Here is a 230,686-nt window from a genome sequence, read left to right as displayed (position 1 = left end):
TGAACTTATAAAACATGGGTATGTTGAAAGACCCGTTATGGGTGTAAGTGTGCAGGAAGTTACATCTCAAGATGCAGCACAGTACAATATACCTGTAGGGTTATATATAGCTCAAGTACAACAGGGCAGTGGTGCTGATGCGGCCGGACTACAAGCAGGCGATGTAATAACAGCAGTTGACGGTACAAAAGTTGATACGTTTGATTCACTGCAAAGCATAATAACTAAGCATAAAATCGGTGATACAATCACTGTTACGTTCTGGAGAAATGGCAGGACGTTAACTGCAAAAGTTAAGCTAATGAGCAGTTCAAATGCACAATAATTATATAAATAACGCTAAAATGGTTCTTTACCAGTCTCCTCCCGCTGGTAAGGAACTTTTTTTGTATAAATCTGCAACTTTTTTTTAAAATGTTTTATGATATAATAAAAAATAGTATGGACTGGAGGTTTTTTGTATGTACATTATTGTAGGACTTGGAAACCCGGGAAGAGAGTATGAAGGGACTAGACATAACATGGGTTTTGATGTAATAGATGATCTATCTGAAAAATTGAATATCGCCGTTAAAAAACTAAGATTCAAGTCATTGATAGGTGAAGGTATTTATAAAGAGGAAAAGGTGATATTGCAGAAGCCTCAGACGTATATGAACTCAAGCGGTGAGGCTGTTTATGATATAGTAAATTTTTACAAGTTGCCTCTTTCTAATCTGATTGTCGTCTATGATGATAAAGATTTGGATGTGGGTAAAATAAGGATAAGGAAAAAGGGCAGCTCAGGTGGACATAATGGCATGAAATCGATTATATACTTATTAAATAGTGAGGACTTTCCGAGAGTCCGAGTAGGAATAGGGAAACCAAAAGGTGACATGATAGAGCATGTTCTAGGCAGATTCAATGAAAGCGATAAAACAATTGTGGATAATTCTATCGATAGAGCGGCAGATGCCATCATTGATATTATAGAGAATGGAGTTGAGCATGCCATGAACTTGTTCAATGGCGGCAGCGAATGTTTATTATAGGCGGATTGATAAGCGTTTTTTTATCATATTTTCTAAATAAATTTGTCGTAGATTTATATGGAGATAAAGCAGTTGTATACGGCGTGCCAATTATTGAAGAATCGTCAAAAACTATCATGGGGTACATTTTTGGCAGCATAATTGGTGCCCATTTCATATTTGGCGTTGTGGAGTCATTGAACGATTTTATTGTATCACCTAAAGAAGTAAATTTTAGGGCATCAGTTTTAAGCATTATTACTCATCTTATATTTGGAGCTATTGCATATTATATATTGATATATGTAAACATATATACATCAATTATTATTACATCTATCATTCATGGGTACTGGAATAGGTTTATGTTGAGGTGATTGTATTGTTTATAAAGCCCATAGAAAATTTAAAAGAGATTGCGGAAATTGATGAGGCTATTGAGAAAGAGAGGATGCCCTTATTAATATATGGACTAACAGATTCTCAAAAAGCTCATATTGCCCATTATATCATAAAGAAGCTGAATAAGAAGGTGCTGTTTATAACGTACGATGATGTAGAAGCAAGGGCTATCTATGAAGACTTAATTTCTTTTTTAAATGGTGATGCTTACCTGATACCATCCAGAGATGCCCTTTTCTATAAAGTTGATGCGTCAAGCCTTGACCTTATCGGGAAAAGGCTTATTGCTGTGAAAAAAATTATTGACGATAAACCATCTGCGTTTGTCGCTTCAATAGACGGAGTATTGAATAAAGTTGCCTCTAAGGATATTTTTTTGAGATATAGACGCAAATATAAAGTTGGGGATATTATTGATTTAGAGGAATTATCTTCATCTTTAGTAACGATGGGTTACGAAAGAGTACCTATGGTGGAAGGGAAAGGACAGTTCAGCATACGAGGTGGCATAATAGATTTTTTTTCACCGATGGAAGATGAAGGTTTTAGGATAGAGCTTTTTGATGATGTAATTGACTCTATTAGGAGTTTTGATGTTTTTACTCAGAGATCTTTAAATAATCTAAGTGAGGTAGAGCTATTTCCTGCCAGAGAGTTTATACTGGAAGACGAAAACATCAAAAAGGGCATGGAAAATCTCAGCAGCAATGTGAATTCGTATGTTTCAAAGATAAAAGAAACTCACAGTGGAAGAGCGGAAAAGATTAAGAAGAAATTTGATGAAATCATGGAAAATATCAGCGAGACCAAAAGTGTGCCAAATATAGGAGAATTAATAAGCTTTTTCTATGATAGACTTTATTCCATTGTGGATTATTTTGACGATGCATTTATTATATTAGATGAAAATATAAGAGTGAAAGAGAGAGCATCAAATATTTTGACTGAGTTTAACGAGAATTTCAAATCGTTGCTTTTATCTGGTGAGGTTTTGCCGGAGCAGTCGAATCTTTTATTTAGTTATGATGATATATTAAAGAAGCTTTCAGGCAAATCGCTGATTTTGATGAATACTATAGTAAAATCTGATGCGAATATTGAAGTTAGAAGTATTGTTAATTTTGTATCAAGATCGATGCATCCTTTTCATGGTAAGCTTGAACTGCTGGTAGACGATATAAAATTCTACAGAAAGTCCGGGTATAAAGTTGTAATGCTTTCAAGCAATTTAGAAAGAGGAAGGATATTAAGAGATTCCCTGATAAGTTATGGATTAGATGTCCCTATAGTTGATGATGAGGAATACAATATTCCCGATGGAGGCATTTTGATATACCCAGGGACTATCAGCAAGGGATTTGAATACGTAGATGCAAAATTTGCATTAATAAGCGACGTTGAGATTTTCGGACAGTCTAGAAAACCAAGAAAATCGTTTAAAGTGAAAAATGGGAACCGCATAAAGAATTTTACAGAACTTACAGTTGGATCATACGTAGTACATGTCAATTACGGTATAGGAAAGTATGAAGGAATAGAAAAAATAACTTTTGATGGTGTTACGAAGGATTATCTTAAGATAAAATATGCGGGAGATGACAAGCTATTTATACCAGTCGATCAACTGGATTTGATACAAAAGTATATAGGTCCTGAGGATAAACCGCCAAAGCTTAATAAGCTGGGTGGAAATGAATGGTCCAAGCTTAAGAAAAAGGCCAAAAAAGCCGTGGAAGATCTGGCAAAGGATCTGATTAAGCTTTACGCCAAAAGGCAGACGATGAAGGGATATGCTTTTTCAAAGGATACACCATGGCAAAAGGATTTTGAAGAGAGGTTTCCATACGAAGAGACGGAAGACCAACTAAGGTGTATAGAAGAAATAAAAAAAGACATGGAAAGCGACAAGCCAATGGACAGATTGCTTTGTGGTGATGTGGGATATGGAAAGACAGAAGTTGCATTAAGGGCTGCTTTTAAAGCTGTAGCTGATGGAAAGCAGGTGGCTTTTTTATGCCCGACAACTATATTGGCTGAACAGCACTATAATAATTTTGTACAAAGATTTAAGGATTTTCCAGTGAAGATAGAAATGTTGTCACGGTTTAGAAGCTATAAGGAACAATCACAGATTATAAAGTCACTGGCAGAGGGAACTATTGACATACTTGTTGGGACTCATAAGATTTTGCAAAATGATGTAAAGTTTAAAGACTTAGGTCTTTTAATTATCGATGAAGAACAGAGATTTGGTGTCAAACATAAGGAGAAAATTAAAAAGTTAAAGGAGAATATTGATGTGTTGTCTCTGTCAGCAACACCAATTCCCAGGACGTTGCATATGTCCCTAATCGGTATAAGAGATATGAGCGTAATAGAAAATCCTCCAGAAGACAGGTACCCTGTCCAAACGTACGTTGTTGAATTTAATGAAGATCTCATAAGAGATGCCATTTTGAGAGAACTAGGACGAGGAGGACAAGTTTATTTCGTCTATAACAGGATAGAAGGTATTGAAAGAATGGCTTCTATCATAAAAGAACTGGTTCCTAACGCACGGGTAGCTGTAGCACATGGTCAGATGGAGGAAGGCAAGCTGGAGAATATAATGATTGGATTTTTAAATGGTGATTACGACATATTGGTATGTACAACAATAATTGAAACAGGCCTTGATATACCAAATGTTAATACAATTATAGTCTACGATTCCGACAGGATGGGCCTATCGCAACTGTATCAGTTAAGAGGCAGAGTAGGCAGATCCAATAGATTGGCGTATGCTTATTTTACTTATAGAAAAGATAAAGTTATTACTGAAGTTGCAGAAAAAAGATTGGAAGCTATAAAAGAGTTTACGGAGTTTGGCTCGGGATTTAAAATTGCCATGAGGGATCTTGAAATAAGAGGTGCAGGAAATCTTTTGGGGGCTGAACAACATGGACATATAGATGCAATAGGATATGACATGTATCTAAGGCTTTTGGATGAAGCCATAAAAGGTTTAAAAGGCGAAGTTGAAGATGAGAAGCCAAATACTACCATTGACATTAAAGTAAGTGCGTATATAGATAAAGAATACATTGAAGATGAAAATCAGAGGCTTGAAATGTACAAAAAGATTTCTTCAATCGAAAATGAAAAGGACGTAGAAGATATAAAAGACGAACTTATAGACAGATTTAAAGAGTATCCAAAAGCCGTAGAAGCTCTTATCGATGTGGCTTATTTGAAAGCACTAGCAAGGGATGCAAACATATTAGAGATTTCAGAAAGGGGTACATCAATAATATTGAAGTTTAAAGATTCTAAATCTATAAATTCTGGAATTGTAGATACGTTAGTGAATGAGTTCAGAGGAAGGATTATGTTTTCAGGGCAGGCTCCACCATATATAACCTACAAGTACAATAAAAAGGAAAACGTGTTGAAAGAATTGATTAATCTTGTTAACAAAATTAAATGTTTGCAGATTAACTAAAACTGATATATAATGAGTATATAAATTTGTTAAGATGAAAGGATGAATACTTTGAAGTTTAAGAGATTAGGCGCTGTTTTGGCGTTAACATTGGCACTTACTACTTTGACATCCTGTGGTGTAAATAAAAACATTGTCGCAAAAGTTGATGATCAAGTTATAACATTAAAAGAATATCAGGATTCGTTTAACCAGGTAAAGACACAGATAGAAAGCGATCCACAGTATACAAAGGATATCTGGAATCAAAACTATAATGAGCAGAAGTTTATTGATGTTGTAAAAAATTCTGTTTTAGATAATCTTATCTTGGAGAAACTTTTGATAAAAGAAGCTGAGAAAGAAAAGATTACTGCAACAGACAAAGAAATAACTGATGAATACAATTCAGAAAAGGCCACAAATAGCAATGTGACGAAAGAGACAGCCAAAGATAATGTTCTTGTAAATAAACTGATTGATAGCTGGACGAAAGGTGTAAAAGTCACTGATAGTGAAGCAGAAAAATATTACAACGATAATAAAAGCCAGTTTGAAGTTGTGAAAGCCAGCCATATATTGGTTTCTGATGAGAAAACTGCCAATGAGATATATGACAAGCTTAAAAATGGTGCCAATTTTGCAGAACTTGCAAAGCAGTATTCAATAGACACATCTACAAAAGATAATGGTGGTGAATTAGGGGAGTTTCCTAGAGGCACTATGGTGCAGGAATTTGAAGATGCAGCATTTGCCTTAAATTCCGGAGAAATATCGAAGCCTGTAAAGACACAGTACGGATATCATATAATAAAGTCAGAGGGTAAATCTATAAAATCTTTTAACGATGTAAAAAGTAGTATAATAACATATTTAGAAAACAATAAAAAGCAGGATATATTTAATCAAAAATCAGAAGCTCTAAAAAAGGCAGCAAAGATTGAGAAGTTTCCGCAAAACATAAAAGTTACTGTTTAACATTCCCCTTTGGTGCATGCCAGAGATAAGCGTAGAAAGGTTTTGGCAGGATTATAAATTTCTTGCTATCAAGATTTGAAATGGGAAAATCATAACTACAGTATAAAACTACTTTCTTCGCAACTTTTTGGACGCAAAAACCTGGGCAAAATTTGCCCAGGTTTTCAACTATATATTTTCCAGTTCTATAAAGTTCTTTCTTAAAGATATTGCTAAATTCAGTTGAAGATAAGCCGTATTTTTTCTCCGTAAACGAACAAGAAAATTTTAATGTATTTAATCCTTTTTAGAAAAATATAAGAAAATTTTATATAATAGATAGATAATAAAAATTAAACTTATGACATTTATTATTTGAATAATAATAGAAAAAAGTTTAAATATCATTTTTAACCCCTTCTTTACCTTTAGTACCCCTCCGCCATTTTTTGTTGATTATACATTATCTACTATATTTTGTCAACATTTTCTAATAAAAATTCTGCATAAAAAAAGGAATATAGTTTTGACACTGTATTCCTTTTTGTGTCTTAATATCTCATAAAACAAATAAGAAACAACAGAAACACGGAGGAAGTGCTTGAAATGGATATTGAAATGAAATCTTAAAGTACGCTATCGAATGGTTCCCAGATATTTTTATAAATTTTTTTTTAATTCTTGTTCACTAAAAAAGACACTTCTAAGTGTCTTTTTTATGTATAAAATTATGGTAATACATAAATACTAATCTTGAACTTAAAATTTCAGGAAATGGAGGTACATAATTTGAAAGCGACTGGAATTGTTAGAAGAATAGACGACCTTGGAAGAGTTGTCATTCCAAAGGAAATAAGAAGAACATTGAGGATTAGAGAAGGTGATCCGTTAGAGATTTTCACTGACAGAGAAGGTGAAATAATATTAAAGAAGTATTCTCCTATAAGTGAACTTGGAGATTTTGCACAAGAATATGCAGACAGCATATATCAATCAACAAAACAGCCTGTATGCATAACAGATGGTGACAATGTTATAGCTGTTGCAGGAATGCCTAAAAAAGAATTGATAGATAAACCTATAAGTTCGGAGCTAGAAAAATATATGGAAGAAAAGAGAACAGTTATTCTCGGTGAAGGCAAAGATAAAGGCTCTATTGCTATCGCCGAAGGACAAGAATTTATGCCAGTATCACAGGTTATTGTACCTATTATTTCACGGGGAGATACGATTGGTACTGTCATAATCTTCACAAGAGAAAGTGGTGTTGTATTAACTGAAGTTGAAGCTAAAATTGCAGAAACGGCAGCAACTTTTTTAGGAAAACAAATGGAAGAATAGTATATAACAAGTATATAGAACCCTGCATATTATAGTATATGAAGTATGACTATAATGTTGTGGGGGGATCTTTATGTCTTTTAAGGTTAATGACATAGTAGTAAGGAAATCACACGGTTTTGATTTGCTGTTTAAAGTTATAGATGTCATAGAAAATAGAGGCACAAAGCATTATCTACTACATGGACTTAATATGCGGATAGTTGCTGATGCGCCCGAAGATGATCTTATGCCGGCTTCCTTAACGAGAATAAACGAATACGACGAGCCGTATCAGAGGAAAGCAAATTATCTTATAAAAAAAATCGCTCAATCAAAAGATTTAAAAAGGCCTAAAATGATGCGGTCAAACCGAAATGAGCCTTATGGCAAACCAGGTACCGTTCTTCATATTGATAGTGATGAAGGATATTTAAATATATGTTTAGATGCTTACAAAAGGGCAAGTATAGAAGCACATGGAGAAATTGTAGATGAAAAAGAACAACCGGACAAAGTAGTAAGTCTTTTAAGTAAATACAGACCAGATATATTGGTGTTAACAGGACATGATGGCGTAAAAAACAGCAGAAATTATTCTGATATAAACAATTATAGAAATTCAAAATACTTTGTAGAGGCTGTCAAAAATGCTAGAAATTATGAACCATCATTAGATGATTTGGTCATTTTTGCAGGTGCCTGCCAGTCAAATTATGAAGCATTAATATCATCTGGAGCCAACTATGCAAGCTCACCAGAGAGAGTATTGATACATTGCCTCGATCCTGTTTTGGTTTGTGAGAAAGTGGCTTATTCTCATATAAATGAAATAGTGAAAATTGAGGATCTAATTGAAAATACGATAACAGGTGCACCAGGCATCGGTGGGCTGCAGACAATGGGGAAATTCAGGTATGGAGTCCCAAAGGCTAAATTTTAGCGAGTCAACTGACTCGCTATTAATTTTTTTCAATATATACCGCTTATTTCTCTATTTTGCGCATTTATTTGCAATTTTAAACATGAATCACTTTGTTGACAAACTACTTTTTCGCTGGTATAATAATATATTTTATTTGACATTAAATGAAAAATGTGTTATAATATTTTCAGAATTGTGTAAGGAGTGATAAAATTGGCCGATAGATTAGCCCTACATGAGATAAAAAAGAAGCTGGATGACCATGTTGGCGCAAGAGTCCGGCTAAAAACCAATGGTGGAAGAAAGAAGACAATAATCCGGGAAGGATTTTTAGAAAAGACATATCCAAGCATTTTTATTATTGTGATAGATGGACAGGGAGCAACCCGCAGGGTCTCATATAGTTATTCTGACATTTTAACGGATACAGTTGAGCTTACATTGATGAAAGGTGAAAAAGAAATACGTTGCATGTAACAAAGACCGATTTTTATCGGTTTTTGTTTTTTTGGCATATTTTAAGACCTCCTTTTATATTATTATATTAGATATCTATAAAAATTACTCTAAGGGATTAAGCAATAAAGTACCGTAAATTTAATATTGAGGAGGTAAAAGTATGTTGCAGGGGGCAGTGACAAACTCCATAAGTTATGACAGATTTGTAGGTGGCGAGGATAGTCAGGCACTTATAGAAAGTGACGTAATAGTACCAGAAGATATGCCTGATGCCATAAATGTAGTTGCAGTTGTAGGTGATGCTGTAATAAACGAAGTTATAGAAAGCGATGAAAAGATTCAAGTTGACGGTGAACTGAGGCTTAACATCATTTATGCAGCAGATAAAGATAAGAAACTAATGAGGATTAATAAGTCTATTGATTTTACACATTTTCTTGAAATTAACGGTTCAAAATCCAAATGCATATCACTTGTCAACGCTAGAGTGGAACACGTTGATTATTCTCTGATTAACAGTCGAAAAATGAATGTAAAGGTAATAGTGAACATATCTGGAAGAGCATTTGATAAGGAAAAGAAGGAAGCGATAGTTGGGATTCAAGGTGAAGAGGATATAGAATATCTTAAAAAAACTATTAAGCTATCAAATATTGTTGGTCAAAACAGCGCAGAGACTTTTCTGAAAGAACAGGTAAAGATTTCCGATGGTGAACCTAATATATCGAGGATTTTAAAAACTGATGTGGTTATAAAGCCTGAAGAGCCTAAAATAACAGATAATCGTGTAGTTATACAAGGGAGTGTTCATGTATACGTAGTATATGAAGGCGATTCAAAAGACGAGTATGGATATGAAGAATGTGACCTCAACTATGCTAATTTTATAGAAGTGCCTGGGGCATTAAGTTACATGAGTGCCAATACTTATGAAAGAATAATAGAAAAAAATATAGAAATATCGTCTGATGAGAACGGTGATAACAGAATCATCGATATAGAATTAGTTTTAAAGACAGAAGCGCTGGTAGTAGAGAAGGATGAGACTGAAATTCCTGTCGATATTTATGGGATAACGAGAAATGTTGAGCCTGTAATTGAATCGATTGAGGCAATTAGCCAACAGGAACGTTTTAAATCACAAGCTATATTCAAAGAAAATGTCGAATTTAAAAATAATGTAAGAAAAATCATTGATGTTGTGGCATATCCTGTGCTTTCTGACTATATTTTGAAAGATGGGAAAGTGCTTTTGGAAGGTATAATAGATTATAACATAATGTATATAGGTGATAACGGCAATCCGATGTCATTTAAAGGTGAGGCACAGTTTAAGACGTTTTTAGATGCGCCTATCGATGATGGTGAGCTTTTTATTGATTTAAAGATAACTCACATATCGTATGACATAATGGCTATGAAAGAAGCAGAGCTGAAATTTGTCGTCGATGCTACTGTGGATGCATTTAAAATAAGCAGATATGATATTTTAGCAGACGTAAAGGAGATTGATGAAGCTAGAAGCGAGGAAAACAGGCACAGCATTACCATATACATGGTTCAAAAAGATGATGAGCTTTGGGATATAGCAAAACGGTATAGGACTGCTAAGGAAGATATTATTAAGGTAAATGATCTGAAAGAAGAAAAAGTTTTGGCAGGTTCAAAGCTTATAATACCAAATAAAATATAAAAATTCAGGTAAAGTTGGAATTTAATATTTATTCCAACTTTTATTTTATTTTTAAAACTAAACATATATAGAAGGATTTTCGTGTATAATGTATAATATATATTATAGTGTGAATTTTTTTTGGAAGTGAATATATTATGGACAAACTAATGGCAAAATCTTATGCTAAGATAAACTTGTCGCTTGACGTCAAAGGTAAAAGAGATGATGGATACCATATTGTAAACATGGTTTTGCAATCAATAGATTTATATGATAAATTAGAGTTTGAAATAAACGATGATATAGTTTTTGAATGCGATAATAAGTATATACCATCAGATGGAAGCAATCTTGTAGTAAAGGCGGCAAATCTATTGAAAAAAGAATTTGGTGGATATGGTGCATTGATACGGCTCAATAAAAATATACCTGTTGCTGCAGGGCTTGCAGGTGGAAGCTCTAATGCAGCAGCGACATTAGTAGCATTGAACAAGCTTTGGAATCTTAATATAGATTTGTCTATGCTGAAACAATTAGCTACGTCATTAGGAGCTGATGTTCCCTTTTGTATTGATGGTGGAACTAAGGTGGCAAGCGGCATCGGAGATGTATTATTAGACATAAAGACACCGCAGCTAAAGTTGCTTATTGTGAAACCTCCGTTGTTTGTATCAACAAAAGACGTATATACTGAATATGACAAACTTGATTTTGTAGAAAATAATTATACAATAAAGATGATCGATGCTATAAATTCAAACAGTATAGCTTGTATCTGCAGAAGTTTAGGAAATGATTTAGAGCGGGTTACTATCAAGAATTATCCAATTATCGGTGAAATCAAAAAAAAGATGATGGAAAGAGGAGCTTCAGGCACACTGATGAGTGGCAGCGGTCCGACGGTATTTGGAATCTTTGATAATTTGGATTTTTTAAATATGGCGTACAACGCATTTTTGAATGAGGGCTTCTTTGTATATATTGCTAATACTATTGATAAGGGGATTGAACTGTATGAATAATTATCTACCATTGGAAAATTATAAACCACTGAGGGATATTGTTTTTGACTATATGAAGAATGCTATTATAACAGGTGAGTTTAAACCCGGTGAAAGGCTTATGGAAGTACAGCTAGCAGAAAAGCTTGGTGTTAGCAGGACACCTGTTAGAGAAGCCATAAGAAAACTTGAACTGGATGGCCTTGTTGTAATGGTTCCGAGAAAAGGTGCCTATGTGTCGGATTTAAGCACAAAGGATCTTCTCAATGCTTTTGAGGTTAGACAGTCTTTAGAAGGACTGGCAGCATCATTAGCTGCTGAGAGGATTACAGATGATGAGCTTAATAAGCTAAAGGAAATACTTGATAAATTCTATGAAGGAATTGCGGAAAACAACACAGAGAAATTGATTAAATACGATCAAGAATTTCATGATTGCATTTTTAATGCATCAAGAAATGAAAAATTGGTGCAGATAATGAATAATCTACAGGAGCATGTTCACAGATTTAGGGTAAAATATATCAACGATTATAGGAAATCTAAAAAATTGTATCAGGAACACAAGAAAATACTTGAATCATTAGAAATGCGAAATGCTGAAAATGCTCAAAAGTGGGCGGAAAAGCACATTCAGAATTTCCAAAATGATTTGGTAAAAGATATGAAGCATTTTAGCAATGGAGAGTGAAATAGATTATGAATGCTTTAATACTTGCAGGCAGTACTGGTGATGAAAAGCTTCCTGAAAAAGCACTTATTAAAATAAAAGGTAGATACATGATATCATACGTTATTGATGCACTGAGGGGTTCAGGCAAGGTAGAAAAAATTGCAGTAATAGGCGATAAAGAAAAATTAAAATGCATAGATGGGATTGATATATTAATAGAACAAGGCAGCTCCATTATAGAAAATGTTGTTAAAGGAATTGAGCCTTTTAAAAATGACAGGCGTGTTTTGATACTGACATGTGATATTCCTATGCTGACGAAAGAGGCGGTAATTGATTTTATTGAACAATCGGAATCATATAATGCAGACTTATGCTATCCAATTGTGAAAAGAGAGGATAATGAGAGGAAGTTTCCGGATGCTAAAAGGACATACGCTAAAATAAAAGAAGGTACTTTCACAGGTGGAAATATATTTTACTTAAATCCTAAGATAATCGATGCATGTATTGAAGCAGCAAAACAGTTTATAGCGTTTAGGAAAAAACCATGGAAACTGGGTCAGCTTTTGGGATTCAAGATTTTAATCTTGTTTGCTTTTGGACGGGTTACAATAAGTCAGTTGGAAAGAAAAGTTTCGGAGCTTTTTAATATTAATGCAAAAGCTGTAATATCAAAATACCCTGAAATAGGGAACGACGTAGATAAGGATGAGGACGTGGAAATGGCGAATAAATATATAGCGTAAAAATAGGCAGAGGCCTATTTTTTTTTGCATATAATTTTTTTATTGTGAAATAATTAAAAAAGGTGATATTGAAATGGTGAATTTAGTTCATTTTATAAAACAGGTCTTTAATGGATATTTATTTGCGACGCTTTTCATCGCGGGATTTTATGAGTCGGTATTTGAGCCTAAAGACTTAAGAAAGAAAGGCCTTGAAGAGGATTCAAAGATATGCAGAAACATAGGTATAGCTTATCTTTTGGTAGATGTAATAATGTATATAATCATGAAACTATTACCGATTTGATGAAAAGAGGTGCTTTTGTTGGGACTTTTTAATAAGCTATTTAAAAATAATAAAAGCAATAAAAATGGTAACGATGAAGACAAAGATGTAGTAAGCCCGAAAGTCAAGGAGAATATTGAAGAAAACATAAAATACATAAAAGATATGTTAAAAGATTCTGATGATATAATTTACAGGGAAATCTGGGTTGGAGAAGAGTTTCAACATAAATTGGAACTTGTTTTTGTAGATGGACTCGTAGATAAAAGCATCATAAATGAACACGTAATGCATTCACTCATGCTTGATTCCAGGCAGGCAAAACCATCTATAGAGGAAATTAAAAAGAACATATATGAAGTGATAAAAAAAGCCGCCATAACTGGTGGTGATATAAAAGAGATAGATGATCTTGACAAGTGCATAACATCTATATTATCAGGTGATACAGCTCTTTTTTTAGATGGACACCCTAAAGTTGTGATTATATCCAGCAGAGGATGGCAGATGAGATCTGTAGCACCACCAGAGACAGAAATGGTAGTGAGGGGTGCAAGAGAAGGTTTTACTGAAACTTTAAGAGTTAATACAGCCCTTGTTAGAAGGTGGATAAGAGATCCTGAGCTTAAAATAAAGCAGATGCAAATAGGCAAGCGTTCAAAGACAGATGTTGCTTTATTGTACATAGATGACATTGTCAATAAAGATTTATTGTCGGAGATTAAAGAGAGACTAGAACAGATAGACATTGACGGTGTATTAGAGAGTGGTTATATTGAGCAACTTATAGAAGAAGATTGGCATTCGCCATTTCCCCAGATGTTAAATACAGAAAGGCCAGATAAAGTTGCAGCATCTGTATTAGAAGGCAGAATAGCTATACTTATAGATAATTCTCCATTTGCCCTTATCATACCGACTACTCTGGCGACGCTTTTTCAGTCGCCTGAAGATTATTTTGAAAGATGGATGATTTCATCACTTTTGAGGATACTGAGGTTTACAGCGGCTGTCATTGCTCTTGTTGGACCATCTATATACATTGCGTTTACATCATATCATCCTGGTATGATACCAACAAAATTAGCCCTTTATATAGCTTCAACAAGGCAAGGTGTTCCGTTTCCTGCCTTTATGGAAGCGTTGATAATGGAGGCAACTTTTGAACTTTTAAGAGAAGCTGGCATAAGGCTTCCTGTTCCAATAGGTCAGACGATAGGTATTGTAGGTGGTTTGATCATTGGTCAAGCTGCTGTAATGGCGGGAATCGTAAGTCCACTGATGGTTATAGTAGTTGCAGTCACGGCAGTATCATCATTCTCGATACCAAGTTACAGTGCTGCTATTGCTTTTAGGCTTTTAAGGTTTGCCTTTATGCTTTTTGCTGCCGTATTAGGACTGTACGGTATAATGCTTTGTTTAATACTAATGCTTACACACTTGGTAGTTCTAAAAAGTTTTGGTCTTCCGTATTTATCACCGTTTGTTGAAGTAAATTTAAGTGATTTAGCAGATACCTTGATCAGAGCGCCACTTATGATGTTTAAGAAAAGACCAGCAATTTTGGATACACAAGACAAGAAACGCATGAAAGATTTAAGACCTGAGGAGATCGAAAGCATGGAGATAGACCGGAGGAATGGTAATGATAAAAAATAATGACAAGATATCAGAAAATCAAACTACAATACTGCTTTTTACAACTATGCTGGGGGCAGGTATATTAAGTTTATCTGCTGATGTTGCAAAAGCGGCTGGTCCAAATGCGCTTATAGTGATACTGTTGGGAGGAATCCTAGCGTTAATATTAGCAAGATTTATTGGTTATATAGCATCTAAATTTCCAACGGAAACTTTTGTAGAGTACTCTGCAAAACTTATGACAAAGCCTGTATCTGTTATATTAAGTATCTTTCTTGTTGCATATTTTTTAATTTTTTGCAGTTTGAATCTAAGAATTTTTGCAGAGGTTACAAAATCATATCTTTTAAATAGTACGCCAGTTGAAGTGATAATGATAACAATGCTTTTCACCTCTGGTTACATCGTACGTTATGGCATAGAACCTATTGCTAGGTTATCAGAGATTCTTTTTCCTATAATGGTCATACCTATGATGATTATTTTTCTTCCAACTATTACTGATTTAGATTTAAGCAATTTTTTGCCAATTTTGAGGATTTCTTTTTTAAATTTATTGAAAGGAATATTGTCAACAACTTATAGTTTTATCGGGTTTGAAATACTATATGTTATATTTCCATATATTCAAATGGGAACTAAATTTAAAAAAAGTATAAACATTTCCTTTTTCTCTATTATATTTTTTTATATATACGTTACATTTTATACAATAGGTATATTTGGATACAAAGAGACAAGTGTGCAGCTTTGGCCTTTGCTTACAGTTATAAAATCTATAAATTTCCCAGGCTTTTTTATTGAGAATCTTGAAAGCTTGATAATGGGTATTTGGACATTTGCAGTATTTACATCAATATCAGCTTTTCATTATGCTGCCACATTGACTCTTTCTAAACTTATTAAGGCTAGGGAACATACATATTTAGTTATACCCCTTATACCTATTATCTACTTTATGGCGCTTATCCCAGACTCCATAGTTGAAGTATACAAATATGCTTCATATGCATCGATTTTAACATTGTTTTTTGTTGTTATTCTTCCGATTTTAATGTTTTTAGCTATGAAATTGAGAGATAAGGGGATGAAAAACAGTGAAAAAAATTAAGGTTTATGTGCTGCTTTTGTTGATATTATCACTTTTGACGGGGTGCTGGGATAAGGTAGAGATAGAAGATAGAGCATTTGTAATGGCGATAGGGATTGATACATCTAATCAAGCTAAGAATTACATTGTAACTTTTCAATTTCCTAATGTAAAGCAGGTAACCAGCGCTGCCGGTGGTGGAGGTGGTGGCGGTGGGCAACCTAATTTCTCCATATCAGAGGTTGGCGATACGGTTTTTTCTGCATCTCGCCATATAAGCACGAGACTTGATAAGAGGCTTTTTCTCGGACATACGAAAGCAGTTATACTTGGCAAGGATGTGGTAAGCGATAGGAATAAATTTCTTGAAGTATTAGACACTCTTGATAGAAGCTATGAATTAAGCAGGAAATTGAGGCTTTTAGTCGCAGATGGTAAGGCACAAGATATACTGCTTAAAAATTATAAATTTGATCCAGATATCGGTGTGTATATAGATGATATATTTAAGCAGTATAATAGAACGTCAATATTCCCTAATTTAGATTACAATAAGATAACTAAATCCCTTCATGACACAAATGGAAATGCTATTATTCCTGTTATTTCGTCAGGAAAAGATGAACTAAAAATTGCTGGTTCTGCCATTATAAAAAATTACAAACTGGCAGGATGGCTTTCAGATGGGGAAAACATGGGGTACATGTGGCTAATGGGGTTTGTAAAAGGTGGTGACATTACGTTTAACATGCCTACTACTGACGGAAAAGAAGTAAAAGTTCCTTTTAATATTACAAATACGGTCATGAAAAGACAGGTTATTGAACAAAATGGGAAGATAATTTACAAGATAAAGTATGATGTAGAAGGAGAAGTGACAGAATACAGCTTTCAAAAGCACGGAGAGATGTTTGAAACAAATGTATTAGGCACAATGGAGAAAAAAGCCGACAAAGTGATAGAGAAAATGATTAATGATTCATTGAAGAAATTTCAGAAAGATTTAAAAGTTGATATGATAGGTATCGGTGACTATATACAAAAGTACAAACCAGCATTGTGGAGTAAAGTAGGGCCTGAATGGGAGAAAAAATTTCCAGATGTAGTTGTAGAGCCTGTTGTATCCACCCATATAAGGAGGATTGGTTTATTTAAATAAACTTTGTATATTTTATCCTCCACCTGTCAATAATTGAGATTGAAGGCATGCCGTTTATCTGGTATGTCAAATTAAAAAAATGGGGGATATACAATAATGAAGCGATTTATAGCAATTATTTTGGCACTTTTTATAGTATTTCTTTTTGCAATTAGCAGAAACGATAATACATACGCCATGAAGGAAGACATATCAAATAAGCTTATTAGGTTTCACGTTATAGCAAATAGCGATTCAGTAGATGACCAAAATTTAAAACTTAAAGTAAGAGATGCAGTAATCAAAAGTATGAACGACAAATTCATTGGAGTGACAAACTTAAAAGAGTCAGAAGACATAATCAAGAAGAACATACCATATATACAGAAGATAGCGCAAGATACTGTTTACGCCAACGGCAAAGATTATGGTGTGAAGGTGATGTACGGGCGTTTTGATTTTCCGACAAAGTATTATGACACAATAATGCTTCCGGCAGGAAATTACAATGCACTAAGAATAGTAATAGGAAAAGGTGAAGGGAAAAACTGGTGGTGTGTGATGTTTCCGCCTTTGTGTTTTGTAGATATTACACATGGCCTTTCAAGTGATGAAACGAAGAGAGAGCTAAGTAAGTATTTGTCAGAAGACGAGCTTTCCATGATAGAGACAAATAAACCACAGGTGAAATTTAAAATTGTAGAAGTGCTTGAGAAGTATTTTGATGATATTCGTATGGCATTAAAATAATTAGGAGGAAATTTGTAAATGTCTAAATACAGTCAGAATGATGCGCCTTTATTTGAGGCGCTTAAAAAATATGTGGATGAAAATGTGTATGCTTTTCATGTGCCAGGGCACAAGCATGGGAAAGGTATTAAAGAATTTACAGAATATGTAGGAAATGCTGTAATGAGCATTGATGTTAACAGCATGGAGGATTTGGATAATCTTGCAAATCCTATTGGAGTCATAAAAGATGCTCACCAACTTGCGGCACAAGCATTTGGAGCAGATAACGCTTATTTTCTAGTGAATGGCACAACGTCAGGAATACAGGCTATGATTATGGCGGCGACTGAGCCAGGTGATAAAATAATAATGCCGAGAAATTCTCATAAATCGGCGTTTTCCGCATTAATATTAGCAGGTGTGATTCCAGTTTATCTTTATCCGGAAATAGATGAGAATTTGGATATTGCTTTAGGAATAAGCGCAGAACAAGTAAAAGAAGCGATTTTAGCAAATCCGGATTCCAAAGCTGTTCTTGTATTGAACCCAACATATTATGGCATTACTTCAGAACTAGAAGAGATAATTAAAATTGCCCACCAACATAATATGGCTGTCCTGTGTGATGAAGCCCATGGAAGCCATTTTTATTTTCATCCTGATATGCCTCCTGGTGGAATCACCCTTGGAGCTGACATCTCTGCACTGAGCATGCACAAGACAGGTGGTTCTATGACACAAAGTTCTCTTCTGCTGTCTAAAGGAAATAGAGTTGAACCATCTTCAATAAAGTCAATTTTAAATCTGATACAGTCTACATCTGCTTCATACGTTTTAATGGCATCTATTGATGTGGCAAGAAAGCAATTGGTAACACAAGGCAAAGATATGTTAAACTGCGTCATAAGCCTTTCACAATACGCAAGAGAAGAAATCAACAAGATAGGAGGCATAAAAGCTCTGACTCAAAGTGATATAAAAGGTCCATATCTTTTAGATCCCATAAAGCTTGTCATCAATGTGTCGAAGACCGGCATGACTGGATATGAAATCATGAGGGAATTAAGGCTTAAATATCACATTCAGTTAGAAATGGCAGACCTAAGCAACATAATGGCGATAATAAGCCTTGGAGATGATATAAATATGGTTGAACATCTGATACGTAGCTTGAAAGAACTTGTCAGGATAAAAAACCATGATGAAATAACGACAGGAAACCTCATAAGACCTGAAGTGATTGTTGCTCCAAGGGATGCGTATTATGGTAAAAATAGATCTGTTTTATTAGATGATGCAGAAGGCGAGATATGTGCAGAGATGATTATGGTATATCCACCAGGGATACCAATGATATGTCCTGGCGAGAGGATTACGAAAGACATCATTGATAGAGTCAAATTATTAAAAGAACAGCATTGTCAACTTCAGGGTACGGAAGATCCAAACATAGATTACATAAAAGTTTTGGGACACGTGTATAAAGTTTGATTCTCTACAAAAAATATCTACAAATACTAAATTGTAGAGGAGGCAAAAGATGAAAAATTATTCCATATCCAGGATAAAGGTGATACTGCTGATACTAATACTGTTTACTACTTTTTGCGTTGAGTTAAGTACGTTAAACATGTCTATCAAAACAATGTCAAATTTATATTGGGGTAATTCTGGATCTGATGTGTCAAGGGTTCAGTCAAGGCTTAAAGATTGGGGATATTATGATGGACCTGTAGATGGTTTTTTTGGCGTCAGAACATGGCTGGCTGTAAGGAAATTTCAGGCTAATAATGGGCTCAATGTGACTGGAATTGTTGACGATCAAACGAAGGTAGCTTTGGGATTTAATATTAGCAAATACACTTCGATATCAAGTACATACACTCCGACAACATCTACGACTACAAATGACGATGTATATCTTTTGGCAATGCTTATAAATGGAGAAGCGAGAGGTGAGCCATTTGTTGGGAAAGTAGCTGTAGGGGCAGTTGTTATGAACAGGGTAAGATCTCCCATATTCCCGCACACAATAGCGGGTGTGATTTTTCAACCTGGTGCGTTTTCTGCGGTTGATGATGGACAAATGTGGCTTCCTCCATCTCAGGACAGCATCAGAGCCGCTCAAGATGCAATTGCAGGATGGGATCCTTCAGGTGGAGCACTTTACTACTACAATGCATCAAAAGTTCAGAATTACTGGATATTTAATAGGCCGGTCATAACACAGATTGGCAGTCATATATTTGCAAGGTAGGTGATGAAAATGAAAAGGATATCGACAGTTGTGATGCTTCTTTTGCTTTTGGTTGTAGGAGCATGGGGATATAACCAGTACATGCAGAAAGTAACATATCATAGGTATTTGCAGGCTCAATATGATAGGTCATTTTATCAGCTTGTAAACAGCATAGAAAATATTGAAACATCAACAGGGAAGTTGATGGTATCATCGCAGGAAAATACGATAATTCCGATTTTAAGCGATGTATGGAGGCAGGCTTTTGAGGCACAAGAAAACTTAAACCAGCTTCCAATAGGACAGCCAGAATTGGACAATACATCGAAGTTTTTATCCCAAATAGGAGACTATTCTTACAGCCTTTCAAAGAATGTGGCTGACGGAGGGAAATTGTCTGATAAAGATTTAAAGACAATGTCAGAACTGCACAACTATGCAGTATACCTTGGCAAAAGCTTGCAGGACTTAAGAAGTAAAATACAAGGTGGGTATGATTTAGACAACTTAAATAAAAAAGGAACTCAAAAGATGAGCCAGATAGACAACAAAATATTAAATGTAAATATGAATACTGTAAATCAGCAAATGTCTAACTATCCAACTCTCATATACGATGGTCCTTTCTCTGAAAGCCAGGCAAAACTGACGCCAAAAGGACTGACAGGCAGCAATGTGTCATACAACAACGCTGTGTCAATAGCCAAAAGGTTTTTAGGAAGACCTGTATCATCTGCAGTTAAATACAGTCCTAACAATGGAAAGATAGATGCTTATGGAGTAGAATTAAGGCCGACTCAAAACGCTCCTTCGATTTACGTTAATGTAAGTAAGAAGGGTGGTCATGTAATTTGGTTTATGGATCAAAGGGCGGTTACTAAAGTAAACATATCGGAAACACAGGCTTTAAATTATGCAACTAAGTTCTTATCAGCCCATGGCTTTAGCAATATGGAAAACACTTACTCCATAAAAGCCAACGGAACTGTTCAATTTAATTTTACTCCTGTACAGAATAACGTAAGAATCTATCCTGACATTGTCAAAGTAAAAGTAGCTTTAGATAATGGAGACATAGTAGGTTTTGATGCGACATCATACTATATGTCGCATGTAAACAGGAGAATAGGAAAACCAAAACTTACTGAAGTTGAAGCACAAAGAAAAGTCAGCAAAAATTTAAAAGTTGATAGCAGCAGATTGTGCATAATGCCGCTTGATGGTGGAAAAGAAGTTTTAGCTTATGAGTTTAAAGGGACGTACAGCGGCGACACATTTTACGTATACATAAATGCTGAAAATGGTATAGAAGAAAAAATCTTAAAAGTCATAAAGACTAGCCAAGGCAATTTGACAATGTAAAATGTATGTATTTACGACTGTTAGAATAAAAAAGTGTTTAATAGGGAAAATATAAATGGGCCCAAAAGGAGGAATTGAAATTGAGTAGACGTCGTAATAGCCTCATGTCTGATAACCTGAAAGAGGAATTGGCAAAAGAGCTAGGCGTTTACGATATAGTAAAGACTGAAGGTTGGGGAAGTGTATCATCTCGTGATTGCGGCAATCTTGTAAAACTTGCTATCAAGAAAGCCGAGGAGAGCATGGTACAGAACAATAACTTCTAAGTCTCCTCATTTAAAGCCCAGAAAGGCCGGGGAAGATAACTATCTTCTCTGGCCTTTTAATTTAAAATAAGCTTGAATACGACCTTTTAAAAGGTTAGAATATAATTAATGCATATTACATAATTATATGTATACCATTTGAAAGGAATGAATTCTTTTATGGAGAAGCTAAAAGTAGCTGTTTTATTTGGGGGCCAATCAGGAGAGCATGAAGTGTCAAGGGTTTCAGCCACTTCTATAATAAATAACATTGATAGAGATAAATACGATGTATATATGGTAGGCATAACTAAAAAAGGTGAATGGTATTTGTACAACGGAGATATTGAGAAAATAGCCACAGGCGAGTGGGAAAAAGATACTGTACCTGCTTTGATAGGACCTTCTACTAAATACAAAGGCATAGTTGTATTTAAAGAAAATGGATACGAATTTTACCCAATTGATGTTGTTTTTCCTGTACTTCACGGTCCTAATGGAGAAGATGGAACAGTTCAGGGTCTTTTAGAGCTTTTAGAGATGCCGTACGTGGGTCCAAATGTACTGTCATCATCCTTATGCATGGACAAAGTTTTTTCAAAGAGGATTTTTTTAGAGGCCGGAATACCTACGCCAAAATTTACAGTTGTGTATAGAAAAGAGATAAATAATGTAGATAATTACGAAGAAATACGAAGAAGAGTATCAGAGATTGGATATCCGTGCTTTGTAAAACCTGCTAATATGGGTTCAAGTGTAGGTATAACAAAGGTTCACAATGAAGGCGAGTTATTTGATGCCTTGAAATTTGCTGCAAAGTATGATAGAAAGATTATTGTAGAAGAAGGTATTGATGCAAGAGAAATTGAGTGTTCAGTTTTAGGTAATGACAATCCTGAGGCATCTGTTGCTGGTGAGATTGTTCCTGCTCATGAATTTTACGATTACGATGCGAAATATTTCGATGAAGCATCAAAACTTTTCATTCCAGCACCTATACCGGATGTTAAGATGGAAGAGATAAGGGAATTAGCCATAAAAGCATATATTGCGTTGGACGCAAGAGGTATGGCTAGAGTTGACTTTTTGATGGACAAAAATACAGGCAAAGTTTACTTGAATGAGTTAAATACGATTCCAGGATTCACGCAAATAAGCATGTATCCTAAGCTTTGGGAGGCATCGGGGAAACCATATAGCAAATTGATTGATGAACTGATACAATTGGCTTTATCTGCGCATAAAGAGAAATGTACAAACTGGTAAAGGGGAGTTTAGCTTGAAAAAAGCTTTAATTACAGTCAAAGGAACTCAAAGGAATGTACAAAATGAGACTGATACGATAGAGCTTATAACAGAAGGAGAATTTTTAAAAAAAGGAGAATACTACTATATAAAGTATGAGGAGTCTGAGCTTTCTGGCTTAGACAGAACGACGACTACATTGAAAGTAGGGGAAGATTCAGTTGTCTTGATGAGGTTTGGAGAGAACCAATCAAAGATGATATTTGAGAAGGATATAAGGCATGAGTCCAGCTACATGACTCCATATGGAAATATAATGCTGGGAGTTAAGTCTGACGAAATAGATGTATGCTTTACAGAAAATGGTGGAGAACTAAAGCTTAAATATGCAGTTGATTTAGATGAAAAGGTAGTAAGCGATAATGAATTACATTTAACAGTGCGGGAGGTTAATTAATTGGATAATATTGTACAAAAGGTAAAAACTGAAATAACTAAAATGGTAATAAACTCTATAGAGGAAGCAAAAAAAAACGGTCTTTTAAATATAGAAGATATACCTTCTATAGAGATAGAAGAACCTAAAGAAAAACAATTCGGTGATTTGTCTATAAATACAGCTATGGTAATGGCGAAATCGGCAAAGATGCCACCTAGAAAGATTGCTGAAATAATAAAAGATGGGCTTAAGCTTGAAGGGACTATGATTGAAAAAGTAGAAATAGCTGGTCCTGGATTTATGAACTTCTACCTAAATGATGACTATAATGTTGAAGCATTGATGCTTATAAAGCAAAAATGTAGCGATTATGGCAGAGTTAACATAGGAAACGGTAAAAAAGTACAAGTGGAATTTGTCTCTGCAAATCCGACAGGACCTATGCATATGGGAAATGCAAGAGGCGGTGCATTAGGGGATGCACTATCATCAATACTTGACTATGCAGGATACGATGTGACGAGAGAGTTTTATATAAATGATGCAGGGAATCAGATAGAGAAATTTGGATTGTCATTAGAAGCTAGGTATTTACAATTGTTAGGTCAAGATGTAGAAGTGCCTGAAGGAGGTTACCACGGAGACGACATAATTGAAAGAGCCAAAGAGTTTTTGGAATTATATGGCGATAAGTACAAAGATGCAGACCCAGAAGATAGGAGAAAAGCACTGGTTCAATATGGCCTTAAAAAGAACATAGAAAAGTTAAAAGATGACTTAGAGGCTTATGGTATAGAATATGACGTGTGGTTCTCTGAGAATACACTTCATGAAAGCGGCGAAGTGGAATCAGTAATAAATGAACTAAAAGAAAAAGGCTATACGTATGAAAAGGACGGAGCCCTTTGGTTTAAAGAGACGCTTTTTGGAGCTGAAAAAGACGATGTGCTAGTAAGGGCTAATGGTTTTCCCACATATTTGGCATCAGATATAGCGTACCACAAGAATAAATTTGTAAAGCGGGGCTTTGATTGGGTCATAGATATATGGGGTGCTGACCATCATGGACATGTAGCGCCGATGAAAGGTGCAATGAAGGCTTTAGGCATAGATCCGGACAAGCTTGATGTACTTTTGATGCAGCTTGTAAGACTTATGAAAGGTAAAGAAGTAGTAAAGATGTCCAAAAGGACAGGGAAAATGGTGACACTGAGAGATTTGATAGATGAGGTTGGCAAAGATGCCGCAAGATTTTTCTTTAATATGCGTTCAGCCGATAGTGCTGTGGACTTTGACATGGACTTGGCAGTAGAGCAATCAAATGAAAATCCAGTTTTTTACGTTCAATATGCTCATGCTAGAATATGTTCCATATTAAGGCAGTTAAAAGATGATGGAATAAACACAGAAGATTTAAAAGATGTTGACTTAAGATTGCTAAATGAAGAAGCAGAGATTGATTTAATTAAAAAGTTGGCATACTTGCCTGAGGAAGTTACTATAGCAGCAAAGACAATGGCGCCACACAGAATTACTAGGTATATATTAGACGTTGCATCTTTATTCCACACATTTTACAATAGCTGTAGAGTAAGAGGCGTTGATGAAGAATTGATGAAAGCTAGAATCGTCTTAATAGATGCAACAAGAATTGTAATAAAGAATGTACTGGATATGTTAAAAATAACAGCACCAGAGAAAATGTAGAGGCGGAGTGTCCGCCTAAAATTTTTATGGAGGTTATTTTATATGAGAAGTGTAGAATTTATTTTAGAGCTTTTGTACGTTGTCCTTATTGGCGGTGGATTATTGTTAGGTTTTCAAGTGAACCATCTGTTTTTTATAATGCCTTTTGCAGGTATTGCCCTTATGATAATTGTAAATAGGATCCAGCAAAAGAAAAGCAGAGAAGAAATAAAAAAGGAAATCGAGAGGAACTGGGGCAAAGACCGTGAAGAGAAGAGAAATTTTGAGTTTATACGAAGGCTTTACGATGAGAAAGCTAAGAAAGAGACATTTAGAATGAACATAGACGATACGACTTGGTGCGACCTTGATATGGATTTTGTCTTTGGAAAACTTGACCATACCATGTCAATTGCTGGTCAACAATGTTTATATTCGCTTTTGAGACGTCCTTTGTTTGATGAGGGAGAATTAAAAAAGCGCGATACTGTGATTGAAGGATTTTTGAAAAATAAAGATTATGCAATGTTTATACAGGGATATTTATATAAGATTGGTAAAAGATATAATGTCGATGTAGTAAGTTATTTGATGGAAGGCATAAAGATAAGGCAGAATCCAGTGATTTTATATAGTGTATATCAGGTCTTATCTATATTGATTATTTTATCTCCAATCATTATTGCCTTTACACACGCATTTGGCATACTTTTGCTTGTTGCGCTGATTTTGATCAACGGGACGATTTATACAAATACCAAAAATAAGATATTAGAAGATATAATGGTTTTTGAAGATATGTCAAAAATATTAAGATGCGCAAATGAAATTATAAAGGTGGGAGATAAAGAACAGATTTATGACTTATCAATATTAAAATCTGCTTTTATTAAGGTAAAGAAGATCTATAATAATATAAGGTGGATAGAAAATTTTGAAAGAGCTTCAGCAGGTGGAGATCCAACGGGGATTTTAACTTTTATTAACATGCTATTTCTAGCTGAAGTAAAAAGTTTTTATAAGTCAATTAATTTGATCAACAAGTGTAGAGTAGAATTGCTTACTGTATATATTGAACTTGGAAACTTGGATTCATATATTGCGTTAGCATCGTATAAAAGCAGTTTAAAGTATTATACAAAACCTTTATTAGACAAAGATATGCCATACCATTTTGAAGCTATTGAGATATACCATCCATTATTAAAAGATCCCGTATCAAATTCGTTGGATGTATCGGGTAGAGGCGTATTGCTGACAGGGTCAAATGCATCAGGTAAATCGACATTCTTAAAGACGATAGGTATCAATGCCATATTTGCTCAGACTTTTTATACTGTCCTTTCAAAAGAATACTCATCAAGCTTTTTTAATGTGATGACATCTATCGGCACTTTGGACAATATAATAGGCGGTGATAGCTATTTTATGGTAGAAGCAAAATCTTTGAAAAGAATTATAGATGAGACGGGCAGTGATGTAACTGTATTGTGTATTCTGGATGAAATTTTCAGGGGTACAAATACTGTGGAGAGAATAAGTGCAGCCTGTGAAGTTCTCAGCTATTTGGCAAAGAAGAATTGCTTTGTGGTTGCTGCAACACACGATATGGAGCTTACGAATCTGGTAAAAGATTTGTACGACAATTACCATTTTGAAGAAGAAGTTGATGACAATGATGTGAGATTTAATTATCTTTTGCTGAAAGGGCCTTCAAGAAGCAGAAATGCAATAAAGATTTTAAAACTGTTAGGCTATCCTGAGGAAATTTATGCGAATGCTATGGAAAGAGCCAATGATTTTAATACAAAATAGATTAATGTGTTATAATATGGAATAGGAGGTGTTAATATGAAAATAAGATATTTTGGACATTCGTGTTTTAAAATAACGTTAGATAGCGGTATAAGGATAGTCACAGATCCATTTGACCAAACTGTAGGATATCCGCTGCCTGAAACAGATGCAGACATTGTCACATCATCGCATTCGCACTTTGACCACAATTATTTTAAGGCTATAAAGGGAAATTTTAAAATTGTAAATACACCAGGGGAACATGACGTAAATGGTGTCCACATAAAAGGTATTAGTACATTTCATGATGATGAGCATGGCGCTAAAAGAGGCAAGAACATCGTATTCGTGATAAATGCTGATAACATCAGAGTATGCCATGCAGGCGATCTTGGACATATACTGACGGATGATATGCTAAAAGAGATAGGTGATATTGATGTATTGATGATACCGGTTGGCGGGTACTACACAATTGATGATAGACAGGCGGTTAAAGTAATAGAACAGCTTAAGCCAAAATTGACTATTGCAATGCACTATAGGACCAGCAATGTTAATTTACCTATTGAAACTGTTGATAACTTTTTAAAGATGACAGGTGGACAAAAGATTCAATTAAATGAGATTGAAATCAAAAAAGACGAGTTGGAAGTCAAATCAGAGGTTATTACATTAAATTATAAATAAAATCAAATTCAAGGTTTCCTGAAATTTCCTAATATTTTAAAAGTATAATAAAGCAAAATCGGGATAACATAATAACGTAAGGTTCGTAATGGTTGAGCCAAGATCATTTAAGGACGAAAGTTCTTAAATGGTCGGCCAAAGACTGATATTGGATCTAGTGGTCCAATATCAGTCGGCGGGCAGATTATAATATGTCTTGTAAGGCTTTATATTAGTCGCATGGATTAATATAAGGTTAAAAGAGATGTATTATAGTCGAGCTAAGACTATTATAAATTCCGCAGGTCAAATGTATAGCTTAATGTTGTACTTAGACTGGAGGTCTAATATAGTCGAGAGATTATATTAGGTTTCTAAGGTATTTATAATAGTCGAGCACAGGTCTATATAGGTTTTGAGATGCTTGTATTAAGTCATAAGTATTGATTTAATACAGGTGTGCAAAGATTTATATAGGCTAAAGCGAAGATCATTACGGGCCTTTTGAAATATAATTATTATAGAGACGGTTCTTATTGAGCCGTCTCTTGTTTTTTAACGAAATTATGACTAAAGTCATGCAAAATGATGACTTTATGTACTCATAAATATAACAATATTTACAAAAAGAATTCTCTATACACTACAAAAAATTCCAAATATAGTGATATAATTATAAATAACTTATTAAAAAAATTAGTTTAATTAGCTTTAATGTTGTGGTATACTACATAATGCATTTAAAAAGCTAATTTATATTTGGAGGGTGATATATTGGATAATTTATCAATACCTGAAATTGTATCTCCATTAAGGCAGAAAATGATCAGAGTTCCGGAGATTATACAAAATGTTTCAGGCATAAAGATTCATGGTAAAGTGATAAAATCACTGCTATTTACTACTGATATTGCTATAATAAGAAATACTAATGCAAATGCTATATTGGCTGTTTATCCTTTTACACCGCAGCCTGTGATTACGCATGCCATAATAATGGCATCGGATATTCCCGTCTTTAGTGGTGTCGGTGGAGGACTAACACAAGGCAAAAGAGTTGTGAATTTGGCACTCGATGCAGAATTTCAAGGTGCTATGGGAGTCGTAGTTAATGCACCTACTGCAAATGATATAATAAAAAGAATAAGAGCTACGATCGATATACCCATCGTTGTGACGATTGTATCAGAAACTGAAGATATAAAAGGACGCGTAGATGCTGGTGCAACGATATTAAATATTTCAGGTGCGAAGAAGACACCTCTAATTGTGAAAAAAGTTAGGGATATATGTCCTAATATTCCTATAATTGCAACTGGAGGACCGACAGATGATACTATTATGGAGACTATAGAGGCTGGTGCAAATGCCATATCATATACTCCTCCGACAAATGCGGAGATATTTTCTCAAGTTATGGATAAATATAGAGAAGAAAGACAATAGAAACCAGGAAAATATATAGATTATTTGATATTGATAAATAATAGATAATGATATATAATCTAATATTATTATTAATAAGCGGAGGCGTTACAATGTTTAATAGGCTAAAGAGGGCTTTAATAGGTAGACCACTGACAAATAAGGCTATTAAAAGTGAAAAATACGATGTAATATGGGGACTTCCTATACTGTCCAGCGATGCAATTTCATCCGTAGCCTATGCGGGTGAAGAAATATTATTAGTTTTATTACCAGCTATAGGTATACTGGCATACAAAAATTTATTGTATATTTCAGCTGCTATTATCAGTTTACTACTTATACTGGTATTCTCTTATTTACAGACTATTGAGAATTATCCAAATGGTGGCGGTGCTTATGTTGTTGCATCTGATAATTTAGGCAAGATTGCTGGGGTGGTGGCTGGTGCTGCACTTTCTGTTGATTATATTTTGACAGTAGCAGTCAGTGTATCATCAGGTGTTGATCAAATAACATCTGCATTTTTATTTTTAAAACCTTATTCAATACTTATTTGTATTTTAATCATATTAATATTAATGATAGGAAATTTGAGAGGTATACGTGAATCATCCAGAATTTTTGGTATTCCATCGTATGCTTTTGTTTTTGGAATAATTGCAATGCTAATAGGGGGTATTGTAAAGATAAAAGGAGGGTATGTGCCTCCTACAACACCTTTAAAAACTGTTGAGCCAGTAACACTATTCTTGCTTTTAAGGGCTTTTTCAAATGGATGTGCAGCAGTAACAGGTATAGAAGCTGTAAGCAATGCCGTTCCGAATTTTAAAGACCCGTTTGTAAAAAAGGCAAAAACTGTTCTTATTTTGTTAGCTTCGATAGTTTTGATTTCATTTGGTGGTATATCAGTTCTCATAAGCATGTATCACATTGTACCAGGTGATAGGGCTGTTATCATCCAATTGGCCGATTATATATTTGGTAGAGGTTTTATGTTTTATTATATTACTGCTACAACCTTTATTATATTGGTAATGGCATCGAATACTGCTTATTCAGGATTTCCTCTTTTGCTTGCAATAATGGCAAAAGAAGGACACATGCCGAGGCAGCTTAATAAAAGAGGTGATAGGCTTAGCTACTCAAATGGTATAATATTGCTTTCAGTTTTAGCAACGGTATTAATTGTGACTTTTAAAGCTAATGTAACATCTTTAATAGGTTTGTACGCCATTGGTGTTTTTATATCTTTTACCCTTTCACAAACTGGAATGGCGAAAAAGTGGATAACAACCAGAGGCAAAAACTGGCTTATAAAGGCTTTTATAAATGGTACAGGTGCTATTGTGACTGCTATAGTTGTTATAATAATAGGCATATCAAAGTTTAGAGAAGGTGCTTGGATCGTAATTGTAGTCATACCTGTTCTTGTATTTATGATGTTAAAGATAAATAAACATTATAGGGCAATTGCAAAACAGCTTCGAGTTAGTCCGGAAGATTTGCAAAGTATAAAAATATCTGAGAATCATTACCGCAATAGAGTAATTGTGCCTATTGAAAGTATAAATAAAGCTAGTATACGAGCACTCAGATATGCTAGGACGATTTCAGATTATGTAATAGCGTTTAATGTTTCAATTGATGAAGAAAGCGGCGAGAAAATTAAAAAAAGGTATGCACTATTAAATACTGATATACCGTTGATTGTTAAATATTCACCATTTAGAAGGATCGTAGAACCACTTCTTAAATTTATAGAATCAGAAGAGTACAACTACAAGAAAGGTGACATGATTACGGTAATTTTACCACAATTTATTGTTAGGAAAAGGTGGCACAATATACTTCATAATAAAACGAGAGTATATATAGAAAAAGAACTGCTAAAGCATAAGCATATAGTGGTAGCTACTATGCCATTACAACTTCACGATGACGATGATATTGAGGATAAATAGCAAGTAAAAAGAGCAATAGTTTTATTGCTCTTTTACTATTGTATCAATCATATGAAGGAACTTATTTATATCGTCTTTTTTGATGTAACAATGCATTAGCTTTGTATATTGAATATGTATTGAGGCTTAAATTTTGTTATTTAATCTATTGATGCTATAATCAAATAAGAAATTTAAATTTTTGTGATACGGAGGGGTTGTATGCAATACAGGGTTTTTGGTAAGACTGGAGTAGAAGTATCAGCACTTGGCTTTGGAGCTATGAGGCTTCCTATCGTAGGTGGCGACTATAGCAAAATAGATGAAGCTGAAGCGATAAAAATGATAAGATATGCCATTGATAACGGTGTGAATTACGTTGATACTGCATATCCATATCATGAAGGGCAAAGTGAAATTGTGGTAGGTAAGGCTCTAAAGGATGGTTACAGAGAAAAGACGTATTTGGCAACAAAACTTCCGTCATGGTTGATTAATGAGAAAGAGGATATGGACAAATATCTAAATGAGCAGTTAAAAAAGCTTGACGTTGATCATATTGACTTTTATCTTTTACATGCACTTGACAAAGAAAGATGGGATAAGTACAAAAGGCTTGATGTGTTTAGCTGGATGGAAAAAGTCAAAAAAGAAGGCAAAGTCAAATTCATAGGTTTTTCATTCCATGATGAATACAACGTTTTTAAAGGCATAATCGATGATTATGATAAATGGGATTTTTGCCAGATACAGTATAATTACATGGATGTAAACAACCAAGCAGGTACAAAAGGGCTTAAGTATGCTGCGTCGAAAGGGTTAGCCGTAATTGTAATGGAACCTATAAGAGGAGGTAAGCTTGCAGGAGATCCGCCAGAGGCTATCAAAGAACTGTGGAATAGTGCAAGCGTCAAAAGGACACCTGCAGAATGGGCTTTGCAGTGGGTATGGAATCATCCAGAAGTTTCTCTTGTTTTAAGCGGAATGAGTACGATGGAGCAAGTGAAACAAAATATAGAGAGTGCCTCAAGGTCAAAAGCCAATGGCTTAACTGAAGATGAGGTAAAACTCGTAGATAAAGTCAGAGAAACTTATAAGAAGCTTTCACCTGTTGGTTGCACTGCTTGTAACTACTGTATGCCATGTCCAAATGGTGTGAATATACCAAAGAATTTTGCAATTTACAATGAATCACACATGTACAACAACTACAATGAATCACTTAGAAATTATAATAATTTAAATGAGGGGAAAGCCAGTTCCTGTGTGGAGTGCGGAGAGTGCGAGACAAAATGTCCTCAGCATTTGACGATAATTGATTATTTGAAAGATGTTAGAAAATATTTTAAAGATGCGGTTTAAAAAAGAGGAAGATGAAATCTTCTTCTTTTTTTAAAATAAAAATATTTTTTAAAGCGCTTGTTTTGTGGTTTCACTTATGAAATAATTAGAAGTGAATATATATCATAGAAGGGAGTGTCAAGGATGGTTCAAAGCGGATTTATGCTATTTCTTCAGTATTTTGTGGCTTTGGCTACACCGGTTGTTTCAGTCGTTTTCTTAGTGTTTTACATAGTTTATACATTGAAAAAAATGAAAAAGATTGATTCAATAGAAAAAAGTCTTGCAAAAATAGCATCTTTGAGTGAATCAGAATCTGAATTAGTTGATGACTTTGATGATGAATTTGCTGATGACGATGTCGATGATGACGCTGATGCAGAAATAAAGATTAAATAACACATTATTTAAAAGCCCAGGATGTGATAAAGTGTTGTATGATTATCTAGATACACCCATTGGAAGGCTGACGATATATTCAAGTGAAAATGGCATAATGAGGATAGATTTTCCAAATGATAAGCATATGAAATGTGATAGAGGAACGAATGAGTTTATAGATAGCTGTAAGAAGCAGCTTAAATTGTATTTTGACGGACGATTGAGGGAATTCAAAATAAAGCTGGATATAAGAGGGACTGATTTTCAAAAATTAGTCTGGAAAGAACTTATGAAGATTCCGTACGGTTTTTATGCTACATACGGCGAAATTGCAAAAAGAATAGGTAAGCCAAATGCATCAAGGGCTGTAGGAAATGCTCTCAACAAGAATCCAATACCTATCGTTATACCTTGTCATAGGGTCATTGGCTCTGATATGACATTGAAGGGTTTTGGCGGTGGACTTAATATAAAAGCATTTTTGCTTAAGCACGAAGGTATTGTATTTAAAAAATAATTTTATTATAATATAATATAAATTAATAAACAGACTATGTCCGCTGGGGGTGCTTTTAGCTGAGATGGCAGATGCCAAACCCCTAGAACCTGATTAGGTTAATGCCTACGAAGGGAATGCGGCAAAAGACCGCATTTGCAGTGCGGTTTTTTTGTTTTAAGCGGCACATAGCCTCAAAAAAAGGAGGTTATTTTTATGTCCTATATCATCAGCGTTTTCTCTGATTTTTCCAAAATAAAACCTGCTACATTATCAATTATAATAGCAATTTTGTTTGCTGCATTTTTGTTTTACATCTTAAGAAATAGTGTCAAGTTTAATGTCAAAATGCTGGTATATGGTGGTTTAGCAATAGCAATATCGTTTGTTTTGTCGTATATAAGGTTTTACCACTGGCCACAAGGTGGCTCTATAACACCTGCTAGTATGCTTCCTTTGTTTGTCTTTGCATACTATTATGGAGCAGGGCCTGGTATTTTAGTAGGAATGGCTTATGGAATGCTTCAGCTTATACAAGATCCTTATGTGGTACACTGGATACAGCTTCTTTTAGATTATCCATTGGCATTTGGTGCCTTAGGACTTGCAGGGTTTTTCAAGAAAAACTTAAGTCTTGGGGTTTTAGTTGGTGGTTTTGGCAGGTTTTTTTCACATTTTCTATCAGGTGTCTTTTTCTTCGCTAGCTATGCACCAAAAGGCATGAATCCCGTAGTATATTCGCTTCTTGTAAATGGGATATTAGTAGGTGTGGAAGTCTTAATATGCTTTGTGGTATCTATTATTCCACAAGTGAGAAACGCAATTGATATTGTGAAAAAGAGAGCTTTAGCGTAGAAAATATGTATTTAAGACCCTCTTCTTGGCGGAAGAGGGTTTAATAATTTTTGTACAACAAATCAATTTTGATGGTATAATATTAGATAGCAAATGAAAATAAACTATATTGATAGAGTATTTTAACGTATTTTTAATCAAACTTTAATCCAAATTTAATATTTTGATGAGATAATCAATATAGTTGATTGCGAGGGTCTTTAAAATGGATAAAATGAAGATTTTAATACTTTATGAAGATATAGGTACTGGACATAAAAGAACTGCAATAGCATTAAAAAAATCATTTGAAAAAAGAAGTAATGTTGAGGTGTTTGTGGAAAATCCACTTGGAGAGAAGTTCCCAAGCCTTTCGTATTTGACGACTCGAATTTACCTAAAAACATTAAAATTAACACCTGAATTATGGGGATATCTTTACGAAATGGAAAGGGATAAAATAGAGAGACGTATAAATAAACTGGTAGGCATATCGGTTTATACTTTTATCAAAGATTATGTATTAAATTTAAAACCTGATGCAGTAATATGCACGCATCCATTTTCTTGTTCTATTTTATCTCATGTAAAAAGGGATCTTAATATACCTATATATGCCATACTGACTGATTATGATGTCCATGCATATTGGATACATCATCAGATAGACGGTTATTTTGTGGGTTCAAGTGAAATGAAGACTCAGATGAAAAGTATGGGTATATCTGACGATAAAATTTATGTTACAGGAATACCTATCGATGAGGAGTTTTACGTCAAGAAAGATAAATTTGATATGAGGCAAAAATTAGGGTTTTCTTTAGATAAACCGCTTGTGCTGATTATGGGTGGTGGGCTTGGACTTGGAAATATTAAAAAAGCTGTTAATGTCATACAAAACCATAAAGATCTACAGATTGCTGTAATATGTGGATTAAATAAAAACTTAAAAGCTAAAATTGAAGAAATTGCTGATGATAATGTCTTTATATATGGACATGTGGATAATGTACATGAATTTATGGAGGCGGCAGATGTACTCGTAACAAAAAGTGGTGGTTTAACTGTCACAGAAGCGATAACTAAAAAGTTGCCTATGATTATTTTTGACCCTATTCCAGGGCAAGAAGAGCGCAACCTTGAATATTTGCTTAAAAAGAGGATTGCCTTAAGAATCAAGGATATAGAAAAACTGGATAAAAAAGTAATAGACTTATTAGGAGATAGTAAAAAAATAAATGAAATGAAAGATCGAATGGGCGAGATTGGTATATATCATTCTGCAGATAAAGTATGTAACATTGTTATAAACAATATAAAAAAGGATGCTATAAGGGTGTAAGGAGGTTTCATTCAGTGTTGGGAGTTAAGAAATTGATTATTGCGGAAGATAGGAATGTATTTTATATTCTAAATGAAAGAATAAAATGCAAGACACTTGATAGAATAATGCCTAAAATAACGCATATTGGAGGGCCGTATTTTACGGTACTATCATGCCTTTTGCTTATTTTGTTTGGGAAAAATAGTGTGAAGATTTCTGCGCTTCAAGCATTGACGACATTGACAGGAAGCCATATGTTTGTCCAGATTTTAAAAAGGTTGTGCACAAGGCCTAGACCGTACATGGTTTTGCCAGAAGCAAATACATTTAAATGTTTACTTAGAGATTATTCTTTTCCATCTGGTCATGCAACAGCTATTTTTTCTTTAGCAGTTTCATTCTCATTTTCCTTTCCTGGATTAACCATTGTTTTTATAAGTTTAGCTATTATGGTAAGTATATCCAGGATATACATGGGCTTACACTATCCTTCAGATGTCATAATAGGTTCTACAATGGGTGTATTTTTTTCATATATTACCCATATATATGGATTAATGTTGCCGATTCTTTAGGACAAATATTTATTCTGCACAGTTAAAGCCGTCAATGTAAAAACGTATGTGATAATCGAAAAAAAATAATTCCATCTATTGTAGACCAAAAGCCCTTTTATATGGAATATTGCTTCAATAGCGGTTAGCAATAAAATCCAAACGATCAGATATAAAATATAACTTTTTTTATTCTTTGGAAGATATTGTATAAAGATCATTCCGAAAGGCGGACCTATTAGTGTTTCCATTAGAAATGACAAAACTCCATTTGGAATAGGTGCATCAATGTAATAATAGTATTTCAAAGTAAAGTCAAATATCACATCCAAAGAGAAGCCTATCGCAGATGAAAGCAGATATGCAGGTATTAGCATTTTTAATTTTTTTCTGTCTATTAAAAAAAGAGCAATAATCACTGTAAAAATTGAAAAAACAATATACCACATAACATCACCTTAATTTGTTTTGCCTTTAATCAGAAATTTTATTCATCTATATATAAATTTGATTGACTAGAAAATTTTGTAATGATAAAATTATTTGTAGGAAATAATAATTTTCCAAGAGGTGTTGTTATGGTAAATGATATAGAGAAGAAATACTTAAATGATCTTGAAGTTGTACAGCTTGCCATTGATATCGAAGATAGAGGCCATGAATTTTACACTTTGGCTTCAGAAAAGTTTTCTAATAATAAAGAAATAAAGGAATTTTTCATAGAGATGGAAAAAGAAGAGCTGGTGCATAAAACGCGTTTTGAAGAATTGTATAGAAAACTTTTGTATGAGAAGAAAGGAGACGACAGTTCATACTTCGATATAGAAGCATCTATATATTTGACGCTGCTTTACAATACATCTGTATTTCCATCAAAAGATTCAGTAAATGAAGTGCTGAAAAAAATAAACGCGTATGAAGATGCCATTGAATTAGCAATAAGGGCAGAGAAAGATTCCATAATATTTTACGATGAGATAGTGAAGGAAGCTAAGTTTGACTCTACTAAAAAAGTTGCAATAACATTATTGAATGAGGAGATAAAGCACTTCATAGATTTAAGCAATACTTCATAGATTTAAGCAATATGATAAAAGCGATATAGTATTAAGAAAATTAATCTAAAGTTTTACAGAGTCAAGATTGAAATTTTAAGATCACTCAGCGCATTTTATAAAAAATTTAGATTTATTATGGGATTTATTAGCATACAGTTGAAAAGTTTTATTGAGAAATATATAATTGATGTAAATAAAAGTATATGAGGTGTTGTTATGCTAACTGTTATTGTAGGATGTATTTTGATTTTAAGTTTTATAATAATCTTTGTAAAATTGACACATGTTGTGGGTTCGGGGATATTTAACTATATACGCAAAATACTCAGATGATATTTCTTATTCAATTCTATCAATAAAAATGCACCCTTGAATATTAGACCTTTTGTCTAAATCTTGGGTGCATTTCATTTTTGTTTTTCAAAGTTTTATAAAATTTTAAAATTAAAAGGAATTTTTATATGTTTGTAGAAAATATATTAAGAAATGTTATTAGATAAATAATAAAATTTTAATGAAGGTGTTGGTATTTATGAGTAATATATTGACCATTAAAAAAGAAATTGCTGAATCACATGGGGAATCATTACTTATAAATGTTAATCCAAATAAGAAAATTTTTAATAAAGTAATTAGTACTGAAAAGCTAATAAATATGAAAAAAGAAAACAGTTTTTTATTGTCATTGCTTAATAGTCTTATAGATAAAAGTCTAAGGTATAAATGTCTTCTCTTGGAAGGATACTTTTTTATTCTGTGTGATAAAAATGGCTATATAATCAAACTTATCTGCGATGATAAACTTAATAATTATTTCAACACATTGCATTTTGCAGAAGGTAGTAGCTTAAAGCTTGAGGATTGTGGCACAAATGCAATTAGTATGGCTATGAAATATAAAAATCAGATTGAATTATGCGGTAAAGATCATTATTGTAAATTATTCAAAGATTGGTATTGTACTGCTATACCAATAATTGATTATTATTGTGGAGAAGTAGTCGCATATCTTGATGTATCGCGGATTAATGTTCCAAGTATTAAAGATCAAAGTGCTATTCTTAAAAATATAGCTATCTATATTGAAGAATATTTAGCATATAAAAGCAAAAATCTATCAATAATAAGTTCTAAACTTGATGATATGGACAAGTCAATTTTATCATCTTTAGTACGTAATGGGGTAAGAAAATTAGTAACATCAGAAATAGGCATATCAGATCGAACGTTGAGAAAACATTTAAATAAACTTAGCAATTTATTTAACGTAGATAATGATTTAGAAATAGTTAGAGCTGCTATAAAAATCGGAATTATAGATATTGATGGAAATATATTGTAAAATTTTTCTAGATATTAAAATATTGATATGCCGAAAACCGGAACCATTTTAACAAAATTTAACAAAAAATATTCCGAATTTAGAAACTTCACAAATCTTAGATTAAGACCTATAGTAATGTCAAATAAATCAATTTGCTATAACATTTATCATGGTATATTTTAAAATTGACAAAAAACGGCCGTTTGGAGTCAGCAAAGGAGGATATTAATATGTTTAAAAAAGTATTATCGTCGGTTGTAGTGTGTCTCTTTGTAATACTTTTGACATCTCAAGCTTTTGCTTCTCAAATAACTTTCGAACAAATACCAGCCCTAAAAATGCTTAATTCTAAAACTGTTTTTACTACAAGCGGTACTTTTGAAGCAAGTTATATTGCTCCATATACAATAATTTCTACACCATTAGGTTATGCAGAATTTCTTGAAGAAGGTTGTACTGACAGTGCTGATCCAAATGGTCCTGGCGCAGTTTCGGCATTACAAAGCGACTTAAACGCAATTAGAGGAGCAAATATTAGCATATCTGTAGATGGAATATATGGTCCAGAAACTGTACAAGCTGTTAAGACATTTCAACAATATGTTAAAAATAAATATGGTTGTTCTACAATGTCTATAGATGGTATCGCTGGTACTCAAACATGGACAGCTATATATGCTATTCAAGATGGAATTAATCCCCATACCTATATTCCATAGTGATTAATCTTAAATCTGTTAGAATCATGACCATCTGTTTTACGGATGGTCATGATTTACTCTTTTCCAATTACATAATTCTCTAAAAGTCGCTTTTGTTTCCAATCATTTACTCTGTAGAACTTTTTTCTATCTTTTGGAGCAAATATTATATAATATTTATAATTCTATTTATTATGTGATAAACCAATAAATATCATTATTCACGCTAATAACCATTAGTAATTTTTAATTTGTTATTAACAGATCATAAGTTTATTTTATCACTAAAGGTTATTTTTGTGGAGCGCATTGCTAAAGTTTTGTTGAATCCATGGTTTGATCAGAGTTTTTTATACACAAAAAATGTTTAAACTATTTAATTGCCACTTGTTTAGCTAAGTAATAGTTAAGTTTAGCAATGCGTAAATCATCTCTTTTACATATTGTATTAGATGTTTATAACTTCTGTTTTTCGTAAAATTATTTTAACCATAATAATTACTTACTTGGCATAAAAAATTGTTGGGACCATTCTTTCACCAAGTGGATTTATTGGATTATTTATTACTTTTCCTTTGTAATAGAGTGTTGTTGAAGAACCACCATCAAGATTTGCGGCATTAACCGCCCCATAATCTAGCATTATATTCTGAACATCTTTTAAAGTTGCACCAGTTAAACCTCTAATAAACGTTCCATCAATTACTAAGAATATTACTGTACCATCTTTTTTTTGTCCTATAGCTGTTCTTGATGTTGAACCCCATCCACCATCGCCTTTTTTAATCATAGGTTCTCCATTAATAATAAGTGCAGGTCTAAAACTAACTCCTTCTTTTATTCCAGCATTTTTTATTTCATCTAAGGTGTATTTACCAACAAGTAATTTACCATCATCGGTAAATCCTATAAGATCTATTTTACCATCTGTACTATATGCATTATCATATAAAATTTTCCCATTATGAATAATAATGCCGCCTGGTATTCCACCACTGCCTGTCCATGCTCCATTTACATATCCGATAAAACCGCCTGCATTAATTGCAACTACAGCATTATTTTCTTTAGCAATCGTACTTACTGTTTCACCTTCTTTAGGCAATTTGCTTGATATACCAACTTGTATTCTTGTTGGATCATGTATTAATATTACTTTGCCTTTAAATCTATTGCTTGATATGTCGTATACTTCAATTGTGTTATCATGAGAATTTGCAAAATTTAATATATTTTTATTGCTACTTCCTGTAGCGATATTATTAGAATTTTTCATGATTTCATCTATTTTACTCTGAGGCAAGAATAATGTAACTATATATTTATGACTAAAAGTTGTCATTGCAGATGTAACTAAAGTATTTCTTATATTTGCGAATGGTCCATAAAATATCAATACAGGAATAACAATAATTGATAATATGAATTCAAAAACCAAATATACAATAATTCTTTTCGTCAAAATCATATTTCTCATAAATAACTCTCATTCCTTTCATTTATAAACGGCATTTATTTTTGCTTTAAGTTTTTCGGGTGTCTCATGTCCTACATGGTAGTTATCCATAGTATCCTCTGTAATATATTAGCATAAATAATATTCAGGTATCAACAGGAATTTAAAAAATTTTCAAAAAATATGTTGACTTTATAGGTAAACCTCATTATATTAAATAACATAGTATTGCATATTATTTGATAAAAGCATTGTCATGTATTGTAAAAAATCTTATTTTAGCTTAATATATATTTGTAATTATATAGTGTCGCTTTAAACATTTGTTTGATACAATTATTAATAACAAAAGTTATATTGATTGGGATGGTAGTTATGATTCAGTTAACTGATGCGGAAATTAAAAACAGGTGTGAAAATGATAGCGTCTATAGAAAAGGTCTTGAGTATTACTTGTCAGGTAGGATACACAATTTTACGTATAATAAAGCTGGTACTGTATTTCAAGCTTTTGTGATGGGTACATCTTTGTACAGAGTGATGATACAAAAGTATCATGGTGAACTGTACACAAGCTGTACATGCCCTGCAAAGGCAAGGTTTGATGGCGATTGCAAACATATTGCGGCAGTTTTAATGTATATAAAGAATAATCAAGCTGAGATAGAGGATAGTCTAAAAAATAAGGTTGCTTATGATTTATTCGAAGAATTTGAAAAAAGAGAATACATACCTGATGAATTAAAGCAGCCTGTCAACATAGAGGTTACATTAGAATCTTATCAAATGAATACATCTTTAAGCCTTAGAATGGGCATTGACAAATTGTACGTAGTTAAAAGCATAAAGAAGTTTTTTGACGATATTGATGAAGGAATGGTCGTTGAATTTGGCAAAGGATTTTCATTTGATCCAAGCGTAAATACTTTTAAAGAAGAAGATATGAAGCTTATAAGGTTTTTGAGGGAGATATACGAGATTGACAAAATCAATACTGAAAATTCTTATTACAGAGTTGATTCAGTTATTTCCGGAAAGTGTGTAAGGCTTACGCCATCGAATTTGGAAAAATTTATTGAAGTGATGAGAGGAAGTCGCTTTAATTTAGTTTTGGATGGTAAAACCTATTACGATGTAGATGTAGTTTTTGATGATCTTCCTATCAGCTTTAAACTTGAGAAAGGAAATAACGACAAAAACATTAGACTTACCGTTGAGGGAATTGAAAAAGTAAAGGCGTTAGACAGCAGAGGTAATTTTTTTGTGTATGATGGGAAAATATACAAGATCTCTGACAAGCAGCGTTTTGCTTTAGCGCCATTTTATAATGTGTATATCACTAACAATACAAATAGCGTTGTATTTACTGAGAAGGATAAGCAGAAGTTTGCAGAAGTAATACTTCCGAATATGGATAAAGCAGGGAACGTCGTGATCGACGACGACGTGAAATCGGAATTTTACAGTGAACCACTTGTTACGAAGATTTACCTTGATAAAGAAGGAGAAAGAATAACTGCTGATATAAATTTTACTTATGGCGAGTATAACATAAATCTATATGATGATACAAAGACGAAGATAAATCATGACTGCATTTTAGTTAGGGACGAAGCTGCAGAAAAACGCATATTGGATATCTTTGAAAAGTGTGAATTTAAGGTAAAAGATAAATCGGTTTACTTAGACGATGAAGACTCCATATTTAACTTTGTATCAAATTATTTGCCAGTGCTTCAAAAATACGCTGATGTGTACTATTCTGAATCATTTAAAAGGATGAAATTCTACAAAAGATCGTATAGCAGCAGCATTAGGATTCAAGACGATGATTTATTGGGATTTAGCTTTTCTATTGATGATATAGATAGAGATCTCATTCCAAAGATATTTGATTCGATAAAAATGAAGAAGAAATTTTTCAAGCTGCCTGATGGTTCTTTTCTGCCTATTGATGATGAATTGGTGAAAATAGCAAATTTCATCGATTCATTGGACTTAAGTAGCAAAGATTTAAAGAAAGAAATTGTAAAGATTCCAAAATACAAAGCCCTTTATATTGATGAAAAACTTGAAAGTGATCGATTAAAGATTGATAAGGATGAAAAATTAGATAGTTTAGTCAAAGCCATAAAAAATCCAATGGATACTGAATTTGAAGTGCCTAAGAAGTTAAATGGTGTCCTGAGAAAATATCAGGAAGTCGGGTTTAAATGGCTTAAAACATTGTCATCGTATGGTTTTGGTGGAATACTGGCAGATGACATGGGATTAGGAAAGACGATACAGACTATAGCATTTTTGCTGGATGAAAAAGAAAAGCATAAAGAACCTGCAATAGTCATTTGTCCGACAACTCTTATCTACAATTGGGAAAGTGAAATACAAAAGTTTGCGCCATCTCTAAAGACTTTAGTGGTATCTGGCAGCAAAAGTGAAAGAGGAAGTCTTATTAAAAGTGTAGAGGAATCTGACGTCGTCATAACTTCATATCCGTTGATTAGAAGGGATATAGAAAGCTATGAAAATATTGAATTTAGCTATTGCATTTTGGATGAAGCGCAGCATATAAAAAATCCAAAGTCCCAAAATGCAGAATCTGTCAAAAGGATAAAAGCTAAAGGATATTTTGCGCTGACTGGTACACCTATAGAAAATTCTTTGACGGAATTGTGGTCTATATTTGACTTCTTAATGCCCGGATACCTTTTGTCCCACAGAAAATTTGTGGAGAAGTATGAGAAGCCAATCGTGAGATATAAAAATGAGGAGGCGCTTAACGACTTAAGCAAGCATATAAGACCATTTATATTGAGAAGGTTAAAAAAGGATGTTTTAAAAGAACTGCCACAAAAGATAGAGACGACGTCATTTGCTGAGCTTACAAAGGAGCAAAAGGAGCTTTACATGGCGTATCTGGAGAATGCAAAGACTGAAATAGCAGAGGAGATACGAAGTAAAGGCTTTGAAAGGAGCCAGATAAAGATAATAACTGCTTTAACGAGGTTAAGGCAGATATGCTGCCATCCATCAATGTTTGTAGAAAATTACAAAGGCACCAGCGGCAAGATGGAGCTTTTGATGGAACTGATTCAAGAATTGAAAGAAAGCGGACACAGGGCTCTGATTTTTTCTCAATTTACGACAGCACTTAAGCTTATAGAAGATAATTTAAAAAGAGAAAAAATTTCATACTTGTATTTGGACGGACAGACTAAGACAGAAGATAGAGGAAAATTAGTCAAAGCCTTCAACAAAGGTGACTCGGATGTCTTTTTGATTTCATTAAAGGCTGGTGGAACAGGACTAAATTTGGTAGGCGCAGACACTGTCATACACTTTGATCCGTGGTGGAATCCAGCGATAGAGGATCAAGCAACAGACAGAGCTCACAGGATTGGACAGGTTAATACAGTACAAGTCATAAAGTTAATAACGCAGGGGACAATTGAAGAAAAAATAGTAAAGCTGCAAGAGAAGAAAAAAGAGATCATAAATTCTGTCATAAACCCAGGTGAGACCTTTATAACTAAGTTGAGTGAAGAAGAAGTAAAAGAGCTTTTTGCAATGTGAGTGAAATGATTTGCAATTGCCGATTAAGGCAGTTGCTTTTTTTATGTTACAAGATTGTAATAGAAAATTAAGGAATAATTAATAAAATTTATAATTTTTAATTTTATAATAAAGATGAGACATGGGAAGTTAAGAGCATAATATGCAAAAATAACAAAATTAATTTTATGATGTGGAATATTTTTAGAAAAATTTAGCTTTTATATAAGTAGAAGGGGAAATACGGAAAATGGGAGGTAGATAATGTGATTAAATCGTTTAAAGCTTCATTAGCTGTTGTATTTTTATTACTTATGTCTGTTGTATTCTCTGGCTGTTCTGACACAGTGAAAAATAATGCTGAAGTGCCATTTGTTATTTTAAATAATGATGATGGAAGCTTTAAGGCGGATATATATTACTGGAATTTAAAAACTAATAAAATAAAAGAAACGAATGAAAACTTATATAAAATTCCACAAAATATAATAACAAATAAAGAATTATATACGATATTCCCTATAGCTTGGGATGGACAGAATCATGCAGTTTTGCCTTCTTATTTAGAAGTATCAGATAAATTCAAAAACTTTGTTAAAAAAGCGGATTTTTATTTTCAACCAAAGACGATATGGGGACAAGACGTAAAGTTGGTAAAAAGCGATGAAGAGAATAAATATAAGTTAACATTGATATATGACGGTAAGACTGACGAGAAAGAAATAACAATTCCTCTTCATACTTTTAAAGGAGAGGATGGCAAAGATTATGAAGCAACAAAATGCGGAACAGTAACGTCGGTAGTTAAGACAAGGTATGGTGCAGCAATGCTCTATCCTTGTTTCACATTAGGTGGTGGAAAATTATTTATTTTAAAATATGACAACACATCAGAAAACATCAAATGGCAAGAAGTTGGGCCTATTAAAGGAAACGAGCTATCACCTAGTTTTCCGCCATTGGCTAATCACACAGCTACTATCGGAGATAATTTTATCATAAGAACTCAGACTAATCCTATAGAAGTGTATACCGAAAAAGTAGGGTATAAGATTATAAATAACATATCTGATCTTCGGAAGAAATACGCAACTGAAACATTAAATAGTGAATTTCCTGAATATATAGATATTTTAGGAAGCTATAATGATATTTTGCTTATAGGTATACCATTGCATAAAAATGAAGGGACAGAATTGTATATATTTGCTGTGAAGGATGATAAACTTATAGGGATTATGCACAGAACGATAAATGATATTGAAATGATTGATACGGCAGGAAATGTTGTATCAAAATATAATGTACCAAAAGCAAAAGCTTTGATCGGTGAAAATGATGTCTATTTTCCAAATGTGAATGGTATGGATTGATTGCCTTATCTAGGAGGCTAATATGAATAAAGTAAAAATATGTTTATTAATCATCATAATCTTAATAATTGGTGGCTGTAGTATTAAAAGTACAAAGACAGACTCAGATGATAAAAATGCAGTTATTGCTAAAACAAATGCTAATATACTTGATGAGCTAGAGGCTAAAAAAACCTCATCAATCGAAAATGCACATCCAATAGCTGTGCTTGATGATGGCAGAAAAGTGTTTTTGCAGGTCAATCCTGAAGTAGACAACAGCATTTTTGTCACTTCAATCGATGGCTCAATAGTGCTTAAAATTAATGCTGAAATTTCTAAAAATATTTATGATGCAAAAGTCATGGGAAATTGGATCGTGTATGTTGAATCCAGCAACGATATGACAAAAAGCGATTGGGCTTTGTATGCCAAGAATATAGATGACAATCGTCGCATAGAAATTGATAAGGGAAAAGTTGTAAATGCAAAAGTAAAAACGCCTACTTTGCTAGGAGCGCTGATATCTGCATCAAACGGCAAAATTGTCTGGACAGCTTTTGAAAAAGATGAGGAATCTGTTAATGCAATTGTCAAATTATACGATATTGAAAACAATACTTATAAAATCATTGATAGATTAAATGTTGAAGATGGAGAATTTGGACAGCCAGGGTTGGATGGGGATTGGATTGTATATGATATTGGAAAAATCGATATGAAAGCACTGGCGAGAAATGGGAAATTGGTCCTTGTAAATCTTAAGAATAACGAGAAAAGAATATTAGATGAAGGATTAAGAGTTAGCGGTGCATCAATTAAATATCCATATGTAGTATGGAATTCAGGCGATTCTATTCTAAAATTATACAATATAAAGACAAAAGAAGAAAAAACTATTGTAAATTGGGGTATGACAGGCGTTTGGAATAGCTCACTTAATGATAAGTTTATTTCATGGAATACAAACGGTGATGGTTTATACATTTACTCTATAAAAAAAGGAGAGACATTGAAGTTAAAAGATTCAGGTATTACAAGCGGTGGTAATATTTCAGGCAATATACTGTGGTGGTACGTCAAAGGAGAAAAGTGCAAATCAGAGTGGATTACTTTAGATTGAATGAAATTACTAAATGCTTTTTAAGCATATTGGAGTGAGATTTATGATAAAAATTACTAGTACATGTAAATATATACCTTATAAAATTATGTTTGCGCTTTTTATAATTGTAATGCTATTGTCACAGCTATCAAATATGGCATCAGCAAGTGAAAGTTTTGTTACTTTAGACATCAGCAAAGGAAGCATTGTTATAACTTCTACAGGTTATTCACAAAATAGCAGCAAAGAAATTCCATATACCGGGAAATACATTTTGACAGGATCTATAACAAAAAATCAGTTGATTTAAGTGAATTTGCAGATGCAAATATAATTTCCGACTGGGCTAAACCATCTCTACAGTGGGCCGTGTCTATTGGCATTATTAAAGGCAATAGATCAGGTAAATTAAATCCACTTGATTATATTACCAGAGCTGAAGTAGCAGCGATTTTAATGCGCTTTACCGAAAATTACATTTAGCATATACACACATATACGAGAATACAATGGACTACCGAAGGAGGACACGCTATGGTTATTAAAGGTTATGATACCAGCACAAACTATGTTATTTATAACGATCCTTGGGATGGATACGGACACGGCGCAACTTACTCATATGATGTAAGTAACAGTAGCTGGTATTGGACAGATTCTTTGTTTTGGGAATAATATGAATAGGAGGAGGTGAATTATTTTGAAAAAGGTTCTTATTTTTGTTGTGATTGTTATGTTGATATTAATATCAACTTTTCCAGCTTTTGCAGCTACTCCAATAAATACTCTGGTTCAACAACAATTAGATCTAGCTAAAGAAAAAGATCAGGTAGAGGGTGCAATTAGCGATAGCCAGTCAAATCCTAAAAAATTTTTAGTCGATAACAAACATGAGCTGGGACGCAAAGAGTTGATGGATGTAAGTAATCCTGACGATTTAATATACGGTAAAGCATATAAAGTGTATATTGCTAATAAAGAAGTTGTTCAAGATCTAATAGAAGGGAAAAATATTTCTAATGCTCTGTTAAATGCACCTTATGAGTGGGAAGTGCCTGTAAAATTTAATAATAAAAGTGTAGCGTCAATTACCGTATCTTTTTTGGACAATAGATGGAATGTTGGTGAAATTGGCGGCTATCTTTCGCCTGATTCCATTGATTTTGTAAGTAACCCTGATGGTATAACTTCATATCTTGATAACAATAATTTAAAAGAGGCAAAAACATTTATCCATTTCAGAGTACCTTCGTTGCATTCCGATTTTCTTTATATTGAAGCAAATAGTGGAGAATATTTTATCCCTATTATTCACGGCGAAGGTAAAAGTGAGCTTTATGGTCTTAAAGACAAAAAAATATATACAAAAGATGAGATAATTTCCGCTATTGGTCCTACTCTTAAAGCTGGTTTGAAAGATACGGGAATGACAACAGGCCGCCCGTCGGTTAATGGGAAATATTTTGGCAATCAAGTATACTATTTAATTGCGTTGATAATTTTTATTGCCTTTATAACAATTTTTTACTTTGTTAAATCAAAACGAAAATACAGTTATAAGTAAATAAGCGAATCTAAGGTGAAATATTAAATTCTATGTTAGACACCAATCAAAAATAGTTGGTGTCTTTTATTTTTTATTTTGCATATGCAATCAGGATGTAGGTGTTTATCTGGCAAGTTTGGGGAATTAGTAAAATTTTTATGCTAATTATGTTACAAGATTGTAATAGGAAATTAAGGAATAATTAATAAAATTTATAATTTTTAATTTTATAATAGAGGTGAGACATGGGAGGTTAAGAGTATGGGAGAGAGCGATGTAGAATTTGCATTCATTAAGTTTATTGAAAAGTCTATTAATTATGAAACAGTAAAAGCAATAAAAAAATACAATAGCATTAAAAAGAAAGAGCTCTTAACATTAGATTTAGCAGATTACAATGGCAATATTGAAAATGATGGGAAAATTATTGACAGTACGATATGCGATAATGTGTTAATTGAAGATGAAATAATAGATAGATTAATGATTTCAAAATGTAAGGAACTACTGGAAGTAGAAGAATTTAATGTTGTAACGCTAAATATAATACAGGATATACCACAAAAAGAGGTAGCTAAAATGTTAAATAAATCACAATCATCTATAAGCAAGATTAAGAAAAAAGCCCTTAAGAAAATAAAAAAGTTTCTGGAGGATTCTTGAAAGTATGTGTAAAGATAAAAGCCTTTTTGAAATTATTCTAAAGGCTAAAGAAGGGGATAAAGATGCTATGCAAGAGATAATATTGCGATTTCAGCCTCTTATAAAGAAAAACATGAGAAATATTGATATGGACATAAAAGATGATATAAGTCAGGATATTGTTGAGGTAATAATAAAAGCGATCAAGAAATTTGATATAAAATGAAGCATAATATGCAAAATGATAAGAATTATTTTTATGATGTGGAATATTTTTAGAAAAATTTAGCTTTTATATAAGTAGAAGGGGATACAGAAGATGGAGGTGAGGAAAGAGATTATGAAATATTCCCCTAAAATGTGAGGGAGGATTGGATTTAAATGAAAAGGTTAGTATCGCTCATTTTATGCTTATCTTTAGCTTTATCTGTGACAATCGCTTATGCAGATCTTTCTACTAATGAGCAATCAATAGGTGAAGTAACAGCTGAATCAAAAAAACTCTCTGATCAAAAAATAGCTGAAATGGCAAAGCGATTAGAAGTGTTAAACAAAAAAGTTTCGAATGGACAAGTAAATCCTATGAGTGATCCACAAATACCACCAAGCAAAATATTAAGTACTTCTGGATATATTGCACAGCCTGATAATAGTACATGTGGACCTACTTCTGCTCATAATCTGCTCTTAAGCTGGGGTAAAAATATATCTATAGATACATTAAAGAAAGATTTGGGATATAATGGTCAAACTCCTTTTGGAGATGCATGGAAAACGACGCTTAATAATTATACAAATTCAACTTATTATGTAGTTACTTGGAGCCCTAGTCAGACAACAATTTGGAATGCTTTCGTTGGGGACACAATTGATGGACACCCATTTATATTAGATACACATATGTCATCTGAAAATGGTTATCTTGAAGGTTATTCTGGATCAACATGGTGGCATTATGTAACAGGAATTGGATATAGTGGCTATAATTTAAATTCAGACAATAGTAAATATGGAGTATACTTTGATCCGTATGATGGACGTGTGGGTACTTTTGGCCAGCATTCTTTGGAACTGCCCAAATGGGTAAAATTAGTATCAGAAAGAGGAATAGTTTGGTGATTTCATGGTATTCCTTAAGTGTTTACTTAAGGAATACCATAATCTATATAGATAAAAGTTACTTTGTCTAGGAGGCTATTATGAATAAAGTGAAACTATGTTTATTAATTATCGTAATCTTAATAATTGGTGGCTGTAGTATTAATAGTACAAGTACAGACTTAAGCAATGAGAATATAATTATTGATAAAACAAATGGTAATATACTTGATGAGTTAGAAGCTAAAAAAACCTCATCGATTGAAAATGCACATCCAATAGCTGTGCTTGATGATGGCAGAAAAGTGTTTTTGCAGGTTAATCCTGAAGTAGACAACAGTATTTTTGTCACTTCAATCGATGGCTCAATAGTGCTTAAAATTAATGCTGAAATTTCTAAAAATATTTATGATGCAAAAGTCATGGGAAATTGGATCGTGTATGTTGAATCCAGCAACGATATGACAAAAAGCGATTGGGCTTTGTATGCCAAGAATATAGATGACAATCGTCGCATAGAAATTGATAAGGGAAAAGTTGTAAATGCAAAAGTAAAAACGCCTACTTTGCTAGGAGCGCTGATATCTGCATCAAACGGCAAAATTGTCTGGACAGCTTTTGAAAAAGATGAGGAATCTGTTAATGCAATTGTCAAATTATACGATATTGAAAACAATACTTATAAAATCATTGATAGATTAAATGTTGAAGATGGAGAATTTGGACAGCCAGGGTTGGATGGGGATTGGATTGTATATGATATTGGAAAAATCGATATGAAAGCACTGGCGAGAAATGGGAAATTGGTCCTTGTAAATCTTAAGAATAACGAGAAAAGAATATTAGATGAAGGATTAAGAGTTAGCGGTGCATCAATTAAATATCCATATGTAGTATGGAATTCAGGCGATTCTATTCTAAAATTATACAATATAAAGACAAAAGAAGAAAAAACTATTGTAAATTGGGGTATGACAGGCGTTTGGAATAGCTCACTTAATGATAAGTTTATTTCATGGAATACAAACGGTGATGGTTTATACATTTACTCTATAAAAAAAGGAGAGACATTGAAGTTAAAAGATTCAGGTATTACAAGCGGTGGTAATATTTCAGGCAATATACTGTGGTGGTACGTCAAAGGAGAAAAGTGCAAATCAGAGTGGATTACTTTAGATTGAATGAAATTACTGAATGCTTTTTAATCATATTGGAGGTGAGGTATGGGAGGTTAAGAGCATAATATGCAAAGATGATAAAAATAATTTTTATGATGTGGAATATTTTTAGAAAAATTTAGCTTTTATATAAGTAGAAGGGGAAATACAGAAGATGGAGGTGAAAAAAGATTATGAAATATTCCCCAAAAATATTAAGGAGGGAGATCTTTTATGAAACATCTAATAAGATTAACAGCAGTACTGCTTATAACAACATTTTTAATAGGTATAGTGATTACAGGGTTTACTTCAATACCGAAAGCAAGCGCAAAAGAATCGGTTAGTTTGAGCAATACAACAAATTTTGATGACCCTATTGCAGTAATTAAAGGGATGATTCAAGCAATTAACGATCAAGATCCTTATGAGTATATGAACTATTTTACCAATTCTAATCGCACAGTCATGACACAATTTCTTTCAAGTAATAAATCAGAATCATTCTTTAAAGAGAAAGAGGCTAAGTTGATTCAAATTAAAGAGCTTCCAAAGGAAGTAGGTGTAGTAGCTGCAGGTATTTCATCTGGAGAAAACTTAAATTTGGATGATACACGTGTTTTTTATGCCGAAATTAACTTTAAAGTGGATAAAGAAGATAAATGGCTATATAATGGTACAAACCATCGTGTTATTGTCGTTACAAAAGAAGATGGAAGCTGGAAAATAGTAAGGCTATCAGTCCCATCTATAGAATACTTAAAAGATACCGGCAATGGATTTAATTCAGATGACGAAAATATTGCTGCTAAAATCGAAAGTGCTCTTGATAAAAAAGGACAAATAATGAATATGAAAGGTGCGGTTATTGATAATATTGCTGCAAGTGAAAAACAGCTAAAAAATGAAAAATAGTTTTAATAAAAACAGCAGTTCAAGCTTAAGCTACAGCTGTAAAAATGTATGGCTGGTACCATGTGAATCATCCAAAATGGAACTTTCGTATAATTAGGGGATTATTTGAATGGTATCTGTTGTAAAAATATCAGAAGTAATAGTCGCTTACAGTTAACATTCCTAAATTATTATGACATTTCTAAAATAAATTACATGATATTTTATTTAAATTGGAGGAAAAGGAAAATAATTAATTCAAATAAGGAGAGATCTGAATGAAAAGAATTTTAGTTACTATTATAATGTGCACTATTTTGGTTTTTTCATCAACTATTGGCTTTGCAAATGTTGGTGATAATAAACTGAATAGTGTTTCTGCAATTGTGAATAAAAATGATGCGAAAAAGATTGCAGCAAATCATGTTATTAGAGAAAAGCATAATGCTGAATTTAAAGACTGGATTAATGGTGAAGTAGACGATGGAACAGAATTAGTCGATTTTAATAATAATGTTATTGCTTATCTTTTTAATGTATATGACAAGACTGCATTATTAGGCTATATTATAGTAAGCGCTAATAAAAATATGCCGCCTATTTTAGAATATTCCCGAGCTAGTTCACCATATAGTATTGGCTTATCCAAGATAAAACAAAATCTTCAAAGAAATGAAACACTCAAAAAAACGACTTATGTATATTTTTTCCCTAATACATATATGATAAAATTTATTATAAATAGAAACAATTATGATCAAGAGGAAGAATTATTTGATATTAGAAATTATAAAAAAATTATTTATAAAGACATAAATCAAAGTACAATAAACTCCTCAGATATTAACTTAGATGTTAATAATGTGAAAACATGGAACAAATTATTTGATTTTAATCCAATGAATAGTGGAACAATAACTACGAAGAAAATAAGTGGTGTTCCAGATTTGACTTGGTATAAAGGCTGTGCTCCTACATCAGCAGCTAACTTGATTTATTATTGGGATGCTCATGGATATCCTAACCTTGTTATTAATGAAACTACTAATCAAGTAATAGAAAAATTGGCAATGAATATGGGAACAGATAGTAATGGTTCTACTAATGTTTTATTTATTATGTCTGGTACTATTCAATATATAAAATCAAAAGGATATACAAATTTTGATGGTTATGATTTAAATCCTCCTAGCTATTATGATGTAAGGAATGAAATAAATAATTCAAGACCCCTATTATTATCGGTAATAGGACATCCAACTTATGAAAATCATACAATGGCATGTGTTGGATATGAATACGTAACAGAACTTGGAGAAATAACAGAAGAATATGTAATAGTACATGATACATGGAGTGAAACTCCTACAGATGTGTATATTGCATTTGATGGGACTTTCAAATATGCACATATATTTATTCCATAAAAAGGTGATATTTATGATATCAAAAAAATGGATAATAACCATGTTACTTATATTGGCTCTCACAGGATGTTCAAATCTAGAAAAACAAGGAGATGTGGTAGGTGGAATATCAGATAAAGAGGCTTTGAAAGTAGCTAAAGAAAAAGCGGAAATTACTAAAGTAAAATCAGAAGAGCTTAAAAATTTAGAAGTTGATCTGGACAAATTTTTCGATGATCCAAAACTTATGGAAAAATCTCCTTGCCCCGTTTACTGGATAATAAAAGGTGTTGATAAAAAAGGGAAATCCTTAACTGTATATGTAAATTATAAAAAACCCGACATTTATTATATTAAAAATAAAAAATAGACTAGATAGACAAGGGATGGAGCGGAACTCTGTCTAGTTGATGTATTTGTCATGGCGTTTACCATGACTTTTTATTTCATAACTTTCGTTTCATAATCCTTGAAATTCATTTCATTTTGTTTATAAGATATGCTATTTCTCTGTTTCTTTATGTTATATCTCGAAATGTTATTGTTACTATCTTTTGACAATCTTTTTGAATTATCACTTAATATTTCTTTTGATATTTGTCTTCATATATGCTTCGATCAAGTTTATGAAGTACTTCTGTGCAGATTTCTCTCCCAAAAGAATTAAAAAGTTTTTTAGTTCCGATTCTTCAAATTCTGGATTGGTAAATTTACCATTCAATAATTCGATTATTTTTTCTACGACAAGCAGTAATTCTTGCATTATATGTTGAATTATTTTCATATAACCTTAATTGATTTTTGATGCTACAAACTCGAACGTTATATATTTTTACAGCTATAAAAATATATACAAAGTTGTCTTATCTTGATCCGGATTAAGAAGGTTGAATTTATTTCAGTCTTTTTTACTACTACTTTCTCCGGCTCCTTATGACTAAAGCAAGTCCCAATAAGATTATCATGATTGAGATTATCAAGTTTGGATTTAGCCAAACGATGGAAAATTGGTTGTACAAAATGGACACATAACTTAATATTACAGCGGCAGTTATGACCATGACTAAGCCCATTAGCACAAAATCTCTGTTTACAATGTAAAGCTGAAGAAGACCTATTGCAACAGATAGAATGTATAGAGGCCATGTGTATTCAGAGTAAATCCAGTTTGTAAAGATGTCAAAGTAAAAAATGATGCCCATTGATGTAAGTATTCCGCCTGGAACTAAGATTTCAGGATTTTTTCTTTGCTTTAAGTAGCTTACTTCCATCATTATTCCTGGTATCAATATAAAAAGAGGCCATAGAGTAGACATATCTAATGTTATTCCGTATCTTGATAAAAAGCCAAGGTTGTCGTTAAGGTATATAAGTCCAAGCAATATAAGTACGATTCCGATTATTTTCTTTCCCATGATTAAACCTCCTAAAAAGTTTTAGCCTTTATATTTATATTTTACTATAAATGGATGAAAATTTAACTATTTTTTTTGCGAAAAATACTTGAAAAAATTTCAGAAGGTGATATAATAATAAAAACGACGAATAAATATAAAAATCAAATACTATTTATACATAATTTCACATTATTTTTTTAATGTTTAATGCATAAATATAAATCAAAATTAATATATATAAATGTTAGAGGTGGAACTCAATGGTGAGGGTTGGCATATTAGGAGCTACAGGCTATACAGGTGTAGAACTCATTCGAATCTTATCAAATCACGAAGATGTCCAGATAAAGTACTTATCATCTCAAAACTTCAATGGCAAAAAAATTGAAGATGTGTATCCTTCTTTAAAAGGATTTTGTAAAGTAGAGCTTCAGGAACTTAATATTGATGACATTGTTGAAAATTGCGATGTGGTATTTACAGCACTTCCATCTGGATATGCAATGAATATAGCTGAAAAATTATGCAAAAGTGGAGTGAAACTTATTGACCTTGGTGCGGATTTTAGATTTGATGATTTTAAGATTTACAAAAAGTGGTATGGGGCAGATAGCGATGATTACGACAGTGTAAGTAGAGTTTATGGGCTTCCAGAGATTCACAGACATGAGATTAAAAATGCGATGGTTGTGGGAAATCCGGGATGTTATCCTACATCTGTCATTCTGGGATTGGCACCTGCTTTAAAAGGCGGAATAATAGAAAGTCATATAATAATTGATTCTAAATCTGGCGTATCTGGTGCAGGTCATAGTCCAAAGCAAGGCAATATGTACGCAGAGTGTAATGAAAGCATAAAACCTTACAATGTAGCAAAACACAGGCACATACCTGAAATAGAGCAAGAGCTTTCAAATTTGAATTGCCAAGATACAAATGTCGTTTTTACACCACATTTGACGCCAATGACAAGAGGAATTTTAAGTACCATGTACTGTAAATTGAAAAAAGATATTTCAATAGAAAGTATTCACGAAATATACAGTGAGTTTTATAAAGATGAATACTTTGTGAAAATATTGGATATTGGTGAATACCCATCTACAAAAAGCGTATATGGATCAAACTTTTGTCACATAGGACTTGAGTGTGATAAACATTCTAATACATTGATAATAATGTCTGTCATTGATAATTTGGTAAAAGGTGCATCTGGGCAGGCTGTTCAAAACATGAATATAATGTTTGGCATCGATGAGAATAAAGGGTTAAAAATGGTGCCAGTTTTCCCATAAAGATAAGCTGAGGAGGATTTGATAATGGAGGATTTTGAGGTAATTGAAGGAAATGTCACATCTCCTAAAGGCTTTTTAGCATCAGGTGTATTTGCAGGCATAAAAAAAGCGAAAAAAGATTTTGCCATAATATACTCTGAGAAAAAGGCGAATGCTGCAGCAGCATTTACAACTAATAAGGTGAAAGCGGCGCCAGTAATTTTAGACATGGAGAAAATAAAAAATGGTGAAGCGCAAGCAATAGTCGCAAATAGTGGCAATGCTAATGCCTGTACGGGGAAAAAAGGATATGAAGATGCCTCATCTATGGCTTTTATGGCAGCAGAGAAGCTTAACATAGATAAAGACGATGTGCTTGTCTGCTCAACAGGTGTTATTGGTGTGACGCTTCCTATGGATAAAATTGTTAAAGGAATAGAGTTGGCTGTTCAAAGTCTATCAAGAGATGGTGGAAAAGAAGCTGCAGAAGCGATTCTTACCACAGATACGTTTGCCAAAGAAGTGGCTGTAAAGTTCAATATAAAAGGTGTTGAAGTTAAGATAGGTGGAATTGCTAAAGGTTCTGGCATGATTTCTCCCAATATGGCTACTATGCTGTCTTTTATCACTACGGATGCTGATGTATCGAAAAGTGCTTTAAATAAAGCATTGAAAGACACTGTAAAGAGATCTTACAACATGATATCTGTCGATGGAGATATGAGCACAAATGATACTGTCATAATAATGGCGAATGGTATGGCAGGCAATCCTACAATAGAGGAAAATACACATGAGTACGAGGTTTTTTACAACGCGCTTTTATATGTAAACAAGTATTTGGCAAAGCAAATAGCCAAAGATGGCGAAGGTGCTACTAAGTTCATGGAAGTAAGTGTAGTCAATGCCCCTACGGAAGATGATGCAATTCTAGCTGCCAAGTCTGTTGTCAACTCAAATTTGGTTAAGACAGCTATATTTGGTGAAGATGCCAACTGGGGAAGGATCATTGCGGCTGTAGGATACTCAGGAGCCGATTTTTCGCCAGCTACCGTTGATATATATTTGAAAAGCAATAAAGGACACATAAAAGTTTGTGAATATGGAGGTTATGTTCCATTTAGTGAAGACAAAGCGAAAGAGATTTTAAGCGAAAAAGAAATTTCGATTATTATAGATCTAAATGCCGGAAAATATGATGCTTTAGCGTGGGGCTGCGATTTAAGCTACGATTATGTGAAGATAAACGGGAGCTACAGGACATGATAAAGAGGCAAAAATACGGCGATGAAATCGCTAAAGCTGAAATATTGATAGAAGCCCTACCCTATATTAAAAAGTTTTCCGGTGCTACTGTCGTGATAAAGTATGGCGGCAATGCCATGATAGATTGTAATATAAAGAAAATGGTCATGCAAGATATAGTTTTGTTAAAGTACGTGGGATTAAATCCAGTTATCGTACATGGCGGTGGTCCTGACATAAACAAAATGCTTGAAAGCCTAAATATAGAATCTAAATTTGTAAATGGTCTACGCGTTACGGATGAGAAGACGATGGAAGTAGTTGAGATGGTCCTTACAGGCAAGATAAATAAAGAGATAGTTTCCATGTTAAACGAAATAGGTGGTAAAGCGATAGGAATAAGTGGAAAGGATGGCAAACTTCTTGTGGCTGAAAAAGATACAACAAATGGAGATATAGGCTATGTGGGAAAGATTGAAGAAGTCAATATTGATGTAATAAAGATGATGCTTGATAAAGGATATATACCTGTTATTGCTCCATGTGCTGTAGGGAAAGATGGAAAGACTTACAATGTAAATGCTGATACAGCAGCAGGAAAAATAGCAGAAGCTTTGAAAGCAGAAAAATTTATATTGCTGACAGATGTGGAAGGTATATTGTCAGATGTAAATGATAAAAACAGCGTGATTTCAAGAATTGATGTGAATGCGGCATCAGAACTTATGACGACGGGAAAGATTACGGGTGGCATGATACCTAAACTGAAGTGCTGTATACAAGCAATAGAAAATGGAGTTAAGAGAGCGCACATAATCGATGGAAGATTGACGCATTCGCTTCTCTTAGAGATATTTACTGACGAAGGGATTGGCACCATGATTGGAAAGGAGTGTTTTGACGATGACAATCTCTGATGATAAAAAATATGTGATGAATACTTATGGACGTTATCCTATTACATTATCAAAAGGCAATGGAACAAAAGTTTGGGACACAGATGGAAATATGTACCTTGATTTTGTAGCAGGCATTGCTGTAAACGCATTTGGGCACTGTTATCCACCAATAGTAGATGCCATCAAAAGTCAAGCGGAGACTTTGATACACTGTTCAAATCTTTACTGGAATGAAAATCAGATTGAACTGGCCAAAATCATTGCGGAAAACTCGTTTGGCGATAAGGTGTTTTTCGCCAACAGCGGTGCAGAAGCTAATGAAGGTGCCATAAAGCTTGCAAGAAAATACGCATCGATTAAATACGGTGATAAAAGGTATAAGATTATCAGCGCAAAAAATTCATTTCACGGAAGGACATTTGGTGCTCTTACAGCAACAGGACAGGTGAAATATCACAAAGGCTTTGGACCATTGCTGGAAGGATTTAAGTACGTAAACTACAACGACATTGACGATATTTACAACGCTTTAGATGATGATGTATGCGCAATCATGATAGAGATTATACAAGGGGAAGGCGGCATACATGAGGGAAGTCTTGAGTATTTAAAAAAGGTTAGGGAAATATGTGATGAAAATGACATTCTCTTGATTGTAGATGAAGTACAGACAGGCATTGGACGTACTGGAAAACTCTTTGCATATCAGCACATTGGCATAGAACCGGATATTATGACGTTGGCAAAGGCATTAGGTGGTGGCGTGCCAATAGGTGCAATTGTGGCAAAGGAAAATGTGGCAGTATTTAAACCAGGTGATCATGCATCAACATTTGGAGGTAACCCGCTTGCATGTGCTGCCGGAATTGCAGTCATGAAAGAGGTTATAAAAGAAGGATTTCTTGATGATGTAGTAAAAAAAGGAGAATATTTTAAAGAAAAGCTTAATGCATTAAAAGATAGATACAAAGTCATAAAAGATGTAAGAGGAAAAGGCTTGATGATTGGATGTGAAGTGGATTTGGATGATGCAGGCGAGATAGTGTTAAATGCATTGAAGAAGGGACTTCTTATAAATTGTGTAAACCACAATGTTTTAAGGTTTGTACCTCCACTTATCGTTACTAAAGACGAACTTGATACTGCTATGATAATTCTTGATGATGTATTACATGAAATGGGGTTTTAAGATGAAAGGGTACTTGAAGCTGGAAGATGGTAGCGTTTTTGAAGGCAATATTATAAGCAAGAATTTTCAAGGCTTTGGTGAAGTTGTTTTTAATACGGGAATGACTGGATATCAGGAAATCATCACAGATCCATCTTATGCGGGGCAGATTGTCGTCATGACATATCCGCTTATTGGAAATTACGGAATCAACAAGTACGATTTTCAATCAGAAAAACCGCATATTAGAGGATATATCGTAAGGGAGTACTGCGATAGTCCCAGCAATTTCCTTTCAGACACTTCATTGCTTGATTACCTTGATAAAAATGGGATACCGGTTTTGACTGGTGTTGATACGAGAGAATTGACTAAAAAATTGAGATCAAATGGTACCATGAGAGGCATCATAACTGATGATGCCAATGCAACAGTGCCTGATATCAAAGTAGATTTACTTAAAGAAGTGTCGACTAAAAAGACGTATCACATACAAGGGGAAGGGCCAAAATTGGCATTTATAGATCTTGGCACCAAAAAGAATATCTTAAACATGTTAAAAAATGTAGGATTTGATATATACGTATTTCCTTACGATGTTTGCGTAGAAGATGTAATGGCGGTTGAACCTGAAGCTATATTCTTTTCAAATGGCCCAGGGGATCCGAAAGATGCAACTAACGCCATAAAGCTTGCGAAGTTTTTCATAGGCAAGATACCAGTTTTAGGCATCTGCTTAGGGCATCAGATTATTGCACTTGCTATGGGGTGCAACACGATAAAGATGAAATTTGGCCACAGAGGTTCAAACCAGCCTGTGAAAGACTTGATGATAGGGAAGTCATTTGTAACATCGCAAAACCACGGATATGCAGTAGAAGAAAGCTCCGTAAACAGAAACGAAATAATAGTCACACATATAAATTTAAATGACAATACAATTGAAGGAATAAGGCATAAATATTTGCCAGTATTTTCTGTTCAATATCATCCGGAGGCGTGTCCTGGTCCACATGATTCAATGTACATTTTTGATAAGTTCATGGATATAACTTGTGTTTATAGAAGGAGGTCTTATCTTGCCGAAATATGAAGGAGTGAATAAAGTGCTTGTTATAGGCTCAGGGCCTATCGTAATAGGTCAAGCTGCAGAGTTTGACTATTCCGGAACACAAGCATGTAAATCACTAAAAGAAGAAGGATTAAAAGTTATCTTGGTGAATAACAATCCTGCTACGATAATGACAGATACAGAAATCGCCGATGTGGTGTATATAGAAAATCCAGAAGTTGACGTATTGGAGGCTATCATAGAGAAAGAAAGGCCAGACGGGATTTTAGGGACAATCGGCGGTCAGACAGGGCTTAATGTAGTTGTAAAACTTAAAGAAAGTGGAATAATCGATAAGTACAATTTAAAAGTTTTAGGAACTTCCATCGAATCAATAAAAACTGCAGAAGACAGGGAATTGTTTAAGAAGAAGATGGAAGAGATAGGAGAACCTATAGCAGAAAGCACGACGGTTAATAACGTCGATGATGCGGTTAAATTTGCTGAAAAATGCGGATATCCACTGATAGTCAGACCTGCCTTTACATTAGGTGGAACTGGTGGTGGCATAGCAAACAATGTAGATGAACTGAAAGTTATAGTTGATTTAGGTTTAAAGAAAAGTATGGCACATGAAGTATTGATAGAAAAATCCCTCTACGGTTATAAAGAAATAGAATACGAGGTGATGAGGGACAGCAACGACAACTGCATAACCATATGCAATATGGAAAACTTTGATCCTGTTGGTGTCCACACAGGTGACAGTATCGTCGTGGCACCGTCACAGACATTGACAGATTACGAGTACCAGATGCTGAGGACTGCCAGTTTGAAAATCATAAAGGCATTGAAAATTGAAGGTGGCTGTAATGTTCAGTTTGCACTGGACCCTAATAGCCATCAGTACTACGTGATAGAAGTGAATCCAAGGGTTAGCCGTTCAAGTGCACTGGCGTCAAAAGCTACAGGTTATCCTATAGCGAAGATAGCTGCTAAAATAGCTGTTGGATTTACACTTGATGAGATTAAAAATCCTGTTACAGGAAAGACTACAGCTTTGTTTGAGCCGTCACTTGACTACGTTGTTACAAAGATTCCAAGATGGCCTTTTGATAAATTTTATGAGACAGACAGGAAAATTGGCACTCAGATGAAGGCCACAGGCGAGACGATGTCTATAGACAGATGCTTTGAGGCATCATTGTTAAAAGCCGTAAGGTCTTTGGAGATAAAAGCTTATGGTCTTACAAATGAAAGCATAAAAAAATTAAGCGATGAAGAAATTATAGATAACATTAAAAAGCCAAATGACATGAGGCTATTTTATATAGCTGAAGCGCTGCGACGCGGTGTCACTGTAAATTATATAAATGAAATATCAAAGATAGATAAGTGGTTTATAAATAAGCTCTTGAACTTAGTAAAGATGGAAAAAGAGATATTTATAAACGACTTGACCCACGATCTATTGAAAAGAGCAAAGCGAATGGGCTTTTCAGATAAGGAAATTGCCAGTATCAAAGGGATAGATGAGGAAGATGTTAGGGAATTAAGGAAAAACTACGGAATAGTGCCAGCATATAAGATGGTGGACACATGTGCAGCAGAATTTGAATCAGTTACACAGTATATTTATTCAACTTATGGCGAATATGATGAAGTTCCAATACACCATGATATAAAGAAAGTCATAGTTTTAGGCTCAGGTCCTATAAGAATCGGACAGGGTGTTGAATTTGATTACTGCTCTGTTAAAGCTCTCTGGGCACTAAGAAGTAAAGGAGTCAAATCAATTATAATAAATAATAATCCCGAAACAGTCAGCACGGATTTTGATACTGGCGACAGATTGTACTTTGAACCACTGACACTGGAGGATGTATTAAACATTGTTGAAAAAGAGAAGCCTCTTGGCGTCATGGTGATGTTTGGAGGGCAAACAGCTATAAATCTTGCGCAGGGATTATCTGATAACGGCGTGAATATATTAGGTACATCTTTTGAAAACATCGATGATAGTGAAGACAGAGAAAAGTTTTCTAAGCTCCTTGAAAGATTAAATATAAATCAGCCAAAAGGCGGCTATGCACTATCAGTTGGTGATGCAAAAGATGTGGCATTGACACTGGGATTTCCACTTCTTGTAAGGCCATCATACGTTATTGGCGGTCAGTCGATGGAAAAAGTAAATACCCTTCAGGAAATAATAGATTATGTTTCAAATGCCATGAAAGTATCTCCAGGAAAGCCTGTCTTAATTGACAAATACATTGAGGGAAGGGAAGTAGAGGTTGACGCGATTTCCGATGGTACTGATATATTGATTCCAGGAATAATGGAGCATATAGAAAGAGCGGGAGTTCATTCAGGTGATAGTTTCTCAATGTATCCTGCGAGAAACTTATCTGATCATGAAATATCTACAATTGTAGAATACACCAAGAAAATATCATGCGCTCTAAATGTAAAAGGGCTTATCAATATCCAATTTGTTGTTAAAGATGGTGTTGTCTACGTTCTAGAAGTAAATCCGAGGGCCTCCAGGACTGTTCCTGTTATAAGCAAGGCTACAGGAGTTCCTATGATAGATATAGCCGTAAAAATTGCTTTAGGAGATACATTGAAAAGCTTAGGCTACGAAGATGTTTTATGGCCTAAGACGACACACACAATCGTAAAAGCACCTGTATTTTCTACAGAAAAACTTACTAATGTTGAAGTTATGCTGGGACCAGAGATGAAGTCGACAGGGGAAATAATGGGCATAGACTTAAGCTATGAAGGTGCTCTTTACAAGGCGATGGCAGGAGCGAATTTAAATATACCGGCCAATGGTCGAATACTAATATCTATATCGCACAAAAATGTGGCCGAATCAATGACTATGGTAAAGAAGTATTACGATGCCGGCTATGAGATATTTGGCACATCAGGTACTGCAAGGCATTTCAATTCTATGGGCATTAATGTGAAACATGTCAATATAAAGGATGCTATAAGACTATTAAAAGAAGGATATTTTTCACTTGTAATTAATATACCGACTCATGGCAAAAAGGTAGACAACGATGGATTCATCTTAAGGCGCACAGCCTGCGAATACAGGGTTCCACTGTTTACATCACTTGATACGGCAAAGGCAGCACTTCAAGCGGTACAGAAAGTGAAGCTAAACGGTCTTAATTATCTTTCGCTTAATGAATATCACGAGTTACAGTCTAAAAATTTAAAAAAATCAGTCTTATAAAATACTAATTATTTATGAAGGGGAGATTATATTATGTTAAAAGGAGAAAAAGTAGTACTGGCGTATTCAGGCGGTCTTGATACGTCTGTCATTATACCATGGCTTAAAGAAAACTACGAATGTGAGATAATAGCGGCTTGCATAGATGTTGGTCAGGGAAATGAACTTAATAGCATAAAAGAGAAAGCACTATTAAGCGGTGCCAGCAAGATATATGTCGAAGATGTAAAAGATGAATTTGTCAAAGATTACATTTTTCCAACACTAAAGGCTGGTGCTGTATATGAAGGCAAATACCTTTTAGGCACATCATTTGCAAGGCCTCTTATTGCCAAAAAACTTGTAGAGATAGCACATAAGGAAGGTGCAAAGGCTATCGCACACGGTGCTACAGGAAAAGGCAACGATCAAGTGAGATTTGAAGTGTCCATACGAGCGCTGGACCCATCAATAGAGATAATAGCTCCGTGGAGAATATGGGACTTTAAATCCAGGGAGCAAGAAATAGACTATGCGAAAAAGAAAGGTATTCCTGTGCCTGTTACAAAAGAAAAGATATACAGCGTTGACAACAATTTATGGCACATAAGCCACGAAGGCGGAGATTTGGAGGATCCGTGGAATGAACCTAAAGGCAGCCTATATGACATTATAGTACCACCAGAAAAAGCACCAGATGAGCCGGAGTACGTTGTCTTAGAGTTTGAGAAGGGCCTACCTGTAAAAGTAAATGGAAAATCTTACAGCAGTCCAGCAAAGATGATAGAAGAGCTTAATTTGATTGCCGGAAGAAATGGAATAGGGATAGCTGATATTGTAGAAAATAGACTTGTAGGTATGAAATCCCGTGGTGTTTACGAAACACCTGCAGGAACAGTTCTTTACGCAGCCCACAAAGAATTGGAGTATCTTGTGCTGGATAAGGAAACTATGAGGTTTAAAGATATAGTAGCTCAGAAATATGCTGATCTTGTTTACAATGGATTGTGGTTTTCGACGCTTAGAGAGTCCTTAGATGCGTTTGTAGATGCGACACAGCAAAATGTTACTGGAACTGTTAGATTGAAACTTTATAAAGGCAGTATAATAAATGCGGGTTCAAAGTCACCTTATTCACTGTACAACGAGGAATTTGTAACATTTGGTGAAGATGAAGTATACAATCAGAAAGATGCAGAAGGATTTATAAACTTGTTTGGTTTGCCGCTTAAGATAAAAGCGCTTATGGAGATGAATAGAAAGGAAGGTTTCAATGAAGCTGTGGGGAGGTAGGTTTAAAGGTAGCGTTGACAAACTTATGGAGGAGTTTAATTCCTCCATTTCTTTTGATATAAGGCTTTTTAGATACGATGTTGAAGGATCAATCGCACATGCTAAGGGTTTAAACAAAGCCGGTGTCTTAAGCGATGATGAAACAAATCTCATTGTAGACGGCTTAAATGAAATACTAAAAGAAACTGATACAAATCATATACCAGATGATGAGGATGTACACACATACGTTGAAAGGCTTTTGACGGAGAAAATTGGAGATGCCGGGCGGAAGCTTCATACAGGGAGAAGCCGCAATGATCAAGTTGCAACGGATGTGAGGCTTTATTTAAGAGATGCTATTAAAGAGATAGAAAGTGATATAAGGCTTCTAATTAATACGCTTCAAAGTATAGCAGATGAATACAAAAATACAATTATGCCTGGATATACCCATTTACAAAGGGCTCAGCCTGTTACTTTCGGACATCACATGATGGCATATGTGGAGATGTTTAAAAGGGATTTATCAAGGCTTAATGATATGGTAAAAAGGGTAAATATAATGCCATTAGGTTCAGGTGCATTAGCGGGCACATCATACAATATAGACAGAAGGTACGTAGCAAAACTTCTTGGCTTTGATGACATAACACAAAACAGCCTCGACGCAGTTAGCGATAGGGATTTTGTGATAGAATTTTTAAGCTTCTCTTCAATCGTAATGATGCACCTAAGCCGCTTCTGTGAGGAAATCATACTGTGGTCCAGCAAAGAATTTGATTTTATAGAGCTTGATGATAGGTACTCAACGGGAAGCAGCATGATGCCGCAAAAGAAAAACCCTGATGCTGCAGAACTGATTCGAGGAAAGACGGGAAGGGTGTATGGAAATTTAATGACTTTGCTTACAGTTATGAAAGGACTTCCTCTTGCTTATAACAAAGATATGCAGGAAGATAAGGAAGCACTTTTTGACACTGTAGATACGTTAAAGATATGTATAGAAGTATTTACAGGCATGATTAAGACAATGCACGTAAAAAAAAGCAACATGGAAACAGCGGCTAAATACGGCTATATGAATGCTACAGATTTTGCTGACTATCTCGTATCAAAGGGGATTCCATTTAGAAAAGCACATGAGATAACAGGGAAAGTCGTATTGTACGCCATAGATAAAAATTGCGCAATTGAAGACTTATCAATTAAAGATTTAAAGTCGTTTTGCGATTCTATAGATGTAGATGTCTATAAAGCAATTGATTTGAAAAACAGTATAAAAAATAAAAAAACTATAGGCTCTCCAACTCTGGATGAAAAAGAATCTAGATAAAAAAGACGTATAGCAAAAGAGATAGGAAATATCCTATCTCTTTTACTAATCATTCAATAAAAGCTTGACTACATCGATAATGTTATTGTCTACAACTCGATAGCAGATTTCTAGTCCGCTTCGCCTGCCTTCTATTATACCGGCAGATTTCAATTTTGAAATGTGTTGTGATACTGTTGACTGAGGTAGATTTAAACATTCCTGTATCGTTGTAACATTGCACTCTCCATCTATAAGGCCTTTTACAATGCACAGTCTGTAAGGATGTGCGATTGCTTTTAATTTGTCTGCTATTTTTTCGTATTTCTTAAAATTTTTTTCAACATCTATCTTATGGTTTTCCAGTGAAGATCCCTCCATCATTGATTAGATGAAAAGCGTCGTGTCTGACTGCTCTGCTGCGCCTATAAATGATGCCACACCGCCTAACTCAACACCATCTATAAGTTCTTCTTTAGTTATACCCATTATATCAGATGACATGTTGCATGCAACAATCCTTACACCATTTTTAAGTGCCTGTTGTATTAAATCTTCCAGTGAAGATACGTTTTTCTTGTTCATAATATATCTTATCATTTTAGGTCCTATGCCGAACATGTTCATCTTTGAAAGTTTTAGCTTTTTAGAACCTCTTGGCATCATCATGCCAAACATTTTGCTAAAGAAGTCCTTTTTAATTGATACTTTTTCTGGCTTTCTCAGTATATTTAATCCCCAGAAGGTGAAAAACAGTGTAACTTTTCTACCCATAGCGGCAGCACCATTTGCTATTATAAATGCAGCGATGGCTTTATCAAGATCTCCGCTGAATACGATGATTGCTTTGTCGTTTTTTCCCGAATTCTGACTTACCTCAACCTTCTTATCATTGGTATCCTTTCTTATCTTAGCAACAATTGTCCTTCCCTCATGATATAAGTTCAGAAGCGTATTTCCTGTTCTCTGACACCAAGTTTTTATGTCATTTTCAAAACCCGGGTCTGAAGCTTTGATTTTTAATATATCTCCGTCTTTTAGATTTTTTATTGCGTTAAATGTCTGCATTATGGGACCTGGACATTGAAGACCACATGCGTCAATTTCTAATGTAGCATTGCTGTCATCTAGTTTTTTTTTATCAGATGATATGCACATACCGCACTCTGTTTGTTCATCATCGTATCTTATGGTAATATCACTGGAATCTGACGTTGCAGTTTCATATATCTTGTACCCGCCGCTTAAGTTTTTAACAGATTTAAAACCATTTTGCATAAGTATTCTGCATGCTATATATCCTCTTAAACCTACCTGACAATAAACATATATATTTTTATCTTTAGGTATTTTATCGAGGTTTTCTCTAAGCTCATCAACGGGTATATTTATAGAACCTTTGATGTTTCCAAGCTGGTACTCCATATCTGTCCTTACGTCAAGTATAATGGATTTTGACACATCTATGTTTTCAATTTCGTCCCAGTGGAATACGCTTATATCACCTCTTAATATATTGGAAGCTGCGAAACCTGCCATATTTACAGGGTCTTTTGCCGATGAATACGGAGGTGCGTAGGATAATTCAAGCTCTTCCAGATCATATACCGTCATATTTGCCCGAATTGCTGTAGCTATTACGTCAATTCTCTTATCAACACCGTCAAATCCAACTATTTGAGCGCCTAAGATTTTTCCATCATCTTTTTTAAATATTAGCTTTATAGTCATTGGCAGTGCATCAGGGTAGTAGCTGGCGTGTGAATTTGGGTGTATTATGACTTTTTCGTAATCTATCCCAGCTCTTTTTAAGATTGTTTCATTGTTTCCAGTTGTTGCGACAGTCAAGTCGAAAATTTTTGCGACAGAAGTACCTTGTGTGCCATCATATTTGCTTTTTCTTCCACAAATATTGTCTGCTGCTATACGGCCTTGTTTGTTTGCAGGTCCGGCTAATGGTATCAAAGTATTGCTTCCGTTTATATAGTCTTTTACCTCTATAGCATCACCTACGGCGTATATATCAGGATTCGATGTCTGCATGTATTCATTGACTTTTATACCGCCTCTTTCGCCTATTTCAAGGCCTGCATCTTTTGCAAGCCTGATATCCGGTCTTACACCGATGCCTAAGACAACCATATCAGTATCTATTGTTTTTCCACTGTTTAATACTACAGTTGTTGAATTGTCTTTGTGCTGAAATTCTTTGACACCGTCTTTCAATATTAGGTTTATGCCTTTGTCCCTCAGGTGCTGGTGGACAATAGAAGCCATTTCATAATCAAGAGGTGCCATAACGTGGTCAGCAAGTTCGACGACCGTTACATCAAGACCTACCTCTTTAAGATTTTCTGCAACTTCTAGCCCAATAAAACCGCCGCCAACTACGACAGCCTTTTTAGGATTGTTGTAATCAACGTAGTCTTTTATTCTAAAGGTGTCTGGAATATTTCTCAGTGTAAAGATGTTTTTGCTATCTATACCAGGCATTGGAGGTTTTATTGGTTCTGCACCTGGTGATAAAATCAACTTATCATAGCTTTCTGTGTAAGTTCTGTCATTTTTTATATCATGAACGACTACAATTTTTTCATCAGGATTTATCTTTGTGACTTCTGATGATGTCCTTATATCGATGTTGAATCGCTTTGACATACCTTCAGGTGTTTGAACGACTAATTTTTCACGTTCTTTTATGACTTCACCTATATAATACGGCAAACCGCAGTTAGCATAAGATATATATTCTCCCTTTTCAAAGAGTATAATTTCAGCGTCTTCATTAAGTCTTCTCAACCTTGCTGCAGCAGAAGCGCCGCCAGCAACGCCTCCAACAATTACAACTTTCATAAATCTTCCTCCTATTAACATATTATTATATCTTAATATTACAATATACCAATTTAATTGTCAATAATTTAACCAAAAATATTTTTTAAATAAAGAATTGTGATAAAGGTTTGTCAATTAAATGCATAAAAAAGCGAGATAGACTTGCGCAATCTCGCTTTTACTTTCTTCTTAAGAAAGTTATAACAGCAGGTATTAAAGATATTACAATTATAGCAATTGTTACAAAACCAAAATGAGTTTTTACAACCTCAAGATTTCCAAAGTAGTATCCGCCAAATGAGAACAATGCGGCCCAAATTATGCCGCCTAATGCATTGTACGTCAAGAAGTGAAGGTAGTTCATTTCACCTATACCTGCAACGAATGGCACAAATGTCCTTATTATCGGTATGAATCTACCAAGAACTATTGTCATGTTGCCGTACTTCTCGTAAAAGTTTCTAGCTTCCAAAAGATGCTCTTTTTTTATTAGTTTTAAGTTTTCTGCCTCATATATCTTTTCTCCGATAAATTTTCCGATATGATAATTTACAGTGTCACCTAAAATTGCAGCCGCTGACACAATTATAAACAATGTAAATACATTTAAAGAGCCTATTGCTGCAAATGCACCTGCAGCAAATATAAGAGAATCACCAGGCAAAAATGGCGTTACAACAAGCCCTGTTTCAAAGAAAATTATTAAAAATATAATCAAATATGTTGCCGTGCCATACATCTGTATGATGGTACCTAAATATTTGTCAAGATGAAGTACAATATCGATTCCGACTTTTATTAACGACATCAAAATCCCCATTCCTTTTTGCTAATTTTGTGTACTTTATAATTATAGCATATTAATAGTTTTAAATATTACAAAATTGTAAAATCTAATCTATTTTTAATCTATTTCTTTGAACTTATGTATTCGGTCAGTCTTTCTTTTACATCTTTATTTGCTTTTAAAAATTCGATAAAATTTGTGAAACATTGAAGCGTGTTTTCATTTATCGTATGCTCTATTTTTTCCGTCTCTTCTAAAAGATGATTTTCTCCTATTCCTAATGTCTTTAGAAATTCTAATATGGTATTGTGCCTTTTTATAAGATTTTTTCCTATTGCTTTACCTGCGTTACTTAAAGTTATGACTCCATACTTTTCATAGTTTATGAGATTTAGTTCAGCCAATTTTTGGACCATTTTTGTAGCTGAAGGAGGCTGCACGTTTAATGCATCTGCTAATTCATGCAGCCTTACAAATCCTGTTTTTATAGATAACCTATATATCATTTCAAGATAATCTTCCATTGATGCTGTTAAAGAATTGTTTTCTTTTTTCATGTATTCGCTGAATGTATAGAAATCTTCGCTCAAAATTTCCACCTTCTTTTTTTGAGATTGTAACAAAATAATTCTTGTTTACATATTCTATGTTAGAAATTTCAATTTTAGGATTGGCTAATATTTTTTTACTTGTGAAAGATTAGAAAGGATGTGGTTTAATGAAGGGTGCAGATAGCGTGAGTTTAACAGATTTTATTGCAAGCAATAAAAAAGCAAGTAATTATTTAATTATAAAAAGAATAAAAGATATTATAAGGTATTTGGGGCCTGCATTTATTGTAAGCGTTGCTTATATAGATCCCGGAAATTTTGCAACGAATATAACTGGTGGTGCTGCATTCAATTACAGCCTTATATGGGTTATATTGTGGAGCAATATAATGGCGATTTTCTTGCAATATTTATCTGCAAAGCTAGGAATTGCAACAGGAAAAAATTTATCAGAGATGTGTGGATTGGTGTTTTCTAAAAAAATAAATATCCTATTATGGATTATTTCAGAGCTTGCTGCCATTGCTACTACAATGGCAGAGTTTTTGGGAGGTGCCATTGGAATATATCTTCTTTTTAAGATACCTTTAACTATCGCAGGGATTATTACAGGTACTGTGACATTTTGCATAACATATTTGCAGAAATTCGGACAGAGAATTATTGAGGTTATCATTGAAGTATTAATAGGTGTAATATGTGTAGCATACGCATTTGAAATATTTTTGGCAAAACCGGACTGGTTGGAGGTGGGGCTCCATACACTTGTTCCATCAATTGCAAATGGTAATGCACTGTTTATTGCTGTAGGAATGCTTGGGGCCACTGTAATGCCTCACGTAATATTTCTCCACTCTCAATTAGTGCAAAAGAGAAATTACAAACTGAATTTAAATCAAAAAAGACATCACCTTCGTATGGAAAAAATAGATATAGTAATTGCTATGAACATTGCTTTTATAGTCAATGCAGCAATGGTGATAGTTTCTGCCGCTGTGTTTTTTAAAGAAGGTGTTATCGTAAATTCTATTGAGGATGCTCATAGATCATTAGAGCCTCTTTTAGGTTCACTGTCCAGTGTGGCTTTTGCTGTGGCTCTCTTAGCATCGGGATTTTCATCATCTGCAGTTGGTACTATGGCAGGGGAGACAGTCATGGATGGTTTTATTAATATAAGGTTTCCAACTTACTTAAAAAGACTTGCTACTATAATACCTTCAATCGCTGTAATTTTTATGGGGGTAAATCCTATGAAGGCTTTGATCATGAGTCAAGTCGCATTAAGCTTCGCACTTCCTTTTGCTATTATACCGATGCTTGTAATAACATCTAAGAAAGAGTATATGGTGGACTTTGCAAACAAATTGGCAACTAATATTGCTGGCTGGGGAATATCACTGCTTATTATCGCATTAAATGCGGTTCTTTTGTATACTACATTAAAAAATATAATGTGAATGAAGAAGAAAAATTAAAAAGATGTCCTAAATTTAATCTGGGACATCTTTTTAATCAGTTATCATAAAAAGAGGAGGGGCTTAATAACTTCTAAATTTCTGAAGTCCACAAACCGTGCAGGTTGCAGAATGCCCATGCTTGAATTTTTGAAGCATCTGTCTTAAATGTAGCTTCTGGCTTATCGCCTGGTTTTAACATCTTTCTCATGTATATTCCATCAGCTAAGATTGAAATCCATTCTATGTAGTGTTTTTCTTCCATTGGATGTTCTACACTGCCGACTTTTACTGTAACTGTGTCTCCATTTCTCAAAATTACAGGTACGTGTTTTTCATTGCTAGCATCTACTGTATTTACTATCTGCTCTTCCATTGGTTTTTCACAGCATGTTAATGTCCCATCTCCAGCGTTCAGCACTTCCACTGTGTTTCCACATTCTTTGCATTTATAAACACCAAACAAGTTTGTCATAAAAATGACCTCCTTCGATTAATTATAAAGATAATATATTTCCGTTGATAAATATTATCTTTATGTAAATATTATATACCTGTTACAAATGAAAATCAAGTGGTATTATAATAATATAATTTTATATGTGAAGTATGCTAATATATTTATATGATGGACTGTAGTGTTATCTTTTATACATAAATTTATGAGAAGGTGAAAAAATGGGTTACAGGATAGAACACGATATTTTAGGATATATGGAAGTGCCAGATGACGCATATTATGGAATTCACAGTTTGAGAGCTCGCGAAAATTTTAATATATCTGGCAAATCTATTCACCAAGAGCTTATTATTTCGCTGGCTGAAGTAAAAAAAGCTGCAGCTATAGCCAATAGGAATATAAAGCTGCTTGATAAAAAGATTGCCGATGCTATAATTATTGCATGTGATGAGATAATCGAAGGTAAACTTCACGACCAAATCATTATTGATGCGCTTCAAGGCGGTGCTGGTACATCGGCCAATATGAATATAAATGAAGTCATCGCAAATAGGGCAATAGAAATACTTGGAGGCAAAAAGGGAGATTACGATTTAGTCAGTCCTGTTGACCATGTAAATTTAAGCCAGTCTACAAATGATGTCTTTCCTACAGCCGTTAGAATAGCAGCCATAAGACTTTTAAAGCCTTTAAGTGAAAGTTTTGCGAAACTTCAAGAAGCGCTGCAAGAAAAAGAAGATGAGTTTAAAGATGTGATTAAAATGGGCAGGACTGAGCTTCAAGACGCAGTACCTGTGATGCTGGGGCAGGAATTTGGTGCATATGCTCAGGCAATATCTAGAGATAGATGGAGGATATACAAAGTAGAAGAAAGGTTAAGGCAGGTAAATATAGGAGGAACTGCTGTAGGAACGGGCTTAAACGCTGATTTAAGGTATATTTACAGTGTGATAGAGATTTTGAGAGATATAACAGGTATTGGCCTTGCTAGAGCCGAGTACATGATGGATCCGACGCAGAACAATGATGTCTTTGTAGAAGTATCGGGTCTACTAAAAGCTGCAGCTACTAACCTCATCAAGATATCAAATGATATAAGGCTTATGTCATCAGGTCCCAAATGTGGACTTATGGAGATAACAATTCCGGAAGTTCAAGCAGGTTCATCTATAATGCCGGGAAAGATAAATCCTGTGATACCGGAGGCAGTAAAGCAGGCAGCGTATCAAGCGCTATCGTGTGACTATGCAATAACGCTTGGGGCACAGGCTGGCGAGTTTGAGCTTAATTTTACATTGCCTCTTATTGCGTACAACTTATTTAATGAAATTGACCTTCTTAAAAATGCGATAGATGTATTTATAAATAAATGCATAAAAGGAATAAAGGCAAACCGTGACTATCTTAAAGAGATGGTTGAGAACAGTCTCTCTTATGCAATAGCATTAAGCCCATATATAGGCTATGAAAAAGCATCTTTAATAGCAAAGGAAGCAAAAAATAGCGGCAAGACAATTAGGGAGGTTGCAAAAAAATATCTTTCAGAAGACCAGCTTGATGTAATATTTAATGAGTACGAAATGACAAAACCGGGTATACCGGGTTTAAAAAGATTGAGAGGAGAAGATAGATGAATACAACGCCAAATGCATCGAGGCTTCACATAGCCATATTTGGAAGAAGGAATGCTGGAAAATCAAGCATTATAAATGCACTTACGAATCAAAATATAGCCATTGTGTCCGATGTTGCAGGGACTACAACAGATCCTGTTCAAAAAGCGATGGAAATACTTCCTATAGGTCCTGTGGTAATTATAGATACTGCAGGACTTGATGATACTGGAGAGCTTGGAGAGCTTAGAGTTAAAAAGACGTATGAGGTATTGAATAGAACAGATCTAGCATTATTGATTATAGACGGCTTGATGGGACCATCTGAATTTGAGGAGGAGATTTTAGAGAAAATTAGAGAAAAAAATATTCCTGTCGTAGGGGTTGTAAACAAGGTAGATTTAGTTGACTTTCATTTTAGTGAAAAAACTGAATGGGAAAAAAGACTTAAATTAGAGCTTGTAGAGACATCTGCAAATAGCGGTTACGGCATAGAAGAGCTTAAAAGGCAGATAATAAAAAAGGCGCCGTACGATGACAGAGAGTTGTCTTTAGTATCGGATTTAATAAATCCTGGTGATTTTGTCGTGCTTGTGGTACCAATAGACAAAGCAGCGCCTAAGGGAAGGCTTATATTGCCGCAGCAGCAAGTCATAAGAGACGTGATTGAAAATGATGCAATTGCGGTTGTAACTAAAGAGTACGAGTTAAAGGAAACTCTTGAAAACTTAGGCAAGAAACCGTCATTAGTTATAACAGATTCTCAAGCTTTTTTAAAAGTAAGTGCTGATACACCAAAGGATATACCTTTAACATCGTTTTCGATCCTTTTTGCAAGATATAAAGGTGATCTTAATGAACTGACAAGAGGGCTTAAGGCATTAGAAAAGCTTAAGCCTGGCGACAAAGTTTTGATTGCTGAAGGATGTACACACCACAGACAGTCAGACGACATAGGGAAAGTAAAAATACCCAGGTGGATAAGGCAAATCGTCGGAGGAGATATTCAATTTGACTTTTCAAGCGGTATGACATTTCCTGATAATCTTGATGAGTACAAACTTATAGTCCACTGTGGTGGTTGTATGCTTAATAGAAGAGAAATGATGTACAGGATATCATATGCCAAGAATAAAGATATCCCAATCGTCAATTATGGGCTTTTGATTGCGTATGTACAAGGTATTCTGCCAAGGGCTATAGAGATGTTTCCCTCTGCTAAGGTTATATATAATGAAGAGGACCAGCTCTACTAAAAGTTGGTCCTTGTTTTATTCATCCTGCTCGATTATCCTACATGAAAAAGTGTGTTTGTACTGAAATAATATAACATACAATATATATATGATACCTATTACACCGCTTATTATAAATGTTATATGTGCTCCAAATTTTTCTGCAAGGCTGCCTGCGTAAAGTGCACCAATAGGTGTTACACCGCCGAATACTAAAGAGTATACGCTCATGACTCTTCCTCTAAATTTATTGTTAGAGTTAAGTTGTACTGTAGTATTTGCAGATGCTGAAAAAGTGATCATAGAAAATCCTGATAAAGCTAGAAGTACTGTTGTAAGCCAATAATAGCTTTGAAAACCAATTAAGATTTGAAATAAGCACAAACCAAATCCTCCCATGATGAGATAAAAGGGTTTTGCACCTTTTTTGCTTAAAGTTGCAAGTGTAAGTGCACCTATTAATGCGCCAACTCCCATCGATGACATAAGGAAGCCATATCCTGTCGAATTTTGATTAAGAGTATTCTTAGCAAAGACAGGCACCAATACATTAAAATTTATTGCAAATGTGCTTAAAACTGCCATCATAAGTATTGTAGCCAATATTACTGGTGTATTTTTAATGTATAAAAGGCCTTCTTTTATGTCAGATATAATCTCTTTTTTCTGGAGAATAGTCCTTCCTTTGCTGATTTTTACGTCAATTAAAACTAGTCCTGTTATAACAGCGATGAAGCTTAATGCGTTTAAATAAAAGCACAAGGCATAACCAAGAAGGCCAATTAGCACACCTGCAATTCCAGGACCTATAATCCTGGCTGCATTAAATATAGAAGAATTAAGTGATATTGCATTCATCAAGTCTTCTTTTCCTACCAAATCGATGATAAATGATTGCCTTGTAGGATTGTCTACTGTGTTTACAAAACCCATAATAGTTGCTAAAATGAGTATTTCCCAATAATTAATAAGGTTAAATGCAGTAAGTGTTGCTAGCGCTAATGCTGTTGCCATCAAACAAGACTGCGTAAATATAAGTATTTTTCTTTTTGGAAATCTGTCTATTATAACACCTGCAAAAAGAGATAAAAAAAGCACAGGCAAAAATTGAAGGGCGCTGACTACACCCAACAAGAATGCAGAATTGGTCAATTTAAGGACTAACCAATCTTGACCGATATTCTGCATCCATGTGCCTATGAGGGATATCATTTGTCCAAACCAGAATAATCTAAAATTTCTGTGCCTTAATGCGGGGAAAGTAGTATCAACAAGCTTGTCAAAAAATATTAATAATGATTTCAATTAAAATGCCTCCTATTTGTAATAGTCACACAGAAGTTCAATAGACTTATTAAAATTTTCACTGGCCAAATCAGGCTTTCCAATATTTATATATAAATTACCTAAAGCTTTGTAAGCATCTGACAGATCTCTTTTAAGCCCTAACTTTTTAAGAATTTCTACAGATTTAGTAAGTTCTGACATAGATGAATCAAAATCCTTAAGTTTTAGATGGATGCAACCAAGCAAAGTATACAATCTTCCCATCTCTTCTTCTTCGTTTAATTCTTTAACCATGTTTATTGATGTATTTATGTATTCTAGCGCTTTATCATAGTTTTCAGTATAAAACTCGATTCTTCCTAATTCTGTAAGGTTGTATGCCATGCCTAGTTTATCTGATAAATCTTTATATATAGCATAGCTGTAGAAAAAATATTTTTTTGCTATGTCGTATTTTTTCAGGTCAGTGTAGACAAATCCTAAGTAGTTATATTCATTAGCAATGTCGCTTTTTATATTTAATGCTTTGCTTATTACCAGCGATTTTCTAATGTACTTAAGAGCATCCTTGTATTCTTTTAGTTTATAACTTACGAGGCCAAGGCCGTTATTGCATTTAGCAATATAATTGACTGTATTTGTTTTGGTTGCGTAATTTAAACAGTTTAAATAATAATCTCTTGATTTAATTAGTTCTCCCATTTTGTTGTAAAGAGTCCCGATGCTATACAATATCCTGCATTTAAGCTCATAATTTATTATACCGCTTTTGTCAAATTCGTCGATAGCCTTTAAATAATATGTAAGTGATGTATTGAAATCCTGAAGATTTCCATAACATAAGCCTAAGTTATAGTATATTTCTACTAATATTTCATAAGAGGAGCTTTCAGTGAAATAAGATAAACACTTTTTAAATAAATCCAACGCAGATTTGTAATTTTCGATTTTAACGTATGTCCTGCCCAGATAAAAACTGATTATGTTTAAAGTAAAATCATCAACTTTACACTCTAAAGCTTTTTCATAAAGCATTATTGCATCATTATAATTTCCGCTGTCAAGTGCTTTTCTGCTTTCTATGATGAGCTTAAGCACCTTTTTGTACATATTGATTTCTTCCATAAGTTCTGATTTATCTTTGTAGTCGTCATCAAGAAAGTATACCAATGGTTTGTTTAATTTATTTGCGATGAAATCTAAAGCTTTTAAAGAAGGATTTATTTTTCCCTTTTCAATCAAACTAATGTAGCCTTTTGAAAATTCATCACCAGATATATCACCCTGTTTTAAAAAAAGTTTTTTTCTTTCTTCTCTTATTTTTTTTCCTAATTTAACCACATCCATCAGAAATTGGCCTCCCCCTTTTATTATAAAATATATTATAATTTAACTAGTTGAAATTTTCAATCATATTTATTTAGACTATTAATAAATTTTAAGTTAAGTAAATTTTTTTAACATTGGCTATGGCGTGTAGAATTTTGTTTTTTTATATCAATTCAATGGTATAATATAAATTAAAATAATCGGAGGTGAAATGATGGGTAATTTAGCAATAGTAGGACTTGGACCTGGTGCATTTGATCAAATGACGATTGGAACGATTGAGAAGATGAAAAATGCTGATAAATTGTATTTAAGGACAGAGAAACATCCAGTTGTAAAATATTTAAAAGAAATGGGCCTAAAATTCGAGACTTTTGACAAAATATATGAAAAGGGCTCGACATTTGAGGAAGTTTATGATAATATTACTCGGGAAATAATAGAAATTGCCGAAAAATATGATAATGTAGTTTATGCTGTCCCTGGTAATCCGTTTGTTGCAGAAAAGACTGTAGAGTATTTATTAAAGTTTTTAGATGGCCGTGACGATATAAAAGTAGAAGTTGTTCCAGCAATGAGCTTTGTTGATGTTGTTATCAACCAGTTAAAAGTAGATCCTATATATGGATTTAAAATTATCGATGGGCTATCATTAGATAGTATAAAACCTGATAAAAGGTGTAATAATTTAGTAACACAGGTATACAACAGAAGGGTAGCTTCAGATGTAAAGCTTAAGCTGATGGATATTTACGGCGATGATTTTTTAGTTACAGTTATAAAAAGAGCTGGTATAAAAGGCGAAGAGAGAATTGAGACGATGCCGCTTTATTCTATTGACAGAATTGACTGGATTGATTACCTTACATCTGTATTTTTACCGCCTGTAAAAAATACTTTTCAGGAAAGATATGATATATATGATTTGCTGGACATAATGGCAAGGCTCAGAAGCGAGAATGGCTGCCCTTGGGATAGAGAGCAGGATCATGATACATTAAAAAGGTATTTAATTGAGGAAAGCTATGAAGCAATTGATGCAATAGAAAATAATTCAGATGAAAATTTGCTTGAGGAACTTGGGGATGTCCTCTTACAGGTGGTTTTTCATTCTCAGATTGCAAATGAAAGGAAAGCATTTAATTTCCACGATGTATGCGATGCAGAGTGTAAAAAGATGGTGTATAGGCATCCTCATGTTTTTGGAAGTGAAGAAATAGCTAGTTCAGATGATGTCTTAAAAAGGTGGGATGAAATAAAAAAAGATGAAAAAGGCTTAAAGTCCCACACAAGTGAATTAAAAAGTGTTCCAAGGTCTATGCCAGCATTGATAAGGGGTTATAAAGTTCAAGAAAAAGCAGCGAAAGTGGGATTTGACTGGGACAATGTAGACGATGCTATGGCAAAAGTCTATGAAGAATTAAATGAATTTAAGGAGGTGTATAAAGGGGAAGACGAAAATGATAAAATTGAAGAATTAGGCGACTTGATTTTTGCTATCGTAAATGTTGCAAGGTTTTTAAAAATTGACCCCGAAGTTGCTGTCCATAAGACCATTGAAAAATTCATTGACAGATTTAACTACATAGAAGATTCAGCAGAAAAGTTAGGTCAAAAAATGGAAGACATGACATTATCTGAGATGGATTTTCTATGGAATGAGGCTAAGATGTATAATTTTAATAAAAAAGTAAAAAAATAAGCTTAAATTAGCAGGATTTTTGAGTTTTGTGAAGAATAAATAAGAGTAGTATATATTACTAAGGAGGTATTATAGTGAATAAGGCGGATCTTGTTACAAAGATTGCAGAAAAAAGTGAATTAACAAAAAAAGATGCAGAGAAAGCATTAAATGCTTTTGTGGATGCAGTGCAGGAAGCACTAAAGCAAGGTGACAAAGTACAGCTAGTAGGTTTTGGAACATTTGAAGTAAGGGAAAGAGCAGAAAGAAAGGGTAGAAATCCTCAGACAAAAGAAGAAATTACGATTCCTGCTTCAAAAGCACCAGTATTTAAGGCAGGCAAAGCTTTAAAAGATTTAGTAAATGCATAAAAATCAGGTCATATGACCTGATTATCTTTTTTGGGGGACGATAAAATGAGGCTTGATAAGTTTTTGAAATTGTCAAGGATTATAAAAAGAAGGACAGTGGCAAAAGAAGCCTGTGACAAAGGAATGGTATCGGTAAATGGCAAGGTGGCAAAAGCAGGTGATATTTTAAAAGTTGGCGATATCATAGAGATAAATTTTGGGACCAGAGTGATAAAGGCAGAAGTTTTAGATTTAAAAGAGCATGCGTTAAAAGAAGATGCTGAGAAAATGTATAGGCTCATATAGTCTTTCATGATTTATATAGAATTAAAATGTATAATCCTTCACATACTAAGATAGGAACGGATATTGTATGGGAGGGATTTTTTTGAAGGCTAAAATAAAAGTATTTTTGTTATTTTTGGCTTTTATGATTATTGCGACATCGTGTGCTGCTCCGTCAAAGAGGCCGTCGCCAAATACAAAACAACAAGTATCTCTGCCTAAGATACCGGCTAAAATCAGCCGTGGTATAAAAAAAGAACCGATTTTAAAAGTTTATATAGCAAAAACAGGAAAGATTGAGACAATGCCTTTAGAGCAATATGTTATGGGTACAGTGGCAGGTGAAATCAAAAACGATTGGCCTATAGAGGCTTTAAAAGCGCAGGCTATTTTAGCAAGAAGTTATGTGTTGAATTTTGTTGATACTAGAAAGTCTAAATACGATGATGCTGATATATCGACTGATTTTGAAGAAGCACAGGCATGGAATCCGGCCAATATCAATTCAAATATAAAAAAAGCTGTAAATGAGACAAGAGGATTGGTGGCAGTATACGATGGAAAATATATAGATGCGTGGTTTCACTCATATGCGGCAGGAAGGACTGCATTAGCGAAAGAAGGATTAAACTACAAAAAACCAGAGCCTCCATATATTGAAAGTGTTAAGTCTAACGATAGCAAAGATGCGCCGGCAAATATCAAGCATTGGACTTACACATTTACAAAGCAGGAAGTTTTGAATGCGTTGAATAAAATGGGCGTAAACATTAATGATTTTAGCACAGTAAAAATAGGGACAAAAGGCATATCTGGAAGAACTATTAATCTTAATTTCGATAAAATACCTGTAAATGCGCCGGATTTTAGAATTGCCATTGGAAGCGAGAAGATGAAGTCTACAATGCTTGATAGTGTCAGATTTGATGGCAATAATTTAACGATAAAAGGAAGAGGCTTTGGACATGGTGTTGGCATGTCCCAATGGGGAGCATATCAGATGGCAAAAGACGGTGTAAAGGCAAACGACATTATCATGCATTACTTTAAAAATTTAAATATTGTGAAGCTTTGGAAATGAAGAGAGCCTAAAAAGCTCTCTTTTAAGTTCTAAAAATCACATAATGGACATAAAATTATTCTAAAAGAGGAGGTGTTATGATGGATGATAGAAGAGGGACAAACACCAATAAGGCACAAAATATTTCTGTGCAAAACAGAGAAAAGATGCAGATAACAGGAGTAGACAATGTTGTAAGCTTTGACGATGAGACTGTTGTGCTTGAGACGTCAATGGGCCTTTTGACAATTAAAGGACAAGAACTTCACATAAATAAGCTGAATTTAGATGACGGCAATGTATCGATAGATGGCGAACTCATAAGTATTACATACAGTGATAGGAGTGGAATAATTGGGAAATCTGGCGGATTTTTAAGCAGAATGTTTAGGTGAGATAATAATTGAACAGACGCCCTAAATCATGTATTATTATAATAATATATGATTTAAAGGGGATATGCTTTATGGATACTTATGTACTTGTAGATTTTGATGGTACGATAACAAAGGAAGACACGTGCTATGCAATGGTAAAAGTCTTTGCAAAGGATGGATGGCAGGATATAGAAAAAGACTGGGAAGAAGGCAAAATAACCACAGAAGAATGTGCATTAGAGACATTTAAGCTTATGGACATGGATGAAAAAAAGTTAAAAACATTGCTTGACAATATAGAAATTGACAGTTATTTTAAAGATTTTATTGATTTTTGCAATGACCGTGGTTATAAAATTGTTATAGTAAGTGATGGGTATGATTTTAATATAAAGACTATTTTAAAAAAATACAATATAAACATTGATTATTACAGCAATAAGCTGGATTTTTGCGATGGCAAGATTGTTGCATCATTTAATACGTCTCCTGATTGTGACAAATGTGGATCTTGCAAGCTGGAAGTTTTAAAAAAGTACAAAAGGGAAAGTTCAGAAATTATTTTTATTGGTGATGGTTACTCAGATATTTGCGTATCACAATATGCTGATAAGTTGTTTGCCAAAGACGTACTTAAAAAATATTGTGAAGAAAATAATATTTCATACATACCTTTTGAAAATTTTGAAGATATCATAGATTATCTAAAACAAAAGCGATAAACTAATTTGAGTTTATCGCTTTTGCTATTGGTGGTACAACTTGCTTTTTTCTCGATATAACATACGGCAGGTAAAAATTGTTGTCGTCTATACTTATATTGAATGCTCTTTCCAATAGATCTTTGTGATTGCCTGCAAATAAAAACAAAGATCCTTCATTTATAATATCTGTAAGCATAAGCAATAACATATCAAAGTTTTTGTTTTTCCTTTCTTCTTCCATAAATTTAAGAAGATCATTTTTAAGGTTTCCAATGCTTGACAGGGTGTTTACCTGTCCTATACCAATTTTAAAGTCTCCGATTAAAAATTCTTTAAAATCCATATAGAATATTTCATCTACAGTTTTGCCTTTTAGCGATGTTCCAGCTTCAAACATTTTTTTGCCGAAAGATTCTATATCAATTCCTGCTATTTCAGATAATTTTTTTGCGGCCCTTATATCCTCAGGGGTACATGTTGGTGATTTAAATACAAGTGTGTCTGATAGAATTGCAGCACACATAAGCCCTGCTATATGTTTATCAGGTGTTATTCCTCTTTCTTCATATATCTTGTTAATGATTGTAGAAGAACAGCCTACAGGCTGGTTTCTAAACAGTATTGGTTGATTTGTTTCAATGCCACCTACTCTGTGATGGTCAATAATTTCGAGAATTATTGCATCTTCTATTCCATCTACGGCTTGTGATAATTCGTTGTGATCAACAAGTATTATTTTTTTTCTATCGTAGTCTAATATGTGCCGTCTTGCTAAAAGTCCCAATATTTTTCCGTTATCATCTACAATAGGGAAATTTCTGTACCTGTATTTTAACATAGTTTGTCTGATATCGTCTATGTAATCACTGTCTTTAAAAGTGACAATATCGTCTTTAATCATTATAAGGGACACAGGGAGGCACTGGTTTATTAGCTTTATAGTGTCAAATGTATCGCAAGGTACGACTATTAATGTTGAACTAAATTTTTCAGCTTCGTTTATTACTGCCTTTGACGGTTCTTCACCTCCAGTGATTATGATGGTTTTGGCACCTTTTCTTATGGACTCCAATTGAATATTTTCCCTGTTTCCTACAATCAGCGTCATACCTGACTTTATTCTGCTTACGACGCTCTCTGTCTGCATGGCAGCTACAATTATATCGCCTCTTATGAATTCCTCATTTCTTACAATTATTTTTCCATTTAGCGTCTTTATAATATTCTCAACAGGAATATTGTAATTTGATAATTCATGAGACGATGTTAAGTATGCTTTTGCAAGATCCCCCATTGTAGCGATGCCTTTTAGTTTATTTTCATCATCTACTACTATTATAGTTTTAGAGTTATTGTTTAATAGTACATTCCATGCCTCATACATAGGTGCTTTTTCACTTATAGTAAGAGGTTTATCATAAGCAATGTCGCCAACCTGTGTAAATACATTGTCTATCAATAGTGGTTCTTTTACATTAAAATAGTTTAATACAAATTCTGTTTCCCTGTTAATAGGGCCTAGCCTTACAGGAATAGCATCTATTTTATCGGCTTTCCTTTTTAAATCAGCATATGCTATTGCTGAACAAATTGAATCAGTATCTGGATTTTTATGTCCTGAAACAAATACAACACTCATATTTAATTTCTCCTTTGTTTAGATTTTATTATGATTTTTAATAAATAGTAGAATCACTGAGATTTAGGGAAATTTAACATAAATATTGGTTGGCGTATTAAAGAATCATATCAAAATCTCATATAAATATAATATAATATGAGGAGGTATAATGTAAATGGTAATGAATGTACAAAGCCAGCTTTATTCATTTCTTGTCATGTTATATGGTGGCATGATAATTGCTATTTTATACGATGTATATAAGGTCATAAGGATTATATTAAAACCTAATAGACTTGCGACAGATATAGGAGACATTATTTTTTGGATATTAGGAACAATTGTCTTTATATTTTTTTTATACATAAGCAACTATGCTGAAATGAGATTTTATTCATTTCTTGGATTCATAATTGGTATACTTTTATACAATATACTGTTAAGCCCTTTTGTTATAAGGCTATTGCTGCTTGTTTATAGAATTGCAAAAAATATATTTATAAAGATATATAGAATTGTAACATATCCGCTTGTAGCTACATATAATATGCTGATTATGCCAATCAGATATTTCTCAAAAATGCTCGGCATACCTGCCAAACTAGTTTACAACATAATATCACATTTTAATATTTTTAAGAAAAAAAAATAAAGGATTTTTAGTTGCGATGTCGAATATATTTTTAAAACAATAAAAAACAAAAATACTTTGAAAGGTTTGTTGAAGTCATGAAGGGAAGAAATAAAATTAAATTTAAAACAATATTGTTACTTCTTTTTGTCGTATATGTCGCATTTACGTTCGTAAAACAACAAATCACTTTGAATATTTTAGACAATAGGTTAAATGCGGTTACTTCTAAAGTGAATGCTGCTGAAGAGGAGAATAAAAGATTAAATAATCAGATAAAATATATTAAGACAAACGAATTTATAGAGAATGAGGCAAGACAAAAATTAGGGCTTGTAAAAAAAGGAGAGATTATGTTTGTAGATACGGCTAAAGATAGCAAAGATTCGTCAAATTAGAATAAGAATTTTTTAAGATGCTTGATAGAATGAACTTTTTAATATATAATAAACATATTAGTAATCAAATAAATCAAAGGGAGGATAAACATTTATATGCCATTTCAGGTAGGAGAGGTAGTTGAAGGAACTGTTCTAAATATCACAGATTTTGGAGCGTTTGTTCAATTACCAGAAGGCAAGACAGGTTTAGTTCATATATCAGAGGTTGCTAACACCTATGTTAAAGATATCAACGAGTTTTTAAAGGAGAATGATAAAGTAAAAGTAAAAATTCTTTCTATGGATAAGGGCGGGAGAATAAGCTTGTCAATAAAAAAGGCTTTGCCAAAGCCAAAACCAATAAAAAGCAATAAGGGCTATGAGAACGAAAGCTATAGCAATCGGAATAATAATATATCTTTTGAAGAGAGAATATCGAAATTTCTAAAAGACTCGGATGAAAGACAGCAGCAGCTTAAGAAGAATTTTGATTCAAAGCGAAGAGGCGGCGGCTATAAGAGGAACGCTAATTATTAATAACTTCGGGTATAGCCCGAAGGTTTTTATTTGGGAGGACTATTATGAGGTGCTCTGTTATCGATATAGGAACGAATTCAATACGTCATCTTATATGTGATGTGGAAAATGGTGAAATAAGGCAAATAAAGAAGGATGTAAAAATAACAAGGCTTGGTGAATCTGTCTCTAAAAGCGGCAAATTAAATAATGATGCAATTGCAAGAAGTGTAAACACGATAAAAGAATATTTGGATGATGCGAAAAATTACAAATCGCAGAGCATATATGCTTTTGCCACATCAGCCGTAAGGGATGCTAAGAATTCCAGTTATTTTATTGATGAACTATTAAATATTGGTTTGGATGTGGATATAATCGATGGTGAGACAGAAAGCCTTTATGGACATCTAGGGGCGTCGTATGGAATAAAAAAGAATGATGTGCTGGTAATGGATGTGGGTGGTGGCAGTACTGAATTTTCTTATTTCAAAGATGATCTTATAAAAAGAAGTTTTGACATCGGTGCAGTCAGACTTACGGAAAAATTTATAAAAAGCGATCCTATTTCGGTTGACGAGTACAATAACATAAGGCTTTATATAACTGATATGCTTACACCATTTATCAGCGATAATCAAGATATGCCTAAAGAGATAGTCGGGATAGGTGGTACGATAACGACGCTTGCAGCTATGTCACAGGATTTAAGGATATATTCGAGAGAATTGATTCATGGATATGTGCTTAAAAAGGGCGAGATAAAAAGGCTGCTTGACTTAATGATGTCTTTAAGCTTTAATGAAAGAAAGCTGTTAAATGGCTTGCAACCAGAAAGAGCAGATATTATAGTTGCAGGTACAATAATAGTTTATACGGTATTAGAGCTTTTGAATTGCACTTCCATTACTGTAAGTGAGTGGGATAATTTAGAAGGTGCTGTAGTAGAAAAATTTATAAGAGGTAATGATGGTAAAGATAAATAATTAATAGCGTTGTGTGTAAATAATATATCCATAAGGGTATTGACTAATACTGTTTTATGTAATATAATTAATGATGTCGCTGATAAATGTGATTGCCGGAGTGGCGGAACTGGCAGACGCACAGGACTTAAAATCCTGCGGGCCTTTAAAGCTCGTACCGGTTCGATTCCGGTCTCCGGCACCAATTGAATAATACATCGCGGGGTGGAGCAGTTGGCAGCTCGTCGGGCTCATAACCCGGAGGTCGCAGGTTCAAGTCCTGCCCCCGCAACCAAACATGGCGGCGTAGCTCAGTTGGCTAGAGCATGCGGTTCATACCCGCAGTGTCGGTGGTTCGACTCCACTCGCCGCTACCAAATTAGTAAATTGAAGGGTTTAAAGGTTAAAAAAACATATAGTCAAAATGAATGAGTATAATCACTCACCTAAAAATGTGAGTGGTTTTTTGTTAGTAAAATTTGCCATTCAGGATTTTATCATGACTTTTGCAGTAAAGAAGGATAAGAATAAGTTTTTAGCCTATCTATGTGGAATTAAAAGATTTGGGCATAAATTTTGCTCTACAATCTTTTATGTATGTTGAATTTGGAAATGGTTTTTTTGACAAAAGTCGTTAATTTTATATAATTTATTATAGAGTCTATTTATAAGTTAAAAAATTAACGTATTAAGGAGGACTAAAATTGATAACTATATCTAAAGATGAAATGCTTGACTTTTTTCATAAATTAACAGCTTTTTTACCTATGCTTTTTGAGGATAGCGTATCTTTTGCCATTGTAGATAATGAAAAGTATTTAGAAATACAAAATTGTGATGAGCTTCCTATTAATGCAGAAGTAGGTGATGCAATTCCAGAAGGTGGTGCAGCCTTTGAAGCCCTTAGAACTGGAAACTACATCATAAAAGATGTACCTAAAGAAGTATATGGAGTACCATTTAAATCATATGCCATCCCTATAAAAGATTATGATAATGCTGTAATTGGAGTTTTTCTTATGGGAAAAAGTTTAGAAAAAAGACATAAAGTATTGTCACTATCAGAAAATCTGGCAGCATCACTTGAACAAATATCTTCAGCTATTCAAGAGGTTTCCTCTGGAGTTGAAATTGTAGTTAATTCCAATACTAAGATATTAGAAGAAGTAGATAAAGCTATTGAAAATACAAAAGGTACTGATGATATTTTAAATTTTGTTCAAAACATTTCTAAACAAACTAATTTATTGGGACTAAATGCAGCCATTGAAGCCGCTAGAGCTGGTGAAATGGGGAAAGGCTTTAGTGTAGTTGCTGAGGAAATACGAAAGCTATCTAGTACCAGTAGTGAATCTATAAGTAAAATAGACTCAGTATTAGAGAAAATACAGGAATCTATAAAAAGTATTTCTAACAAAATAAATGAATCAAGTTCATTTTTTGAGACCCAAGCTGCCGCCTTTGAAGAAATTACTTCTTCCATAGAGGAATTAAGTGTTACTTCTAGGCTCTTAGAAGATCTATCAAGGAATCTATAGGATAGTGAAGAAAATAAAATATGATTATGTTATAAAAGCAGTTACGAATTTTTCACTTTCGCTTTGCTTAAATCAAAAATCACGATTTTATAATATTTAGAAAGAATAACATTTAAATGGACCTTTATGATATAATATAAGTAGTATAATATTTCAAGAAAATTCGGATATATTACTACCACATTTTTATACTATATATGGTGAATATGTAGGTATGTTTTAAGTGAATGCGAATTTTGTATTAACGGAAAGAGCATAAGTTTAACTTAATTATAAATGCCAGATAAAAGTTTTATACAAGGAGGGGCATATATGCCACTACCAAAAGAAAATAAGAAATATACTTATGCTGATTATTTGACGTGGCCAGAAGGAGAAAGGTATGAGATAATTGATGGTGTTCCATATATGCAGGCAGCACCAACATGGCAGCATCAAGCGATATTAATGGAGCTATCAAGACAGTTTGCAAATTATTTGCGAAATAAGACTTGCATGGTATTCACTTCACCTTTTGATTTACGTCTGCCGGAGGATAATAAGCAAAACGATGATGATGTGACTAATGTCCTACAGCCTGATATAGTTATTGTGTGCGATAGATCTGGATTGCGAAAGACTGGATATTATGGTACGCCTGAATTGATTGTAGAGATTGTATCGTCATCAAGTATGAGGCGTGATAGATTAGAAAAATTTAATATATATGAAAAAGCCGGTGTTAAAGAATATTGGATAGTGGAGCCGGAAGGGAAAATTGTAAGTGTGTTTGCTTTACAAGATAGTAAAAGATACGGAAGACCTGAAATATATGCTGACGAAGATAAAGTTAAGGTAACTATTTTTGATGATCTTATAATTGATTTAAAACCGGTATTTGACTATTAGAAAAGAGAAAAGGGATTGTTTTATATGACAGACAATAATTATTATCAAGATTTGTTTAACGAAGGCTTGAAAGAAGTCTCCCATCCTCTATAGGTGGGAGATGAATTTCTATTGTCTGCCATAGAATAATATGTCATAATAGATGCAGAAAATTTTATCGTAGAAAGCCAAGGTGAGAAAAAATGATGATATGTCAGCATTTTCTCATAGAACCAACAAAAGAGCAAGAAGAAAAACTCTTTTATACATTGTATCTTTGCCGCAAATTATATAATTACTCACTAGACCAAAGAATAAAACATTATAAAGAATATGGCAAAGGACTTACATACGAAGAACAGCAAAATATGCTTCCAAAATACAAAAAGAACATCCAGAATACAAATTAGTACAATCGCAGATATTACAGGATGTGTTGAGAAGATTAGATAGAGCATATAAAAACTTCTTTGACAAAAGAGCAAAATATCCTAAATTCAAAGACAAATACCACTACACATCTATAACACTTCCACAATGCGAATCAAAAAGAAACTTTGGGAAAGAAGGATATGTATATATAAAAAATATAGGGCATATAAAAATCAAAGCACACAGAAATTTTGATTCAACAAAAGTCAAAACAATAAACATAAAATACCATGCTGGAAAGTGGTATATCAACCTGTCAATTGAAGTAGAAGAAGAAAAAGAAAAACCAGTTATAAGAGAAAAAGCAATAGGAATAGACAAAGGAATAAACTCAATAGCTGCAACATCAGACGGAGAATTATACTCAAATCCTAGATGGCTACAAAAATCAGAGAAGAAACTAAAAAAAGCACAAAGGCAATTATCAAGAAAAAAGAAAGGAAGCAAAAACAGAGAAAAGCAAAAGAAAAGATTAGCGAAACTTCATGAAAAAGTAGCAAATCAGAGAAGAGACTATCTCCACAAGATAAGCTATAACATAGTAAAACATAATGACATTATATGTGTTGAAGATTTGCAAGTAAAAAATATGATGAAAAATCATAAACTTGCAAAATCAATAGCAAATGCAGGATGGGGAATGTTAGATGCATTTTTAGAATATAAAGCGGAAAAAGAAGGAAAAATATTCATAAAAGTAAATCCAGCATATACATCTCAAAGATGCTCAGGATGTGGAAGAATAGTAGAAAAAGACTTATCAGTAAGAGTACACAAATGTGAGTGCGGATTAGAGATAGATAGAGATGTAAATGCAGCGATAAATGTGTTGTATGAAGGATTAAGACAATTAGGCATAACAGCCTAAGAGTAATATTTTTGTAGGGAAGGTTCCTCCCGAAATTACGCCTATGGAGATTGTGTAAGACCTGATACGAATAACAGCAGGCAATGGTCTATGAAGTAGGAAGTTCCATCCTCTATAGGATGGAGTAGGTTCACAAAGCCGTATACGGTGTAATGAAATAGGATAGAACTGTCATAGGAAGGTTATTTGTAAATCAGCATATAGAAAAAGACTGTCTTTATCATGAAATCAACAAATATAGAAAAAGCACAAAAATATAAGACATAAGCAGAAAACCTAACATTGTCGAAAAAATACACGAAAAAGTATTTGAAATAGCACACAGCTTGTGTTGATGATGTGTTGTCAGATGTACTACTTATTGTATCATAAATTGTAAACAAGCTGTGAATAATTTATAACCAATTCGTGAACGAAAATAAAAAACAACTAATAAAAGTGAAATAGTATAAAGAGGAATTTGAAGAATTATGTAGAATATATTTATATAAAGTTGTTGCATTAAGTAATAATTTGTCGTCTACCTTAGATAATGCAGAAAGTGCTGAGCACCGACGACATTTTAGGTATTTATCTTTTAAGCTTTTATCAAAAGAGATGGGCATTTGCGGTATTATCAAGTGTGATAGTTTGACATGATCTTTGTTCTTTGCATAAAGAGAATGGCTTTGTAGAAGGATGTGAACGAGTTTTTAGCCTACCTATGAGGAATTGAAACTTTGCTTCTGTATATCCTTCAATATCTTCTATCTTTGTTTTTAGCCTACCTATGAGGAATTGAAACAATCAATGAAACCTGCTTCATAACTACATTTCAAGTCGTTTTTAGCCTACCTATGAGGAATTGAAACATGCGTCTATCTCGTTAAATGCTGCTGTTAGTTGCCCGTTTTTAGCCTACCTATGAGGAATTGAAACTTCGTCAATTCTGGCAATGCCGTTAAATCTATATTAAGTTTTTAGCCTACCTATGAGGAATTGAAACCTGGAAGGAAGGTGGAATAATGGCGTATGTGACACGTTTTTAGCCTACCTATGAGGAATTGAAACTGGCTTATCTCGCATTGGGCGATTACATACAGAACGTTTTTAGCCTACCTATGAGGAATTGAAACTACAATGAAAAAATTAAAGAAGGTAAGTCTCCACAAGTTTTTAGCCTACCTATGAGGAATTGAAACTGGCCGATATTGAAAGGGGGGACGACTTGTGTATCTAGTTTTTAGCCTACCTATGAGGAATTGAAACAATTCTTTGCCACATTGAGGACATTTAACATTATTTGTTTTTAGCCTACCTATGAGGAATTGAAACTTTCCCCTTTCTTTTAATTTTATTTCCTGCTTTTGCAGGGTTTTTAGCCTACCTATGAGGAATTGAAACTACAGTGCATAGAGTTATATATTTTGTGTCAACAGTGTGTTTTTAGCCTACCTATGAGGAATTGAAACCAGTGCCTGCAAATGGCTCTACGACTATAACGGCCTGTTTTTAGCCTACCTATGAGGAATTGAAACGAAGCTAATTTGACAGGAAGGAAGGTGGAATAAATGGGTTTTTAGCCTACCTATGAGGAATTGAAACATTAACACTTCCTTGAGCGGGCAGATCGCCTACATAGTTTTTAGCCTACCTATGAGGAATTGAAACTTTTGATTATTTGTAGTGTTTTGATTTTTTGCAATATCGTTTTTAGCCTACCTATGAGGAATTGAAACATAGATGATGCTCTTAGGCTCGGGTTTAAGAGTATCATGTTTTTAGCCTACCTATGAGGAATTGAAACTTTTTTAATAACCCCTTTCAAATTATTTTTTGTATACTAGGTTTTTAGCCTACCTATGAGGAATTGAAACCATACATAAGCACTTTTTTTGATATTCCTTTTATCCAGTTTTTAGCCTACCTATGAGGAATTGAAACTCAACAAGTAGAAAATGTCGTCAGTGCTGGAACAAGTTTTTAGCCTACCTATGAGGAATTGAAACATTTTCAAAGATGGACGGATCAACAGATTTTATATCCAGTTTTTAGCCTACCTATGAGGAATTGAAACAGTCGTTGCAAACTCCCATTTTGTTTTGCCTGCCACGTTTTTAGCCTACCTATGAGGAATTGAAACTAAGAAGTTGGATCTACGTCCTACTACATGGGAAAGGTTTTTAGCCTACCTATGAGGAATTGAAACAACAAATTTTTGAAAGAATTGATGATATAAAGTTGGTTTTTAGCCTACCTATGAGGAATTGAAACCAACTTGATCGAGCTTAAGAATGCAGTTGCAAACTTAGTTTTTAGCCTACCTATGAGGAATTGAAACTTTTTATGTTGGCTATATTGAATTTATGTGATATATCGTTTTTAGCCTACCTATGAGGAATTGAAACACACCTTAAAAGTGTCGTGCATCTTCGCCCATTTGAAAGTTTTTAGCCTACCTATGAGGAATTGAAACCGCCGCCAAAAATGGTTTTGACTGCATCTTTTATTGAGTTTTTAGCCTACCTATGAGGAATTGAAACTAGCATATCGTTTTTAAATTGCAATAGGTTATTATGTTTTTAGCCTACCTATGAGGAATTGAAACTTTTACTAAATCGAGCAATAGTATCTTCTGCATTTATGTTTTTAGCCTACCTATGAGGAATTGAAACAGTCTTTATAATATTGTGCTTTGTCAAGTTTTTTCATGTTTTTAGCCTACCTATGAGGAATTGAAACTCTTATAATTATTCACTAAATAATGTAACCCCATCGGCGTTTTTAGCCTACCTATGAGGAATTGAAACCTATTCAATGAATACAATTAAAATAAAACACATTAATAGTTTTTAGCCTACCTATGAGGAATTGAAACTGATAGGAGTTGATGCAAGCAAAGAAGCAAATAGTGAGTTTTTAGCCTACCTATGAGGAATTGAAACTCAGCGAGTGCTGAATTTTGTGAAACAACGGATTGAGAAGTTTTTAGCCTACCTATGAGGAATTGAAACGATTACCCAAATGATGGAGTATCAGGAAAATATACTATGTTTTTAGCCTACCTATGAGGAATTGAAACTCGAAAAATGTAAAATACTGCAAAACGGAGATGGCTCGTTTTTAGCCTACCTATGAGGAATTGAAACACGTCTGAAACTCAATTATTAGATCAAAATGCCAAAAGTTTTTAGCCTACCTATGAGGAATTGAAACAGTCTTTATAATATTGTGCTTTGTCAAGTTTTTTCATGTTTTTAGCCTACCTATGAGGAATTGAAACAATTTTCTTCAAATTCTTCTGTAACATTCTCATGTTTGTTTTTAGCCTACCTATGAGGAATTGAAACATTTCTTCTTCTTGCTTCTCAAGTTTTTTAGTGCCACGTTTTTAGCCTACCTATGAGGAATTGAAACGCCGAACTTTGCAGTCAGTACATCGGTAAGGGCAGCGTTTTTAGCCTACCTATGAGGAATTGAAACCTCGTTTGCAAGTAGAAACCAAGCCCTACACCACCTGTTTTTAGCCTACCTATGAGGAATTGAAACCCGTCCGTACCGACGTAAACGGCAAGGTTCTGGTTGGGTTTTTAGCCTACCTATGAGGAATTGAAACGCAGTCTTTGAAGTGTCTGTATTAATAGCATCCATAAGTTTTTAGCCTACCTATGAGGAATTGAAACCAGGTAATTCAGAAACTCTTAGGTCACTCTAAAATAGTTTTTAGCCTACCTATGAGGAATTGAAACGAAGAACGTGGAGAAAACTTTGCCACATTGGCAGATGGTTTTTAGCCTACCTATGAGGAATTGAAACTTTAAAAAAGATAGGGCACTCGGTGCCATTTTGGGTTTTTAGCCTACCTATGAGGAATTGAAACATAATTTCACTGGAGAAATAATTAAACCTGCTTGTGGGTTTTTAGCCTACCTATGAGGAATTGAAACGCACCAACACAAGACCAACTCTCACAATACCAATTCGGTTTTTAGCCTACCTATGAGGAATTGAAACTTGCCTTCCTGAGACATTCCTTGTAGCTTTCTCCACGTTTTTAGCCTACCTATGAGGAATTGAAACGGACATACAAGAGTTCCTTTAATTCTACTGTAGTTAAGTTTTTAGCCTACCTATGAGGAATTGAAACTGGCGCAGGATACAAAACTGCACTGCAAAACACAAGAGTTTTTAGCCTACCTATGAGGAATTGAAACTTCAAGGTGTCGAAGATGTATTTTCATCAGAGCGATGTTTTTAGCCTACCTATGAGGAATTGAAACTATTTTTTGTTAAATTTATTGGAGTTTTAGGAATTAGTTTTTAGCCTACCTATGAGGAATTGAAACTTTATGGTATCACTCCTAGTGATCTTAATTGCTGTGTGTTTTTAGCCTACCTATGAGGAATTGAAACTAAATAGAAATGTGCCTGAAAAACATATTGCCAAAAGTTTTTAGCCTACCTATGAGGAATTGAAACATCTGCCGGTAATAACTGCTGCTGTAATAACTGCCTGGTTTTTAGCCTACCTATGAGGAATTGAAACCTTCTATTGCAAACAGTATATGGAGTGGCATATCTAATGTTTTTAGCCTACCTATGAGGAATTGAAACCTTTGAGTTTGTAATAAAGATCTTGTGCTGTAAGATGTTTTTAGCCTACCTATGAGGAATTGAAACATAATTACACGAGGTGCTGGAAGTGCTATTGAAATTCGTTTTTAGCCTACCTATGAGGAATTGAAACAGATGTATACAGTTTATGTAAATGAAATTGAAGATGAAGTTTTTAGCCTACCTATGAGGAATTGAAACTCTCAAAGTATTATCAGATGATTATGCAAAGAAGGTGGGTTTTTAGCCTACCTATGAGGAATTGAAACATCATTTCAGCTAAGTCGGATTGCTTTAAATTATACTCGTTTTTAGCCTACCTATGAGGAATTGAAACCTGCACCTTATGATGGTTCTGATGGTCAAAAAGCTCAGTTTTTAGCCTACCTATGAGGAATTGAAACAGCAGAATGACACACTGCCACCACTCAAATTAAAACTCGTTTTTAGCCTACCTATGAGGAATTGAAACCCAGGCTATGATTTAGAAGGCGGTGGTGAAATGCCAGGTTTTTAGCCTACCTATGAGGAATTGAAACTTTCATACCGACCCCTTCCTCAATTTGATAAAAAGCGTTTTTAGCCTACCTATGAGGAATTGAAACCCTTTTATAGTTGCACCTTGTAAACTACTAACTATTAGTTTTTAGCCTACCTATGAGGAATTGAAACAGAGAATGTAAAGAGGCTGCAATGGAGATAGAGTTATCTGTTTTTAGCCTACCTATGAGGAATTGAAACAAGGCAATGCTATTGCTAATACTGGTGGGAAAAAGGTTTTTAGCCTACCTATGAGGAATTGAAACCACATTGCAAAAGACAGCATTTGCTAAATACTACAGCGTTTTTAGCCTACCTATGAGGAATTGAAACATTTTTATAACCGCATATTTCATTTGAATCTCTCCTGTTTTTAGCCTACCTATGAGGAATTGAAACAGAGAATGTAAAGAGGCTGCAATGGAGATAGAGTTATCTGTTTTTAGCCTACCTATGAGGAATTGAAACAAGGCAATGCTATTGCTAATACTGGTGGGAAAAAGGTTTTTAGCCTACCTATGAGGAATTGAAACCACATTGCAAAAGACAGCATTTGCTAAATACTACAGCGTTTTTAGCCTACCTATGAGGAATTGAAACATTTTTATAACCGCATATTTCATTTGAATCTCTCCTGTTTTTAGCCTACCTATGAGGAATTGAAACCTCTCTAAAAGTCTACGGATTTCTAATTTCCTATCCGTTTTTAGCCTACCTATGAGGAATTGAAACCCTAAAACACAAGTACAAGCTACTCCACAAGTACAAGTTTTTAGCCTACCTATGAGGAATTGAAACTTGGATCTAAAGAAATAGTAAATGTAATTCCAAAAAGTTTTTAGCCTACCTATGAGGAATTGAAACTTCAAAACGGGAACAGGCTAAAAGAGATAAAAATGAAGGTTTTTAGCCTACCTATGAGGAATTGAAACCACAGCTCGCTGATATAGGTATTACCGTTACGTCAGAGTTTTTAGCCTACCTATGAGGAATTGAAACTTTGACGACCTCCGCATTTCCAGCCGTGCCAGGACGGTTTTTAGCCTACCTATGAGGAATTGAAACAAAGGAATTGAAAGTGTTATCAATGCACCTGCGCCAAGTTTTTAGCCTACCTATGAGGAATTGAAACGCGCAAAGCATCTTTGATTTTGATAACCGCGTATTTCAGTTTTTAGCCTACCTATGAGGAATTGAAACCCCAAGCCCAATACTGCACTTTTAATTACGTTAAAGTTTTTAGCCTACCTATGAGGAATTGAAACGGCAATAGTGAAGTATGTATATACGGTGATGGAAGTGTTTTTAGCCTACCTATGAGGAATTGAAACACAAGTCTAAATTTCCAAAGATCTACGTCAAATACCTTGTTTTTAGCCTACCTATGAGGAATTGAAACTTTTCCCTGTTCTTTTAGCATCCCATAAATGAATTTAGTTTTTAGCCTACCTATGAGGAATTGAAACAGAGCAATGCAAGCCTTACTTGGCTGGATACCGGGTGTTTTTAGCCTACCTATGAGGAATTGAAACTAATCAACATCATCAGTTACATTTTTTCTAATTTCTTCGTTTTTAGCCTACCTATGAGGAATTGAAACTCCAGCCTTCCAATCAATTTCACCTCACTTTGAGGCGTTTTTAGCCTACCTATGAGGAATTGAAACAGTTCAAGCCAGAGGAAATACTTCATCTAAAAACATTGTTTTTAGCCTACCTATGAGGAATTGAAACTTGTTCATGTATGCATCCTCCAACGCTTGGTATCCTGGTTTTTAGCCTACCTATGAGGAATTGAAACCCTCTTTTCTGTTTACTTCCGGGCATAAAAATACCTCCGTTTTTAGCCTACCTATGAGGAATTGAAACATATAAGCGTACCCATCCTCCCCGATGAGCAATTCTGTTTTTAGCCTACCTATGAGGAATTGAAACTGTATGGGAATGCTGAACTTTGAATTTCAATAGCACTTGTTTTTAGCCTACCTATGAGAAATTGAAACATTAACATCAAAACAAGGACTCACACAGCAACAATTGTTTTTAGCCTACCTATGAGGAATTGAAACGGCTTTTCATCAAGCACCTTAAAGCTCACATAATTGCGTTTTTAGCAACTTATGAGGAATTGAAACTTTACGGCAGAGGGATATGATGCCGTTCAAGTGTGCGTTCTTAGCCTACATGATAAAAGTCAATGAAAATATGTTTTGAAAAGAAGGAAATTGGAATAATATGTCGAATTACTTATCAAAATGTAAATTGATTAAATTGATAAATAATGGAGGTAGTTCTAGATGAATGTCTTTATAGCGTTGGTAGGTTCGAATCCTTTGCCGATTTATGCAGTGCTAAATTACTTATTAAATGATAGCAGGGAAGATAAAAAAGAATTGCCATGTCCGGATGTAGCATTATGTGTTCATTCTAAAGATACATATAAATATTTTGAAAATATTAAAAAATTAATTGGCAATAAATTAAAATTTGAACAAGTTGATTTGGGGTTGTATGAACGTGATCCAAAAACAATAAAGGAAATGATAAACAAAAAATTGTCTTCATTAAACGAAGAAAATTCTAAAGAAGATTCTATTGAATCTATTCACCTGAATTATACAGGTGGTACTAAGGTTATGTCTGTAATTAGTTATAATGAGGTAAAAAATTATTGTGAAAATAATGACATCAAATGCATCTTTTCTGACTTAGATCCAAAAACAAATAAAATCAATGTTATAGTAAATGATGATACAGAGGTAAAAAAATATCCATTTGATGGGGACTTAAGAGATTATATTAAGGTTAAGGCTTCCACTCTTTTTAAGCTACATAATATGGAAGCAAATGAACGTGAATTAGGCGATGAGTTATACTTTTCAAAAATAAATATAGATAAATTCTCGAAAATAGCTTTAAATTTATTAAATGAAAATAATCAAGATTTTAAAGATGCTTATAATCAACTAAGTGAAGAAACCAATGAAATTAATAAATATAGATCGGATTATAATACAAATAAAATAAAAAATAGCAATAAATGTAAGGAGTCTTTTGATAAATTAAAAGAAATATTCGGAGATATTATTCCATATAAAGATCTTAAAAGCGTTGACAATACTCAACTAATATTGTTATGTGAATTTTTAACTGGAAAATGGCTTGAGGACTATATTTTATATCATCTAAAAAATATCAAAGACGATGTAAAGATAGATAATTTATATAAATCAGTTAAGGTTAAATATAATAATAGAGAATGTGAAATAGATGTTATAGTCATAAAAGGATATTGTACATACTTATTTTCGTGTACAATATCACAGGGAATAAAAGCAGTTAAACAAAAAGCATTTGAGGCAATTTACAGGGCAAATCAATTAGCAGGTGAACATGCAAAAGTAATTGTAGTAAGTCCAATATACAATAAAATAATATCCAGTATTAAATTTACCAAAAACAACAATTTAGAAGAACTTAAAAAAGACCTTTCGTCATTTGACGCTATAAATAATAAAAATATAAATTTATTTTCTATAGACGATTTAATCGATATCCAAAAGCTTGAGAACAAATTAAAAAGTGTTTTTCAAGATGAGGTGATAGAATGATATTTTCTTTGTATGATTCGACTGGAATACAAAACTATATATTTAGCTCAAACAAATTAAAAGAAATTGTTGGTGGTTCTGAATTAGTAAGAAAAATGTTTAAGGAATTTTTGATTGGTGCGATAAAAAATTGTAATTTCAAATATTCAGACGACGATAAGGATAATATGATGGATGTTGATGTCAGGATTGTTTATATAGGTGGTGGAAATGCTGCTTTACTATATAAAGATAAAAATATAATGAAAAAGGTTAATGAGGAATTTTCAACTATTTTATTAAAAAATGCTACTTCAATTGGATATGTTACGGCTTATTGTGAAGTTGATATAGACAAGGATGACTTTAAAGAAAAAAGGAATGAATTGTTAAATAAATTAGAACAAAAGAAAAATATGAATTTCAGAGGGACAAGGCTTCTTGGATTACCAATAACAAAACCTTCTGCAAATAATGAGTATCCAGCTATAGATTCATTTACAGAAGACAATAGAGAGATATACATATCAACTGAAACTAAATGTAAGAGAGATATATTAATAGATAATGATCAATTTAATGATTTTAATTATAATGGCGAGAAATATGAATTTCCAATGGAATTAGATGAGCTTGGACAATCAGAAGGTGAAAATTACATAGGAGTTGTACATATTGATGGAAATAATATGGGACATGAAATAGATAAATTTTTATCAGAATTTGATGATTTTACTGAAGGCATGAAAGCCATGAGAGAATTATCAAGTGAAATTGACAGAGTATATAAATTGTTTTTTGAAGATATGGTAAAAAATTTAATAATCAATATTAAAACTGAAAAACTAAAATTTTTAGAGTTGAAAAATAACACATTACCCATTAGGCCAGTAATTATGGAAGGCGATGATATTACTTTTATATGTAATGGTAAATTAGCTTTAGGCTTAGCAGTTGATATATTAAAATCTATTAATAAAAAAAATAGTGTAAAAATAAGAAATTATGAAATTCCTATTTCTGCTTGTGCAGGTGTAGCTATAGTAAAAAGTCACTTTCCAATTGATAGGGCATACAAAATAGCAGAGGATTGCTGTGGTGCAGCTAAAAGAAAAGGAAAGTTTCTTAAAGCAGAAAGTGAAACAGTTGGTAATTGGCTTGACTTTCATATAGTAAATAGTGGAATGACCGATGAATTAGATGAGATGAGGGCAAAAAATTATAATTTGGGCAGTTTAAAGGATCCATCATTGCCACCATTGAGCGGAGATAATAATAAATTGCCTCAATATAATTTACTTTATAGGCCGTGGTGCATTATGGATGAAGGAAAATATTCGTGGGGAAATTTTGAAAAAATATTTGAAAGTTTTAAAAACTGGCCAAGATCAAAATTAATGAATCTAAGAGATGCTTTTTTAGAAGGTCGCGAAGAGGTAGTTGATTTTATGATTGAAGTGAGAAGTAAAAAACTTGATGTGTGTAAAATTGATGATGTGAGTTATGAGAGTTTATTTGATGTATATGATATGACACCATATTATGATGTGATTGAAGCATTTGATTATTACATTGAAATTTGAGAAGGAAGGGTTAAAATGCATATAAAAGTTGAATTAAAGTCGGATTTGTGTATTTCTTCTGGCGAGGGGCTATCAGGGATAATAGATGTCGACGTAATTTATGATGACAATGGCATACCCTATTTGCCTGCTAAAAGATTTAAAGGTATTTTAAGGGAGGCCGCTGAAGATATTTCAGATATTTATCCTGAGAAATATTCGCAGAAAATTATTAATGACTTATTTGGCGATCCCGAAACAAATTCTATTGGTGAGCTGTATATTGATAATGGTTATATAGAAAATTATCATACTATTGCTAATTTTATAAAAATATGTAATACTAACAAAAAATACAAAAATTTATTCCCCAAACAATATGTAAAGTCATATTTTACAAATATTCGCCAACAAACGGCTATAGACAGAAAGAACGGAATTTCAAAAGATAAATCCTTAAGAGCTATACGGACGATTAAAAAGGGAAATTTATTTTATTTAAATATAAATATCAATAGCATGATAGATTATGATAAAAAAGTTGAATTACTTAGAAATGCATGCAAAATTATCCGACATATTGGACTATCAAGGACGAGAGGCTTAGGTGAGGTAAGGTGTGAATTATTAGAGAACAATATTAATGAGATTAATAAGAGTATGAATATTAATTCTGATATATGCGATAATAATAATAAATATAGATTAACATACATAATAGAATTGTTATCTGACACAATTGTTTCCAATATTGGTGGTAATAGCAATGTGACCAATAGTTATATACCTGGGAGTAACATTCTTGGGTATTTTGCGACACAGTATATTAAAAATTTTAAGATTAATGATGCAGAAAATGATCCTATTTTTAAAAGGATATTTTTATCAAAGGATGTAAGCTTTTTAAATGCATATCCAACAGATAAAGAAAACAATGACTATATACCTGTACCAGTAAGTATTGTCAAACAAAAAGACAAAGAAAACTATTTTGATTTAGCTTATGATGAGGACTATCAGTATATTAAAGAAGAAAGAGTTCAAACAAATTCATTGTCGGATAATTATATAAATATTCAAGGTGAGTATATTAATATTATAAATCCAAAATATGTACTGCACTATCATCATAAAAGACCTGAAGATAAATCTTTTGGACATGCTACTAAAAAATCTGGTGAATTTTACAGTTATCTATCTTTATGTGCTGGAGAAAAATTTAAGGGTTGCATAATTGGCAGCAAATCAGATCTTGGATTAATAAAAGAACTTATACCAGAGAATTCAATAATTTTTATAGGAAAATCTAAAAATGCGGAATATTCAAGAGCTAAAATATTTTTTGAAGAAATAGAACCGCTTGATAGTGAAATTAATATAGATGATGAAGAAAAATTGATTATAACACTTACTTCACCAATGATACTGTGTAATGAATATGGCAATATTGATTCAGATCCAAGGAATTTTATAAAAATAATACAAGAAGAATATCCTTCTCTTGTGTGTAATGATAAATATTTTATAAGGCACGTTACAGTATATGGCTTTAATTCGAAATGGGGATTGCCAAGGCAACAAGTTCAAGCATTAGCTTCTGGAAGTGTTTTTGTCTTTGAGATAAAAGATAAGAGTAATGATTTTTCAGGACTTTTAACAAAAGCATATGGCTTGAGGACAAACGAAGGATTTGGAAGAATTGCCGTAAATATTCATGGATTTAAACCGCTAGAAAAAAAGGATAATGAAAATGATGAGTTTATCGATATGAATTTAACATCACAATATGTGAAACCGTTAATAATTTATATAGAAAAAGAAAAATTTAAAAAAGAATTAATCAAAAAAGCTATAAATGATGCAAAAAAGCAAAAGTATGGACTGGAAAATATGACGAATTCAACTATTGGTAGGCTAAAAACTTTATTAAAAAAATCTAATAGTGAAGAACATTTTAAAAAATTATTATCGGAAGAATTTAAAAAAGCAAGAAAAATAAACGGCATAATAAAATATTTAGAGAATAATACCTTTATCAATATTTTGCGAAGCTTAGAAACATATCAAACTTTTAAAAGTTTAAATATCAATTATATAGAAGATACAAACATAGTAAATGAATTGTTTGCTCTTTATTATACAAAATTATTTAATGTCTTAAGACATTTAAAAAGAGAAAAAGAAGGTGCAAGGAATGTATGATAATAAAATAGAAAGGGTAATATTTGTTTCAGGAATTTTAAAGTTAGAAACACCTTGTATGATAGGTTCTGGCAATGATACTAATACAGATATAGATGTAGTAAAAGATAAAAACGATATACCGTATATACCAGGGAGTTCTATAGCAGGTGTATTGCGTACTTTTCTATCAGATGGATCTAAAGAAGATGATGAACCTGAATATGTTAAATGTTTATTTGGAAAAAGGAAGAAAGACAATGATGAATCAACAATTAGTCCAATATATTTTTATGATATGAACATGATAAACTATAGTAATGAAAGAATTAGTATCCGTGATGGTGTAAAACTTGATTATAAAACAAAGACATCAATGGAAAATAATAAATACGATTATGAGGTTATTGAAAGTGGAAGTTGTTTCCTGTTTAGAATAGAAATACAACTTAGACGAAAATTATCGTATTTAAATGATAAAGTCGAAAATATTTTATACAAAATTTTATATTCTATGATTGATGGAGAAATAAGATTAGGCGGAAAGACTAATAGAGGTTTAGGAAAATGTACAATTGATAAAAATAGTATAAAAATTCTAGATCTCAATTTTAATGATAAAGAGCATTTAGAAGAAAACTTAATTAGATGGTTTAATTTTGACTGGGATTGTTTTGTTGGCAATAAAAATTTGGATGAATTTAAACATGAAACACATATAAATAATATAAAAACAATAAAAGTTCCGCTAAATATCGATACATCGATAATTATAAGAAGTTATAATAACCTTGAAAATTCTGATCAAAAGCATATAACAAGCAATGGTATACCGGTTATTCCTGGTACAAGCTGGGGTGGTGCTATAAGAAGTGGATGTTATAAGATACTTAAATTGTTTTATGATAAATTGTTAAAGCTGGATGATTATAAAATTAATAATAAAGTTAATTCAAATATAAATTGTATTTTTGGATATGTAGACAATGAAAGTAAAAAAGCAGAAACGTCAAAGATATTAATCGAAGAAGCGAAAATTAATAATGGTAAGACATTATATCAAACGAGAGTAAAAATAGACAGATTTACTGGTGGTGCGGCGGAATCTGCACTTTTTGATGAAGAGCCTATTTATGGTGGAGAAACATATCTGACTATAAAAGTTAAATCAGAAGAAGATTGGATAATAGGGTTATTAATATTGGTGATAAAGGATATACAAAATGGTTTTATCCCAATAGGTGGTGAAGCTTCTGCTGGTAGAGGCATTATGAATGGAGATAAAATATACATTGATAATGAAGTTGTCGATTCAAATTCTGAAAGAAAATATCTAAAGAGTTTATATGACTTCATAGTAGGAGGTGTATCAAAGTGAATTCCATTGATATTAATAAAATAAAATCATTAATTTATAGATTTTGTGAAAGTAGATGCTGCAATATTTTATTACAAAAAGATTATGAGGTTCTTTTAGGTATTGCTACAAAAGATACAATTCGATTTTATGGTGATAATAAATTTGATGAAGAACATATAATTGACATTCGTGTTTTTGATAAAAATGGTGAACTCCATATATGGAAAATAAATGATGATTTTTATTATAGATTTAAAGACGATGAATTTAAAATTGATAAAAATAGAGATTATAATGAAAGAGTTTTAAAAGATAAAAAAATATTTGTGGAATATCCGATTGTTTTTGGTTCTACGCTTGAAAAAGCTGATGAAAAATGGACAATTCTTAAAGAGATGGAAAGAGGAATAAAAATATATTTCCCATATGATATATCCCAGGAACAATTACCAATTAGATATAAGGTTTATAACTATTATGATTTTGATGAGGATGGGATCCTAAGATTTTATGATGCAAGGTTATGTGGATTTTTTGATAAAGATTTTAAAGAGTTGGAGAGTGAGATAATATGACTTGGAAGGAAGATATGAATATAAAATTTGTGAACCCGTATAATTTTATATCATTAGGGAATGAATGTAAGAGGAAAAGTTTTGATAATTATATAAATAATAAAGAATTGTTAACGGGCTATATTGAATGTGAATTGGAAAATTTAACGCCAATTTTTATACCTAATACAACAAATGAAAATGCATTTACAGATAATGAAAAATATAAATCTTATGATTTTTTTTCATATGATGATATACGTGAGCAAAAACGTACATCTGAATATTCAGAACCTGTTATACCGGCAAGTGAAATAAGGGGTGTTATTCGTTCTGCATATGAAGCTTTGACAGATTCATGTATGTCAACAATAGACGATAGTAATATATTAAGTAAAAGAACAACAATACCGGCAAAACCAGGCTTATTAAAAAAAGAAAATGGGGAGTGGAAACTATATGAAGCGGAAAGATTAATGATAAAAGTCAAAGACTGTTTAACTGATACTGCACAAAATTTTAGAAATATTCTATCAAAGTATAATGAAGGGGATAAGATTTATTTTAAAAGAGGAATAGAATATAAAAATTATAGGATATATACAATATCAGAGATATCTGATATTAATGTTGATGGCTATGAAGAAGGTTATATTCACTTTGGAGAGGATTTTATAAAAAAGCATCATGAGTCTATATTTAAATTAGGTGAAATGATACACGACATAGAAATAACATATGATGATATTAAAAAAATAGATGAATTGATAACTATATATAATGAATTAAATAAAGATAATAATGATATAAAATATAAAAAATTTAATGAGTTGTTAACGTCAAAAGATTTTAAAAGTGGTAGGAGAGTACTGCCAGTATATTATTCTATTTATAAAAAGGATGATAAGAGTTACGTATATCTTTCGCCTGCATGTATAGGAAGAGAAGTTTTTACAAATAAATTAAGTGACATTTTAAAGGTTCAAGGGGGTTATCAACCTTGTAGTAGTATAGAAAATTTATGTGAAGCTTGTGCTCTTTTTGGTTTTACAGGTAATGGCAGCGGAAATAATGCATTAGCATCGCGTTTAAGATTTACAGATGCAAAAATAAAAAACAAAAAAATTAGCAACGAAGATTACTATGATAAAATTTGTATTTTGCCTGAATTAGCATCTCCAAAAATTTCGGCAACAGAATTTTACCTTGAGCGACCATATGATGATAAAGGAAAGACATATGACATGTGGAATTATGATTATGCATTTAACTGGGATCATCAAAATAAAATTGAGCAATTTGATAAATATGTTCCTAAAATTAGAGGACGAAAATTTTACTGGCATTCTAAGAAGGTTAAATCTGCTTATGAACAAAATAAAAGGAATTGTAAAGTAAGGCCATTAAAGAAGAACAATATATTCAGTTTTAGAGTATATTTTGATGCTATAACGGAAGATGAACTAAATAAACTTGTATGGATACTAAATATTGGTGATAACAATAATATGAATTGTCATAAGATTGGTAGAGGGAAGCCAATTGGTTTTGGTACAATAAAAATTAGAATAAATAAAATCATAAAAAGAGATATATCAATTGATGGTGATACAATATCATATGAATTAAATGAATATAAAATAGATTTAAAAAAAAATAGACCGTTTGATTATAATAGGAAAAATGTACAAGAATTTTTAAAAATTACTGATTTCGAAAAGGCTCCACGAAACATAAATTATCCAATAGGTGAAGATAAAACAAAACCTGATAGACAAAATAGTAAAGCCTCGCATCAATGGTTTATAGGAAATAAACAGATTGGTTATGGTCATAAAGATGTTAAGATTAAAGCAAGTGGTACAAAACCTATCATATACAAAACTTTACCCTATATATTAGATAAGGATATTACTTTGAATAAACTATATAAGGAGAGGAATTAAAAATGTATTTATGTTTTACATTGATTTTTAAAAGAAATGACGGATATCAGGAGCCTTTTCAATTAATTTATGAGCCTTGTCCGTGCTGGAAAAAAGGTGATAAACGTATAATCAATTTTAACAAAAGTCCTCATTATCAGAAGGGTTCTTTTAAAGAGTTTATTAAACATATTAAAAGTATTGATTTTGACGAGCAATGTGTTTTAATTGCAGATAAGAACTGGAATAATAATTCTGGGTATGATGATAATAATGCTTTAAATAGAATAATTGAGGATATAGAAACAGAGGGATTTAAAGTGGTAGTTGTTCAATTTTAAAAGAAAGCTTGCATAATTTCTTCTGTTTTTTATCTTTATATATTGTTTGCTGTATAAGTTTAGGAATACGGTAATAATTATCGTATATGATTGATGCTGGACAAATTACCTAACTAGGGGCATCAAACCGTGAGCGAAATAATATAACGTTATTATAAGAAAATTTCCATAAAGACAGAAAAAGATTCTTGATGCAGATATGAGTAGAGTATGTTCATAATTATGAATGATACGCCTCTACTACCATAAATATGTACAAATTTTTTGTGTTCAGCTATATTGCGATAAATTGATTAAGTAGTTTTAGCGAATTATAACGAAATAATTATTAATTGGAATAAAAACACATTGCATAGTTTGCCGATGTGTTTTTATATTTATGCTTTCATTTGTGCATTTAATGAATACAATGCTAAAATTTTATATCTATGTTGGCCAGAATATTACTGCTTATTTTACTCATTGTATTTTTTAAATCACCATAAATTTTTTCAAATATCTCCACTATTTGTTCTAAACCATTTTTCTTTAAGTAAACTATGTATTCATCTAAGATTTCATCCGAAGTTAAGTCTTGTAATTTTACTTCTTTGTCTATGCCCTCCACTTTTGCAGGTAAATTATTCAAAGTTCTTAAAATATTCACTTTTATTATTTGTTCAAATATTTTCATATTCCAATGATTAGTAGGCATACCTAAAAGTGTTAAAACATTCTCAAAAGATATTTTTACTTTTTCGTCATTTGCACTTTCAAATTTTGATTCTAAACTTATGAGGATAGTCTTTAAAGCTTTTTCAAAAATGATTAGCTCATTATAAAGCAAATCTTGTAATACATCGTCAAATAATAAATCAGAGAATTCATTAAGTGCCTTAAAGTCAAATAAAAATGACGATAAAATTCTATGATATAATTTAAGCAAAAACAGATATACTATATAAAAGGGAATATCTATATGCTCATTTAAAACATAATCTAAATCACCTGTAATAGCATCAAACATTTTACTGCTTAGATATTCATTAAATGATGGATATTTCGAAGCTATATCAAAGATTTTATCCATAGTCTTATTACTATTTATAGCGTGTATTTCTTCCAAGGCTTTGGCTATTTCAATCATGGTGGCTCCTGTTACCATTTTTACTAATGTGTTATATTCGTCTAATATAGATACCCTTATTAAAAGAAAAAGATCCTTTATTTATTTTTCTAAAAAATCAAAATTTTGCAACTCAAAAGCAATATTCAAAAAAATATCTTCTACTAAATTTTCTTCTACAATCTGTTTTAAAAGATTATCTACGTCATAGTATACTTACGATTTTAATAAACTCAACATCATCCGAAAAAAGATTAACTTCATTAGACAAGGAATTTGTCAATTTTTTTTTTATTTCTTCTATATTATTCATACAACACTTTTTATATTTTTTCCCGCTCCCACAGATGCAATAATCATTTCTGCTAATGTCAAATATTTTCATGCTTTAATATCCTCCCATTTTTTAGACTAGTTTAATTTTAAACAAATAACTTATAAATTTCAATTCCTCTTTTTAAAAAGTTGCATATTTATAGACACAGTTTGGTTACAAAATTTACATCTTTTTAATATATTTGCAAATATGATTTTAATATGGTATAATTTAATTAATTTAATAATATGCTATAACGCTGAATTCGTATGAAGCGGGGAAACCAATTTTGGGGTGAATCCATTTTATATGGAAGGGTTATCTTTCGACCCTAACCCGTCAGCTAACCTCGTAAGCGTTGAAAGAGGAGGAAATAGCATGGATAGATTCGGTTTTACTGCCTTCTATTAGTAAACCGGGTTTCAGCTGTAGATTTTCTCTATGGCTTTTTTAATACCCAAAAATAGAAGGAGGTTTTTAAATGAGATTACCTATATTTTCTGTCATTGGAGCCGGCAACAGCGGTCAGGCGATGGCAGCACACCTTTCGCTAATGGGGTTTACAGTTAATCTCTACAATAGAACTCGTGAGAAATTGATTCATATCTTGAATAATGGTGGTATATATCTTGAAGGAGCTGTTAGAGGGTTTGCTAGACTCAATATGATTACTGATAATATGGAAGATGCAATAAAAGATGCAGATATAATTATGGTAACTATTCCAGCATCGGGACACAGCGATATAGCTTATGAAATGCTTCCACATTTAAAAAATGGGCAAATAATAGTTTTAAATCCTGGAAGGACCTTTGGGGCAATTGAGTTTTACAATATCGTCAAAACAAGAAGAGATTTAGATGTGGTAATATCTGAGACAGATACATTTATATATGCCTGTAGATCGAATGATGGCATAGCGAAAATTTTTAGAATAAAACATGTCGTATCATTAGCATCTATACCATCGTGGAAGACAAATTATGTAGTTGATTTGCTGAAATTGGCTTATTCACAGGTGGTTCCAGCCGAAAATGTTTTAGAGACAAGTTTAAATAATATAGGTTCTATTTTTCATCCGGCACCTACCCTTTTAAATTCTGCACGAATAGAGACTACAGAGGGAAGTTTTCAATATTATTTAGAAGGAATATCTCCATCAGTCGCAAAGATATTGGAAAGAATGGATAGAGAAAGAGTTGCAGTCGCACATGCATTAGGTGTAAATGCTGTTACAGCATTAGATTGGCTAAAAGATACGTATGGTGTTACTTCAGATAATTTATATGATGCAATTCAAAATACAGATGCATATAAAGGATTACTAGCACCAAAGACACTAGACTGCAGATATATTTTTGAAGATGTTCCTATGAGCTTAGTCCCAATTTCTTCAATTGGAAAGCAGTTGGGGATTTCGACACATACTATCGACTCTATAATTCATTTGGCATCATGTATGCATGAAAAAAATTACTGGAAGATGGGACGGACGGCTGTAAAGCTAGGATTGGATGGCAAAAGTGCAGCAGAAATAAAAGAAATAGTAGAAGGCGTAAAGGAGGAGAGTACTGTCGCATGAAAAGATTAATTATAGCTGCTTCAATTGAGAATGATGTTCATGTTGCTGGTGTCTATAAGTTTTTAAAGATTGCAGAGAGTGAAGGATTTGATATTCAGTTTTTAGGTCCTGCAACACCAATTGATAAACTTATAGAAAGCATACGGGTGAGAAAACCTGACATAGTTGGAATAAGCTATAGACTGACTCCTGATTCACTTAAATCCATTTTAGATGTTCTTAAAAATAGGATAAAAGAATACAATCTTAATGGCATTAGATGGATATTTGGTGGCACGGAACCAAATTGCATAGTTGCCAAAGAATCGGGCATTTTTGAGGAAGTCTTTGATGGCACTTCAGGTGATGAATTTACAATTTCGTATTTGAGAGGACAAAAAGTTGCATCAAATAAAATTGAGTATGAGCAGGATATACTTGAGAGGATAGAAAGAAACTATCCTTATCCTGTAATAAGACATCACTTTGGATTGCCTTCGTATACGGACACACTTGAAGGGATAAAAAGGATTGCGGAAGAAAAAGTTCTCGATGTAATATCGATAGCGCCTGATCAAAATACACAAGAACATTTTTTCGATAAAAAGTACAATAAAGCACTTGATGGTGCAGGTGGAGTACCTATAAGGACTGAAGAAGAATTTAAAAAACTTTATGATGAGTCAAGGCGTGGAAATTATCCGCTGCTTAGATGTTACAGTGGAACGAATGATGTTTTTAAAATGGCAAAAATGTTAAAAGACACGATAAATAATGCATGGGCAGCTATACCACTTTGCTGGTACAATGTATTAGATGGCAGAGGGCCTAGACAGGTGGAAGAATCTATAAGAGAGAACCAAAAGCTGATGAAGTGGCATGCTGATAGAAATATACCTGTGGAAGTCAATGAGGCACATCACTGGGGGCTTAGAGATGCACATGATGCTATATATGTTGCGGCAAGCTATCTTGCAGCGTACAATGCTAAGAAAATGGGTGTAAAGACGTATATAGCGCAGTTTATGTTTAATGTGCCGCCAGCTACATCCCCAAAAATGGATCTTGCAAAGATGTTGGCATCTATAGAGCTTGTTGAAAGCCTTCAGGATGATAACTTTAGAGTGCTGAGACAGGCGAGGGCGGGGCTTGCAAGCATGCCGCATGATCTTTTTGAGGCGAAAGGGCAGCTTGCTTCAAGCGCATATCTTTCAATGGCTATAAAACCTCATATATATCATGTTGTAGGTTTTTGTGAAGCACATCATGCTGCAACGCCAGACGATATAATAGAAAGTGTGAAGATTGTAAAAGCAGTGATAAACAATACTTTGTATGGCATGGTGGATTTTACTAAAGATTTAGATGTTTTAAAGAGGAAAGAGGAACTTGTAAATGATGCGATGGTAATAATCAATGCTATAAAGGAACTTAATACATTGTGCAGCGATCCGCTGTCAGATCCACATACATTATCATTAGCGATAAAATTAGGCATATTGGATGCTCCGCATCTTAAAGGAAATAAAAGTGCAAGTGGCATGCTTACCACAAAGGTTATAAATGGTGCATGTTATGCCTATGACTATGAAAACAACAAGATTATTAAAGAAGAAGAAAGGATATATAATATAATTCAAAACTACCAAAAACTCATAATCGTGGCGTAAAAACTAGTTATTATCGGATGTATATGCAAAGTATATATCCGATTTTTTTATGCCCATATATATAAATTTTTTTGCTAAAAAACATATTATATGAGAGGTGAATATTAAGAAAGGAGGGGATTTAATTGATGATTGTTGTAGATCCCGGACATGGTGGATCTGATAGCGGCGCTGTAGGATATGGTTATTTTGAAAAAGATATCAACTTAAGTGTATCTCTTAAATTGAGAGATGTTTTTAAGGCAAACAATGTAGATATAATTTTGACAAGAGATAAAGATGTGACATTGGGACTTAGCGAAAGGTGTGACATTGCAAATAAAAACAAGGCGGATTATTTTATTTCAATTCACTGTAACAGTTTTAAAGATTCTTCTGCAAAAGGGACAGAAACTTATTCATATCCTAGAAGTATTTCTGGAGCAAAATTAGCAAAAGGTGTGCAACAAACTATTGTGGCAAATCTAAAAACAATAGACAGAGGTATAAAAACAGCCAACTTCTATGTGTTGCATCATACAAACATGCCAGCAATATTGGTTGAATTAGGATTTATAACCAACAAGGAAGATTTAGACCTGATTTTAAACAAACAAAATCTATTTGCGATATCAATATCAAATGGTATATTAAATAACATAGGACTTAAGCAAATAAACAAATCGGATTCAATTGAAAAATTACACCAGATGGGCTTTATTTCTGACTATTACGATCCTGAAAGTTATGTAAAATGGAAAGATATTGCAGATGCATTATTAAAGATTATAGGAGGTTGAGAAAATGAGGGATCTTATTATGACAATATTGACTGCAGGGCTGCAGCTTGTGATACTTGTGACATTGGGCTATGTCATAAATTTCTTGTATTCAAAGATAGGCACTGAAAAGACAAAAAGGTATTTTGAAATTGCAAAGATGATTGTAAGGGGAGTAGAGCAGGAATTTGGTGCAGGAAATGGCGCAGATAAAAAGGCAGAAGCGGTAAACCTAATAAAGAAAATAATAGGAAACAAGCTGACGGATGAAGAAATAGACAAATTGATAGAAGCGGCTGTATTTGAGATGAACTACGTATTAAATATAAAAGGACTTAATAGCATGAGTAAAAAGCTATAAATTTAATGAATTTAGATAAAAAAGAAGTGCGATAGATTGCCTAATCACACTTCTCTTTTTTTTTATACTTCAGTTATAACGCTGTCATTATTTGTTTTCGACTTTTCTTCTTTAGGCTTTGCTATTTTAACTTTAGGAAGCACCAAATTTAGGATTATGCCTGCTAGTGTTGCAGGACCAACACCTTCAAACACGAAATTACCTGTTCCTATTTTGATACCGCCAACACCAAGAGTCAAGATTACTGATGTTATAATCAAATTTCTGCTGTCAGAAAAATCAACCTTATTTTCTACTAATGTCCTGATACCTGCGGCTGCTATCATTCCAAATAGGATTATTGTGACACCACCCATTACTGCTTGTGGTATAACCTGTATAAGTGCTCCTATCTTTTGGATAAAGCTTAAAAGTATTGCTATGACAGCGGCACCTTCTATGACTCTTGAGCTATATACTTTTGTCATAGCTAAGACACCAATATTTTCACCATACGTCGTGCTTGGTGGACCGCCAAACAGTGCGGCTATCGATGTTGCTAAGCCATTTCCCAGCATTACTCTATGAAAACCTGGATCTTTTATCAAGTCTTTATTAACTATATTTCCTATTACAAGGACGTGACCTAGATCTTCGATTATTGCCACTAATGCTAAAGGTGCAATTAATGTTACAGCACCCCATGCAAGCACAGGTGAATGACCAATAAGGAATGAGAATTTTGGTACAGCAATCCACGATGCCTTTAAGACGGGAGAAAAATCTACAAGACCTCTGAATATGGCAAAGATATAACCACCGATGGTTCCTAATAAAATTGGTATAACTTTCATGAATCCTTTTCCAAACATGCTGAAGATTATTACAAGTGCGGCTGTAACTAAAGCTGTAGGCAAATCTTTTTGTGCTTCTTGTATTGCAGTCGGTGCTAAACTCAAGCCTATGATCATTACAACAGGACCTACTACTACAGATGGAAGAATCCTTTCAATCCAATCAATACCGGTTATACTTATTATTATGAAAACTGCCACGTACACAAGCCCTGCAGCTATCATGCCGGTGAAAGCTCCTCTTACGCCAAAAGCTTTTGTTGCCGCTATTATAGGAGCGATAAATGCAAATGATGAACCTAAGTATGCAGGAACTTTTCCTTTTGTCATTAAGTGAAATATTAATGTGCCAAGACCTGATGTAAATAATGTTACGGCAGGGTCTAATCCTGTCAAAAGCGGTACCAGTATTGTTGCGCCAAACATTGCAAAAACATGCTGAAATGACAGCGGGACAGCTTCATTGATAGGCGGTACATCTTGTATACCGTAAAATTTGTTCTTCATGACGATTCCTCCTTTAATTTTTGGCATAAAAAAACCCTCTCAAGGAGGACAAACATATAGATATGCAGAAATATCGTTCCTCCTTTTTAGCCTCACTGGACTAATTTTAAAGGGTCTTATTAAACTACAAAAATTATAACATACGAAAGCAAGAATGTCTATATCTAAATTTTAAAATGCAATTGGCTTAGTCAAGCCTCTTTCTGAATCTTAATACGGCGATTAAGAACAATGCAAATTCCATGACGCATCATATTAGATAAATCGTATGCTGCTGGAGCTTGTTCTACCTTCAGATTTGCAATATCCATATGTTCCTTTGGCGTGTTTTTGTTTTATCCACAATTTTATTTTGCTATATCGAGACTGTTTTTGTCACTAATGTGTATGATAATCATTTTTTATGAAATACTAATTTTAGCAAAATTCAATATTGTTTTATTTGAAAGAGGAGGGTTAAGTTTATGACTGTGGAAATGAAATCTATGGATGGAAATACTGCCGCAGCGTATGCATCGTACGCTTTTACAGAGGTCGCCGCCATATACCCGATTACTCCGTCATCTCCCATGGCAGAAAGTGTTGACGAATGGGCTGCACATGGCAAAAAAAATATCTTTGGCGATACTGTCAAAGTGGTAGAGATGCAATCAGAAGCGGGTGCTGCAGGCGCAGTACATGGATCACTTCAAGGAGGTGCTTTGACGACTACATATACGGCATCACAGGGCCTTCTCCTTATGATACCTAACATGTACAAAATTGCGGGTGAACTTCTTCCTGGTGTTTTTCACGTAAGTGCCCGTGCGGTTGCTGCACATGCACTATCCATATTCGGAGACCATCAGGATGTGATGGCCTGCAGGCAAACCGGTTTTGCTCTTCTTGCATCAAATAGTGTTCAAGAAGTCATGGACTTAGGCTGCATTGCACATCTTAGCGCAATAAAGTCAAGAGTACCATTTTTGCACTTCTTTGACGGTTTTAGGACGTCACATGAGATAAAAAAGATTGAAGTAATAGATTATGAGGATTTAAAGAAAATTGTAGATTACAATGCAATAAATGAATTCAGAAATAGGGCACTAAATTCAGAACATCCAGTAGTCAGAGGGACTGCCCAGAATCCTGATATATACTTTCAAGGAAGGGAAGCATCAAATAAGTTTTATGAAAAGGTACCAGATGTGGTTGCTTTATATATGGAGAAAATAAAGGAGCTGACAGGTAGAGAGTATCATTTGTTTGATTACTATGGTGCAAAAGATGCTGAATATGTGATAGTTGCAATGGGTTCCGTGTGTGAGACAATCGAAGAGACGATAGATTATCTTTTGGGATTAGGTGAAAAAGTTGGACTAATTAAAGTACGCCTATATAGGCCTTTTTCAGAGAAATATTTCATGAAAGTTATTCCACATACAGTGAAAAGAATTGCAGTATTGGACAGGACGAAAGAGCCTGGTTCTATCGGTGAGCCTTTATATCTTGATGTAGTAAAAGCATTTTTTGATAAACAAGATAAGCCTTTGATTGTAGGTGGCAGGTATGGTTTGGGTTCAAAAGATACGACGCCATCACAAATTGTAGCAGTATATGATAATCTCAAAAAATACAATCCAATTAATAGATTTACAATAGGTATAAAAGATGATGTGACTATGACATCATTAGAAACTGGCAAATCAATTGAAACAGTACCACAGGGTACTATAAGTTGCAAATTTTTTGGCTTAGGATCTGATGGAACTGTGGGTGCAAATAAGTCTGCCATAAAGATAATCGGTGATAATACAAATCTTTATGTACAAGGATATTTTCAGTATGACAGCAAAAAATCTGGAGGAACTACCATATCCCATTTGAGATTTGGCCAAAAACCTATAAAATCCAGCTATCTTGTGTATCATGCCGATTATATAGCATGCCATAACAAGTCTTTTATTTACAATTATGATCTGCTAAAAGGATTAAAGAATGGTGGGACTTTTGTCTTAAACTGCCCGTGGAGTGAAGTAGAACTTGACGAAAAACTTCCTGCATCTATGAAAAGGTACATTGCAAGAAATAAGATAAATTTCTATACAATTGACGCAATATCTATTGCTAGAGAAGTAGGCCTTGGTGGCAGGATAAACATGATAATGCAGACAGCATTTTTCAGGCTTATTAATATAATTCCATTTGAAAATGCCATAAAATACTTGAAAGAATCTATACAAAAGACATACGGCAAAAAGGGGCAAAACATAGTCGACATGAATATTAAGGCAGTTGACAGAAGCTTAGAATCATTGAAAAAAGTAAATGTTTCTGCTTCATGGGTAAATGCCGTAGAAGATGAGGATTTTGCCAAAGATGAACCTGAATTTTTGACAAAGATACAAAGACCTATGGCTAAAAATGAAGGTGATGATCTGCCTGTAAGTGTTTTTTCCGGCATGGAAGATGGAACATTCCCATTAGGCACTACTGCGTATGAGAAGCGTGGCATAGCTGTAATGATTCCTCAATGGCAAATAGAAAAATGCATACAGTGTAACCAATGTTCATTTGTATGTCCACACGCTGTAATAAGGCCATTTTTGTTAAATGATGAAGAAGTTAAAAATGCACCAATGACATTTGAAACAAAAAAAGCGGTAGGCAGAGGTCTTGAGGCATTTCAATACCGCATACAGGTAAGCCCACTAGACTGTACAGGTTGTGGCAACTGTGCAGATGTATGTCCGGCACCGGGAAAAGCTCTTGTAATGATGCCTGCGGAAGGAGAAATAGAGAGTCAGGCTGATAATTGGGAGTATGCTGTTAAAATCAAGCCAAAAGACAACATTATGGAAAAGACGACTTTGAAAGGAAGCCAGTTTTCTAAGCCTCTCTTTGAATTTAACGGAGCATGCCCAGGATGCGGCGAGACGCCGTACATTAAGCTACTGACACAATTATTTGGAGATAGAATGATAATTGCCAATGCCACAGGTTGTTCTTCCATATATGGTGCCAGTGCACCATCGGTGCCGTACACTACCAATAATTCAGGTAAAGGCCCTGCATGGGCAAACTCATTGTTTGAAGATAATGCAGAATATGGATATGGAATATATCTTGCAAATAAAAAGATAAGGCAAAGGCTTGAAGATTTAATCGGCCAAGCGTTAAATACTCAGATTCCTGACGAATTAAAGAATGCATTTGTAGAATGGCTAAATAACAAAGAAGATGGAGAAGCATCGCAAATTGCATCAAGCAAAATCATAAATATAATTAGCAGCGAAAATTTAAAGGCGAATAAAATAGTACAGGAAATCTACAGATTAAAAGATTATCTTGTCAAGAAATCACATTGGATAATAGGTGGTGATGGATGGGCGTATGATATAGGATTTGGAGGATTAGACCATGTTTTGGCATCAGGGGAAGATGTAAATGTGCTTGTGCTAGATACCGAAGTTTACTCCAACACCGGCGGTCAGTCGTCAAAATCAACGCCAACGGCAGCTATAGCCAAATTTGCAGCATCTGGTAAAGAGACAAGGAAAAAAGACTTAGGCCTTATGGCAATGAGTTATGGATATGTTTATGTAGCACAAATAGCATTAGGTGCTAACATGAACCACACAGTAAGGGCGATTGCAGAAGCTGAGAAATACAAAGGACCTTCTCTTATAATCGCCTACTCTCCGTGCATAAATCACGGAATAAAGTCAGGGATGGGTACAAGTATCGCAGAGGAGAAGAAAGCTGTTGAAGCAGGGTACTGGCATCTTTATAGGTACAATCCAGAGCTTAAAGCTGAAGGCAAAAATCCATTCATATTAGATTCTAAAGAACCGACAGCGTCTTACATAGACTTCTTAAAAGGAGAAATAAGGTATTCATCATTGGAGACGCTTTTCCCGGATAAAGCACAAAAGCTGTTTGATGAGTCTTCAAAAAACGCGAAAGAACGTTATGAAATGTACAAAGCACTTTCAGAACTTTAAAAAGTATGGCCTCGAATCAACGAGGCCATACTTTTACTTTTCGTTTTCGTCAACCCATTCTTTAGCATTTATGACTTCTATTTCATTTGGAATTGGGACTTTTGCCTTACTTGCTTTTTCTTTAATATTCGCCCATGCAGCAGTTTCATGCTTTTCAATAGGTTCTTTATAGTATTTCTTGCTTTTCCTTATCATAACATCACTCCTTAATATGTAGTATAATCATTGTGTATTATTTTATTATGCAAATTTAAGGGGGTTTTTACATGATTATAAGAGGACATCACCTTTTGTGCATGTTAGGTTTTAAAGGCTTAGGATATAATGAGGAATTTATCAAAAACATGGATAAAATCGTGAAAAAGCTTAAAAACGATGATGATGTGTTGATAAAGCTTGTGGATAGTGTGGATAACATCTGCGAAAAATGTCCTCATAATTTTTTTGGTGTGTGCAAAAATGAGCATCATAAAGATAGCATTAGGGAGATGGATAATGCTGTACTTAATATACTCAACATAAAATCTGGCACATCGATGAAATATCACGACATTAAAGCTAGGATAAAATTATTGATGACAGAAGAGGCTATGGATGATATATGCTGTAATTGCACTTGGAGAGAATATGGTTATTGCATAGATGGGTTAAAAAAATTAAATAAATCATCTATGTTTTACTAATTTCAATTTGATGTTAAAATAAAATCATAAGAAAAAGGAGGAATACGGAAATCTATGACTGTAAAAAGCTTTTTAAAATTGGTGGAGATACAGACGAAAGCTGCCAGTGTAACACCGTTTATGCTTGGAACTGTGTATGCATTATACGCTTTTCACGAATTCAAAGCTGTTAATTTTTTATTTATGTTTATATCGCTGCTATCATTTGATATGGTTACTACCGCAATTAATAATTATATGGATTATAAAAAAGCAAATAGGACGCATGGGTATAATTATGAAAAACACAATGCAATTGTAAGGTATAATTTATCTGAGTCAACTGTTTTAATTACTATAATAATACTTCTTTTTATAGCATCTGCTTCAGAATTTATACTGTATTTGCGTACAAATTTAGTAGTACTTCTAATCGGAATGATGTCATTTGCAGTTGGGATTTTGTATTCATTTGGACCTATACCTATATCCAGGATGCCACTGGGAGAGATCTTTTCGGGTTTTTTTATGGGCTTTGTAATTGTATTTTTATCTGTTTTCATCCACGTTTACGACAAGAATATAGCATATATTACATATAGCGATGGCATTTTCAATGCATGGTTTGATGTATTTGTTGTACTAAAAATTTTCTTCATATCGTTACCGGCGATAATGGGGATTGCCAGTATCATGCTGGCAAACAATATATGCGACATAGAAGATGATTTAGAAAACAGGCGTTACACACTGCCTATTTACATAGGAAAAGAAAAAGCCCTAAAATTGTTTAAGGCACTATACTATATTTCATACATTGACATTGTGGTTCTTGTGATTTTGAAGGTACTGCCTTTATTGGCGCTTATTGTATTGTTGACATTTGTGCCTGTAAATAAAAACATAAGAAAATTTTACAAAGTCCAGACAAAGAAAGATACATTTCCACTGTCTGTCAAAAACTTTTTGATTATGAATGTTGCAGAGATAATTACAATAGGGCTGGGATTACTTCATTGATTCTGCTATTTTTAATAATTGCTCTTCTGAAATACCTGCTGCTTCCATTTGGTATATAATATCATCTTCTATCCAGACTATTTGGAGATATTTCACGCTTTTTTCTTTGTCTTTATTTAAAGCATTTGCATCTTTTAAATAGTACGACACTATAATACCTTTATTTTTATTAATTGTGGTGTAATCCAGTTTTTCTCTTTTTGCTGATTCTGGTATGTCTAATAAATTTTTTAGATCTATTGTACCTGCGATTTGGCTTTTTAAATAATACGGTAAAAAAGGCAAACTTGATACAGCGCATTTAACTTTGATTTTATCAATTCCATCTGGAATGTCTATTTTTGGAATTTTTCTAATTTCAAGGCTAAAAGTTATTGAACCCGGAAAACTATATTCATTACTATTATCCATGTGAATATATACTATTTTATAGAAATCTATTCTGAAGTTTTTACCTTTTAAGTTTTCTGGGAATACATTATTGCTTTTATATGATTTTATAAGTTTATTAATAGCATCTATATTTAAATTAAATTCGATCATTTGATTTCCATAAATGCTACTTTCTGCCTTATTAAGATCGCTCAGAATGTTATTTCCCTGTGGTAGTTTGAAATTATAATTTACGTCAGATTTGAGCTTGTATAAATCGTTTAGCTTATACTCATATTTTTCTTCTTTATCATTTCTATTTATCTTTAAATGCCCTAATTGTTTGAGATCAATATATTTATTTCCAACTTCAGATAATTGCAACATTATTTTATCAAAATAGTCAGGTGATATGTAATCAGTCCGGTGATCATATGTCCTTAAATTGTTTAAAAAATTACCCGTATTTGGCAATATGGCCAACAATGCTATAACAACAGCAAATCCTATACCTATTAATACAGTTGTATGTTTTTTAATCATAACTTAATTTCCTTTCTATTTATCGATGATACTGGCAGATAAGAAATATCTTATTATTTTTTATCTGCCAGCACTATTAAAAAACTTCATAAATGATGTAATCAGGTGACTATCACAAATCTCTTTTTTCAAATTTCTTTGTTCCGTAATACAACAAGAAGCAAATGTAAAAGGCGATGTACACAAACATAATAGGACTTGGCTGTGAAGTACCGCCAAAGGGTCCTTGTGCAAGAAAGCTTAAGCCTGTATTTTGCGTGAGAAGCTCTGCATTCATCTTTCTAAATATCACATCTGTAGGTAAAATTAAGCTTGTGATAATACCAACATTTGAAAGACCTTGACTTGTTGCATCTGTGAAAAATGATCCCATTTGTTCGAGAATGCCACCTATCATTGCGATGCCGTATGTCATGACAGCTAAAACACCTGTATTTACAGTTGACATTATTGAACTTGAGGCGACTACTAATGATAAAAGGACTACTGGACCAAGGTCAAAAAAGAATAATGCACGGAAGACGTTTCCTAATCCTAAGTATACTTTCGTGCCAAAAGCGATATTAAGTCCTATTACTGAAAGAAACAACAATGTGCTATATACAGTGATAATTATGCTAAGCCCTATAAATTTGCCAAGCACGTATTCATGCCTCTTTAGAGGTTTATACAGTAAGGCATATATAGCACCACTTTCCAAATCGCCTGACACAGCACCTACAGATGTAAGTACTATCAAAAATGCGATTATAAAATTTGAAAAGTAAAGCCCTGCTGAGAGAAGCTGTGATTCAAGTAATATCTTAGCTATGTTTGGCGTATTGTTTATAACTTGATTGTTGCTATGAAAAGCTAAACTTAATCCATAGCCATAAATAAAAAGATATCCTACTGTAAGTATTGCAATTAGGAGGAATGCACGCTTTTTAATCATCTCTTTGATGGTGTATTTCGTTATTGTCAGCATACATCCTCATCCTTTCCAACTATATTTATAAATAGATCCTCCAATGAACTCGTTTTTGAATCCAATTGATACAGTTTTGCGCCGGAATCTACGACAGTTTTTGCGATATTAGGAATACTGTCTTTATCTTTTACTTTAAATGTAAGTTTGCCATCTTTAAATACAATGTCATATGCTAACTTAGAAATCTTTTCGATTAATTCGCTATTATAATCTGATATAACCATCTCTACATAGGTGTTTTTACTTAATAGGTTTTTAAGCTTTCCCTCTGCTATTACATGCCCGTGGTTTATAATTGAGACTTCATCGCAGATCATTTCGACTTCACTTAATAAGTGGCTGTTTAAAAACACTGTCTTGCCATCGTCTTTTAGTCTTTTTATTATCTCTCTAACATCTATTCTGCCAACAGGATCAAGGGCTGATGTGGGTTCATCTAAAAAGATTACTTCCGGATCATTTAAAAGTGCTATTGCAAGTCCTATCCTCTGCTGCATTCCTTTGCTGTAATTTTTTACCTTCTTGTTTTCATGTCCTTTAAGTTTAACTAAATCAAGAAGCTCTTCAATTTTTTTATCTGGGTTTTTCATCTTGTATAATTCTGCATGAAATTTCATCAATTCTTTTCCTGTCATCCAATCATGATACTTAAAGTTTTCAGGAAGAAATCCGATTTGCCTTTTTGATTCTATAGTGCCGATGGAAAAGCCATTAATCCAAGCAAAACCAGAGGTGGGGTATAAAAGCCCCACCATAGTTTTTACGAATGTACTTTTTCCAGCACCGTTTGGACCGAGGAATCCAAAAACCATGCCACTATCGATAGAAATATTTACATCTTTAAATCCGCCTTTACCATTAAACTGTTTTGTAAGGTTTTGAGTCTCTAGTATCATTTCATCACCTCATTGATTCTGCTATTTTTATAAGCTCGTCTGGTGAAATATTGTTTCCACTGAACAAATATATTACACCATGATCATTTAATGCAAGATTTGAATATACCTCTAAAATATCGGAACCTTGGAATTTTTTTGATATTACAATTCCTTTACTGCCGTTTATAGTAACGTCTTTTATATCATCTGTATCTGACACAGGAAATGGTATTGTAGTTTTCCAGTCTTTTATGCTGGCTATTTGATTTCGAATGTCGTCTGGAATGAATGGCATATTTATGACGGCATCCCTTACTTTTTCAATATCGACGCCATCTGGCACGATTATCTCAGGTGTTTTCATTATATCAAGTCCGTAGCTTATATTTTTTTGAGAATCTGATTCATTTTTATCTGTAGAAGATATATGCACGCTATTGCCTAAAATTATTTTAAATGTCTTTTCATTTAAGTTTTCTGGCAGCAGCTTATTTCCTCCAAATGTCTTTATGAGGTTGTTTATCTTATCTACATTTAATTTAAATTCAACAGTTTGACCTTTTTCTACATAAATGTTGTCTCTTAATTTGAAGTTGTCCACATCTTGAGGAATTTTAAAATTGTAGCCAACATATGACTTTATTTTATCTAAGTTGTTTTTACTAATTTCTTTGGATGAACCATAGTCACCAATTACTTTAATATCGCCGTACTGCTTTAGGTCGATTTCTTTATTTCCTGCTTGATAAAATTTATTTTTTATATCTTGTAAATCATCAGGTGTTATTGTTACAGCTTTAAAGTTATTAAGTCTAAACAAGCTTAAAATCTCGGCTTCTGCTTTTTGTACGGGAGGCAATGCTATTGACGCTGTAATTACTGCTGCCGCAGCGGCTGCTGCTATATATTTTTTGTATTTTCTAAACATATTAAATACACCTCTTTCTTCTTTATTGATCTTTTTACTTAGATTTTGCCACGCTTCATTGAGATCGATGGAACTCGTCTTTAAGGCTTTATCTAAAAAGCTATTTAAATTCTTAAGTTCATTAAGCTTGACTGAACACTTTTCGCATGTATCAAGATGCTTTTTTATCTGTTCTTTTAGTGATTCATCTATTTCGCCGTCTAAGTATGACTGCAGTGTCCCTTCATCGAAGCACATGTGCTACACCTCCTTTTCATAAAGCTCTTTAAATTTTTTGTGTGCTCTTACTATTGTTGTTCCAACAGATGATTTTTTTATTCCAAGTGATATAGAAATTTCTTCATAATTGTAGCCTGAGTGTTTCAGCACGAGACAAAGCATGTCGCGTCTATCCATTTTAGACAAAACTTTTCTAACTTTGTCTACTTCTATTTTTTCAATTGCTATGTCCTCAGGGGATACAAAATCGCCATTAAACTGAGATACTTTTAATTCCCTTGATTTAAGGTTCTTTTCTGAGCGGATGAAATTTAGTGCGCGATTAATAGCCACTTTTGACAACCAGCCTCCTATATTTTCATCATTGTGGGGAGGGTTTTTAATTAACTTGATAAAGACTTCCTGTGCAATGTCTTGTGCTTTATCTTCATCATTTATGATAAGAGCTATTTGGTGGTAGATCTTACCGTAATATTTTTCAAAGATATCTTTGAATGAATCTGGTATTTTGAACACCTCCCACATGAGACTTACACTATATAAACACATCAGAATTGGATTTTGTGACATAAAAAAAGCATGAAAATTTATTTCATGCTCAGAATTAGTTGTTTAAGCTGTGGAGTGGTGCAGGGATTCTGCCGCCTCTATTTATAAAATCTTTCGGTGAAAAACTGTTTACTTTCATAACAGGTGCATGCCCTAAAAGTCCGCCGAATTCTACATGGTCCCCTTCTTTTTTGCCGGGAGCTGGGATAATCCTTACAGCGGTTGTCTTTTTGTTTATCATGCCTATTGCCATTTCGTCGGCTATTATGGCTGATATAGTCTCGTAAGGTGTGTCTCCCGGAATTGCGATCATGTCAAGGCCTACAGAGCATACACACGTCATAGCTTCAAGTTTTTCTAGTGATAAGGCACCCGCTTCAACAGCTTCTATCATTCCAGCGTCTTCACTTACAGGTATGAATGCACCACTTAGACCTCCAACGTATGATGATGCCATCACACCGCCTTTTTTTACGGCGTCGTTTAAAAGAGCCAGTGCAGCCGTTGTACCATGAGAACCGCATTTTGAAAGTCCCATCGATTCAAGTATGTTTGCTATGCTATCACCTATTTCTGGCGTTGGAGCTAAAGATAAATCGAGTATCCCAAACGATGTACCTAATCTTTGTGCTGCTAAACGCCCTATGAGTTCACCGGCTCGAGTAATCTTAAATGACGTCTTTTTTATAGTCTCAGATATTTGGCCGAAATCAGCTTCTTTTGGAAGCTTTGAAAGTGCTGCTAATACCACACCTGGTCCGCTTACACCTACGTTTATGACGCATTCACCTTCACCGACACCGTGAAAAGCGCCTGCCATGAATGGATTATCTTCTGGTGCATTGCAAAACACTACAAGCTTTGCAGCACCTATACCGTCATTTTCTTTTGTTCGATATGCTGTATCCTTTATTATTTTTCCCATCAAAGCTACTGCATCCATGTTTATGCCTGCTTTAGTCGTTGCTACATTCACAGATGAACAAACCCTTTCTGTCTCGCTAAGAACCTGCGGAATTGAGTTTATAAGGTTTAGATCGCCATCTGTAAATCCTTTATGTACCAAAGCAGAATATCCGCCTATAAAGTTTACCCCAACATTTTTTGCGGCTTTATCAAGTGACGATGCTATTTTAATAAAATCATCTTTTCCAACGTTGTCTGCCACGATGGCGATAGGCGTTACAGATATGCGCTTATTGACAATGGGAATGCCGAATTCGGATTCTAATTCTTCGGCTACTTTTACAAGATTTTCAGCTCTTTTTGTGATTTTATCGTAGATCTTTTCAGCGATTTTGTTTGCATTGTCTCCTGAACAGTCTCTTAAACTTATGCCCATAGTTATTGTCCTTATATCAAGCTTTTCCGATTGAACCATCCTTATAGTTTCTTCTATTTCTTCAAAAGCAAAGCCCATTTCAATCATTCCTTTCAGCTAAAACAATTAAGTTTATAATCTGTGCATAGCTCTAAATATATCTTCTTTTTGAATATCGATTTTTACTCCAAGAGCTTCACCTAAACTTTTAAGATTTTCTTTTAAATTTGTAAAGTCATTTTTGGAATTTTTAATATCTACTATCATGATCATTGTAAAAATATCTTTTAAAATAGTCTGGCTGATGTCTAATATATTGATGTTGCTTTCTGCTAATAATTTGGATACATTATAAATTATTCCTACTCTGTCAACTCCAATTACGGATATTATGGCTTTTTGTTCACTCATAATAAACACTCCTTCCATGTTTGTACATAGTATACTATATGATGAATTTGCGTGCAATACATATATGATAATAAAATCTCAAAGAAATGAGGTGGGGAAGGAAGAATATCCCCACCTTAGATCACTTTTGAATTATGTTTGTCGCACCGCATTGTTCCATCGTCTCTCTTATTTTAGACAGTTCTTTCTTAGGTGCTTCTACAGTAACGAGTATTCCGGAATCAGCATCATCTGTGTAAAAGTCCGTGTAGGGTCTTTTTTCACCTAAACCTTCTCTCTCAGACTTTATATCTATAGTGTTGTCAACCATAAAGTCCATATCTTGTACAGATTTTTTCATATCTGTTATGATCATGTCTTTTCTATCAAAGCCCATTTTTTTTAAACTATCAACTAATGTGCTTGCTGTATCTTGAGTAGGCAAAACAGCGGTTATCTTCATAAAAACACCTCCACATTCTAATATTCCACATAGTAGATTTAATTATAAAACACGTTTTCTTTCTTTTGTTTTATATTTACTTTGTTAAAATATTGTGGTATACTATCATTTAGTACCACCCCCTATATGGGGGATATGCAAAGCTGTTTATAAAGGACGGTGAAATAGTGGACGCAAAGGAAAATATCATAAATAGATATGAAAAATTAGCCGAAGAAGATGACAATTTAAGCTGTGGTGGCAAAAATATCGTGCTGGCTGAATTAAAAGAAGGTGAAAATGTCCTTGATCTAGGGTGCGGAAGAGGCAATGATATTCTCAATGCTGCAAAGACTATAGGCGAAAAAGGCATTGCCGTAGGATTGGATCTTACTAAGAGAATGATTGAAGAAGCGGAAAAAAACAGAGAAAAGCTGAACATAAAAAATGCTGAATTTGTTATAGGGGATGTAGAAAACATACCACTTCAAAGTGAAAAATTTGACGTTGTCATAAGCGATTGTGTGATAAATCACGCAAAAGACAAAGAGAAAGTCTATAAAGAGATTTACAGGGTTCTTAAGACTGGTGGGAGATTTATCGTTTCAGACGTGGTGTCAAAAGACAGACTTCCGGATGAGATTGTAAACGACCCTGAAGCTTGGGCCGATTGCTTCGGCGGAGCTATTCCGGAGGAAGAATATATTAAAGCCATAAACAATGCAGGTTTTAAAGATATAGAATATCTAAAAAAGCGTGAGTACATGAAAAACGGATATCCTGTTGTAAGTATAACAATCAAAGGCATTAAAAGGAGGTGATTTAGGTGAAAGCTGTAACAAATAAGAATTCAAATTGCTGCACAACACAAAACAGCAGTGTTGCACAATGCTGCTCAAAGTCATCAAAGCTTGTTGTAGGCTGCCATGACTAAAAAAATGCGGTAGAATTTCTACCGCATAAATTAAGGAGTGATTTTATTGTACTTTAGTAAGTATAACATGATTCTACCTTTTAGTGAAGAGAAAAATGACTTTATTATTTTAAATTTGCTATCAGGTAGTTCAGATATTGCTTCAAAAGATGAGGTAGATAAGCTTTATGACATAAAATCAGGTAAGGATGTTTACGACATCGATTTTCTCGATTATGTCATTGATAGAGGTTATGTATATGAGGAAAAAGAACATGAGGATCTAAGAGTAAGTGAAGCGTATGAAGAGTTTAAGGAGATAATGGATGAATCACCTACTCAGATATTGCTTGTACCTACGTACGGATGTAATTTTTCTTGCATCTATTGTTATGAAAGAGGCATACCAACAAAGAAAGATTTAATAACGAAAGAGGCCGTTGATGCCTTTTTTGATGATATAAATGAGAGGTTTAAATTGGAGAAGGTAAAGCCGTACATTACGCTATTTGGAGGAGAGCCTTTTATAGATACAGATGTTCAAAAAGACATAATTAATTACATCGTAGAAAAGAGCAAGCTGTACGGTTATGAGATAGCTGCGGTTACTAATGGTTACAATGTATTAGAGTATATAGATATTCTCAAAAAGGGAAATGTGAAAGAAATACAGGTAACATTGGATGGACCAAAAGAAATTCACAACAGACGAAGAAAGCTATTAGGCGGTGGAGATAGTTTTGAAAAGATTCTATTGGGAATTGACAGCCTAATCGAGAATGATATGCCTGTGAATTTAAGGGTTGTGGTTGATAAAGACAATTATTCTTATCTGCCGGAATTGGCCGAAATTCTTGATGCAAAAGGGTACCTTGATCTAGATGGTACCAAATTTAAAACACAAATTGGCAGAAATTATGAGCTTTTTGAATGTTCTCTAAATCATCAAAGCCTTATGTCACAAGTAGAACAATGGGCTACATTTGTAGAGTTGTCTAAAAAGTATCCTATACTAAGGAAGTTTCACAAGCCGGATTTTAAAGGCATGAGAAATGTGCTTGTCTCAGGGACTATGTATTCTCCTACATTTGATACATGCCCAGCAGGTAAAAAAGAGTGGCTTTACGATTTATACGGCGATATATATGGGTGTACTGCAAGCTGCGGAAGAAAAGATTATCGCTTAGGTACTTTTTATCCTGAAAGAAGGATTTTTGATGATAAAGTTTTGCCGTGGAAAGAGAGAAATGTCTTAAATATACCACAGTGTAAAGAGTGCCCAGTAAGTTTGGTTTGCGGCGGTGGCTGTGGTGTCGTTGCAAATGAAAGGAATGGCAGTGTTCTTTCACCTGATTGCAGGGACATTACAAAACTGTACCAATTAGGCATCGAGTATTACAAAGATGATGCTTTAGTTCAAGAATAAAAAATTATGAGGAGGATGTATTTATGGTAAGAGAGATTAATGCTAATGAATTTGAAGAGGTTGTTTTAAATTCTAAAAAGCCAGTTGTAGTAGATTTTTATTCCACTGATTGCCCACCGTGTGCACAACTAAAACCAATATTTCATAGATTAGCTGAGGTATATAAAGATCACATGGAATTTGTAGAGATATACAGGCAAGGAAATAAAGACTTTGCTTTAAGCCTTGGTGTAAAAGGAAGCCCTACTCTCTTGTTTTTCAAGGATGGGAAAGAGACTGGTGACAGGTTAAACGGATATATTTCAAAACCAGATCTTCGTAAGGCAGTAGAAAAGGTGATAGGTTTTTCACTTTTGGACAAAGAGCCTGAGAAGGTTGAGTGCGATGTTCTCATAATGGGTGGAGGGCCTGCAGGTCTTACGGCTGCTTTGTATTCAGCAAGAGCAAACTTAAAGACAGTTGTCATAGATGAAGCAACTACAGGCGGTCAAGCAGCAAACACATATTATATTGAAAATTATCCAGGAACAGAAGGACAGATTGAAGGAAAGAAATTAACGGAAAACATGAGAAAACAAGCAGAAAGCTTTGGCGCAATTATTGATGATTTAAAAGAGGTATTTGAGATAAAGCTTACTGATGACGAGAAATTTGTAAAGACGGAAGATAAGATATATTATCCAAAGGCTGTTATAATAGCGATGGGAGCACAGCCGAGAAAACTTCCTGCCGAGGGTGAAGCTGAATTCAGAGGAAAAGGCATTCACTATTGTGCAATATGTGATGGCGCAATGTATGAAGGAAAACATGTAGCTGTAATAGGTGGAGGCAATTCTGCTATTCAGGAAGCATTGTACTTGGCAAACATCGCTGATAAGGTTACGGTTATACACGAATTTGATAATTTACAGGCTTCAAACGTATTACAGGAAAAAGCCTTCTCTAATCCAAAGATAAACTTCATTTGGGAGTCTCATGTTGTAAAAGCAAATGGGGATGGGATGCTTAAGTCACTTACGTACAAGAATCTAAAAACAGGTGAGCTTAAAGATATAGAAGTTGATGGCGTATTTGTCTACATCGGTCTTACACCAAAGACAGACTTATTCAAAGAAATGCTTGACTTAAATCAATATGGTTATATCAAAGCAGATGAAGATCTAATGACTAATGTGAAAGGTGTCTTCGTTGCCGGTGATATAAGAGACAAGAAGATAAGGCAAGTTGTCACTGCGGCAGGTGATGGTGCAGTTGCTGCTGTAAGCGCAGAAAGGTATATACAGGAGCTGTGATATTTTGCATACTTTTAAAAAGTATGAAAGGAGATAATGATGGAGTGCTGCGAGACAAAGTATATGGAAAATTGCATGATATGCGGGAAGCCGCTCATGTATTTAGAAAAGCCGGTCTTGAAAAAATGCGAATATTGTGGTACAGAAGAATTAACTCTTGCCCACTGTACGGATGGGCACTACGTTTGCGACAAATGTCACGCAAAGGACGGAATTGAAGTTATAAAAGATTATTGTTTATCAACAGACTCTAAAGACCCTATGGAGATAGTAGAAAATATAATGAGTGATGCAAGGATACCAATGCATGGGCCAGAACATCATGCATTGGTTCCTGCGGCAGTAGTTACAGCTTACAAAAATTTGACAGGAAAAGCTTCTGACGACGACGTTTTAGAGGCCATAAACCGGGGAAAAGAGATTCCCGGTGGAGCGTGTGGTTATTACGGTGCCTGTGGTGCAGGTATAGGAATTGGTGTTGCCATTTCAGTCATTTACAAAGCAACACCTCTTACACCTCTTAAAAGAACTAAGGCTCATTTAGCTGTTGCAAATGCGCTTAAAAGCATCGGTGAAGCTGGTGGTGCAAGATGTTGTAAAAAATGCACAAGGATATCTATAGAAGAAGCGGTAGACTTTTTTGATAAAGAACTAAACGTTAAATTTTCTACAAATTTTGAAAGGACAGATAGCTGTAATTACTCAAAGAGAAACAGGGAATGCTATTATATGTGCAAGTATAGAGATGTGAAAAAGTCAGAAAGGGGTGTAAAATATGGATCTTGATATTACTAAAGAAGTGCCTTATTCATTTGCAGAAGCATTAGAAAAAGTGAAAGAAGTTTTGAAAGAAGTAGGCTTTGGTATATTGGTTGAAATAGATATGAAAGATACGATAAAGAAGAAAACAGGAAAGGACATGATGAACTACGTCATACTTGGCGCCTGCAATCCTACGTATGCTTATGAAGTATTAAACATTGATCCTTCAGTAGGACTTTTGTTGCCATGCAATGTGATTGTATACGAAAAGAGTGATGGCAGTGTGGTTGTATCGGCAATTGATCCTTTAAAAGCAATAGTTTCTAATGATGAAAAATTATCTAAAATAGCAGCCGAAGTTTCTGATAAGTTGAAAAAAGCCATAGATATGCTTTAAAATAGTATTAGAGGTGATATACTTGGCAATGGATATTGAATCAGATTTGAAACGGGCTTTAGATCTATTAGGCGAAGGGTATGATTTTGCACTGGACGTAGGCACTGGCAGAGCTCGTATGGCTTACGCATTGGCCAGATATGGTTATAATGTGGTGTCGTTAGAGTACAATATTGATACGCTGAAAAAAGCTAAAGAGATGATCAGCAATGAAGATGTGGGAGACAAAATCTTGTTTGTACATGGTGATGCACATGAAATGCCGTTTATTGACGAATCTTTTGAGGTTGTCACATCTTACAATGCCATGCACCACATGGATGACTATAAAGCTGCAATCGACGAGATGATGAGAGTATTAAAAAGAGACGGCAAAATATTAATAACAGAGCTTAATGATTTAGGCAAGGAAAAAGTTGCTGAATCCCACAGGCAAAGAGGAAGTCATCATGAAGCGAAAATAGATATTTATGATGTTGTAAATTACATTAAAGATAAGTATAATATTAATGGTGAGATTTCTAAAGGCGAATTTATCGACATATTTTACGGAAAAAACTGGATAAATTTTGATTATTGACAAATCTACAAAATATGATAAAATATGATTTGTCTTAGGCCCCGTGGTCAAGTGGTTAAGACATCGCCCTTTCACGGCGGTAACATGGGTTCGAATCCCGTCGGGGTCACCAAATTTGAATATTATAAATTTTAAAAGCTACAATGTTTGTAGCTTTTTTTATTTTATTTATATAAAATGTCGTTAAAAAAATTTAAGTTACCACCATATATTTACAAATTTTACCTTATATTGGATGATATAATCATAACAAAAAAATGGTGGTGGTAAATATGCAAAGTACTGATATTTTTCCCTACTCAAGGATAGGAAGAAAAGAAAGCAATGAGAAATTGCAAAAAGACAATGTAAAATTTATAGTAAATTCTTTGATTTTTGCACTAATAGGCTTTGTCATTGGTCGTGCTCAGATAATGGACAGCCTTCTCCCGTTTGGTGCAGCGTATTTTGCATCTCTTATAATGCAGAAAAGGAAATACTTTTTGTCGGGCATTGGTGTCTACATTGGAGTTTTGTCTTTACATGGTGTCAACAGTACCAAATATTTAATAGTGTTGGCTTCAATATTGCTATTTGAATACCTATTAAAGGTTAAAAGCAAGAACATTTTTAAAGTGGCATTGATAACATTCTTATCTTTGTTAGCAGTAGACATTATTTACAGTAAAGCATATGGATTTTTGCTATTTGATGTAATGACGTCTATTTACGAATCTGTAATAGCTATGTTGATGGTATTTATATTTAATCAGGCAATTTCACTATTAGGTAGCTTAAACAGAAAAGTCATATCAAACGAAGAAATTATATCATTGTGCATACTGCTTAGCATTTTTATTTTAGGGCTTAACAACATAAAAGTATGGAGATTTAACTTAAATAGTTCATTCGGGATACTTACTATACTGATAGGTTCATACATAGGTGGTGTTGGGACAGGTGCCAGCGTAGGTACTACCATTGGACTTATAGGAAGTCTTTCTCTTACAAATACTCCTATATCAGTAGGGTTATACGGATTTACAGGGCTTTTGTCAGGAAGCATGAAAAAACTTGGTAGGTTAGGAATCGCCATTGGATTTTTTACTGCTGCTGCTATTATGACATTTTATGTTAATGCGTATTCAAATATGCTAATAAATCCTTATGATTTAGCACTGTCATCTGCGCTATTTCTAGCTGTACCTAAAAAACATTTGGACAAACTTTTACTTATTGTAAAAGGCAATAAAGATTTAAGCCAGCGCAACTACAGCGTAAAGCTGAAAGAAGTTGTGACTGACAAATTAAAAGAGTATGCCGAAGTTTTTGATGAGCTGGGAAAAAGCTTTAAGAAGGCAAATGAGAAGATCTTAGATCACAAAGACATATCATATCTTTTTGAAGAAATAGCTAATAAGACATGTACTGATTGTGCCATGTATAAGACGTGCTGGGATAAAGATTTTTATTTTACGTATAAAAGTATGTTTGATTTGGTAGAGAGTTTGGAGGGTACAGGAAATGTAGAAAACAATAAGCTTTACAAAAAATGCATAAGGTTCCCTGAGCTTCTTAATTGCACAAAGCAAAATCTTATGCTTTATAAGATAAACATGCAGTGGAGAGAAAGGCTTAAAGATGCCAAGAATATCGTTTCAAATCAGTTGAAAGGAATCTCATCAGTTATATCAAATATGGCTGACGATATAAGTATGGACATTACTTTTAAAGACGATCTTGAACAGTATTTACTTGTAGAGTTAGATAAGAGAGGCATACCTGTGGACGATGCAATAGTTTACGATGCAGGAGAAGGAAATGTTGTTATAAAGATATATAAGAAAGCCTGTTATGCAGCTAAAGAATGTGAGAAAAAAGTCATACCTGCTGTCTCTGAAATCATGGGAGAGAAGTACGAAAGGAAAAATACTTTGTGCTCTATAAATAATAAGGGGCGGTGTAGTCTTACTCTTACCAGAGCTGAAAGCTATCAAGTATCGACAGGCATTAGCAAGATCAGTAAAAGCACGAATAAAATATCTGGTGACACGTATTCCTTCATGGAATTAGAAGGCGGAAAATACATGGCTGCTTTAAGCGATGGTATGGGCTTTGGCTACAGAGCCGCTTCTGAAAGCAGTACGACAATATCTCTGCTGGAAAGATTTATTGAGGCAGGATTTGATAAAGGGCTTGTGGTGCAAACTATAAATTCTATTCTCGCTTTAAGGTCAGCAGAAGAGATGTTTTCAACAGTTGACATATCATTTATAGATTTATTTACGGGGGATGTAGAGTTTATAAAGATCGGTGCATCAGCCACATTTATAAAGAGTGGAAAAGATATAGACGTGATTGAGTCCAGCTCCCTACCCATCGGTATTTTGGAAGATGTTGATGCAGATATACATGACAGAAAATTGAAAGATGGTGATTTTGTAATTTTGACGACAGATGGAGTATTGGACTGCTTTGACGGCAATAAAGAAGAAAGCATGTCGAGATTTTTAAGAAACCTTGATATCAAAGATCCTCAGGAAATGGCAGAAGCTATAATGAAGAAGTGCCTTGAGCTTTGCGAAAACACTCCTAAAGACGATATGACAGTGCTTGTCGTAAAAGTTTGGAAGAAGCGTTTATGAGTTGAATAATCCTTCCATAAGATGGTAAAAATAATAAAAAATCTTATGGAGGGATTTGATTTTGGAGATTTTGATAAAACAGATAATCGTGGTTACAGATGGCAAATCAAACATTGGTGGAAACCCTGCAGATGCAGCTTTTTTAGCATTTAGAAAGGGAATTCGCGTAAGTTCTATAGGCATTGTTGATGACGGAAATCTGTCTATAAAAGAGATAAAAGATATTGCAAGTTATGGTGGTGGTGTGTACGACATAATTTACTCTGACGATTTTATAAGGTCCTTATCAGCAGTGACACAAAAATCAGCCGAAAAAACTTTGTACGATACGTTAGATAGCGAATTGATGAAACTTATAGGGAAAAGCATAGAAGGACTTCATCCTGTATTGAGATCTCAAATCGTAGACTACATTGATAAACTTCTCGATGTCTCAGATATCAAATGTGCTATTTTGTTGGATTTAAGTGGAAGTATGGCAAGAAAATTAAAAAAAGCGGTGAATGGAATCAACGATCTTTTAAACACGATGAAAGCGAGGAAAGGTAAAAGCGAATTTTGCTTAATAGGATTTCCAGGCGGAGATAATGCTTTTGCAAAGGTTATATGCCCTTTTACGTCTAGGATAAATGATATAGAAGTTTATCTAAAAAGTTTAAAGGTAGGCGGAAATACTCCCACTTATTATGCGATAAAGATGGCTACATCGCTTTTTGAGACTGAAGTCGAATCTATCAGGGGAATTGGGTAATGCTTAAGAAAGGCTATGTTTTGACAGGCATATACAATGGCCGTAAATACATAATTGACGAGAAAATCGGTCATGGCGGTGTAGCTGACGTATACCTTGTACATGATGAAAATAATTTAAAGTATGCGCTTAAAATAAGCGATGACTTAATAAGTATTACAAGAGAGTACAAAGTGCTGACATTGTTGAAAAGTTGCGATTTTGCTCCTTGTATATTTGATTTAGATGATGCATTATTGTATAATAAAATGTATCATTATATCGTTTTGGAGTACATAGATGGATATAGTCTTGATGAATTAATCAAGACAGGTATCGACTTGGATCGTGCTTTATACATATTTACTGAGATTTTAGATATTCTTCTCAGATTGAAGCGATTAGGCATTTTTTACACAGATTTAAAGCCGTCTAACGTCATGATAGATGAAAGAAAAAAGCGTATAGTGCTTATTGACTACGGTTCAACATCTGCTGCAGGTGAGATTGTAAAAGAATTTACGCCTGAGTTTGACAGAGCCAGTTGGAAAGTCGTTTTAAGAAAAGCGGATTCGGGGTATCTGTCATTTGAAGCCGGTATGCTTTTTGTCTACCTTGTGGGGGGTAAGACATTAAGCCACGATTCCCATACGATAGGCGAAGTGCTAAAACATTCAAAAGGCAGGCTTGGTAAATTTTATATCGCAATAATGAAAGCGCTTAATGGCACATACGACATAAATAAACTGTATATTAATTTTAAAAACGGCTGCTTTAGCGAGAAAGCATCAATGTATTTAAATTACATGCTTTTCACAATTGGCATAATATTTGTTGTGCTTATGATTCTGGCGGTGTAGGGGATATGTATGATAGATAGTTTTGAAAAGACGATAAAAGAATACAAAATGATCGAAAAAGGTGACAAAATTGTAATAGGTTTATCTGGTGGGCCTGATTCTGTTTGCCTCCTGAATTTGCTTTTAGAGTTGAAAGGAAAGCATGAGCTTAAGCTTTACGCAGTTCATGTCAATCACATGCTAAGGGGAGCTGATGCAGATAGTGATGCGCTGTTTGTGGAGAAAGTCTGCAAAGGGATTGATGTCCCATTTTTTTTATTTAAAAAAGATGTTAGAAAATACGCTAAAGAAAAGGGATTGTCAGAGGAGGCTGCTGGAAGAGAGATAAGATACAATGCTTTCAACGAAGTGCTTAAAAAAGTTGGTGGAAACAAGATCGCCATTGCACACAATAAAAATGATGTAGCAGAAACAATTCTTTTAAACATCTTAAGAGGTGCTGGTACAGCAGGACTTGTAGGCATAAAGCCAGTGAATGGCTGCATCATAAGGCCGCTTATAAGGACAACAAGAGATGAAATACTTGACTACTTGACATCTAAAGATCTTGAATATGTAATAGATGCTACAAATAAAGAAGATGTGTATAGAAGAAACCGAATAAGGCTAAAATTGATACCATTTATTGAAGAAAACTTTGACATAGACATAGTTGAAAATTTATATAGAACATCACAGATAGTTTTAGATGATGAAGATTACTTGAATGAAGAATGTGAAAAAATATTTAAAAAAATTTCGATCTTTAATAAGGAAAGTGTGATGTTAGACATCTGTGAAATAAAAAAGTTACATGATTCTCTGAAAAAAAGACTTATTAGGATGGCTTATAAGGTCATAAGAGGCGATACAAATGAGCTTACATTTAAGCATGTGGAAGATGTGCTAAACCTTATGGATAAGCAGACATCGTCAAAAATTGATTTACCCTTTGAAATTGAAGTTATAAAAAGTTATAATAATCTTATATTCAGAAAAAAAACATTTAATGAAAAAAATAGTCCGATAGAAGTACAGCTCAATATTCCCGGTATAACGGATGGGGGATGTTTAGGTACATATAAGGCGGAGATAATAGATAGAGAATCGGTAGAAAAACTTAATTTAGGCAAATACCACAAATTATTTGATATGGATTTGCTTGATGGGGATATAACAGTAAGGTATAGGAGAATTGGAGATTACATCTCACCCTTAAACATGAAGGGCACAAAGACGCTTAAGGAGTATTTTATCGATGAAAAAATACCAAGGGAGATGCGGGATAAGATACCATTGTTAACTATTGGTAGCAGCGTTTTGTGGATCGTAGGATACAGAATGTCCGACAAATACAAAGTTAATGAAGGTACGAAAAAGATATTATCTATACAATATATTAAACGAAATAAGGAGGAAATTTAATGGAAAATCTAGCAAAAGATATTGATGAGATTTTAATCACAGAAGAGGAGCTTAAGGAAAAGATAAAAGAGCTGGGTAGGCAGATTACAAAGGACTACGAAGGGAAAAATTTAATGCTTGTAGGAGTTTTAAAGGGTGCTATAATGTTTATGGCTGATTTATCAAGGTGTATTGACTTGCCTTTATCACTTGACTTTATGGCTGTTTCAAGCTATGGAAGCTCAACTCATTCATCAGGAATAGTAAAGATAATTAAAGACCTTGATATAAGCATAGAAGGCAAAGACGTACTAATTGTGGAAGACATAATTGATAGTGGATTGACTCTATCTTACTTGAGAGAAACTTTGCTTGGAAGAAAGCCAAAAAGCTTAAAAATATGCACAATACTAGACAAACCAGAAAGAAGAGAAGCATCAGTAAAAGTTGACTATGTGGGATTTAAGATACCTGATAAGTTTGTTGTAGGTTACGGGTTGGACTTTGATGAAAAGTACAGAAACCTTCCTTTTATAGGCGTTTTAAAACCTGAAATGTACAGCTAAAATTTGTTTTTTTATATGGTATATGATATTATAAATTAAGTGATACGGCTTTGAAGGGAGGGCCATATTTGAATAAAACGATCAGAGGTATCGTTATATGGATACTGATAATTATCGCATTATATGCAATGGTACAATTGTATACTGATAATATAAAACAACCTACGGCGATTAATGTTACAGATCTTTACAGCCAGATTATTAAAAATAATGTTTCTGAGATGACAATATCAGGGACAACCGTGACAGGTACTTTAAAAGATGGTACTGAGTTTAGCAGCAATGTACCAGATATTACATCTTTTATGAATTTTTTGACACCGTATATAGAAGAGAAAAAGATTCCTGTAAAAAGTGAGCCTCCTCAGGGTGCCCCATGGTGGTATTCACTTTTGCCAACGTTATTTATGGTGGCTGTGCTGGTAGTGCTGTGGTATGTATTCATGCAGCAAGCACAGGGCGGTGGCGGTAACAGAGTCATGTCTTTTGGCAAAAGCCGTGCTAAGATGATAACAGATGACAAAAAGAGAGTTACGTTTAATGACGTAGCAGGTGCAGATGAAGAGAAGGAAGAGCTACAGGAGATAGTGGAATTTTTAAAGTTTCCAAAGAAATTTTTAGATTTGGGAGCTCGTATACCTAAAGGCGTCCTCTTAGTAGGACCTCCTGGAACTGGTAAGACTTTGCTTGCTAAGGCTGTTGCAGGCGAAGCAGGAGTGCCGTTTTTTAGCATAAGTGGTTCTGATTTTGTAGAGATGTTTGTAGGTGTTGGTGCATCAAGAGTAAGGGATCTTTTTGACCAGGCTAAGAAAAATTCTCCTTGTATAATTTTTATAGATGAAATTGATGCTGTTGGTCGGCATAGAGGCGCAGGATTAGGCGGTGGACATGATGAAAGAGAACAGACTTTAAACCAATTACTGGTTGAGATGGATGGTTTTAGTGTAAATGAAGGCATCATTGTGATAGCTGCTACAAATAGGCCAGATATCCTTGATCCTGCTCTTTTAAGGCCTGGCAGATTTGACAGGCATGTGACGGTAGGCGTTCCAGACATTAAGGGAAGAGAGGAGATCCTAAAAGTACATTCTAGAAATAAGCCTCTTGCGCCTGATGTTTCGCTGAAAGTTTTGGCTAGAAGGACGCCTGGATTTACAGGTGCTGACATAGAAAATCTTTTAAATGAGGCTGCGCTTCTGACTGCCAGAAAAGGTATGAAGCAGATTACCATGGTAGAGCTGGAAGAGGCTATTACGAGAGTTATAGCAGGTCCTGAAAAGAGAAGCAGGGTAATATCAGAAAGAGACAAAAAGCTTGTATCGTATCATGAAGCAGGTCATGCAGTAGTAGCAAAACTTCTTCCAAATACACCTCCTGTCCACGAAGTGACAATCATTCCAAGAGGAAGGGCAGGCGGCTACACGATGCTGCTGCCTGAGGAAGACAAGTACTATATGTCAAAATCTGAGATGATGGATGAGATTGTTCATCTGTTGGGAGGACGTGTAGCAGAAAGCTTAGTGCTGAATGACATATCTACAGGTGCTCAGAATGACATAGAAAGAGCTACAAATATAGCGAGAAAGATGGTTACAGAGTACGGTATGAGCGAAAAGTTGGGACCTATGACTTTTGGCACTGACAATGATGAAATATTTATTGGTAGAGATTTAGGTAGGACGAGGAATTACAGTGAAGAAGTTCAGTATGATATTGACAAAGAGATGAAGAGAATCATCGATGAATGCTACAACAAGGCTGAGACACTGTTGAAAGAAAATATAGATAAGCTTCATAGAATTGCACAGGCTTTGATGACTAAAGAAAAGTTAAATGCAGAAGAATTTGAAAAGTATTTTAATGGTGAAAATGTAGATAAAACGAATCAAAGCGATGAAGCGTGACTTATAAGACATACAATTTACTTTGTATGTCTTTTTTAGTACATAAAATAGTTTTAAAACTTTTTATGACGTTTAAGATTTGCTACTGATGGTATATATTAAGCAGTCAGTCTAGTTCTTGATATTCTTTTGGAGACATATTTGTCATCTTCCTGAAATTTCTGTGGAATGTCCGCAAATTGTTATATCCACAATTAAATGCGATTTCGCTGATAGAAAGATTGCTGTTTCTTAGCATATAACATGCCTGTGAGATTCGGTAGCTATTTAGATATTCTGTAAAAGTCATATCCATTTGCTGAACAAATAGTTTTGATAAATATGGATAATCGTAATTTAGCTGTTCTGCAACGCTCTTTAATGTACAGTCATTTGAATAATTCTGCTCAATAAAAAGCAGTATCTTGTAGAGTACTTTTGTCTGTGTTGATTGTTTAACGGGAATGAATGATTTTTGATTTACTAATTTGTCGCACAGCGAATATAGAAAGCTTTTTTTGCCGTAAATGGAATTAAACTGGCTAAAATCTATAAGATCATCTAAATGCAATATGTTGTCGTCGGGAATCATGCCTTTATAATTCATATAAAAATCCCCGATAAGTTCGGGAGAAAATAGAATGATTGTGATATCAGAGTGTTCAATCGTCTTAAATTCATGCATCTGATTTGAAAAGATAAAAGCCAAATCATTTTTTTTCAATACGTATTCTTTTTTGCCTATTGACACAGATAAATGCCCATCATTTAAGTATATCAGTTCGTATGCTCTGTGAAAATGATATGGAAATTGATAATTTTTCAGTGAAAAAAATCGGAAAAGATTCTTTTCATTTACGCCATGTTTTTGAAAAAAGACCATAAGCTTTCCTCCAAAAAAAAAACACTAATATTGTCTTAAAGTATACTACTTTTTGCATAGAAATTACAATACGTATTTTTTAAAATAAGATTAATCATTTACAGAGGAGGTTTAAAAGTGGAATATCATGTAGCGAAAACTGGCTCAGATGAAGGGAAGGGAACAATTAAAGATCCGTTTCTGACTATAAATAAGGCTGCATCTGTTGCTATGGCAGGAGACACAATTATAGTCCATGAAGGAGTGTACCGGGAATGGGTAAAACCAAAATATAAAGGGCTAAGCGACAAAAGAAGGATTACATACAAGGCGGCAGAAGGTGAAAAAGTAGTAATAAAAGGCTCTGAGCGGATTCAAAGCTGGCAGCGTGTTGAAGGAAACGTGTGGAAATGCCAGTTGCCAAATTCATTTTTTGGGGAGTTTAACCCGTATAAAGAAGAAATTTTTGGAGACTGGCTGCTTACAGTTGATGAGAAAAAGCACCTTGGGGATGTGTACTTAAACGGCATGTCTTTTTATGAAGTTACAAGCTATGAAGCTCTTTTTAATCCACAAGTTAGGGCAGAAGTCCTTGATCACTGGACGCAGAAGATTGTACCTGTTCACAATGTAGAACAGACGAAGTACGTTTGGTATGCTGAAGTAGACCCGGAAAAGACTACGATTTATGCCAATTTTCAAGGTGCCGATCCAAATGAAGAATTTGTGGAGATAAATGTCAGGAGGTCGTGTTTCTATCCTGTCGAAACAGGCATAGACTATATTACAGTCAAGGGCTTCGAGATGGCACATGCGGCAACACCATGGGCACCTCCAACAGCCGACCAGCCGGGGCTTATAGGTCCAAATTGGAGCAAAGGGTGGATAATCGAGGACAATATCATACACGACGCAAAGTGCAGTGCAATAAGTATCGGGAAAGAAGTCACAACAGGCAACAATTATCGTTCTATACGCAAGGATAAGCCTGGATATCAGTATCAATTAGAAGCTGTCTTTAATGCAGAGCGGAATGGTTGGTCTAAAGAAAAGATAGGCTCACATATCATAAGGAACAATACAATCTACGATTGCGGGCAAAATGCGATTGTTGGGCATTTAGGATGTGTCTTTAGTGAAATCTATAATAATCATATTTACAACATCGCATTGAAGCGAGAATTCTACGGGCATGAAATAGCGGGAATTAAGCTACATGCGGCTATAGATGTTCAGATTCACCATAACCGCATTCACGATTGTTCATTAGGATTATGGCTAGATTGGGAAGCACAGGGGACAAGGGTAAGTAAAAACCTGTTTTACAATAATAACAGGGATATATTTGTTGAAGTAAGTCATGGCCCGTACGTTGTTGACCACAATATATTGGCTTCCGAATACGCTATCGATAATATGTCTCAAGGTGGAGCGTATATAAACAATTTAATTGTAGGCAAGATGAATCAGAAAAAAGTGTTAAACCGTTCAACTCAATATCACCTTCCACATAGCACTAAAGTTGCAGGATTTGCATTTGTATATGGAGGAGATGATCGGTTCTACAACAACATTTTCATCGGAAAAGACGGAGTAGAAAATGTTGGCACTTCCCATTATAAAAACTATACTACGTCTTTGGAAGAGTATATTGAAAAAGTTAATGCAGTACCTGGAGACTTAGGAGAATTTGAGCGGGTGGAGCAACCTGTATACATCAATAAAAATGCATACTTCAATGGGGCAGAACCATTTGAAAGAGAGAAGGACAAGCTGGTTGACAAGGAATTTGATCCAAAGCTTACCATTATTGATAAAGGGGATGAGGTTTATCTTTCGTGTCAATTGCCAGATGAATTTGGAGAAATTGTAGGTGATATACATTCAACAAAGACATTGGAAAGAGTGCGTATTGTTGACGCTGAGTTTGAGAGCCCTGACGGCAAAGAATTGGTATTAGATACTGACTATTTAGACACAAAAAAATCGGGGAATAGCCCGATAGGTCCGATTACGCTTTTGAAAAAAGGAGATAATTATATTAAAGTCTGGTAATATTAAGTAAAGTCTTATGTCCTTCGATAAAGGCATAAGGCTTTATTATTTTACGCACTATTTTAAAGAGAAAGACATTAACTTTTATTAATTCGTAAATGGGAAAATATTCTTGCCGAATATATAAGTATATCCACATTTTTTCTTACAATATTCAACATCAGAGGTGGATCATTTTGTCTTGACAAGTTGATTTTTAAGATATATCGCACTTCCCAAATTTATAAATTTTTAATAGATGATGAGAAAGTTTGCCAAAATTAAGAAGGATTTTTATCGTATGTGTCAAAATATATAATTGGTAAATGTTACATCAGTAGATAATTAAATTTTTACCAAAGAAAAGAGGAATTATCATGGATGATGTGGTAAGGCTATCGGAAAGCTTAAAATATAAATGGATTTTTGACTTGGTTGACGTATCACATAAATTTATTATGCTTAAAAATTTTGAAGGGGAAATAATTTATATTAACAACGTTCTTTTAAGACTGTTAGGATTTAATCATGATGATATAGGTGAAAATTATGATTTCTTTTTTAAAAATTTCTTTCTTAATGATGCTAAAAAAGTTGAAGAAAATATTTATGATATTACTCTAAATTCCAGGTATGGATTTACATTGAGATTTAAAATGGTGGATAATTTTTTAGATTCGGATGATGGCTGTAGGATTTGCATAATTTCAACACTTAATTTTGTAAGAAGTGAGTTTAATTCTGTGGGCGATATAAATGCTTATTTGGATTTGCTGTACAACAGATTTAGGATTATTGACATGGTTGACACAGGAATTATCTTAATTGATAAGAGAAAGCATATAGAGTACGTAAATAAAGCTGCCTGTAATCTTATGAATGTAGACTATAAAAAAATTTTTCACAAGGACATAGTGAAATTATTAAAGTCATTAGATGAAAGCATAGAATTTGATGAAATAATGAGTAAAAAAATTGTGGTGTACAATATAAAGAGCAGTGGCCGATTTTTGTCGATAGAGGTGGCTGACACGTACGATGACAAGTTTTTTTGCTTGGTTATAAAAGATGTGACAGAGAAACTGAGATTTGGAGAGATTATAGAAAAAAGCGAAAAATTCAATTTGATGGGAGCACTTGCAGTATCTCTTATTCACGAAATAAAAAATTCTATTACGTCTATAAAAGGTTTTTTACAGCTTATGCAACTAAAAGATAAAAGTGATCCTGCGTATTTTGATACGATAATCAGCGAGTCGGATAGGATAATAGATTTGGTTATGAGCTATTTAGGCGTTATGAGAAACAGCTCAGATGAAGATGAAACTGATTTGAATGATTTAATAGAGAAATACATGGTGTTAATAGAAGCGGAGGCTAGACAGAGACAAATAGAAATAATAAAAAAACTAAATGAAGTACCTGTGGTAAAAATAGACAACAATCAATTAAAGCAAATTCTTTTGAACGTTTTTCAAAATTCGTTTCAAGCCATAGGAATTGGCGGCAAAATATGTTTGACAACGAGATTTAATTCTTATAAAAATAAGGTTATAATAAAGATAGCAGATAACGGCTGTGGAATAGATAGAGAAAATTTGAAAAAAGTCGCGATGCCACTTTTTACAACGAAAAAGGACGGTACAGGATTGGGGTTGTCTATTTGCAAAAATATTTTAAGTAAATACGGTGGTGATTTAAAGATTTTGAGCAAAAAAGGCGTTGGAACGATTGTGAATATTTACTTAGAGCTTAAAAAATAGTGACTGGGGGTATTCGTTTGAAAACAGACATTGAAATCGCACAAGAAGCTAAAATGATGCATATAGCTGACATAGGTGAGAAGATAGGGATAGAAAAAGATTATCTGGAATTTTATGGAAATTACAAGGCAAAAATATCACATAAATTATGGGACAAAGTGAGGGACAAAAAAGATGGAAAACTAATTTTGGTTACTTCAATTAATCCTACACCAGCAGGTGAGGGCAAATCCACTGTTACTGTAGGGCTAGGACAAGCTTTAAACCACCTTAAAAAGAAAGTTGCTATAGCCTTGAGGGAACCGTCCTTAGGTCCATGTATGGGAATAAAAGGCGGTGCTGCTGGTGGCGGGTATTCGCAAGTTGTTCCGATGGAAGATATAAATCTCCATTTTACAGGCGACATGCATGCTATAGGATCAGCGCATAATCTGTTATCTGCTATGATTGACAATCATATACATCAAGGCAATGAGCTTAACATTGATGTAAGGCGCATAACATGGAAAAGAGCTATTGACATGAACGATAGAGCACTGCGGGAGATCGTGGTAGGGCTTGGAGGTAAGACAAATGGTTTCCCAAGACAGGATGGCTTTATAATAACTGTTGCATCTGAAATTATGGCTATTTTGTGTCTCGCTACAGATTTCAAGGATTTAAAAGAAAGATTAGGCAAGATAATAATTGGGTACGACAAAGACGGAAATCCTGTTACAGCAAAGGATTTGAAAGCTGATGGTGCTATGGCGCTTTTGTTAAAAGATGCTATAAAGCCAAATTTGGTACAGACACTAGAAAATGTGCCTGCATTTATACATGGAGGTCCGTTTGCTAACATTGCCCACGGATGCAATAGCATAATAGCAACAAGATATGGTTTAAAACTTGCAGATTATCTTGTGACGGAAGCTGGATTTGGTGCAGACTTAGGAGCAGAAAAGTTTTTTGATATTAAATGCAGATATGGAAGATTAAAACCCAGTGCTGCTGTCGTCGTGGCAACTATAAGGGCTCTTAAGATGCACGGTGGTCTTAAAAAGGAAGAGCTTGCAACCGAAAACATGGATGCACTAGAAAAAGGCATAGAGAACCTTGCAAAACAGATAGAAAATGTGCAGAAATATGGAATACCAGTAGTTGTTGCTATTAACAAGTTTATGCATGATACAGACAGGGAAATCCAGTTTGTAAAAAGATATTGTGGCGATTTAGGCGTAGATGTGGCATTAGCAGATGTATGGGGAAAAGGCGGCGAAGGTGGTATTGAGCTTGCAGAAAAGGTAATTGACGCCTGTGAAAGAGAGTCCGATTTTAAGCCTCTCTATGAACTTGACATGCCTATAAAAGATAAGATAAAGACAATCGCAAAAGAAATATACGGTGCAGATGATGTGGAATTCACAAAAGAAGCTGTTAAAGACCTCAAAAATATAGAAAAATTGGGACTTAGCCATCTTCCTGTGTGCATAGCCAAGACTCAATATTCCTTGTCTGACGATCCAAAGCTTTTAGGTAGGCCTAAGGGATTTAACATTACTGTAAAAAGATTAAACATTTCTGCTGGAGCTGGATTTATCGTAGTCATGACTGGTGATATTTTGACAATGCCTGGACTTCCAAAATCACCTGCAGCAGAGAAGATGGATATCGATGAGGAGGGTAAAATAACCGGTTTATTTTAATATGAAAAGCGAAATCCTGAAAATTGATAATCTAAGCGAAGCTAAAAATGAGCTGAAGAAGCTGAATATTGAAGATGTATCTGTAGCAATAATGGCTTCAAAGGCGGTATTTTGCGTCATAAAGCTAAAAGATGTTCATCCGGCAGCAGCAAACATTATAAAACAGGAGATGCTTGCATTAGGCGGTGAAGCGGCTGTAGAGAGAGGCTGTATAAATATGAGCATTGAAAAGTCTCAGGTAGTAATAATGGGGACTTTAAAACAATATTTAAAGCTTTTGTCAAAATTAAAGATGCAAAAGGGATATTTTGAACTGGATATAGTTATAAAAGAGATATCTGAGAAGATTGAACCTTTGCTAAATTAATATATATATAAATCTATAGGCTTTTAAGATTTAATTGACAAGCAAAAATTAAGCGGATTTAAAAGAAAATTTCTTTTATCCGCTTTTAAATATTTTTTCATACTTTTTATCTAAATTTACAAAATGGATATTTATTATTAGGTCATAATATGATATATTAGAAGTTAGTAATATACAAAGGAGGTAAATAGATGTCGATGGATGACAGAGTTGAAGACCTTCTTAGAAGAAGAGAGATGATTGTAGAAGGCGGTGGTGCAGAAAAAATAGAGAAGCAACACCAAAAGGGAAAGCTTACTGCAAGGGAAAGAATAGAAAAACTTTTGGATGAAGATAGTTTTGTGGAGATAGATGCATTTGTCGAACATAGATGTATTGACTTTGGAATGGAAAAGCAGAGGATACCTGGTGAAGGTGTTGTGACAGGGTATGGTACAATAGATGGAAGGCTTGTTTACGTGTATGCACAGGACTTTACAGTCCTTGGAGGGTCGTTAGGTGAATATCATGCAAAGAAAATCACGAAAATCATGGATATGGCAGTAAAGATGGGAGCACCACTTATTGGTTTAAATGATTCTGGCGGGGCCAGGATACAAGAAGGCGTCGATGCCTTATCGGGGTATGGAAATATATTTTTTAGAAATACACTGGCATCTGGCGTTATACCGCAGATATCTGTAATTATGGGGCCCAGCGCTGGTGGAGCTGTTTACTCACCTGCTTTGACAGATTTCATATTTATGGTGGATAAGACTAGTCAGATGTTTATAACGGGACCGCAGGTTATAAAGGCTGTAACCGGTGAAGATGTGTCTGCTGAGGAGCTTGGCGGTTCTATTACTCACAGCACAAAAAGCGGTGTAGCTCATTTTAGAGCTGAAAATGACGAAGAATGTTTAGAAATGGTTAGAAAGCTTTTAAGCTATCTGCCGTCAAATAATCTGGAGGATCCTCCGCAGTATATGATAAATGATGATATAAACAGACTGTCCGATAGGCTTATGGAAATAATTCCTGACAATCCTAACAAGCCGTATGATATGAAAGAAATTATTTCAGAAATTGTAGATGACGGTATATATTTAGAGTCACAGTCTATGTATGCGCAAAACATTATAACAGCATTTGCAAGGCTTAATGGAAGGACAATCGGCATAATAGCAAATCAGCCTAAAGTTTTGGCTGGATGTCTAGACATAAATGCATCTGATAAGGCGTCAAGGTTTATAAGATTTTGCGATGCTTTCAACATACCATTATTAAATATAGTGGATGTTCCGGGGTTTTTGCCTGGCACAAACCAAGAGTACGGCGGCATCATAAGGCATGGAGCTAAGATGCTTTATGCGTATTCTGAAGCGACAGTGCCGAAAGTAACTCTTATAGTCAGAAAGGCATACGGTGGAGCATATCTTGCTATGTGCAGTAAAGACTTGGGTGCTGATATTGTACTGGCATGGCCTACTGCCGAAATTGCAGTAATGGGACCTGACGGAGCAGCCAACATAGTATTTAAAAATGAGATAAAATTGTCTGATGATCCAGTTGCTGCAAGAAATGAGAAGATAAAAGAATACAGAGAAAATTTTGCAAACCCCTACAGGGCTGCAGCAAGAGGTTATGTAGATGATGTAATACTGCCTAGTGAAACCAGGCCTCGCCTCATTTCTGCCTTTGACATGCTTATGAGCAAAAGAGAGTCGAGGCCCAACAAAAAACATGGAAATTTTCCGGTTTAAATTTATTATATATTGTTGGAATGGGAAGTGAAAATATGGATGAGATAAATGAAGAGATAGTTGCTGCTATAGAGGCTGCGATTTTTGCGGCATTTGGCAATTCTGCTTCAAAATTCCGTATTAAAATAATAAAAAGAGTCAGTTCCGATATTCCTGAATGGCGTAAAGCTGGCCTTTATAGTCAGATGAAGTAAGCAAGGAGGATACACAAAATGAAAAAATTTATAGTTACCGTTAATGGCAAGAAATACGATGTAGAAGTAGAAGAGGTCAAAAGTGATATTTCATATGATAAGAAAAGTGTAGAAGAAAGCGTTATAAAAAATGAGAATACACCTTCTCCCAATCACACACAGATTAAGAATACGCAGGAAGTGCTTGATGGTGCTGCTACTGTAAATGCACCTATGCCTGGCACAATATTGGACATAAAAGTAAGCTTAGGTCAGACTGTAAAAAGAGGCGATGTTTTGATTATACTCGAAGCAATGAAGATGGAAAATGAGATTACATCACCTTATAACGGTGTCGTAGCATCGATAAATGTTTCAAAAGGTGCTTCTGTTAATACAGGTGATATTCTTATGTCTCTTAAATGATTTATTAAATTATCAACTTGATATGTATGCGTTATTTTGGTAGAATTATTTTGCCAGCATCTTACAAGCTGGACTGTAATTTATTTAAAATATTTCGACCGGTATCCTGAATGGAACTGGATTGGAGGTGGAAGATGTGACATCAAAATTAACTGTAAGGCAGATTACTGTTGCTGGCATGCTATCGGCTATATCTATAGTAATGGCTACAACGCCGCTGGGATATATACCTTTAGGGATAGCCAATGCCACTACAATGCATATACCTACGATAATAGGTTCTATATTGGAAGGGCCTTACGTGGGGACTTTTATATGACTTATTTTTGGTATATCAAGCTTTATAAGGCAAAATACTCCACTCTTTGCTGACCCAATAATCGCTATATTGCCAAGACTTTTAATAGGCATTGTGGCATATTACGTTTATAAAATTTCAAAAAGCGCAGGCATTGCAGCTATTGCAGGTACTCTTACAAATACAGTTGGTGTATTGGGGTTAGCTGTCATTAAGAAATACTTAACTATACAAGCTGCATTGTTGATTGTACTTAAAAATACGATATTTGAAGTCATTATAGCAGTGATTTTGACTACGGTCATAGTTAAATCTGTAAAAAAATATATCAAGTAAAAAAGCAGGCGTATTGCCTGCTTTAACAATAAAATGAAAGGAATGTATTTGAATGCTGCTTGTCTTTGATGTAGGAAATACGAACATTGTATTGGGTGTGTACGACGGAAAGAAGCTTTTATATTCATTTAGAATCGCCACAGACAAGACAAAGACGTCAGATGAATATGGAATATTGATAAAACAGCTTATCGAGTACAGAAATATGCATTTAAGCGATATAAATGCAGCTATAATATCATCTGTGGTGCCTCCTATAATGCACACACTTGAAGCAATGACTATAAAATATTTCAATGTATATCCTATAATAGTAGGTCCCGGCATAAAGACAGGAATAAACATAAAATACGATAATCCAAAAGAAGTTGGTGCAGATAGGATTGTAAATGCTGTTGCAGCGTATGAATTGTATGGTGGCCCTGTCATAATTATTGACTTTGGCACAGCGACAACATTTTGTGCTGTATCAAAGAACTGTGAGTATTTAGGTGGGGCCATTGCACCAGGATTAATCATATCGGCAGATGCACTGTTTCAAAGAACAGCGAAACTTCCTAAGATAGAGCTTATAAAACCTAAAAAAGTCATATGTAAAAATACTGTTGAAAGTATGCAGTCAGGCTTAATTTACGGCCATGCTGGCATGGTTGATTATATAGCAAACAAGATGAAAAAGGAATTTGCTGAGAACGCCTATGTCGTCGCAACAGGTGGTCTTGCAAAACTAATTGCACAAGAATCAAAAGTTATAGATACTATAAATGATATGCTGACTTTGGAAGGACTGAGAATAATATACGAGCGAAACATAGAAAAAGTGTGATTACTTTTTTTGCTGGACATTTGTTTTTTTGTCCAGCTTTCTTATTTTTGCAACAAGAAATATAAATAAAGGCAAAATGACCTCGAAAATCACCGTCTCGTAAAAGAATTTATCTTTTAAGAAATTGTATAATTCATCTATATTTGTAGATATAAATATAGACATAGGAACCATTATTGATGCAATTGGAAGCACATCAAATCTATAATCATCGAAATTAAATATATCAGAAAATCCTTTTACAATTATATACAAAAATATTGTTATTTTCATAAATATTCCTTCTATCCATACAGCCATTATCATTGAATCAAGTCTAGCAAAGTAACTGCTAAGTCTTATAGTACGAGTCATTTCCAGTGCAGTAAATTTAAAATCGGCAGTAGTCTTAGAGCCAAAAATGCCTATGGCCAGTACACCAAGTAAAAGCGCGAAAGAAATAAAAATCAGGGAGATAATGCCGCTCTTTAAGACTTTTTTGCTATCAGAGATGTGTGGGAATATAGCTAATATTATTACACTTTCCAGCATCCATGAAGTTAATGGAAAAGATCCCTTTATGGGAGGCAAAAACCCATTTGCCAATACAGGAAGGAAGTTCTCCATTTTTATATATGGCATTGAGAAAAAAATGACAAATCCTAAAAGCCCCATGCCCAAAGGAAATACAACTTCATTCATTCTGGCAATTGCAATAAACCCCTTTGTAATGGCGTATGAAGCGACAATCATCAATACGAATGAAAATACTATAGGCGGTGTTTTAGGCATAAATGCGCTTCGCATGATTTCATAAAGTTCCCTAATTACTATTGCGGTTAAATGAATAAAAAATAGAAGATAGAAAAATGCGATTATTTTCCCCAGAATTTTACCGAATATGTCTTCCAAAAAAGAGAATACAGTTTTGTATTTAAACATATTGGATATGCCATAGTAAAGGCAGAATACAGGCATGCTGAATCCTGCGGCTAATATTACCGATATCCATGAATCTTGTTCAGCTTTTGATGCAACAATAGACGGCAAGAATATTGTGGCTGTAGACAATACGACTGATACTATCAAGTATATGAATTGCTTAGGGGAGATTTTTTTTTCTGTTGTTGCTTCAAAACTCAATAAATTTCTGAACATATTCTACTCCTTTATAACTTTATATAAAATATTATTTGTTTTAATCATTTATTATATTCCACATAAGTTTTTGGAATAATAAATTTGGAGATGGTTTTATGGATAGAACTTTTTTAATAGAAAATTATAAAGACATGAATTTATACGATGATATAGACAAAAATTTAGAAGTATTAAAGACGCTATTAAAGCAAAGTGGCGATGTGATTTTCAGGGAATTCAGGATAGGAGAAAAAAAGGTAAAAGGCTTTTTGGTGTGTGTCGACGGGCTTGTGGATAAGGCACTTATAAACAACAATATAATGGAGCCTATCACACTGGAAAGCAGAAAATTAGACGGTAATTATTTAAGCAAAAAAAGCGTCTACGAGTCCCTTTTAAATTACTTCATAACTACAGCAGACATAAAAGAAGAGGAGAAGTTTGGGAATGTCGTAGAAAGGATTTTAGACGGCGATACGCCTGTTTTTGTTGATGGTGTCGATAAATCTATCGTAATAAGCACTAAAGGATGGGAACAAAGGAGTATTGCTGAATCAACGACAGAGGCTGTTGTAAGAGGGCCCAAAGAGGCGTTTGTAGAGACACTTAGAGTTAATACTTCAATGCTTAGAAGAAGGATAAAAAATCCGAATTTCGTAATAGAAAGTTTAAAAATTGGGAAGTATACAAAGACAGACGTTGCAATAGCATACATTAAAGATGTGGCAAAAGACGAAGTTGTAGAAGAGGTGAAAAAGAGACTTAACAAAATAGATATTGATGGAATTATTGACAGCGGATATCTAGAAGAGATGATAGAGGACAATCCGTTTTCACCATTTCCTCAGATAGAGCATTCAGAGCGGCCTGATAAAATTGCAGCGGAATTGCTGGAGGGTAGAGTAGCTATCATATCAGATGGTTCTCCTGAGGTCCTTGTAGTTCCAACAATTTTCGTTCAATTTTTTCAGTCAGCAGAGGACTACTACGAGAGGTATTATATATCGACGCTGTTCAGGATTCTCAGACTTGCAGCGATGCTTATGTCTCTTACTCTGCCATCGATTTACGTAGCCGCTGTGACGTACCATCAAGAGATGATACCGTCTCCTCTTGCGATTTCTATTGCTGCACAAAGGGAAGGAGTACCGTTTACGACCCTTATGGAGGCTTTCCTAATGGAGTTTTTCTTTGAAATATTGAGAGAAGCAGGAATAAGGCTTCCGATGCAGGTAGGTCAAGCTGTAAGTATAGTAGGAGCTCTTGTCATTGGTCAAGCGGCAGTTCAGGCAGGATTAGTATCAGCTGCAACGGTAATCGTTGTGGCACTGACAGGTATAGCATCATTTTCAATACCTGCATTTAATATAGCAATAACTTTTAGACTTTTGAGATTTGCCATGCTGATTGTGGGAGGTACACTTGGCTTTTTTGGCATTATTATGGCACTTATGATGATATTGGCACATTTAGCATCATTGGAATCCTTTGGTGTGCCTTATCTTTCACCGTTTGCACCTAGCAATACAAGAGAACTTAATGATGTATTTATAAGGATACCATGGTGGGCAAAGATATTTAGACCTCATAAAGTAGCAGGCAAAAATGTCAAGAGGCAAAATTATTCAAGAAGTTAATCACTAACCTCAAATTTTTGGGGAGGCATTTTTTATGAAAAAAGTTTTGTCATTGTTAATAATATTGTCGCTGCTTCTTACAGGATGTTGGGATAAGAGAGAGATAAACGAGCTTTCATTTGTACAGGGTATAGGCATGGATATAGATAAAGATAAAATGTGCAACATTACTGTCCAAGTTTTGAAGCCAGCCAATTTAGCAACAAGTTCAGGAGGCGGTGGAGGAGGTGCTGCAGCAGGAAAACCATATGAAGTATATAGCTCTAGAGGAGTTGATTTTGCAAAAGCGTTTGCAAATTTTAATACAGAGCTTTCAAGGACGCTTTTTCTTCAGCACAATGAAATAATTTTTATAGGGGAAAACCTTGCAAGATCTGGCATATACAGTATGCTGGATTTCATCACGAGGAATCCTGAGTTTAGGAGGACATCGTATTTGGTGGTTGTTACAGGTGGTACACTTGATGACCTTATGAAGTTGTCAAAAAACGTTGAGAAGTACCCATATAAGGAAATTTTAGGTATGATTCAAAATCAGAGAAATACATCGTCAGGTTATGTCTGTGACGTAAACCATTTTGTTGAGACACTTGAGACAGAGGAAGTGCAGCCTATAGTTGGAAGGCTGGAAATTGTAAAAAAGGATGGTAAACCACAGCATGCAAGGTTTGTAGGTGCTGCTGCATTTAAAAACGACAAGATGATTGGATTTTTATCAGAAGAGCAGACGAAAGGAATAATGTGGATGGATAACTTCATTAAGAATACATCACTTGTCATCGATAAAGGACCTAAAGGTGATAAAACACATATTACATTTACAGTCATAAAAGCAAAGTCCAGCATTATACCGAAAGTTAACGGTGATGATGTTTCTTTCGATGTAAAAATCAATTTTGAATCAAATATGACTGAGCAAGATGCTATGTACAATCTTACAGAGCTTAAGATGATAAAAAGCCTTGAAGACCTACAGGAGCAGAAAGTCAAAAGCGAAATTGAAGATGCACTAAATGCAATACAAAAGAAGTATAAAGTTGACTCCATAGGATTTGGACAGAAACTTCAAGAAAAATATCCTAAAGTGTGGGAGAAGATAAAGGATAGATGGAATGAAATTTATCCAAATGTAAAAATTAATGTAAGCGTAAAAGCTTCCCTAAAGAGGTCAGGACTTACATCAAAGCCTATTCAACCGAGGTAATGAGAGGGTTAATTATGTTAAATGCATTAGGAGTTACGATTATATTTTTAATAATAATATTCATTGAAGTACCTGGGCTTATAAAGAAGAAAAAAATAAAAGAAGTTGTAGTATTTTTTATACTTGTTGCAATCGGATACACACTTAATTTGCTTGTAGCTTTTGATGTAAAAATCACTGCAACGAATAAGATAATTGAAATGCTTATAAAGCCAATAGAAAAAATATGGGGTAAATGAAGACTTTTCTTCATTTATCTTAAAATCATCTTGAAATATATGCCAGTAAGTAGTAGAATTATAATTAGTATGAGCACAAATTGTGCACATAAAGGATGGTTAATATGGATTTTGTAAAGATCGGCGAGAAGATTATAAACACTAAAAAGTTGCACAATACAATAGATAAAATGATTGAAATGAGAGTAAATGGCTTTTCGCAGCAGGAGACAGCATCAAAATTCAAAGTAGACAGGAGTTTTATATCACGGCTTGAATATATAGGTGAGGTGAGAAAAGGCGGTAACATTGCAGTAATAGGATTTCCAATTAAAAATAAGAATGAAATTGAAAAACTGTTAAAAGACTACGGGATCGACTTTATTTTGCTTTTATCTGAAAAAGAGCGTCTTGGAATTGCAGATAAGATGACAGGTGCAGAACTATTTAACATGGTTATGGATGTAATCGCAAAGGTACAGTCTTATGATACGATAATATTCCTCGGCTCTGATAAAAGGACAAATTTGATGGAAGCCATATTTGACAAAGAAGTGATATGCGTCAACATTGGGCATTCACCTCTTACAGAGGATGTCTACGTAAAGCCAGAGCTGATTTCAGACATTTTAAATACCTTAAGGAGATGATTCAGTGAAAAGAGTAGTCAGTGTAAGTATAGGTTCTTCTACTAGAAATAATAAAGTTGAGACCGAGATATTGGGAGAAAAATTTATAATCGAAAGAATCGGTACAGACGGGGATATGAAGAAAGCAATAGAGCTTATAAAAGAACTGGATGGAAAAGTTGATGCATTCGGCATGGGTGGAATAGACCTTTATCTATATGCTGGTGAGAGAAGATATGTCATAAAAGATGCAGTTCCGCTTAAAAATGCTGCTAAAAAATCACCTATTGTAGACGGCTCTGGCCTTAAGAATACACTTGAGAGGAGGGTAATAAAATACATACATGACAAAAACATTGTTGACATAAGAGGTAAAAAAGTCCTCATAGTAAGTGCTATGGATAGGTTTGGCATGACACAGACATTTCATGAATACGGTGCTGACTTGACTCTTGGAGATATTATATTTGCTTTAGGTTTGTCAATCCCGCTTCATTCTCTAAAACTTCTTTACGGTTTAGCAGCGATTATAGCCCCTATAATAGTCAAAATGCCGTTTGAGATGTTGTATCCAACTGGCGATAAGCAACTCTCGATAGACAGCAGAAAATATGAAAAATTCTATAAAGGAGCTGACATAATAGCTGGCGACTATTTATTTGTTAAAAAGTACATGCCTGAGGATTTAAAAGATAAAATAATAGTAACAAATACGGTAACAAAAGATGATGTAAAGATGCTTAAAGATAGAGGTGTTAAACTTCTTATTACAACTACACCAAATCTCAATGGAAGGTCCTTTGGCACAAATGTAATGGAGGCTGTACTTGTATCCCTATCTGGTAAAAGCCCGTCTGAAATGAAACCAGAGGATTACAACATGCTTCTTGATAGGATTGGCTTTGAGCCAAGAGTAGAATATTTAAACGGTGAAAAAGCCTCCGTGGAAAAGTAAATATTTTGTTGAAAGGATGATTAACGTGCACAAGTTCGCTTTTATAATACATCCAATTGAATATGAAGATGTCAGCAGAAAATTTAAAATTATGAACAAATTGCCTAGAAAGTTTGTAGAGGGATTTACAAAAATGCTGCCGCCTCTTAAAGTATCAGAGATAACAGGTGTAAAAAGCAAGTACGCTGAGACAGAAGGTTATTTTGTGGCAGTACCGCTTATTTCTAATCAAATGATGAGCCTTCCTGAAGACTACGTCATGAAAAAAATTATAAAAGCAGGTAAGATAGCAGAAAATTTAGGAGCTGAAATTGTAGGGTTAGGTGCTTTGACGTCTGTTGTTGGTGATGCGGGAATTACAGTCGCAAAAAACCTTAATATTGCTGTAACGACAGGCAACAGCTACACAATTGCTACAGCAATAGAAGGCACAAAAAAAGCTGCTGAACTTATGGGAAAGGATATAAGGGATTCAGAGGTCGTGGTCATAGGTGCTACAGGTTCTATAGGGAAAGTATGTGCTGAGATACTTTCCAGAGAAGCCAAGTACATGACGTTGGTGGCGAGAAATAAGCAAAAGTTGGAGGATTTCAGCAAATATCTTTTAGAAAAGACAGGTATGGCTGCAAGAGTCACATCTGACGTTAAAGACGCATTAAAGACAGCAGACATAGTTGTGACAGTTACAAGTGCTGTTGATACCGTCATAAGACCTGAATACTTAAAGCCTGGTGCTGTCGTCTGTGATGTGGCAAGGCCTAGAGATGTATCAAAAGAAGTTGCTGATGCAAGAGATGACGTCTTAGTTATTGAAGGTGGTGTTGTAGAGGTACCTGGAGATGTGGACTTCCACTTCAATTTTGGATTTCCGCCAAAGACTAGCTATGCCTGTATGGCAGAGACTATGATACTTGCAATGGAAGGTAGAATAGAAAACTATTCATTAGGGAGAGACTTGACTGTTGAACAGGTAGATACAATTTCAAAATTGGCTAAAAAGCATGGTTTTAAATTGGGAGGATTTAGAAGCTTTGAAAGAGCTGTATCAGAGGAAACTATAGAAAATGTCAGAAAGAATGCTGCAAGGCGATTAAAAGGAAATAGATTTAGCACTGTATAGTACTTGACTTTATTTGTAAACTGTTTTATAATATTCCACATGAAAATATAGACACAAGCACTGCATAAAGCAGTGCTTGTGTATTAATATTATCATAAATGATACGGCTTAAACATAGAATAAAATACAAAATTGTTATAAAGGAGATTGGCAATATGGGTAAGCAAGTGATTTTAACTTATGATGGTTTAAAAAAATTAGAAGAGGAGTTAGACTATCTGAAGTCCGTAAAAAGACCTGAAGTTGCAGAAAAAATAAAGCAAGCCCGTGCATTTGGAGATCTAAGTGAAAATTCTGAGTACGATGAAGCAAAAAATGAGCAAGCATTTATTGAAGGAAGAATAGCTACAATAGAGGCCATGCTTAGAAATGCTCAAGTCATCGATGAAGAGGATATCGCTATCGACAAAGTAAGCGTAGGCTGCACTGTAAAAGTTTATGATGAGGATTTTAAAGAAGAAACAGAATATACAATAGTAGGTTCTACTGAAGCAGATCCTATGAACAACAAGATATCTGATGAATCACCTATAGGTAAGGCACTTTTAGGTAAAAAAGTGGGAGATACAGTCAGTGTAGAAGTGCCGGCAGGTATAATAAAACTCAAAGTGCTAGAAATACACAAATAAAATTGGAGGAGTATTATGGCGAATACGAATGATGTAAATAACGGTGAAAATCTCAATGAACTTCTTAAGATAAGAAGAAATAAGTTGGACGAGCTTAGGAGCTTAGGGATAGAGCCTTATGGCATTGACAAATTTGATAGAACTAACATGACATCAGAAATAAAGAATGACTATGATAGTTTTGAAGGCAAGACAGTTACTATCGCAGGGCGTATAATGTCAAAGAGAGGCCATGGAAAGGCATCATTTGCTGATATACAAGACAGAGACGGAAGAATACAGCTTTACTTTAAGATGGATGTATTAGGCGAAAAGAATTATGAAATATTTAAAATACTTGACATTGGAGATATCATCGGTGTAACAGGTGAAGTATTTAAGTCGAAGACTGGCGAAGTGACTATAAGGGTGCAGGATTTTAAGCTTCTTTCAAAGTCATTGCAGGTGCTTCCTGATAAGTGGCATGGGCTTAAAGATCCTGATTTAAGGTACAGGCAAAGGTATGTGGACCTTATAATAAATCCAAGCGTAAAGGAAACCTTTATTAAGAGGACTGCAATTATAAAAGCTATTAGAGAATTTTTAGACAATAGAGGATTTATAGAAGTAGAAACACCAATACTTCATACCATAGCAGGCGGTGCAGCAGCTAGACCTTTTATTACACATCACAATGCTCTTGATATAGACATGTACTTGAGGATAGCTCTTGAACTTCATTTAAAGAGGCTTATCGTTGGCGGACTGGAAAAAGTGTACGAGATGGGTAGAGTATTTAGGAATGAAGGAATGGATATAAGGCATAATCCAGAATTTACCCTTTTGGAATTGTACGAAGCATATACCGATTATCATGGTATGATGGATATAACCGAGAATCTATTTGCTTACGTTGCAGAAAAGGTGAATGGCAGTAAAAAGATAATATACCAAGGGACTGAGATAGATCTGACGCCGCCATGGAGAAGGCTTACTATGGTTGATGCCATAAAAGAATTTCTGGATATCGATTTTGACAAAGTATCGACAGATGAAGAGGCCATAGAAATTGCCAAAAGACATCATCTGGAAGTCAATGAAGGGATGAAAAAGGGAGATATAATAGCTCTAGTCTTTGATGAGCTTTGCGAAAGCCATCTCATTCAGCCTACATTCATAATAGATTACCCTGTTGAAATATCTCCATTGGCTAAGAGAAAACACGACAATCCTGCTCTTACATCAAGGTTTGAAGCTTTTATATACGGTAGAGAAGTTGCAAACGCATTTTCAGAATTAAACGACCCAATTGACCAAAAGGAGAGGTTTATAGAGCAGCTTAAGCAGAGGGAAGCGGGGAATGATGAAGCCCACATGATGGATGAGGATTTCATAAATGCATTGGAAGTTGGTATGCCTCCGACCGGTGGATTAGGCATTGGTATTGATAGGCTTATTATGTTTATGACTGATGCATATTCTATAAGGGATGTCATACTATTTCCTACCATGAAGCCAAAGACGGAACAGGATGAATTAAAAAACGAAGATGAATAAATTATTGTAAATGCAAACGCATAAAACGGTTCTCAGGAGCCGTTTTTATTTTTAAATTAATTTACAAACAAATATTCGTATGATTTAGAAAGCAGTTTTATAACACTAATACTTGTATACAAATCTAAAAAATGATATATTTGTATAAAAACAAGTTCTATTTGAGGAGCATGGCGATGATTGATAAAGAAAAAATAAAAAAGGCTGTATTTGATATACTTGAGGCTATAGGAGAAGACCCAAAAAGGGAAGGACTTATAGAGACACCTGATAGAGTTGCAAGAATGTACGAAGAGATTTTTTCAGGACTTCATACAGATGTGATGGATGTGATAAAGACCTTTAAAGAAGATGAGCATCAAGAGATAGTCATAGTGAAAGATATACCTATGTATTCTATGTGCGAACATCATTTACTGCCATTTATGGGTGTGGCACATGTAGCGTACCTTCCAAGGAAAGGGACGATACTGGGGCTTTCTAAACTTGCTAGAATAGTTGACATTTTAGCAAAGAAGCCGCAGCTACAAGAGAGGCTTACCAGCGAGATTGCTGATACGATTGTAAAAGCTGCAAATCCTTTAGGTGTTGCTGTAGTCGTTGAAGCAGAGCACCTTTGCATGACAATGCGGGGTATCAAAAAACCTGGTGCAAAGACAGTTACATCTGCTTTACGAGGCTTATTTAAAACAGACCAAAGGTCAAGAGAAGAAGTTATGCTTCTAATAAATGGCAAGTGAATGGGATAAGAATGAAAGGATGGTATAAATGACTGGCTTGTTAAAGGTGAGAGATAAGGAAATTGAAATAGGCAAGAGGACTTATATAATGGGAATATTAAACATGACACCTGATTCCTTCTCAGATGGTGGGAAGTACAATACGCTAGAGAAAGGCATGGAAAGAGCCTTAAAGATGATTGAAGATGGAGCTGACATCATAGATGTTGGTGGTGAATCATCAAGGCCCGGCTATAAACCTGTGACAGCTGAAGAAGAACTTAGACGTATAAACGACATTGTAAAGAAATTGCAAGAAGTAAATACTATAGTTTCAGTTGATACGATGAAATCTAAAGTAGCAGAAGAATCGCTTAAAAATGGAGCGCACATTATAAATGACATTTGGGGCTTGCAAAGAGATCCCGATATGGCGAAAGTTGTGGCTGATTATGGCGCAGGTATTGTAATCATGCACAATAAAGATGTTGCAGAATACGACGATGTTTTGAAAGATGTCATAAGCTTTTTAGAAAAAAGCATTGATATAGCGTTGAAAGCAGGTATAAAAGAGGAAAATATAATGATTGATCCAGGTATAGGTTTTGGAAAAACTTTAGAGCACAATTTGACATTGATGAAAAGGCTTGACGAACTAAAGGTTTTAGGATTTCCAATATTGCTAGGGACATCCAGAAAGTCTATGATAGGCCATGTTTTGAACCTTGATGTCAATGAGAGAGTTGAGGGCACTGCTGCGACAGTAGCGATAGGCATATCTAAAGGTGCTGATATCGTGAGAATGCACGATGTCAAAGAGATGGCGCGGGTTGCCAAGATGACGGATGCGATGGTAAGATGACGGATATATACATATCGATTGGCTCAAATGTGGGAGACCGGGAAGGATACTTAAAAAGTGCACTTATTAAGCTTGCAAAGAATTCAGTTATCATAGAAAAAGTATCTCCTATTTATGAGACAGAACCTGTTGGATATAAAGAACAAGGCCGATTTTTAAATGCGGTGGTACAGGCAAAGACGAAACTTAAGCCCCGTGAGCTTCTTAAAATTATAAATACGGTAGAAAAAGAGCTTGGAAGAGAGAGGGTTATAAGATGGGGACCCCGTACAATTGATATAGATATACTGTTGTATGGTGATGTAACTATAAATGATGATGATTTAAAAATACCTCATGAGAGAATGTGGGAGAGAGCGTTTGTACTTGTGCCACTTAATGATATTGATCCCAACATCACGAATGATGGAGTAAAATTATCGCGTATAATAGAAATGCTGCCGGACAAAGAAGGTGTGAAACTTTATAAAATGGATTGGTATAAGGTGGTGTAGAAGTGAAGGTAACAAAAGTATTTACTTTTGACAGTGCTCACAATTTGACAAAATACAATGGTAAATGCGAAAATTTACATGGTCATACGTATAAACTAGAAGTAACTGTAGAAGGCGTTGTTAATGACGAGGGGATACTTATTGATTTTGCTGAGTTAAAGTCAATTGTAGAAAATGAAGTGGTTAAAAAATTAGATCATACGTACTTAAATGATGTTTTAGGATTTAACACTACATGTGAGAATATTATTGTATGGATGTGGGAAAGACTGGAGACTCGTTTAAAGACAGAAAGATATCATCTTTACAAGATTAAGTTGTGGGAGACTCCTACAAATTTTGCAGAAGTGGATATTAAAGACTTTGAAAAATAATTTTGGAAGGTAGACTTTTTAATGGTTATAGAAAATCCGATTATTAAAGGTAAATTCGTAAAGAGGATAAACAGATTTTTGGCCTATGTTGAAATTGACGGAGAGGTAATCCTTACGCATGTGCCCAATACAGGCAGATGTAAAGAATTGTTTGTGCCGGGTGCAACTGTTGTGCTGGAAAAGCGAGAAGGCAAGGAACGGAAAACTCTATATGAGTTAGAGTTTGTGTATAAAGGTTCAAGGTTAATATCCATAGATTCACAAGTGCCTAATAAAGTTGTGCTGGATAATATTTTGAGAGGCAGATTAAAACAGTTTCACGGATACGATTTGATAGAAAAGGAAAAGACATATGAAAACAGCAAATTCGATATAAAGCTTTCAAAGAAAGATGAGGTTTTTTTCATAGAAGTGAAAGGCGTCACCCTTGAGGAAGATGGTGTTGTAATGTTTCCTGATGCACCTACCGAAAGAGGGGCAAAGCACATGCTGGAACTTAAAAAGGTAAAAGAAAGCGGCATGAGGGCGGCGGTCATTTTTCTTGTGCAGATGGACGACGTACTGTACTTTACGCCTAATGTAAAGACAGATAAAAAGTTTGCATCTGCATTAAAAGATGCTGTCGATGCAGGTGTTGAAGCATATGCATTCTGCTGCGATGTGAAAGAAAACTTTGTCGATATAAAGAGGGAAGTTGAGATTAGATTTTAAATAATTTATTTCCAAATTTTTACTTAATAAACTTAATAAAAAAGATATAGGCGGGTATTACTCGCCTTTTGTTTTTTTCAAAAAAGTCATATAATATAATTATTAATTAATGATTGAGGTGAATATATGATTACAAAAGAGATGATAGATAGAATAAATTTTTTGTACCATAAGTCGAAAAGTGAAGGACTGACAGATGAAGAAAAGTTAGAACAGTCTAAATTAAGGAGAGAATATATTAAGGAAATAAGAGAGAGGGTAAAACAGCAACTTGACAACATAGAATTTGTAGATGAAGATTCTTGCCATGATGATTGTTGTCATCATCACCAGCACAATTGAAAGAGGGAGAGATTTATCTCCCTCATGTGACTTTGTCGTGCATAGGTCTTTTTATATCTTTGCTTATGCCGTGATTGTGGGATCTGTACTGGGCTTTTTGCGATTTTGCTTCACGTTTAAAGTGCCTTGTTTCCCACTTGTAGATGTCAGCAGCGAATTCCACTCGGTTTCCTTTGACATTTGTCCAGTGGCTCTTTCTGATTGACATCAAAAACACCTCCAAATGATTTATTGGTGTTCAATTATATTTTTCATTAATAAATTAAATTTATACTGACAATAGTTAGTTTAAATTGAAGAAAGGATGTTTTTTATGAAAGAGGATCAAAAATACATAACGTGTGATGATGCGCTTAAACTAAACAGAAATCAAGTTAGGGAAAACTATAAAGAGTATGTTAATTCTAATTTTGTCTCAATGCTATCAATGCTGCAGTTTGATAAACTGTTTGTAAAGGCAAAAGGTGTCTCGGTATGGGACAGTGATGGCAATGAGTACTTAGATTTTCTCGGTGGCTACGGTGCATTAAACCTTGGACATAATCCTGATGAAATATATGAAGCGATAGAAAAGGTGAAAGATCTACCAAATATACTTCAAGCTGCTGTGAACGATTTTCCTGGTGCGTTGGCATATGATTTAGCGTTGGTTACCCCGGGTGATTTGAAAAGGAGTTTTTTCTGTAACAGCGGTGCTGAGGCAGTTGAAGGAGCTTTAAAACTTGCAAAAATTGCGTCGGGAAAGCATAAAATAGTGTACTGTAAAAATTCTTTCCATGGGAAGTCGGCAGGTGCGCTGTCTGTTACAGGGCGTGAAAAATATCAAAAGTATTTTAAACCGCTTGTTCCTGATACTGTGCAGGTGGAATACGGAGATGCTGATGCGCTGGAAGATGTCTTGAAAGGGAAGGATGTAGCGGCGTTTATAGTAGAACCTATACAAGGTGAAGGCGGCGTTATCGTGCCACATGATGGATATTTAAAAGAAGTTAGGGAGCTTACAACAAAGTATGATGCATATCTCATATTTGATGAAGTTCAGACAGGATTTGGAAGGACCGGCAAGATGTTTGCTTGCGAACATGAAAATGTGGTGCCTGATATCATGTGCTTGGCAAAATCGCTGGGAGGCGGTGTGATGCCGATTGGCGCCTATATTGCCAAAGATGATGTATGGAAGAAAGGCTATGGCACGATGGACAGATGTCTTTTACACACGTCAACATTTGGCGGCAATACTTTGGCATGTGCGGCCGGCATAACTGCCATAAAACTTATTTTAGATAAAAATCTTCCAGAGGCGGCAAAAGAAAAAGGCGAATATTTCTTAAGCAGATTAAAAGAGTTGAAGGAAAAGCATAAGCTCATCAAGGATGTGAGAGGAAAGGGCCTCATGATAGGCGTTGAATTTAACCAGCCAGAAGGCGGAATAATTGATAAATTATCTGGCGGTGTTGTATCAAAATTATCAAATGAGTACTTAGGTTCATTAGTTGCTGGAGAACTTCAAAATAAACATCGCATAATAACAGCATACACACTTAACAACCCAAATGTAATAAGGTTTGAACCACCGCTTATTGTGACTAAAGAGCAGATTGATAGAGTTGTAGATGCTTTGGATGAGATAATGACAAGAAGCGGTAGTTTGCTAGGAATGACCATATCCAGTGCAAAAACGGTTATAGGTTCACTTTTCAATAGATAAATTGTGGGAAAGGTGATGTATTATGGATCTAAAGCAGCTATTTTACAATGGTGTAAGTTTTAGTGAGTTTGTTAAAAGCGAGAATAATGAGATTACAGAGAGATTGAAAAGCAGGTACGATAATATAGCCTTTGATGGAACTGCAGTTAATTTTAAAAGCAAAGTTCGTTATGTATTGGCTTTTGCGGAGAATTGGTGTCCAGACTGTCAAGTAAGCGTGCCTATCATGGCAAAACTATGTGATGTAGCAAAGATTGATTTTAAGATATTGAAAAGAGAAGGCTATGAGGAAGAAATGGAACCATTTTATGAGGATGGAAAAGCAAAGATACCAACGTTTGTTTTTCTGGACGATTCTTTCAAAGTTGTAGGTACATGGATAGAAAGGCCTAAAGTTATAAAAGAACTTGTGGCAAAAGGTGACAATAGTTATAGAAGAGGCTATATCAATGGAGAATATGATAAAGACATTGTAAATGAACTTATGGAAATGATGTCCCGGTAATTCCGGGAATTTTTTATGACATATTAAATTAAATTTTCGTATGACGATATAAAGATTTGGAAATCTAAGATATGAAGAAAAATCATGACAAATTGACAGAAAAACTAAATGACAGCGGATTTGTCTGAATACACAATAAGATGTATAATTAACCTTATCGGTATACAAAATATTGTAGTTAAATACATATAAGGAGAGGTTTACGATGAATTTGACTGAAAACTCTAAGAAGGTTCTTGAGAGAAGATACCTTGCTAAAGACGAGAATGGACGTGTTGTTGAGACTGTTGAGGAACTTTTTGAAAGAGTTGCTAAGTCTATTTCTGAGATTGACAAAAAATACGATAGCAACGCAAACATTGAAGAGCTTAAAAATAAATTTTATGATATGATGACAAATCTAGATTTTTTGCCTAATTCTCCTACACTTATGAACGCAGGAAGGCCATTAGGACAGCTTTCAGCGTGTTTCGTGCTTCCTGTTGGGGATTCTATGGAAGAGATATTTGATGCTGTAAAATATGCTGCTATCATTCATAAGAGCGGTGGTGGCACTGGATTCAGCTTTTCGAGGCTGAGGCCAAAGGGAGCTACTGTCAAGTCTACAGGCGGTGTCGCATCTGGTCCTGTAAGCTTTATGAAGGTGTTTAATTCTGCGACGGAAGCTGTGAAACAGGGTGGTACACGCCGTGGTGCCAATATGGGCATATTAAGGATAGACCATCCTGATATTCTTGAGTTTATTCAATGTAAGCAGGACAACAATGAAATAACCAATTTTAATATAAGCGTCGGAATAACAGAGGATTTTATGAAAGCAGTTGAAAAGGGCGATGACTACGAACTGGTAGATCCTCATACAAAAAAAGTTGTAAGTAAGCTTAATGCGAGAGAAGTATTTAAGCTTATCGTTGAAATGGCTTGGAAAAATGGTGAGCCGGGAATCGTTTTTTTAGACCGTATAAACGAAAAAAATCCGACACCGGCAATAGGTGAAATTGAGTCAACTAACCCATGTGTCACAGGGGATACTTGGGTAATGACTACAGAAGGGCCAAAGCAAGTAAATGATTTAATTGGTAAGCCTTTTGAAGCTGTTATAAATGGCAGGTTCTATAGAACTACAAATGAAGGTTTCTTTAAAACGGGTCATAAACATATTGTTTTAGTTGAGACGATTGAAGGTTACTCTATAAGATTAACAGATGATCACAAAATATTAAAAGCTGTAGATAGTAGCTTAAATGAAATGAAAACTGAATGGGTTTCTGCGATAGAACTAAAACCTGGAGATAAAATTATTCTTAATAATAACAGAAATTTAATTGGGTGGTCAGGGGAGCTTGACGAAGGAGATGGATATCTATTAGGACTACTAGTCGGTGATGGTGTTCTTAAAAGAGATACTGCAATACTTTCCGTTTGGAAAGAAGGAAAAGCTGTAGGAGATGTGAATAATTGTGGCGTTGATAATGTTATGCAATATGCTTTGGATTGCACAATGAGACTGCCGCATCGCAGAGATTTTGCAGGGTGGATGGAAATAAAAGGGCGAAATGAATACAGGCTAAAATTAGCATCATTAAGAGACTTGGCGCTTAAAATGGGAATGCACAATGGATTTAAAACAGTAACTCCTGAATTAGAAAAAATGTCGTCGGATGCTTACATAGGTTTTATTAAGGGACTTTTTGATTGTGATGCTTCTGTGCAAGGTAGCCCAGAAAAAGGTGCAAGTATACGACTTGCGCAGAGCGATTTAGATCTTTTAAAAGCGGTGCAAAGAATGTTGTTGCGTTTAGGCATTGTAAGTAAGATATATGTTAACAGGAGAAAAGCTTCTATGAAACTAATGCCTGATGGAAAAGGAGGCCTAAAAGAATATAAAATAAAGCCACAACATGAGTTATGTATTAGCGGCGATAATATAGAGATTTATGCAAAACGGATAGGTTTCCAAGATCTTAAAAAAATGCATAGATTAATAACTCTTTTATCATCATATAAAAAGGGTTCTCATCAAGAACGGTTTGTAGCAAGAGTTTTAGATGTTAAAGAAAGCGGATTTGAAGATGTTTATGATGTACAGGTACCTAGGATTAATTCATTTGATGCTAATGGTATAATTATCCATAATTGTGGCGAACAACCACTTTTACCATATGAATCCTGTAACTTGGGCTCTATAAATTTGAAGAATATGTTAAAATTGGTGGATGGCAAGTACGAAGTAGATTATGAAAAATTAAGGGATACCGTACACAACGCTGTACATTTTCTTGACAATGTCATTGATGCAAATAAATATCCACTGCCACAGATAGACGAGATGACTAAGGGTACTAGAAAAATAGGCTTAGGAGTGATGGGCTTTGCTGATATGCTTCTTATGCTAAATATACCGTACAATTCAGAAGAAGCTGTAGAATTTGCCGATAAATTAATGAAATTCATCGATGAAGAGTCTAAAAAGGCATCAATGGAACTTGCAAAAAAGAGAGGCGTTTTTAAGTACTACGATAAAAGCATATACAAGGATAAAAACATTAAGCTCAGGAATGCGACAACTACAACGATAGCACCTACAGGTACAATATCTATAATTGCAGGGACGTCCAGTGGAATTGAGCCTTTATTTGCCATAGCTATGACAAGAAATGTAATGGACAATACTCAACTGGTGGAAGTAAACCCTATCTTTAAAGAGGTTGCTTTAAAAAGAGGCTTTTACTCAGACGAATTGATGAAAAAGATAGCAGAACAAGGAACCTTAAAGGGAATTGATAGCATTCCTGATGATGTAAAAAAAGTATTTGTGACTGCTCATGATATCGACCCTGTTTGGCATATAAGGATGCAAGCAGCTTTTCAAAAGCATGTTGATAATGCGGTATCAAAAACAGTTAATTTTAGACATGATGCAACAGTTGATGATGTAAGAGAAGTCTATGAGCTTGCATATAGATTAGGGCTTAAAGGTGTCACTATTTATCGTGATGGAAGCCGTGATTCTCAGGTGTTGAATTTGGGTATAAAGAAAGATAAAAAAGAAGACGTGAAAGAAGATATAAAAGGTAATGCAGAAGAGAATCAAATCGTGCCAAGGCCTAGGCCGCCTGTCACAAAAGGCATCACTGAAAAGGTGAGAATTGGCTGTGGAAATCTGTATATAACTGTGAATTACGATGACAAAGGAATATGTGAAGTGTTTACTAATTTAGGACGAGCTGGTGGTTGTCCGTCACAATCAGAGGCTACAAGTAGATTGATATCTATTGCGTTAAGATCTGGACTAGATGCCAAGTCGATTGTTGAGCAATTAAAAGGTATAAGATGCCATTCTACTTTAAGGCAGATGGCAAATAATAAAGAAATCAAAGTTCTTTCGTGTCCGGATGCTATAGCAAAAGTCATTGAAAAAGTGATGAAATTAAAAGTCGAAGAAGAAGAAGAAAATTTTGCCCCAATTGATGTACCCATAAACAGTAGCAATTATAAAAATGATGATGCAATTTCTCAAGCGGCATATACCTATGATACGCAGCAAGAACACTTTTGCCCTGAATGTGGCAACGAAATAGAACATGAAGGTGGATGTGTTGTCTGCAAAAATTGTGGTTATTCAAAATGCGGTTAAATAAAGATAACCAAAAAATCTCCCGATTTTGGGAGATTTTTTTTCTTCATCTCAAAAAACGACATATTATGAATGATAGGTATGATATAATTTCATTTGTGTATAAAATTTTGTTTATTAACAATGAAGGATTTTTTTAATTTATGTCGAATAACACATTAATTAAATCAAGAGGGGTTAAAAATGTTGAAAAAAAAGGAAGTAATATTTGATTCACTTTTAATTGCGGTGGGTTTTTCACTGTTGATATTTTCCTGCATAAGATATGGTTTAAGAATAGATATAAAATTATTTTCTCTATTGCTAATTGTCATGATTATTCTTGATAATTTAGGAATCAATTATACAGATATTAAACTATCTATAAGCCCTGTGATTACTATATCTTCTTTCTTGATATACGGTACAGAATCATCTACGCTTTTAGCTGTTTTGTCGATTATGATCGAAACAATATTTTTCAGGAAAAAAATCAAAAATGGATTTCTAAACGGGGCTATGTTTTCGATAACTTATATAGCTGCTGGACATGCTTATGAGTTTTTGGGTGGGGAATTTGGGCGATTTTCTTTCAATCAATTAAAATATATAATAATATATGTTCTAGCTAGCTTTGTCATAAATTATTTTATATTGTATTATGCATTGAAGTTTCAAGGGAAAGTGTTATTTAAAAAGTATTGGGCTGAAAGTTCTATATTAGAGCTGGTTTCTTATTTTGTAATGATTCCTTTTGCTATATTTTTCGCAAATGTGTATTTAAAATATGGGACATATATATTTATTTATCATGTGATACCTTTGATTTTATTAGCTTATTTTATCAAAGCTTTTAGAGATCTTTATAAAGCAAATCAAAAGCTTAATGCTCTTTATGAGATGGTTAAGATTATCAATTCAAAATTAGATCTAGGTAAGACTTTGGAAGCAATTGTCTATGAAACAGAAAAAGTTGTGACTGTTTCAGGTATTGCCATCTATTTAAAGGATGAAAATGGATTTTTAGTAAAAGAGAAGATTAAATGTTCTGATGAAGCAAAAAATGCTTTTAAAGATGTATATACGTATAATGAAGGGCTTATTGGAAGGGTTGTATATGAAGGAAAACCAGCAATAATAGATAATTTAAAACGTGATAAGCATTATTTTGACAGCAATATTTCTGAACATTATGATTCTGCAATTGTAGTTCCTATTAAAAATGCAGATAAAATAATAGGCTGTATTTCGGCTTTTCAAAATGAAATTAATGCATTTGACGTAGATTCTCTCAAAATAATGGAAGCACTGGCAGAGCAATCTTCGATAGCTATAATGAATGCAATGAGGTATTTTGAAATAAGTAAAAAATCGATTACTGATCCTTTGACTAAAACTTACAATAGGAGGTTTTTCGATCAGGTATTGCATGACAGCGTAACAAAATCGGCTGCTGATAAGACTCCAGTCAGTCTTATAATGTTAGATGTAGATAAATTTAAGAATATAAATGATACATATGGCCATGTGATTGGCGATGCTGTATTGCGGGAGATAGCATCCAGGATAAAAAGATGTGTAAGGAGTAATGACATTGTTGCAAGGTATGGCGGTGAAGAATTTTCTGTGATATTGCCGAATCTTACAGCAGAACAAGCCTGCGTCATAGCAGAAAGAATTAGATATGAGGTGTCATCGAAACCAATAAAGACTGATGTAGGCGATATCACTATAACAGTGAGTGCCGGGGTTGCTGACTATCCTAATAAAGCGGAGTCGGCTGAAAAGCTTATAAGTCATGCTGATAGGGCCCTTTACGCTGGCTGCAAAACAAAAGGTAGAGACAGAGTTGCAGTATATGAAATATAAATAAAAATCTTCATAATATCTTCATTTTGAGTGGGGACAATGATAAATGATAAGTTGAGGAGGAATTCAAAGTGGAGATATTAAAATTTATATTTAGTAGGGAATATAGAGCAAAGGTTGTAAATGCATTTACGGAAGAAGTTATTTCACTGTGCTACGAAGCAGAAAAATCTATTTTTGAATTATATAGTCACAATGAAGAAAATATTGATGATATGGAAAAAGATTCATAATAAATGCCGGTGAAAGCCGGCATTTATACATTATATGATGGATTTATAGTATAATAGAATTAAGTAAGATGAATAAATTTAATTTTTATGATATTATAAATTGTAAAGGTGGGATGAAATTGATAGATTTATAACAATATTTGTTAAGTGGCACTATTTTTTTAATAATCAACTATTTGCTGTAGGCGGGCAATAATTGATATTAGCGCATTTAATGGCTATAATATTAAAAACGCTTAAATTTACGTTGTTATTATGCTATAATATCTATTAAAGTCTAATGAGGAGGAAAAAACATGTTAAAAGGTGTTGCGGCATCACCGGGTATTGCAATAGGCAAGGTTTTTTTGTACACAAAGAAGTTTGCCGAAATCAATACTCAAAATATCGATGAATCTATGGTAAAAGATGAAATCGCAAAATTTGAAAATGCACTAAAATTAACAAAGGAACAAATAGAGAAAATAAAAGAGAAGACAGAAAGGGAGTTTGGCAAAGATAAAGCTGAGATTTTTGAGGCACATCTTATGCTGGCAAATGACCCAGAGCTTTATGACTCTGTAATAAGGATGATTAAAAATGAATATGTGACAGCTGATAATGCGGTAAACCATGTAATAGAACAGCACGCTTCTATGATGGAATCTTTAGATGACAAGTACCTAAAAGAGCGAGCTGTTGATTTAAGAGATGTAGGAAGCAGGATAATAAATAATCTTCTGGGTATAGTAAATGTGAATTTATCGGAGCTGGATGAAGATGTGATAATAATTGCTAAAGATTTGACGCCATCAGATACAGCCACTATGAAAAAAGATAAAGTATTGGGGTTTGCTACGGATGTTGGCGGCAGGACATCACATACAGCAATTATGGCTCGTTCTTTAGAGATACCAGCAGTAGTTGGCACTGGAAATATCACACAGAATGTAGTTGGCGGTGAGACTGCTATTGTGGATGGAAGCGAAGGCATAGTGATAATAAATCCAAGCGACGATATTCTTAAAGAATATGAAGATAAATTAAATAAATACAAAATTAGAATTGAAAAGTTAAAAGAACTTAAAGATCTGCCTGCCGTGACGACAGATGGAAAACAATCTATGCTAGTTGCAAATATCGGTACACCTAAAGATGTAGATGGCGCTTTGAAAAATGGAGCGGAAGGTATAGGCTTATTTAGAACTGAATTTTTGTACATGAACAGAAATGATTTTCCAAGTGAAGAAGAACAGTTTGAAGCGTATAAATATGTAGCTGAGAAGATGAATGGAAAACCTGTTACAATAAGGACACTAGACATCGGCGGCGATAAAAAATTACCTTATCTAAATATGCCTGATGAAATGAATCCGTTTTTAGGCTATAGAGCAATAAGGCTTTGCCTTGATGAAAAAGAGATGTTTAAAACACAGCTTAGGGCGCTTCTTAGAGCTAGTGCCTATGGAAACATCTTGATAATGTATCCTATGATTTCTTCTGTTGTTGAAGTCAGAAAAGCAAATGCGATTTTGAATGAAGTAAAAGAAGAACTGGATGCAAAAGGCATAAAATACGATAAAAATATAAAAGTTGGCATAATGGTGGAGATACCGTCTGCAGCCGTAACCGCTGATATATTAGCGAAAGAGGTAGACTTCTTCAGCATAGGGACAAACGATTTGTGCCAGTATACGCTAGCAGTTGATAGAATGAATGAAAGAATAAAGGATTACTATAAGCCGTTTAATCCTGCAATTCTCAGACTTATTAAAAATGTAATAGATGCATCCCACAAAGAAGGAATATTTACTGCTATGTGCGGTGAAATGGCTGGTGATCCCTTTACAACAGTTATTCTTTTGGGACTGGGTCTTGATGAATTTTCAATGAGTGCAAGCTCTATACCAAATATAAAGAACATAATACGAAATGTATCTTACGAGAAAGCAAAAGAGTTTACAGAAATGGTTTTGAACATGTCGACACCTGACGAAATTGAAGATGCGTCAAGAAAAATTTTATACGATATAATTGGTGAATGATTGAAAACCTCTGGTAATATAATAATATACCAGAGGTTTTTTAAAAAAATTTTTAAATATAAAAAGGAAATTTTAAATGTATATAGAATTATAATATTAAAGCAATAAGATAGGGGGATATATATGAAAGATTATAAAACGCAACAAATAAGAAATGTTGGATTGGTTTCGCACGGTGGAGCTGGAAAGACGACGCTGACAGAAGCATTACTGTACAATGCAAAAGCCATAGATAGGATTGGGCGCGTAGAAGACGGAACAACAGTATCTGATTATGATCCTGAGGAAATTTCGAGACAATTTTCAATATCTACTTCTGTAATTCCGGTTGAATGGAAAGATTACAAGTTAAATGTTCTTGACACACCAGGATATTTTGATTTTTTTGGCGAAGTCATAAGCGGTTTAAAAGCTGCCGATAGTGCTGTATTAGTTGTTTGTGCCGCCTCAGGAGTCGAAGTCGGCACTGAAAAATCGTTTCACATATTAGAAGAGGAAAATCTTCCAACAGTAATATTTATAAATAAGATGGATAGAGAAAATGCTGATTATTATAAGACATTAAACCAGTTAAGAGATAAATTTGGAAACAAAGTTGTACCGATGACGCTTCCAATAGGAAGTGAACACAGTTTCACCGGTTATGTAGACCTTATCGCAAATAAAGCATACGTTTACAATCAAAAAGGAATTGAAGAAGCTGATGTGCCTAAAGATATGGAAAAAAATGCACAAAAATTCAGGGAGGAACTTATAGAGGATATTGCTGAGAATGATGAGGCATTGATGGAAAAGTTTTTTGCAGGAGAAGAACTTTCAAAGGATGAACTTCTTCATGGATTAAAAGAAGGAGTAAAAATCAGGGATATTTTCCCGGTTATCTGTGGTTCAAGCTTAAAAAATATAGGTATTGATGTATTATTAAATATAATGACAGATGTTTTACCATCACCTGATGAGGTCAATAAATTTGGCGTTGTATCTGATGTATATAAGCCGTATTCAGCATTTGTATTTAAGACGATAGCAGATCCATTTGTTGGCAAGTTGTCAATCTTCAGAGTGCTATCTGGCTCTATTACATCTGATTCAACTGTATTTAACGGTACAAAGAAAGCAAATGAAAAAATTGGTCAGCTTTATATACTGAGAGGGAAGAAACAGATGCCTGTTTCAAAGCTTGTTGCTGGCGATATTGGAGCATGTGCAAAATTACAATTTACCATGACAGGTGATACCCTATGCGATCCGGCAAATCAGGTAGAGTTTGGACCGATTTCATTTCCTGAACCAACTCTAGCATTGGCAATCGAGCCAAAAGCGAAAGGTGATGAAGATAAGATTAGTAATGGACTGCAGAGGCTTCAGGAAGAAGATCAGACATTTAAAGTCGAGAAGAATGTGGAAACAGGACAGGTTATAGTTTATGGCATGGGTGAGCAGCATATAGAGGTATTATCTAAAAAATTGCAAAGCAAATTTGGCGTAGAATGCGTTCTTACAGAGCCCATAATACCTTATAGGGAAACAATCAAAGGCAAATCGAAGGTGGAAGGCAAACACAAAAAGCAAACTGGCGGGCATGGACAGTATGGTCATGTTTGGATAGAATTTGAACCCTACAAAGAAGGAGAATTTAAATTTGAAGATAAAATATTCGGTGGCGCTGTTCCAAAGCAGTATATTCCTGCAGTTGAAAAAGGGCTTAGAGAATGCATAAAAGAAGGTGTACTCGCTAGGTATCCCGTTGTAAATATAAAGGCTACTCTTTTGGATGGCTCTTATCATCCTGTAGATTCATCTGAAATGGCGTTTAAGGTGGCTGCATCCATAGCGTTTAAAAAAGGAATGGAGGAGGCAAAGCCAGTCTTGTTGGAGCCCATAATGCATGTGGAAGTAACAGTTCCTGAGGAGTATATGGGAGATGTCATTGGAGATTTAAATAAAAGAAGAGGCCGCATACTGGGGATGGAGTCTAAAGGAGAGATGGAAGTAGTAACAGCGGAGGTGCCTCAGGCTGAAATGGCTAAGTACGCTACCGATTTGAGGTCCTTAACGCAGGCAAGAGGAGAATTTAAGATGTCTTTTGCTCGTTATGAGGAGGCTCCATCTATGGTTGCTGAAAAAGTAATAGAAGCAAGAAAAAAAGTTCAGATGTAAATGTATAGGGCTTAAGGTTATGTAGCTTTAAGCCCTATTTCTAACATTTTATAGGATTGAAATGAAAATGCATAAAAAACAAGACATTTTTTGAAGTATTAACAGTATATTTTATTTATTTACTAGCCTAAAGTGATAGATATTAGGATGATTATGATATATAATATTCTTAACATACTGTATACTTTAAGGAGGGTAATAATGGATTTAAGAGAAGAAGCGCTGAAATTGCATAAAGATAACCGAGGGAAGATTAGCATTTTAAGCAAGGTTGAAGTAAAAGATTCAAAAGATTTGTCGCTGGCGTATACGCCTGGTGTTGCCGAGCCGTGTAAAGAGATACATAAAAACCCTGACATGATATATGACTACACAAACAAAGGGAACTTTGTAGCAGTTGTTACAGACGGTTCTGCTGTATTAGGATTGGGCGATATAGGTGCAATGGCAGGAATGCCTGTCATGGAAGGAAAAGCTGTCTTATTCAAAGAATTTGGCGGAATTGATGCATTTCCAATATGCATTGGGACAAAAGATGTGGATAAAATCGTTGAAACGGTTATAAACATATCGCCAACTTTTGGTGGAATAAATCTTGAGGATATATCGGCACCTAGGTGCTTTGAAATTGAGGAAAGGTTAAAAAAAGCTCTTAAGATACCTGTATTCCATGATGACCAGCATGGTACGGCTGTAGTCGTGTTTGCTGGATTAATCAATGCCCTAAAGATTGTAAATAAAAATCTTAAAAGTATAAAAGTGGTGATAAATGGTGCTGGTGCGGCAGGGATAGCTATTGCGAAATTGCTTATAAGTGCTGGGGTTGGTGATGTCATTTTATGTGATAGAAAAGGTATCATACACGCAGGAAGACAAGACACGGACTCATCAAAAATATCAATAGCTAAGGTTACCAATAAATATAAATTAAAAGGCACGTTAAGAGAAGCTCTTATTGGTGCTGATGTATTTATAGGTGTATCAGCTCCTAACGTTGTGACAAAGGATATGGTAAAATCAATGAGTGATGATGCAATTGTATTTGCGCTGGCAAATCCAGTACCTGAGATATATCCAGATGAGGCAAAAGAAGGAGGCGCAAGGGTAATTGGAACAGGAAGGTCTGATTTTCCTAACCAGATAAATAATGTTCTGGCTTTTCCCGGTATATTCAGAGGTGCATTGGAAGTAAGGGCGACAGAAATCAATGAGGAAATGAAGATTCAGGCCGCATATGCTATTGCAAGCTTGGTTTCTGATGAAGAATTAAGGGAAGATTATATAATACCAAAGGCATTTGACAAAAGAGTGGCTAAGACGGTAGCTGCAAATGTTGCCAAGGCGGCGATGGATACTAAAGTCGCTAATTTAAATATAGATTTAGTTGAATTAGAGAAAAAATTAAATAAAATTTTATAGTATGAATTAGCCTCCTTTGCTAAAAATATAGTAGAAATTTAAATAAAGGAGGCTTTTTATGTCTTTAAATAGCAGGTTCTCAGAAATATACAACAGTAATTATGAATTTTTCGATGTATATGCTAATATTGACAAAATACTCAGCACATATTCAAAGTCAAAGATGACAGAAAAAAGCGATGAATATATAGATATTTATAATGATTTTTACTGCTATTATAATTCAGGTATAGATGAAAATAAAAGCAGTGACGAGAAAAAATAAACAAATAAAAGTTAATATAAATTAAACGGCATTTAATTAAGATAATTATGGTAAAATAGCTTAAAATTGTTGTTGACGTATCATAAAAAAGGAATAAAATAGTAAGTGAAAGTCAAAGAAAGTCAAAGTAAGAAAAGTGGTGATGGGATGGCTAGGTTAAGTGATTTGATTGAAGATTTCATAAAAAGCTTGATTGAAGAAACAGAAGAAGAATATGTAGAAATCAAAAGAAATGAACTTGCTAATATTTTTAATTGTGCCCCATCACAGATTAACTACGTACTTGAAACAAGATTCAATCTGTCAAACGGATATATTATCGAAAGCAGACGTGGTGGTGGTGGCTATATAAAAATAATAAAAAGACCCGTTTCGAAGGATTGGATGTCAAAACTTATTTCAGATATAGGAGATAATATAACAGAAAACAAAAGCAGACTTTATATTGATACTTTATTAGAACATAATTTAATAACTGAAAGGGAAGCAGCACTGATGAAATCCGTATTAAACGAAAAGATTTTGCCTGTATCACAATATGAAAAACCGATATTGAGGGCAATACTTTTAAAAGTCATGCTAGCAGAACTTTCAAATAATTTAGCGAAAGGGGAGTGATTAAAATGTTGTGCGACAAATGCAAAGAAAGACCAGCTACAGTTCATTATACACAAATAATTAATGGTGTAAAGACGGAGATGAATCTATGTGAACAATGTGCCCAGGAAGAAGGTTTATTAAACAGCGAAACTTTCTCTCCATTTGTAAATTTTGCACCATTTTCTGTGCAGGACTTGCTGGCTGGACTTATGAATTTTCTGCCTAATACCGGAAATACTTATGTAGAAGAGCAATTGAAGTGCAATAATTGTGGCATGACATATGATAGATTTAAAGAAACAGGAAGGCTTGGATGCAGCAGATGTTATGATTCATTTGCAGATGAATTAAATCCACTTATAAGGCGAATTCACGGAAGTATTGGACACAGAGGGAAGATTCCAAGAAAAACTGGTGGTGTTTTAAGGGCAAAGAGGGAAATAGAGGAGTTGAAAGCAAAGCTTGAAAAAGCAGTAAAAGAGGAAGCCTTTGAAGAAGCTGCAAAATTGAGAGATAAGATCAGAGAGCTTGAGAAAAAATATGGAAGGTAGGTGATGCTGATGTTCGACCATGACAATGATGTGGTGATATCCAGCAGAATCAGACTTGCTAGGAATTTAAGCGATATTCCTTTTCCCTCTGTTATGACAGAGAGTGAAGCAGATAAAGTGAAGGAATCGGTTAAGAAAGCCATATTTGATAGCAAAACAATCCTTTCAACACAGTTTTCTGAATACGACATGAAAAAAATAACTCCTTTAGAGCGACAATCTCTTGTCGAAAGACATTTGATAAGTCCCGATCTTGCTCAGAATACAAAAAATGGCAGTGCCCTTATTAAAAATGATGGTGCTGTCAGTATACTGATAAACGAGGAAGACCATTTAAGGATACAGACGATTTTTAACGGCCTTAATTTGAAAGAAGCTTGGGATCTGGCTGATAAGATAGATGATTTGATAGAAGAAAATATAAGTTACGCTTTTAATGAAAAATTAGGTTATCTCACAGCATGTCCTACGAATGTTGGAACTGGCATAAGAGCATCTGTAATGGTGCACTTACCAGCTCTTACAATAACAGGCCAAATAGGAAATATACTTAACTCTGTGTCGAAAATCGGCATAGCTGTAAGAGGAATGTACGGAGAAGGTACTCAGTCATTAGGCGATATTTATCAGATATCTAATCAGGTTACTTTAGGACAAAGTGAAATTGAGATAATCGAAAATTTAGAAGGGATTGTAAAACAGATTATAAGCAATGAAAGAAAAGCTAGAGAAGATCTGTATAAGAGGAGAAAAGTACAAATTGAAGATAGGATAGGGAGAGCATATGGACTTCTGACAAATGCAAAAGTCATGTCGACACAGGAATTTATGAGGCTTATTTCAGATGTAAGGTTAGGTGCTGTTTTAGACATCATAAATATAGACATTCAAAAAATAGATGAAATAACAACACATATTCAGCCGGGAAATTTACAAAAAATAATAGGGAAGCAGTTGGAACCATATGAGAGAGATGTAAAGAGAGCTGAATATGTAGCAAAATTAATCAGAAGTTAATATAACAGGAGGTGCATTTTAATGGCAATGTTTGGAAGATTTTCAGAGAAGGCACAGAAAGTGCTTTATCAGGCACAGGAGGAAGCACGTTCACTATATCACAATTACGTAGGAACAGAGCACATTCTTTTAGGCCTTATAAAAGAAGAAGATGGAATAGCATCAAGAGTTCTTAAAAATCTCGGCGTAACGTATGATGATATAAGAGCAAAAGTAGAGACTTTGATTGGAATGGGGAATGTACCGGGAGATGTTGTAGGATATACACCTAGAGCAAAGAGGGTTTTAGAGCTTAGCTTTGCTGAGGCTAGAAGGTTTAATACAAATTACATTGGTACAGAGCACATTTTATTAGGGTTAATAAGAGAAGGCGAAGGTGTAGCAGTAAGGATATTGATGGAGTTAGGTGTGGATTTTAACAGAGTTAGAGAAGAGATAGTAAAGATGGTCAGTGAAGAACCTTCTGGTGCCGCAAATAAGGCACAAAGGGCTAAAAATACTAATACACCTAACTTAAACCAGTTTGGAAGGGATTTGACGGAATTAGCAAGAGAAGGAAAGCTAGATCCTGTCATTGGGCGTGAAAAGGAGATAGAACGAGTTATACAGATATTAAGTAGAAGAACTAAAAACAATCCATGCCTTATTGGTGAGCCAGGTGTAGGTAAAACTGCAGTTGCTGAAGGATTGGCGGAAGCAATTGAAAGCGGTACAATACCAGAAATACTTAAAGGTAAACGTGTTGTAACTTTAGATATGGCTTCAATGGTTGCAGGCACAAAATACAGAGGAGAATTTGAGGATAGGCTAAAAAATGTCTTAAATGAAGTCATAAAAACAGGAAATGTCATACTGTTTATAGATGAGTTACACACGATAATAGGAGCTGGTGCTGCTGAAGGTGCGATAGACGCATCCAATATTTTAAAGCCAGCCCTTGCAAGAGGAGAAATACAAGTAATAGGCGCGACGACTATAGACGAGTATCGGAAATACATTGAAAAAGACCCAGCCCTTGAAAGAAGATTTCAACCTATAATGGTTGAAGAGCCGTCTGTAGAAGAAACGATTGAAATATTAAAAGGACTTAGAGATAAATATGAGGCGCACCATAGAGTAAAAATTACAGATGAAGCTATTGAGGCTGCTGCAAAACTTTCCCACAGGTATATAACAGATAGATATCTGCCTGACAAGGCTATAGATCTTATAGATGAAGCTGCATCAAGAGTAAGATTAAAAACAGTTACAGCTCCACCAGAGATAAAAGAGTTAGAAGACAAATTAAATATGTTAAATAAGGATAAAGAAGAAGCTATAAGGACGCAAGAGTACGAAAAGGCTGCTAAAATAAGGGATGAAGAGCAAAAGATAAAAGAACAGTTGGAGAATTTAAAATCAAAGTGGCAGCAGAATTCATTGGTAAAAGATAAAAGCGTCGGTGCTGAAGAGATTTCTCAGATTGTATCGCTGTGGACCGGAATTCCAACTCAAAAACTTGCACAAGAAGAATCTGAAAGACTGCTGCATTTAGAGGAGATCTTACACAAACGTGTAATAGGACAGGATGAAGCGGTTGACGCTGTGGCAAGAGCAATAAGAAGGGCAAGAGTTGGATTAAAAGATCCTAGAAGACCTATCGGATCATTCATATTCTTGGGACCAACTGGTGTTGGCAAGACTGAGCTTAGCAAAGCATTAGCCGAAGCCATGTTTGGCGACGAATCAGCGATAGTCAGAATAGATATGTCAGAATATATGGAAAAATTCTCTGTATCAAGACTTATTGGCTCACCTCCTGGATATGTAGGATACGAAGAGGGTGGAGAACTTACAGAGAAAATAAGAAGAAAACCATATTCTGTAATTCTATTTGATGAGATTGAAAAGGCGCATCCTGATGTCTTCAATATACTTCTGCAGATTTTAGACGATGGAAGGCTTACGGATTCAAAAGGCAGGACAGTGGACTTTAAGAATACGCTTATAATAATGACTTCTAACGTCGGTGCACAGCTTATAAAGAAGCAAACTACTTTAGGATTTATGCCTGAAGGGGAAGAGGATAAGGCATCATACGAAAAGATGAAAGAAAACATCTTAGACGAACTCAAAAAGTCATTTAGGCCTGAGTTTTTAAACAGAATAGATGATATTATCGTATTCCGTCAACTGACACAGGATGACATAAGAAAAATTACTGATTTGATGATAGCTGATTTAAACAAGAGACTGAAGGATAATAATATTAGCCTTGAATTTACAGATGATGCTAAAGAAGAACTTCTAAAAGAAGGCTATGATGTAACGTATGGTGCAAGACCTTTAAGAAGGGCTATACAAAAAGTTGTCGAAAGTGAGCTTTCAGAATTGATGTTGAAAGGTGAAGTAAAATCCGGTGATAAAATTTTAGTGAAGCTGAAAGACGGAAAATTTGATTTTACTAAAGTGTAAATTGATTTTGGGGATGCCCTCGTCAGCGAGGGTGTCCTATTTTTATTGTTTTCTATGTTATAATAAATATAGATTAAATTGGAAAGTCGGTGGCAAAGTGAAGAAGGAAAAGACTAAGTTTGTATGTCAGCAATGTGGATTTGAAAGTGCAAAATGGATGGGCAGATGCCCTAACTGCGATGAATGGAATTCGTTTGTAGAAGAGGTTGAAAAAGAAGATGATAAAAAGTCGCAGCAGGGGTTATTAACATCAAAAGTGGAGCTTTTGAAAGATGTAGAAGCAAAAGATGAAGACCGCATAAAGACAGGTATTGGCGAATTTGACAGGGTGCTGGGTGGCGGTATAGTGCAGGGTTCATTAGTCTTAATAGGTGGTGAACCTGGGATTGGTAAGTCCACAATGCTTTTACAGGTTTCGGATATTATGTCTAACTTCACAAAAGTTCTTTATGTGTCTGGTGAGGAATCATCAAGGCAGATAAAGCTAAGAGCTGACAGAATTATAGGAGGAAAACAGGATATATATTTTTTGGCTGAGACAAACATAAATAATGTTGAAAAGCATATAGAGAAAATATCACCAGGTTTTATGATAATTGATTCTATACAAACTATGTATGCGGAAGAAAGCACAACTATACCAGGAAGCGTATCACAGGTAAGGCAAGTTACTCAGCATCTTATGAGGCTTGCAAAGCAAAATGGAATAACTACATTTATAATCGGACATGTTACAAAAGAAGGTTCAATAGCAGGTCCAAGGGTATTAGAGCATATGGTAGATACTGTATTGTACTTTGAAGGTGATAGAACACAATCATTTAGAATATTGAGAGCATATAAGAATAGATTTGGCTCTACAAATGAAATAGGTGTATTCGAAATGGTGTCTCAAGGCCTTAAAGAAGTAAAAAACCCATCTGAGGTGCTTCTTTCTAACAGAGATTTAAATGCGCCAGGTTTAGCTGTGATAAGCTCAATGGAAGGCACAAGGCCGATTCTTTTAGAAGTTCAATCGCTTATATGCCACACCAATTTCGGATTGCCCAGAAGGATGTCTACAGGAATAGATTACAACAAGTTTGTTCTTCTTTTGGCTGTTGTAGAAAAAAAGTGTGGAATAAATCTTTCACAATCAGATGTATATTTAAATATTGCAGGAGGATTAAAGGTTCAGGAACCTGCAGCAGATTTAGGAATCGTATCAGCAGTAATGTCAGGCTATTTAAATGTGCCAATATCTAACGATGTCTGCTTTTCCGGTGAAGTAGGTTTAACAGGTGAGGTTAGAGCAGTAAGCAATTTAGAAAGAAGAATCAGTGAAGCCAAAAAGATGGGTTTCAAAACAATATTCGTTCCATACATGAAAATGGAGAAAACTGAAGGGATAAATGTAATAAGAATTAAAAACATTATTGAATTAATGGACATCTTTAAAAATTAAAAAAGTGGGTTTTACCCACTGAAATCACAGCATATTAAAAACGCCTAGCGTATTTAACTCTTTATCTTTTTTAAGCAGAATATCGTAGAAATTCAAACCGAGTGTGTTACAAAGCGCGATTATATAGAATATGTTGTTACCGATTTCTGTTTCTAAGACTTCTCTACAGTTATCACACAGTTCTCCATCAATATGTGTTTTAATGTACTTATGTGCATCTTCGATAGTTGCATCTCCAGGTATTTCTTGCTTTTGAGCATTGATTTTTAAACATCCGCACTCTGTCACTGATTTTGCCACTGCCCTGTTGACTCTGCTGCTGCTTTCTTGAATCTTTGTTAAAATATCGAGAATGCTCTTGTGACGAATTAGGAACTCTTCTACTGTGTTTTGTAGATCATCAACTATTATATCCTTCATGGTTATGCCCACTCCCGTTTTTTTTAAAATCTTAGATTAATTATATACTTGTAAATGTTGTGTTGTCAATATTTACGCGAAATAACATTTATAACATGATGAAATTTTTTGTAAATTGACAATGTTTATCTATAAGTAGTATACTTTTATTGAAGAAGCACTATACATGTAAAATTTGTTATATATTTTTTATAAAATTTCCCCATTGACTTATATTTAATGACATATTTGACAATAATAGAAATGGAGGTGAATATATTGCTTTATAAAATAGTAAGAGGGATTATTTCGTTAGTAGGCTTGGGACTTGGATTTGAAGCGGTTTATTTGTCTGTGGCAGTTTTAAACCTGCAAAAATTGATGAATTTAACATTAACAAGTATTACATCAGTTATCATATACGCAGTTGGTGCATTGATAGGTGGAATCATATTTTTCATTCTTTCTCCTAAACTTATTAAATGGGGAAAAGATTTTGAAACATGGCTTGAAATGGCACTTCAGAAATCACCTATATACGATATTTTAATAGGAGCTTTTGGGTTAATCGTTGGCTTAATTTTGGCAAATCTCATAAGTGCCCCAATTTATCAGATACCGATTGTTGGTAAAGTCATTCCTATAATTATTAGCGTGTTTTTTGGCTATCTTGGAATAAGCATATCATTGAAGAAAAAGGATGAATTTATGAATTTATTTACGATGGTAAAAAAGATGGGTCAGCAAAAATCGCAAAAGGTAGAAATAAATGAGATTCCTAAAATTCTTGATACAAGTGTTATAATTGATGGTAGAATATTTGATATTTGTAAGACAGGATTTGTAGAAGGGCCACTTATAATTCCCAATTTTGTTCTTGAGGAATTAAGGCACATAGCAGATTCATCTGATTCTTTAAAGAGAAACAGAGGAAGGAGAGGGCTTGATGTCTTAAACAAAATACAAAAAGAACTTGATTTGAAGGTCCAGATTATAGATAAAGATGTTGATGCATCTGAAGTGGATACCAAGCTTTTGAGGCTTGCCAAGATGATGAATGGAAAAGTTATAACAAATGACTATAACCTAAATAAAGTGGCTGAGTTTCAAGGTGTGCCAGTGCTTAATATAAATGAGCTGTCAAATGCCGTTAAACCTGTGGTACTGCCAGGAGAAGAGATGGTTGTACAGGTAATAAAAGATGGAAAAGAGTCAGGGCAAGGGATAGCATACCTTGACGACGGCACAATGATAGTGGTTGATGGAGGTAAAAAGCACATAGGTGATACTTTAGATGTATTGGTTACGAGTGTGTTGCAGACTGCTGCTGGGAGAATGATATTTGCAAAACCAAAGCAATCAGATCAGGAAAAAGCTATGTAGTTTAATTGGGCATTTTCTATATTAGAGAATGCCTTTTTTATTTTGTTAATAGCGGAAAAGCACCGATTGTGATATAATTTTACCAGTATATTTTATTTAGAGGGTGCATTATGTTTATTAGTGCGATAATAGTTGCTGCTGGTAAAGGCAAAAGAATGGGTTCAAAATTAAATAAAGTTTTTTTAAATTTGAATGGAAAACCGGTTCTCTATTATGCTATAAAGGCTTTTGAAAATGCTGATGAAATTGATGAGATTGTTTTAGTTGTGTCTGAATCGGATTTGGGATTTTGCAAAAATGAAATAGTTGATAAATATAAATTTAAAAAAGTTAAGAATATAGTTGTTGGAGGGTCTGAGAGACAAGAATCTGTCTTCATGGGGCTAAAATCGGTAGATAATCGATGCAATATAGTGTTGATACATGATGGTGCAAGGCCCTTTATTGATAGGGTGACATTGCAAAAAGGCATAAAAGAAGCTAAAAGTCATTGTGCTGTAGGCATTGCAGTTCCTGTAAAAGACACAATTAAAGTTGTTGATAATGATAAATTTGTCATTGATACGCCTGACAGAAACCGCCTTATGGCAATCCAGACACCTCAGATTTTTGACTATAAACTTATATACAAAGCACATTTAAAGGCAATAGAAGATGGATTTTTAGGTACTGATGATACCGTCCTTGTTGAAAGGCTTGGATACAAAGTCAAGCTTGTGGAAGGGAGTTACAGGAATATCAAGATAACTACACCAGAAGATCTAATAATATCAGAGGCTTTCTTGAAGACCATATAATGTATCAATAACATTATGCTTTAAAACTCATATAATTATTATAGGAGTATTGTAGTTGAGATTATATGAGGTGATTATAATGAGAAGGCCTCTTGTGTTTGTTCACGGAATTTTTGGTTCAATATACGTTCCCACACTTGTTGGGAAAGCATGGGGATTTGGACCTGCAGGTTATATATATGATTCGTTTATTGATAACCTTAAAACGTTGGGATACACAGAAGGGAAAAACCTATTTATATGTTATTATGAGTGGTGGAAAGATATACCTGAATGTGTAAATACGCTTATGTCTAAGATTAATGAGGCAAAAATAAAAAACAACTGTGGTAAGGTTGATGTTGTATGCCACAGCATGGGTGGTTTATTATTGCGAAGCTATGTTCAAGGAGATTTTTACAGAGGTGATGTAAATAAAATCATATTTTTGTCAACGCCTCATTATGGTGCTGCTAATGCATATTATGCATGGGAAGGTGGAGCAGTTCCACCTGATAATGACGAAGATTTTTTAAATATACTTTTAAGAGGTTTTATATGGGCAATAGGTAAAATAAAAGGTGAAAAAGACGAGCTTATGATAATTAGAAAATACATTCCATCCATAAAATGCCTCTTACCAACTCATGAGTATGGAAACTATGTTTTTAAATATCCAATTAAAAACAATAAAATATTATTTAAAAATATACTTTATATGAAGGAGCAGAATGATTTTTTAAATAAATTAAATTATTCTATTGACAAATTGTATGAAAGAGCGAATGAGATATATGTATTTTCAGGTAATGGAATATACACAAATAAATTTATTCAAGTGACAGAAAGCGATGACGATATTGTATGGCCGGATGGGCGGGCTGTAGGCGTTGTAAGAGATGACAAAGGAGATGGAACTGTATTAATTAAAAGTGCTTTGGGTGTAAATGGAAACCAGCATGTTCTGGATGCAGGACATGGAGGCATGTTAAATGCGTCAATACCGGATCTTAAAGAAATATTTGGCGTAGAAGAGGCACCTAAAGTTAGCCTGCTTGAAAAAATAACATCTTTTGTAAACATTTTGACTGATAGCAAAGTGATTGTATTGGACAGAGGTCAGAAGTTAAAAAAATATAACATTTTTGGAAAGGTGAATTGGTATATGTCTTTTAACGAAGAAGGAGAATATCATTTTTCATCGCCAGACTTTTCAATAAGGTCAATAATGATTCACACAAATAAAGGATTTACTGTTAAAACACTTAAGCCTTCTGGCAGGTATAGAAATAGTAGAATAGATCTTTTTGTTGATAAAAATGGCAATTTTGATATTAAAAGATAAAGGAGTGTTGCTATGAGGGTTGGAATTGGATACGATGTGCACAAACTGGAGGCAGGAAGGAAATTAATATTAGGTGGTGTTCAAATTCCATATGTGAAAGGGCTACTGGGTCATTCTGATGCGGATGTGCTAATACATGCGGTGATTGACGGAATACTTGGTGCTGCAGGACTTGGAGATATAGGAACGCATTTTCCTGATTCAGAGTGGATTTATAAGGATATAGATAGTACTGTTCTTCTTAAAAAGACTATGGACTTGATTAAAGGCAAATTTGCTATAAATAATATAGATTGCATTGTTGTAGCTCAAGAGCCGAAAATATCTCCATATAAAGATGCCATAGGGAGAAACTTGTCGAAAGTGTTAAATATAGGAATTGACAGAGTTAACATTAAAGCCAAGACTGAAGAAGGGCTTGGATTTACAGGAAGAAAAGAAGGAATATCGGCTTATGCAATTGTAAGCCTTATTGAAAAATGTATTGACAGTTAAAATTAAATTAAATAAAATACAAGCATGATAAATATTAGGAGGTAAACGATGAGACTATCACAATTACTTATACCAACATTAAGAGAAGTTCCGGCAGAAGCGGAGATACCAAGTCATATACTTATGTTAAAAGCTGCTATGATGAGAAAGCTTGCATCAGGCGTATATATCTATCTTCCTCTTGGGAAAAGAGTACTTAAGAAGATTGAAGAAATAGTAAGGGAAGAAATGGATAGAGCAGGTGCACAGGAAGTGCTTATGTCTGCTATCATACCTGCGGAACTTTTAAAAGAATCTGGAAGATGGGACGTATTTGGACCTGAAATGTTTAAACTAAAAGACAGAAATGATAGAGAATTTTGCTTGGGGCCAACACATGAAGAGGTATTTACGGATCTTGTGAGAAATGAAGTGAAGTCATATAGACAGCTTCCGCTGACTATATATCAGATACAGACGAAGTACAGGGATGAGAGGCGGCCTAGGTTTGGAGTCATGAGATCCCGCGAGTTTATAATGAAGGATGCGTACAGTTTTGATGTGGATTGGGATGGACTTGATGTCTCTTTTGACAAGATGTACGATGCTTACTGCAGAATATTTGATAGATGTGGATTGAAGTACACAGTTGTTGAAGCAGACTCAGGTGCGATGGGAGGAAAAGACTCGAAAGAGTTTATGGTCACTTCAAGTGTAGGGGAAGCTGTAATAGCGTACTGCGATAGCTGCGGATATGCCGCGAATGAGGAAAAGGCTGAATGCATTGTAGAGCATGAAAGCGATGAGGAAATGAAGCCATTGGAAAAGATTCATACACCAGATGTAAGGACAATTGATGAACTCGTATCATATTTAGATGTAAAAGCAAATAAATTTGTTAAAACATTGATATATGAGTATAAAGATAAAATTGCAGCGGTACTTGTAAGAGGAGATAGAGAAGTAAATACTGTGAAATTAGCAAATTTGCTTAAAGTAAATGAAAATGATATAGATTTGGCAGATGAAGAAACCGTAAGAAGTGTAACAGATGCAAATGTAGGATTTGCAGGTCCTATTGGGCTTAAAGGAGATGTCATCTTGATAGCTGATGTGGAAGTACCTATGATGAAAAACATCATCGTAGGTGCAAATGAAACAGATTACCATCTGAAAAATACCAATTACGGAAGAGACTTTAAGGCAGATATAGTAGCAGATATCAGAAAGGTTGTAGATGGTGATAAATGTCCTAGATGCGGGAATCCTTTAAAACTTGAGAGGGGTATTGAAGTAGGACACATATTTAAGCTAGGGACAAAATACTCAGATGCACTTGGTGCAAATTACATTGATGAGAATGGAAATGAAAAGCCTATGATAATGGGCTGTTATGGCATTGGGTTAAATAGGATTGCTGCTGCTGCAATAGAACAAAATCACGATGATAAAGGTATTATTTGGCCTATGTCTATAGCACCGTATCATGTCATTGTTGTGCCAGTCAATGTTTCCAATGAGGCACAAAAAAATCTGGCAGAAAAAATATACGACGAATTAAATAAGGTCGGCATTGAGACACTGATAGATGATAGGGATTTAAGGGCAGGAGTTAAGTTTAATGATGCTGATTTATTGGGAATACCTATAAGGATAACAGTAGGTAAAAAAGCTTCGGATAACATTGTTGAGTTAAAACTTAGAAGAGATGAAAATTCAATTGAATTAAATTATGATGAAGTGGTAAATAAGGTTAAAGAATTGATTATTAATAGTATATAGGGGCTAAATGCTCCTTTTTTATTCGCATAATATTTTGTGATTAATAAAAAATAAAGTAGAAAGGAGTGATTTTATGTCGATTTACATAATGGGCATTTCCGTCGATAAAAGATCAGATTTTGCTCCAAAAGTACAAGAGGTGTTAACTAAAAACGGCCAAAATATATTGGCAAGATTCGGAATACATGATGACAGCGATGATAATGGGCTTATAACATTGAACGTACGAGGGGATGAAAACTATATAAATGAATTTTCAAAGGAGCTTACGAGTATTCCGTCTGTCAAAGTAAATCATATGACTGTTAAATGATTTGCAAAGGGGTAGCGCAGGCTACCCCTTTGCAAACAATTTTAGTAATGATGTATTGTAAGAATGACATAAAATTTGTATAATGTATATGATGAATACAAAAGATGGAGATGGCTATATGGAAAAAAGAGTTAGATTTGCACCAAGTCCTACAGGTGCGATTCATATTGGTAATATTCGTACGGCTTTGTTTAATTATCTATTTTCAAGAAGCGAAGGTGCTAAGCTGATATTAAGGATAGAAGATACGGATTTGACTAGGTCGTCAAAAGATTTTGAAAAGCTCATCTTTAAAGAGCTAAATTGGCTAGGCATTGAGTGGGACGAAGGGCCTGATAAGCCTGGTGATTGTGGACCATACAGACAAAGCGAGAGGCTTCATATTTATAGACAATATGCAGAACAACTTATAAAAGAAGGTAAGGCGTACAGATGTTACTGTACACCTGAAGAACTGGATAAAGATAGGGAAGAGTCTGTTAAAAGAGGCGACATACCGAGGTATTCGGGAAGATGCAGACATTTGACTAAAGAACAGGAAGAGGAATACTTAAGACAAGGCAGAAAACCATCCATCAGGTTTATTATACCTGATGATGTTACAATAGCGTTTGATGATATGATAAAAGGAAGAATAGAGATTAAATCAGATACATTGGGCGGGGATATGATAATAGTTAAATCTGATGGCATGCCCACTTACAACTTTGCAGTGGTAATTGATGATACGCTTATGAGGATTTCCCATGTTATAAGAGGAGAAGACCACATTTACAATACACCGAAACAACTGCTTATATACGAAGCATTAGGCTTTAAACCTCCTGTATTTGCACATGCACCGCTTATTTTGGGGCCTGATAGAACTAAGCTCTCAAAGAGGCATGGCAATACTTACATTGGACAATATAGACAGATGGGTTATCTACCTGAGGCCATGTTTAACTTTTTATCGCTTTTAAGCTGGTCGCCTGAAGATAATGTCGAATTGATGTCAAAAGATGAAATAATAAAAAAGTTCAATTTCAATAAAATTCACAGTGCTAATCCTGTGTTTGATATTGAAAAATTAAACTGGATGAATCAACATTATATTCAAATGAGTTCTTTAAATAGAATAGTAGACCTAGCAATACCATACTTTAAAGAAGCAGGTTATATCAAAGATGTTGATGATGAGACTTATGAATGGCTAAAGAAGGTAGTGTCTCTTTTCAAAGACGGTCTTCATTATGTTGCAGAATTAAAAGACAAAGCGAAAATGTTTTTTGATGATGATATTGAATATGACGATAATCTAAAAGACGATATATTATGTGGCAATGCAATGAAAGTTTTGAATAGCTTCAAAGAAGAGTTCGAAAATATGGAGGATATAACTGAAGAGTCTGTTAAGTCATTGCTTAAGATGCTGCAGAAGAAGATAGGGGTTAAAGGTAAGGCATTTTTCATGCCTATAAGATTTGCTGTAACAGGACAGGATCATGGGCCAGAACTTGTAATGATAATTTCTCTTCTAGGTAAACAAAAGATATTATACAGGATTGATAAAGCGATGAAATTAATATCGCAAATGTGATGAGTGGGAGAGTAGCATAGTAGATTCCAAAAGAGAGGAGCTGTCATGGGCTGAAAGCAGCTTCTGGATATATTGTGTGAAGTGCACCCATGAGCTATACGCAATTAAGCGTACGGGTATCCGTTATAAATACAAGTGGAGTTTACTCAATCAGAGTGGAACCGCGAGCCCCCTCGTCTCTGGATGATGGGGGATTTTTTTACCATTGATTTAATTTTTTCAAAAGGGGATTGATTTTGATGTTTAAAACATTGAAGGAGGATATAAAAGTAGTATTTGAAAGGGATCCGGCTGCCAAAAGCGTTTTAGAAGTGGTTTTATGCTATCCGGGATTTCATGCTATAATAATGCATAGAATTGCTCACTATCTATACAATAGGAAACTATTGTTATTATCAAGGCTTATATCGCAATTTAGCAGATTTTTCACTGGGATTGAAATACATCCTGGCGCAAAAATAGGCAAGGGATTTTTTATAGACCATGGCATGGGAGTAGTTATAGGAGAGACTACAGAAATAGGTGACAATGTAACACTGTATCAGGGTGTTACACTGGGAGGCACTGGAAAAGATAAAGGGAAAAGGCACCCTACAATAGGGAACAACGTTGTAATAGGAAGTGGTGCTAAAGTTTTAGGTCCTATCAAAATAGGCGATAATACAAAAATAGGAGCAGGTGCTGTTGTACTGCACGACGTTCCGCCTAATTGTACTGTTGTGGGTGTTCCGGGACATTGCGTGAAAAAAGACAATATAAAGGTGAAATCTGCTTCAAGATTAAATATTGACTTAGAACACGGTAAGTTACCTGATCCTATAGAGGACGAAATCAGAAGTTTGAGAGCTAGGATAAAGAGACTAGAATCTTATATGAATAACATGGAGGATGATAGAGATGAAGATATATAATACGTTGACGAGAAAAAAAGAAGAGTTTGTTCCTTTGAATGATAATATCGTAAACATGTATGTATGTGGTCCAACTGTATATAATTTTATCCACATAGGAAACGCAAGAGCGTTTATAGTTTTTGATACAGTCAGAAGATACCTTGAATATAAAGGATATAAGGTGAACTATGTACAGAATTTTACTGACATAGATGATAAACTTATTAAGAGATCACATGAAGAAAATACGACTGTCAAGGAATTGGCTGACAGATATATTAAGGAATATTTTAAAGATGCAGATAGCCTTGGTATAAAAAGAGCTACGGTTCATCCAAGGGCCACCGAAAACATCAATGATATAATCAATTTTGTAAAGAAATTGATAGATAAAGGATTTGCTTACGTATTAAATGGCGATGTATATTACGACACGACGAAGTTCAAAGAATATGGTAAGCTTTCGCATAAAAATATCGATGAACTAAAAGTAGGAGCGAGGATAGAAGTAAATGAGGATAAAAAAAATCCAACGGATTTTGTCCTGTGGAAAGCCGCTAAAGAAGGGGAACCTTCCTGGGATAGTCCATGGGGAAAAGGAAGACCTGGCTGGCACATTGAATGCTCTACAATGTCAACAAAATATCTAGGGAAAACACTAGATATACATGCAGGAGGTCCTGATTTGATATTTCCGCATCATGAAAATGAGATAGCACAAAGTGAAGCTGCTAATGATGCGGAATTTGCAAGATTCTGGATGCATATTGGATATCTAAATATCAATAACGAAAAAATGTCAAAATCAAAAAATAACTTTTTTACTGTAAGGGATATAACAAGCCAATATGATCCAGAAGTATTGAGATTTTTCATGTTGACATCACATTACAGAAATCCTATAAATTTCAGTCATGACCTTCTGGAACAGTCAAAAAATGGATTTTTAAGGTTAAGCAATACAGTTGACAATCTTAGACATCTTTTAGATGTTGCTTTAAATAGGAAGTTAAGTGATGAGGAAAAAGCATATAAAGAGAAATATGATGAATATAAAAGAAGGTTCGAAGAAGCAATGGACGACGATTTTAATACTGCCGATGCTATTTCGGTCATCTTCGAGATGGTGAGGGATATTAATACAAATATTGATGGAAATTCTCCTAAAGAATTGATAGAATATATATTAGATATATTTTTAAAACTGTCTTCTGTACTTGGTATATCATATAAAAATCGTGAATTGATTGATGATGAAATAAAGAAATTGATAGAAAAGCGAGAGGAAGCTAGAAAGGCGAAAAATTGGGCAGAAGCTGATAAAATAAGAGATGAGCTTAAAAAACAAGGGATAGCGTTAGAAGATACTCCTAGTGGAGTAAGGTGGAAGAGGATTTAATGGATAAGTTTATAAAAAACAATAAAATACTTTCAAAACAAGAGGTTATGAGCTTATCTCCACTTATAATGGCTTTTATTGGCGATAGTGTTTATGATTTATTTATAAGAACTAATATCGCTGTTAAGGGGAATAGGCCTATAAATAAAATTCATAAAGAATGTGTACAATATGTTAAAGCATCATCTCAGTCTGAAATTTTAAAAAAGCTTTATGATATTTTTGACGAAGAAGAAAAGGACATAATAAGGAGAGGGCGAAATGTAAAAAGTGCAACTATTCCAAAGCACGCTGGTATTGAAGAGTACCGGCTGGCTACTGCATTTGAGGCACTATTAGGATATTTATATCTTTTAGGAAGATACGATAGGCTAGATGAAATACTTAACTGTGCATTAAATATAATATAAATGAGGGTTAGATTATGAAGGAAAATGAAAATATAATATACGGAAGAAATCCTGTTTTGGAAGCTATTAATAGCGGTCGTGAAATTGAAAAAATATATGTATCAAAAAATGCAAAGGGTAATATCTCTAAGATTATAAAAGCAGCAAGGGATAAAAATATAATCGTTTCTACGACAGATAATGGAACTTTGGATAAACTGTCTAATTATGGCAATCACCAAGGAATTGCAGCTTTATGTTCCTTATACAAGTATTATGAAATTGAAGACATACTTGAATATGCAGATGAAAGAGGTGAAAAGCCTTTTATTTTGCTATTAGATGGAATTACTGATACACATAATCTGGGTGCCATAATAAGGACTGCAGAAGCTTTTTCTGCTCATGGTATTATTATACCAAAGAGAAGATCCGCTGTTGTCAATAGTACAGTTGTAAAAACGTCAGCAGGTGCTACCGAATACATTAAAATAGCTAAAGTTTCTAATATAAACAATGCTATACATAATCTTAAAAAGCAAGGTGTTTGGATTGTTGGAAGTAGTTTAGATACAGACGTCGATTTTCAAAATGTCGATTATACTTTGCCTGTAGCAATTGTAATAGGCAGCGAAGGAGAAGGAATGTCTGAACTTACAAAAAAGAATTGTGATTATATAGCGAAAATACCCATGAGAGGAAATATAAATTCTTTAAATGCGTCGGTTGCGGCTTCTATTTTTATGTATGAGATTGTAAGACAGAGGATGGGTAAGGCGTGATCTGATGTATATGGTAATAGATGGATATAACATAATAAACAATTGGCAAGATTTAAAGCTTGAAGCTAAAAGCAGTCTTGAAGATGCCAGGCAGAAATTGATAGATATACTTTTAAATTTTAGAGGGTATACAGGATTTAACATAATATTGGTTTTTGATGCAATGTATGTAAAAGGAAACCAGCAAAAGCATGAATACTACAGCGGGCTTGAGGTTGTATATACGAAAGAAGGTGAATCTGCAGATAGTTATATAGAAGGAATCATAAAAGATATAATTAAAAAGGATAAGGTTGTTGTAGTAACTTCTGACTGGGTTTTACAGCAAGTTGTTTTGGCTCAAGGGGCCATAAGAATGTCAGCTAGGGAATTATACGAAGAATTGAATGATTATTTGGAAAACAAAAAGAAATTATATGCAAAAGATGATAAAAAGGATAGTATTGAATCAAGGCTTTCTGAGGAAATTATAAAAAAACTGCGGAAAATGGCTGAATGATAAAAAATATTCTTGACTATATTCTTGAATAAAAGTATAATTATTATGTGAACTTGGCCTATAAGCGGAGGCGATTTTTGTGAAATCGGGGGCACAAATAGATTTATACAATGTATTTTCATCAATGGATGAAGGCGATGTCGTAGAAGAAGCTCAGAAGGGCAATGAAGCAGCATTAGAATTTATCATTGATAAGTACTATTCTTTTGTCAAAGCAAAAGCACGTTCCTACTTTTTAGTCGGCGCAGACAAAGAAGATATTGTGCAAGAAGGTATGATTGGTCTGTATAAGGCTATTCGTGATTTTAAAAGTGATAAGCTTTCTTCATTTAAAGCGTTTGCGGAACTATGCATAACAAGACAGATGATAACTGCTATTAAGACTGCAACAAGACAGAAGCATATTCCTCTAAATTCTTATGTTTCTCTGAATAAACCTATCTTTGAAGAAGAATCTGATAGAACTTTGATGGATGTTGTATCGAGCGAGTGTATATCTGATCCTGAAGAGTTAATAATAAATCGAGAGGAATACGTTAACATCGAAAACAAGATTGGAGAAATGTTAAGCGATCTTGAGTGGGAAGTGCTTATATCTTATCTTGATGGCAAATCGTATCAAGAAATTGCTGTTGAGCTTAGAAGACATGTAAAATCAATAGATAATGCCCTCCAGAGAGTCAAGAGGAAACTTGAAAGGTATCTCGAGATGAGAAATAGTTAACTATTGACATTTTAAAGCTTTTATAGTAAAATTTAAAATCGATGCAAAATAATGATTGCCCACGTAGCTCAGTTGGTAGAGCGTCGCCTTGGTAAGGCGGAGGTCACCGGTTCAATCCCGGTCATGGGCTCCAATTTTATTTTTTTATATTTAAAACAATAGAAACGCGTGGATGAGTTTATTAAAGTAGGAGGAAAAAGAAATGGCGAAGCAAAAATTTGAAAGAAAGAAACCCCATGCAAACATAGGAACAATAGGGCACGTAGACCATGGCAAAACGACGTTAACATCAGCGATAACAATAGTATTATCAAAACAAGGAATGGCACAAGCGACAGCATATGACGAAATAGACAAAGCACCAGAAGAGAAAGCAAGAGGAATCACAATAAACACAATGCACGTAGAATACGAGACAGATAAAAGGCACTATGCGCATGTAGACTGTCCAGGACACGCAGACTATGTAAAGAACATGATAACAGGAGCAGCGCAGATGGACGGAGCGATACTAGTAGTATCAGCAGCAGACGGTCCAATGCCGCAGACAAGAGAGCACATACTCTTAGCAAGGCAGGTAGGAGTACCATACATTGTAGTATTTCTAAACAAAGCAGACATGGTAGACGACCAAGAATTAATAGAGCTAGTAGAGATGGAAGTAAGAGAACTGTTAAACGAATATGAATTCCCAGGAGACGACACACCGATAGTAGTAGGATCAGCATTAAAAGCGATGGAATGTGGATGCGGACAAAGAGACTGTCAGTGGTGCGGGAAGATATGGGAATTAATGGATGTAGTAGACAGTTATATACCGACACCAGAAAGAGATGTAGATAAGCCGTTCCTGATGCCAGTAGAAGATGTATTTACGATAACAGGAAGAGGAACAGTAGCAACAGGAAGAGTAGAGAGAGGCAAATTAAAAGTAGGAGACGAAGTAGAGATAATAGGCTTATCAGATGAAAGCAAGAAGACAGTAGTAACAGGATTAGAGATGTTCAGGAAGACATTAGACGAAGCAGAAGCAGGAGATAACATAGGAGTACTGTTAAGAGGAGTAACGAGAGAAGAAGTAGAAAGAGGACAAGTATTAGCGAAACCAGGTTCAGTAAAACCGCACACGAAATTTGAAGGACAAGTATACGTGTTAACAAAAGAAGAAGGTGGAAGACATACACCATTCTTCAATGGATACAGGCCACAGTTCTACTTCAGGACGACAGACGTAACAGGAGTAATAGAATTACCAGAGGGCGTAGAGATGGTAATGCCTGGAGACCATGTAACGATGACAATAGAATTAATAACACCGATAGCAATGGAAGAAGGATTAAAATTTGCTATAAGGGAAGGCGGACACACAGTAGGAGCCGGTGTTGTTTCCAAGATTCTGTCATAAAAAAGGGCTGGGTATTTTACCTGGCTTTTTTTGGGTCTATACAATTAATTAGATTGACATAAATTAATATTTATGATAAAGTTTTAAAAGTAGTTTTAAATTCCGGGAGGTGGAATTGTTGCGGGTTAAGATCACATTAGCTTGCACGGAATGTAAGCAAAGGAACTATAACACTACGAAAAATAAGAAAAATGATCCTGATAGGATAGAGCTTATGAAATACTGTAGATTCTGCAGAAAACATACATTGCATAAAGAGACAAGGTAAAATACATGTTATAAAGGGATGTGATTCGATGGCTGCCGATGAAAGGAGAAAAGTCGGGAAGTTTTTTAGGGAAATAAAAGCCGAGATGAAAAAAGTTACGTGGCCAACAAGAAATGATTTGCTGACATATACTGAAGTTGTACTAGTCGTTGTAATAGCATTTACTTTATTGATATTTCTTGCAGACTCGGCCTTTAGCTATCTACTGAAATTAATTATAAAAAGTTAAAGGAGGATGGGGTCAATCCCCAAATCGAAGATGTCTGAAACGAACTCAGCTAAATGGTATGTAGTTCATACTTATTCCGGATATGAAAATAAAGTTAAAGCGAATCTGGAAAAGTCTGTTGAAAATAGAAACCTTCAAAACTTAATACATCAGATTGTAGTTCCGACAGAAAAAGTGGTAGAGATTAAAGACGGTAAAAAGAAATCTGTTGACAGAAAGGTATTTCCTGGATATGTACTTGTGAAGATGGTCATGAATGATGAATCATGGTATGTTGTCAGGAATACCAGAGGCGTAACTGGCTTCGTTGGACCTGGTTCTAAGCCAGTACCACTTACTGAAGCGGAAGTCAGAAGCTTAGGCATTAAAGAAGCACAGACGTCAGTAGATATAAAAGTAGGCGATAGTGTTAGAGTTATTGCTGGGCCACTTGAAAATTTCATCGGTGTTGTTGAAGAAATTTACCTTGACAGACAAAAGGCTAAAGTTTTGATTTCGATGTTTGGAAGAGAGACTCCAGTCGAATTTGACTTTGTCCAGATTCAAAAAATCCAATAAATGACATAAATTAGGAGGTGTAAATATGGCTAAAAAAGTTGCTGCAGTGGTGAAGATACAGTTACCTGCAGGAAAGGCAACACCAGCTCCACCAGTAGGTACAGCACTTGGACCACATGGTGTCAACATAATGGGCTTTTGTAAAGAATTTAATGAAAGAACTGCTAAACAAGCTGGTTTAATCATTCCTGTAGTTATTACAATATACGCTGATAGATCATTTTCTTTCATCACAAAGACGCCGCCTGCGGCAGTGCTTCTAAAGAAAGCAGCTGGCATTGAAAGTGGTTCGCCGCAGCCAAATAAACAAAAAGTTGCAAAGATAACAAAAGATAAAGTCAGAGAAATAGCTGAACTTAAGATGAAAGATTTGAATGCATCAGATATAGAAGCTGCTATGAGGATGATAGCTGGTACAGCTAGAAGCATGGGCATTGAAGTAGAACAATAGAGGATTACGGTGGGAGGACGAATGTCCGCTAATAATACCTACCACAAGGAGGTAATAAAATGAAACATGGGAAAAAATATTTAGACAGTGTGAAATTGATAGACAAAACAAGGTTGTATGATGCAAATGAGGCTATCGATTTAGTTTTAAAAACTGCTAAAGCTAAATTTGACGAAACTGTTGATTTATCTGTAAGGCTTGGCGTAGATCCGAGGCATGCTGATCAACAGGTTAGAGGAACAGTAATATTGCCTCATGGAACTGGAAAAACAGTTCGAGTTTTGGTTTTTGCTAAGGGCGATAAAGCAAAAGAAGCTGAAGCTGCTGGTGCAGAGTATGTTGGAGCTGAAGAGCTTGTTGCAAAGATTCAAAATGAAAACTGGTTTGACTACGATGTTGTTATAGCAACACCAGATATGATGGGTGTCGTAGGTAGACTTGGTAAAGTTTTAGGACCAAAAGGTTTGATGCCAAACCCAAAAGCTGGTACTGTTACATTTGATATTGAGAAAGCAGTAAAAGACGTTAAAGCTGGTAAAATTGAGTACAGGGTAGATAAAAATTCAATAATCCATGTACCTATTGGGAAAGTTTCATTTGGACAAGAGAAATTAGTTGAAAATTTCAAAACGATAATGGATGCTATAATAAGATCTAAACCTGCAGCCGCAAAAGGACAATATTTAAGAAGTGTTGTTCTTTCTTCAACAATGGGGCCTGGAATCAAGGTTAATCCACAAAGAATTTTATGATAGCTGTTGACATAACAACACAATAATGATATACTCTTAAAGTAAAATTGAAAACTTACCGTAGACAGTAGGTGTGGCAACACGTAAATCCTACCGAGGTTTTTAATAAAGCAAAGAAGGATCCTCATGTCTACGGGGGATCCTTTTAATATTACAGACGGGAGGTGTAAGTTTGGGTACAGCGAGGGAAGCTAAGGAAAAAGTTGTTAGTGAATTTAAAGATAAACTGGAAAGAGCACAATCCGTCATATTTACAAGTTACAGTGGCTTGACAGTTGAGGACGATACTGCTTTAAGAAGAAAGTTTAAAGAGGCTAATGCTGAGTACAAAGTATACAAGAATACTTTGATGTGGCGTGCAGCGCAAGAGCTAGGTTATGATGACTTAAAGAAGTACTTAGAAGGACCAACATCAGTATCTTTTGGATACGATGATCCTGTTACACCTGCAAAAATCCTAGTTGAATTTTTAAAAAACAATAAAAGTTTAGAGTTAAAAGCAGGTATTGTCGATGGTAAAATAGTGGGTCCAGATGAAATAAAAGCATTGTCAGAATTACCATCAAAAGAAGAACTCATCGCAAAAGCGCTTGGCAGCATGAAAGCTCCAATAAACAATCTTGTATATGTATTATCTGGTACATTAAGAAGTCTTGTAATAGCGTTAAATGCTGTTAAAGAGAAAAAAGAAGCATAATAAAAAATTTTAAATGGAGGTATTTGTAATGAATAAGGAAGAAATTTTAGAGGCTATAAAAGGAATGACAGTTTTAGAATTAGCTGATTTAGTTAAAGCTTTGGAAGAGGAATTTGGAGTATCTGCAGCAGCACCTGTTGCTGTAGCAGCAGCACCTGCAGCAGGAGGAGCAGCAGCACCTGCTGAAGAGAAGACAGAATTTGATGTTATATTGTCAGATGTAGGTTCAGAAAAGATAAAAGTAATAAAAGTAGTTAGAGAAGTTACAAATCTTGGCCTGAAAGAAGCAAAAGATCTTGTTGAAGGTGCTCCAAAGCCAATTAAAGAAGGCGTAAGCAAGGATGAAGCAAATCAGATAAAGGCAAAATTCGAAGAAGTTGGAGCAAAAGTAGAAATAAAATAATTAAAATAAAATTAGACTTGAGAAAAAAAGCATTCGAAAAGGATGCTTTTTTTCTTTCTAATGAATGTTTTCTTGTTGACATGGTTTTGCTATTGTGGTAATATTATATATTGCATTAACAGTGTCATTTTATTACATAAAATGAACTACGAGACAACAAAATTTTTATGCACATGTAAATAATAGAATATTTGTTGGTATTCTGGTAAATAATAATTATGTCTTTCTGTATATTATCCAAAAGCTTTCTCTTTTGGTTATTTTAAATTTATAAGGGGTGAAGTGGATGTTACATCCTGTTGATGCCGGCTATAAGAATCGCATGAGCTTTGCAAGGATTGAGGAAGTCTTGGAAATGCCTAATCTTATTGAGGTGCAAAAAAATTCGTATAAGTGGTTTCTTGAAGAAGGTTTAAGGGAAGTTTTCCGAGATATTTCTCCAATTGAGAGCTTTACCGGCAATTTGTCTTTGGAATTTCTTGACTATAAGCTAGATGACAATCCTAAATATTCTGTAGAGGAGTGCAAAGATAGAGATACGACATATGCTGCACCTATGAAAGTGAAAGTAAGATTGACTAATCGGGATACGGGAGAAATCAAAGAATCCGAAGTTTTTATGGGTGACTTTCCTTTAATGACGGATAAAGGCACTTTCATAATAAATGGTGCAGAGCGTGTTATAGTAAGCCAATTAGTAAGGTCGCCAGGTGTATACTACGAACAACAGTTTGATAAATTAGGGAAGAAACTATTCTTTGCAACGGTTATCCCAAATAGAGGTGCTTGGCTGGAGTATGAAGAAGATTCTAATGATATATTTTCCGTAAGAATAGATAGGACCAGGAAGGTTCCAATTACTGTATTTTTAAGAGCTCTGGGCTATGGAACAGATGCTCAGATTCTTGAGCTTTTTGGGGAAGATGAAAGGATAAAAGCCACGCTTGATAAAGATACCACGAAATCTGAAGAAGAAGGTTTGCTGGAAGTATATAAGAGATTAAGGCCTGGTGAGCCTCCTACAGTTGACAGTGCTAAAAGCCTTTTGTATTCTCTGTTTTTTGATCCAAAAAGATACGATCTTGCACACGTAGGCCGCTATAAATTTAACAAAAAGCTTGCATTAAGTTCTAGATTGACTAATCAAAAGGCAGCTACAAAGATTGTTAATCCTATAACAGGGGAAATTATTGTAGAAGAAGGTCAAAGAATATCAAGAGAGACAGCTAAAAAAATACAAAATTGTGGTATAAATGTAGTTGAAGTGCTAGTAGAAGGAAGACCAATAAAGGTTATTGGCAATAATACTGTTGATATTAACGAATACCCTCTTCCTGTTGATGTCTCTGATTTAAACATCAAGGAAAGGGTTCAATTAGGTGTTTTACAAGAAATACTTAGCAATTTTACAAGTGAAGATGAAATAAAAAATGAGATAAAACGCAGAATAGATGAATTAATACCTAAGCATATAACTAAAGATGATATAATTGCTTCTATAAATTACAATTTGAATCTTTCATTTGGAATAGGATTTGTAGATGATATTGATCACCTTGGAAATAGAAGGCTGAGATCTGTTGGCGAATTGCTTCAAAATCAGTTTAGAATTGGACTCTCAAGAATGGAAAGAGTAGTCAGAGAAAGAATGACAATACAGGATGTCAGTGAGATAACTGCTCAAAATTTGATAAACATAAGGCCTGTTGTTGCTGCAATTAAAGAGTTTTTTGGAAGTTCGCAACTTTCGCAGTTTATGGACCAGACTAATCCCCTTGCAGAGCTGACACATAAAAGAAGATTGAGTGCATTAGGTCCAGGAGGACTGAGCCGTGAGAGAGCCGGAATGGAGGTTAGGGATGTTCATCATACACACTACAGCAGGATGTGCCCTATAGAAACGCCTGAAGGTCCGAACATAGGACTTATAGGTTCCCTTGCTACATATGCACGGATAAACGAATATGGATTTATTGAAGCTCCGTACAGAAAAGTTGATAAAGCTACAGGTAGAGTTCTCAATGAAATTGTCTATATGACTGCAGATGTAGAAGATGAATATGTAATCGCTCAGGCAGATGAACCCCTTGACAAAGAAAATAGATTTGTAAATGAGAGAGTTACAGTCCGCTCTAAAGATGATATTTTGTCAGTGCCTAGAGAAGAAGTGGACTTCATGGATGTTTCTCCAAAGCAGGTGGTTTCTGTTGCTACCGCTATGATTCCTTTCCTGGAAAATGACGATGCAAACAGAGCTTTGATGGGTTCAAACATGCAGAGACAGGCTGTTCCACTTCTTGTGCCACAGGCACCTATTGTTGGAACTGGTATTGAATATAAAGCTGCGAGAGATTCGGGTGTTGTGAATATTGCAAGAAATAGCGGTGTAGTAGAGAGGGTAACTGCAGATAAAATAGTGATAAGAACAGATGACGGGAGACGTGACGAATACGAGCTGCTTAAATTTAAGAGATCCAATCAGGGAACTTGCATAAACTGTAGACCAATAGTAAATGAAGGAGATCGAGTTGAAAAAGGACAGGTTATAAGCGATGGTCCTTCTACAGAATTGGGAGAAATTGCCCTTGGACGCAATGTGCTTGTTGGGTTCATGCCTTGGGAAGGCTATAATTACGAAGACGCAATTTTAATTAGCGAAGAACTTGTGAAGGAAGACGCTCTTACATCTATTCACATTGAGGAATACGAGTCAGAAGCGAGAGACACGAAATTAGGGCCTGAAGAAATAACGAGAGATATACCAAATGTTGGTGAAGAGGCATTAAAAGATCTAGATGAGCGGGGAATCATACGAATTGGTGCAGAAGTCACAGCAGGAGATATTCTCGTCGGTAAAGTAACTCCAAAGGGTGAAACAGAGCTTACTGCTGAAGAAAGACTTTTAAGGGCCATATTTGGAGAAAAAGCAAGGGAAGTAAGAGATACATCTTTGAGAGTACCACATGGTGAAGGCGGTATAGTTGTAGATGTCAAGGTGTACACGAGAGAAAATGGCGATGAGTTACCGCCAGGAGTAAATGAAATGGTTAGAGTCTTTATCGCACAGAAGAGAAAGATATCTGTCGGTGATAAGATGGCTGGAAGACACGGCAACAAAGGTGTTGTCTCAAGAATTCTTCCTGTTGAGGATATGCCATTCTTACCTGATGGTACGCCGCTTCAGATATGTTTGAATCCTCTTGGAGTTCCTTCTCGTATGAATATAGGTCAGGTACTGGAAGTCCACTTAGGTCTTGCAGCAAAAGCTTTAGGCTGGTACATGGCTACACCGGTTTTCGATGGAGCTCATGAGGAAGATATACAAGAGCTACTTAAAAAAGCGGGGTTCTCACCGGATGGAAAGATTCAACTGTACGATGGAAGGACTGGTGAGCCATTTGACCATCCAGTTACGGTTGGATATATGTACATGTTGAAGTTACACCATCTTGTAGACGACAAAATGCATGCAAGATCTACAGGACCGTACTCATTGGTTACACAGCAGCCACTTGGTGGTAAAGCACAATTTGGCGGTCAGAGATTTGGTGAGATGGAAGTATGGGCACTTGAAGCATATGGTGCAGCACATACTTTACAAGAGATATTAACTGTCAAATCTGATGACATAACAGGCCGTGTAAAAACGTATGAATCTATAGTTAAAGGTGAAAATATACCAGAGCCTGGTGTTCCAGAATCGTTTAAGGTTTTGGTAAAGGAATTACAAAGTCTTTGCCTTGATGTGAAAGTATTGACTGAAGATAATCAGGAAGTAGCATTGAAAGAATTTGAAGATGAAGATGAAGATGATATTTCAGAAGATACAATAAATATAAATATCGAGGGAAGAGAAGATGCACCAACAGAAGTAAATTATGGTGAAGAATTTAATGAAGATTATGATGAAGATAAAGACAGTTTGGATGATTTAAACTTTGAACCTAGTGATATTGGTTTTGGTGACAGTGACAGTTTCGATGATGATTATAGTATATAAAATAATTATGAAGGGAGCGAAACTCCTTGTTTGAGCTTAAGAATTTTGATTCAATGAAAATAGGACTGGCTTCACCTGAAAAGATAAGGGAATGGTCAAGAGGTGAAGTAAAAAAACCTGAAACTATAAACTACAGGACATTAAAACCAGAGAGGGAAGGACTATTTTGCGAAAAAATATTTGGACCTACTAAAGATTGGGAATGCCACTGCGGCAAATACAAGAGGGTAAGGTACAAAGGTGTTATATGCGATAGATGTGGTGTCGAAGTAACGAGATCAAAAGTTAGGCGTGAAAGGATGGGGCATATTGAACTTGCTGCCCCTGTTTCCCATATTTGGTATTTCAAAGGAATACCTAGCCGTATGGGATTAATACTTGACATGTCACCAAGAGCACTTGAAAAAGTTTTGTACTTTGCCTCATACGTTGTAATTGATCCTGGTGAAACAAATCTATCTAAGAAACAGTTGTTAAGTGAGAAGGAATACCGTGAATACCTTGATAAATATGGAAATAAGTTTAAAGCCGGCATGGGTGCCGAGTCTATAAAAGAGCTTTTGCAGGAAATAGACCTTGAGAAGTTATCCAAAGAATTAAAAGCAGAAATAAGAGAGTCAACTGGTCAAAAGCGAGTTAGAGCTATAAGAAGATTAGAAGTTGTGCAGGCATTTTTGGATTCTGGGAATAAACCTGAGTGGATGATATTAGACGTCATACCTGTTATACCACCTGATTTAAGACCAATGGTTCAGCTAGATGGTGGACGATTTGCAACATCAGATTTAAATGATCTTTATAGAAGGGTTATAAATAGAAATAACAGGTTAAAAAGGCTTCTTGACCTAGGCGCTCCAGATATTATAGTTAGAAATGAAAAAAGGATGCTTCAGGAAGCTGTAGATGCATTGATAGACAATGGCAGAAGAGGAAGACCAGTCACAGGTCCTGGCAATAGACCACTTAAGTCATTGTCAGACATGCTAAAGGGAAAACAAGGAAGATTTAGGCAAAACCTCTTAGGTAAGAGGGTTGACTATTCTGGACGTTCTGTTATTGTGGTAGGGCCAGAACTTAAGCTTTATCAATGTGGTCTTCCTAAAGAAATGGCTCTTGAGCTTTTTAAACCATTTGTCATGAAAAGGCTTGTTGATGAAGGAATTGCACAGCATATAAAAAGCGCAAAGAGAATGGTTGAGAAAGTCCGCCCAGAAGTGTGGGATGTTTTAGAAGATGTCATAAAGGAACACCCTGTACTTCTAAACAGAGCACCTACACTGCATCGTTTGGGTATTCAGGCATTTGAGCCTGTATTAGTGGAAGGCAGAGCCATAAAGTTGCATCCATTGGTATGTACGGCTTATAACGCCGACTTCGACGGAGACCAGATGGCTGTCCACGTCCCGTTGACTGTTGAGGCACAGGCAGAGGCAAGATTCTTGATGCTGGCTGCTAACAACATATTAAAGCCTCAGGACGGAAAACCTGTTATGACACCTACACAGGATATGGTTCTTGGATGTTACTATTTAACAGGTGATGAAGACGGCGTCTTAGGTGAAGGCAGAATATTTAAAGATTATGAAGAAGCATTGATGGCATATCAATTAGGACAAATAAATATCCATGCCAAGATAAAAGTAAGGATGAAAAGAGAGGTAAATGGTGAGGTTAAGTCCAAAATTATAGAGACTACCATAGGAAAGCTTATATTTAATTCAGCCATCCCTCAAGACTTAGGATTTGTAGACAGGACAAATCCTGATACCATGTTTGATCTTGAAATATCAACACTTGTTGACAAATCAAAATTAGGAAAGATATTAGATAGAGTGTACAGGGTACATGGGCCAACAAAAACAGCCGAGACACTAGATAAAATCAAAGCATTAGGTTATAAATATTCTACAAAGGCTGCATTGACTGTTAGCGTCTCTGATATGGTTATACCCGAAGAGAAAAAGACTCTCTTAAATGAAGCAGATGAAGCAGTGAAGAAGATAGATGCCCAGTTTAGGCGTGGTCTTATTTCTGAGGAAGAGAGATATGAAAGCGTAATTAGAACTTGGAACATGACGACAGAAAAAGTAAGTGATGCCCTTATGGCAAATCTTGATAGATTCAATCCGATATTTATGATGGCCCATTCAGGAGCTAGGGGTAGCAAAAACCAAATAAAGCAGCTAGCTGGTATGAGAGGATTGATGGCTAATCCTGCAGGTAGGATAATTGAGCTTCCTATAAGATCCAATTTCAGAGAAGGACTTAATGTTTTGGAATTCTTCATTTCTACACACGGTGCTAGAAAGGGCTTGGCAGATACGGCTTTGAGAACTGCTGACTCAGGTTACTTGACCCGTAGACTTGTAGATGTAAGCCAAGATGTGATTATAAGAGAAGATGATTGCGGAACAGATGAAGGAATTTATGTAAGCGAGATTAAAGAAGGCAATGAAGTAATAGAAAAGCTTGCTGACAGATTAAGTGGAAGGGTATCGTTAGAAGATATAAAAGATCCTAATACTGGCGAAGTAATAGTAAGGAAAAATACAATGATATCAGAGCAAGATGCTGAAAAGATTGAAGAGCTAGGAATTAAGAGAGTTAAAATAAGATCACTTCTCACATGTAAATCGAAACATGGCGTTTGCAGGATGTGCTATGGAAGGAACTTGGCTACTGGATCACAAGTTGAAATCGGCGAAGCTGTCGGCATAATCGCAGCACAAGCAATAGGAGAACCTGGTACACAGCTTACAATGAGAACATTCCACACAGGTGGTGTTGCTGGTGCCGATATTACGCAAGGTTTGCCTAGGGTAGAAGAGCTATTTGAAGCGAGAAAGCCAAAAGGATTAGCTGTGATTTCTGAAATACCAGGTGTTGTGAAAATAAATGAGACGAAAAAGAAAAGGGAAGTCGTAATAACAGATAATGAAAATAATATTTCAAAGACATACCTTATACCATACGGTTCAAGGCTTAAAGTTCAAGATGGACAGTACATTGAAGCAGGTGATGAGCTTACAGAAGGGTCTGTAAATCCGCATGATATTTTGAAGATAAAAGGATTGTTTGCGGTTCAGACGTATTTGTTACAAGAAGTTCAAAAAGTGTACAGACTACAAGGTGTTGAAATAAATGACAAGCATATTGAAGTTATAATCAGACAGATGATGAGGAAAGTTAAAGTAGAGGATTCTGGAGATACATCAATGATGCCTGGTGAGCTTGTTGATATGTTTGCGTTTGAAGAAGAAAACAGGAAGGTTCAAGAAAAGGGATTGAGGCCGGCTTCTGGGAGCAGGGCACTTTTAGGTATTACAAAAGCTGCACTGGCAACAGATTCATTCTTATCTGCTGCATCTTTCCAAGAGACTACAAGAGTTTTAACTGATGCAGCGATAAAAGGAAAGGTTGATCCTTTGATAGGCCTTAAGGAAAATGTCATCATTGGTAAATTGATTCCTGCGGGTACTGGACTTTCACGGTATAGAAACATAGTTGTTAAGACTGCAGGTGAATCAGACAACGTTGAAAGTAATGCTGAAAGTGATAATGCAGAAGTTAATGTAAAATAATATCTATTATTGACAGAGTTTCACCTTAATGATAAAATATTTAAGTGTGTTAAAAACTACTTCCAAGTAGGGAGGAGAAGAACTTAATGGGTTCAAGTAAAAGTGGTTCTTCTAGAATGGTAATAGGGGCGAAGCAGACATTTAAGGCTGTAACAAATGATAAAGCTGCTAAGGTATATGTTGCTCGGGATGCTGAAGAACACGTTACGAAAAAAATCATTGATGCTTGTAATTCAAAATCTATCGATATAGTTTATATAGACACAATGAAAGAACTAGGAGACATGTGTGGCATTGATGTAGGAGCAGCGACTGCTGCTGAGTTGAAGTGAAAAATAATTAGATTTATCCCCTGCATAGGGGATAAATCTTCTAAATATTGGAAGGAGGTGTAAGGATGCCGACAATTAATCAGTTAGTAAGAGAAGGAAGAAAAAAGGTTAAATATAAATCTACATCCCCAGCGTTAAAAGGTAATCCTCAAAAGAGGGGTGTTTGCACAGTTGTTAAGACAACAACGCCAAAGAAGCCTAACTCAGCATTAAGGAAGATAGCCAGAGTAAGACTTGTAAATAATACTGAAGTCACTGCATATATCCCGGGTATAGGACATAATTTGCAGGAGCACTCTGTTGTTCTTATCAGAGGTGGAAGAGTAAAAGATTTACCTGGTGTTAGATATAAGATTATAAGAGGAACGCTTGATGCAGCTGGTGTTGCTAATAGAAAACAAGCTCGCTCACAATATGGTGCGAAAAAACCTAAATGATAGGAGGGATAGTGAATGCCTAGAAAGGGCTATGTAGCAAAACGTGATGTTCTACCAGATCCAGTTTATAATAGCAAGAAAGTTACAAAGCTAATAAATAAGATAATGTACAGTGGTAAAAGAGGTATAGCTCAAAAGATATGCTACGGTGCATTTGACATAATAAGAGAAAAAACTGGTAGAGATCCACTGGAAGTTTTTGAAGAAGCATTAAATAATGTTATGCCTGTGCTAGAAGTAAAGCCAAGGCGTGTTGGTGGTGCTACTTACCAAGTACCTGTCGAGGTAAGGCCTGAGAGAAGACAGACACTTGGAATAAGGTGGATCATAGATTTTGCAAGAAAGAGAAGTGGAAGGACAATGATGGAAAAATTAGCGGCGGAAATTATGGATGCTGCAAATAATACAGGTGCTAGTGTTAAGAAGAGAGAAGATACACATAAAATGGCTGAAGCAAATAAAGCATTTGCACATTACAGATGGTAATAAGGATTATGGTAGTGTGTATTATATGGGCAGGAAAGGAGGATATAAATGCCTAGAGATTTTAGCTTAGATAAAGTTAGGAATATTGGAATAATGGCGCATATAGATGCTGGCAAAACTACAACTACCGAAAGAATACTGTTTTATACAGGAAAAGTCCATAAGATAGGTGAAGTACATGAAGGTAATGCAACAATGGACTGGATGGAGCAGGAGCAGGAGAGAGGTATTACAATAACTTCTGCTGCTACAACATGCTATTGGAAAGATCACAAGATTAATATTATAGATACGCCGGGACACGTGGACTTTACAGTTGAGGTAGAGCGCTCTTTAAGAGTGTTAGATGGAGCAGTTGCAGTATTTTGCGCAAAAGGTGGTGTTGAACCACAATCAGAGACTGTTTGGAGACAGGCAGATAAGTACAGAGTACCAAGGCTAGCATATGTCAACAAGATGGACATAATGGGAGCGGACTTTTTTAATGTTATTAAGATGATGAAAGAAAGGTTAAACGCAAATCCTGTTGCGATACAGCTTCCTATTGGAAAAGAAGATACGTTTGTAGGGATTATAGACCTAATAAAGATGGATGCGATTATATATGAAGATGACTTAGGAACTGTATCAGAAGAAGTTGAAATTCCAGAAGATATGAGGGATTTAGCTCAGGAGTATAGAGAAAAACTTTTAGAAGCTGTTTCAGAGCAAGATGAAGTATTGATGGAGAAATACTTAGAAGGCGAAGAGATAACTGAAGAAGAGATACATGCAGCATTGAGAAAGGGAACCATTAATAATGAACTTGTGTGTGTTACTTGCGGTTCTTCATATAAAAACAAAGGTGTACAGCCGATGTTAGACGCTGTTGTAAGGTATTTACCATCTCCTATCGATATTCCTGCTGTAAAAGGAATGAAGCTTAATAGTGATGAGGAGATAGAGAGAAAAGCAGATGACAATGAACCATTCTCAGCACTTGCTTTTAAGATAATGGCTGATCCTTACGTTGGAAAGCTTGCGTTTTTTAGGGTATATTCAGGAACTTTGGAATCAGGCTCATACGTATTGAATTCTACAAAAGGAAAGAAAGAAAGAATAGGAAGAATCCTTCAGATGCACGCTAATCATAGAAAAGAGATAGACAAAGTTTATACAGGTGATATAGCAGCAGCAGTTGGATTGAAAGATACGACAACAGGTGATACACTGTGTGATGAAAATCAACCTATTCTTTTAGAGTCAATGGAATTCCCTGAACCTGTTATAAGAGTTGCAATAGAGCCAAAAACTAAAGCTGCACAGGATAAAATGGCTGTAGCACTTCAGAAACTTGCAGAAGAGGATCCGACATTTAAAACATATACAGATCAAGAGACAGGGCAGACGATTATAGCCGGCATGGGCGAACTGCATTTGGAAATCATTGTTGATAGAATGAAAAGAGAATTCAATGTAGAATGTAATGTTGGCAAACCGCAAGTTGCTTATAAAGAGACGATAACAAAGCCTGTACGCATCGAAGGCAAGTTTATAAGACAGTCAGGTGGCCGCGGTCAATATGGACATGTATGGCTTGAAATGGAACCTTTGGAGAGAGGTCAAGGATATCAATTTGAGAATAAAATCGTTGGCGGTGTTATACCAAAGGAATATATACCTGCAGTTGATGCCGGTGTACAGGAAGCGATGGAGAATGGCATCCTTGGCGGTTATGAAGTCGTGGACGTAAAAGTTTCTTTAGTGGATGGTTCTTACCACGAAGTTGACTCATCAGATATGGCATTTAAGATTGCAGGTTCAATGGCTTTCAAAGAAGGTATGAAAAAAGGCGGAGCTGTACTTTTAGAGCCTATAATGGAAGTTGAAGTTGTTGTGCCAGAGGAATATATGGGCGATGTAATGGGTGACATAAATTCAAGACGTGGTAGAATTGAAGGCATGATGGACAGAGCTGGAGCAAAAGTCATAAGAGGCATGGTTCCGCTAGCAGAAATGTTTGGTTATGCTACAGACCTTCGTTCAAAAACACAAGGAAGAGGCACATATACTATGCAGTTTAGTCACTATGAAGAGGTGCCTAAAAATATTGCTGATCAAATATTAGCGAAAAAGTAAAAAATAAATTAATGTAAGGAGGAAAAAGAAATGGCGAAGCAAAAATTTGAAAGAAAGAAACCCCATGCAAACATAGGAACAATAGGGCACGTAGACCATGGCAAAACGACGTTAACATCAGCGATAACAATAGTATTATCAAAACAAGGAATGGCACAAGCGACAGCATATGACGAAATAGACAAAGCACCAGAAGAGAAAGCAAGAGGAATCACAATAAACACAATGCACGTAGAATACGAGACAGATAAAAGGCACTATGCGCATGTAGACTGTCCAGGACACGCAGACTATGTAAAGAACATGATAACAGGAGCAGCGCAGATGGACGGAGCGATACTAGTAGTATCAGCAGCAGACGGTCCAATGCCGCAGACAAGAGAGCACATACTCTTAGCAAGGCAGGTAGGAGTACCATACATTGTAGTATTTCTAAACAAAGCAGACATGGTAGACGACCAAGAATTAATAGAGCTAGTAGAGATGGAAGTAAGAGAACTGTTAAACGAATATGAATTCCCAGGAGACGACACACCGATAGTAGTAGGATCAGCATTAAAAGCGATGGAATGTGGATGCGGACAAAGAGACTGTCAGTGGTGCGGGAAGATATGGGAATTAATGGATGTAGTAGACAGTTATATACCGACACCAGAAAGAGATGTAGATAAGCCGTTCCTGATGCCAGTAGAAGATGTATTTACGATAACAGGAAGAGGAACAGTAGCAACAGGAAGAGTAGAGAGAGGCAAATTAAAAGTAGGAGACGAAGTAGAGATAATAGGCTTATCAGATGAAAGCAAGAAGACAGTAGTAACAGGATTAGAGATGTTCAGGAAGACATTAGACGAAGCAGAAGCAGGAGATAACATAGGAGTACTGTTAAGAGGAGTAACGAGAGAAGAAGTAGAAAGAGGACAAGTATTAGCGAAACCAGGTTCAGTAAAACCGCACACGAAATTTGAAGGACAAGTATACGTGTTAACAAAAGAAGAAGGTGGAAGACATACACCATTCTTCAATGGATACAGGCCACAGTTCTACTTCAGGACGACAGACGTAACAGGAGTAATAGAATTACCAGAGGGCGTAGAGATGGTAATGCCTGGAGACCATGTAACGATGACAATAGAATTAATAACACCGATAGCAATGGAAGAAGGATTAAAATTTGCTATAAGGGAAGGCGGACACACAGTAGGAGCCGGTGTTGTTTCCAAGATTCTTGCTTAATAAAAATGTGCTAATAGCTTAAGCTATTAGCACATAACTATTGTTTTGTCAAGACTTGAAATAATGCGGTATTTAAGTTAAACTAATAAAGTTGAACGAGATTCTCAATAGAACTGAAAACACACGGATGAGTGTATCTGGAATTAATGATTGTTCATATAGAAGGAGGGAAAATTTATGCCCAAACAGAAAATTCGTATAAGATTAAAAGCTTTTGACCATATGGTTTTAGATCAATCTGCTGAGAAAATAGTTGAAACAGCAAAAAGAACAGGCGCAGAAGTATCGGGACCGATACCACTTCCGACAGAGAGAGATGTAATTACAATATTGAGAGCGCCACACAAATATAAAGATTCAAGAGAACAGTTTGAGACGAGAACACATAAAAGGCTTATTGACATATTAAGTCCAACACCAAAGACTGTAGATGCATTAATGAGATTAGATTTACCTGCTGGTGTTGATATAGAGATAAAATTATAACAAATAATAAGAAATTATGACGCAGAAGCGTCCGATGATTTCAGGAGGGTAGAAGATGAAAAAAGCAATACTTGGCAAAAAACACGGAATGACTCAGATATTCGTAGGAAATGAAATGATACCAGTCACAGTTGTAGAAGCAGGTCCATGTGTAGTTGTTCAAAAGAAGACTAAAGAAAATGATGGATACGATGCTATACAAGTTGGCTTTGGCGATGTAAAGGAAAAAAGACTTATAAAACCGTTAAAAGGCCATTTTACAAAAGCTAATGTGCCGTTTAAAAAGTATCTGAGAGAATTCAGATTGGATGATATATCATCATATGAGGTTGGCAGTGAAATAAAGGTTGATATATTTTCAGCCGGTGATAGAGTAGATGTAACTGGTACATCAAAAGGTAAAGGATTTGCAGGCGTTGTAAAAAGATACAATGCAAACAGAGGACCTATGTCCCATGGTTCTAAATACCACAGAAGACCAGGTTCTATGGGTGCAAGCTCAGATCCTTCAAGGACATTTAAAGGCAAGAGATTACCAGGTCATATGGGAAATAAGAGAGTAACGGTACAGAATTTAGAAGTAGTAAAAGTAGATCCTGAGAAGAATTTGCTGCTTATAAAAGGTTCGGTGCCAGGAATCAGAGGCTCACTTCTTATGATAAGGGATACTGTTAAAAGCAAGTAATGAAAGGAGGAAAATCGATGCCGAAAGTAACAGTTTATAATATAAATGGTGAACAAATTGGTGAAATGGAATTGAGTGATAATGTTTTTGGTGTTGAAGTGAATGTACCTGTTATGCATGAAGCTGTCTTAAATTATTTGGCAAATCAAAGGCAAGGTACTCATTCAACAAAAAGACGTGGCGAAGTTAGAGGTGGCGGTATTAAGCCGTGGAGGCAAAAAGGTACAGGAAGAGCTCGCCAAGGAAGTATAAGGGCACCACAGTGGATTAAAGGTGGTGTTGTTTTTGGTCCGAAACCAAGAGACTACAGCTACAATATTCCAAAGAAGGTTAAAAGGCTTGCATTAAAGTCAGCATTATCTTCAAAAGTTAGAGATAACGAAATAATAGTAATTGATGATATAAACATTGATGAGCCAAAAACTAAAAAAGTTGTCGATATGCTGAAAAAATTTAATGTTAAAAATGCATTGATTGTTATTCCTGAAGGCAAAGAGAATGTGGTACTATCATCAAGAAACATACCGAATGTTAAGGCAGTGTATGCAAATAGCTTAAACACATATGATGTATTAAAATATGACAGATTCATAATAACAAAAGATGCTGTCAATAAAGTTGAGGAGGTGTATGCTTGATGGATCCTAGAGATGTAATATTAAGACCGGTTATTTCAGAAAAAAGTATGAATTTAATGAGTGAAAGAAAATACACCTTCATTGTAAATAAGAATGCAAATAAGATTCAGATAAAACAAGCTGTTGAAAAATTGTTTGGTGTTGATGTAGAAAAAGTCTATACAATGAATTATATTGGCAAGTTAAAAAGAGTAGGGAGAAATGTCGGTAGAACCAGCAGTTATAAGAAGGCTATTGTTAAATTAAAGCCTAACAGCAAAGGAATTGAATTCTTTGAAGGATTGCAAGCTTAATACAGCAATTTAAGGAGGGAAAACAATGGGAATTAAAAAATACAATCCTACTTCACCTGGTAGAAGACAAATGACTGTCTTGACATTTGAAGAAGTAACAAAAGATAAACCGGAAAAATCCCTGACAGTTAGTCTCAACAAAACAGGTGGACGTAATGTATATGGCAGAATTACTGTCCGTCACCGTGGCGGCGGTCACAAAAGAAAATACAGGATCATAGATTTTAAGAGAGATAAAGACGGTGTACCAGGCAAAGTAGCTTCAATTGAGTATGATCCAAATAGGTCAGCTTATATTGCACTTATTCATTACCTTGACGGTGAAAAAAGATATATTATTGCACCATATGGATTAAAAGTTGGTGACATAGTAGAATCTGGTGAAAATGTTGATATAAAAGTTGGCAATGCACTTCCGCTTTACAACATTCCAGTTGGAACATTTATTCACAATATTGAATTAGTAGCTGGAAAAGGTGGCCAATTGGTGAGAGCAGCTGGTTCAATGGCACAGTTGGTAGCGAAAGAAGGAGACTATGTACAAGTAAGAATGCCATCTTCGGAAGTAAGATGGATTAGATCAAACTGTAGAGCGACGATTGGACAAGTGTCTAATTTAGATCATGAAAATGTAACAATTGGTAAAGCTGGTAGGTCCAGATGGCTAGGAATTAGGCCGACAGTCAGAGGTTCGGTTATGAACCCAGTTGATCACCCACACGGTGGTGGTGAAGGAAAGGCTCCTATAGGACATCCAGGACCAATGACTCCATGGGGTAAACCAGCGCTTGGGTACAAGACACGTAAGAAAAACAAATCTACTAATAAAATGATTGTAAAAAGTCGTAAAGCTTAGTTGGGAAGGGAGGCTATAATATTGAGTAGATCCTTAAAAAAAGGCCCGTATGTTGATGAGAAGCTATTAAAAAAAATAGAAGAAATGAACAAGAAAAACGAGAAAAAAGTTTTGAAGACATGGTCAAGGAGTTCCACTATATTTCCTCAGATGGTTGGTCATACTATAGCTGTACATGATGGAAGAAAGCATGTGCCTATATACATTACAGAGGATATGGTTGGTCATAAATTAGGAGAATTTGCTCCAACACGTACATTCCACGGCCATACAGATACTGAGAAGTCTTCAAAAGTTCAATAGGCAAAGGAGGTAATAGTGTGGAAGCGAAGGCAGTTGCAAAATATGTAAGAATTTCACCACAAAAAGCTGGCCTTGTTATGAACATGATACGCGGGAAAGATGTCAATGAGGCATTAGCGATTTTAAAGTTTACTCCAAACAAAGCAGCTGGTATTGTAGAAAAAGTATTAAAATCAGCGATTGCAAATGCTGAAAATAATTTTGGACTTGATAGAGATAATCTGTATGTGGCAAAAGCTGTGGCAGATCAGGGCCCAATAATGAAGAGAATGATGCCAAGGGCGATGGGTAGATCAAATTTGATGAGAAGAAGAACGAGCCATATAACAGTAGTTGTCAATGAAAAATAAAAAGGAGGGATAAAATGGGTCAAAAGATTAATCCTCGTGGCTTGAGAGTTGGTGTATCACAGGATTGGGATGCAAAATGGTTTGCAAAGGATAAAGATTTTAGTGATCTTTTGATAGAAGATATAAAGATAAGAGATTTTATCAAAAATAAGATTTACGCTTCAGGTGTTCCGAAAATTGAAATAGAAAGAGCTGCAAATAGAATAAAGATTGATGTATATACTGCGAAACCAGGAATGGTAATAGGAAAAGGTGGCGCAGGAATTGAAGGATTGCGGCAGGAAATTGAAAAAATGACTAATAAGAAGGTCATCATAAATATTGTTGAAGTAAAGAATCCAGAACTTGATGCCCAATTAGTAGCTGAAAATATTGCTTCACAGTTAGAAAGAAGGATCTCATTTAGAAGAGCCATGAAGCAGTCAATATCAAGAGCAATGAAACAAGGTGCTAAGGGTATAAAAATAGCATGTTCTGGGAGATTGGCAGGTGCAGAGATTGCTCGCACTGAAAGATATCATGAAGGTGTCGTGCCCCTTCAAACATTAAGGGCAAATATAGATTATGGATTTGCAGAAGCAAATACTACTTATGGCAAGATCGGCGTTAAAGTTTGGATTAACAAAGGAGAGATATTGCCACAGCCGAAGAAACAGGTAACAGCGGAAGGAGGCAAATAATCATGTTAATGCCTAAAAGAGTTAAATATAGGAAACAACAAAGAGGCAGAATCAAAGGAAATGCTACTAGAGGAAATACAGTAAGTTATGGAGATTATGGCTTACAAGCACTAGAAGGTGGTTGGATAACAGCTGTACAGATAGAGGCTGCCAGAGTAGCAATGACAAGGTATATAAAAAGAGGAGGAAAAGTCTGGATAAAGATTTTTCCTGATAAACCTGTAACAGAAAAGCCTGCAGAAACACGTATGGGTTCTGGTAAAGGATCACCTGAGTACTGGGTAGCTGTTGTAAAGCCAGGCAGAGTGCTTTTCGAGATAGCCGGTGTAAGTGAAGACGTCGCAAGGGAAGCTTTAAGATTAGCTAAACATAAACTGCCTATTAAAACGAAGTTCATAAAACGTGAAGAATTGGGTGGTGAAGAGAATGAAGGCTAAAGAGATTAGAGAACTGACTGACGAGGAATTATTGCAGAAGCTTTCCGATTTAAAGGGAGAACTTTTTAACCTTAGGTTTCAACTTGCCACTGGTCAATTAGATAATCCAATGAGGGTGAGAGATGTTAGGAAGTCTATCGCGAGAATAAAGACGATCTTGAGAGAAAGAGAACTTGGCAAGTTGAATGCATAGAAAGGAGGATTTAAATTGGAAAGAGGCATGAGAAAAGTTAGAATAGGAAAAGTTGTCAGCAACAAAATGCAGAAGACGATAGTTGTTGCTGTTGAAGATAGAATAAGGCATCCACTGTATAATAAAATAATAAGGCGTACAAAGAAATTTAAAGCTCACGACGAAAATAATCAATGCAATATTGGTGATGTAGTAAAAATTATGGAAACGAGGCCTTTAAGCAAGGAGAAAAGATGGAGGCTTGTAGAGATAATTAAAAAGGCAGAATGACCGAAAGGAGGTATTTGGAATGATACAGCCTCAAACAATATTAAAAGTTGCAGACAATACTGGTGCTAAAGAGATTATGTGTATACATTTGATGGGTGGTTCAACTAGAAAGTTCTCAAATATAGGTGATATAATAGTAGCTTCTGTCAAAAGTGCAACACCCGGAGGTGTTGTAAAAAAAGGTGATGTGGTCAAAGCTGTTATAGTAAGAACAAAGAAAGGTGTAGCAAGAAAAGACGGCACGTATATAAGATTCGATGATAATGCTGCTGTCATAATAAAAGATGATTTACAACCTAGAGGAACTCGTATTTTTGGACCAGTTGCCAGAGAATTAAGGGAAAAAGATTTTATGAAGATAATTTCACTTGCACCGGAAGTTCTATAAGGAGGTGTAACAATTGGAGAGAAAAAAACTTCATGTAAAAACAGGCGATATAGTCACAGTGATTTCGGGTCAAGATAAAGGGAAGAAGGGCAAAGTGTTAAAAGCATTGCCAAAGGAAGGCAAAGTTATTGTTGAAGGAGTAAATGTAGTTACAAAACATAGAAGAGCACGTGGACCGCAGGATCAAGGTGGGATAATACATCAAGAAGCACCTATTTATGCGTCAAAAGTTATGCTATTTTGCAATAACTGTGGAACCGGCGTGAGATATGGTGTTAAAATTCTTGCTGATGGTGAGAAGATAAGATACTGCAAAAAGTGTGGAGAGACATTGTAAATGTGAAAGGAGGTATATCATGGCAAGGCTTAGAGATAAATATATAAACGAAGTAGTACCTGCTCTTATGGCAAAGTATTCTTATAAAAACATAATGCAAGTACCGAAATTAGAAAAAATAGTTTTAAATATAGGACTTGGTGAAGCAAAAGAAAATCCAAAAGCGATAGAAGCTGCTTCTAATGACTTGGCTGTAATAACAGGTCAGAAACCAGTAGTTACAAGGGCAAAAAAATCAATAGCAAATTTCAAGATACGTGCAGGCATGCCTATAGGTGTTAAGGTGACATTAAGAGGCGAAAGAATGTATGAATTCGCTGATAAGTTATTTAATGTGGCATTACCAAGGGTTAGGGATTTTAGAGGTCTTCCGACAAAATCTTTCGACGGCAGAGGAAATTACTCATTTGGCATAAAAGAACAGCTTATATTCCCTGAAATTGATTATGATAAAATTGATAAAGTAAGGGGAATGGATATCATATTTGTAACGACAGCTAAGAATGATGAAGAAGCGAGAACACTCTTGGAGCTTATGGGAATGCCGTTTGCAAAGTAAAGGAGGTATATAAATGGCCAGAAAGGCATTGATATTGAAGCAAAAAAAGACCCCTAAATTTAGTACAAGAGCATATAACAGATGTAAAATTTGTGGGCGACCACATGCATATATCAGGAAATATGGAATATGCCGTATTTGTTTTAGAGAATATGCTCATCAAGGCATTATTCCAGGCGTAAAAAAGGCAAGCTGGTAAGAGGGGAGGTATTGAAATGACAGATCCAATAGCAGATATGCTTACACGTATAAGAAACGCAAACATAGTGAGACATGAAACAGTAGAGATACCAGCATCAAATACAAAAAGAGCAATAGCAATGCTTATGCTTCGTGAAGGGTTTATTAAAGCAGTAGAAGAAATAGATGATGGTAAACAAGGTATTTTAAAGATTACACTTAAATATGGGCCAAATAAAGAAAGAGTTATATCAGGTCTTAAAAGAATAAGCAAACCAGGTTTGAGGGTTTATGCAAAAAGCAATGAAATTCCAAGAGTTTTAGGTGGACTTGGTATGGCAATCATATCAACATCTAAAGGAATAATGACAGATAAAGATGCTAAAAAAGAAGGAGTCGGAGGAGAAGTTCTCTGCTATATCTGGTAATTCAAAATAGGAGGTGTGAAGTGTGTCTAGAATAGGGAAGCAACCAGTAGATATTCCAAAAGATGTAACAGTTACAGTTAATGATAATCATGTTGTAGTAAAAGGTCCAAAAGGTACTCTTGAAAGGGATTTTCCAAATCTAGTTAATATATCTGTAGAAGATAATAAAGTCGTTGTAACAAGAAACAGCGATAATAAAGAAGCAAAAGCTATGCATGGGACAACTAGAGCTTTGATTCAAAATATGGTGAAAGGTGTAAGTACTGGATATGAAAAAAGCCTTGAGATTGTTGGTGTGGGTTACCGTGTTGCAAAGCAAGGCAAAAAAATTGTTTTAACAGTTGGCTATTCTCATCCAGTAGAAATAGAAGAAGAACCGGGTATTGAATTTGCAGTTGATGGAACAAATAAGATTACAGTGAAAGGTATTGACAAACAAAGAGTCGGTGAGGTAGCTGCAAATATAAGGAAAGTAAGGCAACCAGATGCTTACAAAGGAAAAGGTATCAGGTATGTTGGAGAACATGTAAGGCTAAAAGAAGGCAAAACAGGTAAGAAGTAAGGGGTGATAATATGATATCAAAAATAGACAGACGATTGACACGGAAAAGGCGCCATCTAAGAGTAAGAAAAAAAATTTCTGGAACAAGCGAAAGGCCTAGACTTAGCGTGTACAAAAGTTTAAGCCATATATATGCGCAGCTTATTGATGACGTAAATGGTGTTACTTTAGCACATGCTTCTACATTAGATCCAGAATTGAAGAATATTGCTAAAGGTGCAAATAAAGAGTCAGCAAGATTAGTAGGGAAATTAATTGCAAAAAAAGCTCTTGAAAAGGGAATTAAGGATGTTGTTTTCGATCGTGGTGGATATATATATCATGGTACGATAAAAGAATTAGCAGATGCTGCAAGAGAAGGCGGTTTGAATTTTTAATAAGGAGGGAAATCATGGCACGTATTGATATATCAAATCTTGATTTAAAAGAAAAAGTTGTAAGTTTAAATCGTGTTGCAAAAGTTGTCAAGGGTGGAAGGAATTTCAGATTTAGTGCAACTGTAGTTGTTGGAGATTCCGAAAAAGGTTATGTTGGTGTTGGAACCGGGAAATCCGCAGAAATTCCTGAAGCAATCAGAAAAGCAGTAGAAGATGCTAAAAAACATCTTATAAAGGTTCCAATAGTAGGAACTACAATTCCACATGACACGATAGGAGTTTTTGGGGCCGGGAAAGTTTTGTTAAAACCGGCTAAGGAAGGTACAGGAGTAATTGCTGGAGGACCTGTGCGTGCTGTACTTGAATCAGCAGGAATTAAGGACATATTGACAAAATCCTTAGGATCAGCTAATTCTACAAACATGGTATATGCAACAATTGAAGGATTGAAATCATTAAAGACTGCAGAGGAAGTAGCAAAATTACGTGGAATTCCTGTTGAGCAATTGCTTGGATAGGAGGATTGAAATGGCAAAATTAAAAGTTACTCTGGTGAGAAGTACTATAGGCCGTGAGAAATCACAAATAGATACTGTAAGAGCATTGAAATTGAGAAAAATAGGAAGTAGTTCGGTTTTAGATGATACGCCACAAGTAAGAGGTATGATTAACAAGGTTAAACACCTAGTAAGTGTCGAAGAAGTAAATGAATAGGAGGTGTGGACATTGAGACTTCACGATTTAAAACCTGCTGAAGGTGCAAGAAAAGAAAGAAAAAGAGTTGGCAGAGGTATTGGTTCGGGATTAGGAAAAACATCTGGACGTGGACATAAAGGCCAGAAGGCTAGAAGCGGTGGAAATATAAGGCCAGGCTTTGAAGGTGGACAGATGCCTTTAACAAGACGATTACCAAAGAGGGGATTTACAAATATCTTTAAGAAGGAATATGCTATTGTCAATTTAAGTTTGCTTGATAATTTTGAAGATGGAACTGTCGTAACTCCAGAACTTTTAATCGAGAAAGGGATTATCAAAAAAATCAAAGATGGCGTAAAAATTTTGGGCTCAGGTGAACTTAATAAAAAGTTAACTGTAAAAGCGCATAAGTTTAGTAAATCTGCTGTAGATAAAATAGAATCCGTAGGGGGAAAGGCAGAGGTGATATAAATGCTAAAGACCCTTGTCAATGCATGGAAGGTTGCGGACATCAGAAAAAAAATTATCTATACTGTAATGATGCTTTTGATATTTAGACTTGGATCACATATACCAGTACCTGGTATTGATCCAAATCAAATCAAAAATATTCTTGGACAAGGAACGCTTTTTGGATTTTTTGATATAATTTCAGGTGGTGCATTCCGCGATTTTACGATTTTTGCCATGAGCATCATTCCTTATATTAATGCATCAATTATAATGCAGCTACTAACTATAGCTATACCTTCATTGGAGCAAATGGCAAAAGAAGGGGAAGAAGGAAGAAAAAAAATTGCTCAATATACTCGCTATATGACAGTAGTACTTGCATTAATTCAGGCAATAGGAATGACAATAGGTTTAAGAGGTGCAGTAATTAATCCTAATTTTCTGAACTTAACAATAATCGTTATAACATTGACAGCGGGTACATCATTCTTAATGTGGCTAGGTGAAAGGATAACTGAAAATGGTGTTGGGAATGGCAGTTCTCTTATAATTTTTGCTGGCATTCTAGCTAGAATACCAAACATGATTTATGTTACAATACAGTACGTAGGTGCTGGGACAGCTAACATATTTGGTGCAATAGCCTTCTTGATTGTCATACTTGTTATGATTGTCTCAATCATATTGATGTCAGAAGGGCAAAGAAGAATACCTGTTCAATACGCGAAAAGGGTTGTAGGTCGTAAAGTATATGGAGGACAATCAACTCATATACCATTAAGAATAAACATGGCTGGTGTTATTCCTCTGATATTTGCGCTTTCACTTCTGCAATTTCCACAGCAGATAGCTACATTTTTCCCTAAATCAGCATTTTACGCTTTTACAGAGAAATGGCTTGGAACAAATGGATGGATATATAATGTATTGAATGTTCTCCTTATAATATTCTTTACTTACTTCTACACAGCGATAATATTTAATCCTGTAGAAATTTCTGATAATATGAAAAAATATGGTGGTTTTATTCCAGGTATTAGACCTGGAAAGCCAACGACAGATTTTATTACGCGGGTTATGAATAGAGTGACATTTGTAGGTGCAGTATTTTTAGCTGCTGTAGCGGTACTTCCTGTGATAATGATGAATGTCACTGGTTTACAATTATACTTTGGCGGTACGGCATTGCTGATCGCTGTTGGTGTGGCACTAGAAACTATGAAGCAAATAGAAGGACAGCTCATAATGCGTAACTACCAGGGATTTTTAAGATAGTCAGGGGGAAAATATATGAGAATCATATTGTTAGGACCACCTGGAGCTGGAAAAGGAACGCAGGCGGAAAGCATAACGAGGGATTATAAAATACCTCACATTTCAACTGGCGATATCTTTAGGTACAACATTAAAAACAATACTGAACTTGGCAAATTAGCAAAGCAGTACATCGATAAAGGGATGTTGGTACCAGATGATGTGACGAACAAGATCGTTGAAGACAGGCTGTCGAAAGATGATTGCAAAGATGGTTTCTTGCTTGATGGATATCCGAGAAACGTTGTGCAGGCTGAGTCTCTCGGCAAATACCTAGGGGATAAAAATCTTAAAATAGATCATGTCTTAAATATAATAGTTGATAGAGATGAACTAGTAAAGAGGCTTAGTGGTAGAAGAGTGTGTCCATCCTGTGGTGCAACATATCATATTGTCACAAAACCGCCCAAAGTGGAAGGAATTTGCGATAACTGCGGTGAAAAATTAATTCAAAGAACGGACGATAACATCGAATCTGTTTTAAAGCGCTTAGAAGTATATGAAGATGAAACAAAACCTCTAGTGGAGTATTACGGCAAATTGAATTTGATTCGCAATATTGATGGGAATAAACCTGTTAATGAAGTTTATAAGGAGATACAGGCATTAATAGGAGACGAAGTTTAATGATATATATCAAATCTGATAGTGAAATAGCTTTGATGAGATATGCTGGAAAAGTTACAGGAGAAGTTTTAAATCTTTTAGAAAAGTATATAAAGCCGGGTATAACCACCAAAGAACTTGATCAGATAGCTGAAGATTATATAAGAAGTAAAGATTGTATACCGGCTTTTAAAGGACTTTATGGCTTTCCAGCTTCAATATGTGCATCAATCAATGATGAAGTTGTCCATGGTATACCAGGTTTAAGAAGGCTTAAGGAAGGCGATATTATTAGTATAGATACTGGTGCGATATACCATGGATTTAATGGTGATGCGGCGAGGACTTTTGCAGTCGGAAGGATTAGTGATAATCTCAGAAAATTAATAGATGTGACAAAACAAAGTTTTTTTGAAGGCATAAAATTGGCAACTGAGCAACACAGACTTTCTGATATATCAAATGCTATACAGATTTACGTAGAAAAAAACGGTTTTTCAGTAGTCAGGGAATATGTAGGTCATGGAATTGGCAAAAAAATGCATGAGGACCCTCAAGTACCAAATTATGGTCCGCCGGGAAGAGGGCCGAGATTAAAAAGTGGCATGACTCTTGCTATTGAACCAATGGTTAATGAGGGAAGATATGATGTAAAGATTGAGGATAATAATTGGACAGTTGTTACAGTGGATGGTAGTCCATCTGCTCATTATGAAAATACCATAGTTATAACAAATGGAGAGCCTGAAATTTTAACATTAGTTTAAGAGGTGAATTTAATGGATGATACCTCAATAGGGCGAATAGTTAAGTCAAAGGCTGGCAGAGATAAAGACAGAATCTTTATAATAGTTGGAGTTGCCGATGAAAAACATGTGTTTATAGCTGACGGTGATTTAAGGAAGATTGAAAAGCCGAAAAAGAAAAAATTGATTCATCTTCAAAAGTATAATGAAGTAGACGAAATAATAAGAGAAAAGATATTAAAAGGTGAAACTGTTACAAATGCTGAGATAAAAAATGCTTTAAAACAGTTTAAGTGTGAAGAATAAGGAGGGTTTGATATCCTTGGCAAAAGATGATGTTATCGAAGTTGAGGGTAAAGTTATAGAAGCTTTACCAAATGCGATGTTTCAGGTGGAACTTGATAATGGACACAGAATCTTAGCACACATATCGGGTAAACTTAGAATGAATTTTATCAGGATTCTACCAGGGGACAGAGTCACGCTTGAATTATCCCCATATGATTTAACAAGAGGCAGAATTGTATGGCGAGGCAAGTGATAAGGAGGTATAATAATGAAAGTAAGGCCATCGGTTAAACCGATTTGTGAAAAATGTAAGGTTATTAAGAGAAAAGGCAAGGTAATGGTAATTTGCGAAAATCCTAAACATAAGCAAAAACAAGGTTAGGAGGTGGAAAAATGGCAAGAATTGCTGGCATTGATTTACCAAGAGAAAAACGCGTTGAAATAGGATTGACGTATATTTATGGGATAGGACGTTCTCGCGCAAATGAGATCTTAGCAAAAGCAGGTGTAAATCCTGATACTAGGGTAAAAGATTTGACAGAAGATGAAGTGTCAAGACTTAGAGACATCATCGATAAAGAGTATAAAGTTGAAGGTGATTTAAGAAGAGAAGTATCTCTAAACATAAAGAGACTTATTGATATAGGATGTTATAGAGGAATAAGGCATAGAAAAGGCTTACCAGTACGTGGGCAAAGGACAAGAACAAATGCACGTACAAGAAAAGGTCCAAAGAAGACTGTTGCTAAGAAGAAGAAATAATAAGGAGGGAAATTATGGCAAAAAAAGTTAAAAGAACAGCTAAACGCCGTGAGCGCAAAAATGTTGAACGTGGTGCCGCACACATACATTCAACATTTAATAATACAATAGTTACATTGACTGATATGGCAGGCAATGCATTAGCATGGTCAAGTGCAGGAACGTTAGGATTTAAAGGTTCTAGGAAATCTACTCCATATGCAGCACAGATGGCAGCAGAAACAGCAGCTAAAGCTGCAATGGAACATGGACTTAAAACTGTAGATGTATATGTAAAAGGTCCTGGTGCAGGCAGAGAGGCTGCAATAAGAGCTTTGCAAGCTGCTGGGCTAGAAGTAAGTCTTATAAAGGATGTCACACCGATTCCACACAATGGGTGCAGACCACCTAAGAGAAGAAGAGTATAAGGAGGTGCAAAAATGGCAAGGTACACAGAATCTACATGTAAATTATGCCGTAGAGAAGGTATGAAATTATTTTTAAAAGGCGATAAATGCTATACTGAGAAATGCCCATTCGCAAGAAGGCCATATGCTCCCGGACAACATGGACAAAATAAGAAGAAGCTTACAAACTATGGCACACAGTTAAGAGAAAAACAAAAATTGAGAAGGTATTATGGAGTTCTAGAAAGACAATTTGAAAGATACTTTGAGGAAGCTGAAAGAATGAAAGGTATAACTGGTGACAATCTCTTACAACTTCTTGAAAGAAGACTTGATAATGTAGTGTATAGATTGTCAATAGCGTCTTCAAGGGCTCAAGCAAGGCAATTTGTATCACATGGTCATATTCTTGTAAACGGAAGAAAGGTTGACATACCTTCGTATTTAGTAAAAGCAGGCGATGTAATATCTATCAAAGACAGCAGCAAGTCGTTAGAAGTTATTAAGAATAATGTTGAGGCATCCACAAATATACCTGATTGGTTAGATTTTAATAAAGATTCATTAGAGGGTAAAGTTTTATCTCTGCCAACAAGGGAACATATAGACTTACCAGTTGAAGAGCACTTGATTGTTGAATTGTATTCAAGGTAATAATCGGTTACCCTCATAAAAGTAAAAAAGGAGGGTTTAAATGGTGATTGAAATTGAAAAACCAAAAATAGAGATAGTGGAGCAATCCAATGATGACACGTATGCTAAGTTTGTTATTGAGCCACTTGAACGTGGCTATGGGATAACACTTGGCAACTCTTTACGCCGTATGCTTTTATCATCACTTCCAGGTGCGGCAGCAAAGACAATTAAAATAGATGGGGTGTTACACGAATTTTCTACTGTACCAGGCGTAAAAGAGGATGTTACTGAGATTATACTGAACTTAAAAGAGTTGGCAGTGAAATTATATACGGACGAACCAAAAATAGTGAGGATTGAAGCAGAAGGTAAAGGTGAAGTAACTGCAGGAGATATAATATCTGATGGCGATGTTGAGATAGTGAATCCAGATCTTCATATTGCTACACTTAGCGATAATGGCAAGCTAAATATGGAAATCGAGTTGGTTAAAGGAAAAGGATACGTTCCATCAGACAAAAATAAAGAGCCGAATCAGCCGATAGGTATTATTCCGGTTGATTCTATATTTACTCCAGTTAAGAAAGTAAGCTATAATGTTGAAAATACTCGTGTTGGTCAGGTTACAGATTACGACAAGCTTACTATGGAAGTATGGACGAATGGAACTATAAGTCCTAAAGAGGCCATAAGCTTAGCTGCTAAAATATTAATTGATCATTTTAATTTATTTACATCATTTGCAGAAAATTACAATGATATGGAAGTTTTGGTTGAAAAACCAGAGAAGAAGACAGATAAACCTCTTGACATGACGATAGAAGAACTTGATCTATCTGTACGGTCATATAACTGCCTTAAAAGAGCAGGAATTAATACTGTTCAAGATTTAGTTCAAAAAACAGAAGAAGAAATGATGAAAGTTAGAAATCTTGGCAAAAAGTCTTTGGTGGAAGTTGAGCAAAAATTAAAAGCATTAGGACTATCGCTGCAAAAGAGTGAAGAGTAAGGAGGGCAGATAATGGGATACAGAAAATTAGGTCGACCACATGACCAGAGAAGAGCAATGTTGAGAAACCTTACAACTAGCTTTTTGAATTATGGAAGAATTCAAACTACAGAAGCCAGAGCCAAAGAAATAAAAAGCATTGCGGAAAAAATGATTACACTTGCAAAGAGGGGCGATTTGCACTCAAGAAGACAGGCTTTGGCATATTTAACAGATGAAACGGTAGTTAAAAAATTATTTGATGAGATTGCTCCTAAATATTCAGATAAAAATGGCGGGTATACAAGAATATTAAAACTTGGTCCTCGTAGAGGCGATGCAGCACCGCTGGTTATCATAGAACTTGTTTAGACTCAAAAGGGGTTAAGTTATCAATAAAACTTAACTCCTATTTTAATAGTCACAGCCAATTATTTTGCGGCTTAAAAGAAGGTGGTCATATGGAAAATATAATTATGGCAAGAGACCTTACATTTAGCTATGAGACTGGCAACGAAGAGAACAAAAAAAAGATTGTATTGAATTCATTAAACATTGATCTTGAGGAAGGAAAATTTATTGCCATTATTGGACACAATGGTTCAGGGAAATCCACACTTGCAAAACACTTTAATGCTCTTCTCATGCCAACAGAAGGGGATGTATATGTCAATGGAATGAATACTAAAGATTCTGCACATGTATGGGATATAAGGCAGACTGCTGGTATGGTATTTCAAAATCCCGATAACCAATTGGTAGCAACGGTTGTGGAGGAAGATGTGGCTTTTGGACCGGAAAATTTAGGCATAGATCCGAAAGAAATTCGTAAGAGAGTGGACTTTGCATTAAATGCGGTAGACATGTTTAAATATAAAGATTCAGCACCACATATGCTTTCAGGTGGGCAAAAACAGCGAATAGCCATTGCCGGAGTCATAGCTATGAGACCTCAGTGTATCATATTAGATGAGCCAACTGCTATGCTTGATCCTATGGGAAGAAAAGAAGTAATAAATACAATACAGAGGTTAAATAAAGAGAATGGCATTACAATAATCTTAATTACACATTTTATGGAAGAAGCTGTTCTTGCCGATAGAGTAATTGTAATGGATGATGGAAATATTGCTCTAGATGGTACACCAAAAGAAGTATTTAAGGAAGTAAAAAAGCTGAAAGATTTGGGTCTTGATGTTCCTCAAGTTACAGAGTTAGCTTATAAACTGAAGCAAGAGGGGATAGATATACCTACTGAAATATTAACTGTTGATGAGATGGTGAGGTTTATATGTCAATACAAGTAGAAAATATTTCGTTTATTTACAATGAAGGCACCCCATTTGAGTCAGAAGCATTAAAAGACGTGAGTTTTACAATAGAAGACAACGAATTTGTAGGAATTATAGGACATACTGGTTCAGGAAAATCTACCCTTATACAACACTTAAATGGCCTTTTAAAGCCAACATCTGGTAGAATAACAATAAATGGAATCGATATTACAAGTACAAAAAATTTAAAAAACATCAGAAGAGAAGTTGGAATTGTTTTTCAATATCCGGAGCATCAACTATTTGAAGAGACAATATACAAAGACATTGCATTTGGACCATCTAATTTGGGACTTCCAGACGATGAAATAAAGATGAGAGTATTTGAAGCTATGAAGACTGTTGGACTCGATGTAAGTATGAAAGACATGTCACCTTTTGAATTATCTGGAGGTGAAAGAAGACGTGTTGCAATAGCTGGGGTTTTGTCTATGATGCCAAAGATATTGATTCTTGATGAGCCAACGGCTGGTCTTGACCCAAGAGGGAGAGATGAGATACTAGGCAAGATTAAAGAAATTCATGAAAAATATGAAATGACTACAATACTTGTGTCTCACAGCATGGAAGATATAGCAAAACTTGTGAATAAAATAATTGTCATGCATGAAGGAAAGGTATCATTGATAGGTACTCCTAGAGAAGTTTTTAAAAATGTCGAAAAACTTGAGCAAATGGGACTTGGTGTGCCACAGATTACTTATCTTATAAGAGATCTAAGAAAAAATGGAATAGAGTTGCCAGATGATATATTAACAGTTGATGAAGCGAAAAGATGCATATTGGAGTACCTTAGGGGTGTGAGAGATGCTTAAAAATATTACTATAGGCCAATATATACCAGGTGATACATTCATACATCGTTTGGATCCCAGAGTAAAAATAATACTTTCTATAATATTCATAATCTCACTGTTTATAATAACAAAATTTTCAGGTTATGTGTTTATCTTATTATTTATATTAGGAAGCATATATATATCGAAAATACCATTAGGTTACATTTTTAAAGGATTAAAACCGATTTTGGTAATTCTCATATTAACTGTTGGATTAAACATATTTTTCACTCCTGGTGGGATACTTCTTGCATCAATTGGTCCGCTTAAGATAACTTCTAATGGTGTAAGACTAGCGCTATTTATGGGATTAAGGCTTATATTTTTGATAGTTGGGACATCGCTTCTAACTCTTACAACATCTCCCATAGCATTAACGGATGGCATAGAAAGCCTTTTGAATCCTTTTAGACGCATTGGAATGCCAGCACATGAATTAGCTATGATGATGACTATTGCTTTACGCTTTATACCAACATTACTAGAAGAAACAGATAAAATAATGAAGGCACAAATTGCTAGAGGTGCTGACTTTGAAAGCGGCAATTTAATGAAAAGAGCGAAAAACTTGATTCCTCTGTTAGTGCCTTTGTTTATCAGCGCCTTTAGAAGAGCTGACGAACTTGCTGTTGCAATGGAGGCAAGGTGTTACAGAGGAGGCTTTAATAGAACAAAACTAAAACAATTAAAAGTAAGCCATAGAGATTATATAGCTATTTTATTGACAGCGGCTCTTGTATGTATAATAATATGGAATAGATTTTGGCCTTGGTGATGAGATTTAAAATGAGAAATATAGTCTTAGTTATCGAATATGACGGTACAAATTATCACGGGTGGCAAATTCAGAAAAATGCTGTTACAATTCAAGAAGTAATAACAAAGGCAATAAAGAAAATAACACTGGAAGATGTAGATTTAATTGGTTCCAGCAGAACAGATGCTGGTGTACATGCTTTATATCAAGTTGCCAATTTTAAAACATGTACTAATATACCTACTTCAAAAATTCCTAATGCCTTGAATAGTGTTCTTCCAGCTGATATAGTTATAAAAGATGCTTTTGAGGCCGATATGGATTTTCATTCAAGATATTTTGCTAAAAGTAAAAGATATAAATACATCATATACAATAGAAAAGTTAATTCTCCAATATATAGAAATTATAGCTGGCACATAAGTAAGAGTTTAGATGTAGAAAAAATGAGAGAATCACTTAAGTACTTAGAAGGTACACATGATTTTTCGGCATTTAAAGCAAGTGGAAGCTCTGCAAAAAGCCCTGTAAGAACTGTTCGTGATATTTCTCTTAAAAAAAATGGCTTTAATATAGAATTTGAAATTGAAGCTGATGGTTTTTTATACAATATGGTCAGAATAATTGTTGGTACAATTGTTGATGTAGGATTAGGTAAGATTAATCCCATCGACGTGAAAGAAATTTTAGACTCAAAAAATCGATGTATGGCAGGTAAAACTGCACCGCCACAAGGGTTATTTTTAACTAAAATATACTATTGACATGGGTGGGGCTGTGGATTAAAATTATATTATGTAAAATTGTGCCCCGTTTATTGAAGTATATGTTACTTAAGTATAAGTTTCTTAAGGAGGTAAATATAGTGAAATCATTCATGCCAAAAAAGAATGAAGTAGAAAGAAAATGGTATGTTATAGATGCCGAAGGAAAAGTATTAGGTAGATTAGCTAGTCAAGTTGCAAAGATTTTGTCGGGTAAAAATAAACCTATATATTCGCCTAGTGTTGATACGGGTGATTATGTTATTATAATCAATGCAGATAAAGTTGTTTTAACAGGCAAAAAATTAGAGCAAAAGTACTTTAAGTATTACACAGGACATCCAGGTGGACTAAAATTGATACAGTACAAGACATTGATGAGGACAAAGCCTGAGAAAGCGATTATCAGAGCAGTTAGAGGGATGCTTCCTAAAAATAAATTAGGTAGACATATGATTAAAAAACTCAAAGTTTATACTGGTCCTGAACATAATCATATGGCACAAAAACCAGAAAAACTTGACATATAAGGAGGGAAATAAGGAATGGCTACGATCCAATTTTTTGGCACAGGTAGAAGAAAAAC

At 34.7% G+C, this 230,686-nt stretch carries 229 protein-coding genes, 5 tRNA genes, 3 pseudogenes, 1 CRISPR repeat array, 2 riboswitches and 1 other annotated feature (2 of these 241 running past the window's edge); of the genes and pseudogenes, 209 read left to right on the top strand and 28 right to left on the bottom strand.

The window, feature by feature from the left end; genetic code table 11:
* The 34 genes from Q2T46_RS07625 to Q2T46_RS07460 form a co-directional block, all read left to right on the top strand.
* Positions 1-325 carry the 3' portion of a S1C family serine protease gene (locus tag Q2T46_RS07625; RefSeq protein WP_303263523.1) on the top strand. The gene continues 1,034 nt to the left of window position 1, outside the view, so only the last 325 of its 1,359 coding nucleotides appear in the window; the start codon falls outside the window, past its left edge; its stop codon occupies positions 323-325.
* A 136-nt stretch (positions 326-461) separates the two neighbouring features.
* Positions 462-1,034, top strand: coding sequence for an aminoacyl-tRNA hydrolase (gene pth / locus Q2T46_RS07620; RefSeq protein ID WP_013296753.1), 573 nt, complete (start codon positions 462-464; stop codon positions 1,032-1,034).
* Positions 1,022-1,390, top strand: coding sequence for a hypothetical protein (locus Q2T46_RS07615; protein WP_013296754.1), 369 nt, complete (start codon positions 1,022-1,024; stop codon positions 1,388-1,390). Before pth ends, Q2T46_RS07615 begins: the two co-directional genes overlap by 13 nt.
* Positions 1,391-1,395: 5 nt before the next feature.
* Positions 1,396-4,896: a transcription-repair coupling factor gene (mfd, locus tag Q2T46_RS07610; RefSeq protein WP_311062390.1), complete on the top strand. Its 3,501-nt coding sequence runs from the start codon at positions 1,396-1,398 to the stop codon at positions 4,894-4,896.
* Positions 4,897-4,947: 51 nt separating this feature from the next.
* Positions 4,948-5,853, top strand: coding sequence for a peptidylprolyl isomerase (locus Q2T46_RS07605; RefSeq protein ID WP_311062389.1), 906 nt, complete (start codon positions 4,948-4,950; stop codon positions 5,851-5,853).
* A gap of 768 nt (positions 5,854-6,621) precedes the next feature.
* Positions 6,622-7,173 carry a stage V sporulation protein T gene (gene spoVT / locus Q2T46_RS07600; protein WP_209454111.1) on the top strand — a complete coding sequence of 184 codons (552 nt, stop codon included), beginning with the start codon at positions 6,622-6,624 and terminating at the stop codon, positions 7,171-7,173.
* A gap of 73 nt (positions 7,174-7,246) precedes the next feature.
* Entirely contained in the window at positions 7,247-8,095 is an 849-nt protein-coding gene (gene yabG, locus Q2T46_RS07595; protein WP_209454110.1) for a sporulation peptidase YabG, read from the top strand.
* Between the two features lie 195 nt (positions 8,096-8,290).
* The gene (locus Q2T46_RS07590; protein WP_013296759.1) at positions 8,291-8,554 is read left to right on the top strand and encodes a Veg family protein; all 264 of its coding nucleotides are present in this window, start codon (positions 8,291-8,293) and stop codon (positions 8,552-8,554) included.
* A 142-nt stretch (positions 8,555-8,696) separates the two neighbouring features.
* Complete coding sequence (locus tag Q2T46_RS07585; protein ID WP_303263527.1) at positions 8,697-10,229, top strand: SPOCS domain-containing protein; 1,533 nt, start codon at positions 8,697-8,699, stop codon at positions 10,227-10,229.
* A gap of 137 nt (positions 10,230-10,366) precedes the next feature.
* Positions 10,367-11,233, top strand: coding sequence for a 4-(cytidine 5'-diphospho)-2-C-methyl-D-erythritol kinase (gene ispE / locus Q2T46_RS07580; RefSeq protein WP_209454108.1), 867 nt, complete (start codon positions 10,367-10,369; stop codon positions 11,231-11,233).
* Positions 11,226-11,903, top strand: a complete 678-nt coding sequence (locus Q2T46_RS07575) for a GntR family transcriptional regulator (RefSeq protein WP_209454107.1) — start codon at positions 11,226-11,228, stop codon at positions 11,901-11,903. The genes ispE and Q2T46_RS07575 overlap by 8 nt, the downstream gene beginning before the upstream one ends.
* A gap of 8 nt (positions 11,904-11,911) precedes the next feature.
* Entirely contained in the window at positions 11,912-12,634 is a 723-nt protein-coding gene (locus Q2T46_RS07570; RefSeq protein ID WP_150201455.1) for a nucleotidyltransferase family protein, read from the top strand.
* A gap of 73 nt (positions 12,635-12,707) precedes the next feature.
* Positions 12,708-12,920: a CLC_0170 family protein gene (locus tag Q2T46_RS07565; protein WP_209454106.1), complete on the top strand. Its 213-nt coding sequence runs from the start codon at positions 12,708-12,710 to the stop codon at positions 12,918-12,920.
* Between the two features lie 114 nt (positions 12,921-13,034).
* Positions 13,035-14,558: a spore germination protein gene (locus Q2T46_RS07560; RefSeq protein WP_349292592.1), complete on the top strand. Its 1,524-nt coding sequence runs from the start codon at positions 13,035-13,037 to the stop codon at positions 14,556-14,558.
* A complete protein-coding gene (locus tag Q2T46_RS07555) occupies positions 14,545-15,651 on the top strand; it encodes an endospore germination permease (protein ID WP_209454104.1) in 1,107 nt (368 codons plus the stop codon). Before Q2T46_RS07560 ends, Q2T46_RS07555 begins: the two co-directional genes overlap by 14 nt.
* Positions 15,638-16,789: a Ger(x)C family spore germination protein gene (locus tag Q2T46_RS07550; RefSeq protein ID WP_209454103.1), complete on the top strand. Its 1,152-nt coding sequence runs from the start codon at positions 15,638-15,640 to the stop codon at positions 16,787-16,789. Before Q2T46_RS07555 ends, Q2T46_RS07550 begins: the two co-directional genes overlap by 14 nt.
* 96 nt (positions 16,790-16,885) lie before the next feature.
* Positions 16,886-17,518, top strand: coding sequence for a stage II sporulation protein R (spoIIR, locus tag Q2T46_RS07545; protein WP_209454102.1), 633 nt, complete (start codon positions 16,886-16,888; stop codon positions 17,516-17,518).
* Positions 17,519-17,536: 18 nt separating this feature from the next.
* Positions 17,537-18,991, top strand: a complete 1,455-nt coding sequence (locus tag Q2T46_RS07540) for an aminotransferase class I/II-fold pyridoxal phosphate-dependent enzyme (protein ID WP_303263530.1) — start codon at positions 17,537-17,539, stop codon at positions 18,989-18,991.
* Positions 18,992-19,040: 49 nt separating this feature from the next.
* Complete coding sequence (gene sleB / locus Q2T46_RS07535; RefSeq protein WP_303263531.1) at positions 19,041-19,757, top strand: spore cortex-lytic enzyme; 717 nt, start codon at positions 19,041-19,043, stop codon at positions 19,755-19,757.
* 9 nt (positions 19,758-19,766) lie between these two features.
* Positions 19,767-21,101, top strand: coding sequence for a germination protein YpeB (gene ypeB / locus Q2T46_RS07530; RefSeq protein ID WP_303263532.1), 1,335 nt, complete (start codon positions 19,767-19,769; stop codon positions 21,099-21,101).
* A 104-nt stretch (positions 21,102-21,205) separates the two neighbouring features.
* Positions 21,206-21,367, top strand: a complete 162-nt coding sequence (locus Q2T46_RS07525; RefSeq protein WP_303265789.1) for a small, acid-soluble spore protein, alpha/beta type — start codon at positions 21,206-21,208, stop codon at positions 21,365-21,367.
* Positions 21,368-21,526: 159 nt separating this feature from the next.
* Positions 21,527-22,612: a D-alanine--D-alanine ligase family protein gene (locus tag Q2T46_RS07520; protein WP_303263533.1), complete on the top strand. Its 1,086-nt coding sequence runs from the start codon at positions 21,527-21,529 to the stop codon at positions 22,610-22,612.
* Between the two features lie 13 nt (positions 22,613-22,625).
* Positions 22,626-23,048 carry a DUF1934 domain-containing protein gene (locus Q2T46_RS07515; RefSeq protein ID WP_303263535.1) on the top strand — a complete coding sequence of 141 codons (423 nt, stop codon included), beginning with the start codon at positions 22,626-22,628 and terminating at the stop codon, positions 23,046-23,048.
* Complete coding sequence (gene argS, locus Q2T46_RS07510; RefSeq protein WP_303263536.1) at positions 23,049-24,737, top strand: arginine--tRNA ligase; 1,689 nt, start codon at positions 23,049-23,051, stop codon at positions 24,735-24,737.
* A 42-nt stretch (positions 24,738-24,779) separates the two neighbouring features.
* Entirely contained in the window at positions 24,780-26,531 is a 1,752-nt protein-coding gene (locus Q2T46_RS07505) for a MutS-related protein (protein ID WP_303263537.1), read from the top strand.
* 36 nt (positions 26,532-26,567) lie between these two features.
* Positions 26,568-27,203, top strand: a complete 636-nt coding sequence (locus tag Q2T46_RS07500; RefSeq protein WP_303263538.1) for an MBL fold metallo-hydrolase — start codon at positions 26,568-26,570, stop codon at positions 27,201-27,203.
* 801 nt (positions 27,204-28,004) lie between these two features.
* A complete protein-coding gene (locus Q2T46_RS07495) occupies positions 28,005-28,628 on the top strand; it encodes a hydrolase (protein ID WP_399388568.1) in 624 nt (207 codons plus the stop codon).
* Positions 28,629-28,720: 92 nt separating this feature from the next.
* Positions 28,721-30,571 (top strand): APC family permease, encoded by a 1,851-nt coding sequence (locus Q2T46_RS07490; protein ID WP_311062386.1) that lies wholly within the window; start codon positions 28,721-28,723, stop codon positions 30,569-30,571.
* 201 nt (positions 30,572-30,772) lie between these two features.
* Entirely contained in the window at positions 30,773-31,912 is a 1,140-nt protein-coding gene (locus Q2T46_RS07485) for an aldo/keto reductase (protein ID WP_303263540.1), read from the top strand.
* Between the two features lie 123 nt (positions 31,913-32,035).
* Positions 32,036-32,290 carry a hypothetical protein gene (locus tag Q2T46_RS07480; RefSeq protein WP_303263541.1) on the top strand — a complete coding sequence of 85 codons (255 nt, stop codon included), beginning with the start codon at positions 32,036-32,038 and terminating at the stop codon, positions 32,288-32,290.
* 31 nt (positions 32,291-32,321) lie between these two features.
* Positions 32,322-32,789: a methylated-DNA--[protein]-cysteine S-methyltransferase gene (locus tag Q2T46_RS07475; RefSeq protein WP_303263542.1), complete on the top strand. Its 468-nt coding sequence runs from the start codon at positions 32,322-32,324 to the stop codon at positions 32,787-32,789.
* Positions 32,790-32,824: 35 nt separating this feature from the next.
* A riboswitch (TPP riboswitch) is annotated at positions 32,825-32,923 on the top strand.
* Positions 32,924-32,984: 61 nt separating this feature from the next.
* Entirely contained in the window at positions 32,985-33,623 is a 639-nt protein-coding gene (gene thiT, locus Q2T46_RS07470) for an energy-coupled thiamine transporter ThiT (protein ID WP_303263543.1), read from the top strand.
* Positions 33,624-33,828: 205 nt separating this feature from the next.
* On the top strand, positions 33,829-34,944 hold the full coding sequence (locus Q2T46_RS07465; protein WP_303263544.1) for an MGDG synthase family glycosyltransferase: 1,116 nt from the start codon (positions 33,829-33,831) through the stop codon (positions 34,942-34,944).
* 14 nt (positions 34,945-34,958) lie between these two features.
* Positions 34,959-35,501, top strand: coding sequence for a phosphatase PAP2 family protein (locus tag Q2T46_RS07460; protein WP_303263545.1), 543 nt, complete (start codon positions 34,959-34,961; stop codon positions 35,499-35,501).
* On the opposite strand, the gene Q2T46_RS07455 is transcribed toward Q2T46_RS07460, so the two are convergent.
* A complete protein-coding gene (locus Q2T46_RS07455; RefSeq protein WP_311062385.1) occupies positions 35,498-35,899 on the bottom strand; it encodes a CBO0543 family protein in 402 nt (133 codons plus the stop codon). The two genes, Q2T46_RS07460 and Q2T46_RS07455, sit on opposite strands and share 4 nt — an antisense overlap.
* Before the next feature lie 159 nt (positions 35,900-36,058).
* On the opposite strand from Q2T46_RS07455, the gene Q2T46_RS07450 reads away from it, so the two are divergent.
* The 3 genes from Q2T46_RS07450 to Q2T46_RS07440 all read left to right on the top strand — a co-directional run bounded on the left by Q2T46_RS07450 (position 36,059) and on the right by Q2T46_RS07440 (position 38,581).
* Positions 36,059-36,556 (top strand): ferritin family protein, encoded by a 498-nt coding sequence (locus Q2T46_RS07450; RefSeq protein ID WP_303263547.1) that lies wholly within the window; start codon positions 36,059-36,061, stop codon positions 36,554-36,556.
* Between the two features lie 514 nt (positions 36,557-37,070).
* Entirely contained in the window at positions 37,071-37,880 is an 810-nt protein-coding gene (locus Q2T46_RS07445) for an AsnC family protein (protein WP_303263549.1), read from the top strand.
* A 212-nt stretch (positions 37,881-38,092) separates the two neighbouring features.
* The gene (locus Q2T46_RS07440) at positions 38,093-38,581 is read left to right on the top strand and encodes a peptidoglycan-binding protein (protein ID WP_303263550.1); all 489 of its coding nucleotides are present in this window, start codon (positions 38,093-38,095) and stop codon (positions 38,579-38,581) included.
* Between the two features lie 484 nt (positions 38,582-39,065).
* Here Q2T46_RS07440 and Q2T46_RS07435 read toward each other — a convergent pair whose 3' ends face one another.
* Positions 39,066-40,040, bottom strand: a complete 975-nt coding sequence (locus Q2T46_RS07435; protein WP_303263551.1) for a phosphodiester glycosidase family protein — start codon at positions 40,038-40,040, stop codon at positions 39,066-39,068.
* A 345-nt stretch (positions 40,041-40,385) separates the two neighbouring features.
* On the opposite strand from Q2T46_RS07435, the gene Q2T46_RS07430 reads away from it, so the two are divergent.
* From Q2T46_RS07430 to Q2T46_RS07365, 14 genes are all read left to right on the top strand, one after another.
* The gene (locus Q2T46_RS07430; RefSeq protein ID WP_311062384.1) at positions 40,386-43,592 is read left to right on the top strand and encodes a DEAD/DEAH box helicase; all 3,207 of its coding nucleotides are present in this window, start codon (positions 40,386-40,388) and stop codon (positions 43,590-43,592) included.
* Between the two features lie 245 nt (positions 43,593-43,837).
* Positions 43,838-44,944 (top strand): hypothetical protein, encoded by a 1,107-nt coding sequence (locus tag Q2T46_RS07425; protein ID WP_303263553.1) that lies wholly within the window; start codon positions 43,838-43,840, stop codon positions 44,942-44,944.
* Between the two features lie 22 nt (positions 44,945-44,966).
* A complete protein-coding gene (locus Q2T46_RS07420; RefSeq protein ID WP_303263554.1) occupies positions 44,967-46,046 on the top strand; it encodes a hypothetical protein in 1,080 nt (359 codons plus the stop codon).
* A gap of 43 nt (positions 46,047-46,089) precedes the next feature.
* Entirely contained in the window at positions 46,090-46,338 is a 249-nt protein-coding gene (locus Q2T46_RS07415) for a hypothetical protein (protein ID WP_303263555.1), read from the top strand.
* A complete protein-coding gene (locus tag Q2T46_RS07410) occupies positions 46,284-46,511 on the top strand; it encodes an S-layer homology domain-containing protein (protein ID WP_311062420.1) in 228 nt (75 codons plus the stop codon). Before Q2T46_RS07415 ends, Q2T46_RS07410 begins: the two co-directional genes overlap by 55 nt.
* Before the next feature lie 3 nt (positions 46,512-46,514).
* On the top strand, positions 46,515-46,703 hold the full coding sequence (locus tag Q2T46_RS07405; protein WP_311062419.1) for a C39 family peptidase: 189 nt from the start codon (positions 46,515-46,517) through the stop codon (positions 46,701-46,703).
* A gap of 25 nt (positions 46,704-46,728) precedes the next feature.
* Entirely contained in the window at positions 46,729-47,592 is an 864-nt protein-coding gene (locus tag Q2T46_RS07400) for a hypothetical protein (protein ID WP_303263556.1), read from the top strand.
* 243 nt (positions 47,593-47,835) lie between these two features.
* Entirely contained in the window at positions 47,836-48,237 is a 402-nt protein-coding gene (locus Q2T46_RS07395) for a sigma factor-like helix-turn-helix DNA-binding protein (protein ID WP_303263557.1), read from the top strand.
* Positions 48,238-48,241: 4 nt separating this feature from the next.
* Positions 48,242-48,442 carry a helix-turn-helix domain-containing protein gene (locus tag Q2T46_RS07390; protein WP_045409536.1) on the top strand — a complete coding sequence of 67 codons (201 nt, stop codon included), beginning with the start codon at positions 48,242-48,244 and terminating at the stop codon, positions 48,440-48,442.
* 155 nt (positions 48,443-48,597) lie between these two features.
* A complete protein-coding gene (locus tag Q2T46_RS07385) occupies positions 48,598-49,335 on the top strand; it encodes a C39 family peptidase (protein WP_245301379.1) in 738 nt (245 codons plus the stop codon).
* An 80-nt stretch (positions 49,336-49,415) separates the two neighbouring features.
* Positions 49,416-50,495 (top strand): hypothetical protein, encoded by a 1,080-nt coding sequence (locus Q2T46_RS07380; protein WP_303263558.1) that lies wholly within the window; start codon positions 49,416-49,418, stop codon positions 50,493-50,495.
* A 210-nt stretch (positions 50,496-50,705) separates the two neighbouring features.
* Positions 50,706-51,386 carry a DUF4829 domain-containing protein gene (locus Q2T46_RS07375; protein WP_303263559.1) on the top strand — a complete coding sequence of 227 codons (681 nt, stop codon included), beginning with the start codon at positions 50,706-50,708 and terminating at the stop codon, positions 51,384-51,386.
* A gap of 257 nt (positions 51,387-51,643) precedes the next feature.
* Complete coding sequence (locus tag Q2T46_RS07370) at positions 51,644-52,792, top strand: C39 family peptidase (RefSeq protein WP_303263560.1); 1,149 nt, start codon at positions 51,644-51,646, stop codon at positions 52,790-52,792.
* Positions 52,793-52,805: 13 nt separating this feature from the next.
* Positions 52,806-53,141 carry a hypothetical protein gene (locus tag Q2T46_RS07365; RefSeq protein ID WP_303263561.1) on the top strand — a complete coding sequence of 112 codons (336 nt, stop codon included), beginning with the start codon at positions 52,806-52,808 and terminating at the stop codon, positions 53,139-53,141.
* A 211-nt stretch (positions 53,142-53,352) separates the two neighbouring features.
* Here the strand turns inward: Q2T46_RS07365 and Q2T46_RS07360 are convergent.
* Positions 53,353-53,555 (bottom strand): annotated as a pseudogene (locus Q2T46_RS07360) (ISLre2 family transposase); the annotation flags it as partial.
* Between the two features lie 130 nt (positions 53,556-53,685).
* On the bottom strand, positions 53,686-54,186 hold the full coding sequence (locus tag Q2T46_RS07355; protein WP_303263562.1) for a LiaF transmembrane domain-containing protein: 501 nt from the start codon (positions 54,184-54,186) through the stop codon (positions 53,686-53,688).
* Positions 54,187-54,428: 242 nt separating this feature from the next.
* Here Q2T46_RS07355 and argC point away from each other — a divergent pair, with 242 nt between their 5' ends.
* From argC to argH, 8 genes are read left to right on the top strand one after another with little or no spacing between them, the layout of a single operon-like run.
* Positions 54,429-55,463: an N-acetyl-gamma-glutamyl-phosphate reductase gene (gene argC / locus Q2T46_RS07350; RefSeq protein ID WP_303263564.1), complete on the top strand. Its 1,035-nt coding sequence runs from the start codon at positions 54,429-54,431 to the stop codon at positions 55,461-55,463.
* Between the two features lie 24 nt (positions 55,464-55,487).
* Entirely contained in the window at positions 55,488-56,708 is a 1,221-nt protein-coding gene (gene argJ, locus Q2T46_RS07345; RefSeq protein ID WP_303263565.1) for a bifunctional ornithine acetyltransferase/N-acetylglutamate synthase, read from the top strand.
* Positions 56,705-57,604, top strand: a complete 900-nt coding sequence (gene argB, locus Q2T46_RS07340; RefSeq protein ID WP_303263566.1) for an acetylglutamate kinase — start codon at positions 56,705-56,707, stop codon at positions 57,602-57,604. Before argJ ends, argB begins: the two co-directional genes overlap by 4 nt.
* Positions 57,591-58,775: an acetylornithine transaminase gene (locus Q2T46_RS07335; RefSeq protein ID WP_303263567.1), complete on the top strand. Its 1,185-nt coding sequence runs from the start codon at positions 57,591-57,593 to the stop codon at positions 58,773-58,775. The genes argB and Q2T46_RS07335 overlap by 14 nt, the downstream gene beginning before the upstream one ends.
* Before the next feature lies 1 nt (position 58,776).
* Positions 58,777-59,847: a glutamine-hydrolyzing carbamoyl-phosphate synthase small subunit gene (gene carA, locus Q2T46_RS07330; protein WP_399388442.1), complete on the top strand. Its 1,071-nt coding sequence runs from the start codon at positions 58,777-58,779 to the stop codon at positions 59,845-59,847.
* Entirely contained in the window at positions 59,834-63,055 is a 3,222-nt protein-coding gene (gene carB, locus Q2T46_RS07325) for a carbamoyl-phosphate synthase (glutamine-hydrolyzing) large subunit (protein ID WP_303263569.1), read from the top strand. Before carA ends, carB begins: the two co-directional genes overlap by 14 nt.
* A gap of 33 nt (positions 63,056-63,088) precedes the next feature.
* Positions 63,089-64,327 carry an argininosuccinate synthase gene (locus Q2T46_RS07320; RefSeq protein WP_303263570.1) on the top strand — a complete coding sequence of 413 codons (1,239 nt, stop codon included), beginning with the start codon at positions 63,089-63,091 and terminating at the stop codon, positions 64,325-64,327.
* Positions 64,308-65,642: an argininosuccinate lyase gene (gene argH / locus Q2T46_RS07315; protein ID WP_303263571.1), complete on the top strand. Its 1,335-nt coding sequence runs from the start codon at positions 64,308-64,310 to the stop codon at positions 65,640-65,642. Before Q2T46_RS07320 ends, argH begins: the two co-directional genes overlap by 20 nt.
* Before the next feature lie 45 nt (positions 65,643-65,687).
* Here argH and Q2T46_RS07310 read toward each other — a convergent pair whose 3' ends face one another.
* The 4 genes from Q2T46_RS07310 to Q2T46_RS07295 form a co-directional block, all read right to left on the bottom strand.
* On the bottom strand, positions 65,688-66,002 hold the full coding sequence (locus tag Q2T46_RS07310) for a helix-turn-helix transcriptional regulator (protein ID WP_311062382.1): 315 nt from the start codon (positions 66,000-66,002) through the stop codon (positions 65,688-65,690).
* Between the two features lie 6 nt (positions 66,003-66,008).
* Entirely contained in the window at positions 66,009-68,474 is a 2,466-nt protein-coding gene (locus Q2T46_RS07305) for a CoA-disulfide reductase (RefSeq protein ID WP_303263573.1), read from the bottom strand.
* A 160-nt stretch (positions 68,475-68,634) separates the two neighbouring features.
* The gene (locus tag Q2T46_RS07300; RefSeq protein ID WP_303263574.1) at positions 68,635-69,264 is read right to left on the bottom strand and encodes a VTT domain-containing protein; all 630 of its coding nucleotides are present in this window, start codon (positions 69,262-69,264) and stop codon (positions 68,635-68,637) included.
* Between the two features lie 101 nt (positions 69,265-69,365).
* A complete protein-coding gene (locus tag Q2T46_RS07295; protein ID WP_399388565.1) occupies positions 69,366-69,836 on the bottom strand; it encodes a metal-dependent transcriptional regulator in 471 nt (156 codons plus the stop codon).
* A gap of 125 nt (positions 69,837-69,961) precedes the next feature.
* On the opposite strand from Q2T46_RS07295, the gene Q2T46_RS07290 reads away from it, so the two are divergent.
* A complete protein-coding gene (locus Q2T46_RS07290; RefSeq protein ID WP_311062381.1) occupies positions 69,962-71,251 on the top strand; it encodes an Nramp family divalent metal transporter in 1,290 nt (429 codons plus the stop codon).
* A 91-nt stretch (positions 71,252-71,342) separates the two neighbouring features.
* Here Q2T46_RS07290 and Q2T46_RS07285 read toward each other — a convergent pair whose 3' ends face one another.
* On the bottom strand, positions 71,343-71,723 hold the full coding sequence (locus Q2T46_RS07285; protein WP_303263580.1) for a desulfoferrodoxin: 381 nt from the start codon (positions 71,721-71,723) through the stop codon (positions 71,343-71,345).
* Between the two features lie 203 nt (positions 71,724-71,926).
* Between Q2T46_RS07285 and Q2T46_RS07280 the strand changes: the two genes are divergently transcribed.
* Complete coding sequence (locus tag Q2T46_RS07280) at positions 71,927-73,342, top strand: aspartate ammonia-lyase (protein WP_303263581.1); 1,416 nt, start codon at positions 71,927-71,929, stop codon at positions 73,340-73,342.
* Entirely contained in the window at positions 73,339-74,577 is a 1,239-nt protein-coding gene (hydF, locus tag Q2T46_RS07275; protein ID WP_303263582.1) for a [FeFe] hydrogenase H-cluster maturation GTPase HydF, read from the top strand. The genes Q2T46_RS07280 and hydF overlap by 4 nt, the downstream gene beginning before the upstream one ends.
* A gap of 15 nt (positions 74,578-74,592) precedes the next feature.
* Here hydF and Q2T46_RS07270 read toward each other — a convergent pair whose 3' ends face one another.
* Positions 74,593-75,861, bottom strand: a complete 1,269-nt coding sequence (locus Q2T46_RS07270; protein WP_303263583.1) for an MFS transporter — start codon at positions 75,859-75,861, stop codon at positions 74,593-74,595.
* Between the two features lie 12 nt (positions 75,862-75,873).
* Positions 75,874-77,190 (bottom strand): helix-turn-helix transcriptional regulator, encoded by a 1,317-nt coding sequence (locus Q2T46_RS07265; protein ID WP_303263585.1) that lies wholly within the window; start codon positions 77,188-77,190, stop codon positions 75,874-75,876.
* A 196-nt stretch (positions 77,191-77,386) separates the two neighbouring features.
* On the opposite strand from Q2T46_RS07265, the gene mazG reads away from it, so the two are divergent.
* From mazG to Q2T46_RS07235, 6 genes are all read left to right on the top strand, one after another.
* Positions 77,387-78,874 (top strand): nucleoside triphosphate pyrophosphohydrolase, encoded by a 1,488-nt coding sequence (mazG, locus tag Q2T46_RS07260; RefSeq protein WP_303263586.1) that lies wholly within the window; start codon positions 77,387-77,389, stop codon positions 78,872-78,874.
* A gap of 74 nt (positions 78,875-78,948) precedes the next feature.
* Positions 78,949-79,224, top strand: a complete 276-nt coding sequence (locus Q2T46_RS07255) for an HU family DNA-binding protein (RefSeq protein WP_013296814.1) — start codon at positions 78,949-78,951, stop codon at positions 79,222-79,224.
* 45 nt (positions 79,225-79,269) lie between these two features.
* Positions 79,270-79,509: an RNA-binding S4 domain-containing protein gene (locus tag Q2T46_RS07250; protein ID WP_303263588.1), complete on the top strand. Its 240-nt coding sequence runs from the start codon at positions 79,270-79,272 to the stop codon at positions 79,507-79,509.
* A gap of 124 nt (positions 79,510-79,633) precedes the next feature.
* Complete coding sequence (locus Q2T46_RS07245) at positions 79,634-80,569, top strand: SpoIID/LytB domain-containing protein (RefSeq protein WP_311062418.1); 936 nt, start codon at positions 79,634-79,636, stop codon at positions 80,567-80,569.
* Between the two features lie 77 nt (positions 80,570-80,646).
* Positions 80,647-80,943, top strand: a complete 297-nt coding sequence (yabP, locus tag Q2T46_RS07240; RefSeq protein ID WP_399388431.1) for a sporulation protein YabP — start codon at positions 80,647-80,649, stop codon at positions 80,941-80,943.
* Positions 80,944-81,014: 71 nt separating this feature from the next.
* Positions 81,015-81,647 carry an MtnX-like HAD-IB family phosphatase gene (locus Q2T46_RS07235; RefSeq protein ID WP_303263592.1) on the top strand — a complete coding sequence of 211 codons (633 nt, stop codon included), beginning with the start codon at positions 81,015-81,017 and terminating at the stop codon, positions 81,645-81,647.
* A 1-nt stretch (position 81,648) separates the two neighbouring features.
* On the opposite strand, the gene Q2T46_RS07230 is transcribed toward Q2T46_RS07235, so the two are convergent.
* On the bottom strand, positions 81,649-83,268 hold the full coding sequence (locus Q2T46_RS07230) for a putative manganese-dependent inorganic diphosphatase (protein WP_303263593.1): 1,620 nt from the start codon (positions 83,266-83,268) through the stop codon (positions 81,649-81,651).
* A gap of 157 nt (positions 83,269-83,425) precedes the next feature.
* Between Q2T46_RS07230 and yabQ the strand changes: the two genes are divergently transcribed.
* The 17 genes and pseudogenes from yabQ to Q2T46_RS07140 all read left to right on the top strand — a co-directional run bounded on the left by yabQ (position 83,426) and on the right by Q2T46_RS07140 (position 106,092).
* Complete coding sequence (yabQ, locus tag Q2T46_RS07225) at positions 83,426-83,902, top strand: spore cortex biosynthesis protein YabQ (protein ID WP_303263594.1); 477 nt, start codon at positions 83,426-83,428, stop codon at positions 83,900-83,902.
* A gap of 77 nt (positions 83,903-83,979) precedes the next feature.
* Positions 83,980-84,279 carry a septum formation initiator family protein gene (locus Q2T46_RS07220; protein ID WP_303263595.1) on the top strand — a complete coding sequence of 100 codons (300 nt, stop codon included), beginning with the start codon at positions 83,980-83,982 and terminating at the stop codon, positions 84,277-84,279.
* A gap of 96 nt (positions 84,280-84,375) precedes the next feature.
* Positions 84,376-84,798 (top strand): S1 domain-containing RNA-binding protein, encoded by a 423-nt coding sequence (locus Q2T46_RS07215; RefSeq protein ID WP_303263596.1) that lies wholly within the window; start codon positions 84,376-84,378, stop codon positions 84,796-84,798.
* Positions 84,799-84,842: 44 nt separating this feature from the next.
* Positions 84,843-85,763 carry a Ppx/GppA phosphatase family protein gene (locus Q2T46_RS07210; RefSeq protein WP_303263597.1) on the top strand — a complete coding sequence of 307 codons (921 nt, stop codon included), beginning with the start codon at positions 84,843-84,845 and terminating at the stop codon, positions 85,761-85,763.
* A 94-nt stretch (positions 85,764-85,857) separates the two neighbouring features.
* A tRNA-Leu gene (locus Q2T46_RS07205) sits at positions 85,858-85,947 on the top strand.
* A gap of 14 nt (positions 85,948-85,961) precedes the next feature.
* Positions 85,962-86,037, top strand: a tRNA-Met gene (locus Q2T46_RS07200).
* Positions 86,038-86,042: 5 nt separating this feature from the next.
* Positions 86,043-86,119, top strand: a tRNA-Met gene (locus Q2T46_RS07195).
* Positions 86,120-86,470: 351 nt separating this feature from the next.
* The gene (locus Q2T46_RS07190) at positions 86,471-87,280 is read left to right on the top strand and encodes a methyl-accepting chemotaxis protein (RefSeq protein WP_399388562.1); all 810 of its coding nucleotides are present in this window, start codon (positions 86,471-86,473) and stop codon (positions 87,278-87,280) included.
* 312 nt (positions 87,281-87,592) lie between these two features.
* Positions 87,593-88,168, top strand: a complete 576-nt coding sequence (locus tag Q2T46_RS07185; RefSeq protein ID WP_303263599.1) for a Uma2 family endonuclease — start codon at positions 87,593-87,595, stop codon at positions 88,166-88,168.
* Between the two features lie 182 nt (positions 88,169-88,350).
* Positions 88,351-89,447: pseudogene (locus Q2T46_RS07175) on the top strand (RNA-guided endonuclease InsQ/TnpB family protein).
* Between the two features lie 688 nt (positions 89,448-90,135).
* Positions 90,136-96,714: direct repeats of the CRISPR family, unit length 30 nt; unit sequence GTTTTTAGCCTACCTATGAGGAATTGAAAC.
* Between the two features lie 162 nt (positions 96,715-96,876).
* The gene (locus Q2T46_RS07170) at positions 96,877-98,190 is read left to right on the top strand and encodes a hypothetical protein (RefSeq protein WP_303263601.1); all 1,314 of its coding nucleotides are present in this window, start codon (positions 96,877-96,879) and stop codon (positions 98,188-98,190) included.
* Positions 98,187-99,752: a Cas10/Cmr2 second palm domain-containing protein gene (locus Q2T46_RS07165; RefSeq protein ID WP_303263602.1), complete on the top strand. Its 1,566-nt coding sequence runs from the start codon at positions 98,187-98,189 to the stop codon at positions 99,750-99,752. Before Q2T46_RS07170 ends, Q2T46_RS07165 begins: the two co-directional genes overlap by 4 nt.
* 15 nt (positions 99,753-99,767) lie before the next feature.
* Positions 99,768-101,933, top strand: coding sequence for an RAMP superfamily CRISPR-associated protein (locus Q2T46_RS07160; RefSeq protein ID WP_303263604.1), 2,166 nt, complete (start codon positions 99,768-99,770; stop codon positions 101,931-101,933).
* Positions 101,926-103,290: an RAMP superfamily CRISPR-associated protein gene (locus Q2T46_RS07155; protein ID WP_303263605.1), complete on the top strand. Its 1,365-nt coding sequence runs from the start codon at positions 101,926-101,928 to the stop codon at positions 103,288-103,290. The genes Q2T46_RS07160 and Q2T46_RS07155 overlap by 8 nt, the downstream gene beginning before the upstream one ends.
* Positions 103,287-103,847, top strand: a complete 561-nt coding sequence (csx19, locus tag Q2T46_RS07150) for a CRISPR-associated protein Csx19 (protein WP_303263607.1) — start codon at positions 103,287-103,289, stop codon at positions 103,845-103,847. Before Q2T46_RS07155 ends, csx19 begins: the two co-directional genes overlap by 4 nt.
* A gap of 14 nt (positions 103,848-103,861) precedes the next feature.
* Positions 103,862-105,772, top strand: a complete 1,911-nt coding sequence (locus tag Q2T46_RS07145) for a TIGR03986 family CRISPR-associated RAMP protein (protein WP_303263609.1) — start codon at positions 103,862-103,864, stop codon at positions 105,770-105,772.
* A gap of 2 nt (positions 105,773-105,774) precedes the next feature.
* Positions 105,775-106,092, top strand: a complete 318-nt coding sequence (locus tag Q2T46_RS07140; RefSeq protein ID WP_303263610.1) for a hypothetical protein — start codon at positions 105,775-105,777, stop codon at positions 106,090-106,092.
* A 412-nt stretch (positions 106,093-106,504) separates the two neighbouring features.
* Here the strand turns inward: Q2T46_RS07140 and Q2T46_RS07135 are convergent, their stop codons facing one another.
* Positions 106,505-107,236, bottom strand: coding sequence for a hypothetical protein (locus Q2T46_RS07135; protein WP_311062380.1), 732 nt, complete (start codon positions 107,234-107,236; stop codon positions 106,505-106,507).
* Between the two features lie 166 nt (positions 107,237-107,402).
* Entirely contained in the window at positions 107,403-107,582 is a 180-nt protein-coding gene (locus Q2T46_RS07130; protein WP_303263613.1) for an SEC-C metal-binding domain-containing protein, read from the bottom strand.
* Between the two features lie 178 nt (positions 107,583-107,760).
* Positions 107,761-107,885, top strand: a riboswitch (cyclic di-AMP (ydaO/yuaA leader).
* 109 nt (positions 107,886-107,994) lie between these two features.
* Between Q2T46_RS07130 and Q2T46_RS07125 the strand changes: the two genes are divergently transcribed.
* The 4 genes from Q2T46_RS07125 to Q2T46_RS07110 all read left to right on the top strand — a co-directional run bounded on the left by Q2T46_RS07125 (position 107,995) and on the right by Q2T46_RS07110 (position 111,863).
* Positions 107,995-109,095, top strand: a complete 1,101-nt coding sequence (locus Q2T46_RS07125; RefSeq protein WP_303263614.1) for an NAD/NADP octopine/nopaline dehydrogenase family protein — start codon at positions 107,995-107,997, stop codon at positions 109,093-109,095.
* Positions 109,092-110,744, top strand: coding sequence for a cobalamin B12-binding domain-containing protein (locus Q2T46_RS07120; RefSeq protein WP_303263616.1), 1,653 nt, complete (start codon positions 109,092-109,094; stop codon positions 110,742-110,744). Before Q2T46_RS07125 ends, Q2T46_RS07120 begins: the two co-directional genes overlap by 4 nt.
* A 125-nt stretch (positions 110,745-110,869) precedes the next feature.
* The gene (locus Q2T46_RS07115; protein WP_303263617.1) at positions 110,870-111,523 is read left to right on the top strand and encodes an N-acetylmuramoyl-L-alanine amidase; all 654 of its coding nucleotides are present in this window, start codon (positions 110,870-110,872) and stop codon (positions 111,521-111,523) included.
* A 4-nt stretch (positions 111,524-111,527) separates the two neighbouring features.
* Positions 111,528-111,863: a phage holin gene (locus Q2T46_RS07110; RefSeq protein WP_303263618.1), complete on the top strand. Its 336-nt coding sequence runs from the start codon at positions 111,528-111,530 to the stop codon at positions 111,861-111,863.
* A gap of 62 nt (positions 111,864-111,925) precedes the next feature.
* On the opposite strand, the gene Q2T46_RS07105 is transcribed toward Q2T46_RS07110, so the two are convergent.
* Entirely contained in the window at positions 111,926-113,203 is a 1,278-nt protein-coding gene (locus Q2T46_RS07105) for a uracil-xanthine permease family protein (protein WP_303263619.1), read from the bottom strand.
* A gap of 464 nt (positions 113,204-113,667) precedes the next feature.
* Here Q2T46_RS07105 and nifJ point away from each other — a divergent pair, with 464 nt between their 5' ends.
* Positions 113,668-117,186: a pyruvate:ferredoxin (flavodoxin) oxidoreductase gene (gene nifJ / locus Q2T46_RS07100; RefSeq protein ID WP_303263620.1), complete on the top strand. Its 3,519-nt coding sequence runs from the start codon at positions 113,668-113,670 to the stop codon at positions 117,184-117,186.
* 33 nt (positions 117,187-117,219) lie between these two features.
* On the opposite strand, the gene Q2T46_RS07095 is transcribed toward nifJ, so the two are convergent.
* The gene (locus Q2T46_RS07095) at positions 117,220-117,381 is read right to left on the bottom strand and encodes a DUF3787 domain-containing protein (RefSeq protein WP_303263621.1); all 162 of its coding nucleotides are present in this window, start codon (positions 117,379-117,381) and stop codon (positions 117,220-117,222) included.
* Between the two features lie 71 nt (positions 117,382-117,452).
* On the opposite strand from Q2T46_RS07095, the gene Q2T46_RS07090 reads away from it, so the two are divergent.
* Together Q2T46_RS07090 and menA are read left to right on the top strand one after the other, a co-directional pair.
* Positions 117,453-117,869 (top strand): DUF1284 domain-containing protein, encoded by a 417-nt coding sequence (locus Q2T46_RS07090; protein ID WP_303263622.1) that lies wholly within the window; start codon positions 117,453-117,455, stop codon positions 117,867-117,869.
* Positions 117,870-117,923: 54 nt separating this feature from the next.
* A complete protein-coding gene (menA, locus tag Q2T46_RS07085) occupies positions 117,924-118,868 on the top strand; it encodes a 1,4-dihydroxy-2-naphthoate polyprenyltransferase (protein WP_303263623.1) in 945 nt (314 codons plus the stop codon).
* On the opposite strand, the gene Q2T46_RS07080 is transcribed toward menA, so the two are convergent.
* The 8 genes from Q2T46_RS07080 to Q2T46_RS07045 form a co-directional block, all read right to left on the bottom strand.
* The gene (locus Q2T46_RS07080) at positions 118,857-119,783 is read right to left on the bottom strand and encodes a DUF4367 domain-containing protein (RefSeq protein WP_303263624.1); all 927 of its coding nucleotides are present in this window, start codon (positions 119,781-119,783) and stop codon (positions 118,857-118,859) included. The genes menA and Q2T46_RS07080 overlap by 12 nt on opposite strands.
* A 112-nt stretch (positions 119,784-119,895) precedes the next feature.
* Positions 119,896-120,750, bottom strand: a complete 855-nt coding sequence (locus tag Q2T46_RS07075; RefSeq protein ID WP_303263625.1) for an ABC transporter permease subunit — start codon at positions 120,748-120,750, stop codon at positions 119,896-119,898.
* The gene (locus tag Q2T46_RS07070; protein WP_303263627.1) at positions 120,744-121,649 is read right to left on the bottom strand and encodes an ABC transporter ATP-binding protein; all 906 of its coding nucleotides are present in this window, start codon (positions 121,647-121,649) and stop codon (positions 120,744-120,746) included. Before Q2T46_RS07070 ends, Q2T46_RS07075 begins: the two co-directional genes overlap by 7 nt.
* 4 nt (positions 121,650-121,653) lie before the next feature.
* On the bottom strand, positions 121,654-122,796 hold the full coding sequence (locus Q2T46_RS07065; protein WP_303263629.1) for a DUF2275 domain-containing protein: 1,143 nt from the start codon (positions 122,794-122,796) through the stop codon (positions 121,654-121,656).
* A gap of 3 nt (positions 122,797-122,799) precedes the next feature.
* Positions 122,800-123,294, bottom strand: a complete 495-nt coding sequence (locus Q2T46_RS07060) for an RNA polymerase sigma factor SigX (RefSeq protein WP_311062415.1) — start codon at positions 123,292-123,294, stop codon at positions 122,800-122,802.
* A gap of 88 nt (positions 123,295-123,382) precedes the next feature.
* Positions 123,383-124,747, bottom strand: coding sequence for a PFL family protein (locus Q2T46_RS07055; RefSeq protein ID WP_303263632.1), 1,365 nt, complete (start codon positions 124,745-124,747; stop codon positions 123,383-123,385).
* A gap of 33 nt (positions 124,748-124,780) precedes the next feature.
* On the bottom strand, positions 124,781-125,059 hold the full coding sequence (locus Q2T46_RS07050; RefSeq protein ID WP_303263633.1) for an ACT domain-containing protein: 279 nt from the start codon (positions 125,057-125,059) through the stop codon (positions 124,781-124,783).
* A 121-nt stretch (positions 125,060-125,180) separates the two neighbouring features.
* Positions 125,181-125,501, bottom strand: a complete 321-nt coding sequence (locus Q2T46_RS07045; RefSeq protein ID WP_303263634.1) for a hypothetical protein — start codon at positions 125,499-125,501, stop codon at positions 125,181-125,183.
* Positions 125,502-125,668: 167 nt separating this feature from the next.
* Between Q2T46_RS07045 and Q2T46_RS07040 the strand changes: the two genes are divergently transcribed.
* The 13 genes from Q2T46_RS07040 to ftsH all read left to right on the top strand — a co-directional run bounded on the left by Q2T46_RS07040 (position 125,669) and on the right by ftsH (position 138,917).
* Positions 125,669-126,301, top strand: coding sequence for a methyltransferase domain-containing protein (locus Q2T46_RS07040; RefSeq protein ID WP_303263636.1), 633 nt, complete (start codon positions 125,669-125,671; stop codon positions 126,299-126,301).
* A gap of 159 nt (positions 126,302-126,460) precedes the next feature.
* Complete coding sequence (locus Q2T46_RS07035; RefSeq protein WP_311062379.1) at positions 126,461-127,819, top strand: radical SAM/SPASM domain-containing protein; 1,359 nt, start codon at positions 126,461-126,463, stop codon at positions 127,817-127,819.
* Positions 127,820-127,842: 23 nt separating this feature from the next.
* A complete protein-coding gene (gene trxB, locus Q2T46_RS07030; RefSeq protein WP_303263639.1) occupies positions 127,843-129,111 on the top strand; it encodes a thioredoxin-disulfide reductase in 1,269 nt (422 codons plus the stop codon).
* A 39-nt stretch (positions 129,112-129,150) separates the two neighbouring features.
* On the top strand, positions 129,151-129,897 hold the full coding sequence (locus tag Q2T46_RS07025; protein WP_311062378.1) for a DUF5714 domain-containing protein: 747 nt from the start codon (positions 129,151-129,153) through the stop codon (positions 129,895-129,897).
* A complete protein-coding gene (locus tag Q2T46_RS07020) occupies positions 129,887-130,270 on the top strand; it encodes a DUF302 domain-containing protein (RefSeq protein WP_303263641.1) in 384 nt (127 codons plus the stop codon). Before Q2T46_RS07025 ends, Q2T46_RS07020 begins: the two co-directional genes overlap by 11 nt.
* Positions 130,271-130,298: 28 nt before the next feature.
* Positions 130,299-130,850, top strand: coding sequence for a class I SAM-dependent methyltransferase (locus tag Q2T46_RS07015; protein ID WP_303265792.1), 552 nt, complete (start codon positions 130,299-130,301; stop codon positions 130,848-130,850).
* Positions 130,851-130,887: 37 nt separating this feature from the next.
* Positions 130,888-130,962 (top strand) — tRNA-Glu (locus tag Q2T46_RS07010).
* A gap of 160 nt (positions 130,963-131,122) precedes the next feature.
* Complete coding sequence (spoIIE, locus tag Q2T46_RS07005; protein WP_303263642.1) at positions 131,123-133,474, top strand: stage II sporulation protein E; 2,352 nt, start codon at positions 131,123-131,125, stop codon at positions 133,472-133,474.
* 61 nt (positions 133,475-133,535) lie between these two features.
* Positions 133,536-134,225 carry a VWA domain-containing protein gene (locus Q2T46_RS07000; RefSeq protein WP_303263644.1) on the top strand — a complete coding sequence of 230 codons (690 nt, stop codon included), beginning with the start codon at positions 133,536-133,538 and terminating at the stop codon, positions 134,223-134,225.
* On the top strand, positions 134,225-135,064 hold the full coding sequence (locus Q2T46_RS06995; RefSeq protein WP_303263645.1) for a protein kinase domain-containing protein: 840 nt from the start codon (positions 134,225-134,227) through the stop codon (positions 135,062-135,064). The genes Q2T46_RS07000 and Q2T46_RS06995 overlap by 1 nt, the downstream gene beginning before the upstream one ends.
* A 9-nt stretch (positions 135,065-135,073) precedes the next feature.
* Positions 135,074-136,468 carry a tRNA lysidine(34) synthetase TilS gene (tilS, locus tag Q2T46_RS06990; RefSeq protein WP_303263646.1) on the top strand — a complete coding sequence of 465 codons (1,395 nt, stop codon included), beginning with the start codon at positions 135,074-135,076 and terminating at the stop codon, positions 136,466-136,468.
* Complete coding sequence (hpt, locus tag Q2T46_RS06985) at positions 136,468-137,013, top strand: hypoxanthine phosphoribosyltransferase (protein ID WP_303263647.1); 546 nt, start codon at positions 136,468-136,470, stop codon at positions 137,011-137,013. The genes tilS and hpt overlap by 1 nt, the downstream gene beginning before the upstream one ends.
* Before the next feature lie 68 nt (positions 137,014-137,081).
* Positions 137,082-138,917, top strand: coding sequence for an ATP-dependent zinc metalloprotease FtsH (gene ftsH, locus Q2T46_RS06980; protein WP_303263648.1), 1,836 nt, complete (start codon positions 137,082-137,084; stop codon positions 138,915-138,917).
* Positions 138,918-139,023: 106 nt separating this feature from the next.
* Here ftsH and Q2T46_RS06975 read toward each other — a convergent pair whose 3' ends face one another.
* Entirely contained in the window at positions 139,024-139,779 is a 756-nt protein-coding gene (locus Q2T46_RS06975) for an AraC family transcriptional regulator (RefSeq protein WP_303263650.1), read from the bottom strand.
* A gap of 117 nt (positions 139,780-139,896) precedes the next feature.
* On the opposite strand from Q2T46_RS06975, the gene Q2T46_RS06970 reads away from it, so the two are divergent.
* The 9 genes and pseudogenes from Q2T46_RS06970 to Q2T46_RS06930 all read left to right on the top strand — a co-directional run bounded on the left by Q2T46_RS06970 (position 139,897) and on the right by Q2T46_RS06930 (position 149,408).
* On the top strand, positions 139,897-141,813 hold the full coding sequence (locus Q2T46_RS06970; RefSeq protein ID WP_303263652.1) for a right-handed parallel beta-helix repeat-containing protein: 1,917 nt from the start codon (positions 139,897-139,899) through the stop codon (positions 141,811-141,813).
* A gap of 356 nt (positions 141,814-142,169) precedes the next feature.
* Positions 142,170-143,555, top strand: a complete 1,386-nt coding sequence (locus Q2T46_RS06965) for an ATP-binding protein (protein WP_303263653.1) — start codon at positions 142,170-142,172, stop codon at positions 143,553-143,555.
* 17 nt (positions 143,556-143,572) lie between these two features.
* Entirely contained in the window at positions 143,573-145,240 is a 1,668-nt protein-coding gene (locus Q2T46_RS06960; RefSeq protein WP_303263654.1) for a formate--tetrahydrofolate ligase, read from the top strand.
* 1 nt (position 145,241) lies between these two features.
* Positions 145,242-145,607, top strand: a complete 366-nt coding sequence (locus Q2T46_RS06955; RefSeq protein ID WP_209453866.1) for a hypothetical protein — start codon at positions 145,242-145,244, stop codon at positions 145,605-145,607.
* Positions 145,608-145,798: 191 nt separating this feature from the next.
* The gene (locus Q2T46_RS06950) at positions 145,799-147,349 is read left to right on the top strand and encodes an acyl-CoA carboxylase subunit beta (RefSeq protein WP_303263655.1); all 1,551 of its coding nucleotides are present in this window, start codon (positions 145,799-145,801) and stop codon (positions 147,347-147,349) included.
* 20 nt (positions 147,350-147,369) lie between these two features.
* Positions 147,370-147,543 carry a hypothetical protein gene (locus tag Q2T46_RS06945; RefSeq protein ID WP_311062377.1) on the top strand — a complete coding sequence of 58 codons (174 nt, stop codon included), beginning with the start codon at positions 147,370-147,372 and terminating at the stop codon, positions 147,541-147,543.
* Positions 147,544-147,561: 18 nt separating this feature from the next.
* On the top strand, positions 147,562-147,948 hold the full coding sequence (locus Q2T46_RS06940; RefSeq protein ID WP_303263657.1) for a biotin/lipoyl-containing protein: 387 nt from the start codon (positions 147,562-147,564) through the stop codon (positions 147,946-147,948).
* Between the two features lie 136 nt (positions 147,949-148,084).
* A pseudogene (locus Q2T46_RS06935) lies at positions 148,085-148,582 on the top strand (ECF transporter S component).
* 52 nt (positions 148,583-148,634) lie between these two features.
* Positions 148,635-149,408: a type III pantothenate kinase gene (locus tag Q2T46_RS06930; protein WP_303263659.1), complete on the top strand. Its 774-nt coding sequence runs from the start codon at positions 148,635-148,637 to the stop codon at positions 149,406-149,408.
* On the opposite strand, the gene Q2T46_RS06925 is transcribed toward Q2T46_RS06930, so the two are convergent.
* A complete protein-coding gene (locus Q2T46_RS06925; protein WP_303263660.1) occupies positions 149,409-150,545 on the bottom strand; it encodes an endospore germination permease in 1,137 nt (378 codons plus the stop codon).
* Positions 150,546-150,643: 98 nt separating this feature from the next.
* Between Q2T46_RS06925 and Q2T46_RS06920 the strand changes: the two genes are divergently transcribed.
* The 14 genes from Q2T46_RS06920 to Q2T46_RS06855 all read left to right on the top strand — a co-directional run bounded on the left by Q2T46_RS06920 (position 150,644) and on the right by Q2T46_RS06855 (position 161,957).
* Entirely contained in the window at positions 150,644-152,164 is a 1,521-nt protein-coding gene (locus tag Q2T46_RS06920) for a spore germination protein (RefSeq protein ID WP_303263661.1), read from the top strand.
* 34 nt (positions 152,165-152,198) lie between these two features.
* Positions 152,199-153,368: a Ger(x)C family spore germination protein gene (locus Q2T46_RS06915; RefSeq protein WP_303263663.1), complete on the top strand. Its 1,170-nt coding sequence runs from the start codon at positions 152,199-152,201 to the stop codon at positions 153,366-153,368.
* Positions 153,369-153,382: 14 nt separating this feature from the next.
* Complete coding sequence (locus Q2T46_RS06910) at positions 153,383-153,607, top strand: hypothetical protein (protein ID WP_303263664.1); 225 nt, start codon at positions 153,383-153,385, stop codon at positions 153,605-153,607.
* A gap of 104 nt (positions 153,608-153,711) precedes the next feature.
* Entirely contained in the window at positions 153,712-154,236 is a 525-nt protein-coding gene (locus Q2T46_RS06905) for a transcriptional regulator (protein ID WP_303263666.1), read from the top strand.
* 4 nt (positions 154,237-154,240) lie between these two features.
* Complete coding sequence (locus Q2T46_RS06900; protein WP_303263667.1) at positions 154,241-155,170, top strand: quinate 5-dehydrogenase; 930 nt, start codon at positions 154,241-154,243, stop codon at positions 155,168-155,170.
* Positions 155,171-155,195: 25 nt separating this feature from the next.
* Entirely contained in the window at positions 155,196-156,290 is a 1,095-nt protein-coding gene (locus Q2T46_RS06895) for an NAD(P)H-binding protein (RefSeq protein WP_209453878.1), read from the top strand.
* A 155-nt stretch (positions 156,291-156,445) separates the two neighbouring features.
* Complete coding sequence (greA, locus tag Q2T46_RS06890) at positions 156,446-156,919, top strand: transcription elongation factor GreA (RefSeq protein WP_303263669.1); 474 nt, start codon at positions 156,446-156,448, stop codon at positions 156,917-156,919.
* Between the two features lie 15 nt (positions 156,920-156,934).
* Positions 156,935-158,455: a lysine--tRNA ligase gene (gene lysS, locus Q2T46_RS06885; protein WP_303263671.1), complete on the top strand. Its 1,521-nt coding sequence runs from the start codon at positions 156,935-156,937 to the stop codon at positions 158,453-158,455.
* A 176-nt stretch (positions 158,456-158,631) separates the two neighbouring features.
* Positions 158,632-159,195 (top strand): GTP cyclohydrolase I FolE, encoded by a 564-nt coding sequence (gene folE / locus Q2T46_RS06880; protein ID WP_132774272.1) that lies wholly within the window; start codon positions 158,632-158,634, stop codon positions 159,193-159,195.
* A 28-nt stretch (positions 159,196-159,223) separates the two neighbouring features.
* On the top strand, positions 159,224-160,036 hold the full coding sequence (gene folP, locus Q2T46_RS06875; RefSeq protein WP_303263672.1) for a dihydropteroate synthase: 813 nt from the start codon (positions 159,224-159,226) through the stop codon (positions 160,034-160,036).
* Complete coding sequence (gene folK / locus Q2T46_RS06870) at positions 160,033-160,530, top strand: 2-amino-4-hydroxy-6-hydroxymethyldihydropteridine diphosphokinase (protein WP_303263673.1); 498 nt, start codon at positions 160,033-160,035, stop codon at positions 160,528-160,530. Before folP ends, folK begins: the two co-directional genes overlap by 4 nt.
* A gap of 2 nt (positions 160,531-160,532) precedes the next feature.
* Positions 160,533-160,904: a 6-carboxytetrahydropterin synthase QueD gene (queD, locus tag Q2T46_RS06865; protein ID WP_303263674.1), complete on the top strand. Its 372-nt coding sequence runs from the start codon at positions 160,533-160,535 to the stop codon at positions 160,902-160,904.
* 21 nt (positions 160,905-160,925) lie between these two features.
* Entirely contained in the window at positions 160,926-161,615 is a 690-nt protein-coding gene (gene sfsA / locus Q2T46_RS06860; protein WP_303263676.1) for a DNA/RNA nuclease SfsA, read from the top strand.
* 126 nt (positions 161,616-161,741) lie between these two features.
* Positions 161,742-161,957 carry a DUF896 domain-containing protein gene (locus tag Q2T46_RS06855; protein ID WP_303263677.1) on the top strand — a complete coding sequence of 72 codons (216 nt, stop codon included), beginning with the start codon at positions 161,742-161,744 and terminating at the stop codon, positions 161,955-161,957.
* A gap of 22 nt (positions 161,958-161,979) precedes the next feature.
* Here Q2T46_RS06855 and Q2T46_RS06850 read toward each other — a convergent pair whose 3' ends face one another.
* Positions 161,980-162,165 carry a hypothetical protein gene (locus Q2T46_RS06850; RefSeq protein WP_303263678.1) on the bottom strand — a complete coding sequence of 62 codons (186 nt, stop codon included), beginning with the start codon at positions 162,163-162,165 and terminating at the stop codon, positions 161,980-161,982.
* A gap of 105 nt (positions 162,166-162,270) precedes the next feature.
* On the opposite strand from Q2T46_RS06850, the gene Q2T46_RS06845 reads away from it, so the two are divergent.
* From Q2T46_RS06845 to radA, 14 genes are all read left to right on the top strand, one after another.
* Positions 162,271-163,665, top strand: coding sequence for an aspartate aminotransferase family protein (locus tag Q2T46_RS06845; RefSeq protein ID WP_303263679.1), 1,395 nt, complete (start codon positions 162,271-162,273; stop codon positions 163,663-163,665).
* A gap of 22 nt (positions 163,666-163,687) precedes the next feature.
* Positions 163,688-164,170 carry a thioredoxin family protein gene (locus tag Q2T46_RS06840; protein WP_303263680.1) on the top strand — a complete coding sequence of 161 codons (483 nt, stop codon included), beginning with the start codon at positions 163,688-163,690 and terminating at the stop codon, positions 164,168-164,170.
* A gap of 205 nt (positions 164,171-164,375) precedes the next feature.
* Positions 164,376-167,807: an adenosylcobalamin-dependent ribonucleoside-diphosphate reductase gene (locus Q2T46_RS06835; RefSeq protein WP_303263681.1), complete on the top strand. Its 3,432-nt coding sequence runs from the start codon at positions 164,376-164,378 to the stop codon at positions 167,805-167,807.
* Positions 167,808-167,990: 183 nt separating this feature from the next.
* Positions 167,991-169,655: a sensor domain-containing diguanylate cyclase gene (locus Q2T46_RS06830; protein ID WP_303263682.1), complete on the top strand. Its 1,665-nt coding sequence runs from the start codon at positions 167,991-167,993 to the stop codon at positions 169,653-169,655.
* 71 nt (positions 169,656-169,726) lie between these two features.
* Complete coding sequence (locus Q2T46_RS06825; protein ID WP_303263683.1) at positions 169,727-169,888, top strand: hypothetical protein; 162 nt, start codon at positions 169,727-169,729, stop codon at positions 169,886-169,888.
* Between the two features lie 296 nt (positions 169,889-170,184).
* Positions 170,185-171,912, top strand: a complete 1,728-nt coding sequence (ptsP, locus tag Q2T46_RS06820) for a phosphoenolpyruvate--protein phosphotransferase (RefSeq protein ID WP_303263685.1) — start codon at positions 170,185-170,187, stop codon at positions 171,910-171,912.
* 123 nt (positions 171,913-172,035) lie between these two features.
* Positions 172,036-174,072, top strand: coding sequence for an elongation factor G (fusA, locus tag Q2T46_RS06815; RefSeq protein ID WP_303263686.1), 2,037 nt, complete (start codon positions 172,036-172,038; stop codon positions 174,070-174,072).
* Between the two features lie 201 nt (positions 174,073-174,273).
* A complete protein-coding gene (locus tag Q2T46_RS06810; protein WP_399388387.1) occupies positions 174,274-175,491 on the top strand; it encodes an NADP-dependent malic enzyme in 1,218 nt (405 codons plus the stop codon).
* A 58-nt stretch (positions 175,492-175,549) separates the two neighbouring features.
* Complete coding sequence (locus Q2T46_RS06805) at positions 175,550-175,756, top strand: hypothetical protein (RefSeq protein WP_209453783.1); 207 nt, start codon at positions 175,550-175,552, stop codon at positions 175,754-175,756.
* 147 nt (positions 175,757-175,903) lie between these two features.
* Entirely contained in the window at positions 175,904-176,374 is a 471-nt protein-coding gene (locus Q2T46_RS06800; RefSeq protein WP_303263687.1) for a CtsR family transcriptional regulator, read from the top strand.
* 5 nt (positions 176,375-176,379) lie between these two features.
* On the top strand, positions 176,380-176,907 hold the full coding sequence (locus Q2T46_RS06795) for a UvrB/UvrC motif-containing protein (RefSeq protein WP_303263688.1): 528 nt from the start codon (positions 176,380-176,382) through the stop codon (positions 176,905-176,907).
* Between the two features lie 9 nt (positions 176,908-176,916).
* The gene (locus Q2T46_RS06790) at positions 176,917-177,924 is read left to right on the top strand and encodes a protein arginine kinase (RefSeq protein WP_303265794.1); all 1,008 of its coding nucleotides are present in this window, start codon (positions 176,917-176,919) and stop codon (positions 177,922-177,924) included.
* A 21-nt stretch (positions 177,925-177,945) separates the two neighbouring features.
* Positions 177,946-180,378 carry an ATP-dependent Clp protease ATP-binding subunit gene (locus Q2T46_RS06785; RefSeq protein ID WP_303263689.1) on the top strand — a complete coding sequence of 811 codons (2,433 nt, stop codon included), beginning with the start codon at positions 177,946-177,948 and terminating at the stop codon, positions 180,376-180,378.
* Positions 180,379-180,475: 97 nt separating this feature from the next.
* Positions 180,476-181,822 carry a DNA repair protein RadA gene (gene radA / locus Q2T46_RS06780; RefSeq protein WP_303263690.1) on the top strand — a complete coding sequence of 449 codons (1,347 nt, stop codon included), beginning with the start codon at positions 180,476-180,478 and terminating at the stop codon, positions 181,820-181,822.
* Positions 181,823-181,846: 24 nt separating this feature from the next.
* Here radA and Q2T46_RS06775 read toward each other — a convergent pair whose 3' ends face one another.
* On the bottom strand, positions 181,847-182,242 hold the full coding sequence (locus tag Q2T46_RS06775) for a DUF1573 domain-containing protein (protein WP_132774247.1): 396 nt from the start codon (positions 182,240-182,242) through the stop codon (positions 181,847-181,849).
* Positions 182,243-182,500: 258 nt separating this feature from the next.
* Here Q2T46_RS06775 and Q2T46_RS06770 point away from each other — a divergent pair, with 258 nt between their 5' ends.
* From Q2T46_RS06770 to rpsI, 67 genes are all read left to right on the top strand, one after another.
* A complete protein-coding gene (locus Q2T46_RS06770; protein ID WP_311062375.1) occupies positions 182,501-183,604 on the top strand; it encodes a PIN/TRAM domain-containing protein in 1,104 nt (367 codons plus the stop codon).
* 110 nt (positions 183,605-183,714) lie between these two features.
* Complete coding sequence (gene ispD / locus Q2T46_RS06765) at positions 183,715-184,401, top strand: 2-C-methyl-D-erythritol 4-phosphate cytidylyltransferase (RefSeq protein ID WP_303263692.1); 687 nt, start codon at positions 183,715-183,717, stop codon at positions 184,399-184,401.
* Positions 184,402-184,480: 79 nt separating this feature from the next.
* The gene (locus Q2T46_RS06760; protein ID WP_303265796.1) at positions 184,481-185,725 is read left to right on the top strand and encodes a triacylglycerol lipase; all 1,245 of its coding nucleotides are present in this window, start codon (positions 184,481-184,483) and stop codon (positions 185,723-185,725) included.
* A gap of 12 nt (positions 185,726-185,737) precedes the next feature.
* Positions 185,738-186,220, top strand: a complete 483-nt coding sequence (gene ispF / locus Q2T46_RS06755; RefSeq protein ID WP_303263693.1) for a 2-C-methyl-D-erythritol 2,4-cyclodiphosphate synthase — start codon at positions 185,738-185,740, stop codon at positions 186,218-186,220.
* A 48-nt stretch (positions 186,221-186,268) separates the two neighbouring features.
* Positions 186,269-187,981, top strand: a complete 1,713-nt coding sequence (locus Q2T46_RS06750) for a proline--tRNA ligase (RefSeq protein ID WP_303263694.1) — start codon at positions 186,269-186,271, stop codon at positions 187,979-187,981.
* 73 nt (positions 187,982-188,054) lie between these two features.
* On the top strand, positions 188,055-188,294 hold the full coding sequence (locus Q2T46_RS06745) for a hypothetical protein (protein ID WP_303263695.1): 240 nt from the start codon (positions 188,055-188,057) through the stop codon (positions 188,292-188,294).
* A gap of 118 nt (positions 188,295-188,412) precedes the next feature.
* A complete protein-coding gene (gene gltX / locus Q2T46_RS06740) occupies positions 188,413-189,873 on the top strand; it encodes a glutamate--tRNA ligase (protein ID WP_303263696.1) in 1,461 nt (486 codons plus the stop codon).
* A 239-nt stretch (positions 189,874-190,112) separates the two neighbouring features.
* Positions 190,113-190,784 carry a serine O-acetyltransferase EpsC gene (epsC, locus tag Q2T46_RS06735; protein WP_303263698.1) on the top strand — a complete coding sequence of 224 codons (672 nt, stop codon included), beginning with the start codon at positions 190,113-190,115 and terminating at the stop codon, positions 190,782-190,784.
* Positions 190,771-192,165, top strand: coding sequence for a cysteine--tRNA ligase (gene cysS / locus Q2T46_RS06730; RefSeq protein ID WP_303263699.1), 1,395 nt, complete (start codon positions 190,771-190,773; stop codon positions 192,163-192,165). The genes epsC and cysS overlap by 14 nt, the downstream gene beginning before the upstream one ends.
* On the top strand, positions 192,165-192,575 hold the full coding sequence (locus Q2T46_RS06725) for a Mini-ribonuclease 3 (protein WP_303263700.1): 411 nt from the start codon (positions 192,165-192,167) through the stop codon (positions 192,573-192,575). Before cysS ends, Q2T46_RS06725 begins: the two co-directional genes overlap by 1 nt.
* 14 nt (positions 192,576-192,589) lie before the next feature.
* Complete coding sequence (gene rlmB / locus Q2T46_RS06720) at positions 192,590-193,336, top strand: 23S rRNA (guanosine(2251)-2'-O)-methyltransferase RlmB (protein ID WP_303263702.1); 747 nt, start codon at positions 192,590-192,592, stop codon at positions 193,334-193,336.
* 4 nt (positions 193,337-193,340) lie between these two features.
* Positions 193,341-193,835 (top strand): NYN domain-containing protein, encoded by a 495-nt coding sequence (locus Q2T46_RS06715; RefSeq protein WP_303263703.1) that lies wholly within the window; start codon positions 193,341-193,343, stop codon positions 193,833-193,835.
* A 79-nt stretch (positions 193,836-193,914) separates the two neighbouring features.
* On the top strand, positions 193,915-194,559 hold the full coding sequence (sigH, locus tag Q2T46_RS06710) for an RNA polymerase sporulation sigma factor SigH (RefSeq protein WP_303263704.1): 645 nt from the start codon (positions 193,915-193,917) through the stop codon (positions 194,557-194,559).
* 57 nt (positions 194,560-194,616) lie between these two features.
* A tRNA-Thr gene (locus tag Q2T46_RS06705) sits at positions 194,617-194,692 on the top strand.
* A 69-nt stretch (positions 194,693-194,761) separates the two neighbouring features.
* Complete coding sequence (tuf, locus tag Q2T46_RS06700; protein ID WP_303263705.1) at positions 194,762-195,964, top strand: elongation factor Tu; 1,203 nt, start codon at positions 194,762-194,764, stop codon at positions 195,962-195,964.
* Between the two features lie 118 nt (positions 195,965-196,082).
* Positions 196,083-196,232: a 50S ribosomal protein L33 gene (gene rpmG / locus Q2T46_RS06695; RefSeq protein ID WP_013296962.1), complete on the top strand. Its 150-nt coding sequence runs from the start codon at positions 196,083-196,085 to the stop codon at positions 196,230-196,232.
* 28 nt (positions 196,233-196,260) lie between these two features.
* Positions 196,261-196,461 (top strand): preprotein translocase subunit SecE, encoded by a 201-nt coding sequence (gene secE / locus Q2T46_RS06690; protein WP_015310882.1) that lies wholly within the window; start codon positions 196,261-196,263, stop codon positions 196,459-196,461.
* Between the two features lie 30 nt (positions 196,462-196,491).
* Positions 196,492-197,019, top strand: a complete 528-nt coding sequence (gene nusG / locus Q2T46_RS06685) for a transcription termination/antitermination protein NusG (RefSeq protein ID WP_013296964.1) — start codon at positions 196,492-196,494, stop codon at positions 197,017-197,019.
* A gap of 25 nt (positions 197,020-197,044) precedes the next feature.
* Positions 197,045-197,470 (top strand): 50S ribosomal protein L11, encoded by a 426-nt coding sequence (gene rplK, locus Q2T46_RS06680; RefSeq protein ID WP_303263708.1) that lies wholly within the window; start codon positions 197,045-197,047, stop codon positions 197,468-197,470.
* 59 nt (positions 197,471-197,529) lie between these two features.
* Complete coding sequence (rplA, locus tag Q2T46_RS06675) at positions 197,530-198,222, top strand: 50S ribosomal protein L1 (protein WP_132774226.1); 693 nt, start codon at positions 197,530-197,532, stop codon at positions 198,220-198,222.
* Positions 198,223-198,262: 40 nt separating this feature from the next.
* Positions 198,263-198,380: a sequence feature (ribosomal protein L10 leader region), on the top strand.
* Positions 198,381-198,394: 14 nt separating this feature from the next.
* Positions 198,395-198,919 carry a 50S ribosomal protein L10 gene (gene rplJ / locus Q2T46_RS06670; protein WP_303263711.1) on the top strand — a complete coding sequence of 175 codons (525 nt, stop codon included), beginning with the start codon at positions 198,395-198,397 and terminating at the stop codon, positions 198,917-198,919.
* 28 nt (positions 198,920-198,947) lie between these two features.
* Complete coding sequence (rplL, locus tag Q2T46_RS06665) at positions 198,948-199,322, top strand: 50S ribosomal protein L7/L12 (RefSeq protein WP_303263712.1); 375 nt, start codon at positions 198,948-198,950, stop codon at positions 199,320-199,322.
* A gap of 286 nt (positions 199,323-199,608) precedes the next feature.
* Entirely contained in the window at positions 199,609-203,322 is a 3,714-nt protein-coding gene (rpoB, locus tag Q2T46_RS06660) for a DNA-directed RNA polymerase subunit beta (RefSeq protein ID WP_303263713.1), read from the top strand.
* Between the two features lie 26 nt (positions 203,323-203,348).
* The gene (gene rpoC, locus Q2T46_RS06655) at positions 203,349-206,903 is read left to right on the top strand and encodes a DNA-directed RNA polymerase subunit beta' (protein WP_303263714.1); all 3,555 of its coding nucleotides are present in this window, start codon (positions 203,349-203,351) and stop codon (positions 206,901-206,903) included.
* Positions 206,904-206,989: 86 nt separating this feature from the next.
* Positions 206,990-207,235: a ribosomal L7Ae/L30e/S12e/Gadd45 family protein gene (locus Q2T46_RS06650; RefSeq protein ID WP_303263715.1), complete on the top strand. Its 246-nt coding sequence runs from the start codon at positions 206,990-206,992 to the stop codon at positions 207,233-207,235.
* A 65-nt stretch (positions 207,236-207,300) separates the two neighbouring features.
* Complete coding sequence (rpsL, locus tag Q2T46_RS06645) at positions 207,301-207,672, top strand: 30S ribosomal protein S12 (protein ID WP_013296972.1); 372 nt, start codon at positions 207,301-207,303, stop codon at positions 207,670-207,672.
* A 15-nt stretch (positions 207,673-207,687) separates the two neighbouring features.
* Positions 207,688-208,158: a 30S ribosomal protein S7 gene (gene rpsG, locus Q2T46_RS06640; protein WP_303263716.1), complete on the top strand. Its 471-nt coding sequence runs from the start codon at positions 207,688-207,690 to the stop codon at positions 208,156-208,158.
* A 48-nt stretch (positions 208,159-208,206) separates the two neighbouring features.
* Positions 208,207-210,276: an elongation factor G gene (gene fusA / locus Q2T46_RS06635; RefSeq protein ID WP_303263717.1), complete on the top strand. Its 2,070-nt coding sequence runs from the start codon at positions 208,207-208,209 to the stop codon at positions 210,274-210,276.
* 30 nt (positions 210,277-210,306) lie between these two features.
* Positions 210,307-211,509: an elongation factor Tu gene (gene tuf, locus Q2T46_RS06630; protein ID WP_303263718.1), complete on the top strand. Its 1,203-nt coding sequence runs from the start codon at positions 210,307-210,309 to the stop codon at positions 211,507-211,509.
* Between the two features lie 177 nt (positions 211,510-211,686).
* A complete protein-coding gene (rpsJ, locus tag Q2T46_RS06625; protein WP_013296976.1) occupies positions 211,687-211,995 on the top strand; it encodes a 30S ribosomal protein S10 in 309 nt (102 codons plus the stop codon).
* Between the two features lie 55 nt (positions 211,996-212,050).
* On the top strand, positions 212,051-212,680 hold the full coding sequence (gene rplC / locus Q2T46_RS06620) for a 50S ribosomal protein L3 (RefSeq protein WP_192403297.1): 630 nt from the start codon (positions 212,051-212,053) through the stop codon (positions 212,678-212,680).
* Between the two features lie 17 nt (positions 212,681-212,697).
* Positions 212,698-213,318 (top strand): 50S ribosomal protein L4, encoded by a 621-nt coding sequence (rplD, locus tag Q2T46_RS06615; protein ID WP_209453802.1) that lies wholly within the window; start codon positions 212,698-212,700, stop codon positions 213,316-213,318.
* Positions 213,318-213,611, top strand: coding sequence for a 50S ribosomal protein L23 (rplW, locus tag Q2T46_RS06610; RefSeq protein ID WP_303265797.1), 294 nt, complete (start codon positions 213,318-213,320; stop codon positions 213,609-213,611). The genes rplD and rplW overlap by 1 nt, the downstream gene beginning before the upstream one ends.
* A 25-nt stretch (positions 213,612-213,636) precedes the next feature.
* Positions 213,637-214,467 carry a 50S ribosomal protein L2 gene (rplB, locus tag Q2T46_RS06605; RefSeq protein WP_192403301.1) on the top strand — a complete coding sequence of 277 codons (831 nt, stop codon included), beginning with the start codon at positions 213,637-213,639 and terminating at the stop codon, positions 214,465-214,467.
* Between the two features lie 21 nt (positions 214,468-214,488).
* On the top strand, positions 214,489-214,770 hold the full coding sequence (gene rpsS / locus Q2T46_RS06600; RefSeq protein ID WP_209453803.1) for a 30S ribosomal protein S19: 282 nt from the start codon (positions 214,489-214,491) through the stop codon (positions 214,768-214,770).
* 17 nt (positions 214,771-214,787) lie between these two features.
* On the top strand, positions 214,788-215,120 hold the full coding sequence (gene rplV / locus Q2T46_RS06595) for a 50S ribosomal protein L22 (protein ID WP_013296982.1): 333 nt from the start codon (positions 214,788-214,790) through the stop codon (positions 215,118-215,120).
* Positions 215,121-215,134: 14 nt separating this feature from the next.
* Entirely contained in the window at positions 215,135-215,800 is a 666-nt protein-coding gene (gene rpsC, locus Q2T46_RS06590; RefSeq protein WP_303263720.1) for a 30S ribosomal protein S3, read from the top strand.
* Positions 215,801-215,802: 2 nt separating this feature from the next.
* The gene (gene rplP, locus Q2T46_RS06585) at positions 215,803-216,237 is read left to right on the top strand and encodes a 50S ribosomal protein L16 (protein WP_192403307.1); all 435 of its coding nucleotides are present in this window, start codon (positions 215,803-215,805) and stop codon (positions 216,235-216,237) included.
* A complete protein-coding gene (gene rpmC, locus Q2T46_RS06580; RefSeq protein WP_013296985.1) occupies positions 216,227-216,430 on the top strand; it encodes a 50S ribosomal protein L29 in 204 nt (67 codons plus the stop codon). The genes rplP and rpmC overlap by 11 nt, the downstream gene beginning before the upstream one ends.
* A 15-nt stretch (positions 216,431-216,445) precedes the next feature.
* On the top strand, positions 216,446-216,700 hold the full coding sequence (gene rpsQ, locus Q2T46_RS06575; RefSeq protein WP_013296986.1) for a 30S ribosomal protein S17: 255 nt from the start codon (positions 216,446-216,448) through the stop codon (positions 216,698-216,700).
* A gap of 19 nt (positions 216,701-216,719) precedes the next feature.
* On the top strand, positions 216,720-217,088 hold the full coding sequence (rplN, locus tag Q2T46_RS06570) for a 50S ribosomal protein L14 (RefSeq protein WP_192403309.1): 369 nt from the start codon (positions 216,720-216,722) through the stop codon (positions 217,086-217,088).
* Positions 217,089-217,101: 13 nt separating this feature from the next.
* Positions 217,102-217,425, top strand: a complete 324-nt coding sequence (gene rplX, locus Q2T46_RS06565) for a 50S ribosomal protein L24 (RefSeq protein ID WP_303263721.1) — start codon at positions 217,102-217,104, stop codon at positions 217,423-217,425.
* Between the two features lie 19 nt (positions 217,426-217,444).
* Positions 217,445-217,984 (top strand): 50S ribosomal protein L5, encoded by a 540-nt coding sequence (gene rplE / locus Q2T46_RS06560; protein ID WP_303263722.1) that lies wholly within the window; start codon positions 217,445-217,447, stop codon positions 217,982-217,984.
* A 13-nt stretch (positions 217,985-217,997) separates the two neighbouring features.
* The gene (locus Q2T46_RS06555; protein ID WP_132774215.1) at positions 217,998-218,183 is read left to right on the top strand and encodes a type Z 30S ribosomal protein S14; all 186 of its coding nucleotides are present in this window, start codon (positions 217,998-218,000) and stop codon (positions 218,181-218,183) included.
* A gap of 10 nt (positions 218,184-218,193) precedes the next feature.
* On the top strand, positions 218,194-218,592 hold the full coding sequence (rpsH, locus tag Q2T46_RS06550; RefSeq protein WP_192403335.1) for a 30S ribosomal protein S8: 399 nt from the start codon (positions 218,194-218,196) through the stop codon (positions 218,590-218,592).
* Between the two features lie 22 nt (positions 218,593-218,614).
* A complete protein-coding gene (gene rplF, locus Q2T46_RS06545; RefSeq protein WP_303263723.1) occupies positions 218,615-219,154 on the top strand; it encodes a 50S ribosomal protein L6 in 540 nt (179 codons plus the stop codon).
* Positions 219,155-219,165: 11 nt separating this feature from the next.
* Entirely contained in the window at positions 219,166-219,531 is a 366-nt protein-coding gene (gene rplR, locus Q2T46_RS06540) for a 50S ribosomal protein L18 (RefSeq protein ID WP_209453806.1), read from the top strand.
* Positions 219,532-219,545: 14 nt separating this feature from the next.
* Positions 219,546-220,049, top strand: a complete 504-nt coding sequence (rpsE, locus tag Q2T46_RS06535) for a 30S ribosomal protein S5 (protein ID WP_192403319.1) — start codon at positions 219,546-219,548, stop codon at positions 220,047-220,049.
* A 10-nt stretch (positions 220,050-220,059) separates the two neighbouring features.
* Positions 220,060-220,245 (top strand): 50S ribosomal protein L30, encoded by a 186-nt coding sequence (gene rpmD, locus Q2T46_RS06530; RefSeq protein WP_013296995.1) that lies wholly within the window; start codon positions 220,060-220,062, stop codon positions 220,243-220,245.
* A gap of 12 nt (positions 220,246-220,257) precedes the next feature.
* Complete coding sequence (gene rplO / locus Q2T46_RS06525) at positions 220,258-220,698, top strand: 50S ribosomal protein L15 (protein WP_132774212.1); 441 nt, start codon at positions 220,258-220,260, stop codon at positions 220,696-220,698.
* Positions 220,699-221,955 (top strand): preprotein translocase subunit SecY, encoded by a 1,257-nt coding sequence (secY, locus tag Q2T46_RS06520; protein WP_303263725.1) that lies wholly within the window; start codon positions 220,699-220,701, stop codon positions 221,953-221,955. It abuts the gene before it with no gap.
* A gap of 15 nt (positions 221,956-221,970) precedes the next feature.
* The gene (locus Q2T46_RS06515) at positions 221,971-222,621 is read left to right on the top strand and encodes an adenylate kinase (protein ID WP_303263727.1); all 651 of its coding nucleotides are present in this window, start codon (positions 221,971-221,973) and stop codon (positions 222,619-222,621) included.
* Positions 222,621-223,367: a type I methionyl aminopeptidase gene (map, locus tag Q2T46_RS06510; protein WP_303263728.1), complete on the top strand. Its 747-nt coding sequence runs from the start codon at positions 222,621-222,623 to the stop codon at positions 223,365-223,367. Before Q2T46_RS06515 ends, map begins: the two co-directional genes overlap by 1 nt.
* Positions 223,368-223,379: 12 nt before the next feature.
* Positions 223,380-223,652 (top strand): KOW domain-containing RNA-binding protein, encoded by a 273-nt coding sequence (locus tag Q2T46_RS06505; protein ID WP_303263730.1) that lies wholly within the window; start codon positions 223,380-223,382, stop codon positions 223,650-223,652.
* Positions 223,653-223,668: 16 nt separating this feature from the next.
* Positions 223,669-223,887 (top strand): translation initiation factor IF-1, encoded by a 219-nt coding sequence (infA, locus tag Q2T46_RS06500; protein ID WP_013297001.1) that lies wholly within the window; start codon positions 223,669-223,671, stop codon positions 223,885-223,887.
* A 15-nt stretch (positions 223,888-223,902) separates the two neighbouring features.
* A complete protein-coding gene (gene rpmJ, locus Q2T46_RS06495; protein WP_002509257.1) occupies positions 223,903-224,016 on the top strand; it encodes a 50S ribosomal protein L36 in 114 nt (37 codons plus the stop codon).
* Between the two features lie 11 nt (positions 224,017-224,027).
* Entirely contained in the window at positions 224,028-224,396 is a 369-nt protein-coding gene (gene rpsM / locus Q2T46_RS06490) for a 30S ribosomal protein S13 (RefSeq protein WP_015310899.1), read from the top strand.
* A gap of 11 nt (positions 224,397-224,407) precedes the next feature.
* Positions 224,408-224,803: a 30S ribosomal protein S11 gene (rpsK, locus tag Q2T46_RS06485; protein ID WP_174664700.1), complete on the top strand. Its 396-nt coding sequence runs from the start codon at positions 224,408-224,410 to the stop codon at positions 224,801-224,803.
* A gap of 12 nt (positions 224,804-224,815) precedes the next feature.
* On the top strand, positions 224,816-225,436 hold the full coding sequence (rpsD, locus tag Q2T46_RS06480) for a 30S ribosomal protein S4 (RefSeq protein ID WP_303263773.1): 621 nt from the start codon (positions 224,816-224,818) through the stop codon (positions 225,434-225,436).
* A gap of 40 nt (positions 225,437-225,476) precedes the next feature.
* Entirely contained in the window at positions 225,477-226,427 is a 951-nt protein-coding gene (locus Q2T46_RS06475) for a DNA-directed RNA polymerase subunit alpha (protein ID WP_399388346.1), read from the top strand.
* A 12-nt stretch (positions 226,428-226,439) separates the two neighbouring features.
* Positions 226,440-226,778 (top strand): 50S ribosomal protein L17, encoded by a 339-nt coding sequence (gene rplQ, locus Q2T46_RS06470; protein ID WP_303263774.1) that lies wholly within the window; start codon positions 226,440-226,442, stop codon positions 226,776-226,778.
* A gap of 89 nt (positions 226,779-226,867) precedes the next feature.
* A complete protein-coding gene (locus Q2T46_RS06465) occupies positions 226,868-227,713 on the top strand; it encodes an energy-coupling factor transporter ATPase (RefSeq protein ID WP_209453811.1) in 846 nt (281 codons plus the stop codon).
* Positions 227,698-228,555 carry an energy-coupling factor transporter ATPase gene (locus Q2T46_RS06460; RefSeq protein WP_303263775.1) on the top strand — a complete coding sequence of 286 codons (858 nt, stop codon included), beginning with the start codon at positions 227,698-227,700 and terminating at the stop codon, positions 228,553-228,555. Before Q2T46_RS06465 ends, Q2T46_RS06460 begins: the two co-directional genes overlap by 16 nt.
* Positions 228,548-229,354 (top strand): energy-coupling factor transporter transmembrane protein EcfT, encoded by an 807-nt coding sequence (locus tag Q2T46_RS06455; protein WP_303263776.1) that lies wholly within the window; start codon positions 228,548-228,550, stop codon positions 229,352-229,354. The genes Q2T46_RS06460 and Q2T46_RS06455 overlap by 8 nt, the downstream gene beginning before the upstream one ends.
* Before the next feature lie 11 nt (positions 229,355-229,365).
* Positions 229,366-230,100, top strand: coding sequence for a tRNA pseudouridine(38-40) synthase TruA (gene truA / locus Q2T46_RS06450; protein WP_311062373.1), 735 nt, complete (start codon positions 229,366-229,368; stop codon positions 230,098-230,100).
* A 101-nt stretch (positions 230,101-230,201) separates the two neighbouring features.
* Positions 230,202-230,630 carry a 50S ribosomal protein L13 gene (gene rplM, locus Q2T46_RS06445; RefSeq protein WP_209453815.1) on the top strand — a complete coding sequence of 143 codons (429 nt, stop codon included), beginning with the start codon at positions 230,202-230,204 and terminating at the stop codon, positions 230,628-230,630.
* Positions 230,631-230,645: 15 nt separating this feature from the next.
* Positions 230,646-230,686, top strand: the beginning of a protein-coding gene (rpsI, locus tag Q2T46_RS06440) for a 30S ribosomal protein S9 (RefSeq protein ID WP_209453816.1). Its footprint extends 352 nt past the window's final position; only the first 41 of its 393 coding nucleotides appear in the window; its start codon is at positions 230,646-230,648; its stop codon lies beyond the right edge, outside the window.

The organism is Thermoanaerobacterium sp. CMT5567-10, assembly GCF_030534315.2.
Classification (GTDB): domain Bacteria; phylum Bacillota; class Thermoanaerobacteria; order Thermoanaerobacterales; family Thermoanaerobacteraceae; genus Thermoanaerobacterium.
This window is presented reverse-complemented; position numbering and strand designations above follow the sequence as displayed.

Bases quoted from the DNA above. Each gene is read 5' to 3' on its own strand.
- pth (WP_013296753.1), top strand. From the start codon at position 462: ATGTACATTATTGTAGGACTTGGAAACCCGGGAAGAGAGTATGAAGGG.
- Q2T46_RS07615 (WP_013296754.1), top strand. From the start codon at position 1,022: ATGTTTATTATAGGCGGATTGATAAGCGTTTTTTTATCATATTTTCTA.
- yabG (WP_209454110.1), top strand. From the start codon at position 7,247: ATGTCTTTTAAGGTTAATGACATAGTAGTAAGGAAATCACACGGTTTT.
- Q2T46_RS07585 (WP_303263527.1), top strand. From the start codon at position 8,697: ATGTTGCAGGGGGCAGTGACAAACTCCATAAGTTATGACAGATTTGTA.
- ispE (WP_209454108.1), top strand. From the start codon at position 10,367: ATGGACAAACTAATGGCAAAATCTTATGCTAAGATAAACTTGTCGCTT.
- Q2T46_RS07575 (WP_209454107.1), top strand. From the start codon at position 11,226: ATGAATAATTATCTACCATTGGAAAATTATAAACCACTGAGGGATATT.
- Q2T46_RS07570 (WP_150201455.1), top strand. From the start codon at position 11,912: ATGAATGCTTTAATACTTGCAGGCAGTACTGGTGATGAAAAGCTTCCT.
- Q2T46_RS07565 (WP_209454106.1), top strand. From the start codon at position 12,708: ATGGTGAATTTAGTTCATTTTATAAAACAGGTCTTTAATGGATATTTA.
- Q2T46_RS07555 (WP_209454104.1), top strand. From the start codon at position 14,545: ATGATAAAAAATAATGACAAGATATCAGAAAATCAAACTACAATACTG.
- spoIIR (WP_209454102.1), top strand. From the start codon at position 16,886: ATGAAGCGATTTATAGCAATTATTTTGGCACTTTTTATAGTATTTCTT.
- Q2T46_RS07540 (WP_303263530.1), top strand. From the start codon at position 17,537: ATGTCTAAATACAGTCAGAATGATGCGCCTTTATTTGAGGCGCTTAAA.
- sleB (WP_303263531.1), top strand. From the start codon at position 19,041: ATGAAAAATTATTCCATATCCAGGATAAAGGTGATACTGCTGATACTA.
- ypeB (WP_303263532.1), top strand. From the start codon at position 19,767: ATGAAAAGGATATCGACAGTTGTGATGCTTCTTTTGCTTTTGGTTGTA.
- Q2T46_RS07525 (WP_303265789.1), top strand. From the start codon at position 21,206: ATGTCTGATAACCTGAAAGAGGAATTGGCAAAAGAGCTAGGCGTTTAC.
- Q2T46_RS07520 (WP_303263533.1), top strand. From the start codon at position 21,527: ATGGAGAAGCTAAAAGTAGCTGTTTTATTTGGGGGCCAATCAGGAGAG.
- Q2T46_RS07505 (WP_303263537.1), top strand. From the start codon at position 24,780: ATGAGAAGTGTAGAATTTATTTTAGAGCTTTTGTACGTTGTCCTTATT.
- Q2T46_RS07500 (WP_303263538.1), top strand. From the start codon at position 26,568: ATGAAAATAAGATATTTTGGACATTCGTGTTTTAAAATAACGTTAGAT.
- Q2T46_RS07495 (WP_399388568.1), top strand. From the start codon at position 28,005: ATGATCAGAGTTCCGGAGATTATACAAAATGTTTCAGGCATAAAGATT.
- Q2T46_RS07490 (WP_311062386.1), top strand. From the start codon at position 28,721: ATGTTTAATAGGCTAAAGAGGGCTTTAATAGGTAGACCACTGACAAAT.
- Q2T46_RS07485 (WP_303263540.1), top strand. From the start codon at position 30,773: ATGCAATACAGGGTTTTTGGTAAGACTGGAGTAGAAGTATCAGCACTT.
- Q2T46_RS07480 (WP_303263541.1), top strand. From the start codon at position 32,036: ATGGTTCAAAGCGGATTTATGCTATTTCTTCAGTATTTTGTGGCTTTG.
- thiT (WP_303263543.1), top strand. From the start codon at position 32,985: ATGTCCTATATCATCAGCGTTTTCTCTGATTTTTCCAAAATAAAACCT.
- Q2T46_RS07465 (WP_303263544.1), top strand. From the start codon at position 33,829: ATGGATAAAATGAAGATTTTAATACTTTATGAAGATATAGGTACTGGA.
- Q2T46_RS07450 (WP_303263547.1), top strand. From the start codon at position 36,059: ATGGTAAATGATATAGAGAAGAAATACTTAAATGATCTTGAAGTTGTA.
- Q2T46_RS07445 (WP_303263549.1), top strand. From the start codon at position 37,071: ATGAGTAATATATTGACCATTAAAAAAGAAATTGCTGAATCACATGGG.
- Q2T46_RS07440 (WP_303263550.1), top strand. From the start codon at position 38,093: ATGTTTAAAAAAGTATTATCGTCGGTTGTAGTGTGTCTCTTTGTAATA.
- Q2T46_RS07435 (WP_303263551.1), bottom strand. From the start codon at position 40,040: ATGAGAAATATGATTTTGACGAAAAGAATTATTGTATATTTGGTTTTT.
- Q2T46_RS07430 (WP_311062384.1), top strand. From the start codon at position 40,386: ATGGTAGTTATGATTCAGTTAACTGATGCGGAAATTAAAAACAGGTGT.
- Q2T46_RS07420 (WP_303263554.1), top strand. From the start codon at position 44,967: ATGAATAAAGTAAAAATATGTTTATTAATCATCATAATCTTAATAATT.
- Q2T46_RS07415 (WP_303263555.1), top strand. From the start codon at position 46,090: ATGATAAAAATTACTAGTACATGTAAATATATACCTTATAAAATTATG.
- Q2T46_RS07395 (WP_303263557.1), top strand. From the start codon at position 47,836: ATGGGAGAGAGCGATGTAGAATTTGCATTCATTAAGTTTATTGAAAAG.
- Q2T46_RS07390 (WP_045409536.1), top strand. From the start codon at position 48,242: ATGTGTAAAGATAAAAGCCTTTTTGAAATTATTCTAAAGGCTAAAGAA.
- Q2T46_RS07385 (WP_245301379.1), top strand. From the start codon at position 48,598: ATGAAAAGGTTAGTATCGCTCATTTTATGCTTATCTTTAGCTTTATCT.
- Q2T46_RS07380 (WP_303263558.1), top strand. From the start codon at position 49,416: ATGAATAAAGTGAAACTATGTTTATTAATTATCGTAATCTTAATAATT.
- Q2T46_RS07375 (WP_303263559.1), top strand. From the start codon at position 50,706: ATGAAACATCTAATAAGATTAACAGCAGTACTGCTTATAACAACATTT.
- Q2T46_RS07370 (WP_303263560.1), top strand. From the start codon at position 51,644: ATGAAAAGAATTTTAGTTACTATTATAATGTGCACTATTTTGGTTTTT.
- Q2T46_RS07365 (WP_303263561.1), top strand. From the start codon at position 52,806: ATGATATCAAAAAAATGGATAATAACCATGTTACTTATATTGGCTCTC.
- Q2T46_RS07355 (WP_303263562.1), bottom strand. From the start codon at position 54,186: ATGGGAAAGAAAATAATCGGAATCGTACTTATATTGCTTGGACTTATA.
- argC (WP_303263564.1), top strand. From the start codon at position 54,429: ATGGTGAGGGTTGGCATATTAGGAGCTACAGGCTATACAGGTGTAGAA.
- argJ (WP_303263565.1), top strand. From the start codon at position 55,488: ATGGAGGATTTTGAGGTAATTGAAGGAAATGTCACATCTCCTAAAGGC.
- argB (WP_303263566.1), top strand. From the start codon at position 56,705: ATGATAAAGAGGCAAAAATACGGCGATGAAATCGCTAAAGCTGAAATA.
- Q2T46_RS07335 (WP_303263567.1), top strand. From the start codon at position 57,591: ATGACAATCTCTGATGATAAAAAATATGTGATGAATACTTATGGACGT.
- carA (WP_399388442.1), top strand. From the start codon at position 58,777: ATGAAAGGGTACTTGAAGCTGGAAGATGGTAGCGTTTTTGAAGGCAAT.
- Q2T46_RS07320 (WP_303263570.1), top strand. From the start codon at position 63,089: ATGTTAAAAGGAGAAAAAGTAGTACTGGCGTATTCAGGCGGTCTTGAT.
- argH (WP_303263571.1), top strand. From the start codon at position 64,308: ATGAAGCTGTGGGGAGGTAGGTTTAAAGGTAGCGTTGACAAACTTATG.
- Q2T46_RS07310 (WP_311062382.1), bottom strand. From the start codon at position 66,002: ATGGAGGGATCTTCACTGGAAAACCATAAGATAGATGTTGAAAAAAAT.
- Q2T46_RS07305 (WP_303263573.1), bottom strand. From the start codon at position 68,474: ATGAAAGTTGTAATTGTTGGAGGCGTTGCTGGCGGCGCTTCTGCTGCA.
- Q2T46_RS07300 (WP_303263574.1), bottom strand. From the start codon at position 69,264: ATGTCGTTAATAAAAGTCGGAATCGATATTGTACTTCATCTTGACAAA.
- Q2T46_RS07290 (WP_311062381.1), top strand. From the start codon at position 69,962: ATGAAGGGTGCAGATAGCGTGAGTTTAACAGATTTTATTGCAAGCAAT.
- Q2T46_RS07285 (WP_303263580.1), bottom strand. From the start codon at position 71,723: ATGACAAACTTGTTTGGTGTTTATAAATGCAAAGAATGTGGAAACACA.
- Q2T46_RS07280 (WP_303263581.1), top strand. From the start codon at position 71,927: ATGGGTTACAGGATAGAACACGATATTTTAGGATATATGGAAGTGCCA.
- hydF (WP_303263582.1), top strand. From the start codon at position 73,339: ATGAATACAACGCCAAATGCATCGAGGCTTCACATAGCCATATTTGGA.
- Q2T46_RS07265 (WP_303263585.1), bottom strand. From the start codon at position 77,190: ATGGATGTGGTTAAATTAGGAAAAAAAATAAGAGAAGAAAGAAAAAAA.
- mazG (WP_303263586.1), top strand. From the start codon at position 77,387: ATGGGTAATTTAGCAATAGTAGGACTTGGACCTGGTGCATTTGATCAA.
- Q2T46_RS07250 (WP_303263588.1), top strand. From the start codon at position 79,270: ATGAGGCTTGATAAGTTTTTGAAATTGTCAAGGATTATAAAAAGAAGG.
- Q2T46_RS07245 (WP_311062418.1), top strand. From the start codon at position 79,634: ATGATTATTGCGACATCGTGTGCTGCTCCGTCAAAGAGGCCGTCGCCA.
- yabP (WP_399388431.1), top strand. From the start codon at position 80,647: ATGATGGATGATAGAAGAGGGACAAACACCAATAAGGCACAAAATATT.
- Q2T46_RS07235 (WP_303263592.1), top strand. From the start codon at position 81,015: ATGGATACTTATGTACTTGTAGATTTTGATGGTACGATAACAAAGGAA.
- Q2T46_RS07230 (WP_303263593.1), bottom strand. From the start codon at position 83,268: ATGAGTGTTGTATTTGTTTCAGGACATAAAAATCCAGATACTGATTCA.
- yabQ (WP_303263594.1), top strand. From the start codon at position 83,426: ATGGTAATGAATGTACAAAGCCAGCTTTATTCATTTCTTGTCATGTTA.
- Q2T46_RS07220 (WP_303263595.1), top strand. From the start codon at position 83,980: ATGAAGGGAAGAAATAAAATTAAATTTAAAACAATATTGTTACTTCTT.
- Q2T46_RS07215 (WP_303263596.1), top strand. From the start codon at position 84,376: ATGCCATTTCAGGTAGGAGAGGTAGTTGAAGGAACTGTTCTAAATATC.
- Q2T46_RS07210 (WP_303263597.1), top strand. From the start codon at position 84,843: ATGAGGTGCTCTGTTATCGATATAGGAACGAATTCAATACGTCATCTT.
- Q2T46_RS07190 (WP_399388562.1), top strand. From the start codon at position 86,471: ATGCTTGACTTTTTTCATAAATTAACAGCTTTTTTACCTATGCTTTTT.
- Q2T46_RS07185 (WP_303263599.1), top strand. From the start codon at position 87,593: ATGCCACTACCAAAAGAAAATAAGAAATATACTTATGCTGATTATTTG.
- Q2T46_RS07170 (WP_303263601.1), top strand. From the start codon at position 96,877: ATGAATGTCTTTATAGCGTTGGTAGGTTCGAATCCTTTGCCGATTTAT.
- Q2T46_RS07165 (WP_303263602.1), top strand. From the start codon at position 98,187: ATGATATTTTCTTTGTATGATTCGACTGGAATACAAAACTATATATTT.
- Q2T46_RS07160 (WP_303263604.1), top strand. From the start codon at position 99,768: ATGCATATAAAAGTTGAATTAAAGTCGGATTTGTGTATTTCTTCTGGC.
- Q2T46_RS07155 (WP_303263605.1), top strand. From the start codon at position 101,926: ATGTATGATAATAAAATAGAAAGGGTAATATTTGTTTCAGGAATTTTA.
- Q2T46_RS07145 (WP_303263609.1), top strand. From the start codon at position 103,862: ATGAATATAAAATTTGTGAACCCGTATAATTTTATATCATTAGGGAAT.
- Q2T46_RS07140 (WP_303263610.1), top strand. From the start codon at position 105,775: ATGTATTTATGTTTTACATTGATTTTTAAAAGAAATGACGGATATCAG.
- Q2T46_RS07135 (WP_311062380.1), bottom strand. From the start codon at position 107,236: ATGGTAACAGGAGCCACCATGATTGAAATAGCCAAAGCCTTGGAAGAA.
- Q2T46_RS07130 (WP_303263613.1), bottom strand. From the start codon at position 107,582: ATGAAAATATTTGACATTAGCAGAAATGATTATTGCATCTGTGGGAGC.
- Q2T46_RS07125 (WP_303263614.1), top strand. From the start codon at position 107,995: ATGAGATTACCTATATTTTCTGTCATTGGAGCCGGCAACAGCGGTCAG.
- Q2T46_RS07120 (WP_303263616.1), top strand. From the start codon at position 109,092: ATGAAAAGATTAATTATAGCTGCTTCAATTGAGAATGATGTTCATGTT.
- Q2T46_RS07110 (WP_303263618.1), top strand. From the start codon at position 111,528: ATGAGGGATCTTATTATGACAATATTGACTGCAGGGCTGCAGCTTGTG.
- Q2T46_RS07105 (WP_303263619.1), bottom strand. From the start codon at position 113,203: ATGAAGAACAAATTTTACGGTATACAAGATGTACCGCCTATCAATGAA.
- nifJ (WP_303263620.1), top strand. From the start codon at position 113,668: ATGACTGTGGAAATGAAATCTATGGATGGAAATACTGCCGCAGCGTAT.
- Q2T46_RS07095 (WP_303263621.1), bottom strand. From the start codon at position 117,381: ATGATAAGGAAAAGCAAGAAATACTATAAAGAACCTATTGAAAAGCAT.
- Q2T46_RS07090 (WP_303263622.1), top strand. From the start codon at position 117,453: ATGATTATAAGAGGACATCACCTTTTGTGCATGTTAGGTTTTAAAGGC.
- menA (WP_303263623.1), top strand. From the start codon at position 117,924: ATGACTGTAAAAAGCTTTTTAAAATTGGTGGAGATACAGACGAAAGCT.
- Q2T46_RS07080 (WP_303263624.1), bottom strand. From the start codon at position 119,783: ATGATTAAAAAACATACAACTGTATTAATAGGTATAGGATTTGCTGTT.
- Q2T46_RS07075 (WP_303263625.1), bottom strand. From the start codon at position 120,750: ATGCTGACAATAACGAAATACACCATCAAAGAGATGATTAAAAAGCGT.
- Q2T46_RS07070 (WP_303263627.1), bottom strand. From the start codon at position 121,649: ATGATACTAGAGACTCAAAACCTTACAAAACAGTTTAATGGTAAAGGC.
- Q2T46_RS07065 (WP_303263629.1), bottom strand. From the start codon at position 122,796: ATGTGCTTCGATGAAGGGACACTGCAGTCATACTTAGACGGCGAAATA.
- Q2T46_RS07055 (WP_303263632.1), bottom strand. From the start codon at position 124,747: ATGGGCTTTGCTTTTGAAGAAATAGAAGAAACTATAAGGATGGTTCAA.
- Q2T46_RS07050 (WP_303263633.1), bottom strand. From the start codon at position 125,059: ATGAGTGAACAAAAAGCCATAATATCCGTAATTGGAGTTGACAGAGTA.
- Q2T46_RS07045 (WP_303263634.1), bottom strand. From the start codon at position 125,501: ATGAAGATAACCGCTGTTTTGCCTACTCAAGATACAGCAAGCACATTA.
- trxB (WP_303263639.1), top strand. From the start codon at position 127,843: ATGGTAAGAGAGATTAATGCTAATGAATTTGAAGAGGTTGTTTTAAAT.
- Q2T46_RS07025 (WP_311062378.1), top strand. From the start codon at position 129,151: ATGGAGTGCTGCGAGACAAAGTATATGGAAAATTGCATGATATGCGGG.
- Q2T46_RS07020 (WP_303263641.1), top strand. From the start codon at position 129,887: ATGGATCTTGATATTACTAAAGAAGTGCCTTATTCATTTGCAGAAGCA.
- Q2T46_RS07015 (WP_303265792.1), top strand. From the start codon at position 130,299: ATGGATATTGAATCAGATTTGAAACGGGCTTTAGATCTATTAGGCGAA.
- spoIIE (WP_303263642.1), top strand. From the start codon at position 131,123: ATGCAAAGTACTGATATTTTTCCCTACTCAAGGATAGGAAGAAAAGAA.
- Q2T46_RS06995 (WP_303263645.1), top strand. From the start codon at position 134,225: ATGCTTAAGAAAGGCTATGTTTTGACAGGCATATACAATGGCCGTAAA.
- tilS (WP_303263646.1), top strand. From the start codon at position 135,074: ATGATAGATAGTTTTGAAAAGACGATAAAAGAATACAAAATGATCGAA.
- hpt (WP_303263647.1), top strand. From the start codon at position 136,468: ATGGAAAATCTAGCAAAAGATATTGATGAGATTTTAATCACAGAAGAG.
- Q2T46_RS06975 (WP_303263650.1), bottom strand. From the start codon at position 139,779: ATGGTCTTTTTTCAAAAACATGGCGTAAATGAAAAGAATCTTTTCCGA.
- Q2T46_RS06965 (WP_303263653.1), top strand. From the start codon at position 142,170: ATGGATGATGTGGTAAGGCTATCGGAAAGCTTAAAATATAAATGGATT.
- Q2T46_RS06955 (WP_209453866.1), top strand. From the start codon at position 145,242: ATGAAAAGCGAAATCCTGAAAATTGATAATCTAAGCGAAGCTAAAAAT.
- Q2T46_RS06950 (WP_303263655.1), top strand. From the start codon at position 145,799: ATGTCGATGGATGACAGAGTTGAAGACCTTCTTAGAAGAAGAGAGATG.
- Q2T46_RS06945 (WP_311062377.1), top strand. From the start codon at position 147,370: ATGGGAAGTGAAAATATGGATGAGATAAATGAAGAGATAGTTGCTGCT.
- Q2T46_RS06940 (WP_303263657.1), top strand. From the start codon at position 147,562: ATGAAAAAATTTATAGTTACCGTTAATGGCAAGAAATACGATGTAGAA.
- Q2T46_RS06930 (WP_303263659.1), top strand. From the start codon at position 148,635: ATGCTGCTTGTCTTTGATGTAGGAAATACGAACATTGTATTGGGTGTG.
- Q2T46_RS06925 (WP_303263660.1), bottom strand. From the start codon at position 150,545: ATGTTCAGAAATTTATTGAGTTTTGAAGCAACAACAGAAAAAAAAATC.
- Q2T46_RS06920 (WP_303263661.1), top strand. From the start codon at position 150,644: ATGGATAGAACTTTTTTAATAGAAAATTATAAAGACATGAATTTATAC.
- Q2T46_RS06915 (WP_303263663.1), top strand. From the start codon at position 152,199: ATGAAAAAAGTTTTGTCATTGTTAATAATATTGTCGCTGCTTCTTACA.
- Q2T46_RS06910 (WP_303263664.1), top strand. From the start codon at position 153,383: ATGTTAAATGCATTAGGAGTTACGATTATATTTTTAATAATAATATTC.
- Q2T46_RS06905 (WP_303263666.1), top strand. From the start codon at position 153,712: ATGGATTTTGTAAAGATCGGCGAGAAGATTATAAACACTAAAAAGTTG.
- greA (WP_303263669.1), top strand. From the start codon at position 156,446: ATGGGTAAGCAAGTGATTTTAACTTATGATGGTTTAAAAAAATTAGAA.
- lysS (WP_303263671.1), top strand. From the start codon at position 156,935: ATGGCGAATACGAATGATGTAAATAACGGTGAAAATCTCAATGAACTT.
- folE (WP_132774272.1), top strand. From the start codon at position 158,632: ATGATTGATAAAGAAAAAATAAAAAAGGCTGTATTTGATATACTTGAG.
- folP (WP_303263672.1), top strand. From the start codon at position 159,224: ATGACTGGCTTGTTAAAGGTGAGAGATAAGGAAATTGAAATAGGCAAG.
- folK (WP_303263673.1), top strand. From the start codon at position 160,033: ATGACGGATATATACATATCGATTGGCTCAAATGTGGGAGACCGGGAA.
- sfsA (WP_303263676.1), top strand. From the start codon at position 160,926: ATGGTTATAGAAAATCCGATTATTAAAGGTAAATTCGTAAAGAGGATA.
- Q2T46_RS06855 (WP_303263677.1), top strand. From the start codon at position 161,742: ATGATTACAAAAGAGATGATAGATAGAATAAATTTTTTGTACCATAAG.
- Q2T46_RS06850 (WP_303263678.1), bottom strand. From the start codon at position 162,165: ATGTCAATCAGAAAGAGCCACTGGACAAATGTCAAAGGAAACCGAGTG.
- Q2T46_RS06845 (WP_303263679.1), top strand. From the start codon at position 162,271: ATGAAAGAGGATCAAAAATACATAACGTGTGATGATGCGCTTAAACTA.
- Q2T46_RS06840 (WP_303263680.1), top strand. From the start codon at position 163,688: ATGGATCTAAAGCAGCTATTTTACAATGGTGTAAGTTTTAGTGAGTTT.
- Q2T46_RS06835 (WP_303263681.1), top strand. From the start codon at position 164,376: ATGAATTTGACTGAAAACTCTAAGAAGGTTCTTGAGAGAAGATACCTT.
- Q2T46_RS06830 (WP_303263682.1), top strand. From the start codon at position 167,991: ATGTTGAAAAAAAAGGAAGTAATATTTGATTCACTTTTAATTGCGGTG.
- ptsP (WP_303263685.1), top strand. From the start codon at position 170,185: ATGTTAAAAGGTGTTGCGGCATCACCGGGTATTGCAATAGGCAAGGTT.
- fusA (WP_303263686.1), top strand. From the start codon at position 172,036: ATGAAAGATTATAAAACGCAACAAATAAGAAATGTTGGATTGGTTTCG.
- Q2T46_RS06810 (WP_399388387.1), top strand. From the start codon at position 174,274: ATGGATTTAAGAGAAGAAGCGCTGAAATTGCATAAAGATAACCGAGGG.
- Q2T46_RS06805 (WP_209453783.1), top strand. From the start codon at position 175,550: ATGTCTTTAAATAGCAGGTTCTCAGAAATATACAACAGTAATTATGAA.
- Q2T46_RS06800 (WP_303263687.1), top strand. From the start codon at position 175,904: ATGGCTAGGTTAAGTGATTTGATTGAAGATTTCATAAAAAGCTTGATT.
- Q2T46_RS06795 (WP_303263688.1), top strand. From the start codon at position 176,380: ATGTTGTGCGACAAATGCAAAGAAAGACCAGCTACAGTTCATTATACA.
- Q2T46_RS06790 (WP_303265794.1), top strand. From the start codon at position 176,917: ATGTTCGACCATGACAATGATGTGGTGATATCCAGCAGAATCAGACTT.
- Q2T46_RS06785 (WP_303263689.1), top strand. From the start codon at position 177,946: ATGGCAATGTTTGGAAGATTTTCAGAGAAGGCACAGAAAGTGCTTTAT.
- Q2T46_RS06775 (WP_132774247.1), bottom strand. From the start codon at position 182,242: ATGAAGGATATAATAGTTGATGATCTACAAAACACAGTAGAAGAGTTC.
- ispD (WP_303263692.1), top strand. From the start codon at position 183,715: ATGTTTATTAGTGCGATAATAGTTGCTGCTGGTAAAGGCAAAAGAATG.
- Q2T46_RS06760 (WP_303265796.1), top strand. From the start codon at position 184,481: ATGAGAAGGCCTCTTGTGTTTGTTCACGGAATTTTTGGTTCAATATAC.
- ispF (WP_303263693.1), top strand. From the start codon at position 185,738: ATGAGGGTTGGAATTGGATACGATGTGCACAAACTGGAGGCAGGAAGG.
- Q2T46_RS06750 (WP_303263694.1), top strand. From the start codon at position 186,269: ATGAGACTATCACAATTACTTATACCAACATTAAGAGAAGTTCCGGCA.
- Q2T46_RS06745 (WP_303263695.1), top strand. From the start codon at position 188,055: ATGTCGATTTACATAATGGGCATTTCCGTCGATAAAAGATCAGATTTT.
- gltX (WP_303263696.1), top strand. From the start codon at position 188,413: ATGGAAAAAAGAGTTAGATTTGCACCAAGTCCTACAGGTGCGATTCAT.
- epsC (WP_303263698.1), top strand. From the start codon at position 190,113: ATGTTTAAAACATTGAAGGAGGATATAAAAGTAGTATTTGAAAGGGAT.
- cysS (WP_303263699.1), top strand. From the start codon at position 190,771: ATGAAGATATATAATACGTTGACGAGAAAAAAAGAAGAGTTTGTTCCT.
- Q2T46_RS06725 (WP_303263700.1), top strand. From the start codon at position 192,165: ATGGATAAGTTTATAAAAAACAATAAAATACTTTCAAAACAAGAGGTT.
- rlmB (WP_303263702.1), top strand. From the start codon at position 192,590: ATGAAGGAAAATGAAAATATAATATACGGAAGAAATCCTGTTTTGGAA.
- Q2T46_RS06715 (WP_303263703.1), top strand. From the start codon at position 193,341: ATGTATATGGTAATAGATGGATATAACATAATAAACAATTGGCAAGAT.
- tuf (WP_303263705.1), top strand. From the start codon at position 194,762: ATGGCGAAGCAAAAATTTGAAAGAAAGAAACCCCATGCAAACATAGGA.
- secE (WP_015310882.1), top strand. From the start codon at position 196,261: ATGGCTGCCGATGAAAGGAGAAAAGTCGGGAAGTTTTTTAGGGAAATA.
- nusG (WP_013296964.1), top strand. From the start codon at position 196,492: ATGTCTGAAACGAACTCAGCTAAATGGTATGTAGTTCATACTTATTCC.
- rplK (WP_303263708.1), top strand. From the start codon at position 197,045: ATGGCTAAAAAAGTTGCTGCAGTGGTGAAGATACAGTTACCTGCAGGA.
- rplA (WP_132774226.1), top strand. From the start codon at position 197,530: ATGAAACATGGGAAAAAATATTTAGACAGTGTGAAATTGATAGACAAA.
- rplL (WP_303263712.1), top strand. From the start codon at position 198,948: ATGAATAAGGAAGAAATTTTAGAGGCTATAAAAGGAATGACAGTTTTA.
- rpoB (WP_303263713.1), top strand. From the start codon at position 199,609: ATGTTACATCCTGTTGATGCCGGCTATAAGAATCGCATGAGCTTTGCA.
- Q2T46_RS06650 (WP_303263715.1), top strand. From the start codon at position 206,990: ATGGGTTCAAGTAAAAGTGGTTCTTCTAGAATGGTAATAGGGGCGAAG.
- rpsL (WP_013296972.1), top strand. From the start codon at position 207,301: ATGCCGACAATTAATCAGTTAGTAAGAGAAGGAAGAAAAAAGGTTAAA.
- rpsG (WP_303263716.1), top strand. From the start codon at position 207,688: ATGCCTAGAAAGGGCTATGTAGCAAAACGTGATGTTCTACCAGATCCA.
- fusA (WP_303263717.1), top strand. From the start codon at position 208,207: ATGCCTAGAGATTTTAGCTTAGATAAAGTTAGGAATATTGGAATAATG.
- tuf (WP_303263718.1), top strand. From the start codon at position 210,307: ATGGCGAAGCAAAAATTTGAAAGAAAGAAACCCCATGCAAACATAGGA.
- rpsJ (WP_013296976.1), top strand. From the start codon at position 211,687: ATGCCCAAACAGAAAATTCGTATAAGATTAAAAGCTTTTGACCATATG.
- rplC (WP_192403297.1), top strand. From the start codon at position 212,051: ATGAAAAAAGCAATACTTGGCAAAAAACACGGAATGACTCAGATATTC.
- rplD (WP_209453802.1), top strand. From the start codon at position 212,698: ATGCCGAAAGTAACAGTTTATAATATAAATGGTGAACAAATTGGTGAA.
- rplW (WP_303265797.1), top strand. From the start codon at position 213,318: ATGGATCCTAGAGATGTAATATTAAGACCGGTTATTTCAGAAAAAAGT.
- rplB (WP_192403301.1), top strand. From the start codon at position 213,637: ATGGGAATTAAAAAATACAATCCTACTTCACCTGGTAGAAGACAAATG.
- rpsC (WP_303263720.1), top strand. From the start codon at position 215,135: ATGGGTCAAAAGATTAATCCTCGTGGCTTGAGAGTTGGTGTATCACAG.
- rplP (WP_192403307.1), top strand. From the start codon at position 215,803: ATGTTAATGCCTAAAAGAGTTAAATATAGGAAACAACAAAGAGGCAGA.
- rpmC (WP_013296985.1), top strand. From the start codon at position 216,227: ATGAAGGCTAAAGAGATTAGAGAACTGACTGACGAGGAATTATTGCAG.
- rplN (WP_192403309.1), top strand. From the start codon at position 216,720: ATGATACAGCCTCAAACAATATTAAAAGTTGCAGACAATACTGGTGCT.
- rplE (WP_303263722.1), top strand. From the start codon at position 217,445: ATGGCAAGGCTTAGAGATAAATATATAAACGAAGTAGTACCTGCTCTT.
- Q2T46_RS06555 (WP_132774215.1), top strand. From the start codon at position 217,998: ATGGCCAGAAAGGCATTGATATTGAAGCAAAAAAAGACCCCTAAATTT.
- rplR (WP_209453806.1), top strand. From the start codon at position 219,166: ATGATATCAAAAATAGACAGACGATTGACACGGAAAAGGCGCCATCTA.
- rpsE (WP_192403319.1), top strand. From the start codon at position 219,546: ATGGCACGTATTGATATATCAAATCTTGATTTAAAAGAAAAAGTTGTA.
- rpmD (WP_013296995.1), top strand. From the start codon at position 220,060: ATGGCAAAATTAAAAGTTACTCTGGTGAGAAGTACTATAGGCCGTGAG.
- secY (WP_303263725.1), top strand. From the start codon at position 220,699: ATGCTAAAGACCCTTGTCAATGCATGGAAGGTTGCGGACATCAGAAAA.
- Q2T46_RS06515 (WP_303263727.1), top strand. From the start codon at position 221,971: ATGAGAATCATATTGTTAGGACCACCTGGAGCTGGAAAAGGAACGCAG.
- map (WP_303263728.1), top strand. From the start codon at position 222,621: ATGATATATATCAAATCTGATAGTGAAATAGCTTTGATGAGATATGCT.
- Q2T46_RS06505 (WP_303263730.1), top strand. From the start codon at position 223,380: ATGGATGATACCTCAATAGGGCGAATAGTTAAGTCAAAGGCTGGCAGA.
- rpmJ (WP_002509257.1), top strand. From the start codon at position 223,903: ATGAAAGTAAGGCCATCGGTTAAACCGATTTGTGAAAAATGTAAGGTT.
- rpsM (WP_015310899.1), top strand. From the start codon at position 224,028: ATGGCAAGAATTGCTGGCATTGATTTACCAAGAGAAAAACGCGTTGAA.
- rpsD (WP_303263773.1), top strand. From the start codon at position 224,816: ATGGCAAGGTACACAGAATCTACATGTAAATTATGCCGTAGAGAAGGT.
- Q2T46_RS06475 (WP_399388346.1), top strand. From the start codon at position 225,477: ATGGTGATTGAAATTGAAAAACCAAAAATAGAGATAGTGGAGCAATCC.
- rplQ (WP_303263774.1), top strand. From the start codon at position 226,440: ATGGGATACAGAAAATTAGGTCGACCACATGACCAGAGAAGAGCAATG.
- Q2T46_RS06465 (WP_209453811.1), top strand. From the start codon at position 226,868: ATGGAAAATATAATTATGGCAAGAGACCTTACATTTAGCTATGAGACT.
- Q2T46_RS06460 (WP_303263775.1), top strand. From the start codon at position 227,698: ATGTCAATACAAGTAGAAAATATTTCGTTTATTTACAATGAAGGCACC.
- Q2T46_RS06455 (WP_303263776.1), top strand. From the start codon at position 228,548: ATGCTTAAAAATATTACTATAGGCCAATATATACCAGGTGATACATTC.
- truA (WP_311062373.1), top strand. From the start codon at position 229,366: ATGAGAAATATAGTCTTAGTTATCGAATATGACGGTACAAATTATCAC.